211 protein-coding genes and 14 tRNA genes (2 of these 225 only partly in view) are annotated in these 230,686 nt (G+C 47.2%); 145 read left to right on the top strand and 80 right to left on the bottom strand.

Annotation, left to right across the window (positions count from 1 at the left end; genetic code table 11):
* The 4 genes in view from ileS to ispH are tightly spaced (at most 31 nt apart) and all read left to right on the top strand, a layout consistent with a single transcriptional unit that may run on beyond the window.
* Nucleotides 1–56 carry the 3' portion of an isoleucine--tRNA ligase gene (gene ileS / locus BLT32_RS03795; protein ID WP_053952956.1) on the top strand. Its footprint begins 2,779 nt before the window's first position, so only the last 56 of its 2,835 coding nucleotides appear in the window; its start codon lies beyond the left edge, outside the window; the stop codon is at nt 54–56.
* Nucleotides 49–573, top strand: a complete 525-nt coding sequence (gene lspA, locus BLT32_RS03790; RefSeq protein ID WP_053952955.1) for a signal peptidase II — start codon at nt 49–51, stop codon at nt 571–573. The genes ileS and lspA overlap by 8 nt, the downstream gene beginning before the upstream one ends.
* 9 nt (nt 574–582) lie before the next feature.
* Nucleotides 583–1,023 (top strand): FKBP-type peptidyl-prolyl cis-trans isomerase, encoded by a 441-nt coding sequence (gene fkpB, locus BLT32_RS03785; RefSeq protein ID WP_053952954.1) that lies wholly within the window; start codon nt 583–585, stop codon nt 1,021–1,023.
* A gap of 31 nt (nt 1,024–1,054) precedes the next feature.
* Nucleotides 1,055–1,999 carry a 4-hydroxy-3-methylbut-2-enyl diphosphate reductase gene (gene ispH / locus BLT32_RS03780; RefSeq protein ID WP_053952953.1) on the top strand — a complete coding sequence of 315 codons (945 nt, stop codon included), beginning with the start codon at nt 1,055–1,057 and terminating at the stop codon, nt 1,997–1,999.
* 12 nt (nt 2,000–2,011) lie between these two features.
* Here the strand turns inward: ispH and BLT32_RS03775 are convergent, their stop codons facing one another.
* From BLT32_RS03775 to BLT32_RS03750, 6 genes are read right to left on the bottom strand one after another with little or no spacing between them, the layout of a single operon-like run.
* On the bottom strand, nt 2,012–2,344 hold the full coding sequence (locus BLT32_RS03775; RefSeq protein ID WP_053952952.1) for a helix-turn-helix domain-containing protein: 333 nt from the start codon (nt 2,342–2,344) through the stop codon (nt 2,012–2,014).
* Nucleotides 2,328–2,582, bottom strand: coding sequence for a type II toxin-antitoxin system RelE family toxin (locus BLT32_RS13150; RefSeq protein WP_053952951.1), 255 nt, complete (start codon nt 2,580–2,582; stop codon nt 2,328–2,330). Before BLT32_RS13150 ends, BLT32_RS03775 begins: the two co-directional genes overlap by 17 nt.
* Nucleotides 2,583–2,610: 28 nt before the next feature.
* Nucleotides 2,611–2,955 carry a PulJ/GspJ family protein gene (locus tag BLT32_RS03765; protein WP_053952950.1) on the bottom strand — a complete coding sequence of 115 codons (345 nt, stop codon included), beginning with the start codon at nt 2,953–2,955 and terminating at the stop codon, nt 2,611–2,613.
* Nucleotides 2,936–3,130: a hypothetical protein gene (locus tag BLT32_RS12905; protein WP_053953015.1), complete on the bottom strand. Its 195-nt coding sequence runs from the start codon at nt 3,128–3,130 to the stop codon at nt 2,936–2,938. Before BLT32_RS12905 ends, BLT32_RS03765 begins: the two co-directional genes overlap by 20 nt.
* Before the next feature lie 18 nt (nt 3,131–3,148).
* Nucleotides 3,149–3,673, bottom strand: coding sequence for a prepilin-type N-terminal cleavage/methylation domain-containing protein (locus BLT32_RS03755; RefSeq protein WP_053952949.1), 525 nt, complete (start codon nt 3,671–3,673; stop codon nt 3,149–3,151).
* Nucleotides 3,667–4,083, bottom strand: coding sequence for a prepilin-type N-terminal cleavage/methylation domain-containing protein (locus BLT32_RS03750; RefSeq protein ID WP_235443949.1), 417 nt, complete (start codon nt 4,081–4,083; stop codon nt 3,667–3,669). The genes BLT32_RS03755 and BLT32_RS03750 overlap by 7 nt, the downstream gene beginning before the upstream one ends.
* 157 nt (nt 4,084–4,240) lie before the next feature.
* Here BLT32_RS03750 and flhA point away from each other — a divergent pair, with 157 nt between their 5' ends.
* Genes flhA through BLT32_RS03690 form a run of 12 tightly spaced genes read left to right on the top strand, consistent with a single transcriptional unit; the run spans nt 4,241 to nt 16,503 of the window.
* Nucleotides 4,241–6,388, top strand: coding sequence for a flagellar biosynthesis protein FlhA (flhA, locus tag BLT32_RS03745; RefSeq protein WP_053953013.1), 2,148 nt, complete (start codon nt 4,241–4,243; stop codon nt 6,386–6,388).
* 17 nt (nt 6,389–6,405) lie between these two features.
* Nucleotides 6,406–7,761 carry a flagellar biosynthesis GTPase FlhF gene (gene flhF / locus BLT32_RS03740; RefSeq protein ID WP_053952948.1) on the top strand — a complete coding sequence of 452 codons (1,356 nt, stop codon included), beginning with the start codon at nt 6,406–6,408 and terminating at the stop codon, nt 7,759–7,761.
* A 56-nt stretch (nt 7,762–7,817) separates the two neighbouring features.
* Entirely contained in the window at nt 7,818–8,690 is an 873-nt protein-coding gene (locus BLT32_RS03735; protein ID WP_053952947.1) for a MinD/ParA family protein, read from the top strand.
* Nucleotides 8,683–9,408, top strand: coding sequence for an RNA polymerase sigma factor FliA (locus tag BLT32_RS03730; protein WP_053952946.1), 726 nt, complete (start codon nt 8,683–8,685; stop codon nt 9,406–9,408). The genes BLT32_RS03735 and BLT32_RS03730 overlap by 8 nt, the downstream gene beginning before the upstream one ends.
* Before the next feature lie 36 nt (nt 9,409–9,444).
* Nucleotides 9,445–9,828 (top strand): chemotaxis response regulator CheY, encoded by a 384-nt coding sequence (gene cheY / locus BLT32_RS03725; RefSeq protein ID WP_053953012.1) that lies wholly within the window; start codon nt 9,445–9,447, stop codon nt 9,826–9,828.
* A 14-nt stretch (nt 9,829–9,842) separates the two neighbouring features.
* A complete protein-coding gene (locus BLT32_RS03720; RefSeq protein WP_053952945.1) occupies nt 9,843–10,592 on the top strand; it encodes a protein phosphatase CheZ in 750 nt (249 codons plus the stop codon).
* A 13-nt stretch (nt 10,593–10,605) separates the two neighbouring features.
* Entirely contained in the window at nt 10,606–12,774 is a 2,169-nt protein-coding gene (locus tag BLT32_RS03715; RefSeq protein ID WP_053952944.1) for a chemotaxis protein CheA, read from the top strand.
* Nucleotides 12,775–12,789: 15 nt separating this feature from the next.
* A complete protein-coding gene (locus BLT32_RS03710) occupies nt 12,790–13,956 on the top strand; it encodes a protein-glutamate methylesterase/protein-glutamine glutaminase (protein ID WP_053952943.1) in 1,167 nt (388 codons plus the stop codon).
* Between the two features lie 12 nt (nt 13,957–13,968).
* Nucleotides 13,969–14,745, top strand: a complete 777-nt coding sequence (locus BLT32_RS03705) for a ParA family protein (protein WP_053952942.1) — start codon at nt 13,969–13,971, stop codon at nt 14,743–14,745.
* 3 nt (nt 14,746–14,748) lie between these two features.
* Complete coding sequence (locus tag BLT32_RS03700; RefSeq protein ID WP_053952941.1) at nt 14,749–15,519, top strand: chemotaxis protein CheW; 771 nt, start codon at nt 14,749–14,751, stop codon at nt 15,517–15,519.
* 21 nt (nt 15,520–15,540) lie between these two features.
* Nucleotides 15,541–16,044 (top strand): chemotaxis protein CheW, encoded by a 504-nt coding sequence (locus BLT32_RS03695; protein WP_053952940.1) that lies wholly within the window; start codon nt 15,541–15,543, stop codon nt 16,042–16,044.
* 21 nt (nt 16,045–16,065) lie between these two features.
* Nucleotides 16,066–16,503, top strand: a complete 438-nt coding sequence (locus BLT32_RS03690; protein WP_053952939.1) for a DUF2802 domain-containing protein — start codon at nt 16,066–16,068, stop codon at nt 16,501–16,503.
* Here the strand turns inward: BLT32_RS03690 and BLT32_RS03685 are convergent.
* Nucleotides 16,500–16,781: an EscU/YscU/HrcU family type III secretion system export apparatus switch protein gene (locus BLT32_RS03685; RefSeq protein ID WP_053952938.1), complete on the bottom strand. Its 282-nt coding sequence runs from the start codon at nt 16,779–16,781 to the stop codon at nt 16,500–16,502. The two genes, BLT32_RS03690 and BLT32_RS03685, sit on opposite strands and share 4 nt — an antisense overlap.
* Nucleotides 16,778–18,538 carry a flagellar hook-length control protein FliK gene (gene fliK, locus BLT32_RS03680; RefSeq protein ID WP_053952937.1) on the bottom strand — a complete coding sequence of 587 codons (1,761 nt, stop codon included), beginning with the start codon at nt 18,536–18,538 and terminating at the stop codon, nt 16,778–16,780. Before fliK ends, BLT32_RS03685 begins: the two co-directional genes overlap by 4 nt.
* 78 nt (nt 18,539–18,616) lie before the next feature.
* Here fliK and ccmA point away from each other — a divergent pair, with 78 nt between their 5' ends.
* Genes ccmA through BLT32_RS03625 form a run of 11 tightly spaced genes read left to right on the top strand, consistent with a single transcriptional unit; the run spans nt 18,617 to nt 27,341 of the window.
* Nucleotides 18,617–19,291, top strand: coding sequence for a cytochrome c biogenesis heme-transporting ATPase CcmA (gene ccmA / locus BLT32_RS03675; RefSeq protein ID WP_053952936.1), 675 nt, complete (start codon nt 18,617–18,619; stop codon nt 19,289–19,291).
* Complete coding sequence (gene ccmB, locus BLT32_RS03670) at nt 19,284–19,967, top strand: heme exporter protein CcmB (RefSeq protein ID WP_053952935.1); 684 nt, start codon at nt 19,284–19,286, stop codon at nt 19,965–19,967. Before ccmA ends, ccmB begins: the two co-directional genes overlap by 8 nt.
* Before the next feature lies 1 nt (nt 19,968).
* Nucleotides 19,969–20,706, top strand: coding sequence for a heme ABC transporter permease (locus BLT32_RS03665; protein ID WP_053952934.1), 738 nt, complete (start codon nt 19,969–19,971; stop codon nt 20,704–20,706).
* Nucleotides 20,706–20,909 (top strand): heme exporter protein CcmD, encoded by a 204-nt coding sequence (gene ccmD, locus BLT32_RS03660; RefSeq protein ID WP_053952933.1) that lies wholly within the window; start codon nt 20,706–20,708, stop codon nt 20,907–20,909. Before BLT32_RS03665 ends, ccmD begins: the two co-directional genes overlap by 1 nt.
* A gap of 9 nt (nt 20,910–20,918) precedes the next feature.
* On the top strand, nt 20,919–21,401 hold the full coding sequence (gene ccmE / locus BLT32_RS03655; protein ID WP_053952932.1) for a cytochrome c maturation protein CcmE: 483 nt from the start codon (nt 20,919–20,921) through the stop codon (nt 21,399–21,401).
* Nucleotides 21,398–23,350, top strand: coding sequence for a heme lyase CcmF/NrfE family subunit (locus BLT32_RS03650; protein ID WP_053952931.1), 1,953 nt, complete (start codon nt 21,398–21,400; stop codon nt 23,348–23,350). Before ccmE ends, BLT32_RS03650 begins: the two co-directional genes overlap by 4 nt.
* Nucleotides 23,343–23,894 carry a DsbE family thiol:disulfide interchange protein gene (locus BLT32_RS03645; RefSeq protein ID WP_053952930.1) on the top strand — a complete coding sequence of 184 codons (552 nt, stop codon included), beginning with the start codon at nt 23,343–23,345 and terminating at the stop codon, nt 23,892–23,894. Before BLT32_RS03650 ends, BLT32_RS03645 begins: the two co-directional genes overlap by 8 nt.
* Complete coding sequence (locus tag BLT32_RS03640; protein ID WP_053952929.1) at nt 23,891–24,349, top strand: cytochrome c-type biogenesis protein; 459 nt, start codon at nt 23,891–23,893, stop codon at nt 24,347–24,349. The genes BLT32_RS03645 and BLT32_RS03640 overlap by 4 nt, the downstream gene beginning before the upstream one ends.
* Nucleotides 24,342–25,550, top strand: a complete 1,209-nt coding sequence (gene ccmI / locus BLT32_RS03635; RefSeq protein ID WP_053952928.1) for a c-type cytochrome biogenesis protein CcmI — start codon at nt 24,342–24,344, stop codon at nt 25,548–25,550. The genes BLT32_RS03640 and ccmI overlap by 8 nt, the downstream gene beginning before the upstream one ends.
* Nucleotides 25,547–26,296: an MlaA family lipoprotein gene (locus tag BLT32_RS03630; protein WP_053952927.1), complete on the top strand. Its 750-nt coding sequence runs from the start codon at nt 25,547–25,549 to the stop codon at nt 26,294–26,296. The genes ccmI and BLT32_RS03630 overlap by 4 nt, the downstream gene beginning before the upstream one ends.
* A 55-nt stretch (nt 26,297–26,351) precedes the next feature.
* Nucleotides 26,352–27,341: a response regulator gene (locus BLT32_RS03625; RefSeq protein ID WP_053953011.1), complete on the top strand. Its 990-nt coding sequence runs from the start codon at nt 26,352–26,354 to the stop codon at nt 27,339–27,341.
* On the opposite strand, the gene BLT32_RS03620 is transcribed toward BLT32_RS03625, so the two are convergent.
* Nucleotides 27,310–27,657: a DUF6170 family protein gene (locus tag BLT32_RS03620; RefSeq protein WP_235443948.1), complete on the bottom strand. Its 348-nt coding sequence runs from the start codon at nt 27,655–27,657 to the stop codon at nt 27,310–27,312. The two genes, BLT32_RS03625 and BLT32_RS03620, sit on opposite strands and share 32 nt — an antisense overlap.
* A gap of 68 nt (nt 27,658–27,725) precedes the next feature.
* On the opposite strand from BLT32_RS03620, the gene galU reads away from it, so the two are divergent.
* Nucleotides 27,726–28,616 (top strand): UTP--glucose-1-phosphate uridylyltransferase GalU, encoded by an 891-nt coding sequence (gene galU / locus BLT32_RS03615; RefSeq protein ID WP_053952926.1) that lies wholly within the window; start codon nt 27,726–27,728, stop codon nt 28,614–28,616.
* 13 nt (nt 28,617–28,629) lie between these two features.
* On the opposite strand, the gene cmoB is transcribed toward galU, so the two are convergent.
* Entirely contained in the window at nt 28,630–29,601 is a 972-nt protein-coding gene (gene cmoB, locus BLT32_RS03610; protein ID WP_053952925.1) for a tRNA 5-methoxyuridine(34)/uridine 5-oxyacetic acid(34) synthase CmoB, read from the bottom strand.
* A 17-nt stretch (nt 29,602–29,618) separates the two neighbouring features.
* On the bottom strand, nt 29,619–30,350 hold the full coding sequence (gene cmoA / locus BLT32_RS03605) for a carboxy-S-adenosyl-L-methionine synthase CmoA (protein ID WP_053952924.1): 732 nt from the start codon (nt 30,348–30,350) through the stop codon (nt 29,619–29,621).
* Between the two features lie 165 nt (nt 30,351–30,515).
* On the opposite strand from cmoA, the gene BLT32_RS03600 reads away from it, so the two are divergent.
* The 18 genes from BLT32_RS03600 (at nt 30,516) to BLT32_RS03515 (ending at nt 49,811) form a co-directional block, all read left to right on the top strand.
* Complete coding sequence (locus BLT32_RS03600) at nt 30,516–31,913, top strand: diguanylate cyclase domain-containing protein (protein ID WP_235443947.1); 1,398 nt, start codon at nt 30,516–30,518, stop codon at nt 31,911–31,913.
* 69 nt (nt 31,914–31,982) lie between these two features.
* On the top strand, nt 31,983–33,752 hold the full coding sequence (gene aspS / locus BLT32_RS03595; RefSeq protein ID WP_053952923.1) for an aspartate--tRNA ligase: 1,770 nt from the start codon (nt 31,983–31,985) through the stop codon (nt 33,750–33,752).
* Between the two features lie 34 nt (nt 33,753–33,786).
* The gene (locus BLT32_RS03590) at nt 33,787–34,536 is read left to right on the top strand and encodes a YebC/PmpR family DNA-binding transcriptional regulator (RefSeq protein ID WP_053952922.1); all 750 of its coding nucleotides are present in this window, start codon (nt 33,787–33,789) and stop codon (nt 34,534–34,536) included.
* Nucleotides 34,537–34,542: 6 nt separating this feature from the next.
* A complete protein-coding gene (gene ruvC, locus BLT32_RS03585; RefSeq protein WP_053952921.1) occupies nt 34,543–35,079 on the top strand; it encodes a crossover junction endodeoxyribonuclease RuvC in 537 nt (178 codons plus the stop codon).
* Between the two features lie 21 nt (nt 35,080–35,100).
* Nucleotides 35,101–35,718, top strand: a complete 618-nt coding sequence (ruvA, locus tag BLT32_RS03580) for a Holliday junction branch migration protein RuvA (RefSeq protein WP_053952920.1) — start codon at nt 35,101–35,103, stop codon at nt 35,716–35,718.
* A gap of 9 nt (nt 35,719–35,727) precedes the next feature.
* A complete protein-coding gene (gene ruvB / locus BLT32_RS03575; protein ID WP_053952919.1) occupies nt 35,728–36,747 on the top strand; it encodes a Holliday junction branch migration DNA helicase RuvB in 1,020 nt (339 codons plus the stop codon).
* Between the two features lie 398 nt (nt 36,748–37,145).
* Nucleotides 37,146–37,556 carry a tol-pal system-associated acyl-CoA thioesterase gene (gene ybgC / locus BLT32_RS03570; protein ID WP_053952918.1) on the top strand — a complete coding sequence of 137 codons (411 nt, stop codon included), beginning with the start codon at nt 37,146–37,148 and terminating at the stop codon, nt 37,554–37,556.
* A gap of 3 nt (nt 37,557–37,559) precedes the next feature.
* Nucleotides 37,560–38,270 carry a protein TolQ gene (gene tolQ / locus BLT32_RS03565; RefSeq protein ID WP_053952917.1) on the top strand — a complete coding sequence of 237 codons (711 nt, stop codon included), beginning with the start codon at nt 37,560–37,562 and terminating at the stop codon, nt 38,268–38,270.
* Nucleotides 38,267–38,695 (top strand): protein TolR, encoded by a 429-nt coding sequence (gene tolR, locus BLT32_RS03560; RefSeq protein WP_053952916.1) that lies wholly within the window; start codon nt 38,267–38,269, stop codon nt 38,693–38,695. The genes tolQ and tolR overlap by 4 nt, the downstream gene beginning before the upstream one ends.
* 2 nt (nt 38,696–38,697) lie before the next feature.
* Nucleotides 38,698–39,594, top strand: coding sequence for a cell envelope integrity protein TolA (gene tolA / locus BLT32_RS13095; protein ID WP_074668875.1), 897 nt, complete (start codon nt 38,698–38,700; stop codon nt 39,592–39,594).
* Nucleotides 39,595–39,606: 12 nt separating this feature from the next.
* A complete protein-coding gene (gene tolB / locus BLT32_RS03550; protein ID WP_053952915.1) occupies nt 39,607–40,956 on the top strand; it encodes a Tol-Pal system beta propeller repeat protein TolB in 1,350 nt (449 codons plus the stop codon).
* A gap of 47 nt (nt 40,957–41,003) precedes the next feature.
* Nucleotides 41,004–41,540, top strand: coding sequence for a peptidoglycan-associated lipoprotein Pal (gene pal, locus BLT32_RS03545; protein ID WP_053952914.1), 537 nt, complete (start codon nt 41,004–41,006; stop codon nt 41,538–41,540).
* 23 nt (nt 41,541–41,563) lie between these two features.
* Nucleotides 41,564–42,322, top strand: coding sequence for a tol-pal system protein YbgF (gene ybgF, locus BLT32_RS03540; protein ID WP_053952913.1), 759 nt, complete (start codon nt 41,564–41,566; stop codon nt 42,320–42,322).
* Between the two features lie 134 nt (nt 42,323–42,456).
* Nucleotides 42,457–42,532, top strand: a tRNA-Lys gene (locus tag BLT32_RS03535).
* A 29-nt stretch (nt 42,533–42,561) separates the two neighbouring features.
* Nucleotides 42,562–42,637, top strand: a tRNA-Lys gene (locus BLT32_RS03530).
* A gap of 96 nt (nt 42,638–42,733) precedes the next feature.
* Nucleotides 42,734–43,774: a quinolinate synthase NadA gene (gene nadA / locus BLT32_RS03525; RefSeq protein ID WP_053952912.1), complete on the top strand. Its 1,041-nt coding sequence runs from the start codon at nt 42,734–42,736 to the stop codon at nt 43,772–43,774.
* Nucleotides 43,775–43,908: 134 nt separating this feature from the next.
* A complete protein-coding gene (gltB, locus tag BLT32_RS03520; RefSeq protein WP_053952911.1) occupies nt 43,909–48,375 on the top strand; it encodes a glutamate synthase large subunit in 4,467 nt (1,488 codons plus the stop codon).
* Nucleotides 48,375–49,811, top strand: a complete 1,437-nt coding sequence (locus tag BLT32_RS03515) for an FAD-dependent oxidoreductase (protein WP_053952910.1) — start codon at nt 48,375–48,377, stop codon at nt 49,809–49,811. The genes gltB and BLT32_RS03515 overlap by 1 nt, the downstream gene beginning before the upstream one ends.
* Here BLT32_RS03515 and BLT32_RS03510 read toward each other — a convergent pair.
* Nucleotides 49,778–50,620 (bottom strand): SDR family oxidoreductase, encoded by an 843-nt coding sequence (locus BLT32_RS03510; protein WP_053952909.1) that lies wholly within the window; start codon nt 50,618–50,620, stop codon nt 49,778–49,780. The genes BLT32_RS03515 and BLT32_RS03510 overlap by 34 nt on opposite strands.
* 71 nt (nt 50,621–50,691) lie before the next feature.
* Between BLT32_RS03510 and BLT32_RS03505 the strand changes: the two genes are divergently transcribed.
* The 8 genes from BLT32_RS03505 (at nt 50,692) to BLT32_RS03475 (ending at nt 57,807) form a co-directional block, all read left to right on the top strand.
* Nucleotides 50,692–52,614 (top strand): PilZ domain-containing protein, encoded by a 1,923-nt coding sequence (locus BLT32_RS03505; protein WP_053952908.1) that lies wholly within the window; start codon nt 50,692–50,694, stop codon nt 52,612–52,614.
* Nucleotides 52,615–52,686: 72 nt separating this feature from the next.
* Nucleotides 52,687–54,072, top strand: a complete 1,386-nt coding sequence (locus BLT32_RS03500) for a M28 family metallopeptidase (RefSeq protein ID WP_053952907.1) — start codon at nt 52,687–52,689, stop codon at nt 54,070–54,072.
* Nucleotides 54,065–55,042 (top strand): amidoligase family protein, encoded by a 978-nt coding sequence (locus BLT32_RS03495; RefSeq protein ID WP_053952906.1) that lies wholly within the window; start codon nt 54,065–54,067, stop codon nt 55,040–55,042. Before BLT32_RS03500 ends, BLT32_RS03495 begins: the two co-directional genes overlap by 8 nt.
* Entirely contained in the window at nt 55,015–55,677 is a 663-nt protein-coding gene (locus tag BLT32_RS03490) for a gamma-glutamyl-gamma-aminobutyrate hydrolase family protein (protein WP_053952905.1), read from the top strand. Before BLT32_RS03495 ends, BLT32_RS03490 begins: the two co-directional genes overlap by 28 nt.
* A gap of 126 nt (nt 55,678–55,803) precedes the next feature.
* A complete protein-coding gene (locus BLT32_RS13025; RefSeq protein WP_053952904.1) occupies nt 55,804–56,097 on the top strand; it encodes a hypothetical protein in 294 nt (97 codons plus the stop codon).
* Nucleotides 56,048–56,983: a methyl-accepting chemotaxis protein gene (locus BLT32_RS03485; protein WP_235443946.1), complete on the top strand. Its 936-nt coding sequence runs from the start codon at nt 56,048–56,050 to the stop codon at nt 56,981–56,983. The genes BLT32_RS13025 and BLT32_RS03485 overlap by 50 nt, the downstream gene beginning before the upstream one ends.
* Nucleotides 56,984–57,029: 46 nt before the next feature.
* Nucleotides 57,030–57,117: transfer RNA gene (locus BLT32_RS03480), tRNA-Ser, on the top strand.
* Between the two features lie 351 nt (nt 57,118–57,468).
* Nucleotides 57,469–57,807 (top strand): hypothetical protein, encoded by a 339-nt coding sequence (locus BLT32_RS03475; RefSeq protein WP_053952902.1) that lies wholly within the window; start codon nt 57,469–57,471, stop codon nt 57,805–57,807.
* Nucleotides 57,808–57,860: 53 nt separating this feature from the next.
* Here the strand turns inward: BLT32_RS03475 and bfr (BLT32_RS03470) are convergent, their stop codons facing one another.
* The 9 genes from bfr (BLT32_RS03470) to BLT32_RS03430 form a co-directional block, all read right to left on the bottom strand.
* Nucleotides 57,861–58,328, bottom strand: a complete 468-nt coding sequence (gene bfr, locus BLT32_RS03470; protein ID WP_053952901.1) for a bacterioferritin — start codon at nt 58,326–58,328, stop codon at nt 57,861–57,863.
* Nucleotides 58,328–58,804, bottom strand: a complete 477-nt coding sequence (gene bfr / locus BLT32_RS03465) for a bacterioferritin (RefSeq protein ID WP_053952900.1) — start codon at nt 58,802–58,804, stop codon at nt 58,328–58,330. The genes bfr (BLT32_RS03470) and bfr (BLT32_RS03465) overlap by 1 nt, the downstream gene beginning before the upstream one ends.
* A gap of 34 nt (nt 58,805–58,838) precedes the next feature.
* A complete protein-coding gene (locus BLT32_RS03460; protein WP_074668873.1) occupies nt 58,839–59,063 on the bottom strand; it encodes a bacterioferritin-associated ferredoxin in 225 nt (74 codons plus the stop codon).
* A gap of 85 nt (nt 59,064–59,148) precedes the next feature.
* On the bottom strand, nt 59,149–60,123 hold the full coding sequence (locus tag BLT32_RS03455) for a calcium/sodium antiporter (RefSeq protein ID WP_053952899.1): 975 nt from the start codon (nt 60,121–60,123) through the stop codon (nt 59,149–59,151).
* Nucleotides 60,124–60,166: 43 nt separating this feature from the next.
* The gene (locus tag BLT32_RS03450) at nt 60,167–62,041 is read right to left on the bottom strand and encodes an acetate--CoA ligase (RefSeq protein ID WP_053952898.1); all 1,875 of its coding nucleotides are present in this window, start codon (nt 62,039–62,041) and stop codon (nt 60,167–60,169) included.
* A 102-nt stretch (nt 62,042–62,143) separates the two neighbouring features.
* Nucleotides 62,144–63,085, bottom strand: a complete 942-nt coding sequence (locus BLT32_RS03445) for a CorA family divalent cation transporter (RefSeq protein ID WP_053952897.1) — start codon at nt 63,083–63,085, stop codon at nt 62,144–62,146.
* Nucleotides 63,086–63,097: 12 nt separating this feature from the next.
* The gene (locus tag BLT32_RS03440) at nt 63,098–64,156 is read right to left on the bottom strand and encodes an ABC transporter ATP-binding protein (protein WP_053952896.1); all 1,059 of its coding nucleotides are present in this window, start codon (nt 64,154–64,156) and stop codon (nt 63,098–63,100) included.
* Nucleotides 64,157–65,785: an ABC transporter permease gene (locus BLT32_RS03435; RefSeq protein ID WP_053952895.1), complete on the bottom strand. Its 1,629-nt coding sequence runs from the start codon at nt 65,783–65,785 to the stop codon at nt 64,157–64,159. It abuts the gene before it with no gap.
* 21 nt (nt 65,786–65,806) lie between these two features.
* Entirely contained in the window at nt 65,807–66,832 is a 1,026-nt protein-coding gene (locus BLT32_RS03430; protein ID WP_053952894.1) for a Fe(3+) ABC transporter substrate-binding protein, read from the bottom strand.
* A 171-nt stretch (nt 66,833–67,003) separates the two neighbouring features.
* Here BLT32_RS03430 and BLT32_RS03425 point away from each other — a divergent pair, with 171 nt between their 5' ends.
* Genes BLT32_RS03425 through BLT32_RS03410 form a run of 4 tightly spaced genes read left to right on the top strand, consistent with a single transcriptional unit; the run spans nt 67,004 to nt 72,212 of the window.
* Nucleotides 67,004–68,824 (top strand): cation:proton antiporter, encoded by a 1,821-nt coding sequence (locus BLT32_RS03425; protein ID WP_053952893.1) that lies wholly within the window; start codon nt 67,004–67,006, stop codon nt 68,822–68,824.
* Nucleotides 68,790–70,043 (top strand): paraquat-inducible protein A, encoded by a 1,254-nt coding sequence (locus tag BLT32_RS03420; protein ID WP_074668871.1) that lies wholly within the window; start codon nt 68,790–68,792, stop codon nt 70,041–70,043. The genes BLT32_RS03425 and BLT32_RS03420 overlap by 35 nt, the downstream gene beginning before the upstream one ends.
* Nucleotides 70,040–71,683, top strand: coding sequence for an intermembrane transport protein PqiB (gene pqiB, locus BLT32_RS03415; RefSeq protein WP_053952892.1), 1,644 nt, complete (start codon nt 70,040–70,042; stop codon nt 71,681–71,683). The genes BLT32_RS03420 and pqiB overlap by 4 nt, the downstream gene beginning before the upstream one ends.
* Nucleotides 71,673–72,212, top strand: coding sequence for a PqiC family protein (locus tag BLT32_RS03410; RefSeq protein ID WP_053952891.1), 540 nt, complete (start codon nt 71,673–71,675; stop codon nt 72,210–72,212). Before pqiB ends, BLT32_RS03410 begins: the two co-directional genes overlap by 11 nt.
* On the opposite strand, the gene BLT32_RS03405 is transcribed toward BLT32_RS03410, so the two are convergent.
* Nucleotides 72,209–73,507 carry a capsule assembly Wzi family protein gene (locus tag BLT32_RS03405; RefSeq protein ID WP_053952890.1) on the bottom strand — a complete coding sequence of 433 codons (1,299 nt, stop codon included), beginning with the start codon at nt 73,505–73,507 and terminating at the stop codon, nt 72,209–72,211. The two genes, BLT32_RS03410 and BLT32_RS03405, sit on opposite strands and share 4 nt — an antisense overlap.
* Before the next feature lie 119 nt (nt 73,508–73,626).
* Here BLT32_RS03405 and BLT32_RS03400 point away from each other — a divergent pair, with 119 nt between their 5' ends.
* The 12 genes from BLT32_RS03400 (at nt 73,627) to BLT32_RS03345 (ending at nt 85,238) form a co-directional block, all read left to right on the top strand.
* Nucleotides 73,627–74,094 (top strand): putative periplasmic lipoprotein, encoded by a 468-nt coding sequence (locus BLT32_RS03400; RefSeq protein WP_053952889.1) that lies wholly within the window; start codon nt 73,627–73,629, stop codon nt 74,092–74,094.
* 125 nt (nt 74,095–74,219) lie between these two features.
* A complete protein-coding gene (locus BLT32_RS03395; protein WP_053952888.1) occupies nt 74,220–74,543 on the top strand; it encodes a BolA family protein in 324 nt (107 codons plus the stop codon).
* Nucleotides 74,544–74,628: 85 nt separating this feature from the next.
* The gene (fabV, locus tag BLT32_RS03390; RefSeq protein ID WP_053952887.1) at nt 74,629–75,807 is read left to right on the top strand and encodes an enoyl-ACP reductase FabV; all 1,179 of its coding nucleotides are present in this window, start codon (nt 74,629–74,631) and stop codon (nt 75,805–75,807) included.
* Between the two features lie 174 nt (nt 75,808–75,981).
* On the top strand, nt 75,982–77,322 hold the full coding sequence (locus BLT32_RS03385; RefSeq protein WP_053952886.1) for a Na(+)-translocating NADH-quinone reductase subunit A: 1,341 nt from the start codon (nt 75,982–75,984) through the stop codon (nt 77,320–77,322).
* Nucleotides 77,323–77,324: 2 nt separating this feature from the next.
* Nucleotides 77,325–78,527: an NADH:ubiquinone reductase (Na(+)-transporting) subunit B gene (locus BLT32_RS03380; RefSeq protein ID WP_053952885.1), complete on the top strand. Its 1,203-nt coding sequence runs from the start codon at nt 77,325–77,327 to the stop codon at nt 78,525–78,527.
* Nucleotides 78,520–79,296 carry a Na(+)-translocating NADH-quinone reductase subunit C gene (locus BLT32_RS03375; RefSeq protein ID WP_053952884.1) on the top strand — a complete coding sequence of 259 codons (777 nt, stop codon included), beginning with the start codon at nt 78,520–78,522 and terminating at the stop codon, nt 79,294–79,296. Before BLT32_RS03380 ends, BLT32_RS03375 begins: the two co-directional genes overlap by 8 nt.
* Nucleotides 79,289–79,921: an NADH:ubiquinone reductase (Na(+)-transporting) subunit D gene (locus BLT32_RS03370; RefSeq protein ID WP_053952883.1), complete on the top strand. Its 633-nt coding sequence runs from the start codon at nt 79,289–79,291 to the stop codon at nt 79,919–79,921. The genes BLT32_RS03375 and BLT32_RS03370 overlap by 8 nt, the downstream gene beginning before the upstream one ends.
* A gap of 5 nt (nt 79,922–79,926) precedes the next feature.
* On the top strand, nt 79,927–80,535 hold the full coding sequence (nqrE, locus tag BLT32_RS03365) for an NADH:ubiquinone reductase (Na(+)-transporting) subunit E (RefSeq protein WP_053952882.1): 609 nt from the start codon (nt 79,927–79,929) through the stop codon (nt 80,533–80,535).
* Nucleotides 80,536–80,575: 40 nt separating this feature from the next.
* A complete protein-coding gene (gene nqrF / locus BLT32_RS03360; RefSeq protein ID WP_053952881.1) occupies nt 80,576–81,808 on the top strand; it encodes an NADH:ubiquinone reductase (Na(+)-transporting) subunit F in 1,233 nt (410 codons plus the stop codon).
* Between the two features lie 114 nt (nt 81,809–81,922).
* Nucleotides 81,923–82,843: an FAD:protein FMN transferase gene (locus tag BLT32_RS03355; RefSeq protein ID WP_235443945.1), complete on the top strand. Its 921-nt coding sequence runs from the start codon at nt 81,923–81,925 to the stop codon at nt 82,841–82,843.
* An 8-nt stretch (nt 82,844–82,851) separates the two neighbouring features.
* Nucleotides 82,852–83,064 carry a (Na+)-NQR maturation NqrM gene (gene nqrM / locus BLT32_RS03350; RefSeq protein ID WP_053952880.1) on the top strand — a complete coding sequence of 71 codons (213 nt, stop codon included), beginning with the start codon at nt 82,852–82,854 and terminating at the stop codon, nt 83,062–83,064.
* A 62-nt stretch (nt 83,065–83,126) separates the two neighbouring features.
* Nucleotides 83,127–85,238, top strand: coding sequence for an aminotransferase class V-fold PLP-dependent enzyme (locus tag BLT32_RS03345; RefSeq protein WP_053952879.1), 2,112 nt, complete (start codon nt 83,127–83,129; stop codon nt 85,236–85,238).
* On the opposite strand, the gene BLT32_RS03340 is transcribed toward BLT32_RS03345, so the two are convergent.
* Both BLT32_RS03340 and BLT32_RS03335 read right to left on the bottom strand, forming a co-directional pair.
* Nucleotides 85,189–86,259, bottom strand: coding sequence for a WD40/YVTN/BNR-like repeat-containing protein (locus BLT32_RS03340; RefSeq protein WP_235443944.1), 1,071 nt, complete (start codon nt 86,257–86,259; stop codon nt 85,189–85,191). The genes BLT32_RS03345 and BLT32_RS03340 overlap by 50 nt on opposite strands.
* A 79-nt stretch (nt 86,260–86,338) precedes the next feature.
* Nucleotides 86,339–87,091 carry a YciK family oxidoreductase gene (locus BLT32_RS03335; RefSeq protein ID WP_053952878.1) on the bottom strand — a complete coding sequence of 251 codons (753 nt, stop codon included), beginning with the start codon at nt 87,089–87,091 and terminating at the stop codon, nt 86,339–86,341.
* Between the two features lie 186 nt (nt 87,092–87,277).
* Between BLT32_RS03335 and BLT32_RS03330 the strand changes: the two genes are divergently transcribed.
* The 3 genes from BLT32_RS03330 to BLT32_RS03320 all read left to right on the top strand — a co-directional run bounded on the left by BLT32_RS03330 (nt 87,278) and on the right by BLT32_RS03320 (nt 92,070).
* Nucleotides 87,278–89,677, top strand: a complete 2,400-nt coding sequence (locus BLT32_RS03330) for a VolA/Pla-1 family phospholipase (RefSeq protein ID WP_053952877.1) — start codon at nt 87,278–87,280, stop codon at nt 89,675–89,677.
* A gap of 71 nt (nt 89,678–89,748) precedes the next feature.
* Nucleotides 89,749–90,747 (top strand): protease SohB, encoded by a 999-nt coding sequence (sohB, locus tag BLT32_RS03325; protein ID WP_053952876.1) that lies wholly within the window; start codon nt 89,749–89,751, stop codon nt 90,745–90,747.
* Between the two features lie 96 nt (nt 90,748–90,843).
* Nucleotides 90,844–92,070, top strand: coding sequence for a dicarboxylate/amino acid:cation symporter (locus BLT32_RS03320; RefSeq protein WP_053952875.1), 1,227 nt, complete (start codon nt 90,844–90,846; stop codon nt 92,068–92,070).
* 18 nt (nt 92,071–92,088) lie between these two features.
* On the opposite strand, the gene miaE is transcribed toward BLT32_RS03320, so the two are convergent.
* Nucleotides 92,089–92,871 (bottom strand): tRNA isopentenyl-2-thiomethyl-A-37 hydroxylase MiaE, encoded by a 783-nt coding sequence (miaE, locus tag BLT32_RS03315; protein ID WP_053953004.1) that lies wholly within the window; start codon nt 92,869–92,871, stop codon nt 92,089–92,091.
* Nucleotides 92,872–93,068: 197 nt separating this feature from the next.
* Here miaE and BLT32_RS03310 point away from each other — a divergent pair, with 197 nt between their 5' ends.
* Complete coding sequence (locus BLT32_RS03310) at nt 93,069–93,671, top strand: Yip1 family protein (protein WP_053952874.1); 603 nt, start codon at nt 93,069–93,071, stop codon at nt 93,669–93,671.
* 79 nt (nt 93,672–93,750) lie between these two features.
* Here the strand turns inward: BLT32_RS03310 and BLT32_RS03305 are convergent, their stop codons facing one another.
* Nucleotides 93,751–95,295: a M17 family metallopeptidase gene (locus BLT32_RS03305; RefSeq protein ID WP_053952873.1), complete on the bottom strand. Its 1,545-nt coding sequence runs from the start codon at nt 95,293–95,295 to the stop codon at nt 93,751–93,753.
* Between the two features lie 21 nt (nt 95,296–95,316).
* Nucleotides 95,317–96,696: a cysteine--tRNA ligase gene (gene cysS, locus BLT32_RS03300; RefSeq protein WP_053952872.1), complete on the bottom strand. Its 1,380-nt coding sequence runs from the start codon at nt 96,694–96,696 to the stop codon at nt 95,317–95,319.
* A gap of 116 nt (nt 96,697–96,812) precedes the next feature.
* Between cysS and BLT32_RS03295 the strand changes: the two genes are divergently transcribed.
* Both BLT32_RS03295 and BLT32_RS03290 read left to right on the top strand, forming a co-directional pair.
* Entirely contained in the window at nt 96,813–97,310 is a 498-nt protein-coding gene (locus tag BLT32_RS03295) for a peptidylprolyl isomerase (protein ID WP_053952871.1), read from the top strand.
* Nucleotides 97,311–97,312: 2 nt separating this feature from the next.
* The gene (locus BLT32_RS03290) at nt 97,313–98,014 is read left to right on the top strand and encodes a UDP-2,3-diacylglucosamine diphosphatase (protein WP_053952870.1); all 702 of its coding nucleotides are present in this window, start codon (nt 97,313–97,315) and stop codon (nt 98,012–98,014) included.
* Between the two features lie 59 nt (nt 98,015–98,073).
* On the opposite strand, the gene BLT32_RS03285 is transcribed toward BLT32_RS03290, so the two are convergent.
* On the bottom strand, nt 98,074–99,720 hold the full coding sequence (locus tag BLT32_RS03285; protein ID WP_053952869.1) for a M28 family metallopeptidase: 1,647 nt from the start codon (nt 99,718–99,720) through the stop codon (nt 98,074–98,076).
* A 154-nt stretch (nt 99,721–99,874) separates the two neighbouring features.
* Here BLT32_RS03285 and BLT32_RS03280 point away from each other — a divergent pair, with 154 nt between their 5' ends.
* From BLT32_RS03280 to BLT32_RS03270, 3 genes are all read left to right on the top strand, one after another.
* On the top strand, nt 99,875–102,016 hold the full coding sequence (locus BLT32_RS03280; RefSeq protein WP_053952868.1) for a TonB-dependent receptor: 2,142 nt from the start codon (nt 99,875–99,877) through the stop codon (nt 102,014–102,016).
* 134 nt (nt 102,017–102,150) lie between these two features.
* Nucleotides 102,151–104,379 (top strand): S9 family peptidase, encoded by a 2,229-nt coding sequence (locus BLT32_RS03275; RefSeq protein ID WP_176764940.1) that lies wholly within the window; start codon nt 102,151–102,153, stop codon nt 104,377–104,379.
* Nucleotides 104,380–104,431: 52 nt separating this feature from the next.
* Nucleotides 104,432–104,824 (top strand): acyl-CoA thioesterase, encoded by a 393-nt coding sequence (locus BLT32_RS03270; RefSeq protein WP_053952867.1) that lies wholly within the window; start codon nt 104,432–104,434, stop codon nt 104,822–104,824.
* Nucleotides 104,825–104,844: 20 nt separating this feature from the next.
* Here BLT32_RS03270 and BLT32_RS03265 read toward each other — a convergent pair whose 3' ends face one another.
* Both BLT32_RS03265 and fldB read right to left on the bottom strand, forming a co-directional pair.
* Nucleotides 104,845–107,250 carry a zinc-dependent metalloprotease gene (locus tag BLT32_RS03265; protein ID WP_053952866.1) on the bottom strand — a complete coding sequence of 802 codons (2,406 nt, stop codon included), beginning with the start codon at nt 107,248–107,250 and terminating at the stop codon, nt 104,845–104,847.
* 3 nt (nt 107,251–107,253) lie between these two features.
* Complete coding sequence (gene fldB / locus BLT32_RS03260; protein ID WP_053953002.1) at nt 107,254–107,775, bottom strand: flavodoxin FldB; 522 nt, start codon at nt 107,773–107,775, stop codon at nt 107,254–107,256.
* Between the two features lie 94 nt (nt 107,776–107,869).
* Here fldB and BLT32_RS03255 point away from each other — a divergent pair, with 94 nt between their 5' ends.
* A complete protein-coding gene (locus BLT32_RS03255; RefSeq protein ID WP_053952865.1) occupies nt 107,870–108,166 on the top strand; it encodes a YfcL family protein in 297 nt (98 codons plus the stop codon).
* Here BLT32_RS03255 and mnmC read toward each other — a convergent pair.
* A complete protein-coding gene (mnmC, locus tag BLT32_RS03250) occupies nt 108,140–109,972 on the bottom strand; it encodes a bifunctional tRNA (5-methylaminomethyl-2-thiouridine)(34)-methyltransferase MnmC2/FAD-dependent 5-carboxymethylaminomethyl-2-thiouridine(34) oxidoreductase MnmC1 (RefSeq protein ID WP_053952864.1) in 1,833 nt (610 codons plus the stop codon). The genes BLT32_RS03255 and mnmC overlap by 27 nt on opposite strands.
* Before the next feature lie 134 nt (nt 109,973–110,106).
* On the opposite strand from mnmC, the gene fabB reads away from it, so the two are divergent.
* The 10 genes from fabB (at nt 110,107) to purF (ending at nt 121,700) form a co-directional block, all read left to right on the top strand.
* Nucleotides 110,107–111,321 (top strand): beta-ketoacyl-ACP synthase I, encoded by a 1,215-nt coding sequence (gene fabB, locus BLT32_RS03245; RefSeq protein ID WP_053952863.1) that lies wholly within the window; start codon nt 110,107–110,109, stop codon nt 111,319–111,321.
* Nucleotides 111,322–111,342: 21 nt separating this feature from the next.
* On the top strand, nt 111,343–112,488 hold the full coding sequence (locus BLT32_RS03240) for a 4-phosphoerythronate dehydrogenase (protein ID WP_053952862.1): 1,146 nt from the start codon (nt 111,343–111,345) through the stop codon (nt 112,486–112,488).
* Nucleotides 112,489–112,497: 9 nt separating this feature from the next.
* On the top strand, nt 112,498–113,514 hold the full coding sequence (locus tag BLT32_RS03235) for an aspartate-semialdehyde dehydrogenase (RefSeq protein WP_053952861.1): 1,017 nt from the start codon (nt 112,498–112,500) through the stop codon (nt 113,512–113,514).
* A 79-nt stretch (nt 113,515–113,593) separates the two neighbouring features.
* Nucleotides 113,594–115,996 (top strand): FimV/HubP family polar landmark protein, encoded by a 2,403-nt coding sequence (locus BLT32_RS03230; RefSeq protein WP_053952860.1) that lies wholly within the window; start codon nt 113,594–113,596, stop codon nt 115,994–115,996.
* Nucleotides 115,997–116,007: 11 nt separating this feature from the next.
* Nucleotides 116,008–116,790, top strand: a complete 783-nt coding sequence (truA, locus tag BLT32_RS03225; RefSeq protein ID WP_053952859.1) for a tRNA pseudouridine(38-40) synthase TruA — start codon at nt 116,008–116,010, stop codon at nt 116,788–116,790.
* A gap of 83 nt (nt 116,791–116,873) precedes the next feature.
* The gene (gene accD / locus BLT32_RS03220; RefSeq protein ID WP_053952858.1) at nt 116,874–117,758 is read left to right on the top strand and encodes an acetyl-CoA carboxylase, carboxyltransferase subunit beta; all 885 of its coding nucleotides are present in this window, start codon (nt 116,874–116,876) and stop codon (nt 117,756–117,758) included.
* Nucleotides 117,755–119,035, top strand: a complete 1,281-nt coding sequence (folC, locus tag BLT32_RS03215) for a bifunctional tetrahydrofolate synthase/dihydrofolate synthase (RefSeq protein WP_053952857.1) — start codon at nt 117,755–117,757, stop codon at nt 119,033–119,035. The genes accD and folC overlap by 4 nt, the downstream gene beginning before the upstream one ends.
* Before the next feature lie 2 nt (nt 119,036–119,037).
* Nucleotides 119,038–119,583, top strand: a complete 546-nt coding sequence (locus tag BLT32_RS03210) for an SPOR domain-containing protein (RefSeq protein WP_053953001.1) — start codon at nt 119,038–119,040, stop codon at nt 119,581–119,583.
* A gap of 90 nt (nt 119,584–119,673) precedes the next feature.
* Nucleotides 119,674–120,168 carry a CvpA family protein gene (locus BLT32_RS03205; protein WP_053952856.1) on the top strand — a complete coding sequence of 165 codons (495 nt, stop codon included), beginning with the start codon at nt 119,674–119,676 and terminating at the stop codon, nt 120,166–120,168.
* 14 nt (nt 120,169–120,182) lie between these two features.
* Nucleotides 120,183–121,700 (top strand): amidophosphoribosyltransferase, encoded by a 1,518-nt coding sequence (purF, locus tag BLT32_RS03200; RefSeq protein ID WP_053952855.1) that lies wholly within the window; start codon nt 120,183–120,185, stop codon nt 121,698–121,700.
* An 85-nt stretch (nt 121,701–121,785) separates the two neighbouring features.
* Here the strand turns inward: purF and astB are convergent, their stop codons facing one another.
* A complete protein-coding gene (gene astB, locus BLT32_RS03195) occupies nt 121,786–123,129 on the bottom strand; it encodes an N-succinylarginine dihydrolase (protein WP_053952854.1) in 1,344 nt (447 codons plus the stop codon).
* 295 nt (nt 123,130–123,424) lie between these two features.
* On the opposite strand from astB, the gene topA reads away from it, so the two are divergent.
* The gene (gene topA / locus BLT32_RS03190) at nt 123,425–126,040 is read left to right on the top strand and encodes a type I DNA topoisomerase (RefSeq protein ID WP_053952853.1); all 2,616 of its coding nucleotides are present in this window, start codon (nt 123,425–123,427) and stop codon (nt 126,038–126,040) included.
* A gap of 111 nt (nt 126,041–126,151) precedes the next feature.
* Entirely contained in the window at nt 126,152–126,880 is a 729-nt protein-coding gene (locus tag BLT32_RS03185; RefSeq protein WP_053952852.1) for a TadE family protein, read from the top strand.
* Nucleotides 126,881–126,888: 8 nt separating this feature from the next.
* On the opposite strand, the gene folD is transcribed toward BLT32_RS03185, so the two are convergent.
* The gene (gene folD, locus BLT32_RS03180) at nt 126,889–127,752 is read right to left on the bottom strand and encodes a bifunctional methylenetetrahydrofolate dehydrogenase/methenyltetrahydrofolate cyclohydrolase FolD (protein ID WP_053952851.1); all 864 of its coding nucleotides are present in this window, start codon (nt 127,750–127,752) and stop codon (nt 126,889–126,891) included.
* A gap of 237 nt (nt 127,753–127,989) precedes the next feature.
* On the opposite strand from folD, the gene BLT32_RS03175 reads away from it, so the two are divergent.
* The 11 genes from BLT32_RS03175 to BLT32_RS03125 all read left to right on the top strand — a co-directional run bounded on the left by BLT32_RS03175 (nt 127,990) and on the right by BLT32_RS03125 (nt 137,239).
* Nucleotides 127,990–128,066: transfer RNA gene (locus BLT32_RS03175), tRNA-Pro, on the top strand.
* Between the two features lie 30 nt (nt 128,067–128,096).
* Nucleotides 128,097–128,173, top strand: a tRNA-Arg gene (locus BLT32_RS03170).
* A 27-nt stretch (nt 128,174–128,200) separates the two neighbouring features.
* Nucleotides 128,201–128,276, top strand: a tRNA-His gene (locus BLT32_RS03165).
* Nucleotides 128,277–128,299: 23 nt separating this feature from the next.
* Nucleotides 128,300–128,376: transfer RNA gene (locus BLT32_RS03160), tRNA-Pro, on the top strand.
* A 92-nt stretch (nt 128,377–128,468) separates the two neighbouring features.
* On the top strand, nt 128,469–128,693 hold the full coding sequence (locus tag BLT32_RS03155) for a hypothetical protein (RefSeq protein WP_053952850.1): 225 nt from the start codon (nt 128,469–128,471) through the stop codon (nt 128,691–128,693).
* A gap of 187 nt (nt 128,694–128,880) precedes the next feature.
* A complete protein-coding gene (gene tig, locus BLT32_RS03150; protein ID WP_053952849.1) occupies nt 128,881–130,182 on the top strand; it encodes a trigger factor in 1,302 nt (433 codons plus the stop codon).
* A 96-nt stretch (nt 130,183–130,278) separates the two neighbouring features.
* Nucleotides 130,279–130,899 carry an ATP-dependent Clp endopeptidase proteolytic subunit ClpP gene (gene clpP, locus BLT32_RS03145; protein WP_053952848.1) on the top strand — a complete coding sequence of 207 codons (621 nt, stop codon included), beginning with the start codon at nt 130,279–130,281 and terminating at the stop codon, nt 130,897–130,899.
* 25 nt (nt 130,900–130,924) lie between these two features.
* Nucleotides 130,925–132,202, top strand: coding sequence for an ATP-dependent protease ATP-binding subunit ClpX (clpX, locus tag BLT32_RS03140; RefSeq protein ID WP_053952847.1), 1,278 nt, complete (start codon nt 130,925–130,927; stop codon nt 132,200–132,202).
* Nucleotides 132,203–132,323: 121 nt separating this feature from the next.
* Nucleotides 132,324–134,648, top strand: a complete 2,325-nt coding sequence (lon, locus tag BLT32_RS03135) for an endopeptidase La (RefSeq protein ID WP_053952846.1) — start codon at nt 132,324–132,326, stop codon at nt 134,646–134,648.
* Nucleotides 134,649–134,951: 303 nt separating this feature from the next.
* Nucleotides 134,952–135,224 (top strand): nucleoid-associated protein HU-beta, encoded by a 273-nt coding sequence (gene hupB, locus BLT32_RS03130; protein WP_011234253.1) that lies wholly within the window; start codon nt 134,952–134,954, stop codon nt 135,222–135,224.
* Between the two features lie 146 nt (nt 135,225–135,370).
* Nucleotides 135,371–137,239, top strand: a complete 1,869-nt coding sequence (locus BLT32_RS03125) for a SurA N-terminal domain-containing protein (RefSeq protein WP_053952845.1) — start codon at nt 135,371–135,373, stop codon at nt 137,237–137,239.
* 58 nt (nt 137,240–137,297) lie between these two features.
* Here BLT32_RS03125 and BLT32_RS03120 read toward each other — a convergent pair whose 3' ends face one another.
* From BLT32_RS03120 to BLT32_RS03095, 6 genes are read right to left on the bottom strand one after another with little or no spacing between them, the layout of a single operon-like run.
* Nucleotides 137,298–139,013, bottom strand: a complete 1,716-nt coding sequence (locus tag BLT32_RS03120; RefSeq protein WP_053952844.1) for a BatD family protein — start codon at nt 139,011–139,013, stop codon at nt 137,298–137,300.
* The gene (locus tag BLT32_RS03115; RefSeq protein ID WP_053952843.1) at nt 139,007–140,851 is read right to left on the bottom strand and encodes a vWA domain-containing protein; all 1,845 of its coding nucleotides are present in this window, start codon (nt 140,849–140,851) and stop codon (nt 139,007–139,009) included. Before BLT32_RS03115 ends, BLT32_RS03120 begins: the two co-directional genes overlap by 7 nt.
* The gene (locus BLT32_RS03110) at nt 140,848–141,831 is read right to left on the bottom strand and encodes a vWA domain-containing protein (RefSeq protein ID WP_053952842.1); all 984 of its coding nucleotides are present in this window, start codon (nt 141,829–141,831) and stop codon (nt 140,848–140,850) included. The genes BLT32_RS03115 and BLT32_RS03110 overlap by 4 nt, the downstream gene beginning before the upstream one ends.
* On the bottom strand, nt 141,824–142,309 hold the full coding sequence (locus BLT32_RS03105) for a DUF4381 domain-containing protein (protein ID WP_053952841.1): 486 nt from the start codon (nt 142,307–142,309) through the stop codon (nt 141,824–141,826). Before BLT32_RS03105 ends, BLT32_RS03110 begins: the two co-directional genes overlap by 8 nt.
* Nucleotides 142,306–143,265, bottom strand: a complete 960-nt coding sequence (locus BLT32_RS03100; RefSeq protein WP_053952840.1) for a DUF58 domain-containing protein — start codon at nt 143,263–143,265, stop codon at nt 142,306–142,308. The genes BLT32_RS03105 and BLT32_RS03100 overlap by 4 nt, the downstream gene beginning before the upstream one ends.
* Complete coding sequence (locus BLT32_RS03095) at nt 143,265–144,221, bottom strand: AAA family ATPase (protein ID WP_053952839.1); 957 nt, start codon at nt 144,219–144,221, stop codon at nt 143,265–143,267. The genes BLT32_RS03100 and BLT32_RS03095 overlap by 1 nt, the downstream gene beginning before the upstream one ends.
* Nucleotides 144,222–144,432: 211 nt before the next feature.
* Here BLT32_RS03095 and fadI point away from each other — a divergent pair, with 211 nt between their 5' ends.
* Together fadI and fadJ are read left to right on the top strand one after the other, a co-directional pair.
* Nucleotides 144,433–145,743, top strand: a complete 1,311-nt coding sequence (gene fadI / locus BLT32_RS03090) for an acetyl-CoA C-acyltransferase FadI (protein ID WP_053952838.1) — start codon at nt 144,433–144,435, stop codon at nt 145,741–145,743.
* A complete protein-coding gene (fadJ, locus tag BLT32_RS03085; protein ID WP_053952837.1) occupies nt 145,743–147,869 on the top strand; it encodes a fatty acid oxidation complex subunit alpha FadJ in 2,127 nt (708 codons plus the stop codon). The genes fadI and fadJ overlap by 1 nt, the downstream gene beginning before the upstream one ends.
* Nucleotides 147,870–147,877: 8 nt before the next feature.
* Here fadJ and BLT32_RS03080 read toward each other — a convergent pair whose 3' ends face one another.
* From BLT32_RS03080 to nadK, 5 genes are all read right to left on the bottom strand, one after another.
* Entirely contained in the window at nt 147,878–151,669 is a 3,792-nt protein-coding gene (locus BLT32_RS03080) for an EAL domain-containing protein (protein WP_082343119.1), read from the bottom strand.
* 173 nt (nt 151,670–151,842) lie between these two features.
* The gene (locus tag BLT32_RS03075) at nt 151,843–154,554 is read right to left on the bottom strand and encodes an insulinase family protein (protein ID WP_053952836.1); all 2,712 of its coding nucleotides are present in this window, start codon (nt 154,552–154,554) and stop codon (nt 151,843–151,845) included.
* Nucleotides 154,555–154,580: 26 nt separating this feature from the next.
* Entirely contained in the window at nt 154,581–154,931 is a 351-nt protein-coding gene (locus tag BLT32_RS03070; protein WP_053952835.1) for an outer membrane protein assembly factor BamE, read from the bottom strand.
* 86 nt (nt 154,932–155,017) lie between these two features.
* On the bottom strand, nt 155,018–156,682 hold the full coding sequence (recN, locus tag BLT32_RS03065) for a DNA repair protein RecN (protein ID WP_053952834.1): 1,665 nt from the start codon (nt 156,680–156,682) through the stop codon (nt 155,018–155,020).
* A gap of 108 nt (nt 156,683–156,790) precedes the next feature.
* A complete protein-coding gene (gene nadK, locus BLT32_RS03060; RefSeq protein WP_082343116.1) occupies nt 156,791–157,681 on the bottom strand; it encodes an NAD(+) kinase in 891 nt (296 codons plus the stop codon).
* A gap of 142 nt (nt 157,682–157,823) precedes the next feature.
* On the opposite strand from nadK, the gene grpE reads away from it, so the two are divergent.
* From grpE to BLT32_RS03010, 10 genes are all read left to right on the top strand, one after another.
* A complete protein-coding gene (grpE, locus tag BLT32_RS03055) occupies nt 157,824–158,483 on the top strand; it encodes a nucleotide exchange factor GrpE (protein WP_053952832.1) in 660 nt (219 codons plus the stop codon).
* Nucleotides 158,484–158,587: 104 nt separating this feature from the next.
* Complete coding sequence (dnaK, locus tag BLT32_RS03050; RefSeq protein ID WP_053952831.1) at nt 158,588–160,516, top strand: molecular chaperone DnaK; 1,929 nt, start codon at nt 158,588–158,590, stop codon at nt 160,514–160,516.
* Nucleotides 160,517–160,606: 90 nt separating this feature from the next.
* Nucleotides 160,607–161,761 (top strand): molecular chaperone DnaJ, encoded by a 1,155-nt coding sequence (dnaJ, locus tag BLT32_RS03045; RefSeq protein WP_053952830.1) that lies wholly within the window; start codon nt 160,607–160,609, stop codon nt 161,759–161,761.
* A 45-nt stretch (nt 161,762–161,806) separates the two neighbouring features.
* Nucleotides 161,807–162,643, top strand: a complete 837-nt coding sequence (locus tag BLT32_RS03040) for a M48 family metallopeptidase (protein ID WP_053952829.1) — start codon at nt 161,807–161,809, stop codon at nt 162,641–162,643.
* A 147-nt stretch (nt 162,644–162,790) separates the two neighbouring features.
* Nucleotides 162,791–164,020 (top strand): dicarboxylate/amino acid:cation symporter, encoded by a 1,230-nt coding sequence (locus tag BLT32_RS03035; protein ID WP_053952828.1) that lies wholly within the window; start codon nt 162,791–162,793, stop codon nt 164,018–164,020.
* 2 nt (nt 164,021–164,022) lie between these two features.
* On the top strand, nt 164,023–164,823 hold the full coding sequence (gene dapB / locus BLT32_RS03030; RefSeq protein WP_053952827.1) for a 4-hydroxy-tetrahydrodipicolinate reductase: 801 nt from the start codon (nt 164,023–164,025) through the stop codon (nt 164,821–164,823).
* A gap of 185 nt (nt 164,824–165,008) precedes the next feature.
* Complete coding sequence (carA, locus tag BLT32_RS03025; RefSeq protein ID WP_053952826.1) at nt 165,009–166,154, top strand: glutamine-hydrolyzing carbamoyl-phosphate synthase small subunit; 1,146 nt, start codon at nt 165,009–165,011, stop codon at nt 166,152–166,154.
* Nucleotides 166,155–166,206: 52 nt separating this feature from the next.
* Nucleotides 166,207–169,431, top strand: a complete 3,225-nt coding sequence (carB, locus tag BLT32_RS03020) for a carbamoyl-phosphate synthase large subunit (protein ID WP_053952825.1) — start codon at nt 166,207–166,209, stop codon at nt 169,429–169,431.
* Nucleotides 169,428–169,904 (top strand): transcription elongation factor GreA, encoded by a 477-nt coding sequence (gene greA, locus BLT32_RS03015; protein ID WP_053952824.1) that lies wholly within the window; start codon nt 169,428–169,430, stop codon nt 169,902–169,904. The genes carB and greA overlap by 4 nt, the downstream gene beginning before the upstream one ends.
* Before the next feature lie 158 nt (nt 169,905–170,062).
* Nucleotides 170,063–170,593, top strand: coding sequence for a hypothetical protein (locus BLT32_RS03010; protein ID WP_053952823.1), 531 nt, complete (start codon nt 170,063–170,065; stop codon nt 170,591–170,593).
* Nucleotide 170,594: 1 nt separating this feature from the next.
* Here the strand turns inward: BLT32_RS03010 and yhbY are convergent, their stop codons facing one another.
* On the bottom strand, nt 170,595–170,891 hold the full coding sequence (gene yhbY / locus BLT32_RS03005) for a ribosome assembly RNA-binding protein YhbY (protein WP_053952822.1): 297 nt from the start codon (nt 170,889–170,891) through the stop codon (nt 170,595–170,597).
* Between the two features lie 92 nt (nt 170,892–170,983).
* On the opposite strand from yhbY, the gene rlmE reads away from it, so the two are divergent.
* The 17 genes from rlmE to BLT32_RS02920 all read left to right on the top strand — a co-directional run bounded on the left by rlmE (nt 170,984) and on the right by BLT32_RS02920 (nt 188,313).
* Nucleotides 170,984–171,610: a 23S rRNA (uridine(2552)-2'-O)-methyltransferase RlmE gene (gene rlmE / locus BLT32_RS03000; protein ID WP_053952821.1), complete on the top strand. Its 627-nt coding sequence runs from the start codon at nt 170,984–170,986 to the stop codon at nt 171,608–171,610.
* Nucleotides 171,611–171,649: 39 nt separating this feature from the next.
* On the top strand, nt 171,650–173,596 hold the full coding sequence (gene ftsH, locus BLT32_RS02995) for an ATP-dependent zinc metalloprotease FtsH (RefSeq protein ID WP_053952820.1): 1,947 nt from the start codon (nt 171,650–171,652) through the stop codon (nt 173,594–173,596).
* 70 nt (nt 173,597–173,666) lie between these two features.
* Nucleotides 173,667–174,482, top strand: coding sequence for a dihydropteroate synthase (gene folP / locus BLT32_RS02990; RefSeq protein ID WP_053952819.1), 816 nt, complete (start codon nt 173,667–173,669; stop codon nt 174,480–174,482).
* On the top strand, nt 174,479–175,819 hold the full coding sequence (gene glmM / locus BLT32_RS02985; RefSeq protein WP_053952818.1) for a phosphoglucosamine mutase: 1,341 nt from the start codon (nt 174,479–174,481) through the stop codon (nt 175,817–175,819). Before folP ends, glmM begins: the two co-directional genes overlap by 4 nt.
* Nucleotides 175,820–175,905: 86 nt before the next feature.
* A complete protein-coding gene (tpiA, locus tag BLT32_RS02980; RefSeq protein ID WP_053952817.1) occupies nt 175,906–176,664 on the top strand; it encodes a triose-phosphate isomerase in 759 nt (252 codons plus the stop codon).
* 7 nt (nt 176,665–176,671) lie between these two features.
* The gene (secG, locus tag BLT32_RS02975; protein WP_053952816.1) at nt 176,672–177,013 is read left to right on the top strand and encodes a preprotein translocase subunit SecG; all 342 of its coding nucleotides are present in this window, start codon (nt 176,672–176,674) and stop codon (nt 177,011–177,013) included.
* Between the two features lie 7 nt (nt 177,014–177,020).
* Nucleotides 177,021–177,107 (top strand) — tRNA-Leu (locus BLT32_RS02970).
* 76 nt (nt 177,108–177,183) lie between these two features.
* Nucleotides 177,184–177,260, top strand: a tRNA-Met gene (locus BLT32_RS02965).
* Between the two features lie 171 nt (nt 177,261–177,431).
* Entirely contained in the window at nt 177,432–177,890 is a 459-nt protein-coding gene (gene rimP / locus BLT32_RS02960) for a ribosome maturation factor RimP (protein ID WP_053952815.1), read from the top strand.
* 23 nt (nt 177,891–177,913) lie between these two features.
* Nucleotides 177,914–179,413, top strand: coding sequence for a transcription termination factor NusA (gene nusA / locus BLT32_RS02955; RefSeq protein ID WP_053952814.1), 1,500 nt, complete (start codon nt 177,914–177,916; stop codon nt 179,411–179,413).
* 26 nt (nt 179,414–179,439) lie between these two features.
* Nucleotides 179,440–182,127 carry a translation initiation factor IF-2 gene (infB, locus tag BLT32_RS02950; RefSeq protein ID WP_053952813.1) on the top strand — a complete coding sequence of 896 codons (2,688 nt, stop codon included), beginning with the start codon at nt 179,440–179,442 and terminating at the stop codon, nt 182,125–182,127.
* Nucleotides 182,128–182,135: 8 nt separating this feature from the next.
* Nucleotides 182,136–182,519, top strand: coding sequence for a 30S ribosome-binding factor RbfA (rbfA, locus tag BLT32_RS02945; protein ID WP_053952812.1), 384 nt, complete (start codon nt 182,136–182,138; stop codon nt 182,517–182,519).
* 3 nt (nt 182,520–182,522) lie between these two features.
* The gene (truB, locus tag BLT32_RS02940) at nt 182,523–183,485 is read left to right on the top strand and encodes a tRNA pseudouridine(55) synthase TruB (protein WP_053952811.1); all 963 of its coding nucleotides are present in this window, start codon (nt 182,523–182,525) and stop codon (nt 183,483–183,485) included.
* A 95-nt stretch (nt 183,486–183,580) separates the two neighbouring features.
* Entirely contained in the window at nt 183,581–183,850 is a 270-nt protein-coding gene (rpsO, locus tag BLT32_RS02935; RefSeq protein WP_053952810.1) for a 30S ribosomal protein S15, read from the top strand.
* 192 nt (nt 183,851–184,042) lie between these two features.
* Nucleotides 184,043–186,193: a polyribonucleotide nucleotidyltransferase gene (gene pnp, locus BLT32_RS02930; protein WP_053952809.1), complete on the top strand. Its 2,151-nt coding sequence runs from the start codon at nt 184,043–184,045 to the stop codon at nt 186,191–186,193.
* A 105-nt stretch (nt 186,194–186,298) separates the two neighbouring features.
* The gene (gene nlpI, locus BLT32_RS02925; protein WP_053952808.1) at nt 186,299–187,186 is read left to right on the top strand and encodes a lipoprotein NlpI; all 888 of its coding nucleotides are present in this window, start codon (nt 186,299–186,301) and stop codon (nt 187,184–187,186) included.
* Complete coding sequence (locus BLT32_RS02920; protein WP_053952807.1) at nt 187,183–188,313, top strand: SEL1-like repeat protein; 1,131 nt, start codon at nt 187,183–187,185, stop codon at nt 188,311–188,313. The genes nlpI and BLT32_RS02920 overlap by 4 nt, the downstream gene beginning before the upstream one ends.
* Here BLT32_RS02920 and BLT32_RS02915 read toward each other — a convergent pair.
* The 22 genes from BLT32_RS02915 to BLT32_RS02810 all read right to left on the bottom strand — a co-directional run bounded on the left by BLT32_RS02915 (nt 188,292) and on the right by BLT32_RS02810 (nt 208,934).
* Nucleotides 188,292–188,684: an MAPEG family protein gene (locus tag BLT32_RS02915; protein ID WP_053952806.1), complete on the bottom strand. Its 393-nt coding sequence runs from the start codon at nt 188,682–188,684 to the stop codon at nt 188,292–188,294. The genes BLT32_RS02920 and BLT32_RS02915 overlap by 22 nt on opposite strands.
* A gap of 26 nt (nt 188,685–188,710) precedes the next feature.
* On the bottom strand, nt 188,711–189,679 hold the full coding sequence (gene lipA, locus BLT32_RS02910; protein WP_053952805.1) for a lipoyl synthase: 969 nt from the start codon (nt 189,677–189,679) through the stop codon (nt 188,711–188,713).
* Nucleotides 189,663–190,328 carry a lipoyl(octanoyl) transferase LipB gene (gene lipB, locus BLT32_RS02905; protein ID WP_053952804.1) on the bottom strand — a complete coding sequence of 222 codons (666 nt, stop codon included), beginning with the start codon at nt 190,326–190,328 and terminating at the stop codon, nt 189,663–189,665. Before lipB ends, lipA begins: the two co-directional genes overlap by 17 nt.
* Nucleotides 190,329–190,372: 44 nt before the next feature.
* Nucleotides 190,373–190,639 carry a DUF493 family protein YbeD gene (ybeD, locus tag BLT32_RS02900; RefSeq protein ID WP_053952803.1) on the bottom strand — a complete coding sequence of 89 codons (267 nt, stop codon included), beginning with the start codon at nt 190,637–190,639 and terminating at the stop codon, nt 190,373–190,375.
* An 11-nt stretch (nt 190,640–190,650) separates the two neighbouring features.
* Complete coding sequence (locus tag BLT32_RS02895; protein ID WP_053952802.1) at nt 190,651–191,811, bottom strand: D-alanyl-D-alanine carboxypeptidase family protein; 1,161 nt, start codon at nt 191,809–191,811, stop codon at nt 190,651–190,653.
* Nucleotides 191,812–191,879: 68 nt separating this feature from the next.
* A complete protein-coding gene (locus BLT32_RS02890; protein ID WP_053952801.1) occupies nt 191,880–192,701 on the bottom strand; it encodes a septal ring lytic transglycosylase RlpA family protein in 822 nt (273 codons plus the stop codon).
* On the bottom strand, nt 192,688–193,653 hold the full coding sequence (gene mltB, locus BLT32_RS02885) for a lytic murein transglycosylase B (RefSeq protein WP_053952800.1): 966 nt from the start codon (nt 193,651–193,653) through the stop codon (nt 192,688–192,690). Before mltB ends, BLT32_RS02890 begins: the two co-directional genes overlap by 14 nt.
* 15 nt (nt 193,654–193,668) lie before the next feature.
* Nucleotides 193,669–194,784 (bottom strand): rod shape-determining protein RodA, encoded by a 1,116-nt coding sequence (rodA, locus tag BLT32_RS02880; protein ID WP_053952799.1) that lies wholly within the window; start codon nt 194,782–194,784, stop codon nt 193,669–193,671.
* Nucleotides 194,771–196,666, bottom strand: a complete 1,896-nt coding sequence (mrdA, locus tag BLT32_RS02875) for a penicillin-binding protein 2 (protein ID WP_053952798.1) — start codon at nt 196,664–196,666, stop codon at nt 194,771–194,773. The genes rodA and mrdA overlap by 14 nt, the downstream gene beginning before the upstream one ends.
* Nucleotides 196,667–196,677: 11 nt before the next feature.
* A complete protein-coding gene (rlmH, locus tag BLT32_RS02870; RefSeq protein ID WP_053952797.1) occupies nt 196,678–197,148 on the bottom strand; it encodes a 23S rRNA (pseudouridine(1915)-N(3))-methyltransferase RlmH in 471 nt (156 codons plus the stop codon).
* Complete coding sequence (rsfS, locus tag BLT32_RS02865) at nt 197,149–197,469, bottom strand: ribosome silencing factor (protein WP_053952796.1); 321 nt, start codon at nt 197,467–197,469, stop codon at nt 197,149–197,151.
* Between the two features lie 72 nt (nt 197,470–197,541).
* Nucleotides 197,542–198,171 carry a nicotinate-nucleotide adenylyltransferase gene (gene nadD, locus BLT32_RS02860; RefSeq protein WP_053952795.1) on the bottom strand — a complete coding sequence of 210 codons (630 nt, stop codon included), beginning with the start codon at nt 198,169–198,171 and terminating at the stop codon, nt 197,542–197,544.
* Nucleotides 198,168–199,250 (bottom strand): DNA polymerase III subunit delta, encoded by a 1,083-nt coding sequence (gene holA, locus BLT32_RS02855; protein ID WP_053952794.1) that lies wholly within the window; start codon nt 199,248–199,250, stop codon nt 198,168–198,170. The genes nadD and holA overlap by 4 nt, the downstream gene beginning before the upstream one ends.
* Before the next feature lie 11 nt (nt 199,251–199,261).
* The gene (locus BLT32_RS02850; RefSeq protein ID WP_235443943.1) at nt 199,262–199,711 is read right to left on the bottom strand and encodes an LPS-assembly lipoprotein LptE; all 450 of its coding nucleotides are present in this window, start codon (nt 199,709–199,711) and stop codon (nt 199,262–199,264) included.
* 41 nt (nt 199,712–199,752) lie between these two features.
* A complete protein-coding gene (gene leuS, locus BLT32_RS02845) occupies nt 199,753–202,329 on the bottom strand; it encodes a leucine--tRNA ligase (RefSeq protein WP_053952793.1) in 2,577 nt (858 codons plus the stop codon).
* 35 nt (nt 202,330–202,364) lie between these two features.
* Nucleotides 202,365–202,562, bottom strand: a complete 198-nt coding sequence (locus BLT32_RS02840; RefSeq protein ID WP_053952792.1) for a hypothetical protein — start codon at nt 202,560–202,562, stop codon at nt 202,365–202,367.
* Nucleotides 202,563–202,664: 102 nt separating this feature from the next.
* Entirely contained in the window at nt 202,665–204,176 is a 1,512-nt protein-coding gene (gene lnt, locus BLT32_RS02835; protein ID WP_053952791.1) for an apolipoprotein N-acyltransferase, read from the bottom strand.
* Entirely contained in the window at nt 204,176–205,057 is an 882-nt protein-coding gene (gene corC / locus BLT32_RS02830) for a CNNM family magnesium/cobalt transport protein CorC (protein WP_053952790.1), read from the bottom strand. Before corC ends, lnt begins: the two co-directional genes overlap by 1 nt.
* A complete protein-coding gene (gene ybeY / locus BLT32_RS02825; RefSeq protein ID WP_053952789.1) occupies nt 205,057–205,542 on the bottom strand; it encodes an rRNA maturation RNase YbeY in 486 nt (161 codons plus the stop codon). Before ybeY ends, corC begins: the two co-directional genes overlap by 1 nt.
* Nucleotides 205,539–206,531, bottom strand: a complete 993-nt coding sequence (locus BLT32_RS02820; protein ID WP_053952788.1) for a PhoH family protein — start codon at nt 206,529–206,531, stop codon at nt 205,539–205,541. Before BLT32_RS02820 ends, ybeY begins: the two co-directional genes overlap by 4 nt.
* A gap of 11 nt (nt 206,532–206,542) precedes the next feature.
* Complete coding sequence (gene miaB / locus BLT32_RS02815; RefSeq protein ID WP_074668869.1) at nt 206,543–207,982, bottom strand: tRNA (N6-isopentenyl adenosine(37)-C2)-methylthiotransferase MiaB; 1,440 nt, start codon at nt 207,980–207,982, stop codon at nt 206,543–206,545.
* Nucleotides 207,983–208,064: 82 nt separating this feature from the next.
* Nucleotides 208,065–208,934: a DMT family transporter gene (locus BLT32_RS02810; RefSeq protein ID WP_053952786.1), complete on the bottom strand. Its 870-nt coding sequence runs from the start codon at nt 208,932–208,934 to the stop codon at nt 208,065–208,067.
* Between the two features lie 116 nt (nt 208,935–209,050).
* Here BLT32_RS02810 and BLT32_RS02805 point away from each other — a divergent pair, with 116 nt between their 5' ends.
* Nucleotides 209,051–210,190: an FAD-dependent monooxygenase gene (locus tag BLT32_RS02805; RefSeq protein WP_053952785.1), complete on the top strand. Its 1,140-nt coding sequence runs from the start codon at nt 209,051–209,053 to the stop codon at nt 210,188–210,190.
* 68 nt (nt 210,191–210,258) lie between these two features.
* Here the strand turns inward: BLT32_RS02805 and BLT32_RS02800 are convergent.
* The 7 genes from BLT32_RS02800 to BLT32_RS02770 form a co-directional block, all read right to left on the bottom strand.
* A tRNA-Leu gene (locus BLT32_RS02800) sits at nt 210,259–210,345 on the bottom strand.
* A gap of 14 nt (nt 210,346–210,359) precedes the next feature.
* Nucleotides 210,360–210,434: transfer RNA gene (locus BLT32_RS02795), tRNA-Gln, on the bottom strand.
* Nucleotides 210,435–210,477: 43 nt separating this feature from the next.
* Nucleotides 210,478–210,552: transfer RNA gene (locus BLT32_RS02790), tRNA-Gln, on the bottom strand.
* 24 nt (nt 210,553–210,576) lie between these two features.
* Nucleotides 210,577–210,661 (bottom strand) — tRNA-Leu (locus tag BLT32_RS02785).
* A 17-nt stretch (nt 210,662–210,678) separates the two neighbouring features.
* Nucleotides 210,679–210,755 (bottom strand) — tRNA-Met (locus tag BLT32_RS02780).
* A 144-nt stretch (nt 210,756–210,899) separates the two neighbouring features.
* On the bottom strand, nt 210,900–211,568 hold the full coding sequence (locus tag BLT32_RS02775) for an SDR family oxidoreductase (protein WP_053952784.1): 669 nt from the start codon (nt 211,566–211,568) through the stop codon (nt 210,900–210,902).
* Between the two features lie 20 nt (nt 211,569–211,588).
* Nucleotides 211,589–212,971, bottom strand: a complete 1,383-nt coding sequence (locus BLT32_RS02770; protein ID WP_053952783.1) for a class II fumarate hydratase — start codon at nt 212,969–212,971, stop codon at nt 211,589–211,591.
* Between the two features lie 162 nt (nt 212,972–213,133).
* On the opposite strand from BLT32_RS02770, the gene BLT32_RS02765 reads away from it, so the two are divergent.
* From BLT32_RS02765 to BLT32_RS02750, 4 genes are read left to right on the top strand one after another with little or no spacing between them, the layout of a single operon-like run.
* Complete coding sequence (locus BLT32_RS02765; RefSeq protein ID WP_053952782.1) at nt 213,134–213,805, top strand: cupredoxin domain-containing protein; 672 nt, start codon at nt 213,134–213,136, stop codon at nt 213,803–213,805.
* Nucleotides 213,802–216,063 (top strand): putative bifunctional diguanylate cyclase/phosphodiesterase, encoded by a 2,262-nt coding sequence (locus BLT32_RS02760; protein WP_053952781.1) that lies wholly within the window; start codon nt 213,802–213,804, stop codon nt 216,061–216,063. The genes BLT32_RS02765 and BLT32_RS02760 overlap by 4 nt, the downstream gene beginning before the upstream one ends.
* Entirely contained in the window at nt 216,059–216,904 is an 846-nt protein-coding gene (locus BLT32_RS02755) for a DUF3034 family protein (RefSeq protein WP_407716537.1), read from the top strand. Before BLT32_RS02760 ends, BLT32_RS02755 begins: the two co-directional genes overlap by 5 nt.
* A gap of 11 nt (nt 216,905–216,915) precedes the next feature.
* Nucleotides 216,916–217,323 (top strand): group I truncated hemoglobin, encoded by a 408-nt coding sequence (locus BLT32_RS02750; RefSeq protein WP_053952780.1) that lies wholly within the window; start codon nt 216,916–216,918, stop codon nt 217,321–217,323.
* Nucleotides 217,324–217,367: 44 nt separating this feature from the next.
* Here the strand turns inward: BLT32_RS02750 and ychF are convergent, their stop codons facing one another.
* The 6 genes from ychF to lolB form a co-directional block, all read right to left on the bottom strand.
* Complete coding sequence (gene ychF, locus BLT32_RS02745) at nt 217,368–218,459, bottom strand: redox-regulated ATPase YchF (protein WP_053952779.1); 1,092 nt, start codon at nt 218,457–218,459, stop codon at nt 217,368–217,370.
* A gap of 6 nt (nt 218,460–218,465) precedes the next feature.
* Complete coding sequence (gene pth, locus BLT32_RS02740; protein WP_053952778.1) at nt 218,466–219,062, bottom strand: aminoacyl-tRNA hydrolase; 597 nt, start codon at nt 219,060–219,062, stop codon at nt 218,466–218,468.
* 15 nt (nt 219,063–219,077) lie between these two features.
* The gene (locus BLT32_RS02735) at nt 219,078–219,749 is read right to left on the bottom strand and encodes a 50S ribosomal protein L25/general stress protein Ctc (protein WP_053952777.1); all 672 of its coding nucleotides are present in this window, start codon (nt 219,747–219,749) and stop codon (nt 219,078–219,080) included.
* Nucleotides 219,750–219,891: 142 nt separating this feature from the next.
* Nucleotides 219,892–220,839 carry a ribose-phosphate pyrophosphokinase gene (locus tag BLT32_RS02730; RefSeq protein WP_053952776.1) on the bottom strand — a complete coding sequence of 316 codons (948 nt, stop codon included), beginning with the start codon at nt 220,837–220,839 and terminating at the stop codon, nt 219,892–219,894.
* Nucleotides 220,840–220,854: 15 nt separating this feature from the next.
* Nucleotides 220,855–221,715, bottom strand: a complete 861-nt coding sequence (gene ispE / locus BLT32_RS02725) for a 4-(cytidine 5'-diphospho)-2-C-methyl-D-erythritol kinase (protein WP_053952775.1) — start codon at nt 221,713–221,715, stop codon at nt 220,855–220,857.
* Nucleotides 221,697–222,332 (bottom strand): lipoprotein insertase outer membrane protein LolB, encoded by a 636-nt coding sequence (lolB, locus tag BLT32_RS02720; protein ID WP_053952774.1) that lies wholly within the window; start codon nt 222,330–222,332, stop codon nt 221,697–221,699. Before lolB ends, ispE begins: the two co-directional genes overlap by 19 nt.
* Nucleotides 222,333–222,466: 134 nt before the next feature.
* Between lolB and hemA the strand changes: the two genes are divergently transcribed.
* The 8 genes in view from hemA to BLT32_RS02680 are tightly spaced (at most 22 nt apart) and all read left to right on the top strand, a layout consistent with a single transcriptional unit that may run on beyond the window.
* The gene (gene hemA / locus BLT32_RS02715) at nt 222,467–223,738 is read left to right on the top strand and encodes a glutamyl-tRNA reductase (protein ID WP_053952773.1); all 1,272 of its coding nucleotides are present in this window, start codon (nt 222,467–222,469) and stop codon (nt 223,736–223,738) included.
* A gap of 6 nt (nt 223,739–223,744) precedes the next feature.
* Nucleotides 223,745–224,839: a peptide chain release factor 1 gene (gene prfA / locus BLT32_RS02710; protein WP_053952772.1), complete on the top strand. Its 1,095-nt coding sequence runs from the start codon at nt 223,745–223,747 to the stop codon at nt 224,837–224,839.
* Nucleotides 224,836–225,684, top strand: a complete 849-nt coding sequence (gene prmC / locus BLT32_RS02705; RefSeq protein WP_053952771.1) for a peptide chain release factor N(5)-glutamine methyltransferase — start codon at nt 224,836–224,838, stop codon at nt 225,682–225,684. Before prfA ends, prmC begins: the two co-directional genes overlap by 4 nt.
* Nucleotides 225,684–227,156: a DUF3369 domain-containing protein gene (locus BLT32_RS02700; RefSeq protein ID WP_053952770.1), complete on the top strand. Its 1,473-nt coding sequence runs from the start codon at nt 225,684–225,686 to the stop codon at nt 227,154–227,156. Before prmC ends, BLT32_RS02700 begins: the two co-directional genes overlap by 1 nt.
* Nucleotides 227,157–227,178: 22 nt before the next feature.
* The gene (locus BLT32_RS02695) at nt 227,179–227,553 is read left to right on the top strand and encodes a SirB2 family protein (RefSeq protein WP_053952769.1); all 375 of its coding nucleotides are present in this window, start codon (nt 227,179–227,181) and stop codon (nt 227,551–227,553) included.
* Between the two features lie 16 nt (nt 227,554–227,569).
* Nucleotides 227,570–228,841: a DUF819 family protein gene (locus BLT32_RS02690; protein ID WP_053952768.1), complete on the top strand. Its 1,272-nt coding sequence runs from the start codon at nt 227,570–227,572 to the stop codon at nt 228,839–228,841.
* Nucleotides 228,842–228,856: 15 nt separating this feature from the next.
* Complete coding sequence (kdsA, locus tag BLT32_RS02685) at nt 228,857–229,699, top strand: 3-deoxy-8-phosphooctulonate synthase (RefSeq protein WP_053952767.1); 843 nt, start codon at nt 228,857–228,859, stop codon at nt 229,697–229,699.
* A gap of 2 nt (nt 229,700–229,701) precedes the next feature.
* Nucleotides 229,702–230,686, top strand: the 5' portion of a protein-coding gene (locus BLT32_RS02680; RefSeq protein ID WP_053952766.1) for a TrkH family potassium uptake protein. It continues 509 nt past the right edge of the window; 985 of the gene's 1,494 nt are visible here — the first part of the coding sequence; it begins with the start codon at nt 229,702–229,704; its stop codon lies off the right edge, out of view.

Raw genomic sequence — 230,686 nt, 5'->3', positions numbered from 1 at the left:
GTCAGCGCTGTGTAACTAATATTGATGGTGAAGGTGAGGAGCGTCGTTTTGCCTGATTTTGCACACTCAAAAAGAGCCACTGGCTTACGCTTTTTGTGGCTGACGCTGTTGCTGTTCGTGATCGACCAAGTCACCAAAATTTGGGTGGCTGGTGAGTTCGAGCTGTATGAAAGTCGCGTGGTCATAGAGGGCTTGTTCAACTTCACCTATGTCCATAACTACGGTGCCGCATTTAGCTTTTTAAGTGACAGTGGCGGCTGGCAGCGTTGGCTGTTTACGGCTATCGCGATTGCCATTAGTGTGGTGCTGCTTATTTGGATGCGCCGTAATCCAGTGGGTTTATGGCGTCAGAACCTGGCTTTTGCACTGATTTTAGCCGGCGCGATAGGCAATGTTGCCGATCGCTTGATGTACGGTTATGTCATCGACTTTTTCGATGTGCATTATCAAGGTTGGCATTGGCCAGCGTTTAACGTTGCTGATATGGCAATAACGATAGGCGCCGCTTTGATGTTGCTGGAAGCCTTTTTTGATAACCGTCGTGACAAACTGGACGAGGGTGACAAGTCGTAGGGGTACGTTTTGAGTCGTTTACCAATTGAGCATGGCCGCGAAGTGGTCATGCACTTTACCATTAAGCTGACCGATGGGTCGGTTGCAGACAGTACGAAAATGTCGGGTAAACCGGCCAAGTTCCGTATGGGCGACGGTAGCTTAACGGAAAATTTTGAAGCCTGTTTGGTTGGCTTGCGTGAAGGGGCAGAGCGTGAATTTACGCTGGAGCCTAAAGACGCGTTCGGAGAGCCAAACCCGGATAACTATTATTACGTTGATTCGGCGAAGTTTTCGGACGAGACTAGGCCGGAAGTGGGGGCAATTTTAGCCTTTACTCAACCGGATGGAACGGACTTACCGGGAATTGTTCGAAAAATTGAAGGTCCAACAGTGACTATCGATTTTAATCACCCACTGGCAGGACAGACGGTGATTTTTGAAGTAGAAATTATCAGCGTTGAGCCGTAACTGACTGAGTCGGTTGAACGCAGGAGGAACTATGCAGATTTTGTTGGCGAACCCACGTGGCTTTTGTGCAGGTGTTGATAGAGCCATAACCATTGTTGAGCGTGCTTTAGAGATTTTTGAGCCGCCAATTTATGTGCGTCATGAAGTGGTTCACAACAAATACGTCGTCAATAAATTGCGTGATGCAGGCGCTATTTTTGTTGAAGAGCTGCATGAAGTGCCAGACGATCATATCGTGATTTTCAGTGCTCACGGCGTATCTCAGGCGGTACGTCAGGAAGCAAAAGATCGCGGCTTGAAAGTGTTTGATGCCACTTGTCCGTTAGTGACTAAAGTACATATGGAAGTCACCCGTGCCAGCCGCAAAGGCCACGAGTGTGTGCTCATTGGTCATGCCGGCCATCCGGAAGTTGAAGGCACAATGGGCCAGTATAAAAACGAAGAAGGCGGCATTTATCTGGTTGAGTCGCCAGAAGACGTTGACAAGCTGGAAGTTAAAGACCCGAAAAACCTTCATTATATGAGCCAAACAACGTTGTCGGTTGATGACACTGCCGACGTTATTGAAGCCCTGCGTCAGAAATTCCCAGATATTAACGGCCCACGAAAAGACGATATTTGCTATGCCACCCAAAACCGACAGGACGCAGTGCGTGAATTGGCCAGTGACGCGGATATAATGTTGGTTGTAGGAGCGCGCAATAGCTCGAACTCAAACCGTTTGCGTGAGCTCTCAGAAAAGATAGGCACACCGGCTTATTTAATTGATGATGCCAGCTGTATTGATAAGTCATGGCTTGAAGGCAAAGAAAAAGTCGCTGTCACAGCCGGCGCATCAGCACCTGAAGTATTGGTGCAGGAAGTCATTGCCAAGTTGCAGTCCTGGGGTGGAAAAACGGCTGTAGAACTCAGTGGCCGCGAAGAAAACATCACTTTCTCTATTCCGCCAGAGTTAAGACCTCACCCAGCAGCTTAGTTTGAATGGCCGTTAAAATAACTGTTCAGGACTAATATCCAATGCAATAGCGATGCGTTTTAACGTATCGCTTCTTGGGTTATACCCAGGGCGTTCCATCTGTGCGACGGCTGACTGTGAAATACCAAGCTTATCTGCTAACTCTGTCTGACTGATTGTCTTAAACTTTCTCCAGGCTGCGATCATATTGCCCCCTGTTGATAGGCTGAGCTCTACTACCTCGTGAGGAATAAATTCATTGCTGTTCTGAGAGTGGAGCAGGGCGATATAATCTTCGTAGGGAATAACGGCATACTCGGGTTGCCCATTTTTCTCAATAATTTGTACGTCAGTAGGTGCGTTCATCTCTCTTTTTCACCTCGTTTATGCGAACAATTCTGACTGTGTCGAGATGGGTGAACAGAACTCTGTAACGTCCAACTCTCAGCCGATATAAATGGGTTGCTCCCTTTAGCTTTTTTACATGTAAGCAATTAGGAAACCTCTTCAATGTTGAGACTTTCTCAACGACGGGCTCCTTAGCAACTTCAGATATTTTATGAAGTTGCTTAATGGCTTTCCTTGTCCATTCTATTTTATTCATTATATATTATAAATAAGTTATTGCTAATTTATCGAGATAACCAGATTTGTAACGAGTAAGAGTTGTCTTCGCCCCAGATTACTTTGGTATTAACTGAAACATTGTTCTCGTTTACTGGGTTAATAATGGAGCTGATAAGAAATCCGTTAATCTCGGCTTCAGGTCGAGGGGGAGAGCCGTTCCTCCAAGCAATATGAGCATCTTGTATATAGCTATTTAAAGCTTCCACAGCCTGTGCTTTGCGCTCAGCTCTCTCAATAGCAGTTAATCCTATCTGAAGCAGTTGTTGGCTGCTTACAGCCCACATCGCCACAAGTGCGGAAGCGACTAATGTCTCAACCAGCGAAAAGCCTTTACTGCTGTGATGACTCATAAAGCACTTTTTGTTGGTTAAAGTCAGCCGCAAGTTGTTCAGAAAGCACTTGCCACTGATGCGCTTGTTGAGCCTCCAGCATTTGCGCATAAAACAACAGAGCAGCCAAGCTCGCGGAGCTAAGGCTTATGAGTGTGACTAACGTCAGTATCAACGCGAATCCTTTCGCTTTCATAATGAACATCCATTTCTGTTACTGAGGGAAAACGGTAATTGTCCGATTAAATTGTTGTTCCTGAACGCCTTGGGTTGTCTCTCGCGAAATCAACAATGTAATAAACAGCTTTGAGCTGTTTCCTGAATTTAAGGAGGCGTCAGCTTCAACCCGTAATTCCTGAACGTAAAATTGCGCACTATCGGTTAACGACTGCCAACCATAACCCGCGCAGTCCAGCGTCATAGGGTTATGTTGTAATTGATAACGTCTAACCCGAAAACCGACAGAGCCTCCGTTTTGTGTCGGAAAGACATAGCAACCACGCTCCGGGTTTTGGACGTCTGCAACCACCGAATTGCTTAAACTGCTTAAAAACGTCTCTGCGACCGCTTGCCCGCTCAACATAAACCGTGCCTTTGATACCGAGCTATGTTGAGCGCCTTTCTGCCATTGCAATAACTGTTGTGCGGTCATGACAATAATGGCTCCCAGCGACGCAGCAATAAGTACTTCAACCAGGCTGTACCCATCGCTTTTTTGAGCGATATTTCTTTCTAGCATAAGGGCAAACCGGGCAAAGCTGGCCCATGACTGACACAGGAGCGAACACGTCCTTTGCTACTAATAATGACTTTAACGGTATTATTTTCGTTCATGATTCGAATATGCCCGGGCACAGCCCCGCCAGAAGCACCGTAGAATATTAACGGGCTTGTTGAGCTATAAGTCGACTCCGTTGCCAGCTCAAACACATTTGAACGACCTTCGAGAGGCACAAGCTCTGCAATTATACTGTCCTCTGCTCGTTGTGCTTTTGCTTTGACTTGGTGTAAATACGACAGCCACCGAGAACTTGCCTGCTGCAGCAATAAACTCTCAGTCTGCTGTTTGAACAAAGGCATCGACAAGGCACCTAACCCAGCCGTTATAGCCAATGCAATCAGCAATTCAATTAAGGAGTAACCGCGCACAGAGCCCCCTGTTATTCGAAGTGCAGATAGTTTAGCCGTAAGCAGAAAAATGTCTGTAAGCTAGTTCGCAATGTATTGTCAGCAAGTATTTAAAAAGCTGGCTCGATTCTTGAATAAAACACCGCAGGTTCAACTTTTTGACGCAACAGGAAGACGTATGGCGAGCGGTGCCGAAAAGTTAGTAAGTTTAAGACATTTCACGCAAAACAATGCCCATTTAATTAAGGGCTTTGGTACGCCTTTAGCCATTATGGCCATTTTGGCGATGGTGGTGCTGCCTATTCCGGCAATGGTGCTGGATATTCTGTTTTCGTTCTCTATTACATTGTCGCTGGTGGTTATGCTGGTTGCGGTTTATACCCAACGACCACTGGATTTCGCTGCCTTTCCGACAGTTCTGCTTATCGCCACAGTACTGCGGCTTAGCTTAAACGTGGCATCGACACGTATCGTTTTACTCGAGGGCCACAATGGGCCGGGCGCAGCCGGTAGCGTCATTGAAGCTTTTGGTAGTGTTGTCATCGGCGGTAACTACACCGTTGGTTTAGTGGTCTTCGCTATTCTCGTTATTATTAACTTCGTAGTTATTACCAAGGGTGCGGGGCGTATCTCCGAAGTAACCGCTCGCTTTACGTTAGACGCCATGCCGGGTAAGCAAATGGCCATTGATGCGGACTTGAACGCTGGCCTTATTAACCAGGAAGAAGCCAAACAGCGCCGCAGTGACGTCACCCGGGAAGCTGACTTCTACGGCTCAATGGATGGTGCCAGTAAGTTCGTTAAAGGCGACGCCATCGCCGGTATTCTTATTCTTCTTATCAACATTGTTGGTGGCTTGCTCATTGGTATGATCCAGTACGGCTTGACCTTCGGTGAAGCGGTAGAAGTGTACACGCTTCTGACCATTGGTGACGGCTTGGTCGCCCAAATTCCAGCACTGTTACTGTCTGTTGCAACCGCAATTATTATTACCCGCGAGAATGACAGTAAAGACATGGGTGACGCGGTTGTTCTGCAGTTGCTCGACAACCCGAAAGTATTGGTTATTTCCAGCTCGGTATTGTTCGCTATGGGTGTGATTCCGGGTATGCCTCATTTAGCGTTCCTCAGCATGTCGGCAATTCTTGCGGGCGCTGCGTATTTCAAACTTAAAAAGAACAAAACCGAGCAGGGCGAGCTGGTGGAAAAAGAACAAGAGCAGCAAGTTCAGCAGGCACAGCAAAAAGAGTTGTCCTGGGACGACGTTCGCCATGTCGACACCATTGGTCTGGAAGTGGGGTATCGTCTTATTCCGCTGGTGGACAAGCAACAAGGCGGCGAGCTCCTTTCCCGTATTAAAGGGGTGCGTAAGAAGCAGTCGCAGGAGTTCGGCTTTCTGGTGCCCGCGGTGCATATTCGGGACAACCTCGACTTAGGGCCTAACAGCTACCGTATTACGTTAATGGGTGTGACCATGGGGGAAGCGGAAATTCGCCATGATTGGGAGCTTGCTATTAACCCAGGTCAGGTCTTCGGGGAACTTGAAGGTGAAAAAACCACGGATCCGGCGTTCGGTCTGGACGCAGTATGGATACGCCCGGAGCAAAAAGAGCACGCGCAAACCTTAGGCTATACCGTGGTGGATGCTGCAACGGTAGTGGCCACTCACTTAAGTCAAATTGTCACGAATCACGCATCGCAGTTACTTGGTCATGAAGAAGCACAGGAGCTGTTGGATCGCCTGGGTCGCACGCATCCGAAATTGGTGGAAGGACTTATTCCTGACTTATTGTCACTGGGTAACTTTGTCAAAGTGCTGCAGAACTTGCTGGATGAAGGCATTGCTATACGCGATATGCGCACCATTGTACAAACCTTGGTTGAGTACGCCGGACGCAGTCAGGATCCGGATGTACTAACGGCCGCCGTTCGAATTTCTCTGCGCCGTTTGATTGTTCAGGATATCTCAGAAGGCGAAACCGAACTGCCTGTCATAACTTTGGCGCCAGAGTTGGAACAGATGTTGCATCAGTCACTACAGATGGCTGGTAACGACGGAAATCAGCAAGGTGCAGGCATTGAACCAGGTTTAGCCGAACGCTTGCAACAGTCGTTACGCGAAACGCATCAGCAGCAGGAAATGAACGGAGAACCGTCTGTGTTGCTGACATCCGGGCTACTACGCTCAACCATGGCGCGATTTGCGCGCCACGCTACCGATGGTATGCGAGTGTTGTCGTATCAGGAAATTCCGGATGACAAACAAATTCGCATTGTCAGCTCAATTGGTGGACAACAAAACAGTGGTGAACAAACCGCTACCTAAGACAACGGGAGTCGCTTGTGAAAATTAAACGCTTTTTTGCAGAGGATATGCGTCGAGGCTTACAGCAGGTTAAAGAAACCTTAGGCGCTGATGCGATTATTCTATCCAATAAAAAGGTGAACGGTGGTATTGAATTAGTGGCGGCTGTTGACCCGGACGCACGAGCACCAGAAGCGGCTCCAGAGACCTCCGCAAATACTCAGGCACCAAAGCAAGAGTCGGAAGCACCGGCTCAGTCGTTGGCTGAATTGTTGCAGCGTCAAAATGCCGCGCCTTCGCAAACGTCTTCGCAAGCGGCAGAACAGATGACCGGTCAACCTGAAACGGCAGCAAAGCATGACGCTTATCACCAAATGGCGCATCAGGCAGCATCGGCTCAACAAGAGCCTTCACAAGCGGATGTCTTTCCTGAGCAAGTGAATACGCCGGACAGCAACGACTCGGAAGCAATCGCAGAGCTGCGCTCACAAGTGAACGGTATTCGCCAGTTGTTAGAGCACCAGTTAAGCGGTCTCATGAAGCAAGAGATGGATCGCGAAGAGCCAGTGCGCGCCATGTTGATGCAACGACTTATGACGATGGGGTTGAGTGAACGCATCGCGGATCAGATTGCTTGTTTTATTCCTGAAAGCAGCTCAGACGAGGATGCCTGGGAGCAAACCATGCATCTGTTGGAAGGTCAGTTGAATACCACCAATGACGATATTTTGACACGCGGCGGTGCAGTGGCACTAGTTGGTCCTACCGGCGTTGGTAAAACCACCACTATTGCTAAGCTGGCGGCCCGTTACGCTCAGCGTCATGGCTCTGACAAAGTTGCTTTAATTACCACTGACACCTTCCGAATTGGTGCCAGTGAACAATTACAGACTTACGGACGTATTATTGGCTGTCCGGTAAAAGTGGCAAAAGATGCAAAAGAGCTAGCGGATTCATTACTGTCGCTACGTGATAAGAGCCTGATTTTAATTGATACGGCAGGTATGGGTCAGCGCGACAAGCGCTTAAGCGAGCAATTGGGTCAGCTTATCCAGAATACCCGCCTGAGAATTCGACCTTATCTGGTATTGTCGGCAACCTCACAAAGCCAAGTGTTAAATGACGCCGTTAAACAATTCAAAACACTACCTTTGTCGGGTTGCATTTTTACCAAACTGGACGAATGCTTAAGTTTAGGAGAAAGTATCAGTGTGGCAATTGAGTACGGCCTGCCGGTTGGATATGTCACCAACGGTCAGCAAGTACCTGAAGACATTAAAGTTGCCGATGCAAATTACCTGGTATCTGAAGCCGAGCGGTTAATGGACAAAAGCATTTGTTCCTCGGTATCAGACGTGCCAAAATCGTACTGGAATGCGGCGTTTTCTCGCTGAGTGAGCCGTTATACAATGACGCTGTTGTCGAAGATGTAAAATAAGAGATACGCCCGATGGATCAAGCAAGCGGTCTGCGAAGAATGAAACAGTCAAAAGTAAAAGTCATAGCAGTCACAGGTGGTAAAGGTGGCGTGGGTAAAACCAACGTCTCACTGAATATGGCCATTGCTATGGCGAAGCAGGGAAAACGAGTACTGGTACTTGATGCCGACCTTGGCTTGGCTAATGTCGACGTCATGCTGGGCTTGCGTGTTGAGCGCAACCTGTCTCATGTACTGAGCGGCCAATGCGAACTGGAAGATATTTTAATTGAAGGGCCAGGTGGCATAAAAATTGTCCCAGCGACCTCAGGAACCCGCTCTATGGTTGACTTGAGCGAGTCAGAGCACGCCGGTCTTATTCGGGCGTTTAGCCAACTGCAGGGAAACTACGACGTTCTTATTGTCGATACGGCGGCGGGTATTGGAAACACCGTGGTCAGCTTTGCCCGCGCTTCGCAGGATGTCCTTGTGGTTGTCTGCGATGAACCTACTTCAATCACCGATGCTTACGCACTTATTAAAGTGTTAAGTCGTGAACAAGGACTGTTTAAATTCAAAGTGGTTGCCAATATGGTTCGCAATATGCGCGAAGGGCAAGTACTGTTCAATAAGTTGACTAAGGTCACGGATCGTTTCCTCGATGTGGCATTAGAGTTAGCAGCGATAGTTCCTCACGACGAAAATTTGCGGTTGGCCGTTAGAAAACAACAACCAATGGTGTTGGCGTATCCCAAATCGCCGGCGTCACTGGCGTTTAAAGCATTAGCGAAGAAAGCTCTGGATTGGCCAATTCCTGCTCAGGCAGGAGGGCATTTAGAATTTTTCCTTGAGCAATTGATAACTTCTGCCGATAACGGGAGTAAGCGGGATGTTGCCAATGAATAAAGCCGCCGCTTATGCCGCAACAGCCGACAACCGTAACGCCATTATTGAGCAGCATACGGGGCTGGTTAAGCGAATTGCACACCACATGATGGCGAGGTTGCCAGCGAGTGTGCAAGTCGATGACTTAATTCAAGCGGGCATGATAGGCTTATTAGAAGCGGCGCGGAATTTTGATAACAGCAAAGGGGCCAGTTTTGAAACCTTTGCCGGAATACGTATTCGTGGTGCCATGTTGGATGAAATTCGACGTGGTGACTGGGCTCCGCGCTCAGTTCACAGAAATCATCGCCGCGTACTAGAGGCCATACGGCAGGTAGAGAATGACACCGGTCGTGACGCAAAAGATACAGAAGTTGCCAGTAAGCTGGGCATGAGTCTGGATGAATATCACGCCATTTTAAGAGATGTGAGTTCGGGACGCATTATAGGTATTGAAGATTTAGGTGTTTCAGAAGACGCTCTAATGCCCGAGCAAGTGACAGGCTCAGCGTACGAACCGCAGCGCGATGTCGAAAACGCAGCGTTTCATAAAGCCCTGGTATCGACAATTTCTTCGTTACCAGAGCGTGAAGCTTTAGTGCTTTCATTGTATTATGATGAAGAATTGAATTTGAAAGAGATAGGTGAAGTGCTGAGTGTGAGTGAATCTCGCGTCAGCCAAATTCACAGTCAGGCAATGGTGCGGCTCAAGTCGCGAATGCAGAATTGGGTTGAATAATTTTGGTGGTAATCGAGAGCCTCAGTGGAGGGTGCTTTGGATAAAAATATGAAAATTCTCGTTGTAGATGACTTTTCTACAATGAGACGAATCATTAAGAACTTACTTCGTGATCTTGGTTTTACGAATATTCAGGAAGCCGATGACGGCAACACGGCTTTGCCAATGTTGCAGAACGGCGATTTCGACTTTGTCGTGACCGACTGGAACATGCCGGGCATGCAGGGTATCGACCTGCTTAAAGAAATTCGTAAAGACGATAACTTGTCGCACTTGCCGGTACTGATGGTAACGGCGGAAGCCAAACGCGAACAAATCATCGCTGCTGCTCAAGCAGGGGTTAACGGCTATATCGTTAAACCGTTTACAGCTGTGACGTTAAAAGAAAAGCTCGACAAGATTTTCGAACGCATTAGCTAAAAAGGGCTATTACCATGTCTGATAAAGCCCACGATATTTCCCTCGAGCAGGCTAAAGAGCTCGTGTCTTTGCTGGAAGAGGGGAAGCAGCAACAAGCCAATCAACTTCTGGAAGACGTTTATAACCGCCGCAACGACAAACTGTTTACTTCAGTGGGTCAGTTGACGCGTGACCTCCACGAAGCTCTGCAGGATTTCCAGCTGGATCCTCGCATTGTGCAAATGACAGAAGATGATCTTCCTGACGCGCAAAACCGTTTACAGTACGTCATTCAAAAAACAGAAGACGCCGCTAATAGGACAATGGACGCGGTAGAGGCTTGTTTGCCGATGGCTGACGACATGCATCAGCGCGTTGAGAGCGTAATGCCGGTCTGGAATCGACTGATGAGCAACGATATTCAGTTAAATGAATTCAAGTCTTTGTGCCATGAGGTCGATGATGTACTTAAGCGCTGTGGTGAAAATATGCCACAAGTGCATGGGCTTATGACCGAAGTACTTATGGCTCAGGATTATCAAGACATTACCGGGCAGGTCATTCGACGGGTTATTCAACTGGTTGAAGACGTCGAAAAAAACCTCATTGAACTGTTAAAAATATTTGGCAAAGAAGAAGCGCGCAGAGAAGCGGAAAAGGCCGAATCTTCAAAGCAGAAAAGTGCCAGTGAGGCAGAAGGCCCAATTATTGATGCCGATAAACGTGATGACGTTGTTGGTGGGCAAGACGAAGTGGACGATTTATTGTCCAGTTTAGGTTTCTAGGAGCATCAGTCGCATGAGCTTTGATATGGATGAAGACATACTGCAGGACTTTTTGATCGAGGCGGGAGAAATCCTCGAGCAGTTGTCTGAGCAGTTAGTTGAGCTAGAAAACGACCCAGAAAACAAAGATTTATTAAACGCGATTTTCCGTGGTTTCCATACCGTGAAAGGTGGCGCAGGCTTCCTGTCGCTAACCGCCTTAGTGGATACCTGTCACGGTGCTGAAAACGTGTTTGATACTTTGCGTAATGGTCAACGCACGGTTACGTCAGACTTAATGGACGTGATTCTGCAAGCGTTAGACACTATCAATGCTCAGTTTGCCCAGGTTCAGGCACGTGAAGAGCCTGTACCGGCAGATAAAGACTTGCTCGAACTACTGCATAAACTCAGTCAGCCAGAGTCTGAAGACGAGGCGCCTATTGAAGCGCCGGCTAAAGAAGCTGAGCCGGAGCCGGAAGAAGCACCCAAAGAGGAAGCGATTGAAAGCTCAGGCGGCGACGGTATTGACGAGATTCAGGACGATGAATTTGAAGCGTTGTTGGACGAGTTACACGGCGAGGGGAAAGGCCCTGGCGCCGGTAAATCGGAACAGGCGTCAGAAAAGCCAAAAGCGTCTGCTGATTCCACCCAGAGTGACAGCGATGAAATTACCGACGACGAGTTTGAATCTCTGTTAGATGAGCTGCATGGCTCGGGTAAAGCACCGCAAAGTGCCGAGAAGAAACAAGAGAAGCCCGCTGATAGTGACGAAATAACCGATGATGAGTTTGAGTCGTTGCTCGATGAGCTGCACGGTTCCGGTAAGGCACCGACAAAGAGTGTAGATAACGGCAAAGAAGACAAGTCGAAAGATAAACCTAAGTCAGAGAAAAAAGCTGAAGCTAAGCCAGAGCCTAAACCTGAGCCAAAAGCCAAGCCTGCAGCTAAACCAGCCGCTAAAGACGATAAACCGAAAGCGGCGGATAAGCCGGCTGACAAGAAACCTGCAGCACCGCAGCAACCAGCCGCAGAAACCACTGTTCGGGTCGATACCAAGCGTCTCGATGACATAATGAACATGGTTGGTGAGCTAGTCTTGGTGCGTAACCGCTTGCTGAGCCTGAGCAATTCAGATGACTCTGACAGCGACGAAATGGGTAAAGCCATTTCTAACCTGGATGTGGTGACAGGTGACTTACAAGGCGCGGTCATGAAAACCCGTATGCAGCCAATTAAGAAAGTCTTTGGTCGCTTCCCCAGGGTAGTTCGTGACTTAGCACGCAGCCTGAAAAAAGAAATTAATTTAGAAATGTTCGGTGAAGATACCGATTTGGATAAAAACCTCGTCGAAGCGTTGGCCGATCCACTGGTTCACTTAGTGCGCAACTCGGTTGACCATGGTATTGAAATGCCGGACGTTCGTGAAACCAACGGTAAGCCAAGGGCGGGTACGGTGACGCTGTCAGCCTCTCAGGAGGGCGACCATATCATGTTGTCGATCAAAGACGATGGCGCCGGTATGGACGCTGAAAAGCTTAAAGGCATTGCCATTAATAAAGGTATTTTAGATGCCGACGCAGCCGCACGCTTAAGCGACGAAGACGCTTACAACCTGATTTTTGCCGCCGGCTTTTCGACCAAAGAGCAAGTGTCTGATATTTCCGGCCGTGGTGTCGGCATGGATGTCGTAAAAACTAAAATCAGCCAATTAAACGGTAGTGTCAAAATTCAGTCAGAGCTGGGTAAAGGTACTGAGTTACTGATAAAAGTGCCGTTAACCTTAGCTATTTTGCCGACCCTGATGGTGGCAGTAAAAGAGCAGACGTTTGCGTTGCCACTGGCGGTTGTCAGCGAAATTATCGATTTGGATATGAAGCGCACCAATACAGTCGATGGTCAGTTAACACTGATTGTACGTGACCGAGCGATACCGTTGTTCTTCCTCGAGCATTGGCTGGTAAGAAACCCAGATCGCTCAAGCCGAAATGTGAATGGTCACGTTGTGGTTGTTCAAATAGGCAACCAGCAAGTTGGCTTTGTAGTTGATGCCCTTATTGGTCAGGAAGAAGTGGTCATTAAGCCATTGGATAAACTGTTACAGGGCACGCCGGGTATGGCGGGTGCAACTATTACCAGTGATGGTGGTATCGCGCTAATCATCGACGTACCAAGCATGCTGAAGTATTACGCTAAACGATAACGGGACACGCCGTTCATGACAGTTAAAGTTCTCGTAGTGGACGACTCGGCGTTTTTTAGACGCCGAGTTACCGAGATTCTGGAAGCACACTCAAATATACAAGTTATTGGCTCCGCTAATAACGGCGAAGAAGCTGTGGCGCAAGCAAAAGCCTTAAGGCCTGACGTTATAACCATGGACATTGAAATGCCAGTGATGAACGGCATTGATGCGGTGAAAACCATTATGGGCAGCAACCCTTGCCCCATTTTAATGTTCTCGTCACTGACTCACGAAGGCGCGACCGCAACGTTAAATGCGTTAGAGGCAGGTGCGGCAGATTTCTTACCTAAGAAATTTGAAGATATTGCCCGTAACCGCGACGAAGCCGTCAAAACGCTGCAAGATCGAGTTCTGGCTATTGCTAATCAGCCTGCAGCGCGAACGCCAACAATTACCCGCACTCCACCGCCTTCAAGCAGAACCACAGAGCCAGCGAAGCCGAAAGAGCCAACATCGGCACTCGAGCGTATTCGTCAACGCAACGAAGAGCGCCAGAGCCAGCGTGAAGCCGCATCACGGTTAGCTGACACTGCCGGTTCTCTGAGTATTAATCGGGCGTATCAAATTTTGGCGATTGGCACTTCAACCGGTGGTCCCGTTGCCTTGCAGAAAATACTGACGCAATTACCGGGCAATTTCCCGTACCCTATTGTTATGGTGCAGCACATGCCTGCGGCTTTCACTAAGGCCTTTTCACAACGTTTAGATGGCTTGTGTAAAGTGCGAGTGAAAGAAGCCGAAGACGGTGATGTGTTAACGCCTGGTACAGCTTATTTAGCGCCGGGCGGTAAGCAATTATTAGTAGAAGGACGTTCAGGTAGTGCCCGTTTACGAGTCAAAGAGGACACCAGTGGGCGAGTCACATACAAGCCGAGTGTCGATTTAACCTTTGCCAGCTTGTCGAAAGTCTATATGGGCAAAGTTCTGGGCGTTATTTTAACCGGCATGGGCGCTGACGGCCGCGAAGGCTCCCGCATGTTAAAGCAACAGGGCGCCACAATTTGGGCTCAGGATCAGGCCAGCTGTGTTGTTTATGGAATGCCTCAGGCGGTTGCTTCAGCGGGTATTTCAACGAAAAGTATTAGTTTGGATAATATGGCGCGCTCAATCATGAAAGAAGTCGGTTACAGCGGCGTTTAATAAGGTGCTTATATGATTGTTTGGACGGTAGCTAACCAGAAAGGCGGCGTGGGAAAGACCACCACAACAGTCGCTCTGGCAGGGCTATTGGCCGAGCAGGGTAAGCGGGTTTTGTGTATTGACACCGACCCTCATGCCTCACTGACGTATTACTTTGGCTTCGACTCTGAAGAGCTGACTCACAGCGTTTTTGATGTCTTCAGTGCGGGTAAAAGTGTTAATCGCGAACTCATGCGTGAGTGCATACTGCCCACCGAATTTGAGAACTTGAGTGTTATGCCGGCAACCATGGCTTTAGCCACGCTTGACCGGAAGCTGGGCACACAGGGTGGTATGGGATTGGTATTAAAAAGAGGGTTAGCATCGGTTAAAGATGACTACGACTACGTGCTTATCGATGTGCCGCCGGTACTTGGCGTACTAATGGTTAACGCATTAGCCTGTTGCAACCGTGTGCTCATACCCGTTCAAACTGAATTTTTGGCGTTGAAAGGCCTCGACAGAATGATGCGTACGCTTATGCTCATTCAAAAGTCTCGTGGCGAAGAGCGGCCATATACTATTATTCCAACCTTGTACGATAAACGAACCAATGCATCGTTGCAGACGTATAAGAAGCTCGTTGGTCGTTATGGTAAGTCGGTGTGGAACGGCATGATACCTATCGACACCAAATTCCGGGATGCGTCGAACGAGCAAACCCCGCCATCTCTCTATGCGCCTAAATCACGTGGTGTGCTGGCGTATCAGTCGTTATTGATTCACCTGCAACAATTGGAGTTAGGCTAAGTTATGAATAGCAAACATTCCAATAGTGAACAGGCAATGACGGAGTACCTCGATGCATTATTACTCGAGGATGAAGTGGTTGAGTTCGACAATGAGCCGGTTAAGAAATTGCTGGAGCAGGCGGCCCCAAAAATACAGCAAGTGACTCAGCAAGAGTCGGTGGCACTGAACAGAGATGAAGATTTATTACCTTTAGTTTCTGTAAAAGCGGACGATACTGATACTAGAGAAGCGCTTGCTGAGACTGAGGCCGTAGTGGAAACGGATACTCAGGTTGAGCCGGAAGAAGAGCCTCAGCCAGACGCTATGTCTGAGTATATGGAGGACGACTTTCAGGCGCTGTTCTTTAAGGTGGCGGGGTTAACATTGGCTGTGCCGCTGAAAAGTTTAGGTGGTATTCATCAGGTAGGGAAAATAAGCCCGCTGATGGGTAAACCAAAATGGTTTAAAGGCATAATGACAGAGCGGGAAGACAAGCTACAGGTGGTTGATACTGCCCGCTGGGTTATGCCGGAGAAATACACGGAAGAGCTGGAAGAATCATTAGACTACCAGTATCTTATAACGTTAAATGACAGCCCATGGGGACTGTTGTGTGAAGAATTGGTAACCAGCGAACCATTGCAACCCGAAGCCATTCAATGGCGTAAAGAAGGCAGTAATAAGCGGCCGTGGCTGGCCGGAGTGGTTCGTGACAGAATGTGTGCATTGCTCGATGTAAACGCATTGATTACACTTCTGGATAACGGTCTGGGACATATCCAGCAAGACTAATAACGCATGGCGGAGTGAAACATGAGTAAAGATAATCGCGCTCTAAAGAATGAGACGGACGCTGACAGTAACGACGAAGTGCTACAGTGGGTGACGTTTCAGCTTGACGATGAAACCTATGGCATTAATGTCATGCAGGTTCAGGAAGTGCTTCGCTACAGCGAAATAGCACCCGTACCCGGAGCTCCGAACTATGTGTTGGGTATTATTAATTTGCGTGGCAACGTTGTCACCGTTATTGATACTCGTCTGCGCTTTGGTTTGCAAACGACCGAAGTAACCGACAATACACGTATTGTTATCATTGAATCAGAAAAACAAGTTATTGGCATTTTGGTCGACAGCGTCGCCGAAGTGGTTTACCTGAAAACTTCTGAAATTGACAGCGCGCCAAATGTGGGTACAGACGAGAGTGCTCGTTTCATTCAGGGCGTGAGCAACCGAGATGACGAACTGCTGATTTTGGTTGATCTGGATAAAATGCTAACCGATGACGAGTGGGATGAAATTTCTCGTCTGGGTTAATTGCGGGCAGGTGGTTTAACCATGACGCTTTGGCTTATTGCTTTATCAGCGCTGGCTCTTGGGCTGGCGCTGATTGCGTTGGTTGCGGTTATTATGACATCGCGACGTCAGGCCGAGCTTATTGAGCGCCAACAGCAGCGACTATTAATGCTCACAGAAACGGCGACCGAAGTGCTTTCTTTAAAAGAACAATTGAATGAGCCTAAGCCTGATTCTAACTTCGCGGAAAAGCAGCTGTTGGCGCAGTTAGAACAGCAAGTCTCAACACTTAATGACGAGCAGCGTCGACTTCAGGAAAAACTGCAGGAATTAGCTGAGCAGGATCCTGGCTCGAAGCTGTACCACCGGGCGAGTAAATTGGTAGCAAGTGGAGCAACCGTTGAAGAGCTTATGCATGAATGCGAATTACCGCAGGCGGAAGCAGAGCTGTTAGTCTCGCTGCACCAGCGTAAAGGTTAGCCTTCCTCCCATTGTCGCGGAAACTTGCCATCCAGTAGATAAGCAAAAGCAATAATTTCAGCAATAATGATATAAAGTTCGCGCGGAATCTCGTCACCCACGTTGAGTTTCGCCAGTGAGTCCGACAGCAGCGGGTCTTCATGAACTAACACGCCATGCTCTTTGGCGACGGCAATAATTTCTTCTGCTAATTCGTCAAACCCGCGAGCGATAACTTTGGGCGCGTTAAAGCCGTCGTACGACAGCCCAATGGCTTGCTTCTCTTTTTTGTCCGTCATACTTTCACCCGAATAATGCCGCTTTGTTGTGTCGCCAAGGTTTCCGGAATTCGCCCTTGCTGAACGCGAAACTTCACACTGTTAACCGCTAAATCGGACAACCGCTTCTCCAGTTGCTCCAGGTGTTTCTCGATAATGCTTTGCGCTGAAGGTGACTCGGCATAAAAGTCGACTGACGAGCCCTGCGGATGATACCGGCCTTTAACCAGTAAAGCGCCTGTTGCTTCTAACTCAAAGCGTAAGGTGAAAAGCCATAACGTGCGACCCTCCTGCTCCGGCGTATCGGGCTCTCGCTCCGGGCGAATAAGCAACTCGTTTTGTCCGGCCTTTTGTGGGTCAGTCGGCAGCAAAATGAAATATTCAGGTTGCTGCATTGGCGATTCCTGAAGCCTGGCCTGTGCGCTTTGTGCTGAATTTAATACGCCAGTGAATAACTGCAATAATCGTTGCAATTGTTGCTGCGGAAGCTGAAGCAGCAGTTGATTAATGCGTTCGCGCACATCGCCGGCAACGTCAGGGGACGGGTTTAACACCTGCTGTATCAATGCTTGAGTGAATTGCTTTGGCAAAGATTGCAAACTTGCTTGTGCGGTGCTTTGTTGTTGACTGTTCTGTTGTAAGCTCAGCCCCAGCAGCGTCATTAGCATTTGACCAAGTGACCCCATTTGCTGGCTTGACTGCACACTGACCGGACGCGCCGCAAACCAGTCGCTCACCCAACGCTGTAACGCTTTCGGACGTTGCATGGATTCGCCCGAGGGTTGTTGTTGCAGTACGACTTTAACTAACTGTTCAATGGCATTAGAGGGGGAACGTAACGCCGCTGTTAAGGTTGCGGCTGTCTGTGCCGCTTGTGCACTCTGAGTTGCAGACGTCGTGTTGACAGTGTTTATTTTAGCGATAAGCGCAGACAGCTCGGGGATTTTTAATGAAGTATTTGCCGCATTATTGGGTGGCACTGCCGTTTGTGCCGAAAGTTGTGTTTTTATTTGTGCGACCAGTGTTTGCAAGGCTTGCTGAAATTGCTGCGGACTTAACTGGTGCGCTTGTTTAATAGCAATACCCCGCGATAACTGAACAGGGCTACCTGTGTCGACCGGAACTTTGTCGGTCGGTGGCGTCAAGCTGTTGACTGCAGGTGTCTGTATGGAGGCCGCTTTATTTGCACTAGTGGCCTTTAAAAATTGTGTCGCCTGAGAACTTTCAACCAACGCTTTAACAAGCTTGGGTGGCAACTGAGTTATTGGTATATCGATCTTTGCAAGCTGTGTCTTTGGCGTCCCAGCCTGCTGTGAGGTCGACTGAAGTTGCCCCGTCTGAGTTTGAGGTATTGGCTGACCTTGATGAGTATTGCCACCGGGCGGCAGTTTGCCTGGCGCTTGCGTAACAACTAGCTGCACCATAGGCTTGTTTCCCGGTGCTATCGATATTTGTAGCTGTAATTGCGTCCCCGGTGAAAGCTTTGGAGGCAACTGTGCCATAAGGGCTTTCGGTGGGTTTGGCCATTGCCACCCGGCCCCTTGTATTTGGGGGGATTGTTGCGTATTACCGCCAGAGCTCCCACTGGCTTGCGGCAAAAGCACCGAGGCCGGTATTTGCAAGGTTGGCTTGCTGGCGGTTGAAGCTGAATTGCTACCTGCAGTATTCGCGCCTGTTAAAATGCGCGCAAGGGTTGTTACGTTTTGCTTATCAATACGAGCCATAGAGCGCTCTGGAGCGTTCAGCATTTGTTGTAACAGTTGCGTGATATCAGCCATGCGCTTTACTCAAATTTTATGGTAGACTCGGTGGCATTTGCGTCAGCTTACCAGTAAGGGCTCAGTAGTAAAATCCTCATGACACAAGAAACTACCGCTAAAGTGCCACTGTTGCATGCCGAGCAGCTTAGCTCAACGCGTGGTGGTCGAGTACTGTTTGATGAGCTGAGCTTCCAGTTACATCCTGGTGAGTTATGGCAGGTGACCGGCCCTAATGGGGCGGGCAAGTCGACGTTGCTGAGAATACTGGCCGGGCTGTTAGAGCCTACTGAAGGGCGTATTCGGTTTAACGGCGCAAGCGTACACGACAACTGGCAAAGCTACTGTCAGCAACTGCTGTTTATTGGTCATAAAGCCGCTGTAAAAGGCGAACTTACCGCATTAGAAAACTTCTATTGGCAACAGCAGCTTACTGCAAGCCCTAATACCGATGGCTGGGATTTATTGGAAAAACTCGGTTTGCTGGGGTTAGAAGATGAGCTCACAGGTCGCCTATCAGCTGGCCAACAGCGACGTGTCGCTTTAACCCGGTTGTGGGCGAATAAGGCAAAGCTGTGGATTCTGGATGAACCCTTTACTTCCTTAGATGTACAAGGGGTTGCTCTGCTGCAAAAGCGCTTTGCTGAACACTTAGCGGACGGTGGCTGTATTATTTTTACTTCGCATCAGTCGCTGACCTTGTCCGAGTTATCGCCCAAGCTTATCGATTTAAGTCAAGCTGCCCAGGTGCATAGTGAGGCGGCTTATGATTAACGCTTCCATGCGACAGGTTTGGCTGGCCGTACTCAAGCGTGACTTACGCATTGCGGCGCGTCGACGCAGTGACGCCTTAAACCCACTATTGTTTTTACTGATGGTCGTCACTCTGTTTCCGTTGGGCGTCGGTCCGGGGCCTGATATTCTGGCGCGTATAGCACCCGGCATTATTTGGGTGGCTGCTCTTTTAGCCAGCCTGCTAGGGCTCGAGCGTTTATTTAAAGACGATTTCCAGGACGGCACGCTGGAGCAGTTGTGCTTGCTGCCACAGCCGCTGGCGTTCACTACAACCGCCAAAGTGATGGCTCACTGGCTGTTAACGGGACTACCTTTAGTCATATTGTCGCCGTTGCTGGCGCTACTGCTAAGCTTGCCGATGCAAGGCTGGTGGGCGTTAGCGCTCAGCTTGCTGCTTGGCACACCAGCTTTGAGTGCACTCGGTGCTATTGGCGCGGCGCTAACCCTTCAGGTTCAGCGCGGCAGTTCGCTAATTAGCCTTATCCTTATTCCTTTGTTTATTCCGCTGCTGATTTTTGCCACTGCCGCTGTCGAAAATGCCTCTATGGGGCTTGCAGTGCACGGACAATTGGCTATTCTTGCGGCTATTTCTGTTTTGACCATAACATTGTCCCCGCTGGCGATAGCTGCGGGCATAAAAATGAGTGTGAATTAATATGTGGCGATGGTTACACCCTTACGCAAAGCCTGAAGCAACCTATCGACTTGTCGAAAAGTTACTGCCGTGGTTTGCGGCATTAACCTTTATTTCGTTGGTCGTCGGCGTGGTTTGGGGCCTGGCATTCGCGCCGGCAGACTACCAGCAGGGCGACAGTTACCGAATTATATTCCTGCATGTACCGGCGGCTATTTTTTCAATGGGCGCGTATGCCGGTATGGCAATAATGGGTGGCATAGCACTTATTTGGCAAATTAAAACAGCGGAGTGGTCGATACCGGCCATAGCCCCTGTCGGAGCTGCGTTGACGGTTGTCGCCTTGTTGACCGGAGCCATTTGGGGTAAGCCCATGTGGGGCACTTGGTGGATTTGGGACGCACGCCTTACTTCCGAGCTGATTCTTTTATTCTTATACATTGGTGTTATGGCGCTTTATTTTGCTTTCGATGACGCTAGAACAGGCGCTAAAGCCGCTGCCATACTCTCGCTTGTGGGGGTTATTAACCTGCCTATTATTCATTACTCCGTTGAGTGGTGGAACACCCTGCATCAGGGGGCGACTATTACCAAATTTGAGAGACCGTCGATAGCAACCAGTATGCTTATTCCATTATTAATATGCCTGGCAGGCTTCTTATTTTTAACCATTTCACTGGTGATGATGCGGTTAAAAAATGAGATACTACGACATGAATTAGGTCGCCCGTGGGCGCAGCAGGAACTGGAGAAAAACTGATGCCATTCGACAGTTTTCAGGACTTTATCATTATGGGCGGCTATGGCTTATATGTTTGGTTGTCTTTTTTCTTGAGCTTTGTCGTTATTGCGTTAGTTGCGCTGGAAACGGCTATCGCTCGTAAGTCCTTGCAGAAAAAAAGCCAGCAGTTGCAGAATCGTCAGCAGCGCTTAGCCAAGCGACAACGGTCAGTGTCGCAGTAGGAGAGAAGTATGAATCCGAGACGTAAACAAAGACTTACCTGGGTGCTTATTTTAGTGTTCGGGGTGTCTGTAGCGACAGGACTAATGTTGTACGCATTGAGTCAAAGTATCGACTTGTTTTATACACCTAGCGAGTTGGTAGAAGGCAAAGGTGAAGACAAGCAAAAGCCACAGGTTGGTCAGCGTATGCGCGTTGGCGGCATGGTGGTTGAAGGCTCGGTTAAACGCGACCCGAAAACCCTGGAAGTGTCTTTTAATATTACCGACACAGGCCCTGAAATCACGGTGCTTTATCAAGGTATTTTGCCGGACTTATTCCGCGAAGGTCAGGGCATTGTTGCTCAGGGTGAATTGGTAGAGCCTACCGTTTTGAAAGCAACGGAAGTACTGGCTAAACACGACGAAGAATATATGCCGCCGGAGTTAGCTGAGAAAATGAAAGGTATTAAACACGTTAACCCGAACAAACCGTACGAGGGTAGTGAACAATGATAGCGGAAGCAGGGCATCTCTCTATAGCCATAGCGCTTGCATTTTCTTGCTTGCTAGCGTTTTACCCATTGTGGGGGGCGATAAAAGGCCATGGTGGCTTGATGTCACTGGCAAGGCCTTTTGCCCTAGGCCAGTTTTTCTTCACCGCTGTGGCTTTTGGGTTATTAGTTTGGGGATTCGTCAGTAATGACTTTAGCATTGCCTATGTCGCTGCAAATTCTAACTCAGACTTACCGGTTGCCTATCGGGTAACAGCGGTATGGGGCTCCCATGAAGGTTCTTTTCTTTTATGGATGTTGATGCAGGCAGGCTGGATAGCCGCGGTTGCGCTGTTTTCACGTTCTATGCCTTTGCCCATGGTGGCGCGGGTTTTAGCCATTCTTGGTTTAATCAGTATTGGCTTCTACTTATTTATGTTAACGGTGTCCAACCCGTTCGACCGCGCGTTACCGTTAATTCCTGTCGACGGGCGTGACTTAAATCCACTGTTACAAGACCCGGGCATGATCATCCATCCACCGTTATTGTATATGGGGTATGTCGGGTTCTCGGTAGCCTTTGCGTTTGCCATTGCTGCGCTTATGTCGGGTAAGCTAGATGCGGCCTGGGCACGGTGGTCACGACCGTGGACATTAGCGGCCTGGATCTTCCTGACTCTGGGTATCGCAATCGGCAGTTGGTGGGCCTATTACGAACTTGGCTGGGGTGGCTGGTGGTTCTGGGATCCGGTCGAAAATGCTAGCTTTATGCCATGGCTGGTTGGAACGGCTTTGCTGCACTCGTTAGCGGTTACTGAAAAGCGGGGCAGTTTCAAATCCTGGACAGTATTACTGGCAATAGCAGCCTTTAGTTTGAGCCTATTGGGGACTTTCCTGGTTCGGTCGGGGGTTTTGGTGTCGGTGCATGCCTTTGCGTCAGACCCAACCCGTGGTTTATTTATTTTGGTCTTACTCGCATTGGTTATTGGTGGGTCTTTAATACTGTACGGCATGCGTGCCGGACAAATGCAGAGCTACAGCCGGTACGAGCTATTTTCCCGCGAAGTCATGCTGCTGGGTAACAACGTCTTGCTGATGGCTGCGATGGTTGTGGTCTTCCTTGGTACTATGCTGCCATTAGTGCATAAAGAAATTGGCTTGGGCAGCATTTCAGTCGGAGAGCCCTTCTTCAACAGCGTCTACAGTTGGTTGGTCATTCCATTCGCACTGATGGTTGGTCTGGGGCCTTTATTGCGCTGGCGTCGACAGGCAATTAAGCCTCTACTGAAGCCTATTGCATTGGCCCTTAGCCTTGCTGTGGTACTGGCTTATACGCTACCAAAAATTTGGGCCGACGAATTGCCTGCAATGGTGGTTATAGGCTTGTTCTTAGCGTTTTGGGTTGGTCTGGCAACATTGACCGAAGTGCAGCAGACGGTGAAACAGCGTAAACAAGGCTGGCAGGGTATTACCCGGCTGTCGGGAAGCCACTGGGGCATGGTGCTGGGTCATATCGGCTTTGCGGTAACCTTAATTGGCATCACTCTGGTGTCGCATTATGAGCAGGAAAGAGACATTGCCTTGGCGCCGGGGCAATCGGTCAACGTTATTGGTTATAACGTCAGTTTTGACTCTTTAGAGCATAGGGAAGGACCGAATTATGATGCCGACTCTGGCGACTTTACAGTGACTAAAGGTGGCGATGTTGTTACCCAAGTCACTAGTGAAAAACGCTTTTACCGAGTGCAACGAACCAGCATGACAGAAGTAGGCCTCGACGCGAGCTTATTAAGAGATATTTATATTGCTATGGGTGAACCATTGGATGATGGTGCATGGGCAATCCGTTTCTATGTTAAACCATTTGTTCGCTGGATATGGCTTGGTGCGATTATTATGGCAATAGGCGGTGTCTTTGCTATGGCCGATAAACGCTATCGTAAGCGCAAAAACGGAGGGGAAAATGAATAAGAACCTTCGCTGGATAGTTTTATTTGCGCCGCTCGTTTTATTTATCGCATTAGCGGCCTTTTTACTAAAAGGGCTGGGCAGTGACCCGACTAAGCTCGATTCGGCTTTAATTAATGAACCTGTGCCGGCGTTTAAAACTGTTGATCTTTATGACACCAGTATCGTTTATGACGAATCGGTGTTAAAAGGCAAACCTATACTGCTAAATGTTTGGGCAACTTGGTGCCCGACGTGCCGTGCGGAACATGAGTTTCTGAACCAGTTAGCGTCAGAGGGTATCCCTATTGTTGGCTTAAATTATAAAGATGACTCGCGTGGGAAAGCGGTTAACTGGCTAAATACGCTAGGTGATCCATACACGATTAACTTGTTTGATCCAGAAGGCGAAGTTGCCTTTGAGTTTGGTGTTTACGGAGCCCCGGAAACTTACTTTATTGATGAACAGGGTGTTATACGTTATCGCCATGTTGGTGACGTGAACGCACGTAATTGGCAGAGCACATTAAAACCCATTTATGAGCAGCTCAAGCAGGAGGCGCAATGAGCCGGTTCATTTCCCTACTTTTTTTGCTGAGTACTTTTGTATTTTGTGCCGCAGCGGAAGACGCGGTGTCGCGTTCGTTTGAAAATGAGCAACAGCGCGAAACGTATCAACAGTTGATTAAAGAATTGCGCTGCCCCAAGTGCCAAAATCAAAATATAGCCGACTCTAATGCTCCGCTTGCTGAAGACATGCGAGACAAAAGCTACGAGATGCTGAAAGCGGGTAAGTCCAAGCAGGAAATCATCGAATTTATGGTCGATCGATATGGTAACTTTGTGCATTACAAACCGCCGTTTACGGCCGCGACAGCAGTACTTTGGTTCGGCCCTGTGGTTATTTTGATTATCGGTATTGGTGTTGCTGTTTTGCTGACACGCAAGAAAAAAGAGCAAACAGCTTTGACCCCTGAAGAGCGCGCTCAGTTAGAGCAGCTAAGGAAAAACGACAATGACTAGTTTAATCATCGTAATGTTGTTGATGCTGTTAGTTGCTGTCGTTTTTATTCTGTTAGCGACAGGAAAACAGCGACGCATTCTAAAAAGACAGGATGAAAATAAGCGCTGGTACGAGCAACGTTTAACGGAGCTAGAAGAAGAGCGCTCTTTGCACGGGTTATCTGATGAAGAATACGAGTATTCAAAGCAGGAGCTCGATAAAACCTTTGTTAATGACAGTAAGGACATTGAAGAAACTATAGAATGGCGCCCGGCGCCCGTCGTATTCCCGGCTGTCATTGTTGTGATTATATCGGTTGCTTTGTACTGGAGCTTTGGTAGCTGGCAATTGCAGGAGCAAGCGGCAGATGCTCGTGAACGTTTACCAGAACTTGGCAAAAAGTTACTGAGCGAACAGACTCAGGCGGCCGATCCGGAAGAGCTTAACCTGTTCGCTTTGGGGCTTCGCCAGAAGCTTATGAGCGACCCTAATGATGCCATTGCATGGTGGGTATATGCGGGGCTAATGGTGGATATTGGCGCACCGGAAGAAGCGGACGAGGCTTTCCAGAAGTTACTGGATTTAGAGCCTGAGCGGCTTAATACCCTGGTCAGCTACAGTCGTTTCTTATTAATGTCAGGCTCAGCTCAAAATAAAGCGAAAGCTGCGAATTTGTTAGCCCGGGCATTGAAGCTAAACCCAGCCAATATAGAGGCACTTTCGCTACTGGGCTTTGTGGCTTATGAACAACAGGACTGGGAGCAGGCAATTCAGGCTTGGACGCTGCTACAGCAGCAGTTATCGCCAGGCTCGGAGCGCTACGTGGCTGTTCAGAATGCGTTAGCAGACGCGAAGCAGCAACAGACTAACGCTGGTATGACATTAACCGTTACGGTGAACATCGATAACGCGGTTCAGGAATTTTTGCCCGAAGGTGCAACGTTATTTGTTTATGTCACCGGAAATGAGGCGCCTATGCCAGCAGCGGTGATCCGTGAGCCGGTCGAAGGCTTTCCTGTGACTTATACCTTATCTAATGCTAACGCCATGTTACCGGACCACAAACTGTCTGACTTAGATGAGTGGACAGTTCACGCTCGCATTTCTCAGGATGAAAACATTGAAGCAGAAGCGGGTGATCTGGAAGCGCCAACAGTGACTATTAAAGCTAAAGCGAATCAAACAGCGACAGTGACTTTATCAACACGGATTCAAGAATGAAAAAATACGGATTGTTACTTTTCTCAGTATTGTTAGTAGGATGCTCATCGACTCCGGAAGACCCTTATGCCGACCCCCGCGACCCGTTTGAGGATTTTAACCGCGGCATGTGGGAGTTTAATCGCGATGTGGATGAAGTCGTTATTCAACCCGCAGCGAATGTTTATGATGACGTACCAAAGCCAATTCGTACGTCACTGTATAATGCTGTTGAGAACTTAGAAGAGCCGTCGTCTTTTGTGAACAACATCCTGCAGTGGAAGTTAGGAGATGCCGGTATATCGTTAGGACGCTTTTTAATTAACTCGACAGTTGGGCTTGTTGGTCTTTTTGATGTGGCCACGCCAATAGGTCTGGAGAAAAAAGAAGAAAGCTTTGGACAGACACTAGCGGTCTGGGGTGTGCCTGAAGGACCTTATGTGATGCTACCGTTAATGGGTCCAACGGTGATTGTTGATCGCGGTGGCGACTACGCTGACAGACAATATTTTCCGTATCCGTCATTGACCTGGCCAGTCGATATACTTCGTTATACCGTTAAAGGTTTGGAGATGCGCATACGTTTGCGCGACCAGGAACAGGTTCTGGAAAACTCACTTGACCCTTACTCTTTCGTCAAAGATGTTTATTATCAGCGCTGGCAAGATCAAGTCTATGATGGCAACCCACCATTACCAGAAGACGATTTTGAAGACTTTGATGACTTCGACGATGATTTTGAGGATTTTGACGACGAGTCACGTTGACGGATCTCTATTCCTGAACAATGCTTAAAACATGGTGAGCGAAGAGAATGAAACCATGTCGAAAGCGCACGTTGCGGTTATTGAAGATGACTTAGTATTCCAGTCCATGCTGAATGAGTATCTCAGTCAGCATGGCTATGATGTGCGCTGTGCCGGCGCTGGGAAGCAAGGCCTGGAACTGTGCGAGCAACAGTGCCCCGATGTGGTTCTTTGTGACTTAAACCTACCTGATATTAATGGTTTGGAAGTCATTGAAAAGCTATTAAAAGTCTGTGCTCACCTGCCTATCATTGTGATTTCAGCATCTGAAAAAATGTCAGATATCCGGGAAGCGGTGCGCCTCGGTGCCTGGGATTACCTCGTTAAACCACTACAAAGCCTCGATGTATTAGACAGTGCCATAGGTCATTGTCTGGAACGTCATGAGCTCGAAACCTCTTATTTACACGATATTTGGGAGCTAGATGCTCATATTGATGTCATTTATCAGGACGATATGATAGCCGGTAAGCTGACAGAGGAGCTTTTGCCCAGAAGCCCTCTCAGGGTTGGTACGTATAGCTTTTCCTGCGTTACAGACTCTGCTGATATAACTCCAGCCTGGGTTGACTATCGCTCTTTAGGAAACGGCAAAGTGCTGGTGGTTATGGCGGCGGCGCAAAACGCAACGGAGCAAAGCCTGGTGCCATTATTAGTGCTTAAAACCTTGGTTGACCCCGTGATACGACAGTATTTATCCGGTATGGATAACACGCTGGTGCTGCCGGGGTCGTTATTAGAGCATTTGAATATTGAGCTGTGCCACTCTCAGGTCAGAACTGCCTTCGATATTCTGGCGGGTGTGCTGGATACAGAAACTGGACAGTGGCAATGGGCGCAGGCGGGCGATAAATTAGAGCCGTCACCCAGTGCGAAACCGGATTTAGCGCTGGGCATTTGGAAGCATGCGAATTATCGTACGCACCAATTAGCGTCCTTGCACCGCCTGCATTGTCGCAGTTATGGCAAAGAGCTTATTGTGAGCGCTGAGCCTCAAATTGCTTAATGGCTTTGTCGATATAGGGCATCGACATATTGATATTAATGGGCTGAGTGAATAACGGATAGCCAATACCTGCCGCCAGTAGCGCGAGTAATTTCCACCAACCTTCAGCTTCCACCACCAAAAAAAAGATAACGCAGATAGGAACCAGCTTCGCTAAGTTACAAATAAGTCGGCGGGGGACTGGCATTTTCTCCTGGGCGATTGATAGAATCATCGCACGCTCAGTAAAACTGTATGAGTCAAGCTGTGGAATTTTGCGCGAAGAAAAATATAACGCCATAATTTGTTTTATTGAATTTTGCACAATGACTTGCATTGTAACACGCTTAGCGGGTATAAACTTGCCCTCTTTATTAGAATGAATTTATTGTAAGGACAGCTGCTATGGTCAAAAAAGTTGTAATACCGGTCGCAGGACTCGGCACCCGGATGCTACCGGCAACCAAAGCCATTCCAAAGGAAATGTTACCACTGGTCGACAGACCGCTTATTCAATACATTGTCGAAGAGTGCGCGGCAGCAGGCCTTACCGATGTTATTTTGGTAACGCATTCGAGTAAGAACTCAATTGAAAACCATTTTGATACCAGCTTCGAACTCGAAACCACGCTTGAGCAGCGTGTTAAGCGACAATTGCTAGCGGAAGTTCAGGCTATTTGTCCGGAAAATACCACTATTATGCATGTGCGTCAGGGTCAGGCTAAAGGCTTAGGTCACGCGGTACTCTGTGCAAAACCGCTTGTCGGTAATGAGCCATTCGCTGTTGTGTTACCGGACGTGTTAGTGGATGAAGCAAGCTGCAATTTAAACCGTGACAACTTAGCGGAAATGGTTAGAAACTTTGATGAAACGGGTCACTCTCAGGTAATGGTTGAGAAAGTGCCTCAGGAAGATGTTAGCAAATACGGTATTGCGGATATTGGTGGCGAAGAGTTGAAGCCGGGCGAGCAATCTCCAATTACCCAGTTGGTTGAGAAACCGTCCAAAGAAGAAGCGCCATCTGACTTGGCTGTAGTGGGTCGTTATGTATTCTCGGCTGACCTATGGCCATTGCTGGAAAAAACACCGGTTGGTGCGGGTAATGAAATACAATTAACTGATGCAATGGCCATGTTGCTTGAAAAGCAGTCGGTAAATGCTTACTACATGAAAGGCAAAAGCCATGACTGTGGTAATAAGCTTGGCTATGCACAAGCCTTTATCGAACACGCAATGCGCCACCCGGAGCTGGGCAGCGACATGAAGCAGTATATTAAGTCGTTAAAAAGCGCTTAAATTGCAAAAAGCGCTAAACTCGGGCTGTTAATACGGCCCGAATTGGCGCTTTATAACCTTCCACGGTTAAATCCGGATTCTTAGCATCCAAAAAGTCGGCTAAAGACTCACCCGTCATCCAGTCTGTGCGCCTTTGTTCTTCAAGCGAAGTCGTGTTGTGATCAACAATTGCAATGTCTTTAAAGCCTAACCGCTCCAGCCATACCGACAAGGCCTTTGCACTGGGTAAAAACCAAACATTTCGCATTTGAGCATAACGCTCGCCGGGCAGCATAACCGTTGTTTCGTCGCCTTCAACGACAATGGTTTCTAATACGAGCTGGCCCCCCGGCTTTATGAGCGATTTAAGCTCCTGCAAAAACGCCAGAGGCGAGCGACGATGATACAAAACGCCCATGCTGAATACGGTATCAAAGCTCTTTAACTCCGGCATGTGCTCAATGCCGACTGGGAAAAAGTGTGCTTTGCTCTGGTATCTTGCCGGCATCATGTTTCGAATAGCCTGGAACTGCATTAAAAACAGTTCGCCCGGGTCTATGCCCCAAACTCTTTTGGCACCCGCTTCCAGCATGCGCCATAAATGATACCCACTACCGCAGCCGACATCTAACACCTGCTTACCTGTTAAATCATCGATATGAGGTTTTACACGTTGCCATTTCCAGTCTGAGCGCCATTCGGTATCAATGAACACTCCAAATAGGTCAAACGGCCCTTTACGCCAGGGCTGTAACTGCTGAAGCAAGCCAGTAATGCGCGCGCGGTCAGAATCGGATGCTTCTTCCGGAGAACCTACGGTAACGGTGTCACCTAACTGGTAGTTTTCGGTCTGAATGTTGGGTAACTGCTCAATTACGCGTTGCCAGCGTTTTAAATTGCCGTGAGGGTTGTTGTTAAAGGTCGTCAGCTGTGGCGCTAACGTATCCAGCCATTGTTTATGCGGACTGTCGATTAGCGCTTTCAGGTCGTTGCTAAAATCAATCATTGTTGAGTTATAATCCTTTATTTAACCGCTAGCATGGCTGCGAAATTAAAACACTGGAACCATACAGTCTGATGCTTAAAACCGACTTTTTGAAAACGCTGCTCATGTGCCTCTAAGGTATCAATTTTCATGACGTTTTCTATAGCTGCCCGCTTTTGGCTAATTTCCAGTTCGCTGTAACCGTTAGCGCGTTTGAAATCGTGATGTAAGTCGACCAATACGTCGTTCATAGTTTCATCGACATGGCGAAACTTCTCAGCAATGAGTAAAACGCCGCCGTCGGCTAAGCCGTCATAAATACGTTGAATCATAGCTTCGCGTTTTTCTGGAGGTACAAATTGTAAAGTAAAGTTCAAAACCACCACCGATGCGTTTTCAATGACAGTGTCGGTAATGTCCTCACAACGCAGCTCCACGGGAACCTGACTTTTAAAGCCGCCTAAATGTAACTCCGCACGCTCAACCATAGGCTCTGAGTTATCAACCGCGACAATTTTACAACCGTCAAAGTTTTCGCAGCCCTTGCGCATAGCCAGTGTCGCAGCACCTAACGAACAGCCTAAGTCGAACAACTGGGTATTCTTCTGCGCATAACGACTTACCAATTGGGGCAAGGTTTGCAGAATACTCGAGTAGCCGGGCACCGAGCGATTGATCATATCGGGAAATACTTCAACAACTTGCTGGTCAAAGCAGAAGTCAGACACACTCGGCAGAGGTTTAGAAAAAATAGTGTCGTGTTGGCTCATGGGTCAACTTACAAAATAAATAAACATATTGTGTATTTTACCGATAATTAGTGCTGACGGACAGCCGCGTTTTGATTAATATATCGCCGTCTTATTCGGAGGAGCCTGTTGTTGGTAAGTATTTGGCCTAAAACATTGTATTTTTGTTCGGTAATGAGTCTGGCTATGTCGCTTTTGACATTATTGCCGGCGCCGACGTATGCCTATGCTCCAGATGAATGGTTAGAGCAACATTCAACCATTCGCGTGGGTGTGCCGAACCAATTACAACCACTGATTTACGAGACAGAAAACGGTGTCGCTGGGCTCGATGTCGACTTACTTAAGCAATTTACCGCGACGATGGACGTCGAGTTAGTCTGGACGCCGTGCGGTCAGTGGCGAGACTGTTTAGACGCTATCTCCAATAAAGATATTGATATTTTAACCAGCGTGTCTTATTCCGTTGAGCGTAACCAGAGCATGGATTTTACTCAAAGTTACTGGTCGATGCCCTGGGCTGTGTTGACCCTGGACTCAACCATGCGTGCTGGTAGTAGTTTGAGAATGAGCGAGTTACATGGTCAGCGTGTTGGCGTTGTTGAAGGCTACAGCATCGAATCTCAACTTATTAATACGGGCCGCATTGAAGTTGTTGGTGTTTCTACTATCGACGAAGGTATTGAGCTATTACGTAATCGAATGGTTGATTCTTATGTCGATAGTTTGCCAATTTCGGTGCACGAACTTCAGGAATATCCGTTACCGGGTTCAAAGTTGTCAGTACTTGACGCAACTCAGGGGCAAACTTTGTACATTGCCGTACGTGATGACTGGCAGCCTCTGGTCACCCTGCTTAATCGTGGTATCGATTCGCTGACGCAGGAGCACTCAGAGGATTTAAAGCGCAAATGGTACGGTTACCAATTAGAGCAGGGCTGGACCGACGAAGAACTGTTCGAATTAGTCATGAAAGTGGGCTCGGTTGTGCTGTTGATTATTGTCGGTTTCGGCATTTGGAACAGCCGACTTCGTAAAGAGATAAAAGCGCGTAAAGCCGCTGAGCGCCGTATTCGTCACATTGCCACTCATGACGAATTAACAGGATTGCCGAACCGAAACTTAATGCAAGACCGTCTCGAGCAGTCGTTACATCAGAGCGAAAGAACGCAAAAGCCGTTCGCAGTGTTATTTTTAGATCTCGACGGTTTTAAGCAGATAAATGACGATTTCGGTCACAATTATGGTGACGAGTTACTTATCCAGGCTGCGCAGCGCATGAAGAATTTATTGCGTCGTTCCGATACCGTCTGCCGCCACGGTGGTGACGAGTTTGTGGTGATACTACCAACCGCTGTGGCTGTGGGTTCAGCACTTGCAGTAGCCCGTAAGTTGGTCGTGCAGCTAGCCAAGCCCTACAAAGTCAAAAAACAGCAACTGGAAGTGAGCGTATCTATTGGTGTCGCTATGTCCCCTGCTCATGGCACCGATGTAGAAAAGTTATTGCGTTCCGCCGATAAAGCCATGTATGCCGCCAAAGCCGCTGGCAAAAATGATGTGCGCTTAGCCAGTACCGACGGATGACATTCAGCCCTAGTTAGCTATAATGTAGCGCTTCACTTTTAACGAATTCGTCGGTAGTAGGAAAAGTACATGCGCACGCATTATTGTGGACAAGTAAACGCAGAACTCGCAGAGCAACAAGTTACTTTATGTGGCTGGGTTAATAAACGTCGTGACTTAGGCGGCCTGATTTTCATCGATTTACGCGACAGAGAAGGTCTTATTCAGGTTGTTTTTGACCCAGACCAAAAAGCGTTGTTCGAGCAGGCTGAGAAGTTACGTCAGGAATTCTGTGTACAAATTACCGGCACAGTAAACCGTCGCCCTGACAGCCAGGTAAATGCCAACATGAAAACCGGTGAGGTTGAGTTGTTGGCATCAGAGCTTAATATTTTGAGCCGATCTGAACCGCTGCCTATCGACTTTAACAGCCAGGTCAGTGAAGAAGCGCGTTTGCGTTATCGCTATCTGGACCTGCGCCGTCCGCAAATGAACGAAAAGCTTCAATTCCGCGCTAAAGTTACTAGTGCAGTAAGACGCTTTCTGGACGACAACGGTTTCCTGGATATAGAAACTCCAATGTTAACGCGTGCCACTCCGGAAGGAGCGCGTGATTATTTAGTGCCAAGCCGTACACATAAAGGTCGCTTCTTCGCGTTACCACAAAGCCCGCAATTGTTTAAGCAACTGCTGATGATGTCGGGTTTTGACCGTTACTACCAAATTGTAAAATGCTTCCGCGACGAAGACTTACGTGCTGACCGCCAGCCTGAATTTACTCAAATCGATATCGAAACCTCTTTCATGACCGCTGAACAAGTGATGGAAGTGACTGAAAATATGACTCGTGAGTTGTTCGACAAGTTACTGGGAATTGAGCTGGGCGAGTTCCCGAGTATGACCTGGCATGAAGCCATGAAGCGTTATGGTTCAGACAAGCCAGATTTACGTAACCCATTAGAGTTAGTAGACGTCGCGGACTTATTAAAAGACGTTGAGTTCAAAGTGTTCTCAGGTCCCGCGAACGATGAAAAAGGGCGTGTAGCTGTGATTCGTCTGCCAGGCCAGGCGGAAAATGTGTCGCGTAAAATGATTGATGAATACACCAATTTTGTGGGTATTTACGGCGCGAAAGGCCTTGCCTGGATAAAAGTGAACGATTTGGCTCTGGGCCGCGATGGCTTACAGTCGCCAATTTTGAAATTCTTACCAGACGACGCACTGAACGCAATTCTTGAGCGTACAGAGGCTGCTACCGGTGACATCTTGTTCTTTGGCTCAGACAAAGCCAACACCGTTGCTGAAGCAATGGGGGCGCTGCGCCTTAAGTTGGGTGAGGAGTTTGACCTTGTCAGTGACGAGTGGAAACCATTGTGGGTTGTTGACTTCCCAATGTTCGAAGAAGACGATGACGGCTCGCTAGCTGCCTTGCACCACCCGTTTACAGCACCAGTTAATGTAACACCGGATGAGTTACGTGCTAATCCGGCTCAGGCGCTGTCTAATGCTTACGATATGGTTTTAAACGGTGTTGAAGTCGGCGGTGGTTCAACACGTATTTTCGAAAACGAAATGCAACAAGCCGTATTTGAAGTTCTGGGCATTGGCAAAGAAGAAGCACAAGAGAAGTTTGGCTTCTTACTTGAGGCACTTAAATACGGTACGCCACCGCACGCTGGCTTAGCTTTCGGCTTAGACAGGCTGGTTATGTTGATGGTTGGAGCAAGCTCAATTCGTGACGTTATCGCTTTTCCGAAAACAACTACTGCAGCTTGCGTGCTAACGGACGCTCCAGGGTTAGCCAACCCGGACGCGCTGAATGAACTTGGCGTGAAGAGCACCGTCGAAGACAAAGAGTAAACACATTCAACGATTAAACTTTGTGGGGTGAAACATGGCAGGTCACTCGAAGTGGTCGAACATAAAGCACCGAAAAGCCGCGCAGGATGCTAAGCGCGGCAAAATTTTCACAAAATTGATTCGCGAAATTAACGTCGCCGCCCGTGAAGGCGGTGGCGATCCTGAAACGAATCCACGTCTGCGCGCAGCAATCGACAAAGCGCTGTCCAATAACATGAAGCGAGACACCATCGATACCGCAATAAAACGCGGCACCGGTGAGATGGAAGGGGACAACGTCGAAGAGCTGACCTACGAGGGTTATGGTCCTAATGGCGTGGCCATTCTTCTGGAGTGCATGACGGACAACAAAAACCGGACGGTGTCTGAAGTGCGTTATGCCTTCAGTAAGCACGGCGGGAACTTAGGTACAGACGGCTCGGTGGCTTACTTATTCAATAAAATGGGTGTCATTAGCTACGGAACGGACGTTACCGAAGAGGATGTGATGGAGCCAGCACTGGAAGCGGGTGCTGAGGATATCGTGAAGTATCCGGGAAGCGGTCTGGATGTTATGACGTCACCGGAAAACTTTGGTCCTGTTAAAGATGCCCTAGACGCCAAAGGGCTGGAATCGTCCAATGCGGAAGTGACTCAGGTGCCAGACACCAAAGTTGACTTGGACGAAGACAGTGCCCGTTCATTTTTGAAATTGTTGGACGCACTGGAAGACTTAGACGACGTTCAGAACGCGTACCATAATGCTGATATCTCTGATGACGTATTGGCGAAGCTGGACGATTAAGGAATTATGAGCGTCATATTAGGTATTGACCCAGGCTCACGGTTAACCGGATATGGCGTTATTCAAAAACATGGCCGTAAATTTCACTATTTAGGCAGTGGTTGCATTCGCGCGACAGGAACGTCGGCAAAACCACTGTCGCTCGCCGAAAAACTACGGCTGATTCATGACAGTGTCAGCGAGTTAATCACTCAGTTTAGCCCTACAGAGTTTGCTATTGAACAAGTGTTTATGGCGAAAAACCCTGACTCAGCCTTGAAGCTGGGACAAGCGCGGGGAGCGGCCATAGTAGCTGCGGCAAGAGCCGGGTTGCCAGTGGCTGAGTATTCGGCGCGCCAGATAAAGCAAGCCGTTGTCGGTAACGGCGGCGCAGAAAAAGAACAGGTACAACATATGGTCGTCGCGCTGCTTAATTTACAAAAGACACCGCAAGCCGATGCAGCTGATGCGTTGGCGGTAGCGCTATGCCACGCGCAAAGCGCAGAAAGCCTGCTAAAAATGTCAGGGGCAGCGAGGAAAACCGTTCGCGGTAGGCTACGTTAATTTAATAGGGAGAAAGCCGTTGTGATAGGACAAATTCAAGGCACATTATTAGCCAAACAGCCACCGGAAGTATTGGTCGATGTGAATGGCGTCGGGTATGAGGTGCAATTACCCATGACTTGCTTTTACGACTTACCTGCGACAGGACAGCCTGTAACGCTGGTAACGCACTTTGTTGTCCGTGAAGATGCACAACTCTTGTATGGCTTTAACTCATTGTCGGAGCGCTCACTGTTCCGGTTATTAATAAAAACCCAAGGTGTAGGACCAAAGCTAGCACTAGGTATTTTGTCAGGCATGTCTGCGGACGAATTCGTGTTTGCTGTGAATCAGAATGACGTGAGCCGCTTAGTAAAATTACCAGGCGTTGGTAAGAAAACCGCAGAGCGTTTAGTCATTGAAATGCGCGACAGACTGAAAGACTGGAACTCAGCAACGCCGTTTACCGATGCTATGCCCGTGGATAATAAAGGCGGTGATGCTCGTGTCCACCCAGCTGATACTCGCTCTGATGCTGTTAGTGCTCTGGTTGCACTTGGGTACAAAGAAAATCAGGCTGAAAAAGCCATTCAGAAAGTGTACTCTGCTGAACATACTAGTGAAGTTCTGATACGACTAGCGCTAAAAGAGCTGTCTTAAGGTAAAACAATGATAGAAGCCGACCACATTCCAACTGACCGAATTGTTGAAGCCGATGTGCAGGGCGACGATGAAGCCATAGATCGTGCTATTCGCCCGAAAAAGCTCGATGAGTATACCGGGCAGAAGCACGTTGTTGAGCAAATGGCGATTTTCATTGAGGCGGCACGAAAAAGACAGGAAGCGCTCGATCATCTGCTGATTTTTGGTCCTCCGGGTCTTGGTAAAACCACCCTGGCAAATATTGTAGCTAATGAGCTGGACGTCAATATTAAAACCACTTCAGGGCCGGTTCTGGAAAAAGCGGGCGACTTAGCCGCACTATTAACGAACTTAGATGAGCACGATGTTTTGTTTATTGACGAAATTCATCGTTTGAGCCCAGTTGTTGAAGAAATTTTGTACCCGGCAATGGAAGATTACCAGCTGGATATTATGATAGGAGAAGGGCCGGCCGCGCGCTCGATAAAGCTCGACTTACCGCCTTTCACTTTAGTTGGGGCAACCACCCGCGCCGGAGCCTTAACCTCTCCATTGCGTGACCGTTTCGGCATTGTGCAACGACTAGAATTTTATGACGTAGAAGAATTAACCGATATTGTGTCTCGTTCCGCTCATTTTATGAACGTGACAATGAAAGAGGGCGGCGCCAAAGAAATTGCACGACGCTCGCGAGGAACGCCACGCATTGCCAACCGCTTGTTACGTCGGGTCAGAGACTATGCAGAGGTTAAAGGTAACGGCGAAATCGATCAGGAAATCGCAAATGCAGCATTAACTATGGTCGATGTTGATCATGCTGGCTTTGATTACATGGACCGTAAGCTTTTATTAGCCATTATGGAAAAGTTTATGGGCGGTCCTGTGGGGCTTGATAACCTTGCAGCGGCTATTGGCGAAGAAAAAGACACCATTGAAGATGTGCTTGAGCCTTACCTTATTCAGCAGGGCTTTTTGCAAAGAACACCGAGAGGCCGTTTAGCCACTCCAAGAGCGTATCAGCACTTTGGATTAAAACCTGAGAAATAGGCAAAAAAAAGCCCGCACAAAAGTACGGGCAAATAGAACAACAAGAAGGAAGTTAAATCCAGGGAACAATCTTCAAACAATCTAAGAAGAAGTGACAACCAATCTCTTCGTCTCTGATATGTGGGGTATTATAAGTATAATATGCGCTTGATCAAACAAGAAAAATTACTTTCTCGCATTAGAAAAACTAATTCGTAGTAAGGTGAAGCTGCTCAAAAAAAGCGCAACATAATTATAACAAAAACAAAAAGAGCAATTAAAACAAAGAGTTTTTGTTTTTATGTTTCAGTTCTGTCATAAAAAAAACTCTGCTGATAATTTAACCAGCGATACTTTTGGCGGTCTCTTTACAAATTATTACATTACGGTAACTTTTCAGAACTTTACCCGAGGTGCTAATGTCTCACTATCAGTTTGAATGGCCTATCCGCGTGTACTACGAGGATACAGATGCAGGTGGTATTGTTTATTACGCCAATTATCTCAAATTCCTTGAGCGGGCCAGGACGGAGTGGTTACGCTCATTAGGGATTGAACAGGACACTTGGTTGGCTCACAATATAGCCTTTGTTGTACGTAAGGTTGAGCTTGATTTAAAAAAGGCAGCCCGATTCAACGAAGAGCTAACAGTAACTGTCGACGTTATAAAAAAGAAAAAGGCGTCGTTAATGTTTGAACAGAATGTTTTGGGAAAAGATGGCAGTGTTCATTGCTCGGCAGTTGTTACTGCTGCATGTGTTGATAACTCAGTAATGAAACCTGTTGCTATTCCGGCATCTATTTTATCGCGTATTGAGACAGAGGTTTAGAGCGTGCAAGCAGAGCTATCGTTTATTGATTTATTTTTGCAGGCCAGCTTATTGGTAAAGCTGGTTATGATCATCCTTCTCGCTATGTCTGTTTGGGGCTGGGTACTGATATTCCAACGTCGGAAAGTACTTAACCAAGCGCAAAAAGACGCGTTAAAGTTTGAAGATCGCTTTTGGTCGGGTGTGGATTTAGCCCGTCTTTATCAGGAGATATCTGCGCGTGCAAAAAATGCTCGTGGCATGGAGTTAATGTTTCATGCTGGATTTAAAGAGTTTGCAAGGCTTCGTAACCAGTCCGCCGGGAGCAACCAATCAATGCTTGAAGGGGCGTTCCGTGCGATGCGTGTTGCTCACGCCCGTGAAATGGAGAAGCTAGATAGCCATTTGGGTACGCTGGCAACCATTGGTTCTATTAGCCCTTATATCGGCCTTTTCGGTACCGTATGGGGTATTATGAATGCGTTTATCGCGTTAGGGGCCGTGCAGCAGGCGACACTGGCGATGGTCGCTCCGGGTATCGCCGAAGCACTTATCGCAACCGCGCTGGGCTTATTTGCTGCGATACCGGCGGTTATTGCGTTTAACCGTTTTACGACCCGCGCGGAGAAAATTGATGGTCAATACATGAACTTTATTGACGAATTTACTTCTATCTTACAGCGTCAGGCACTGGCGAAGTCATCTAAAGAAAAAGTGGAAGGTGAGTCACTATGATGGTCATGCCGCGCAAACGGCGTAAGCCGGTTGCTGAGATAAACGTGGTGCCATACATCGATGTGATGCTCGTTCTTCTTATTATTTTTATGGTAACGGCGCCATTAATTACTCAAGGGGTAAAGGTAGACTTACCAAAAGCAACGGCAGAGCCATTGTCTGAAGACAGTAAGCCCCCGCTGGTTGCCTCTGTTGATGCCGAAGGCCGCTATTACCTGAACCAGGGTGATAGCCAAGACACGCCAATGCAGGCGGATGAGCTTGCGACTTTAGTGGCGGCGCATTTGCAAGTCGAGCCTGATACGCCGGTTATGGTGAACGGTGATGGTGCGGTATCTTATAACCAAATTGTTCAATTGATGGTGCTATTGCAAAGAGCTGGTGTACCATCGGTTGGGTTAATGACAGATTCGTCGGAAGAGTAGTTGTGGATAAATCGGAGAGCTTAACGTTACCGCTCATATATTCTATAGCAATACACGCTGTGATAGCGGGTGTATTGCTCATTAGCTTTGAGTTTACGCCATCGACACCAGAAGCGATGGAAGTTAACTTGAACCAAAGCGACATTGAACCTGCGGAAGAAATTGTCAGCGCAGTTTCCGTTGATAAAGCTAAGGTGCAGGAACAAGTCGATAGAATGACGCGACAAAAAGCCGAAGCAGAGGCTGCTGAGCAGCGACGAATTGAGCGTTTAGAGCGCCGAGCTGAGGAAGCACGTAAAGCTCGAGAGCGCGAAGAGCAACGTCAAAAAGAGATTGAACGTCAGCAAGAAATTGAACGCCAGGAAGCGGCTCAAGCGCGTAAAGAAGCTGAGCAGGCAAAGAAAGAAGCGCAGCGTTTAGCCGAAGAGAGAGCTAAGGCTGAAGCGGCGGCTAAAGAGGCTGAGCGCCGCAAAAAAGAAGCGGAAGAAGCTGAACGCAGAGCCGCAGAAGAGAGACGTAAACGCGAAGAAGCTGAGCGCCGGGCCGCTGAGCGAGAAGCACAATTGAAAAAAGAAATGGAAGAAGAGCGAGCTCGCCGTCAGGCAGCAAGACGTCAACAAGTGTTGAGTGAAGTTGAAAAGTATCAGGCATTAATACGGCAGACCATTCAACGTAACTGGACAGTTGACGACTCCATGCAAGGAAAGTCATGTGAGTTAACCATTAGCGTTGCGCCAAGTGGATTTGTTAAATCGGTAGATACCGGTAACGGTGATGCCAGTGTGTGTCGCTCAGCGCGTAATGCTGTTTTAAAAGCAAATACGCTACCGGTGTCGGAAGACCCGGAAATTTACCAGCAGATGAGTACAATCAAATTGACTGTTAAGCCACAGTTGTAATTAAGGTGACCAATGAGAAAAATCGTATTTCAAGCCCTGGCTCTGCTATTTGTTGTGATGAGCTCTGCCCGTGCAGGTGTGTTAGAAATTGTCATTACCGAAGGTATCGATACGGCACGACCTATTGCTGTGGTTCCTTTTGAGTGGAAAGGCGAAGGGCAGCCACCAGGAAATTTAACTGAGGTTATCGCTGCCGACTTAAGACGAAGCGGCCGATTTAACCCGATTCCTACAACAGCAATGCCCCAACGTCCGACCAAAGACGGGGATATTGACTACTCTGCCTGGGCGAAGATGGGCGTTGAAGCGGTGTTGGTCGGGTCCGTAGAACCGTACTCTGTTGACCGTTATATGGTTAAGTTTGAGTTGGTTGATGTATTGCGCGGGCAAATTACCGGTGGTAACGCTCAAATGTTGCGCGATGGTGAATTAGTGCAGAGTAATGACCACGTACTGGATTCACGTTCAAGTGTCATAGATGGGGATCAGTTCCGTAGCTACTCTCACCGTATCTCCGATGTTGTTTATGAAGCACTGACCGGTGAAAAAGGCGCGTTCATGACCAAGATTGCTTATGTGACGGTGAACCATGACGACCGTTACCCCTATAAACTTGCCGTAGCTGATTACGACGGCGCTAATGAAAAGATCTTGCTGCGCAGTCCTGAGCCGCTGATGTCTCCGTCTTGGTCACCAGACGGTAACAAGTTGGCTTACGTGAGTTTTGAAAATAAAACTGCAGAGATCTTCATGCAGGATATTTATACCACGCGCCGTGAAAAGCTAACGTCATTCCCGGGTATCAATGGTAACCCGGCGTTTTCACCGGATGGTTCAAAATTAGCGATGGTGCTCTCAAAAGATGGCAACCCGGAACTCTATGTTTTCGATATAAAAACGAAAAACTTGCAACGCGTTACGCGGAATCGTACGATTGATACAGAACCGAGTTGGACACCAGACGGAAAGTCGCTAGTATTTACGTCTGAACGTGGTGGCAGACCTCAGCTTTACAGTGTAGAGCTGTCTTCTGGTCAGGTTCGGCGTTTGACGTTCGAAGGTGAACAGAACTTAGGTGGTACGGTAGCGCCGTCTGGTGAAAACATGATTCTGGTAAACCGTACCAGAGGGAACTATCATATAGCTAAGCAGGAGTTCCCACGAGGAACAATGCAGGTTTTAACAAAAACGTCTTTGGATGAGTCACCAAGTATCGCGCCGAATGGCAGTATGGTGATATACAGTACAACGCATAATAACAAGCAAGTACTGGCATTGGTCTCTACCGATGGACGTTTTAAAGCAAGGTTACCGGCTTCTGATGGGGAAGTGAAATCTCCCTCTTGGTCGCCATTTATGTAAATAGCCTGAATGGTTGAATGTTCGATTAAACGATAAGGACGAAAAGGATGCAGCTTAATAAACTTTTTAAAGCTCTGGCAATCGTTGTACCAATGGCAACTCTGGCCGCTTGTAGCTCAAACCAGGAAACCGATTCAGGTGCGGGCGCAGGTCAGGAAACGAATCAACAAGCAGAGCAAGACTCTGGTGTTGAGGTTGGTGCAGCAGAGCGTCAACAAACTCTTGAAGAACAGCGTCAAGAAAAAATGGAAGCATTGCGCAAAGAACAGATTGTTTACTTTGCTTTCGATAAATCAAACGTACAATCTGAGTATGCTGAGCTATTAGCAGCACATGCTGATTACTTAGTTAAAAACCCGTCAGTGAAGGTTGTTATCGAAGGCCATGCTGATGAGCGCGGTACACCTGAATACAACATTGCACTTGGCGAGCGCCGTGCACAAGCGGTTGAAGACTACCTGCACAACTTAGGTGTTCAGGACTCTCAGACTTCTACCGTATCTTACGGTGAAGAGAAGCCTTTAGTTGATGCGTCAACTGAAAGTGCATACGCGAAGAACCGTCGTGCGGTTTTAGTGTACTAATCCCAGACTTAAACGGGTAGTTCATGAAAAAAACGCTGTTAGCTGTCAGTTTGTTAGTGCCTGGGCTTGCATTAGCCCAGGCGCCTGTTTCAGGTTTGTCTTCTTCAGGTGATGTTGAGAAACGCCTAGAACAAATTGAGCGTATGCTCGAAGCTCGTTCTAGTGCGCAACTTAACATGATGGATCAACTTAGTTCTGTGCAACAAGACGTTGCAGAATTAAGAGGTATAACTGAAGAGCACGCCTACCAATTGGAACAACTTTTACAACGCCAGCGCGAGCTGTATCAGGAAATTGATCGTCGCTTTAGCCAGCTAAAGGACAACAATAGCCAGAGTAATAGTGCTGGCTCGGGTTATTCCGATATGCAGCAGGTACCAACGCAAACTGATAGCAGCAGTTATTCAGCGAGCTTGAGCGAAAATGACGCCTATGACAAAGCCATTGCTTTGGTTTTGGAAGACAAGCGTTATGACGCTGCCATTCCGGCTTTCCAGTCCTTCCTGGAGAGCTTTCCTAACTCTACTTACGTGCCAAACGCCCATTACTGGCTGGGACAGCTTTATTTTGCTCAGCAAGAGTATGATAAGGCCGAACAGCAGTTCATGACGGTAGTTGAAGACTATCCGGATAGTAATAAGCGTGGCGACTGTTTATTGAAGCTTGGCGCTATCGCAAATGACCAGGGTAATACCGCTGATGCTAAGCGCTATTACGAAAAAGTTATTAGCGAATACCCAGACAGTACTGAAGCAAATTTAGCCAAGCAAAGACTGAATTAACTAACACGAGCGCAACATGTGTTCGTGAATTAATCAGTCAGACAGTTTTTTTCAATTTTAAGTTGCATAAGCGCGTTATTTCAGTAAACTATGCCGCCGTTGCCAAGCAGAACTGGTAACGAATAGTTAGCGTTGGGTTGTTAGCTCAGTTGGTAGAGCAGTTGACTTTTAATCAATTGGTCGCAGGTTCGAATCCTGCACAACCCACCATTCGCTAACGCTAAGAAAATCAGAAATATGGGTTGTTAGCTCAGTTGGTAGAGCAGTTGACTTTTAATCAATTGGTCGCAGGTTCGAATCCTGCACAACCCACCATTTCCTCTTTCTGATAACTTAACTACAACCCCCTCTTGAATTCGATTATACTAGCCGCCACGTTATACAGAACACTTGGACATAAGCTGTAATACCATGACTGAGATTCAAACGCTGGATACCCTTGATTACCGGTTTCCGCCAAAACCTAAGCCTTTGACGCCTGAAGAAAAGCAGGAAACTGTCGCGCGTATAAAAGAGCTCTTAAAAGAGAAAGACGCAGTGTTAGTGGCTCACTACTATACTGACCCTGACATTCAGGCTCTGGCTGAAGAAACAGGCGGCTGTGTTGCTGACTCTTTGGAAATGGCGCGCTTTGGTCGTGACCATCCGGCGAAGAAGCTAATTGTTGCCGGTGTTCGCTTCATGGGAGAGACAGCAAAAATACTCACGCCTAATAAACAGGTGTTAATGCCGACCCTCGATGCCGAATGCTCTTTGGATTTAGGTTGCCCACCAGATAAGTTTGCGGAGTTTTGTGACCAACACCCTGACCGTACCGTTGTGGTTTATGCAAATACGTCAGCTGCAGTTAAAGCCCGCGCTGACTGGGTAGTGACATCCAGTATGGCATTAGAGCTGGTTGATCATCTCGATGCAAAAGGCGAAAAAATACTATGGGCACCCGATAAACATTTAGGCGGTTATATTGCCCGTGAAACAGGTGCAGACATGCTGTTATGGCAGGGTGCTTGTGTTGTACACGACGAGTTTAAAGCGAAAGCTCTAAACGACATGAAAGCGTTACATCCTGACGCAGCCATTCTGGTTCACCCAGAGTCGCCTGAAAATATCGTAGCAATGGCCGATGCTGTCGGTTCAACTTCGCAGCTCATAAAAGCCAGCCAAGAGCTTCCGAATGACACCTTTATTGTGGCTACCGACAAAGGCATTTTTTATAAAATGCAGCAGTTGCAGCCGAATAAGACGTTTATTGAAGCACCTACGGCGGGTAATGGTGCAACCTGTCGAAGCTGCGCGCATTGTCCGTGGATGGCAATGAACGGCCTTAAAGCCATAGAGCAAGCGCTAGAAACCGGTGGCAAAGAGCATGAAATTCATGTTGACCCGGAACTGGGCAAGAAGGCTATGGTGCCGCTTGATAGAATGCTGGCCTTTGCCGCCACGCTGAAATAACCCCAAAGGCCTCAATCCGAGGCCTTTTTTTATATCTATACAACCTATTTATAACGATAATAAGTAAGCTTCCTACCGAACTCCATAACTGCATGCTAATCTAAAATAATTGACTATTTATTCAGGGGCGTTGCATGGGGTTGTATCAAAATGCAGATGTAAGAGACAACTGTGGCTTTGGCTTAATTGCTAATATCAATGGTGAGGCCAGGCATGAGTTAATAGCCACTGCATTGCATGGCCTGGACAGAATGCAGCACCGTGGCGGTATTGGTTCGGATGGTAAAACAGGCGACGGCTGTGGTCTTTTATTGCAGTTACCCGAACAATTTTTTAAGGACTACGCGAAGTCTCAGAATTGGTCGCTCAGTAAGAAGTTTGCTGTTGGTATGGTGTTTTTTAGTAAAGACCATGACAAAAAGGAAGCCGCTCGCCAGCTTATAGAGCAAGAGTTACAAAAAGAAACTTTAACCGTAAACGGGTGGCGTAAGGTTCCGACAGAGCCTTCTATTTTAGGTGAGCAAGCCGCACTGTCTGAGCCTGATATCGAGCAAGTCATTGTGTCAGCACCTCCCGGCTGGCGAAAAAAAGACCTGGAACGTCGGCTATATATGGCGCGCCGCCGCATAGAGCAGCATTATGCCGACAATAGTGAACTGTATATCGCTTCTTTATCAAGTTTAGTCATTGTTTATAAAGGTCTGGTGTTAGCAAAAGATCTGGCTAGTTATTATCACGATCTCGCTAACGACAAACTGACGACGACTATTTGTGTGTTTCACCAACGCTTTTCAACGAATACTCAACCCCGTTGGCCATTAGCACAGCCATTTCGCTTTCTCGCCCATAATGGTGAAATTAATACCATACGGGGAAACCGACAGTGGGCAAGAGCCCGAGCCTATAAGTTCCACACGCCGTTACTGCCAGACTTACAAAACGCAACGCCGTTAGTTGGCATGAGCGGCTCAGATTCTGCTTCTCTCGACAATATGCTGGAGTTACTGTTAGCCGGTGGTATGGACTTATTCCGCGCAATGCGCTTGTTAATTCCACCTGCCTGGCAGGGTGATGCAACCATGTCGGAAGATATGCGTGCATTCTACGAGTTTAACGCGCTTCATATGGAGCCCTGGGACGGTCCTGCCGGTGTTGTCTTAAGTAATGGTCGCCATGTGGCCTGCAGTCTGGATAGAAACGGCTTACGTCCTGCACGTTACGTGTTGACCGAATCTGGCACTCTCACTATTGCGTCAGAGGTGGGGATTTGGGACTACGACGAAGCTGAAGTCAAAGAAAAAGGTCGACTGGGACCGGGGCAGATGATGGCCGTCGACACCTATACCGGAAAAATTTGGTATAACGATGACATAGAAACCGAGCTTAAAGATCGTCACCCCTACAAGCAATGGTTGTCACAAAACCGTCGCCATTTAGTGCCGTTTGAGCGCAGTCACGCCGACAAAATAGGCCAGCGGCTGTATGACGACGAGACAATGGCGGTATTTCATAAAGCGTTTCTCTACTCCGAAGAAGAACTGCAGCAGGTGATGAGTGTTCTTGCTAAAGACGGTCAGGAAGCGGTTGGCTCCATGGGCGACGATACCCCGCAAGCCTTTTTGTCAAAGCAACCGCGACTGCTTTATGACTATTTCCGGCAGCAGTTTGCGCAGGTCACTAACCCCGCCATCGACCCTATTCGGGAACGTCACGTTATGTCGTTAAGCACCATCATTGGTCGCGAGCATAACGTATTTAATGAAGCGTCTGGCGATGCCGACCGAGTGGTCTTTGAGTCGCCTATTTTAATGTATACCGACATTAAGCAACTGCGGGAGTTAGATGAAAAGCACTATCGTAGTATGAATTTTTCACTGGCCTTTAACCCGGCAGATAAGCCGTTACAACAGGCGCTCACTGAAGTTGTTGAGAACGTGGTTGAGGCGGTAAGGCAGCAAAGCGTGGTCATTGCCATTCTTAGCGACCGCCACTTTGAAAAAGGTGATGTTACTATTCCGGCACCAATGGCAGTTGGCGCGGTTCAACAGGCGTTGGTGCATGAAAACCTGCGCTGCGACTCCAATATTATTATTGAAACTGCGTCAGCGCGTGACTCGCATCACATGGCGGTTCTTCTGGGGCTGGGTGCCACGGCTATATACCCATTTTTGGCGTACGAAACGGTTGAACAGCTCGTTGAAAAGCAAAAAGTCGACTTATCCGTCCGAGAAGCACTACTGAATTACCGTAAAGGGCTGAATAAAGGGCTGTTGAAAATACTCTCGAAAATGGGCATTTCGACAATCTCCGGCTACCGTGGTGCATCGCTGTTTGAAGCCATTGGGCTTAATGAGGATGTCAGAGAGCTGTCCTTTTGCAATATGCCTGCGCGCATTAACGGAACAGGTTTTGACGACATACAGCAGGATTTACTGCAGCGTTTCCAGAAAGCCTGGTTGAAGCGCAAACCCTTAGCGCAGGGTGGTTTATTAAAGTACGTTCATGGCAGTGAGTATCATGCTTATAACCCCGATGTTGTAGTGGCCTTACAGGAAGCGGCTAATACCGGAGACGAAGGCGCTTACAAGGTTTACGCCAAGCATGTGAATGAACGACCAGTGACTCATATTCGTGACTTGCTGGACTTGAAGCTGCCGGAAACCCCCGCTATCGACATTAAACAGGTTGAACCCAAAGAGCGTTTGTACCAACGCTTTGACACCGCCGCTATGTCCATTGGTGCGCTCAGTTCAGAAGCCCATGAAGCACTAGCGATAGCAATGAACCGAATTGGCGGACACTCCAACTCTGGAGAAGGGGGCGAAGACCCTAAACGGTTCAATACTGAAAAGAACTCACGTATTAAACAAGTCGCGTCAGGGCGTTTCGGTGTGACACCGCATTACCTGGTGAATGCTGACGTTATTCAAATTAAAGTGGCTCAAGGCGCGAAACCCGGAGAGGGTGGACAACTTCCCGGTGAGAAGGTGACTGCGGAAATTGCCCAGCTGCGCTACGCAGTGCCGGGTACGACATTAATATCACCGCCGCCGCATCATGATATTTATTCGATTGAAGATCTCGCCCAGCTTATTTTTGATCTTAAGCAGGTAAATCCAACGGCGCTGGTATCAGTGAAGTTGGTTTCTACGCCGGGTATTGGAACCATCGCTACGGGGGTGGCAAAAGCCTATGCTGACCTTATTACGGTCTCGGGCTACGACGGTGGCACCGGTGCCAGTCCGTTAACCTCAGTGAAGTATGCCGGCTCACCCTGGGAGCTGGGGCTAGCTGAGGTGCATGAGGCCTTGGTTACGAACAAACTAAGACACAAAATACGGCTGCAGGTAGATGGTGGTCTGAAAACCGGCAAAGATATTGTCAAAGCCGCTATTTTAGGTGCGGAAAGCTTTGGTTTCGGTACTGCGCCGATGGTCGCTCTGGGCTGTAAATACTTAAGAATTTGCCACTTAAATAATTGCGCGACCGGTATTGCAACGCAAGACGAATTACTCAGGAAGAAGCATTTCTCCGGCTTGCCGGGAAAAGTCATTCGATTGTTTGAGTTTATGGCGGAAGAAGTGCGCGACATTCTGTCTTACTTGGGTGTAACAGAGCTTACGGACGTGATTGGGCGCACAGAGTTGCTAGAACGCTTAGCGGGTGAAACGAAACGTCAGCAAGCGGTAGACTTAACCGAGTTACTCGCGTCGTCGGGCATTCAGTCTGAACACCCATTGCATTGCACAGAAAAGAACGAGCCTTTCGATAAAGGCGACTTGAATCAGCAAATATTGTCAGCGGCTCAGCCTGCCGTGGAAAGTAAGTCAGGCGGCAAATGGTCGTACTCCATTCAAAATAACGACCGCTCTGTTGCAGCTAGTTTATCGGGCCATATTGCTAAATGGCATGGTAATCAGGGTATGGCGACAGCGCCTATCACTTTGAACTTTAACGGTACGGCAGGCCAAAGCTTCGGTGCCTGGAACGCCGGTGGCTTAAAACTAAGGCTGACCGGAGATGCCAATGACTACGTCGGTAAAGGCATGGCTGGCGGCGAAATTGTCTTAAAGCAGCCTATAAATGCAAACTACCTAAGTGATAAAGCAGCCATTATGGGGAATACCTGTTTGTACGGTGCCACCGGAGGCAAGCTTTATGCGGCGGGCGGTGCCGGCGAACGTTTTGCCGTACGTAATTCAGGGGCCACCGCTGTGGTTGAGTCTATTGGTGATCACGGCTGTGAGTACATGACAGGTGGTATTGTCGCAGTATTAGGCGATTGCGGCATCAACTTTGGTGCCGGTATGACAGGCGGTTTTGCGTACTTGCGTGATTTAGACGGGGACTTACACCGCCGTTTAAACCATGAGCTGGTTGAAGCGTTAGAAATAGAAACCTCCATTATTAAAGAGCATTTGCGTGGGCTTATTCATGAACACCATGAGGCCACTGGCAGTGCATACTCCAGAAAGCTACTAGCGTCCTTTGACGAGACGGTAAAAAGCTTCCGTATTGTGAAGCCAAAATCTCAGGACGTGTCCGACTTACTGGGACACCGCGCACGCTCTACTGCTGAACTTCGGGTACAGGTGATGTAATGAATAAAAATGTGTATCAATTTCTAGACGTTCAGCGAATCGATCCGCCGAAAAAGGCTGCCGATGAGCGTCGCATTGAATTTACCGAAATTTATGAGCCTATGTCGGGTTTACAGCTGCAAGGGCAGGCTGATCGTTGCCTGGACTGTGGTAATCCGTATTGCGAGTGGAAGTGTCCGGTTCACAACTATATTCCCCAATGGTTGGAATTAGCGAATCAGGGGCGGGTGACGGAAGCCGCAGAGCTTATGCATAAAACCAATAGTCTGCCAGAGGTCTGTGGTCGTGTGTGTCCGCAAGATCGTCTCTGCGAGGGGGCTTGCACGCTTAACGATGGCTTCGGTGCTGTCACTATTGGCAGTATTGAAAAGCAAATTGTCGATGAAGCCTTTGCCAATGGCTGGCGACCCGACTTAAGCGGGGTCGCACAGCGAGTGGAGCGAGTCGCTGTTATTGGCGCAGGACCGGCCGGTTTAGCCTGTGCCGATGTACTGGCGCGTAATGGTGTTACCGCAACGGTGTATGACCGTTACCCTGAAATTGGTGGGTTGCTGACTTACGGTATTCCACCATTCAAACTCGACAAGGCAGTCATGAAGTTACGCCGCGAGATATTCATTGAAATGGGAATCGAGTTTAAGTTGGGCGTAACGGTTGGCGAAGACATTGAGTTTTCTGAGCTACTGGATCAATACGATGCGGTGTTTTTGGCGTTAGGTACTTATAAAGCACTGGATGGCGGCTTAAAAGGGCTAGAGTATAACGGCGTGTATCCGGCATTGCCGTTTCTTATTGGCAATACGCAAACCCTCATGCCTCATCAACCCATGCCGCAATACCCACATATTGACCTTAACGGGAAACAAGTGGTGGTGCTGGGTGGAGGTGATACCGCTATGGATTGTGTACGCACTTCAATTCGGCAAGGTGCGACGTCGGTGACTTGCGCTTACCGACGCGACGAAAGCAATATGCCGGGCTCGCACCGCGAGGTGGAAAATGCCAAAGAAGAAGGTGGTGAGTTCTTATTTAACGTTCAGCCGGTGGAAATAGAAGCAAACGAGTCTGGACAGGTGACTGGTGTCAAAATGGTGAAAACGGCATTAGGACAGCCCGACAGTGATGGCCGACGCCGGCCTGAGCCCGTTGAGGGCTCAGAATTCACTTTGCCTGCAACGGCGGTAATTATCGCTTTTGGTTACCAGGCGAACCCACCTGAGTGGCTGAAGAAGCATAATGTTGAACTGAGCGACTGGGGCACGGTGTTAACCGACTCGAATCAAGAGTTCGCTATGCAAACCAGTCACCCGAAGATCTTCGCCGGCGGTGACATGGTTCGCGGCGCAGACTTGGTTGTTACTGCTATAGCCGAAGGTCGCTCCGCCGCTGAAGGAATGCTCGATTATTTTGACCAGCTATTAATAAAAGCCTCATAGCCTTCGACAAAGGTGGGGTATTTAAGCTTATAGCCGCTGTTTTTCAGGCGGCTATTGTCACATCGCTTTGAACCTCTGGGACCCGGACCAGGCTCAACGTCAGAGGTAATACTGGCTCCGAGTTGCTCCGCTAACCATTGATACATGTCGTATTGTTTAACGGGTTCATCGTCACTGACAAGATAAAGCGGCTGCGGGCTTTTAATCGATGTTAATAACGCATGAATAAAACCGGCGACATCATCTTGATGAATTCGGTTCGTCCAACTGTCACGTAAACTCATATTCCCGGCAACCAGCTGCTTGAATAGATAGTCTCTGCCTTCACCGTAAATACCGCTACAACGTAAAATCGTGGTTTGTGTTGGCAGCGAGTCAATTAGCGACTCGGCCTGTAACAACGCCTGACCAGATTCAGACGTAGGAGCCGTTTCACTGGTTTCATCTATCCATTCGCCATCTTGCTGAGCATAAACGCCGGTACTGGACACATAAATAATGTAAGGCTGTTGCCCACTTTGTGCTAATACCTGCTGCAAGTGCCGACAGGACACAACATAACCATCGTGGTAGCGTTGCGAGCCTGAACGCGACGGAGTCAGAGTAACGACAATAGCGTCCCATTGAGTGTTGAATAACCGCATTAGATCCTGTTCGTTATTAAAGTCGCCAGCGACAAGTTGAACACCATCAATAGTGGGTTTGCTGTCGGGGTGTCGGCAAAGGCCGGTGACACTATGTCCACCTTTAACCAACAAGCGCGCAGTGCGTTGAGCGATGTCTCCGTAGCCGAGTAAAAGCGTTTGCATGATCAACCCCTTAGCGTTAATGTAAATAAAATGTATCAGCGACTTAAATAACGATAAAAAACAGTGCCACAATGACCCTCAATGCCGCCTTGCAGACACTCGTTGACGAGTTAAAGACAGAGTATCATCGCTCGCAGTTTGAGTCTGTATTTAAGCGCAGAACCAAACACCTCAGCGGCCCCGATAAGCTGAAAGTTAAAATGGCCATTACCGAATTGGCAAAACCAGCGTTAGGCGTTGTCGATTTGCGAAAGAAAGTCCCCTATGAGGTCTTTCCTTACTCCTTTCAGGGGCGCACCCATTATTTTGACAGCCGAGCACAACAACTGTTTGAAAAAGGTCTGAAAGCGTACAAAGGCGTTTTTACCGAAGACACTAAACAGCAAATTCTGGCGTTGAGAAATCAATACACTCATGAATTAACGGCAAGTAATACACAAGCGACTTCCTTAGACAGCTTTATAGCCGGGCATCCTTATTCTCGTCGGGAAGAGCGTATGAACTTTGTCTCGCCGATTTCTTTTACGTTAGCGGATGGACAGTCGTTCACTGCAACGTCGGTGGATATATCGACAAACGGTCTACAAATAAAAGTGGAATCTTCCGAACAAATAAAGTCGTTACTTTTTGCTCAGCTGGAAGTGTGCTTTTCTGGCATAGCAGAGAATTTTGTGGTTAGCAGTAAGCCGTGCGTGCAATACCGCGTGGTTGCTGTGCAGAGCAGTGAACCATACGTTTACTTGCGGCTGAAGCGATTAGAAACCGATGACAACAACGCCTTTCGCACGTTTATTGATGAGCTTATCAACCAGTATAAGCACCGTTATAAAGTCAATATTGATCATAGCTTGCAAAGGGTAAAAGCCCGTGGTTATGAAGCACTGTGGGCGAGCGCCTACGGTGGATTAAAAATAGTCTTGCCAGACGATAAGCCAACTTGTTGTGTGCTGGCTACTGAAACTAACCGGACTTTATTAAACAGTTGGCAAAAGCATGCCACCGATACGCTCGCGCAACTCATGGAAATGGCGTGGGTGAAGCAATCGGTTGATGAGCTGAAAGCGGAACGTAAGCAAAGTCGACGTCAGCTTTGTTTTTTCAGATTGAGTCTGCCGCTAAATAAGCGTTGGCACGAGTACATTGTTCCTGTCGCCGAATTGAGCAAAGAAGCAGGCTGGCTAGGGTCGTTATTTGCTTTAAAACAGGCTGGGTACCCTGTACAGATTTATGAAATCACCCTAACGCACGATGCCAAGCGACAGGCAGTATTTGCTGAACTTCAAAAGTTGCCGCTGCCGTTTGTGAATGACACAAATGTTGAGAAGCTAGCGCTGTCAAAGTTGAAACCTTACCAGTTAGAAGACCCTTCGTTACGGAAAGTCTCAGTTATTGAAAGCGATGAGAGCACTCTGTCAGTGCAATTTAGCAATGCTTTATCGAACGCCTTATTTGTTCATAAAGACGGCGGTAAGTGGCAGCCTAAAGTAGCGGGTCTTATGCCCTTTAGCGAGGGCTTGCCGGCTCCCTTTAAAGACGCCGGCTTTTGGCTCAGTGACAGTGATAAAGTATTGGGGGGGCGACAGTTACAGCGGCAAATTATTGATGCGTTAAAGCGAACAAAAGATCCCAGCGATTTGCCAACGATTGTTGTATTACGAGTGTCGCACTTTCCAGGCAAAGAAACGGTAATAGGGCGGTCATTAAAGACCTACAAGACCTTTAATGAGGCGGCTGAATATGTGAATTTTCTAAAAGATGACGGTCAAATTTTAGCCTTACACATCCACGGCAGCTGCTGTGAAGCCAACTTGAGCGATGCGGTGCGTAACGAATTGTCCTATATAAGCCGCTATCTACCGCACCGGGCGAAAGAGTTTGAAGCGGAGTTTCTTCAGTGTAAGGCTGTTATTACCGTGTCAGACGTGACTCAAAGCCTGATTCATTTATCTTCACTTGTACAACAGCCAAAGAGCGTTCTAAAGCAAGCCAATTAAGCGCCTTTTCATCACGGTTGTCATACCGCATAATCGAATGACATTACTTCAATAGTTAAGAAGGGTTGTTTTATGACTAAACAATGGTTAGCGCCTGCGCTGTTACTGGGGCTGGGTACGACGTTTTCATTCGGAGTCCATGCTCAGGACGCAGTGAGTTATGAAGACAAAGAAGAGCTGCACGACATTGTGAAAGCCGTAGAAGCCGACAATATAGAAAAAGACATTCGTAAGTTAGTCAGCTTTGGTACCCGTCATACTCTGTCGGAAACTGAATCCGATACCCGTGGTATTGGTGCTGCGCGCCGCTGGATTTATTCGGAGTTTGAGAAAATATCGCAAGCCTGCGGTGGTTGTCTGGAAGTTATGTATGTCAGTGACGTTGTGTCTGGCGAAGACCGCGTTCCAGACCCGGTAGAAGTAAAAAGCGTTATTGCTATTCAAAAAGGAACAACCGATCCGAATCGCTACGTCATGATGTCTGGCGATATCGATTCTCGCGTTAGTGACGTTATGGACTACACATCAGACGCTCCCGGCGCGAATGACAATGCCTCAGGTGTTGCAGGCACCTTGGAAGCGGCACGCGTGCTGAGTCAATATGAGTTTGATGGCTCTATCGTTTACGCCGCTTTGGCGGGCGAGGAACAAGGCTTGTTTGGCGGTAAAATTTTAGCGAAGAAAGCGAAAGACGAAAATTGGCATCTAACCGCTGTGTTGAATAACGACATGATTGGCAACATTGAAGGCATTAACGGTGTTATCAACAATTCAACAGCGCGCATTTTTGCTGAAGGCACCCGTATGAACGAGTCTGACCGCGAAGCCACTATGCGTCGTTACTATGGTGGGGAGGTTGACTCTCCGTCTCGCAATTTAGCGCGTTACATAGACTGGGTGGCAGACCGATATGTGCCGAACTTAGATACCATGGTTATTTATCGTTTGGACCGCTTTGGCCGGGGCGGTCATCACAGACCCTTTAACGACCTCGGCTATCCGGGCATTCGTATTATGGAAACGAATGAAAACTACAACCGTCAGCATCAGGATTTGCGTACCGAAAATGGCATCAAATACGGTGACACTATTGATGGTGTGAACTTTGAATACGCCGCTAAACTAACCGCATTGAACGCCGCATCACTGGCTAGCATGGCGTGGGCGCCACGACCTCCGGCAAACGTTGAAATTGAAGGGGCGGTTAAACCGGACACAACGTTAAGCTGGAGTGCGCAAAGCGAAGACGAAGAGAACATTGCTGGTTATAAAGTGTATTGGCGTTTAACTGACGCACCACAGTGGCAGTTTAGCCGCTATGTTGGCAACGTGAATGAATACACGCTGGAAAACATTGTGATCGATAACTACATTTTTGGTGTAGCTAGTGTAAGCAAAGACGGCTTTGAAAGCCCGGTTGTTTTCCCAGGACCAGCAGGACAGTTTTCGATTGAGTGAGACGTACTTTAAAGAACTACCTGTGCCACTGAATGACAGCGACGAACCAAGAACTGTTGGTTTTGAGCTGGAGTTCAGTGGCTTAACATTAGAACAGACATCGACAATTTTGTGCTCAGTCGTCGATGGTGAATGTGTTCGTGAATCAAAAGCAGAGCACAAAGTTAAAACCTCAGACCTGGGCACTTTCAATGTCGAAATTGACTGGGCGTACCTTAAGAAAAAAGCGAAAGCAGAGGGCGCCGACGAGTCCAGCCTGTTAAAAGAGCTGGGCAATTTAGCGGAGCGTTGGGTGCCGATTGAAATTGTCTGCCCACCGTTAACGCTAGCGCAGTGCAAGGTACTGACAACGCTCGTTGATAAGCTTCGTAACGCAGGCGCAAAAGGTACCGATGAGTCCTGGATAGCCGCCTATGGGGTTCATATCAATGCTGAAATCCCTAAACTCGATGCGCCAACCGTACTGCGATATTTGCAGGCATATGGTCTGCTGCAATGGTGGCTAATCGAGAAGCATCAGGTTGATACCACACGCAAAATCAGCCCGTATATTGATAAATACCCTGAAGACTATCTGCACCGCCTGATGACTCAGGACGAGGCTGATATGTCGACACTCATTGATGATTATTTGTCGTTTAACGCAACTCGAAACCGAGCGTTAGATATGCTTCCGCTGTTTAGCATGGTTGACGAAGATAAGGTCATGAATGTTGTTAATGACGGAAAAATAAAAGCACGTCCAACGTTTCATTACCGTCTTCCTAATTGCCAAATTGAGCATCCCGGCTGGCAGCTTAGTGAAGAATGGAACTTATGGTGGGTGATAGAAGCTTTGGCAAGTGACCAAAACGCTTTGGCGTATTGGCGCAATGCATTTCTCGAGGCGGAGAGACCGATAATGGGCGTCGCCGAAACGGACTGGAAAGAAAGGCTAACGCAATGGCTCAGCGACCGCGAGTGGTGGTAACAGGGGCCGCACGCAAATGGTCTCCCTCGTGGTGGTGCACCTGGCTGGCGCTCAGGCTACTTGGTGCTCACCCCATAAGAGTGAGTGTCAGGCACCGCTGTGAAAGCCCCAACGTGGATGCCGTAATTATTGGTGGTGGCGATGACATCAGTCCGTCTCACTACAACCAGCCTCCCGAGCCCGATGGCGAATATGACCCCGATCGCGATGACATTGAAATTCGCTGGATACAGTGGGCGCTTGAGAATAGAAAGCCGCTTTTGGGCATTTGTCGCGGCTCTCAACTTATTAATGTCGTGCTTGGTGGTGAACTGAACCAGAACATAAAAGAGCTGAGAAAGCTAACCTATAACCGTCCGGGCTTGTTGCCGACTAAACAAGTGTTTTTAGAAAAGGGCAGTTTGCTGTCAGAAATATGCAAGAAGAATAAGCTCCGCGTGAACAGTCTGCACTCTCAAATTGTAAAACGGGTGGGTGTAGGCATACGAGCTACCGGCTGGGACTTAGACGGCTTTATTCAGGCGTCTGAGAGTGATGGTCGAGAACGAGCCGTTATTGGCGTTCAGTGGCATCCGGAATATATGTTTTACGTACCCAGCCAACTCAGAATTTTTCGTTGGTTATTAAGCCGTTAAATAATTAAACGCAAAAACCGATTAATTTCATCTTATTTTATCCGTTCTTTCTGATCCTTCCTTTCAGTTATTCTGTATAAACATTCAACTAAATATAAATCCCGGCAGTTTTGAGGTAAGAGAAAGATGACGATAGCAAATAGGTTATACGCAGGCTTTGCGTTCATTCTGTTATTGCTTGCAATAACCACCATTATAGGCACCTACCAAGTAGGCGAAATTGATAAAACCCTGGTGCGTGTCAACGAAGTCGGTAGCGAAAAACAACGATTTGCTATCAATTACCGTGGCAGTGTGCACGACAGAGCCATTGCGTTACGCGACTTAGTATTAGTCGAGCGCGCAAGTGAACGGCCGCCGTTGAGAGAGCTTGCTTCAGTCGGACCAACGTCAGCAAGCGCAGGACTATGTTATTCGTGAGTTGGGGTCTATTTATGCTGAGTGGCTTAACCGTATTAACGACTTTATCGACTATCAGGAAGCGAGCATCTCTAAGGGCACCCAGGGTGTTATGGAGCGAAGCGAAAACTTTGCCACGTTAATGTGGTGGATAACGGCGTTCGCGATTATTGCCGGTGGTTTGGTTGCCTGGAGAATTGTGGTTCGACTAACGCACAGAATTGGTGGTGAGCCAGAAGAAGCGGCGCAGCTAGCCGATGATACCGACAAGGAAACCGTCAACGGCAGCCGTGAAGTAGAAGCAACGGTGCGCTCTATTGAAGAGCTGGCTAAACAGGTTGAAAGTGCTTCAGCGGTTATTGGTGAACTGTCTGACAATACTGCTGAAATTAATAAAGTTCTAGAGGTTATTGAAGGCATTGCTGACCAGACCAACTTGCTGGCGCTGAACGCAGCGATAGAGGCAGCTCGCGCAGGTGAACATGGGCGAGGTTTCTCAGTAGTCGCCGACGAAGTTCGGGCACTGGCAAACAGAACTCAGGACTCAACACGCAGCATTCAAAGCCTTATTGAAACCATGCGTGGCAGCGCCACCAACGCGGTTGACGTGATGGAGCAAGGCCGCCAGAAAGCCACCGAGAGTGTTGAGCAAGCGCGCAGAGCAGGGGAGTCATTGCAGTCTGTAAACACCTCGGTTGCGAAAATGAGCGACATGAACGCACAAATAGCAACAGCTGCTGAAGAGCAAACCGCTGTTGCAGAAGAAATTAACCAGAACTTCACCTCTATCACCGAAGCTGCTGAGCAAGCCGCTGCGGGCTCAGAGCAAATTAGTGAAGCCAGCCGCGAGCTGCAAGAGCTGGCAAAACGGTTAAATAATGGCATGAAGCGCTTTAAAATTGCTTAAAGCCCTTGATTAGAACGGCTAAAACCCCTACCATAGCGGCCGTTCTGGAGAGGTGTCCGAGTGGCTGAAGGAGCACGCCTGGAAAGTGTGTATACGGCAACGTATCGAGGGTTCGAATCCCTCTCTCTCCGCCAGATACAAAGAAACCGCCCTTGTGGCGGTTTTTTTGTGTCTGCAGAAAGAGGACTTGATGAGAACCCTAAGGTTCGACAAAACGGCAGGAAAGCCGTTTTGAACAGCGCTTTAGCGCTGCCCGAAGGGCGAGGGCCATGGAGGGCCCGAGTTAATCCCTCTCTCTCCGCCAGATACAAAAGGAACCGCCCTTGTGGCGGTTTTTTTGTGTCTGCAAGACTCGTTTCTATTGCAATAATCCCCCCGGGTGGTAGTTTAAAAATTCGTTTAATAGGTAAGTACCAGGGAAGGTGTGACATTGCATTTTGTTCTGGCGCTTTCCTGCCAAGTAATAAAACCAATAAGGACAGGTTATGTTTAAGCGAGTTTTACCGGTAGTGGCAGGCGCAATTATGTTATCGGCGTGCAGCGGCGGAACGCCGGCGTGCAGTGACTCTGAAACGGTCGATTTAGTGTTAGAAATTAGTAACGAAGAACTGGTTGCGCAACTGGGGACTGAATTCTCAAGTCTCATTGATATGTCGCTTGATGCGATTCGCACGCAAGGACACGATGAAAAGCTCGATACTTACCAGTGTGCGGCAGACTTACTTATGTCCGGGCCCGGCGGTGAGAGTAGTATACCGGTTGAGTATACGGTTGAGTCAACGGACGATACCGACGAGTTTTACGTAACCGTTTACGGGCTATAAGCCAGATACTAAAAAGGCGCCGTCTGGCGCCTTTTTGCTTTCATAAACAAAACTTACATCATTTTTTGTAAGTAAAGCTGTTCACCCAGCTTGTCCATTAAGCCCAACTGAATTTTCAGCCAGTAGGCGTGGTCTTCTTCGGTGTCTTTTAAAATGCCTACCAACATATCGCGTGTTACGTAATCGTCGACTTCTTCACAGTACTCGATAACTTCACGCAATGTTTTCGCATTGTTGTACTCAAGCTGTAAGTCGTTTTCCAGCATTTCACGAACGTCAGAGCCAATATTGTGCGGCTCACGGCTTTTCATGTCCGGCTCGCCTTCTAAAAACAGAATACGACGAATCAGTAAATCAGCATGACCACGTTCGTCATCAATTTCATGGTTAATGCGCTCATAAAGCTTCATTAAGCCAAAATCTTCGTATTGACGTGAGTGGGAGGTGTATTGGTCAATTGATGTCAGTTCAAACGCGAGCAAACGGTTTAATTGCTCAACAACATTGTTATCTCTGCGCATTACTCAGCCTCATCCATTTTTGTTTGTAAGTACACCTCATTACCAAGGCGGGAGATAAGATCAATTTGAGTTTCCAGCCAGTCCAGGTGCTCTTCCTGAGCGTCCAGAATATCCCGTAACGCTTTACGACTGACATAGTCTTTGTGCTCTTCGCAGACTTTTATGGCGTCGCGTATGGCGCTGACGTCACCAAACTGCACCTTGTGGTCAAGCTCTAACATTTCGCGAGGCTCTTCTCCAACATACAGCTTTCCTAACTCTTGTAAATTGGGAATACCTTCAAGAAATAAAATGCGTTCGATAATAACGTCGGCATGTTTCATTTCTTCGATAGATGCTTTGTAGACAGCTTTGTTAAGGCTGTTGAAGCCCCAGTTTTGGTACATGCGGGCGTGTAGAAAATACTGGTTGATAGCGGTCAGCTTTAAGGTCAGCACCTTATTAAGCTGCTGAATAACTTTTGCATCACCTTTCATAGTTCGAGCTACCTCTTAATTCACAACGTATGAATTAAGTGTAGCACACTGATACTGGCAGCGAAGTCTCTTGAGATTTTTTCGGGGAGTTTTCCTGAAGCGCCTCGTTAAGAACGGTTTTTGCACAGTCTTTACAGCAGCCACATTGCGACGCTACGCCATATTGCTGGCGGAGATCACGCATTGACGAAACCTCTCCACGGCTTACGGCCTGGTGGATGGTTTTATCATTGACTCCTTTACAAAGACATACATACATAGACTATCACCTCAACGAGTTAGTGATAGTCTATTTTAAATGCGAACTATTTGCAATAGCTTTTGAGTGGTACTTACCGTACTTACTAAGGGTTAATAAAACCAGTTTTAAGCAGGTACAGTGTATAAGCAATGTATAAAGCGATAAAAATAGCGCCGTGGACACGGTTAATGCGGCCCTGACGAGCTTTACGTATGCTAAAGGCCATTAATAGCAATGTCAGAACGGCCATGGCAATCCAGTCACGGCTGAGTACCAGAGGCTCTAGTGTAATAGGCTTAATAGCACCGGCAATACCCACGACAGCCAAGGTATTAAACATATTTGAGCCAATTACATTACCCAATGCCAGGTCATGTTCATTTTTGCGCGTTGCGGCAATAGCAGAAGCCAGCTCCGGCAATGAGGTGCCAATGGCAACGACGGTCAGGCCAATAACAAGGTCACTGACACCTAATGCTGTTGCAATATTCACTGCGCCCCAAACCAATGCTCTTGAGCTTACAATAAGCAGTAATAAGCCAACAATTAACCAAATAATAGCGGGTTTCATCGGCAGAGGATGCTCGTCGAGCTCTTGAGTGTATTCAGCAGCGAGCGCGTCGTCACCGCTTTTCGAACCAACCCAAACGGACCAGCCCATATAAGCAAAGAAAACCAATAGAAGAATAGCCGCTTCCAGATGGGTAATTTCATAATCCAGTAAAAAAATAGCGCTGAGGAGCGTAATACCAATAAGTACCGGCATTTCGCGGCGAATAACCACTAACTTCACGGCAATAGGGGCTAATACAGCGGTTATACCGAGCACTAAAGCGATATTGGTGATGTTAGAGCCATAGGCGTTACCCAATGCTAGAGCAGGGTTGCCATCAATAGAGGCAATGGCCGAGACAACCATTTCCGGGGCCGAAGTGCCAAATCCAATGATCACCATGCCGATAACCAATGGCGCCATGCCTAAATGACGAGCAACGGCGGCGGCTCCTTCAACGAACTTGTCAGCACTCCAAACCAGAACCGCCAGGCCAATAATAACTGCAACTATTGATAACACCATAAAAACTCACGCTTTACCCACTGAATAAACAATGGGCGCTAGTTTAACTCAGTGTTTGTTTTAAAGCATCAATACTTGTTGGGTCATCAATGGTTGATGGTACAGACACCTCGTTGCCTTGTACTAACTGTCGAATAATCCGGCGCAGAATTTTTCCCGAGCGTGTTTTGGGTAAACGCGGAACAATGTGTAAGGTTTTCAGACAGGCAATGGCGCCAATTTTGCTGCGAACGAGCTGTATGAGCTCGTCCTGTAATTGCTCTTGAGTAATATCGACAGCGTTTTTCAATATAACAAAACCGATGGGTAACTCACCTTTAAGATCGTCCGGCTGTCCAACAACAGCACATTCGGCCACTGCGGGATGACTGGCCAGTATTTCTTCCATTTCGCCTGTTGAAAGTCGGTGACCGGCGACATTAATAACATCATCCGTACGTCCCATAATGAAGACATAGCCGTCTTTGTCGATGTAGCCACCGTCGCCGCTGCAATAGTACCCCGGGAAGGCTTTCAGGTAACTGTTGTGCAAACGCTCCTCGTCTTCCCAGACGGTTGTCAGGCAACCAGGGGGCAGGGGTAACCTGACACAAATGGCACCTTCCTCGCCGTTGTCGACCGACTTGCCCAGAGGGTCGAGCACCGATATTTCATAACCGGGTACCGGAAATGTTGATGAACCGGGTTTAACTTTAGCCGCCTCAATGCCGACCGGGTTGGCACACATTGGCCAGCCGCTTTCGGTTTGCCACCAGTGATCGTAAACCGGTTTGTCGGTCAACTCAGTGGTCCACTCATAGGTGGCCGGGTCAAGACGCTCGCCTGCCATATAAATTCGCTCTAATGAGCTAATATCGTACTTTTCCAAAAACTTGCCGTCGGGGTCTTCTTTTTTAATAGCCCGGAACGCGGTTGGTGCTGAGAATACCGCTTTAGCTTTATACTGCTCGATAATACGCCAAAACGCCCCCGCGTCTGGCGTGTTAACGGGCTTGCCTTCATACAGAACGGTGCTGCACCCAAAAATTAATGGACCGTAGACAATGTACGAGTGCCCGACAACCCAGCCGACATCTGAGGCGGTAAAAAAGGTGTCCCCGGGTTTTAAGCCATACACATAGCTCATTGAGAAATTTAAAGCGGTTGCGTAACCGCCGTGGTCGCGCACCACCCCTTTCGGTTTACCGGTGGTTCCTGAGGTGTAGAGAATGTACAGCGGGTGTGTTGAAGGTACGGCAACGGGCTCTGCGGGTGTCGCTTTTTCGACGGCATCTTTCCAGTCGATATCACCGTCATTGTTCAGCTCGGCTGTGCATTCCGGTCTTTGGTGAACAATGACTGAGCTGGGCTTGTGTGTTGCTTCCTCTATGGCTTTATCGACAATGGGCTTGTACTCAAGAACTTTGTTAACCTCGACACCGCAAGAAGCGGTGACAATGGCCTTGGGTTTAGCATCGTCGATTCGAACCGCCAACTCATGCGCAGCAAAGCCGCCAAACACAACAGAGTGAATAGCACCAATGCGGGCACAGGCCAGCATGGCAATGGCAGCTTGTGGAATCATTGGTAAATAAATAACCACCCGGTCACCAACGTTAACCCCCTGAGCCTTTAAGGCGCCGGCAAAAGCCGCCACTTCTTCCCTAAGCTGGCTATAGGTGTAATGGTTTTGTGTATTGGTAACGGGAGAGTCGTAATACAGTGCTACCTGGTCACCACGACCTGCATTAATTTGTGCGTCTAACGCTAAATGACTGACATTTACTTTGCCGTCCGGAAACCAGTCAGCCATGCCGTTTTTTCGAACATTGGCTGCGGTTTTGGGTGGGGTAAACCAGTCTAGGCGACTGGCCTGCTCAAGCCAGAATCCTTCCGGGTCTTGCTGGGCTTCAGAATAAAGCTTCTTATAAGCTTGCATAGCACTGTCCTTACTTCTTAAATACTGATGCTTTCAAGCTTATTCTGTTACCCGCAATTTCCCATTCGACTTAGGTCTAACTAAGGTGACTTTTACAGATTTTTACCAAAATCGGAGACGCCGTAGTAGTAAGAACTCGACAACGGCAATAACAACTAGGGCAACACAGAAAATGAGGAAAGCATCCTCACTTTCTACCCCTGGCATACCGCCAATATTAATGCCGAAAACGCCCGTCAGAAAGCTTAATGGCAGGAAAACACCGGCAATAACCGACAGCCAGTAAGTGTTTCGATTCATTTTTTCGGCGATGGCTTGCTGTATTTGTTCGCGCTGCATCCAAATCTGCTCAAGCATCAAGTCTATTTGCTCGAACAGTCGTTGGGTGGTGTCGCGCTCGTTAATGAGCCATTGATGCAACTCACCTGGCATAATGCGCTCGGCTTCTGTGGTGAGCTTTTCTAACGCCGCTAATTGCGGGCGTATGAAACGGTTTAAACGCAATAATCGGCGGTGCAGTGATGTCAGCTGAACCTGCAAAGATGCAGTGTCGTCGAAGCCTTGCCCTTCAATTTTCTCAATAGCGTCTTCAGCGTCTGACACCACGTCTTCGACTTTTAGATTAATTTGCTCAATAAGGCTGACAATAAAGTCGTGCAAAGAGTCCGGGCCGGATTGATGTTTAAGCTGATCGCGCAAATGCGCAATGGCATTGAACGGACGTTTTCTAAAGGTATAGAGCGCGCCTTTGTAATAGAGCAGGCGTAGGCTCAACATATCTTCCGGTTGTTCACCGCTGGCTAGGTTAACGCCACGTAACAGCAAAATAAAGCCGTCGGGTAAGCGTTGAAAACGAGGGCGGGTGTCTTCTTCCAGTACGGCGTCAATGAGAGGCTCCGGAATACCGGCCTGAGTTAGCCAACCGCTAAGCCCCTCAGCGTCCCGTTGGAAGTGAAACCAGCAATTCGGCTGATGAGTCGTTGGCGACGCGCAGGCGGTGGCGGGACTTGTTGAAAAGTCCCAGCTATCAATCAGAAAGTCCATTTGAGCCTCGTTTTAGTCGGGTAACTCACACAATGATGCGTCAAAAACCACTAAATGGTCAAAGTCTACGTCTATTCCTACGGTTGCGCCATCGTTGAGAGGCTGGTGTGAAGGACCTACGGCAAGCACACGGCTGGTATCGGATAACTCGAGTGTGTAGAGATAGTGGGAACCGCGAAAGCCTTTACCAACGACAATAGCTTTCATAGCACTGTTTTTATTCAGGACAATGTCGTCCGGGCGAACCAGGAAGTTCACTTGCATATTCGGGTGGTTTTTAATGTCGTCGTGCTCGATAACACCAAAGGCGCTGTGCAGTTTGTGCTCTTTCACTTCGCCTTGCAGCAAAACACCGCGGCCAATAAAGTCAGCAACCAGCTCGTGTGTGGGCTCGTGATATAACTCGTACGGGGTTTCCCACTGCAAGAGTTGACCTGAGTACATAACGCCGGCTTTGTCAGCCATAGCAAAGGCTTCCTGTTGGTCGTGTGTGACCAGCAGCGCCGTTATATTCTCTTCTTTTAATAAGTGACGAACGTCGTGCGCCAGAATTTCACGCAACTCGGCGTCCAGGCTGGAAAATGGTTCGTCCAGAAGCATTAATTGAGGCCGTGGTGCTAATGCTCTGGCCAGAGCGATACGTTGTTGCTGTCCACCTGAAAGTTCATGAGGGTACCGCTTCTGATAACCGTTAAGATCAATACGCAGGAGCAGCTCTTTAACGCGTTGCTCTTGCTCTGACTGACTCCAGTCTTCAATACCAAAGCGAATGTTTTGCTCAACAGTTAAGTGGGGAAACAGTGAAAAGTCCTGAAACATCATGCCGATATTCCGCTTTTCTGTCGCTAACTGCATTGAATTGCTCGAAACAACCTTATTGTGTAATGAGATTTTACCAGACGATACTGGATTAAAACCGGCAATGGCGCGCAGCAACGTGGTTTTCCCACAACCACTAGGACCTAGTAGGCAACCAATGTCGCCGGGCGCAAGAGATAAACTGAGCTGATCAACAATACGGTTGCCAGAAAGCTCGATACTGACCGATTCGAGATTCAGTAAAGTACTCATTTAATCTCCTGTTTTAATGGATTTATTACGCAGCGCCCGGGACAGCATCATAACCGGAATAAGCCCAACCGCAACTATCATCAGTGCCGGTGGACCAGCATCGGCTAAGCGCTCGTCAGAAGCCATTTCAAATGCGCGAACGGCCAGTGTATTGAAATCAAAAGGTCGTAGCACTAACGTTGCCGGCAGCTCTTTCATAACATCGACCAGGACTAAGATTAACGCAGCCAGTAGCGGGCTTTTTAACAGCGGTAAATGAACCTTCCATAAAATACGGCGGCCGCTGGCCCCCAAAGTTCTGGCACTGTCATCCATTTGCGGGGTAATCTGCTCAAGCCCTGAGCTTACCGTTTGTAGCGATACCGACAGAAAACGAACGCTATAGGCAAAGAGCAAGGCGATAACGGTACCCGAGAATATCAGCCCTGGGTTCATACCAAAAAGCCACTTACTGGCTGCGATAAGCTGGTGATCTAACCAGGCCAGCGGCGACAGTAGCCCAACTGCAATAACAATTCCCGGAATAGCGTATCCCATGCCTGCCAGCGTAATTGCAGCGCGTAAGGGGCGAGTCGGGTGGCGACGGCGACCATAGGCCAACCACAAGGCCAGTAATACGGTAATACAGGCGGCCAGGAGGCCTAACCAAAGCGTATTGCCCGTTAGTACCCAGAAAGACGCCTCAAGCCAAATATCCGACTTTTCAACAGACCACCACAGTAATTGCGAGGCAGGAATAAGGAAACCTAAAACGACCGGTAGCCAGCAGATGAACGATGCGAGGCCGGCACGCCAGCCTTTGAGTGGACGTCGTTGTGGTGTGCGGTTTGACGAGCGCTGTTGGTAAAAGCGGGCCCTGCGGCGCGAATAGCGCTCAACCATGATTAATACAATGACGAATATCAGTAGCAGGGCCGATAACTGTAATGCACCCTGGGCGTCGCCAATGCCATACCAGGTTCTGAAAATACCGGTGGTAAAAACCGTAACACCAAAGTATTCCATGGTGCCGTAGTCAGCCAGTGTTTCCATTAATGCTAATGTGACGCCGGTGGCAATGGCAGGGCGGGCTAATGGCATGGCAACTCGCCAGAAGCTTTTTAGTGAACCCGCTCCCAGCGTTCGTGCACTTTCAAAAGCCGCCGTCGACTGCTGCATAAAGGCGGCACGGGTAATTAAATAAACATAGGGGTATAAAACAACGCAAAGAACAAATACGGCGCCGGCCAAACTGCGAATATTCGGGAACCAGTAATCGCCAATGGATACGTTGAACAGATCGCGAATGAGTTGCTGCACAGGTCCAGCGTAGTCAAGCAAGCCGGTGTAGGTGTAAGCGGTTATGTACGCGGGCATGGCCAGCGGCAACAGCAAGCCCCAGCTTAAATATCGCCAACCGGGAAAGTCGTACTGACTGATGCACCAAGCGGTACTCACTCCCAGCACGGTTACGCCCAGACCAACGCAAACCAATAAAATAAGAGAGTGGCTAATGTACTCAGGAATAACCGTTTGCCAAAGGTGGGCAAGGATATCCCATTGCGGGTTTAATAAGGATAGGGCCACCACAATAAGTGGCAGCCCTATTAATACCGCCACGGCAAAAAGTAACAGCGTGCCACGGCTCATGCAGTACACTCCATGTTTAAATTAACGCCAGCCGGCACGGTTCATTAAACGTACGGCTTCACCGTTGTTTTCACCCAGAACGTCCATTGAAATGTCGTCCTGTTTGAACTCACCCCACTGTTGAAGTGTTTCACTCCACTCAACACCGTCTCGTACGGGGTATTCGTAATTGGCTTGAGCATACCACTTTTGAGATTCCTCAGAGACTAAAAACTCGATAAGTTTTTGAGCTTCGTCAATATTTTTGGCGTGCTTGGTAATACCGATACCAGACACATTAACGTGAGTGCCCTGAGCATCTTGAGCCGGCCAGAAAATTTTCACTTTCTGGGCAGCTTCGCGCTCGTCCGCGTCGTCTGAGTTCAGCATGTGGCCAAAGTAGTAAGTGTTTGCAATAGCGACGTCACAAACGCCGTAAGCCACACCTTTAATTTGGTCTCTGTCGCCGCCTACCGGTTTACGAGCAAAGTTTGAAACAAAGTCCTCAGCCCAGGCTTCGGTTTTTTCTGCGCCATGGTGGTCAAGCAGTGCGGCAACAAGCGACTGGTTATACAGGTTATTTGATGAACGAATACAGATACGTTCGTTCCACTGCTCGTCGGCCAGACTCAGATAAGACTCAAGTTGTTCTGGGTCAACTCGATCTGGTGAGTAAAAAATAGGGCGAGCGCGTAAGCTTAGACCAAACCAAAGGTTGTCTTTTGAGCGGAAGTGTTCGGGCACCGCAGATTTGACAACGTCTGAGTTAAGCGGCTGAAATGCATCGGCTTCAACCGCACGATACAACGCACCAGCATCAACGGTTAAGAATAAGTCAGCGGGGGTGTTTTCGCCTTCTGAGCCTAAACGAGCCAATAACGCATCGGCTTTACCTGTTAAAAGGTTGACTTCAATACCGGTTTTTTCCGTGAACTGCTCTAAAACAGGTTTGATTAGGGCTTCTTTACGTGCTGAGTAAATATTGACTTCAGCAGCGGCGCTAGTGAATGACACCAGTGTCGCAGAAGTCGCAGCAATAACCGTTAATAAGCGATTTAACTTGCGCATATCTTTTTGACCTCTATACGAACGTTCGATGAATTTCGCTCGATTATATCAGAGTAAATGAATAATGATAGCCATTCTCATTTGAAAATGTCATCCAAATTTTCAATTTGTGGGTAGTCAATAACTTAGCTTCTGCTATTCTACAAACGACTGCCTACATGCGGAGAATTTATGTCGGAATTATCATTGCTAGCGTTAATTGGTGTGCTGTCCATTAGCTGCCAGTGGTTAGCGTGGCGTATTAAGCTACCAGCCATACTGCCGCTGCTTATCTGCGGCTTGGTACTTGGGCCAACATTAGGGTTGCTAGACCCTGATGCGTTATTCGATGATTTGTTGTTTCCTTTTGTGTCCTTAGCCGTTGCTGTCATTCTGTTTGAAGGCAGTCTAACGCTAAAGTTTGAGGAAATAAGAGGGCACGGCCGAATGGTGACCAACCTGGTTAGCGTTGGCATGTTAGTGACCTTTTTGGTTATTGCCGTTCTTACCCACTTTATAATGGGGTACGGCTGGGAAATATCCGCGTTGTTTGGGGCGTTGGTTGTTGTGACAGGGCCTACCGTTATTCAACCAATGATACGTTCCATTCGCCCTATAAATAAGCTTGCGAACATTCTCCGCTGGGAAGGCATTATTATTGACCCGTTGGGCGCATTGCTCGCAGTTCTGGTTTATGAATTCATTATTGCCAGTCAGGACGTTGCGTTTTTACATGCGCTGCAAGCGTTCGCCACAACGGTAGCTATTGGCTTTGCTTTAGGTTGGGGCGCCGCGCGTTTGTTGGGACTGGCGCTTGGACGCGGGTGGTTCCCTCATTACCTGCAAAACGTTGCGACATTAACCATAGTGCTGGGTGTATTTGCGTTGTCGAACGCTATTCAGCATGAATCAGGTCTGTTAACGGTGACTGTCATGGGTATGGTTATGGCAAATACCCGAAACCTGAACATGGAAGAAATACTGGAGTTCAAAGAAACACTGAGTGTACTCCTTATTTCTGCGCTCTTTATTATTCTGGCTGCTCGTCTCGACTTTGCTGAATTCGATGCTCTGGGTATGCCTGCGGTCATTCTTATCGCAATTATCTTGTTCGCCGTGCGTCCGTTAGCGGTTTGGCTGTCTGCTATAGGCACAGAGCTGAGGTTTAAAGATAAGGTGCTACTGTCCTGGATTGCCCCTCGGGGTATTGTAGCAGCAGCTGTTTCAGCGTTATTCGCATTAAAAATGGAAGAGTCCGGTTGGGAAGAGGCTGCAGCGGTAGTGCCGTTGGTGTTTCTTGTAATTATGACTACGGTGGTTCTGCAGAGCTTAACGGCTAAACCGCTGGCGAGAATGTTAGGGCTGCTGGAGCCAGCAGCGAAAGGCTTCTTGATATTCGGAGCTAACCAAATGGCGCGGGCCGTGGGTAAAGCCTTGCAGGAAAGTGGCGTGAATGTACGCCTTGCTGATACCAACTGGGAAAATATTAAGCTGGCGCGTATGGATAACCTGCCAGTGTACTTCGGTAATCCAGCTTCTGAGCATGCGTCCAATAATATCGACTTAACAGGCCTGGGCCGCTTGTTGGTGATGTCGCCTTATAAACAGTTAAACCCGCTAGTTTCGATGTATTATCAAGACTGGTTTGGTTCCAGAAAAGTGCATGGTCTAAATGGCGGTGAGCAGGACTATCGGGCAAGTCACCAGCTGACGGAAAGCTACCGTAAGACCCTGAACTTATTCGGTGAAAGTGTGACTTACTCGAAGTTAGCGAGCCTTCACTTTCAGGGGGCTAAAATTAAGTCGACACCTATTACTGACAGCTTCAGCTTTGCGGATTACCAGCAAAAATACGGCACACGAGCGCTACCAATGTTTGCAATTGATGAAGCAGAGAAGTTGCATATATTCACGACTGAGCGTGAGTTAATACCGCAACCAGGCTGGACGGTTATAGCGATGATTTCGACGGAAAGCGATGAGTCAGAAAGTGAGAAACCTAACGCCAACTGAGCCTGATATTTTAGGCTGCCCCCGATGCGACTTAATTAGCCGCATCGGGGCTGTTGAAATAGGTCAGAAAGCTGAGTGCCCAAGGTGTGGCTACAGGCTGCTTGGCAAATCAGAGTACCGGGCAGACAAGTTACTGGCTTATTCTGTTACCGCTGTTGTCTTACTTATTTTTGCGTTAACTCTAGACTTTATTCAATACGATAGCTCTGGACTGACTCAGTCAATGACGCTTCTGGATGCCGCCTGGCAACTATCGTACTTTCATGAAAAGTTATTGGCTGTCATTGTTTTGCTTACCGTTATTTTGTATCCCTTACTGTATTTGTTCAGTCTTATCGCTGTGTTTGTCGCCATAAAAGCAAGAGCGTCAGCCTTGGCGCGTTATTTCTTGCGATTAAGTTCGCACGTTAAACCCTGGCTTATGGTCGATGTGTTTTTGTTGGGGACGCTAATTTCGCTGATAAAAATTTCTGGGCTTGCTAATGTTCAATTAAAGTTGGGCTTTTGGCTGTTTTGCGGGTTTGTTGCGTTTTTATTGGTGACCTATTACTTAGTGAATACGATGAACTTATGGTCGGTCGTTGGGAAGCAAACAAAAACGCTCAACAATGCAAAAGCTGGAATCACCGCACACGAACAAGGTTATAAGGTGTGTGAAGTGTGTCACCGATTAGTGTCTTTTGGCGTGTCAGATTGTCCGTGTTGCGGGGACGATATTGACCGACACTGGTGGCGCTCTCCACAGGCAACGTTGGCATTAATTGTCGCAGCTACGCTTTTACTGATTCCTGCTCATTGGTTACCGATAATGGAAACAGTACGTTTTGGTGCCGCCCAGCCATCGACCATTATTGGGGGCGTTATCGAGCTATGGCAGTCCGGCGATGCACCTATTGCTGCTATTGTATTTATTGCCAGTTTAGTTATTCCTGTTGCTAAGATACTCGCTTTGGTGGGATTAATGGCGTTGGCACGTTGGCAAACGCCACAGGCTGTGAATCATAGGTTAGTTTTGTATAAAGTAACTGACTGGATTGGCCGTTGGTCAATGATAGATATTTTTGTTGTGGCTATTTTGGTTGCGTTAGTAAGAAGCGGTACCGTAATGTCGGTTTACCCAGGCGCTGCGGCTATCGCCTTTGGTGCTGCTGTGGTATTGACCATGTTAGCGGCAATGAGCTTTGATACTCGTTTATTTTGGCGTGAGGCAGAGAAATGACAGAACCCGATGTCGCGAAAGTCAGCCGTTTAAAAGTACTGTCGCCGGTATGGATAGTGCCTATCGTCGCATTTCTTGTTGCGGGCTGGATGGTTTGGCAGGACACAAGTGGTGCTGGTCCGACAATTACCATATCGGTGTCAGATGCAGAGGGTATAGAGCCGGGAAAAACACGGATAAAAGTACGTAATGTCGATGTTGGACAAGTCACCGAAGTACGCTTGTCTGACGACTTTAAAGAAGCGGTTATTGAAGTGTCAATGAATGAGGACACCGATCGTATGCTGAATAGCGGTACTGAAGTATGGGTTGTGAAACCCAGAATTGGGCGTCGTGGCGTGAGCGGCCTGGGTACCTTGCTGTCAGGTGCTTATATTCAATTACAGCCAGGTGATGGTGGCGATTTTCAATCACATTTCACGGCGCTCGAAAATCCGCCGGTGACACCTCAGGAAACGCCCGGCAAGCGACTCACGCTAGTAAGTGACGGTCAAAGTCAGGTGTCTGTCGGAGACTCCGTTCAGTATCAGGGCTTCACTGTTGGCCAAGTTGAGCAAACAGAATTTTTGGTGGATAAGCGTGAGAGCCGCTACCAAGTTTTTGTGAAAGCCCCTTATGATGAATTACTGACAGAAAATACGCGTTTCTGGTTACAACGTGGCGTATCGGTTCAGTGGAACTCTCAGGGCATTGATCTTGCCCTTGGCTCAATAGACTCTTTGCTCGGTGCTGCTATTACTTTTGGAGTGCCGGAAGGCCAGCCGCGGGGCGATACGCTGCAACAGTCAACAAGCTTTGAGCTATTTAATAGTTTAGAAGAAGCTAAGCAACAAGGCTTTATTCATGGCATTGACTATGTGGTGTTGCTTGACGAGTCCATAGCAGGACTTGAGAAAGGAGCTCCTGTGCAGTTTAAAGGTGTGCGTGTCGGCACGGTTAGAGAGGTTCCGTTGCGCTGGTTCCCGGATGAGGACGACGAGGCACCTCTAAAACGCATTCCTATTCTAATTCGTTTTGAACCCGAGCGATTACGGGGGTTAGTGGCTGACACCAATATTAATAGTTGGGGAAAACGTTTACCGGAGCTTTTTGAGCAGGGGCTGCGAGCTAATATACGGGCGTCAAACTTGCTGACAAATACACTGTTTGTCGATGTCAGTTTCTACTCTGATGCAGAGCCGGTTGAGGGTGACCAGAAGTTCGCCGGCTACCCGGTTATGCCGGCGATGGCTAGTGATTTCACACGCCTGGAGGAAAAGCTAACGCAGCTGATGGATAAGTTTAATAAACTGCCGCTAGAGAATAGTTTGTCGGACTTCTCTCAAGCGATGCAGTCGGTTGATGTTACGGCTAACACGTTAAATGATATTTCAAAATCGCTGGCGCAAGTGCTTGAGCAACCAGAGATAAACCAGCTTCCAAAATTACTGAAGCAAAACTTACAACAGCTGCAAGAATTAACCGGTAGCTTAAGTGATGATTCGCCGACGCGCCGGCAGTTAAACCAGACCTTAAATGAAGTTGAAAAGCTCTCAAGAGATTTACAGCCAGTTATTGAGCAGCTTCAGCAGCAACCTAACTCACTGATTTTTAGCCCATCAGTGACACCAGATCCGGAGCCAAAAGCCTATGAAAATTAAAAACGTATTAGCCGGCTCGGTAAGCTTAGCGGCATTGTTTTTAGCGGGCTGTTCTAGCCAAAGTTATAATATTACGCAGTATCGTTTACCGCATTTAAGCCAGTCGGTTGACGCCATTTGTCCCGCATCGCAGCGAAGCATTGTCGTAGGTGAAGCGGCGTCTAAAATGGGAATACAAATTCAGCAGGATGAAACGCGTTGGCATACGGCAAAACAGCACCGCTGGAGCACGCCTTTGTCGAACCAGTTACAACGCAGCATTCAGCGGCTAATGCTGAACGATGACTGCACTGGACTCTTAACTGTCACCATTGAAGATTTTTATGGGAGTTATAATTCGCATGCGGTCATTGCTGGACATTGGCAATACGAGATGGAAAACAGCGCTAATACAGTCAGTGGTGCATTTACCGAAAAAGTGCCATTAAAAGCCGACGGTTACGCTGCTTTAGTCAATGCGTTAGATGAAGCCTGGTTGCACAGTATGGACACTATTAGCTTGTCTGTTAACTCGATGAGTGGCGATTAAAACCGCCACTCCCAGCTGAATTGAACGCCAACGTCTTGATCAATCATAGGTGAGTCAAGGTATTGAACCGATAACCTGACTAAACTGTCCCAAACTGGCTGTGTACGACGAATTAAAGCGCGCGATGTGCTGTCGGATCCGTCGTTATTGCTGCGACTGACTAACACGGTCCAGGCGGAGCCATCATTTGAAAACTGACGGTAACTAAAGGACGCAGTTTGACTCCCTTTGGGAAAAGGTGAGCCCGGGTTCCGCTGGTGACTTAAAAAGTACTGCCTTCCTGCGTTGTTCGTCGAATAAAAGTCATGCTCATTGCCGCCGTCTAACTGACTGTATTCGACCGTAACGCTATGACGAACGCTGTCAGAGCCCATCATCCACTGGCCACCAAGGGTGTAAGCCGGTTTATCATCACTTTCTAATTGCTTATCGATGCCAATTTCAGCATAAGCGGAAAATTGGTGTTTGCCCCAGTTAAAGCCGGTTCTGGCGTCGGCGGTCAGCATTCGGTTACTGATAGTATCTTCTCGCTGTTCTATGGCGCTAATGCCGAACCAAAGCTTACTTAGAAACTGGCTGGAAAAGCGAATGCCGTGAACTTGATAATGTTGGCTGTAGCCGTCGTCCTGGTAACCGCTAAATAAACTGATTTTGAACGGAGCCATGCCTGCTGGAGGATAGTCAGGCGCATAGTCAACGCGAACTTTTGGAATAGGTCGTGCATTATTAGAAAAGAGCAGGCTACTGTGCTCGGCCGGCCCCCAACGTAGTGGTAATGTATCGACACTAAAACTCCAGTCATTCAGGTTGTAGGCAAGATAGCTACCGTCTAATGTCTTTTTATGGTCACCTTCGAAAGGATCCTGTCGATAATTTACTTGTACACGCGCTGCCCAGCGCTCACCATGCATGGTTCGGCTTAGGCTTATTTTGCCTTCTTCGTAGATGTCGTCGCCGTAGTCTAAAACCGCATTTTCAGAGTCGGTCGCCGCGATATACCAACGTGTTTTTGGTCCACTTTGTGCCTGTGACAAACTGTGTCGAACGTGTTGAAGTGCCAACTTTTGAGTATTTGAAAGTTCGCTTGGGTCTAGCGCGTCCAATTGCGGTAATATGCTTTTCCAGGCTACCGGGTACTGCTGAATAGGTGTTTCTATTAAACCTGACTCTGCAAGAACAATAAGGCTATTACGTAACTCGACATCGCTCGCTTCAATCCAGACAGAAGCGTATGAGGGTGACGCAGCGGCGACGCACAAGGCTGCCGCTAAATATGTGTGTTTAATGAAGCGCATTCACAGATAATTTCGTTATTAGAATTGCATTATATAGTGCCAGACTTTTTAACACGAAGACAACGGTTTGTTGGTGTGAATACGTTATAATACGCTCGCAAATAAGAGAGGGCTGAAGAATGAAAAACTGGGTATTCGCATTAGTTGCCTTGTTAGCGCTAGTTGGTTGTGAGCAGCAAACAACAAACACCTTAAAAGAGAGTGAAATTATGTCGCTGGACCAGCAGTTGCTGCCAAACAGCGAGTGGCAACTAAGCCGTTCTGTTATTGAATTGAGTTTCTGTCGTGACAGGGTCAACGAGGACCTTCTCGCGTCTGAGAGTGAGTTAAGAGGTTGGCGTGGTTCCGGTGAACCTACTGCGTTTCCGCCTTATCGTGATGAGGGGCTTGAGAAGCTTGCAGAACTGCTTTCTGACCAACAAAGGTTGCTGTGGCAAAAAGAAGGGAATATCAGCGCTCAGCGTTACCATGTGGCTATGCCTGCAAACGTATCAAAAGGCGAACTGGAAGACGCTGTGTTTCCCCTAGTGGCGTTTCTGTCGTCATCGGAACAAGTGTGTCACGTTGCGGTGGATGATTCGTACTGAACAAAGCAGCAAACTTTATTTGCCGATTTTTCGTAGAGTTAGGGTAATGAATAGAAAAAACTCCTGCGAATGAACAGGAGTCTACTAGACTAAATACTATGGCATTGAGTGCAGGAGATAACGTCATGTCAGTAAGCTTAAAAATTGAAAATAAACTTCGCGACGCATTCGCGCCGGTGCACCTTGAAGTGCAGGATGAGAGCCATATGCACTCAGGCGGACCTAATGCCGAGTCGCACTTTAAAGTTGTTTTGGTAACGCCTAAATTTAGTGGTGAGAGACTGATTAACCGGCATCGAGCAGTCAATAAAATTTTAGCCGATGAGCTAATGAATGATATTCATGCGCTGGCGCTACATACCTACACTGAAGGCGAGTGGGAACAGGTTTCCGGAACAGCACCACGTTCACCGAATTGTATGGGCGGCTCGAAAGTCGCGGCGCATTAAAGAAAAATTAAGCATGTCTGATGTGTTCCTGCGCTTTCATTGGTTACAATGGGGGAAATAATCCGGAAAAAGGGAACATATCGACATGGTTATTAAGCCTAAAATCAGAGGGTTTATTTGTACAAACGCACATCCGGTCGGTTGCGCCGAAAACGTTAAACGTCAAATAAGTTACGTCAAGCAGCAACCTCCTATCGAAAATGCACCGAAAAACGTTCTTGTTATTGGATGCTCTACCGGTTACGGCTTAGCTTCACGTATTACCGCCGCCTTTGGTGGACAAGCGCATACACTGGGCGTTTGCTTTGAGAAAGAGCCAACAGAAAAGAAAACAGCCACTGCAGGCTGGTACAATACCGCTGCGTTTCACCAGGAAGCGGAAAGCGAAGGTCTTAAATTCCACTCAATAAATGGCGATGCATTTTCTGATGAAATAAAACAGGAAAGTATCGACTACATCAAAAATAACATGGGCAAAATTGACCTTGTTGTTTATAGCTTAGCGTCACCTAAGCGCAAAGACCCTGAAAGCGGCGAGCTTTATAGCTCTGTGCTTAAGCCAATTGGTAAGCAATACACGACGAAGACCTATAATACCGATAAAGATCAGGTGCACGAAGTGACACTTGACCCTGCGACTGATGACGACATTGCAAACACGGTTAAAGTCATGGGCGGTGAAGACTGGGAGCGTTGGATTAAAGCTCTGCACGATGCCGACCTTCTGGCGAATGACTGTCAGACAACGGCTTATACGTATATCGGTAAGAAACTGACCTGGCCTATTTATGGTCATGCAACCATTGGTCGGGCAAAAGAAGATCTCGACAGAGCCTCATCTGCGCTAGATGACACTTATAAAGATGTTAATCTGAAAGCTTATGTGTCTTCACTAAAAGCCTTGGTAACACAAGCCAGCTCCGCTATTCCTGTGATGCCGCTTTATATTTCGCTGATTTACGGCGTAATGAAAGAGGAAGGAACGCACGAAGGTTGTATTGAGCAAATTTATCGCCTGTTTACTGAAGGGCTTTATGCTGAAACCCCAGAGCTTGACGATGCAGGGCGCCTGCACATGGATGGCTATGAAACCAATGATAAAACACAAGCTAAAGTTGAAGCGCTTTGGGATAAAGTCACCCAAGAGAATTTCCACGATTTAGCGGACTATGAAGGTTACCACAACGACTTTTTGAAACTGTTTGGCTTTGGTTTTGACAACGTCGACTACGATGCTGATGTAAATCCAAAAGTAAACTGGTAAGCGTTGTAGGAAAAATGCTAAAATTCCGACGATAAGTGTGGAAAACGTTTCGAGTTACCGGCAAAAATACCCCTGGCCGGGGAAAGTTATGCCGGTAACTTTTTGATTTTTCAGGTTTCAGTCTTTTATGACTGGTTGTGATGAATCTTCCCTTAACGAGTAGTGCAAACGCATATGATTACGATCAAAAAAGGGCTGGACATCCCTATTAAAGGGGCGCCCCAGCAAAAGTTATCCGACGGTAAGGCCGTAACAACGGTTGCTACCTTAGGTGAAGAATACGTGGGTATGCGCCCAACCATGCACGTGAAAGTCGATGACCGCGTTAAAAAAGGTCAATTGATTTTCGAGGATAAGAAAAACCCTGGTGTCAAATACACAGCTCCCGGAGCTGGTGTTGTTAAAGACATTCTGCGTGGTGAGCGTCGTGTTTTACAAGCGGTAGTTATTGAGCTGGATGGTGAAGAGCAAGTCACCTTCGATAAGTTCGATAGCGATAAACTGACCTCGCTAGGTCGTGAAAAAGTGCAGGAAATATTGGTTGAGTCAGGCCAATGGCCGGCACTTCGCACTCGTCCTTACAGTAAAGCTCCTGCTCTGGATGCAGAAGCAACCGCTATTTTCGTTAATGCTATGGATACGAATCCATTAGCTGGCGACCCAACGGCTTTCATTAGTGAAAACAAGCAAGCCTTTATCGATGGTTTGAAAGTATTATCGAACCTGACTGAAGGTAAACTGTTTGTCGCTAAAGCGGGCGACGCTGAAGTTGATACTGGTGATGCAGAGGTCACTTTGGAGTCTTTCCAGGGGCCGCACCCGGCAGGGTTAGTCGGTACTCACATTCACTTCCTGCAGCCTGCTAGCTTGCAGCGTCCGGTTTGGCACATTGGCTATCAGGACGTTATTGCTTACGGCAAGTTGTTCACGACCGGTGAAATCTTTACTGACCGCATGGTGGCTTTAGGCGGCGAAGGCGTTAAAGAGCCTCGCTTATTGCGTACTCGCATGGGGGCTAACTTGCACCAGTTGACAGACGGCGAGTTAGCGGGTGACAACCAGCGTATTATTTCTGGTTCTGTCTTACACGGACACACAGCCGATGATGCTCATGCGTGGTTAGGTCGTTTCCATAACCAAGTAAGCGTGATTCCAGAAGGCGATCACAAAGAGTTTCTTGGTTGGCTGCGCCCGGGTTCAGACTTGCACTCAGTTACCCGAGCTTATGCGGGGCATTTTAATCCGAAGAAATTATTCAGCATGACAACCTCGACAAATGGTTCGTCACGTTCAATGGTGCCTATTGGTAACTATGAACGCGTCATGCCTTTGGATATTTTGCCAACCTTATTACTGCGCGACTTACTGTCTGGCGATACAGACGAAGGTCAACAACTGGGCTGCTTAGAGTTAGATGAAGAAGATCTGGCACTGTGCACCTATGTTTGCCCCGGTAAATACGAGTATGGACCGGTGTTGCGTGATTGTCTCACTAAGATTGAGAAAGAAGGCTAACCATGAGCTTGAAAGATACTCTTGAACGTATTGAGCCGCAGTTTGAGAAAGGCGGTAAATACGAGAAGTGGTATGCGCTTTACGAAGCGGTAGCCACAGTTTTATACACACCGGGTACTGTGACTAAGTCGAGTACGCACGTGCGTGATCGCATCGACCTGAAGCGCATCATGATTTTGGTGTGGATGATGACATTCCCGGCAATGTTTTGGGGAATGTATAACGTCGGTAACCAGGCAGCTATAGCATTAGCTGACGGTTATGCGTTATCAGACGCATGGCAAGTGGGCTTATTCCAGTTACTCGGTGGTGATCTTGGAGCCGACGCTGGCTGGCTTACTAAAATGTGGTATGGCGCCTGCTGGTATCTACCCATTTATGCGGTAACCTTTATTGTCGGCGGTTTCTGGGAAGTTCTGTTTGCGACCGTTCGCAAGCACGAAGTTAATGAAGGCTTCTTCGTTACTTCGGTTCTGTTCTCGCTGATTTTGCCAGCAACAACACCGCTTTGGCAGGTTGCTCTGGGTATCACCTTTGGTGTCGTTATTGGTAAGGAAATCTTTGGTGGTACAGGCCGTAACTTCCTGAACCCAGCATTAACCGGTCGCGCATTCTTATACTTTGCGTATCCAGCAAGTATGTCAGGTGACTCTATCTGGACAGCGGTAGACGGTTTCTCAGGTGCAACCAACTTAGGTGCGGCTGCGCTTGGCAACCTGAACTACGCTGATACTGAACTCTGGTGGAATGCCTTCTTAGGTAACATTCAGGGCTCAGTCGGTGAAGTCTCAACACTGATGATTCTTATCGGTGGTCTGGCATTAATTTACTTCCGCATTGCATCATGGCGTATTGTTTCCGGTGTTTTTGTGGGAATGGTACTGTTCTCAGGCTTGCTTAACCTTATTGGTAGCGACTCAAACCCAATGTTCGCAATGCCTTGGTACTGGCACTTAGTATTAGGTGGCTTTGCCTTTGCAATGATGTTTATGGCAACTGACCCGGTGTCAGCGTCATTTACGAACAAAGGTAAGTTCGCATACGGTCTGTTAATTGGCTTCATGACGGTGATGATTCGTGTCATTAACCCGGCATTCCCGGAAGGTATTATGCTGGCTATCTTGTTCGCGAACGTTTTTGCACCGCTGTTTGACTACTTTGTAGCACAGGCAAACATTAAACGGAGGTTAGCACGCAATGTCTAATAAGAACGAAAGCTTAGGCAAAACGATAGGTGTTGTGCTGGCGCTTTGTTTGGTGTGTTCAATTCTGGTTGCGGGTTCAGCGGTAGCGCTTAAACCAATGCAGGAAAAGAACGCGGCGCTGGCGATGCAGCGTCACATCCTGAACGCGGCAGGCATCTTAGAAGCCGGTATGGATATTCCCTCTGTCTACGACGAGCGTATTAAAGCGCACGTTGTTAGCTTGGAAGATTATCAAGTGGTGCAGGACAAAGATCCGAAGGACTTTGATAACCGCAAAGCCGCCGGCGACCCCGAAACCAGTACCAAACTTGACAAAAGTGAGGACATTGCTGGTTTAGGTACCATGGAAACCATGACCGAAGTTTATTTGGTCATGGACGAAAGTGGCAACCGTAACGGTGCGGTGCTGCACATCCGCGGGCAAGGCCTGTGGGGCACAATGTACGGTCTTATCTCGTTAGAAGACGACATGAGCACCGTACGTGGCGTTCACTTCTATGAACACTCAGAGACACCGGGCTTAGGTGGCGAAATCACTAATCCTAGCTGGGTTAAAACCTGGGAAGGCAAAGAGCTTTACGGTGACGATGGAAAAGTGAAGTTTGATTTGGTTAAAGGTGGTGCTTCAGGTGAGCACGAAGTTGATGCGCTTTCTGGCGCTACTTTAACCAGCAATGGCGTAGATGCACTTATCGATTTTTGGATGAGCGACAAAGCTTACGGCCCATTGCTTGATAAACTTCGCAAAGGGGAGCTGACAAATGGCTAGTGCAAAAGAAATGAAGTCCGTATTGTTCGGGCCAATCTTCGCGAATAACCCCATTGCGTTGCAAATACTGGGTATTTGCTCTGCATTGGCGGTGACGTCAAAAATGAGCAACACCTTGGTTATGTGTATCGCACTAACTGCGGTTGTTGCTGCATCTAACTTCTTTATCTCGATTATCCGTAATCACATTCCTTCGAGTGTGCGGATTATCGTACAAATGACCATCATTGCGAGCTTGGTTATTGTGGTTGACCAAGTGTTGAGAGCTTATGCTTATGAAATTTCTCGTGAGCTGTCGGTATTCGTGGGTCTTATTATCACCAACTGTATCGTCATGGGGCGTGCTGAAGCGTATGCGATGAAGAGCACTCCATTCATGTCGTTACTGGATGGTATCGGTAATGGTCTAGGTTACTCGGTTGTGCTGTTGGTGGTTGGTTTCATACGAGAGCTGTTCGGCTCAGGTAGCTTGTTCGATGTACAAATTCTGCCACTAGCATCAGAAGGCGGTTGGTACGAACCAGTCGGTTTGTTGCTAATGCCACCAAGTGCGTTCTTCATTATTGGCGGATTCATTTGGGTACTTCGTACTTTCCGTACAGAACAAGTCGAACCTAAGGAGTAAGGGCCATGGAACAGTATATTAACTTGTTTATTCGAGCGATTTTTATCGAAAACCTGGCACTGTCTTTCTTCTTAGGAATGTGTACGTTTCTTGCGGTTTCTAAGAAAGTTAAAACGGCCTTTGGTCTGGGTGTTGCGGTTATCGTCGTACTGGGTATTTCGGTGCCGGTTAATAACTTGGTTTATCACAACATACTGGCGCCAGGCGCATTAGAATGGGCTGGCTTTCCAGACGCGGATCTAAGTTTCCTGCGTTTCTTAACCTTTATCGGTGTGATAGCGGCACTGGTTCAAATTCTGGAAATGACTTTGGACAAATACGTGCCTGCACTTTATAACGCGTTGGGTATTTTCCTACCGCTAATTACCGTTAACTGTGCCATTTTCGGTGGTGTTTCGTTCATGGTTGAACGTGACTACAACTTTGGTGAGTCAGTGGTTTACGGTATTGGTAGTGGCGTTGGCTGGTGTTTAGCTATCGTAGCGCTTGCAGCTGTGCGTGAAAAACTCAAATATGCCGATGTACCTGATGGTTTGCGTGGATTAGGCGCAACTTTCATGTCAGTAGGTTTGATTGGTTTAGGCTTTATGTCGTTCTCCGGCGTATCTCTTTAATCCAGTGTGTTGAATCAGTAAACGTTAAAGGTACGAATCGATGGATATTACTCTGATAGCGCTCGGTGTAGGGATGTTTACCATCATCGTACTGATTTTGGTGGCGATAATTATGTTCGCTAAATCAAAGTTAGTACCGCAGGGCGATGTAGAAATCCTGATTAACGAAGACGAAGACAAGAAGATTGTGACCCAGCCGGGCACCAAGCTATTGGGCGCATTGGCGAACGCGGGCATCTTCGTATCGTCTGCTTGTGGTGGCGGTGGTTCATGTGGACAGTGTCGTGTCACCATTAAAGAAGGTGGCGGGGATATTCTGCCAACCGAGCTTGATCACATTACTAAACGTGAAGCACGCGAAGGTGTTCGCTTGTCATGTCAGGTTAACGTAAAGCAGGACATGAAAATTGAACTGCCTGAAGAAATCTTTGGTATCAAAAAGTGGGATTGTACTGTTAAGTCTAACGACAACGTAGCAACCTTCATCAAAGAGTTCGTTGTACAGTTGCCGGAAGGTGAAGAAGTACCATTCCGGGCCGGTGGTTACATTCAGATTGAAGCTCCACCGCACCACGTTAAGTACAAAGACTTTGATATTGCCCCGGAGTATCGTGGTGACTGGGAACGCTTCGGATTCTTAGATGTTGAATCTAAAGTTGATGAAGAAGTTGTTCGCGCATACTCAATGGCAAACTATCCTGAAGAAAAAGGCATCATTATGCTGAACGTTCGTTGTGCGACACCGCCACCGAACGACTTGAGCTTGCCAGCAGGTAAAATGTCTTCGTATATCTTCAGCCTTAAGCCAGGTGATGAAGTTACTATTTCTGGTCCATTTGGTGAGTTCTTCGCTAAAGAGACAGATGCAGAAATGGTCTTCATTGGTGGTGGTGCAGGTATGGCGCCAATGCGCTCGCACATTTTTGACCAGTTACGTCGCTTAAATACAGATCGTAAAATTACGTTCTGGTATGGCGCTCGTTCACTGCGTGAAATGTTCTATGTTGAAGACTTCGACATGCTGCAAGAAGAGAATGACAACTTCGAATGGCATGTTGCCTTGTCAGACCCGCAACCAGAAGATAACTGGGACGGCGACACAGGATTCATTCATAACGTGTTATTTGAACGTTACCTGAAGGACCATGAAGCGCCTGAAGATTGTGAGTTCTATATGTGTGGACCACCGGTTATGAACGCAGCAGTAATCAATATGTTGAAAGACCTAGGGGTCGAAGACGAAAACATCATGTTAGATGACTTTGGTGGTTAATTGGTGATGCTGTCGAAATTATCGATTGTAAAACTATGGCTAGCTCTTTTAGGGCTAGCCTTTTTAGTCTCTTGCTCCGATGCGCCTGAGCGTATCGAGTTTAGCGGAGGGACTATGGGAACAACCTACAGTGTTGTTCTATTTAGTAAAGATCCGCGCCATTCGGCGGACAAAATTCAAACGAAAGTCGATACCGTGTTAGAGCGCGTAAACGCGCAAATGTCGACTTACGATCCGAACTCTGAACTGTCGCAGTTTAACCAGCTTGAAAGTACCGAACCAGTGGTGATTAGTCGTGATCTGGAAAGAGTGGTAAGTCGAGCTTTAGATATTGCTCGTGAAACCGATGGTGCTTTAGATATAACCGTTGGTCCTCTGGTGAACCTATGGGGTTTTGGACCAAACGGCAAGCCTGAACAGCAGCCAACAGCAGAAGAGCTGTCAGCGATTTCTAAACGAGTTGGATATGAAAAGCTGAGTGTTAGTAACCATCAGCTGATAAAAGCGCACCCTGAAATGTATGTGGACTTATCGACTATTGCCAAAGGCTATGGTGTAGATAAAGTTGGAAACTTAATGGACCAGCTGGGTATTAAACAATACCTTATTGAAATCGGCGGTGAAATTTTGGCCAAAGGTGGGAAGCCAGCCGATGAAAAGTGGAAATTAGCTGTTGAAAAACCGGTTTCTACGGAACGAGCTGTTCAGGAAATTGTCGAATTTAAAGAAGGCGCCTTAGCGACTTCAGGTGACTATCGAAACTATTTTGAAGAGAATGGTCGTCGATATTCACATATTATTGATCCCGCAACGGCAGAACCAATACAGCACAACTTGGTATCTGTGTCAGTCTTTGCGGATGATGCAATGTCAGTAGACGCTTATGCAACGGCTTTATTGGTGATGGGCACCGAGAAAGCAAAGGCGTTTGCAGATGCAAATCAGCTTGCTGTTATGCTGATTTATAAAACTGATGAAGGTTTTGAAGAGTATACCAGTCAGTGGTTTAAACCTTTATTAGTGAGCAATAAATAGGAGTAGTCATGCAAACCTTTTTAATGGTATTTGCCTTATTTATCTTAGTCGTTTTGGCAATGGCCATTGGTTATATGGTACAGAGAAAGTCAATTTCAGGTAGCTGTGGTGGTATTAGCTCACTGGGCATGGACAAAGCTTGCGATTGCGATGATCCTTGCGATAAGCGCAAAGCACGTATGAAAAAAGAACAGCAGTGGAAAGAAAACCAGATTAATTGATCAAAAACCCCATACAGGTTATAACGATATAACTTTTAATTTTACAAGCGAATGGGGGAGAAATGAAGCCGATAGACATTCAGACTAACGGTAATGAGTTGTATCTCGATTGTAACGCAACAACGCCGGTTCTCCCTCAAATCGCCAAAGCAGTTTCTCACACTATGGAAACTGTATTTGGAAACCCATCCAGTAGCCATATCACTGGCCTTAAAGCTCGTTATATTTTGGATACTACCAGGCAACTTGCCCGTAAAATAGTTGGCTTAGAACGTGGGCGACTTATATTTACCAGCGGCGCTACCGAAGGCATTCAAACCGCAGTTGTTTCCGCCATCTCTCATGCAATGAAAACTCGGCCCAGCTCTAAGTACCTTTTATATGGGGCGACAGAGCATAAAGCTGTTCCGCAAGCGTTAGAGCACTGGAATGAACTGCTTGGTCTCCACGCTGAATTGAAAGCGATTCCGGTCGACCGTGAGGGGCGTTTAGATCTTGATTTTATAGAGCGACATGTCAGTGATGCCGCAATGATATGCACAATGGCGGTAAATAATGAAACGGGCGTTAAACAGGATATTAAAGCCCTGGAAGAGGCAATAAGAGCCAATAATGCGTCTATCCCCTGGATGGTGGATTGCGTTCAGGCGCTCGGTAAATTGCCTCTGACGCTTGATGAAACAACTATAGATTACGCGCCTTTTAGTGGACATAAACTATATGGTCCCAAAGGGATAGGCTTTATGGCGGTTCGTGAGCAGGCGCCATTCACGCCGTTACTTATTGGCGGTGGGCAAGAGTCTGGCCAACGTTCTGGTACGGAAAATTTACCTGGAATTGCGGCGTTGAATGCGTTGTTTGAGTTACTAATTACTGAAAATGAAGTACTGCAGTCTGATAAGAGGTTGCGAGAGTATCGTCGACAGTTGGCTGAAAGCTTACAAATGGCATTTCCAACACTTGTGTTTAACCACAATTTTGAACTGAGTGTACCGACAACACTGAACTTTTCTGTTCGAGGCGTCGCTTCAAGAGACATTATGGATGTTTTTGACGCGTGCGGAATTCGTGTCAGCGGCGGTTCAGCCTGCAGCTCTAAAGTGGTAGGTAGTTTTGTGCTAAGAGCAATGGGACTCGACGACTGGCAAAGCCAAGCCGCCATTCGCATGTCATTTGGTCCGGCGACCACGCAGCAGGACATTGATGAGGCGTGTTATCGAATACGACAGGCCGGTGATGCACTTAAACATTCATGTCTACTCATTGCGGATACAAATAATGATAACGATGCTGCGTTAGATGGCGTCGTCCAATTAAAATATGATGCGCACTGCTGTTATTTAATTATTGATAAGGCCGCAAAGGAACTAGTTGTTATAGACCCTCACCCGGCTTTGTCAGCTCGTATTGAGAACATCGTTACTTGCCGAGACTATAAAGTAAAGGCGGTTTTAAGTACAGGCTCAGATACAGATATTACAGAAGCTGCAGAGTTGCTAAGAGGTATTTTACTAAGAGAGTCCAGCAATCATGATGCCATTGGATGGCCTCAGAGCAATAACCGTAGCTGTGACGCTGTTCCTGCTGACTCTGAAGTTGATGTAGAAGGCTGTGTTGCGATTGGTGAAAGACGACTCTTTCGTGTCAATAGTGAGCACCCGGTGTTTGCGTTGAGTGAGCCGGCCGGTTTAAAAAGCCAGGTTAAGACCGACGTCGTATTCCCGGGGGATGCACCGCTTCACAATTATGAAAAAGCGGTGTCTGGTGATGCACTGGTTTGCCCGAAAGATGATCCCGAGCATCGTATTGTCTATTCGTTATGTGAGACTTTTGGTCAATGCGACCCGTCCGAGGATGTGAATATTCCAATTGGTGAGACTGACGAATTTTGGTATCGGGATGATCTTGTCGTGATTGACGTACGAGAGCGTCAAGAGCATGTTGTGTCTGACATTCCATGCACAGCTGACGTTATTAATGTGCCGGTCACTGAAGTCATACAATTTATTCATGACCACCAGACACTCAAAGAACGCGATATTATCTGTGTCTGCCGTTCGGGAAACCGCAGCGCTGTGGTTGCTAATGTTTTACAGCGCCATGGATTCAAACGAACGCGTCACCTTATGGGAGGGCTTGCTCTTTTGAGCTCGCCGGCTGCCAAAGCAGTCTAGCGATAAAACCGTCTTTGCCGACGAACCAACAACTAATATCGCCGTGGCACTGCACATTCCAAATGTTTTTATCAGATAATGGATACCACTGGCCGGAACCAACGTTTAATGCTGTGGCGCCTTGCGGGTTAGAGGTTAGCAGCCAGTCTCCTTCGTGTGAGACTTTACTGAGGCTGTATAGCGCACCGCTAAGAGGAGGCTCGGGTAACGCCTTGAACTCTTCGTTGGAATAGTGCCACAAGCGTGGAGCCTCTTGTTCGTCGCTTTCTTCACTCAATGAGCCGCCTGCAATATAAAAGTTGTCTTCATTGTCAGGCCAAACGCTGGTGATACCTGCCATAGGACCTGCCTGCATAGGTGCATCGATAACCTTAAAGCGAATACCGAAAGAGCCTTTAACTAATACCCGCGCTTTGTCGGCATTACCGGTTGCTATCATCCAGGTATCATTGTTAAAACGTGCGCAGCTACCACTAGAAGCAAAGCCACCTTCGTTCGATTGCGGCGGCTCAGCAACAGCGGAACGAACCTGCATCCAATTGCGACCGTCAGCGCTTCTGACCATGCGCCACTCGTCACCAACACTGTCACCATACACCCAAGCTTCGCCGCTAGGTGCTAATGCCATGCAATTGAAAAATGAGTCACCTTCACCACGATAGCGTAAACGCCAGCTATTGCCGCCATTTTCGGTGTAGTAGATTCTTGACTGACCGCCGTCACCGACACTCATTGCATAAGCCCGGCGGTCATCAATAGCCTCAATGTCCCGAAATTGAAGATAGTCCGGGCCGGGCTGGAAGTACTGCCAGCTTTTTCCGGCGTCGGTTGAGCGAGCAACGGTTCCGTTTTCACCGGCGACCCAAATGGTGTTGCGGCTGACCGGGCTTATGCCAATCCAGTGTTGCTCTTTAATTGTATCGAGTATTTCCAGCTCTGGCGGTGCGGCTGCGGAGCCAAAAGTTGAAGCTCCGCTCAATAATGCCGCGGCGCAGCATGCGTTTCGTACTAGCTTCGTCATCGCCATTGTTATAACCCGTTATTAACAGTTGCTAGCGAGTGTAGCACGCACGATGAACCCAGAGCTACAGCAAAGCGACTTACTGTGCGTCAAAGCAAATGCCATTGTCGTGTTTGCTGTCATCACCCATTAAATAAAGGTACGTTGGCATAATTTCGGTGGGTGTTTTCAGGCTCTTAGGGTCCTCAGCAGGGTAAGCTTTTGACCGCATGCTGGTTCGTGTTGCACCTGGATTAATGACATTCGTGCGTAGCTTTGTACCCTCGTATTCGTCGGCGATAACCTCAGCCATGCCCTCAGTCGCAAACTTGCTGATAGAGTATGCGCCCCAATAAGCTCTACCTTTGCGTCCAACACCTGAAGACGTAAACACCAGAGATGCATTCGGTGCTTTCTCCATAACCGGTATCAGCGCCTGAGTCATTGCAAACTGACCCGTCACATTGACCTGCATAATGTCATCCCAGCTGTCTTTTTCAATGTGAGTAAACGGCGATAAAATGCCAAGCAAGCCTGCGTTATGCAGTACACCGTCGAGCTGACCAAACTGTTCTTGAATAGTAGCAGCCATGTCTCGGTAATGAGACGGTGTGGCGCCTTTTAAGTCTAATGGGATAATAGCCGGCTGAGGGTATCCTGCTTCGACAATCGAGTCATAAACAGCCTCCAGTTTTTCAACAGTGCGACCGAGCAATATGACAGTAGCGCCGTGTTTCGCGAAGGTTATTGACGCCTCTTTACCAATGCCGTCGCCTGCGCCTGTGACTAAAATAACTTTGTCTTTTAGAAGGTCCGGGGCGGCTTTGTATTCGTGTACGGTTTTAATTTTCATAACTGTTTTTTAATACCATTGGACTGTGGTCGGGTGAGTAGGCTATTGTAACGATATTCGAATAACTTCTCAGCAAACGAACGAAAAATCGTTAAAAAGCCTTTAATCTTATTTAATACAGGTGTATAAATTTCGTTAAGAGAAGGTACAGAATAACAAAACATAAAAAAGGATTGGGGATACCTCATGAAGAAATTACTACTCCCATTGGCAATCGGTTCGGCTCTGAGCCTTGTAGGTTGCGGAAGCGGTGACGAAGCACCTATTACGGAAAACGAAGTGAATGTCGCTGCAACACGTGTTGTGTTCGACCCGTCGAACGGTGAAATACCAGCGCCGACGAATATTTTATTGAGCGGTAGTGTTGATGGCACGTTAAATATTCCGGTCGCTGACCCAAGTGATACAGCTAACCCGCAGGTTGCTATTAACGGTTTAGACGGTTGGGGAACGCACTCAACTCTGGCGTTTAATTTTTCTTTACCTGTTGATCAAAACGGCGAGCAGGTATCTGTTGATCCAGCCAGTGTGGAAGCCCAGGGAGCTGTTCGGGTATTCAAAACGGTTCAAGGTGGAACGCCCGTCTCTGAAGGTTGCGCTGCAGCTAATCCAGCCGCTGTTTGTGCGGTAACTGAAGAGTTACAGCACGGTACTGACTTCACGGTTAAAGCGACCGGTGCAGGCAGCCTAGCGGTATTGCCTCTTCGTCCTTTGGAGTCGGCGACCGGTTATTTAGTTGTTTTAACGGATAACATTCAAGATTCTTTGGGTCGTCGTGTCAAAGCGTCACAAACCTACACGCTGATGAAAGAGCCTGTTGATGAAGCTCCAGCTTCTGATACGGAGTCGGGCAGAAGCTTGCAAGCGCTGGTTAATAGTTATGAAGGCGCGTTGGCACAGTTCGGTGTAGACCCTGAAGACGTCATTTACAGCTCAAACTTTACGACTCAGTCTGTCGGTGATGTTTTGGGAATGACTAAAACCTTGTTAGGTCAACAAATTGCTGCCGGTGCGCCGCCAGTAATGCAAGCTGCGCCGCAGGGAGTTACTTTAGATGTAGTTCTTTCTGGTGCGGGTATTACTGACCCAACAACGTTAGCCGTTGCATCGGCTGCAAAAGTATATGGGGGCCAGGTTGATCTTCCTTACTATTTGCCTGTTCCAAGTGCAGAAAACCCTACTGCACCAGTTACTGGTCGTTGGACGGCGAAGTGTGACAGCCCTGTTACCATTGTTGGCGGCATTGAGAGTGGTCAAATTCCTGAAGGGGCTTTAGGTTTGGGTATCACTCAAGATGCTATTGCTGCTGACAAAGCTGGTGTTATTCGTTCAATTGTAGAGGCATGTGTTGCCTCAGAGAACGGTATTGATTTACCGGGGGTTGATGAAGAGCGTCACTTAACAAAATACAATCCAGTGCCAGAAGTTCAGGACACTGAAACAGTTAATGCGTTCGTGACTATCCCTGACCTGGCAACAGCAAATGCGGTACGAGGACAGCAAGGTCTTCCAGCACTTGAAGAACCGGCTAATGGCTGGCCTGTTGTTATTTTCCAGCACGGTATTACAGGCTCGAAAGATAATGCGGCTGCAATTGCTGGTACGTTGGCGGTAGCGGGTTATGCAACAGTGGCAATTGACCACCCATTACACGGTGAACGTGGTTTTGACGTGAATGGCGACGGTGAACTTGATATCACAGCGACAGGCCCAGCAAACGCAACCACGTATATGAACCTAAGCAGTTTGCTTACTACTCGCGATAACCTGCGTCAGTCAATTACTGACTTAGTCTCGCTACGTGTAAGCCTAAATAACTTTATGGCAGCAGACGGCGAGCAGATTGATGGCACAGATGTCCACTTTATTGGTCACTCTCTAGGTGCAATTGCCGGAACTGGTTTTACAGCTTTAGCTAACACCTCATTTGGCGAAGGGCATCCACTGTCAGCGATTGACGGTATGTTTAGCGTTCAGGCCTCTAGCTTAGGCATGCCAGGCGGTAGCTTAGCAAACTTCCTGCTAGCCTCTGAGAGCTTCGGTCCAACAATTAAAGCAAGCCTGCTTTACTCATCGAATGCGGAGTTTAAAGCTGCCGCTGATCAAGCTATTGCCGGCGGCGCAACGCTCGAGGAGTTCTATGCTGGCTTCATGGAGCAAGCTCCAGCTGAGCAGGTGGCTCAAATTAACGCGACTTTCGAACAGTTTGCTTTCGCGGCACAAACCGTCGTTGACTCGGGCGACCCTGTTAACTACGCAAGTGATGTCGTCGCTTCAGAGACGCCTGTATTTATGATTGAAGCAATTGGTGATTCGGTTATTCCTAATGCAGTGGAGAACAAGCCACTTGCGGGTACAGAGCCTCTGGCTGCGTTGCTCGGTTTAGAGGGGATCTCCGAAACCACCGATCCTGATGGTAATGCGGTATCTGGCATTGTCCGCTTTGGTGGTGACGCAGAGCACGGTTCACTGGTTGACGCAGGTCCTTCTGCGGCAGTTACTGCTGAGATGCAACAACAAATTGCCTTCTGGTTTGCTTCAGACATGAAGCAGTTACCAATCAGAAACGAAGAAGTGGTAGAATAACCTCAGGTTATTGAAAACTTGTTATTCAAAGGCCGGCAGTTATGCTGGCCTTTTTCGTATTGGAGAGGTGTATGGAGTTTCTGATAGATATTGGTGCGTTTTTATTAAAGGCGGCCATTATTGTTATTGCTGTAGGCTTTATTATTGGTTTGCTGGCACAAGCGGCTCAAAAGCAGAAGAAAAGTAAAGGTGACTTACAGGTAACAGACCTGTCGAAAGAGCTAAAGGACCTTAGCGAGCATCTCAAGTTAGAGTTAATGGACAAAAAAGCTCGCAAGAAAGCGATGAAGGCGTTGAAAAAGAAAAAGCCAGCAGAGGACAAAAAGCGGCGCCTTTTTGTGCTGGACTTTAAAGGCAGCATGGACGCTAAAGAAGTCGATAACTTGCGTCAGGAAGTGAATGCCATTTTGCAGTTAGCAACCGAGAAAGATGAAGTTCTCGTCCGTTTAGAAAGCGGAGGTGGGGTTGTTAATGGTTACGGGTTGGCTGCTGCGCAGTTGCAACGCATTAAGTCTAATGGGCTTACGCTTAACGTTGCCATTGATAATGTGGCCGCCAGTGGTGGTTACATGATGGCTTGTGTCGGTCACAAGCTTTTAGCCGCGCCGTTTTCCTTTATTGGCTCTATTGGTGTGGTGGCACAAATACCGAACTTCCACCGTTTCCTGAAAAAGCATGATGTCGATTTTGAGCAATTAACAGCCGGTGAGTATAAGCGCACCTTGACGTTATTTGGTGAGAACACCGACGAAGGCCGCCGTAAATTTAAGCAAGACTTAGAGGCAATTCACCGCCAGTTTAAGGCATTCGTTCAAGAGAACCGTCCTGAGCTCGATATTGATAAGGTTGCCACGGGCGAAGTTTGGTCAGGTCAGGAAGCAAAAGAACTTGGTCTGGTAGACGAGGTGACAACGAGCGACTCCTGGTTACTTGAGCAACATAAAGCGTTCAATGTATTGCAACTTAATTATGTGGTGCGTAAACCCATGAGTGAACGTTTCGCAAAAGGCCTTTCAATGGTCATTCAGACGTTAAAGTCGTCGTTGACGCGTTCAGATATCGCACAATAAGAGCTGTTAAACGCCGCTTACAATAACAAAGCTGCGCAGCTAACAACTTTTTGGTAGTCTAACGCAGTTTTTAAGAATGAATAATAAAGGACGCTTATGAGCGAAAAGAAAAAACTCAGCCTGACAAGCCGCATTGTTATCGGCATGGTCGCTGGGATCATTCTCGGTACAATCATTCGTTACGTGGCCGGCGACAATGCGTGGGTGTCATTGTATTTAACCAATGGCTTATTCGATGTTGTCGGCCAAATATTTATCACGTCACTGAAAATGTTGGTCGTGCCATTAGTGTTTGTCTCACTTGTGGTGGGAACTTGCTCGTTGAGCGACCCGAGTAAACTTGGGCGCTTAGGCGGTAAAGCCGTGGGCATGTACATGATAACGACCGCTATCGCCATAAGCTTTGCCATATTCTCGGCAGTGTTAGTGCAGCCGGGCTCTGGTATTGAGCGTTCTTCAGAGGCGTCTTTTGAAGCCAATGAAGCGCCATCTATTAGTGAAGTGATTATTAATCTATTCCCGGATAACCCAATTAATGCCATGGCAGAAGGTAACATGCTGCAAATTATTGTATTTGCGCTGTTATTCGGTATTTCGATGGCATTAGTCGGTAAGCCTGGTGAGCGTCTGAAAGGCTTCTTTGACGACTTAAACGCCGTGATCATGAAGTTGGTTGTCATACTTATGGCGGTTGCGCCTTATGGTGTGTTTGCGCTAATGGCGAAGCTATTCACTGAAATTGGCGTAGAAATGATAGGCAGTCTGGCCAAATACTTCCTGTTAGTACTCTTTGTGCTGATTGCTCATGGCCTTATTGTATACCCACTGTTTATGCGTGTACTGGCTCGTGTCAAACCGGGTATATTCCTTAAGAAAATGCGCGATGCACAACTGTTTGGTTTTAGTACAGCTAGCAGTAATGCGACTATGCCGATTACGCTGGAAACAGTGACCCGCCGTTTAGGTGTCAGCAATAGCGTTGGGTCGTTTACTGTGCCATTAGGTGCCACCATTAACATGGATGGTACTGCGATAATGCAAGGCGTGGCGACAGTATTCATTGCTCAGGTCTACGGTTTAGACTTAGGTATTGCAGAGTACTTAATGGTTATTATGACGGCGACTCTGGCGTCTGTTGGTACCGCTGGTGTACCGGGTGTTGGCTTAATTATCGGTGTTGATCGCCTACTTGATATGACCCGAACTGCGGTTAACGTCACTGGTGACGCAATGGTCAGTACCGTTGTTGCTCGCTCAGAAGGGGACTTTGATGAAGAAGTCTACTATGACGAGAATGCCGGTAAGAAATTAGAAGAGCTTTAAGTAAAGCCGGCGTGCGCATTAGGCGTACGCCGGAACTCCTGAATGGAAGCGTAACTCAGCGTCTTTCGAACGAATCAACTCAGCCTCCCACTCTCTGAACTGGTTAACTCTGTCACTAATATCGGTTTCACTGAGCTTTTGTGCAAGCTCCAGGTAGTCTTGATAGTGGCGAGCTTCTGAACGCAGTAATGACACGTAAAAACGGGCTATGTCTTCGTCCAGGTAAGGTGCCAAGGCCGCAAAGCGCTCACAAGAGCGAGCCTCAATGAGTGCCCCAATAATCAGCTTATCAATAAGTGCTTCAGGCTCGTAAGTTCTGACCTTTTGCAGCAACTGTTTTGCATAGCGTGATGCCGTGAGCTTCTTCAATGGAATGTTCCGCGCTTCCATAATTTCATAAACTAGCAGAAAGTGATGAAGCTCCTCACGTATTAAACGCGACATGCGATCAATAATGTCGTCAGCAAAAGGTTGTGACTCTGCCGCTTTTAACGCATGAGATAACTGCTTGCTTTTCTGCACATCGTTTAAGTTACCAATACCTCTGTAGACGAGATCTTCATATGGCTGTAGTGCATCCAGAATCAACTGTCCATGACTGTCTGACACCGCATAGCGTCGCAATAACAAAGCGGCGCTCTGAGCTGCTTTTAGCTCACAATGGAGGTGATCGAGCAAAATGATGGGCAAGTTTTCTGCTTTCGCAGCTTCTTGTATCCACTCATCGGGAGTTGTGCATAGTAAAAACTCATTAATGGGTTCAAGAAGCGGTAAATAGGGCGAAACAACAGCGGTATTCAAAACGGACATTCCCCAATTAAATTGATTAAAAATGTTAACAAAAGTGAACTAAACTTATATCAAAAGTACTTGACAGTGTTAGTTTAGTGCTGAATATTAGTCGTATGGGTGAATTTTTCAGCGGTACCTGAATCTAATAATTATAACGTATTTACGAATTGGGCGGTATGACCGCGTGTTACGGGGAAGGTGAAGTTATGATACTGAATCATATTTGGGGTTTGTACGCACACCCGGTTCAAGAGTGGAAGACAATAGACAGTAAACGCGAAAGCTTTATGTATTCGTGTTCACATACTCTGTTAGTGGCTATATTGCCATGCCTGGCTGCGTTTTATGCCTCGGCAAAAATTGGTTGGAGCGTGGGAGCTCGAGAGTCTATTTACCTTGCCGAAAACAGTGCGGTAATGCTCGCTGTCGCAATGTATGTAGGCATTATTGCTGCAACTTTTGCTTTAGCCTATTTAATTTACTGGATGGCAAAAACCTTTGGAGCGGATCCTAGCTATACCAAGTCGCTGGAGCTTGCCGCTTATGCAGCAACACCGGTTATTATGTCGGGGGTTGCAGCACTGTACCCTGAACTTTGGTTTGTGGCCTTGGTGTTCCTGGGTGGTGTCGCGTATTCAGTTTATCTACTTTATTCAGGTTTGCCGGTTATTATGCATATTCCTGAAGAGCGCGGCTTTATATACGCGAGTTCAGTCGTTACTGCCGGCTTAATTGCCATGGTGGTACTGATGGTAACAACCGCTATTCTCTGGACAAATGGCTTCGGGCCGGAGTTTGTGTCAGGTTAATAGAAGCATTTAAGTTCAATAAAAAAGCTCGGATACCATGAAGCATGGCCCGAGCTTTTTTGTATTTAAGGACAGACTTTTACTTCTTAAGGTAATGGCCTGCCAGACAAGTTACCGGCGCAGCAGTTGGCTTACCGTGTTGCCAGTCACCACCTTCAACACCGCTGCCAGCAATGTCGATATGGATATAACTAAGTGGGCGTGAGCTATCAATGCCGTGGTTATCCAGGCCGGAAACACCAACCAGAAATGCCATTGGGAACTGGTGGCCTCGTGGCGTTGTTGCTGACGGACCATTATTGGATGACAACAAGTCATCACATAAGGTACGGCCCTTCACAAAGTCAAAATCTTCACGACGCGACCAGGAAATTTCAGTTGGATCGCCATAGGTTTCACCGGCGTCAAATAACGCGTCCGGTAATTTTTGACGACGAGCGTGACCATTAGGAACCAGTGCGCTGTATGGGCCTTTCGCTAATGCCGCATGTCCGGTCAATGTCGCGACGGTATAGAGTTCGTGCTCACCGTCAGCCTGTGCAGCCTCTTCACGTAGATGAGACAGCAGGTCAGCCATTATTAAGCGACCTTCAGCGTCAGTATTACCGATACGAACACGTTTGCCGCTGTGGCCGGTAATAATTTCGTCGGCGACAAAAGCGTCAGAGCCAATGCTATTGCGAACAGCACCAATCTCGGCGACGACATTCAAATGCTCAGGCTGCAACTCGGCAACGGTTTTCATAAAACCGGCAACACCCGCAGCACCGCCTTTGTCACGACTCATACCTGCCATGTGACCACCGGTTTTTAAATCTGCACCACCGGTGTCATAGACAATGCCTTTACCGGCAAACATAACGGTGCGTTCAGGCTGACTGCCATGATATTCCAAACGAATGACGCAAGGGCGATGGCGCTCAACAGCCATCGATGAACGGCCAACAGCTGCCAGTAACGGGTACTCATGTTGTAACTGCTGAGAGTCGTCGATAACGCTGACTTTCACCGGTGTATGCGCGAAAGCCTGACGGCAGTATTCTGCAAAGCGGGGTGGCGCCATGCGCTCAGGCTCCGTACCTGCTAAGTCGCGGGCAACACGCTTGCCTGCTTCAACAGCCATGGCCCAGTCAGCATCGAGTTCACCAACCAAAGTCACGTTTTCTGTTGGCTCAATCGCTTCTTCGCCATGCGCTTCACGCGCTTCTAACGGTTGATACAGTGACTGACAGACACCTAAGTAGGCGGCTAAGAAAGCCTGCTGGTAGCGGGTATCATTGATATCAACATTATTTAAGGCAATAACCGGATGGCGAGCACCGGCGTCTTGGGCAATTTTTGCCGCTTTATGTGCCGCATCGAAGACTTGGCGAACGTCGTCGAAGTCTCGGTTAAGTGGTCCTGTTGGTGCCGTTACTAAGCGCTGACCAGGAACACCTTCAGCCTGGAGCAGTAATACATCGCTACCAACGCGCTGATCGGTTGTTTTCGCTTGTTGAATTTTTTCAGCTAATGCTGAGTCATCAATAGTGTCAAAGTGACCGATGACAATCAGTGCGTCAGTGCCGTCTTTTGAATAAGCGTCAGCAAGTGAGCTGACTACGTCTAATTTTGGAAATGCCATAAATACCTCACTTCTAAATGGTTAAGCGCGACGCCAGCGAGTGCCTTCAGGACCGTCTTCTAATTCAATACCCATGGCAGTTAGCTCGTCACGAGCTTCGTCTGCTACGGCCCAGTTTTTTTCTGCACGCGCATTGTTTCGCTTGGCGATAAGCGCTTCAATTTTGGCAACGTCGTCATCGTCGCCTTGAAGAAACTGGTTTGGATCACGTTGCAGTAATCCCATAACCTCTGCAAATTCTTTTAAAATGTACGCAAGCTGTGCTGTTTTTTCTGAGTCACTGTCGCGGTGACGGTTAATGTCACGAGCAATGTCAAATAGCACACTCATGGCTTCCGGTGCGTTAAAGTCGTCATCCATGGCGCTCTGGAAGTTCTGCCAGTAGTCACGTCTTAACGCTTCAGAAGCCTCTTTCGGCTCAATATCCCGCAATGCGGTATACAAACGCTCAAGCGCTGAGTGGGCCTGGTTCAAATTCTCTTCGGTATAATTCAATTGTGAACGGTAGTGGCTCGACAGTAAGAAATAGCGAACAGTTTCCGCATCATAGGCTTTTAATACTTCGCGGATAGTGAAGAAATTGCCTAAAGATTTCGACATTTTTTCGTCGTCCACCTGCACCATGCCACTATGCATCCAGTACTTCACATAGTCTGAATGGTTGGCGCAGCAGCTTTGCGCAATTTCATTTTCGTGGTGAGGAAAGGCCAAGTCTGACCCGCCACCGTGAATATCGAAGGTGGTGCCTAGGTGCTTTTTGTTCATGGCCGAGCACTCAATATGCCAGCCAGGGCGGCCCTCACCCCAGGGCGATGACCAAGCAGGTTCGCCGGCTTTCGCTGCTTTCCACAAGACAAAGTCAAGCGGGTCGTCTTTTTCTTCATCGACATCGACTCGAGCACCAGACTGCAGTTGTTCTAAGTCCTGACGACTGAGCTTGCCGTACTCTTTGAACGTCGACACATCAAACAAAACGTCGCCACTGTCGGTTTTATAGGCATTACCACTGTCGATAAGATCCTGGATCATTTTCAGAATCTCATCCATGTGTTCAGTAACTTTGGGTTCAATGTCCGGACGCAGCAGATTTAACGCATCGAAGTCTTCATGCATCGCATCGATAAAGCGTGATGTTAATGCGTGAAAGTCTTCGCCGTTCTCCGCTGCCCGTTTGATGATTTTGTCGTCGAGATCAGTAATGTTACGGACATAGCTGACGTTATAACCCAGCTTGCGCAAATAGCGCACGACAATATCAAAAGCAACGTAAGTGCGGGCGTGACCAATATGGCAATAATCGTATGTTGTGACCCCGCAAACATACATGCCAACGTGCCCCGGCTGAATAGGCTCGAATGACTCTTTCTTGCGTGTCAGGGTATTAAAAAGGGTGATTGCCATAATGAAATCTCTTAATTCTCTGCCGATACGAATGAAAATAAAGCGCCTATGATACCACCGATGCCTTGGCTCTGGTACACTATCGGCTGGTTTGTTACAGGAAACAGGTAGAAAAAATGCAGGTCATTTTACACACAAATTTTGGCGATATTACCTTAGCAATGCATGAAGATACGGCTCCAAAAACAGTCGATAACTTTTTGCAATACGCGCGTGACGGTTTTTACGACGGCACCATTTTCCATCGAGTGATTAATAACTTCATGGTTCAGGGCGGTGGTTTTGAACCGGGTATGAAACAAAAAGAAACGCGCGACAATATTGAAAACGAAGCACCAACCGCGAAACCTAACGTTGTTGGCTCGGTGGCAATGGCCCGCACGCCGGATCCGCACTCTGCGTCTTCGCAATTCTTCATTAACGTGAATAACAACGACTTTTTAAACTTCCAGAATGAAACACCAAACGGTTATGGCTATTGCGTGTTTGCAGAAGTCACGGACGGTATGGATGTTGTAAATACCATCAAAGAGGTGAAAACCGGTTCAGCAGGTTTCCATCAGGACGTGCCTGTTGAAGATGTTGTTATCGAAAAAGTCTCTGTTAACGACTAATAATGACGACTGCGTTCATCGCTGACTTACATTTAAGCCCTGGGCGTCCGGACATTCTGGACGCCTTCGCGAACTTTTGTGAACAAAGCACTGGTTTAGAGGCTCTCTATATTCTGGGGGACTTGTTTGATGCCTGGCTTGGCGATGACGACAGCAGTGAATTTGCCTTTCAAATAAAGTCTCAGATTAAGCGTCTCAGTGACTCGGGTGTAAAAATCTATTTCATGGCAGGCAATAGAGACTTTATGGTTGGCGAGCGATTTGCCACTGAAACCGGTATAACCTTACTGCCAGACGAAACCGTTATTAACCTTTATGGTGAACGGGTTTTACTGATGCACGGTGATACTCTGTGTACTTTAGATAAAGGCTATTTGCGTTACCGGCGAGTCATTCAAAACCCGGTAGTTACCGGAGTTTTACGAAACTTACCACTGTCCTGGCGTATGCGTATTGCCAATAAACTAAGGCAAAGCTCAAACAGCCAGCGGCCTCAATTAACTGCTGAGCAGTTGTATCAAATGGATGCTCAGCACCCTGCGGTGTTGCAGGTAATGGAAAAGCACCAGGTGAATCAACTTATTCACGGGCACACTCATCGACCCGCCATCCACTGTTTTAAGTTGAGCGATGGCACGCCGGCAAAACGTGTTGTTCTGGGCGACTGGTATACTCAGGCCAGTGTTTATCGAGCTTCTAAATAGCGTTAAGCAATAAAAAAGGGAGCTAAATAGCTCCCTTATTACTTAATGATCGAAAAGCCTTAGTCGTTAAACTGCTTTCCAAAGAAAGAATCTTCCAACCACTGTGGGCGTTGCGCTGCGTTCGCAATTTCTTCGCCAATAGCAAAGTTGATATTAGTAAAGCGCGCGCCTGCTTCATAGTTAATATCGAGGTTAAGTCCGTCACTCGGCTTATGGTAATGTTCAGCGAAGAACGTACCCCAAACTTCGCCGCCGTCTTCACCCTCGGTACGAGAGTTAAAGCCAGTCATTAAGAATACGGCAGGTATGCCTTTCTTAACCAATGTGTAGTGATCTGACCGGGTAAAAATAGCTTGCTCTGGCATAGGATCCGGGCTTTGCGCAGTATCGTATTTTTTAGCCGCTTTGCTAACTGTTTCTCCAAGCGTTGAATGCGATGCACCAAAGGCAACAACGTCAGCAAAGTCATAAAGCAATACCGGCATATCCAGGTTCACGTTAGCGACGATGCTGTTTAACGGAACGGTTGGATTATTGGCAAAGTAATCAGCGCCTAATAAGCCTTTCTCTTCAGCAGTTACTGACAAGAACATAATAGAACGTTTGAACTCTTTGTCTGACTCGACGAATAAACGGGCTGTTTCGAGCATGACAGACACGCCACTGGCGTTATCCATAGCACCGTTATTAATGTTGTCTTCGCGGCTCATGTCTTTAATGACACCAATATGATCGGAGTGGGCAGTGTAAACAACATACTCGTCTTTAAGCTTTTCATCAGAGCCTGGTAAAACAGCGGCAACGTTCGGGCTGCTAATTTCTTCATGGCGAGATTCACGTTTTAGAGTCACTTTCCCGTCTAATTCAAAACCTTTTGGTGAAAAGTCCGGGTCTTCCTGAATCTTTGTGAAAATTGCTTCTAATTCCGTTGGTGCGTTCGCAAACAAACGTTTGGCTGGCTCGTCATCTAAATAAGCAGACCCACTAATTTGCTGCTCCTGACCTTTAGGAAGTCCGTTTGGTCCTAGCCAGGTCATACGAGGTGTTTTCGTATAATAAACACTGGTTTCGTATTTGCGGACTTCTTCGCGCATCGGCGTATGCAAGGTAATAATACCGATAGCGCCTTTTTCGCGAGCGATGTCAGACTTAATGTTAGACAGGTGAGCGCCTTCTTCACTGGGTAAAAACTCAGGGCGCCCTGTTAACATGACGACAATTTTGCCTTCAACGTTTAAGCCTTCGTAATCGTTAAGACCAAACTCTGGCGCTTCCATACCATAACCAACGAATACCAAAGGTGCAGATACCTGGTCTTGCTCGCTGTAATGGCTTGGCCCGGTAATAAACTCTTTCGGGAATTCGAATTCGACGGCTTCACCATTTACTTCGTAAGTCATTGACGCACTATTTTCTTTTAAGGTGCTTTTACGAAAGGGAATACGCTGATAGTAGGTGCCATCATCGCCGGCAGGCTCTAAACCCAGGCGTTTAAATTCAGAAACTATATAGTTCGATGCAATTTCATGGCCTTCGCTGCCGGTTTGGCGGCCTTTAAGATCGTCGTCAGCTAAAAACTCAAGGTGTGAGCGAATGTTGGCTTCTTTTGCGCTGACATCAACGGTTTGCGACTGAGTTTCCGGTGCTCCGCAAGCGGCAACAAATAGACTAAGCGCCGCGGGTGCAAGGATACGAGAAAGTTTCATGAGCTGTCCTCTGATTGTAGTTGTTCTCGAGAATCGAATTGATTGTACCTGAGCGAGCACTATTCAACCATAGATTCTCAGCAAAAGAGTGTTGCAAAATGTTCCTGATTTACGTAATGTTATAATATAACATAATCAAGAAGGGCGATTTGTCATGAAGCTGAATACATTAACTTTAGCTATTCTCGCTGTTTCATCGACGGCATTAGCGCAAGACCAGGAGCATGAGCACCCGGATCCCACCGAGGTTATCACCATAACAGCTAACCCGTTGGGAAAAACGGCATTAGAGTCGACTCAGCCGGTCAGTATTATTTCTGGTGATGAGCTCAAGCAAAAACATTCGCACAGCTTAGGGGAGACCTTATCTTCTGAGCCAGGAATTAATAACACGCACTTTGCTAATGTGGCGGGTAGCCCTATCGTGCGTGGGCTTGGTGGTCCACGCGTCAAAATAACGCAAAACGGTTTAGATACCGGTGATGTCTCGCGCGGAAGCCCCGACCACGCAGTGACAACCGAAACCAGTACTGCGGAGCAAATAGAGGTTCTGCGTGGCCCGGCAACACTTCTATACGGCAGTGGTGCTATTGGCGGGGTTATCAACGTTGTCGATAATCGTATTCCGAGCGAACCGGTTTATGGGCTGCAAGGTAATGTGAATGGCTCACTGTCGTCAAATAACGACAACAAAGAAGCATCGTACGACCTACAAGTAGGTAATGGCACCTGGGCATTATATACCGATGCATTTATTAGAGACGCCGAAGACTATGAAACGGCCTCGTTTATTAATGATGAAGGCGAACGTGTTGACTCCATTGAAAACAGTTTCGTTGAGGCACAGGGCGGCACCTTGGGTGTGAGCTATCAGTTTGATAATGGCTTTGTTGGACTGTCTTATCAAGGACTGTCGCAGGACTATGGTATTCCGGGACATGGTCATCATGAGGAAGGGGACGAAGAAGAGCACTCTGATGAAGTTCATGAAGAAGAGTCTCACGAAGCTCATGGTCCTTATGCAAATTTAGAGCAGGATCGCATTCAGCTTGCGGGTCAATGGAGAAGTCCTTTCAGCGGTATTGAGCAAGTGGATTTCCGAGGCGCTATTACCGACTATCAACACCAGGAAATCGAAGAAAATTTCGTCGCAACCCAGTTTGAAAATCAGCAAAAAGAAGTTCGCTTAACGGCACGTCACCAAGAATTAGCGGGCTGGTCTGGTGCTATTGGTTGGCAGTGGGACATTAATGACAAGTCAGCGATTGGTGAAGAAGCCTTCACACCGGATACTTCCCGCAGAACGCAAGGGCTTTTCTGGGTGGTTGAGCAGGAATTTGGTGATCATCATGTTGACTTAGGTGCACGTTATGAACGTACGTCGTTAGCCAGTGACGACTGGAAGCTCAATACCTTCAGCGCGGTTTCGGCATCGGCGGGCTACTTGTACCACTTTGATAAGCATACGTCCGTATCCGTTAATTTAAGTCACGCTGAACGGGCACCCAGTGGCACTGAAGTGTTTTCCAATGGTAACCACTTTGCGACTCGAACCTATGAGTTAGGACTTGGCTATGAACTGCATAAAGAAGAGTCGGGTGAGTATCATATAGAAGCCGCTGAACATCGTATCGAAACCGAGCGTTCAAACAACCTGGACCTTGGTGTGCATTATGAAACAGATACATTCCATGCGAATTTTAATGTGTTCTATAACCGTGTTGATGACTTTATTTATGATGACTTTGTTGGCATAACTAGTGAGCAGATTCATGGCGATGACGATCACGATGAACATCAGGGAGAAGAACACTCTGAAGAAGATCACGCTCATGCCGAAGCCTTACAGGTAGTTCAGTTTAATCAGTTAGATGCGGAGCTTTACGGTTATGAGCTTGAGCTAGATTGGCAATTAAGTGACGCTTGGTCAGTCCATAGTTTCAGTGACTACACACGTGCGAAACAGCGTGACGGTGGTAATTTAGCTCGAATTCCGGCTCAACGTCTGGGAGCTGAAGTGCGGTATCAGGCACAAAGTTGGGATGGCTCTTTAGGTTATACCCGCTACTTTTCTCAGGACAATGTGGCTATAAATGAATCAGAAACGGATGCTTACGGGCTGTTAAATGCACGCGTAAATATGTATCCAAACTGGTTAGCGAATTACGGTGCAACCCTTTACTTGAAAGGTGAAAATTTAACGAATCAGCTTGGTTTAGTGCACAGCTCATACTTGAAAGAAGACGCACCGGTAATGGGACGTCGGTTCCAAGCTGGCGTATCTATTACATTTTAATGAAAGCAATAGACCGTCACTGATATTCAGTGGCGGTGTTTTCCCGTCAATTCATCGCACAGTCACCGACATTTTATAGTGAGTTTGCTATCATTGTTAACAGTTGTTTAACAAACCACTTTAAGGTAGCTGTTTTGTCTCTCGCATCTCGTTTTCTCACCACTTTTGTTGGTGCCTGTATTGTTGTCTTTAGTTCGTCTGTGTACGCAGAAAAGTTAACCATAGAGCGCTTGTTTAGCGCGCCGTCGTTGGTTGGTGAAAAGCCGCGGTCATTGCGTTTTGCGCCTGGCGACAATTACTTGTCGTACTTAAAGGGCAGTGAAGCGAACCCGGACCGTTATGACTTGTGGCTATACGACATTAAAAAAGCAGAGCACACACGACTGGTTGCGGCGGACGATCTCAATTCCAGCTCACAGGAGTTATCGGAAGAAGAGAAAGCACGTAGAGAGCGTCAGCGTATTAGCGGATCCGGTATTATTGAGTACAGTTGGTCAAAAAGTGGTGATGCCATATTGTTTCCTTACAACGGCGATATTTTCTATTATTCAGTAAAAAATACTGAAGTGACTCAGTTGACTGAAACGGAAGCTTTTGAAACCGATGCCCGTTTGTCCCCAAAAGGGAACTTTGTTTCTTTTATTAGAAATCAAAATCTTTTCTATATCGACTTAGCTACTGGAGAAGAGACGGCAGTAACTACTGCTGGTGGTGGGTTAGTTAAATACGGCATGGCGGAGTTTGTTGCGCAGGAAGAGATGAAGCGCATGACCGGTTACTGGTGGGCGCCCGACGAGTCAGCGATTGCTTTAACGCGTGTTGACGAAAGCCCTGTGCCAGTAGCGACCCGAACTGAAATATACGCTGATACCGTTAAGGTGATTAAACAGCGTTATCCGTTTGCCGGTGCAGAGAACGTCAATATTGATTTGGGAGTGTACCAACTTGCCGATGCTTCCACGCAATGGCTTGGTTTAGATGAATTGGGTGACGGGTATTTAACCCGGGTCAATTGGCTGAATGACAGCGAGAGATTGAGTTACCAGTGGCAAAGTCGAGATCAGCAACGTCTGGACTTACGTCTTTTTAATGTGGATACCGAACAGCAACAGATCTTGGTTGAAGAAACCTCGGATACCTGGATAAACCTTCATAATGACCTCTACTTCCTGGAAGACAATAACCATTTTATTTGGGCGTCAGAGCGCAGTGGATACAAGCATTTGTACCTTTATAGACTCGATGGCTCATTAATTCGCCAACTAACATCAGGTGACTGGATGGTCGACGAGCTGGAAGCCGTTGACGAGAGTACCGGTATTTTGTATTTCACTGCTCGTCGCAAAAGTCCGCTTGAACGTCATTTATATCGTGCTCAGTTAAATAGTGGCTCAAGTAACAACCCAACGCAGATCACGCAACGTGAGGGTATGCACGATGTTGAGTTCTCCTCGACGTTCCACCGCTATATCGACACATTTTCATCGCCAGAGCAGCCCGTACAAGTCAGTCTGCATGGGCCTACGGGCGAACGACAGGCTTGGCTACTGGAAAATAAAATTGATAAAGGCCATCCGCTTGCTAACTACCTGCGCGACTGGAATTATCCAGAATTTGGTCAGTTAACCGCTGAAGATGGACAGACGTTATATTACAAAATGACCAAGCCGTCGGACTTTGATAAAGCCAAGAAATACCCCGTTATGGTGTACGTTTATGGTGGTCCCGGGGCGCAGCGTGTAACCAAAAGTTGGGGAAACCATTTTGTTCAATACATGACACAACAGGGCTTTATTGTTTTTACGTTAGACAATAGAGGGTCTGATAACCGTGGAAAAGCGTTTGAAGCGCCTATTTATAAAAACATGGGCTCGCCGGAAGTAACAGATCAGGTAACGGGAGCGACGTTCCTTAAGTCTCTGCCTTACGTTGATGAGGATCGCATTGGCATTTATGGTCACAGCTATGGCGGCTACATGACGTTGATGGCGATGTTTAAAGCACCGGAGCACTTTAAAGCGGGCGTTTCAGGAGCGCCGGTAACAGACTGGCGCTTGTACGATACCCATTACACTGAGCGTTTTATGGGCATGCCTGATGAAGGTGAAAACTATGAGGCTGCGTCGGTGTTTCCATACGCAGATGGTCTTAAAGGTGACTTGTTGATGTACCACGGAATGGCCGATGACAATGTATTATTCACGCACAGCACCAAACTCTATAAGCAATTGCAGGACAATGAGCAGCCATTTGAAATGATGAACTACCCGGGCAAAAAGCACTCCATTAACGGACGTCATACAAAAATTCATCTCTACTCGATGATCGCCCAATTTTTTCAACAAACCATTGGCGAACAATAGGTTATAATATGCGCATATCCTTCTCGAAAGAGTTCTCAACAAAGGAGTGGTTATGCGCTTTTTATCTCGCCGTTTAGTAATGCCTAATGATCTTAACTTCGCAGGTTCGCTGTTTGGTGGCCGTATTCTGGAGTGGATTGACGAAGAGGCTTACATTTTTGCCAGCTGCCAGTTAGGCGCTAAAAGCCTGGTAACGAAACACATTGGTGCTATTACTTTCGAAACTTCAGCATTTCAGGGCGACGTCGTTGAGTTTGGTCTGGAGGTAAAAACAGTAGGGCGGACTTCGTTAGCCATTACTTGCTTAGTGCGTAACAAGCATACCAAGCAAAATATCTGTACAGCTGACGATATTGTCTTTGTTCATATTGACCCTGAGACTCGTAAACCAACGGCTCACGGTAAAACGAAGGACGAACTGGACGATTTTGCAGGGTCGCTATAAGCAACCCTGCAAGTTATTAATTAGATAGGTGAGCCTGGAGGAAGTGCTTCAGGCTCATAGTTTTTCGGCCATTCACCATCTTCTATAAAACCGTCAATATCGGCCGCAAGTTGCTTCGCAAAGTTGTTATTGCTCGCAGCTAGCGTGTCTTTCATACGCTGTATTTCTGACATCATCGGTAAACGGCTTTCGGGCGCTAATTCTGCGCGCTGAACTGTCTTGATAAGTGCATTCACCGCTGTTGCAAGCAGTCGCTGGTGCAATGGATTGGCATTGTTTTCATTCCAGTCGTTAAAGACCCGCTTAAAAATTTGTGAGCTCAACTGCGCTGGTGAAGGCACATTAGCATCAGCGTTATGTTGCTGCGCTAAACGGTTTAAACGCTGAGGGTTTAGCATTAATTGCAGTGAGTGGTTCGCGACACTGGAGGCCATGCTGACAGGGTCAGGAATTAACTCTGTGTTGCCGTTAAAACGTTCGCGTGAGTCGCTTTCACCATAGGCCAGAGGTACTAACCATTGTTGTACCTGCGTCGGTACTTCCAACGTTTCTGCACTGATGGTTCTGAGTAACTGAGATAAAGCAGATTGCTGGCGCGAGCCGCCAATTGCTTTGTACCCGTCCGTATTATCACTGGCCAGGTAATACTCATAATTGACACCGCCAAGCCATTTGACCGCCGCTTCTGCCTGATAACGATGCAGCAGATAAACCGGAACGAAATACTCCTGTAGTCGACTCAGCGGTTCATTGTCATTTAAAAAGGCTTTGCTGAAGTTATTCAGAACTTGTTCTCTAACAGTCAGCAAACGCTCCAGCTCGGTAACAGGGTTACTGCCGTTATCCCATAAATGTGCTGTTGGGTGTGCACCGCCGACGGGTCGCGCATCTCTGTCTGAAATAAAGCTCAAGCCTAAGGACTCATTTTTATCCAAAATACGGGCTAACTGGTCAGTCGCTGATGGCATACCGCCAAAGTCACTGTAACCATAAGCAATGACTTGTTTGTCCCATACCCCTAAGCCGACATCGTAGGCGTCGTTGAGTGTCAGCGTGCCGTCGGTGGTTAAGTTGACCAAGGGGTGAGGGTAGTCCATAACCGACGCACGGTCAGAAGGGCTTGCTGCAAAGTTATGGGCAATACCCAGTGTATGACCAATTTCATGAGCGCTTAACTGGCGAATACGAGCTAAAGCCATTTTCTGAACAGCAGTTTTTAACTCTTGTTTGTTGTCAACGAAAGGCGTTAATAAGGCCGTCGCAATTTTCATATCCTGACGCACACGCAGTGAGCCTAAGGTGACGTGACCTTTAATAATTTCACCGGTGCGTGGGTCAATAACAGAAGAGCCATAAGACCAACCGCGGGTAGCACGGTGAACCCATTGAATGACGTTGTAGCGAACATCCATAGGGTCTGCGTCCGCTGGCAACATTTTCACTTGAAACGCATTGTCATAACCAATGGCTTCAAAACCGTCCTGCCACCACTTTGCGCCTTCTAATAAAGCAGAGCGAACTGGCTCGGGCGCACCCGGGTCCAGATAGTAAATAATTGGCTGGCGCGCCTCACTCTCAGAAGCTATCGGGTCTTTCTTCTGTAAGCGGTGACGCGGTATGTATTGCACCGTCATAGGCTCGCCAAGCGGGGCCGCATAGTCTTTAAAACTGTGTGACCAGAAGCCACTGTTGGTATGAAACTCTCTTGGTAAGTAGCCGGCATCCGGAAGTTGAATAAAAGAGTGGTGCAAGTGCAAGGTTAAAGCGTCTGCATTTGCAGCGGTTTCGCGTACCCAGCGACCTTTACCTTCACCAACAAAGGTTACTTTTGCTTCCAGTTCGGTGTTTTCAGGAAAGGCTTTGCTGCGCTCTGGGTAAACGACAGAGCGTTGAGTATCGACTTTAAACTGCCCTTGTTCGGTGCCCGCCAAGCGTTGGGTTACGCCGTGTACGTCGCTGAATAAGTAGGGTGTGTAGTCGATGAGCACATGCGAGTCACTGCTGGCAACAATGTTAAAACCGTAAAGTACCGCGTCTGCGAAAGCTTCATTCACACTTTGACGTTCCGCGATGTTCTCGGTTTGCGCACGATAATTGGTGTTGTGCTGCATCAGTAACGCTTTGTCGCCTTCAATATGAAAAGACGATAAGCGGGTTTCGCCTAACTGACCTCTGTCCAAACCGATGTCGTTGGAGCCCAACCCCCAGGGAAGACTGGTTTGGAATATAAACTGCTGGCCATTCTTAGGCACTTGCAGGTAGTAACTGCCGTTTTCCTGATCATGATAAAACGTAAAAAAACCGTCCTGTTTCGAAAAGGACTCGGTAAAAGCTTCAATGGTTGCCGGAGGCTTTTGCTCAGCCGCATGGCTGAACGAGGTAAAGCTGCTTAATACAAGCAGGCAAATTAAGAGTATATGTCGCATGGTTTATCCCAGTTGTTCTGCTATTTCTTCTAATATTTGTGTTGTCCACTGTTCAATACGTTCATCAGATAACTCATATTGTGAGTCTTCATCTAGTGATAAGCCGACGAACTGCGAGTTATCTGCGGTTAATGCTTTAGAAGCGGCAAAGTCGTAACCTTGGTTGGGCCAAAAGCCAATGCGTTTACAACCATGATCAGCAATAGCGTCATGCAGCATTCCGAGTGCGTCCTGAAACCAGTCAGTATAGCCTTCCTGGTCGCCCATACCATAAAGCGCAACAACTTTTCCGCGGAGGTCAACGTCGTTAATATCGTCCCAATGACTCTCCCAGTCCTCCTGCAATTCACCGAAATCCCAGGTAGAAATGCCAAAAATGAGAATGTCGAATTGCTCGGCGTCTTTAAGCGGGGTGTCTTTGATATTAAACAAGGTCACAATATCTTCACCAATGGCTTGCTGTATTTTTTCGGCAGCTATTTCCGTGTAGCAGGTGGTAGAACCGTAAAACAAACCAATTTGCAGTGACATAGATTACACCTTGACCTTCAGTTAACGATTGGATGTGGATGCATTGTACCAAAAAGACCGATAGAATGACCCACCTTTGTGACGCAGTATGAATCAAGAAGAGGGCAGTATGGACTTTGATCAACAGGTCGAGCAACTTGAAACGGTGTTCGATGAGGCCGTGGTTTCAGGTAATGACGATGAGTTATTTGCCAGCGGTTATTTGCGTGGCCACTTCGACTTGGTGGTAGCACAGTTGGAAATGTCCGGAAATGCTGATACCGACAAGCTAATGCCGTCGCTCGAGCAGGCGGTTCATGACACACGCCATGAACTTGCACCTGCTGATCAAGCGCATATTAAAAACTTAATGGATAAGTTAGCGGCGAAAGCGGGCGGGAGATAATCTCGCCAGAGCATCGTCGGTCAGCGGTAGGGTATCGTTGCTTATTAGTCCCGCCAGAATTTCGCCTAGCAAAGGCGCCGACGTGAAGCCTCTCGAGCCTAAGCCTGTAAGTCCATAGAGTCCTCGGTCCAGCATTCCTGCAATAGGTTGGTGGTCCGGGGTAGTTGCCCTTACCGAAGCCCGCTGTCCAACAACGGACAATTCTTCAGTCCAAGACTGCTTTGCGTTGTCGCAGAGTTTCTTAAGGTTGTCTTCGTTATCTTCCAAGCGTGTCGCTAAATCTTTTTCACCACGATTAAACGTAGCCCCCAGACAATGTATGCCTTCAGATTCAGGCACTAAATAGCCTTTATAGCAGAGCACCGTTTTTAAATGGGCGAGGCTTGTGGTCGTTTTAACCTGAGTGATTTGCCCGCGCACCGGCTTTATCGGCAAAGGTTCAACGTCTGCTGGTAGCAGCTCATTAAAGTTATGCCCCGTGGCGAGCACCACACGCTTAGCCTGAATACTTTCTCCGTTGCTCAGTGAAACTCGCCAACCACCCTCGGTCGTTTGGCTAATGCTCTGTACATTATGGTTGACGATATCGCTACCGGCTTGCCGGAATAACGACTTAACGACTGGCTCAGGTTTTAACCAGCCCGCTTGAGGATAAAACAGAGCAGGGGTATCGATAGCAATTCCAGCGGCTTTGTTCGTCTCTTCCGCGTTTAAATAACGAACCGTTGTTTCGTTATATAAGTCACTAGCTACTTTTTGAAAGCGCTGCTCTCGTTGTTCATTGAATGCGGGTTGCAAAACGCCGCTGGCTTGCCAGTGCTCGGGCACGTATTGACGGTAAGTATTCAGCGCAGTGCTAAACGCTTGCCAGTAAAAGCGACTAAGGGGAGTATGCTCAGCGTGCAGTAAAGGGTAAACGGCCCCTTGCGGGTTGCCTGATGCGCCGTCGGCTAAATTTGGCGTAATAACCTTAGTGGTAACGCCGCGTTTATGTAACGAAAAGGCACAGCAAGCTGCGCTTATTCCGCCGCCAATAATAACGACGCTATCGGTCTGTGGGTCGACGCTCTGTGTTTCGGGCTTAACGACTTGCCCTTGATACTGACCACACACCATTTCCCGTTTGCGGCCGTAGCCGGGAACTTTGTGAACCGCAAACCCTGCGTCGTTAAGTCCGCGACGAACCACTCCGGCGGCCGTAAACGTGGCATAAGTCGTTCCTTCATGAGCTGTCATCGCCATGGTTTCGAATAGCTGATTTTGCCACATATCCGGATTTTTGGATGGGGCAAAGCCATCTAAAAACCATGCGTCTACTTTATGTTCGGCCTGCGTCTGCCATTGAGGAAAAAGTTCGTTAACGTCGCCTATCCACAAATCTAGTGTAACTCTTCCCTCTGCAAAGGTAAGGCGGTGGCACCCGGGCTCGGGTGACGGGTAATGAGACAGAAACTGCGAGCTGATACTCTCCACCTCTGGTAGTAAGGCGTAAGCTTGTTGCAGTTGCTGAACAGTTAAGGGAAACTTTTCAAAGCTGATAAAGTGCAGGCGAGCGTTAGCTGGCGCATGCTCAAGAAACTGTTGCCAGGCCAGTAAAAAGTTAAGGCCGGTACCAAAACCTGTTTCTGCAATGGTAAAGCATTCTTGTTTTTTAAGGTTCTGCCAACGCTCAGGTAATCCGTTGTGCTTAAGAAATACGTATTGGCTTTCGTCAATGCCACTTTCTATTGAAAAATAAATATCATCGAAAGTGGTGGAAACAGGTACGCCATACTCGTTAAACTTGACCGACGCTTTAGAATTCAAGTGTTTGCCCCATGATTTATTGGCAGATGCTCGCTATAATAACAAGATTACTAAAAACAGTGCACAAAGCAGACCACATTCTTAGAGCACGTTAGTTACTATACCGACGTATAAATGTCAGACAGGATTTTAGAATGAGAAGAGCAGTGATAACCGGCCTTGGTATCGTATCAAGTATCGGTAACAATCAAGAAGAAGTACTGGACAGCTTGCGTGAAGGCAAGTCAGGCATTAGCCGCTCTGAATCTTTTGCGGAGATGGGACTTCGCTGTCAGGTTTGGGGACCGGTAAAGCTTGACCCTAAAGACCATATCGATCGTAAAGCAATGCGCTTTATGGGTGACTCAGCGGCTTATGCTTATATTGCTATGTCTCAGGCAATTGAAGACGCAGGCTTAAGCGAAGATGAAATTTCTAACCCGCGTACAGGCTTGGTTGTTGGCTCTGGTGGCGCTTCTGGTGAGCATCAAGTTGCTGCGGCAGATATTCTGCGTGAGCGCGGTGTGAAGCGCGTAGGGCCTTATATGGTACCTCGTTGCATGGCATCCACGACATCAGCGTGTCTTGCGACGCCTTTCAAAATAAAAGGCGTGAACTATTCAATTAGTTCAGCGTGTGCGACGTCAGCGCACTGTATTGGTCACGCTCTAGAGCTTATTCAATTTGGTAAGCAAGACCGTGTCTTTGCCGGTGGTGGTGAAGAGCTTCACTGGACTTTGGGCATGGAGTTCGACGCCATGGGCGCGTTAAGTACCAAATACAATGATACGCCTGAGAAAGCATCGCGGACCTATGACCAGGATCGCGATGGCTTTGTCCCAGCCGGCGGTGGCGGTATTTTAGTCATTGAAGAACTAGAAGCGGCTAAAGCACGTGGCGCGAAAATTTACGGCGAAATTGTTGGCTACGGCGCTACTTCTGACGGCTATGACATGGTTGCACCGTCAGGTGAAGGTGCGGTTCGTTGCATGAAAATGGCAATGGAAACCGTCGACAGCCCAATCGACTATCTGAATACTCACGGAACCAGCACGCCAGTGGGCGATGTGAAAGAACTAGAAGCCATTCGTGAGGTGTTCCCTGAAAAGACACCAATGATTAGCGCAACTAAAGCTATGACCGGTCACGCGCTAGGCGCCGCTGGTGTGCATGAAGCGATTTATTCACTGCTTATGTTGAAGCACGGTTTTGTCACACCGTCTATCAACATTGAAAAGCTGGATGAACAAGCTGATGGTATGAATATCATCCGTCAAACAACCGATGCACCATTACGTACGGTTATGTCTAATAGCTTTGGTTTTGGTGGCACAAACGCGTCATTGGTTATGCGCCAATACGCAGAGTAAGCTGTGTCATCGGTTGGTACGATGAATATCGTCGCCGATAGAAACATTCCTGCGCTGTCGACATTGTTGTCAGGCGCAGGAAACCTTCATTTTTTCTCAGAAAGAGAACCTCCCTCCGAGTTACTGGCAAATGCGGATGCATTGCTGGTTCGCTCTATTACTCAAGTCAATAAAGAACTACTGAAAAAAGTCCCCAAGTTAACCTTTGTGGCCTCTGCGACTATTGGTACCGAGCACATCGATTTAGAAGCCCTGGCTGAAAAAGGTATTGCCTTTGCACATGCTCCGGGGGCTAACGCTGCCTCTGTCGGTGAGTATGTACTATGTGCTGTTTTGCAGTGGTTAAACGGACAAAACATTGATTCGCTAGCTGACTTAGACGTTGCTATTGTTGGTGCTGGCCATACTGGACAAGCTGCGGGCCAACGCTTACAAGCGCTTGGCATGAACGTGCATTATTACGATCCGCCATTGAGTAAAAAAGGCGAAAAGGCAGTTCACGACCACTGGCAACGTGTTATCACAGCCGATATTATTTCCTGCCATGTCCCGTTGACGCGGGGCGGCGAGTACCCGACTCACCATTTGTTTGAGCATACGGCGCTACAGTCGCTACATGAAAACCAGTTGCTGATTAATGCCAGCCGTGGTTCGGTGATAGATAACGTCGCATTGCTGGAAAGAGCTCAGCAGGGTGAAAGACCTTTTATTGTGCTCGATGTGTGGGAAGGAGAGCCTGAGGTTTTAAAGCCTTTGGTTGACTACGTTGACATTGCCACTCCGCATATCGCCGGTCATAGCCTGGAAGGTAAAGTGGGTGGTGCCATAATGGTTGCTAATGCTCTGTTGCAGCACTTTCAGCTTGAAACTAATTATGACAAAAGCGCGGTGTTGCCGAACCCTACATGGCCTGCGCTGAACGCAAAACAACTATGGCCATTAAGTTCGCTGTCACATTGGGTCAAGCAGCACTACGACATTATGGAAGACGATGCGCTTTTCCGCCGTGATGCACAGACACAGGAAGGCTTTGATACTTTACGAAAAAAATATCGCAAAGAAAGCCCTCGCAGAGAGTTCATAAATCAGGGCGTTACATGCCATAATAGCGAGCAATATATCCAATTTTTACAGTTGGGCTTTAGTGCCCGACAAGTCAACCGTTAAGGAGTACTTATGGCAGACGGGTTTCGCATAGCAGTTCTTGGTGCAACAGGCTTAGTGGGTCAACAAATGATTGATATTCTAGCTGAGCGAAAATTTCCGGTTGCCGAACTATACCCGTTAGCAAGCGCCCGTTCAGCAGGGGCGACAGTCAACTTTAACGGTGAAGAAACAGAAGTCTTAGTGGCCGATGACTTTGACTGGTCAAATGCCGATATTGCGTTCTTTTCTGCCGGCGGCTCTATTTCACGGGAGTTTGCACCTAAAGCTGCGGAAGCGGGGTGTGTGGTTATTGATAACACGTCGGAGTTTCGTTACGAGCCTGACATTCCTTTGGTTGTGCCAGAGGTCAATGCCTGGGCTCTGGCTGATTTTCGTAACCGAAATATTATAGCGAACCCGAACTGCTCAACTATTCAAATGCTGGTTGCGCTAAAGCCGATACATGATGCTGTGGGTATTGAGCGCATTAACGTTGCCACTTATCAGTCGGTGTCTGGTGCGGGCAAAGAAGCAATGGAAGAATTGGCAAAGCAGACAGCCGAACTGTTGAATGCAAAGCAGCCAACGGTTGAAAACTTCAGTCGTCAAATTGCGTTTAACTGCATTCCGCAAATCGATGTGTTCCAGGATAACGACTACACCAAAGAAGAAATGAAAATGGTGTGGGAAACGCAAAAAATATTTAATGATCCGAGCGTGCGCGTTAATGCGACAGCGGTGCGTGTGCCGGTTTTTTATGGTCACGCTGAAGCCATACATATTGAAACTCGTCAGCCAATAACAGCAGAGCATGCCAAGCAGTTATTAAGCGAAGCACCTGGCGTAACGCTTATGGAACAACGTGAAGAGTTCCCTACGCAAGTAAGCGATGCTGCCGGTAAAGACGACGTGTTCGTCGGGCGTGTACGTGAAGATATTAGTCACCCTCAAGGTTTAAATTTATGGGTGGTGTCTGACAACATTCGCAAAGGTGCCGCAACCAACAGTATTCAAATTGCAGAAACTTTAATTCGCGAATACTGGTAATTTAAGCGGCTGTATGTCATAAAGTTTTTATTACTGACGCCGTTAAAGATAAGAGCAAAGCGCGGGCAGAGAACAAGGGATGAAAAAAACGATTACAGGGCAAGTGTATAAACATCTTTCATTGGCAGCACTGTTACTGGTGAGCATCAGTAGTAGTGCTTTGCCGTGGCAGGATGGCACGGTTATTAAAGGCCCTAAAGGTTCTGAAGCTGAAGACGTTCGTATTGGTCAGGAGCGTTATGGACCCATCACCTCTAACGACACCCTGTGGGACATTGCTCGTCGCTACAAACCGCATTCCAGCGTTACTCAGTATCAAACGATGGTTGCCATTGTTCAGGCAAATGATGACGCCTTTGTCGATGGCAATATGAACCGTATGCTTGACGGTTTTTACCTGCGCATACCGTCATTGCAGGAAATTCAAATGGTTAACCCTGAGGCTGCACGTCGACAGGTAGTGGTTGACGGTCAGTTAAAGGAAAAATCACAACAGCTCTCTGAAGTAGAACAAAGCACTCAACGAACACGAGAAGAGCAAACGCAGCTGCTTGAAGAAGCGAAAACGCGTGCAGAACAGGCTGTGCAAGAGGTTGAACAACGTCAGGAACAGAACTTTGAAGACCTGCGCAATGAAGTTCGCAATTCCATGCAAACGGTTCAGCAAATGTATGACGAGAATCAGTCGTTACAGCAACGTATTGATTCTTTAGCCGAGCGATTGGATGAGCTGGCACAAAGTGCGACCAAAACGGATGAATTAGAAACCCAATTTCAACAAGTTCTTGCTCAGCAGCAGGAGCTGATAGAGCAGCAGGCGGCCATGCGTCAGGCAGAAGAAGAGTCTGGCTTTATTAATTGGCTGCAAAACCCCATCAATATGCTCTTAGTTTCGATATTACCTGCGTTACTGATTATTGGCGGTATTGTTTTATTCTTAATGAAGCGCTCTTCGAAGAATAAAGATGAAGAGCCAGAAGTCGCTAGTAAAAAAGAGTTAAGTGAGGAAGAAGCCGCTGCAGAACTCGACAAAGAGTTAATGGGGGGCGCTCCGCAAAATGATACCGGTGACGGTATTTTTGATATCGATGACAGCCAGCAAGCCGAAGACGACGAAGAAGATGAGGGTGACGATTTAAGTGCTCTCGAGGCTGAGCTTAGTGGCTCAAGCAAAGCCGAACCGGAAGAAGACTTCAGTATACAGCTGGACGATGATGAAGATGACAAGTCAAGTCAGCAAGACGCGCCAGAAGCGACTGACGATGTTGGTGATGATATCGATGAAGACGACAAAGCCGTGTTACCTGACGACGATGACGATGCAGGGGAGTTGTCTCAGGAAGAGCTGGATAGACTATTTGGCGAGTCGGACGATGATGAAGAAGCCATAGACTTGTCTGTTGGTGACGATGAAGTCACTGATGACGAGCCAGCTGCAGATAGCTCAGATACAGAGAGCTCAGACGAAGAGTTAGACTCTGAGGCGCAGCCACAAAATGATGAAGACAATGAAGTGCCTGAGGAAGCCGAATCTGAGTCTTCAGAGAGTGAAGGCGAAACTTCTGAAGATGATCAAGTAGAGGAGCCTCAGGAGGAGAATGCCGAGGAAAGTACCGAGGAGAGTGCCGAGGCGTCTGATGAAGAAGCACCTGAAAATGACCAGGACGAGTCGGATGACTTACTCCCGGATGACTTTGACGACAGTGAAGTCGATGATGTGCTGGCAGATTTAGGGCTAGGTGACGAATTAGAAGCTGATGAAAGCACCGAAGAAGCATCGAGCGAGACAGAAGAAGCGGTAGATCCGGATGACATTCTTGCCCAGTTCGAAGAAAGTACCACTGATGACACTGAGAACGTTGCTGAGACTGAAGTTGAGAGCGGTGATGACTCCGAACATGATGAAACTCTTGAAGGCGAAGAGGAGAGTGATGATCTTGAGCAACTTCTGAAAGAATCGGATGAAGTTACTCAGGCGCTTGATGACTTTGATGATATTGAAGAAGAAGTTCCGGAAGACGATGAAGCGTTAGATGAAGCAGAAAGTCAGGCCGATGAAGATTTAGAATCACTGTTTGGCGGTGCGCCGGAGACGGACGAAGAATCGCCCGAAACGGAAGAAACGTCTACTGAGGCTGAAACTGAAGCAGAAAGCCAAGATGATGAAGATTCATTTACGGCAAACGATGACGAAGATTACGTCGATATCGATTCGCTGATGGCGGAAGCTGACGAAGAAGACGAAGATGATGACCGCTACGAGTCGTCAGCAGTCAAAGACGTATTGCCGGACGAAGATGCGGGCCAGGAAGGCGATGCGCCGGCGGATGATGATCCAGCCGGGCAGCTCGATTTAGCTCGCGCTTATATTGAGATGGACGAGAAAGATGAAGCGCGGGAAATTCTTCAACAGCTGATTGATGGCGACGACGAAGCGCTTGCTGAAGAAGCAAAAACTCTTAAAAACCGTTTAGATTCGTAAGGTTAAGTAGTATGCGAATAGCTCTGGGGCTAGAGTATGACGGCAGTCAGTACTATGGCTGGCAGCGACAACGTGAAGTCATTAGTGTCCAGCAACACCTGGAAGAGGCATTAAGTAAAGTCGCCAATGAAACCGTTGAAGTCACCTGTGCTGGCCGAACCGATGCGGGTGTTCATGCGACAGCACAAGTTGTGCATTTTGATGTAGAAAGCGAACGAAAAAGTGCAGCCTGGACGCTCGGTGTTAATAGTAACCTGCCCGATGGAATAGCAGTACGCTGGGCAAAGCCTGTAGCAAATGACTTCAGCGCGCGGTTCAGCGCAACAGCCAGACGTTATCGCTATATTATTGCCAATACGCGCTTAAGGCCTGGTATACATTCATCTGGCGTCAGTCATTACCACCAACCACTGAATGAGCACCTGATGCATGAAGCCGCTCAGGCGTTAATTGGAGAGCATGATTTTACCTCCTTTCGGGCGGCTCAGTGCCAGTCACATTCGGCTAACCGTAATGTCACTCGATTAGAGGTAACGCGGAAAGGTGACTTCGTCATTGTCGATATTAGCGCCAACGCGTTTCTTCACCACATGGTGCGTAATATTGTCGGTAGTCTTATTGTTATAGGGCAGCAGCAACAACCCACATCCTGGCTAAAAGAAGTACTTGAAATGAAAGATCGCACGCAGGCTGCCGCAACAGCCAAGCCGGGCGGTTTATACTTGGTTGCAGTGACTTATCCCGATGCGTATCAGATTCCAACAGTAACACCCGGGCCGCTCTGGTTAGAGTGACTGTTATGACCTCTTTTCTTGATTGAATTGTGCTACCATGTAAGCTATTCCAATAAACTTATTAGAGCTGTAAGCCGAATATTATGAGCTGGATTGAAAGAATTCTCGCAAAGCCAAAAATAAACAAAAGACGCGGTGTTCCTGAAGGGGTTTGGAGCAAATGTACCTCTTGTGACAACATTATTTATCGTGCTGACTTAGAGCGCAGTCTGGATGTTTGTCCTAAATGCGATCATCACATGCGTGTGACCGGTCGACGCAGGCTGGATATCTTTTTAGATGAAGGTAACCGAGAGGAAATAGGTACCGACCTTGAGCCGAAAGATGTCCTAAAGTTTAAAGACTCTAAAAAGTATAAAGACCGTATTGCTGCGGCGCAGAAAAGTACCGGCGAAAACGACGCGCTTATTGCGCAAAAAGGTATGGTAAAAGGTGTTCCTCTGGTCGCCGTTGCTTTTGATTTTAATTTTATGGGCGGGTCAATGGCCTCAGTGGTTGGCGCTAAGTTTGTAAAAGCCGCTGAAGTTTGCCTGGAAAAACGCATACCTTTGGTTTGCTTCTCAGCATCGGGCGGCGCTCGTATGCAGGAAGCCTTAATGTCATTGATGCAAATGGCTAAAACGTCTGCGGCGCTGGCTCGTATGAGTGAAGAAGGTATTCCGTTTATTTCTGTATTGACTGACCCGACCATGGGTGGGGTATCGGCCAGTTTAGCAATGCTCGGTGATATCCATATTGCTGAACCTAAAGCGCTTATTGGCTTTGCCGGTCCTCGAGTTATTGAGCAAACTGTGCGTCAGACTCTTCCGGAAGGCTTCCAACGTGCTGAGTTTTTGCTTGAGCACGGTGCTATCGACATGATCGTGGACAGACGCGACATGCGTGACACAGTGGCGCGCTTGCTGGCAAAAATGCAACACCTGCCTTCCCCCGAAACGGCTGTTGATACCCAACCTGAAACAGAATGAGTGACACTCCTTCATACATACCTGTCGCTTCTGACAAGCTGCAGGTATGGCTCGACTATCTGGAAAAGCTTCACCCTACCGAGATTGATATGGGGTTGGAGCGTGTGTCTCAGGTAGCTGCAAATGCAGGTGTATTGACACCTGCACCATACGTCATCACGGTTGGCGGAACTAATGGAAAAGGCTCGACAGTTTGTTACTTAGAAGAAATGTTGTCGGCCGCTGGCTATAAAACCGCAGTGTATACTTCTCCGCATATCGTCAAATATGAAGAGAGGGTACGTATTAACCGAAAAATGCTGCCTGAACAAAGTCATGCGAAAGCGTTTTCGGTTATCAATGAGGCGCGGCAGCAAACTTCCCTTACCTATTTTGAATTTGGTACTTTGGCTGCTTTACATCTTATTAAGCAGGCGGACGTTGACGTAGCCATACTTGAAGTAGGCTTAGGAGGGCGGCTCGATGCAGTTAACTGTGTTGAACCTGATGTGTCAGTCATTACCAGCGTCGGTATTGACCATATTGCTTTCCTTGGTGATAACCGCGAACAAATAGGTCGCGAAAAAGCGGGCATAGCGCGTAATAACAAACCGCTGATTTGTGGTGATGAAAATGCGCCTGAGTCAATAAAGGAGTCGGCTGATACTATTGGCGCCAAACTTATCCAAGTAGGGAAAGACTTTTTCAGAAAAGAGCTTGAAAAGGACTGGGAATATCGCAGCCATAGGGTCTATGCTCGCCACCTCCCCAAACCTAAGTTGCCGCTCATTAACGCATCAACAGCTATTGCGGCTATTGAGCATCTGCCACTTCCTGTTAGCCTCGACGCGATTAAAATGGGCTTAATTTCCGCTGCTTTGCCAGGTCGAATGCAGGTCGCGCAGTATAATAATGTCGACGTGCTCTTAGATGTTGCTCATAATCCTCAGGCCGCTGCTTATGCTTCAAGGTACATTGCATCGAGCTACAAGAATAGGCCGATTTATGCTGTTATTGGCATGCTGTCGGATAAAGATCATGTCGGGGTCAAAGCTGCGTTACAGCAAATCATTACACAGTGGTTTGTCGGTACGTTAAAAGAGCCTCGCGGTGAGCAAGCCGACAAATTAGCGGAAGTTATGGCACTGACAGATAACTATCGAACCTTTGACAGTGTGAACGCGGCTTTTGAGAGTGCAATAGAAAAAGCCAGTCAATGTGACGAGAAGCCACTGGTTTTCGTGTTCGGCTCGTTTTACACTGTGTCCAGCGTTAATCAATTAATAGTGGGAGCGTGACCTTGGCCAGTCCTTTGCAAAACCGTCTTGTCGGTACCTTAATACTTGTCGCTTTAGCGGTAATTATTATTCCTGAAGTACTGGATGGTAAAAAAGAGCAGCCGGTCGACCCCATCGAAACCATACCTTTGAAGCCTGAGTCTGAAGAGGCTTTGCAGCAGCCTAACGCAATGTCTGACGACTTGATTGCGGAACCTGTAGAAGAAGTGTCACAGCAAGAAGACACTGAGGTGACAGCAGAGTCCGCCGAGCCTATCGCCGAAGATAAAGGACTTAAAGCGCCTCCCAGAGAGCCGGTCGAAGCAGAAATTGACGGTAAAGCCTGGGTTATTCAACTCGGTGCTTTTAGTAAAGAAGACAGCGTCAGAAAGCTTGTTGAACAGCTTAGAGATAGAGGTTACGCGGCTTACTCAGAAAAGTCAGCCAGTGGGAAAATAACTCGGCTGCTTGTGGGACCTGATACCTCTGAAGCGGAGCTTCAAAAACAACTGGCTCCACTGAAAGAATTGACGGGACTGGACGGCAAAATAATGACGTACAAGCCGTAAAAAAGTGCAATATGTGTGTAAAAGACTCACAATTATGCACCTGTTCTGTTAAAATCCACGCCGTCTTTTGCGCAGCAAATGTGAGTGCTTATGGTCTGGATTGACTATGCCATTATCATCGTTATTGGCCTGTCCTCAGTAATTAGCTTGGTTAGGGGCTTTGTCAAAGAAGCAGTGTCCCTGGCAATTTGGATATCTGCATTTTTCATCGCCAGTTATTTTTACCAAGACTTAGCTGTTTACTTCACTGGCATTGAGCAGCCTATGCTCAGAAACGCCGCCGCCATAGCCGCTTTGTTTGTTGCGACGCTGATTATTGGCGCAATTCTTAACTACATTATTTCAAAACTGGTTCAACACACTGGGTTATCTGGAACAGACAGGGTGCTGGGGCTGGTTTTTGGTGCGCTCAGAGGTTTGCTCATTGTTAGCGCATTATTGTTTTTTATCGACTCATTTACGCCGCTATCGTCCAGCGAGTGGTGGCAAAATTCGTTACTCATTCCTCATTTTGGACTCTTTATTCAATGGTTCTTCAGTTACCTGGAGAACAGCTCGAGTTTTTTAGTCCCTCAACCTGTATAGAATGGTGAAAAGACATGTGTGGTATTGTTGGTATTGTTGGTAAGCAACCGGTTAACCAAGCACTTTATGATGGTTTAACCATGCTTCAGCATCGGGGGCAGGATGCCGCAGGCATAATGACCGTTGATGAGCACAATACATTACGTTTGCGCAAGGCAAACGGCTTGGTCCGGGATGTTTTCCATACCCGTCATATGCACCGTTTATCCGGTACTGTAGGTATCGGTCATGTTCGCTACCCAACGGCAGGAAGTTCAAGCTCTGCAGAGGCTCAACCGTTTTATGTGAACTCACCGTTTGGTATTGCTATGGCACATAATGGCAACCTAACAAACGCAACCGATGTCCACGAGCACTTGTTTAAAACAGCCCGTCGCCACATTAATACCACGTCAGATTCAGAGATTTTACTGAACGTCTTTGCTAATGAACTGGATAAAAACGATAGCTTAACGCTGAATGACGACGATATTTTCAGAACGGTTACTGCTGTTCATCGAAAAGTTCGTGGCGCGTATGCGGTCGTTGCAATGATCATTGGACATGGTTTGGTTGCCTTCCGTGACCCATGGGGCATTCGACCTCTGGCGCTGGGTAAGCGCGATACAGATGAGGGAGAAGAGTACATTGTAGCCTCTGAAAGTGTCGCTATTGACGGTACAGGGTTTAAATACGTGCGCGATGTTGAGCCAGGCGAAGCGATTTTTATAACTAACGACGGTAAGCTTTATTCGCGTCAATGTGCGGACAAGCCAATGCATTGTCCATGTATTTTCGAATACGTCTACTTTGCCCGCCCTGACTCGTTCATCGACGGTATTTCGGTTTATGCCAGTCGTGTCAATATGGGCCGTAAACTGGGTGAAAAACTGAAACGCGATTATGCCGACTTAGATATCGATGTCGTTATTCCTATCCCGGAAACAAGCTGTGATATTGCTCTGGAAATTGCCAGTGTGCTTGATTTGCCGTATCGCCAGGGTTTTGTGAAAAACCGCTACATTGGCCGCACGTTCATTATGCCGGGACAAACGCAGCGTCGTAAGTCGGTTCGTCGTAAACTCAACGCAATTAGTGCTGAGTTTAAAGGCAAGAACGTCTTGTTAGTAGATGACTCTATCGTGCGTGGCACAACCTCTGAGCAGATTATTGAAATGGCTCGTGAGGCGGGCGCTAAAAAGGTGTATTTTGCATCAGCAGCGCCTGAAATTCGTTTCCCGAATGTTTATGGTATTGATATGCCGAGCGCAAACGAGCTAATTGGGCATGGTCGTGAAGCTATCGAAATTCGCGACATGATTAAGGCTGACGGTTTAATTTATCAAGACCTTGATGACTTAGTCGCCGCAGTAGGTGAAGAAAATACGTCAATTAAACGTTTTGAAACCTCGGTATTTAGTGGTGAGTATGTCACGGGTGATGTAAACCAAGAGTACCTGGACAAGTTACATGCTGCTCGCAATGATACGGCAAGAGCGGAGCGAGAAGGCTCTGAAGACGCGAACTTAGAGTTGCATAACGATAACGACTAATTTGGCTGCTTAGAGCATTTAACGCAATTAAAAAGGGCGCTGAGGAATACTCCCAGCGCCCTTTTGTATGGAAGTTCAATGTGAACTAGTCACGTTGGAACGCGTAGACTGAACCTAACTTCATAATTTGAGTTAACTCATCCAAAGCGGCGCGAGATTCTTCTAATAAGGCTGGATCTTTTAAGTCATCGACCGCTAATTCATCGCGATAGTGTTTATTAACCCATTGGTTCAAACGGTCAAACAGCGCGTCCGACATTAAGCAATTCTGATTTGCTGCCGCAATTTCTTCGTCGTTCATGGCTACACGTAGGCGCAGACATGCTGGGCCACCACCGTTGCGCATACTCTGCTTTACGTCAAAGAACCTCACGTGCTTAATAGGACCGCCTTGGCTGACAAGACCTTCCAGGTAACTTTTTACACGTGGGTTCTCTTCACATTCTGTTGGCGCAATAATTGTCATTTCGCCGTTAGGCGGCGTGATGAGCTGAGTGTTAAACAGGTAAGTGCTTACGGCATCCTCTACGCTTACATCGTCAGTTGCTACTTTAATAAAGTGTAGCTCGCCTTCGTTGCCGAATTTTTTCTGAATTTCAGCCAGTTTAGTGTCGGTATCTGCGAAAGCTTGTTCGTGGTAGAAAAGGACATTCTGGTTACCGACAGCAATGACGTCATTATGGAAAACCCCTTGGTCAATAACATCGGGGTTTTGCTGTATAAATACGGTGTTATCTTCGCTCAGGCCGTGCAAGCGAGCAATAGCCTGTGATGCTTCCAGAGTTTGACGTGCCGGATAGCGTTTAGGCGCAGGCTTCGAGCTGTCAAATGCATGGCGACCATAAACAAATACCTCGACGCCGGCATGGCCGTACTCATTACATAAACGAGTGTGGTTTGCTGCACCTTCATCACCAAAATGTTCGTTATCAGGCAAGTGTTTATGGTGTTCGAAGTAGCGAGAATTTTCGAACATGGCTTGTAGTATGCGGCCGCTGGTTTCAGGCTCTAATGAACGGTGATATTTGTTGGTCAAATTAGCCGGTGTAAAGTGAACTTTGCCGTTAGCAGTATCAGCGCTTGGCGATACTGTTGCTGCGTTGGCGGTCCACATACTGGATGCCGAGCACACCGCCTGAAAAATAGCGGGAGCTTCAGAGGCGGCTTTATAAAGCACTTCAGCGTCAGTTCCAGTAAACCCTAAGCGACGCAATGCGTGCGTGTCAGGACGCTCTTGTGGCGCAAGAACACCTTGTTTCATCCCCATATCGTGCAACGCCTTCATTTTTTGCAAGCCTTGCAATGCCGCATCTTTTGGACTGGATGACGCTTTAGCATTTGCTAAAGACGCGACATTACCAAAAGACAGTCCGGCGTAATTATGGGTTGGGCCGACTAAGCCGTCGTAGTTGACTTCAAAGTGTTCCATGCTCACTAGGGATTACTCCTGCACGTTGTGTGCACCTGCTCATTGAATTTGTGACACATTATACTGTTTTAAAATGCCCTTGAAAGCCTTTATTTTAAAGCCTTTGCTAAGGCCCCGCTTGTTTTGACTGAATATTTAATTTGTGCGAATTTTTATCAAAAAGCACCAATCATGGTTGTTTCTCGTAACGATAACCGATATACCTAAAAAAGGCCGCTGAAGAACAATTGCCCTTGTAATTTATATCTTTAGCACGTATATACACGGTCATCTATAACAAGAGAACGATTATTCTATGGCTAAATCGCTCGTCATTGTCGAGTCTCCGGCAAAAGCCAAAACCATTAATAAGTATCTGGGTAAGGACTTTGTGGTTAAGTCCAGCGTTGGTCACGTACGTGATCTGCCAACGCGTGCGACTGAAACGGTTAAAAGCAAGCCGGCAGCAGAAGTTCGCAAAATGTCGCCTGAAGCAAAAGCGAAGTATCAGAAAGAGCGTGACTATAAACGCTTGATAGCTCGCATGGGTATCGACCCGGAAAATGACTGGGAAGCCCATTACGAAGTACTTCAGGGAAAAGAGAAAGTCGTTAAAGAGCTCAAGCAACTGGCGAAAAAGTCAGACGAAATTATTCTCGCAACGGATTTGGACCGCGAGGGGGAGGCAATTGCCTGGCACTTGCGGGAATTAATTGGTGGCGAGGACGACCGCTTTAAGCGTGTGGTATTTAACGAAATTACCAAAAACGCCATTCAGGAAGCGTTTAAACACCCGGCACAATTAAATACTGATCGTGTGAATGCTCAACAGACACGGCGCTTCCTCGACCGTGTCGTTGGTTTTATGGTGTCGCCGCTATTGTGGAAAAAGGTTGCAAGAGGTTTGTCCGCCGGGCGCGTACAGTCAGTCGCTGTGCGTTTAGTGGTTGAGCGCGAGCGCGAAATTAAAGCCTTTGTACCGGAAGAATATTGGGACGTTTATGCTGATTTAGCCAGCACTGCAAGCGATAAGCTACGTATGCAGGTTATTAAAGAAGCCGGCAAAAACTTCCGCCCGGTTAATGAAGAAGAAACCAATAAAGCATTAAACTTACTAAAAGGTGCGGATTACGAGATAACTTCTCGTGAAGATAAGCCGACTTCCAGCAAGCCTGGTGCGCCTTTTATTACGTCGACCTTGCAACAGGCGGCTAGTACGCGGCTAGGGTTTGGCGTTAAAAAGACAATGATGATGGCTCAGCGGTTGTATGAAGCGGGGCATATCACCTATATGCGTACCGACTCGACGAACCTAAGCTCAGAAGCAGTTAATGCATGTCGGGGGCTTATTGAAAGTGAGTTCGGCAAAAAGTATTTGCCGGAGTCGCCTAATCGTTATGGTGCAAAAAGTAACGCACAGGAAGCCCACGAAGCGATACGCCCATCAGATGTTGCTATTAAAGCGTCGTCTTTGTCGTCAATGGAACGAGATGCTCAGCGCCTTTACGAGTTGATTTGGCGCCAATTTGTCGCTTGTCAGATGACGCCAGCTAAGTACGACAGCACGACATTAATCGCTACGGCCGGGGATTTTGAATTGAAAGCTCGCGGTCGGGTTATGCGCTTCCCGGGCTGGACAAAAGTGATGCCACCTTCATCGAAAAAGGACGGTGATACGAACTTACCGGACTTGAAAAAAGGTGATTCACTGACACTTGAGCACTTAGAGCCAGAGCAACACTTCACGAAGCCTCCGGCACGGTACAGTGAAGCATCCTTGGTTAAAGAGTTAGAAAAGCGCGGCATTGGCCGACCTTCAACCTACGCGTCTATTATTTCGACCATTCAGGACCGCGGTTACGTGCGTGTAGAAAACCGTCGTTTCTTTGCTGAGAAGATGGGCGAAATTGTCAATGACCGCTTGATAGAAAACTTCACTGAGCTGATGAATTACAATTTTACTGCCGAAATGGAACAGGCGCTTGATGACATTGCGGCCGGTAAGCGTAATTGGAAAGAAACGCTGGACAGCTTTTATGAAGACTTCAAGCAGCGGCTGGAAAAGGCGGAGCTTGACCCCGAAGAAGGAGGCATGCGCGCAAACAGTGTGGTGCTGACCGATATTGATTGCCCGGAATGTGGGCGCAAAATGGGCATTCGTACCGCATCAACGGGTGTGTTTCTTGGTTGCTCTGGTTATAACCTGCCACCGAAAGAACGCTGCACTAAGACAATTAACCTGACACCTGGTGAAGAAGCCATAGAAGTCAGTGACGAAGAAGAGCGGGAAACAGAAGCTCTGCGTGCTAAGAAGCGCTGCCCGAAATGCGGTACCGCTATGGACAGCTATTTAATTGATGAACAACGCAAGTTGCACGTGTGTGGTAACAACCCAACCTGCGACGGGCAGTTACTCGAACGCGGAAAATTCCGCATTAAAGGGTATGACGGTCCGACTATTGAATGCGATAAGTGCGGCTCTGAAATGCAGCTTAAAAATGGGCGTTTCGGTAAGTACTTCGGTTGTACCAATAGTGAGTGCAAGAACACACGTAAGTTACTTAGAAATGGCGAGCCTGCACCACCAAAAGAAGACCCGGTACCGTTACCCGAATTACCTTGCGAAGACTCCGACGCATATTTTGTTTTGCGAGACGGAGCCTCGGGTATTTTCTTATCGGCAAATACCTTTCCGAAGTCGCGCGAAACTCGTGCGGTAACGGTAAAAGAGTTAGCTCGCTTCAAAGAGCGCTTGCCTAAGAAGTTTCTGTATCTTGCTGAGGCACCGCAAGAGGATGACGACGGTAATGATGCCATTGTTCGCTTCTCACGTAAGAATAAAGAGCAATACGTAGTCACTGAGGTGAACAAGAAGCAAACGGGCTGGAAAGCCTTTTATCGCGACGGTAAGTGGGTCGTTGACGCTAAGTAGTTAAACACTGACAAGCGGATACTCAGTTGGCTAATAGCCTTACTGAGTTAACCTCTCGTATAATGCGCGGGTGTCAAAGGTAAGACACCGCACGTTGGACACGGAGGTCCCATGTTATCGTCTAAGTCAGACATAGCACTTCCCGCTGCTTCCTCAGCAGCGGGTTTTTCTTTTCCAGAACACACAGAGCAAAAGCGCAGCTTGGGGCAGGCGAGTATCGAACTCATTGTTGTTTGGCCGATACTTGTTACCTTTGTCTTTTTGGTTGTTCAGGCGCTTATTATTTGGTGGTCTCAGCAGACCTTAACCGTTGCTAATCAATATACGGTTCGAGCGGGAGCGATTAACCATGGAGACTATCAAACCATGGTGACGACATTAGTGTCAGGAATGGCAGGTTTAGAGCCTCAGCTCGACCAAGACAACCTTGCATACGCAACAACTCTGGCTATTGCTAAGCAGCGTTTCCACTTCACACGCTTTGCTCAGCTAGACATTTTATCTCCGACACCACAGGATTTTCGCGAGTATTCGGAAGAGCGCTGGGACTACGATTTAGAGCGGGATGTTACGGAAATAGCGGTGGATCATTATCATGCTCGGTACGACGAAAACACACCGGCTGAATGGCACGAGGCGAGGGTGTTAAAAATACGGACAGACTGGTGCCTGCCATTAAAAATTCCTTTTGTCGCTGAAATGCTGAGCTCTGCACAAGGTTTCTTAGATAATTCAACGGCCGTTCGTTACTGCAAGCTGAGGGAAGGTATGAGTGACTACCCTTTATGGGCGTTAACGGATACCGCCCAGCACTCTTTGCAGAGCGGCTTCCGTCGTTAGTGGTTGAACTAATCTCGTTTGTCGTGATAGTCGACACAGGCCTGGAGTGTATTCTCGATGAGCGAAGCCACCGTCATTGGTCCGACGCCACCAGGCACAGGGGTGATCCAACCGGCGCGCTCTGCCGCCGGTTCAAATTCGATATCGCCAGTTAAACGTCCGTCGGGTAAGCGGTTCATACCCACATCAATAACTATAGCGCCCGGTTTCACCCACTCTCCCGGAATGAAGTCGGGCTTACCAACGGCAACAACCAGAATGTCCGCACGCTTAACATGTTCCGATAAATCATTGGTGAAGCGGTGACAAACAGTGGTTGTTGCACCCGCTAATAATAACTCCAGGCTCATTGGACGGCCGACAATGTTAGAGGCACCGACAACAACCGCATTGAGCCCATGTAAGTCAACTTGCGTATGCTCTAGCAAAGTTATAATGCCTTTGGGTGTGCACGGACGTAATGCGGGAATGCGTTGTGACAGACGACCTACATTGAAAGGGTGAAAACCATCGACGTCTTTATCGGGGCGAATTCTCTCTAAAATAGGTGTTGCATCAAGGCCCGCAGGTAACGGTAATTGAACCAGAATACCGTCGATGTCGTTGTCGTCGTTCAGTTGGTCTATTAAAGCCTCAAGCTTTTCCTGAGTGGTTGTCGCTGGTAAGTCATAAGCAAATGAACGGAAACCAACCTCTTCGCAAGCACGCCGCTTATTGCCAACGTAAACTTCCGAAGCTGGGTCAGCGCCGACCAATACAACGGCTAAACCTGGTGCTCTTAGACCGGACTGAAGTCTTTCCTGAACTTGCTGTTTGACCGACTGGCGCACGGCACTGGCGATTGCTTTTCCATCAATAATTTGAGCTGACATAACGAGATTCCAAACCTGAGAGAATTCAAGACGATATAGGCTGTTTATTGTAACGTTATTTCATCGTTAATGTCACCGATTGTTGGATAACTCAACAGGTTGTTTTAAAAGTAGCCAGTCGAGCGCTATTCCGGAAAAAAAGTTTGACGCTGGCATAATCAGCAGGTAATATTCGCCCCCGTTGTCAGCTAGCAATAACTATTTACACGCTGGTTGTGACAGGGCTTTCAGAGAGTTCGGCGAGTAGCGCAGTTTGGTAGCGCACTTGGTTTGGGTCCAAGGGGTCGCTGGTTCGAATCCAGTCTCGCCGACCATTCTCTTGACGGCAGCGTAAGGTTCGAAGTGCGCCCGTAGCTCAGCTGGATAGAGCAACGGCCTTCTAAGCCGTCGGTCGCAGGTTCGAATCCTGCCGGGTGCGCCAGAACGCGCCAAAGAAAATCACTCAGTGGTGGGTGTAGCTCAGTTGGTAGAGCCCCGGATTGTGATTCCGGTTGTCGTGGGTTCAAGTCCCATCATCCACCCCATTTCTTATTTTCCCTTATTAGTTCGGCGAGTAGCGCAGTTTGGTAGCGCACTTGGTTTGGGTCCAAGGGGTCGCTGGTTCGAATCCAGTCTCGCCGACCATCATTTCCCTTGATCATATCTCCAGATAGTTGCGTAATGCGTCAATAAGACTAAGCTTATTAGTATCGTTGCTATAAATGGAGGGCATTACCATGGCAGACTTTGAAACCTGTATGCGCAATCCAGCAGGCACTTTCGGCCAACCAGAAGATGTGATCAACCGCACTGACTTTAGCAAACAGCAGAAATTAAAAATTTTGAAGCAGTGGCGTTACGATGAATACGAAACCGAAGTGGCTGACCAGGAAAACATGGGTGGTGACAAACCAGACAAACTGGGCGAAATTAATAACTTAATTCTACAATTAGAAGAGTAATTTATTAAGAACGCGCGCAGTTGCGTGCGTTCTCCTCGTTTTTTAACAATACCCTCTCGACTCTTAGCTGCCACCTCGCTATAATGCTGCGTCATTTTTAAAGGTCAACGCCGTTGCCGTATCTCATTTTTATAATGATAAACAGATGCGAGTGACATTCATTGATTGAAACCGAGGTAATGAAGCAATGCAGGTTTCTGTAGAGACAACTCAAGGTTTAGAACGCCGCGTGACAATCACTGTCCCGGCAGATGCAATTGATAGCGAAGTAAAACGCTTATTAAAAGAAGAATACCGTCACCGCCGTGTGAACGGTTTCCGTAAGGGCAAAATTCCACCAAATGTTTTACAAAAAATGTTTGGTCGTGAAGCGCGTTCACGCGCAGCTTCAAGCGTCATGCAGAGCAAATATTTTGAAGCGGTAATGCAGGAAAAGTTAAACCCTGCCGGCGCGCCTGCAATTGAACCTAAAGTCAATGAGCCAGGTAAAGATCTTGAATTTACCGCAACTTTTGAAGTCTACCCAGAAGTTGAAGTGAAAGACTTAGACAAAGTTAAAGTCGAAAAGCCTGCGGTTGAAGTAACTGACAAAGACGTTGATAACATGCTTGAAACGTTGCAAAAGCAACACGCAAGCTGGAAAGAAGTTAAGCGTAAGTCTAAGAAGGGTGACCAAGTCACTATGGACTTCGTTGGCTCAATCGACGGTGAAGAATTCGAAGGCGGTAAAGCTGACGACTTCGCTTTGGAATTAGGCGAAGGCCGTATGATTCCAGGCTTTGAAGACCAAATTAAAGGTATTAAAGCTGGCGAAGAAAAGACCATTGAAGTCACTTTCCCGGAAGACTACCACGCAGAAAACTTAAAAGGTAAAGACGCTCAGTTCGTGGTTACTGCTAAGAAAGTTGAAGAGCGTGAACTGCCTGAACTGAACGACGAATTCGTCGCTATGTTCGGTGTGAAAGAAGGTGGCGTAGAAGCATTGAAAGAAGAAGTTCGTAAAAACATGGAACGCGAACTGAAAAATGCAGTTAAGTCTAAGGTCAAAGAGCAAGTGCTGAAAGGCCTTGTTGAAACCAACGACGTTGACATGCCAAAAGCAATGATTGATCAGGAAATTGATCAACTGCGTAAGCAGGCTGCACAGCGCTTTGGCGGTAATGCAGACCAAATGCCTGAACTTCCGGCAGAGCTGTTCGAAGAGCAGGCGAAAGAGCGTGTTAAAGTTGGCTTGTTGTTAGGCGAAGTTATTCGTTCAAACGAACTTAAAGCTGACGATGAGAAAGTGGACGAAATTATTGCTACTGCAGCATCAGCGTATGAAGATCCGCAGGAAGTTATTGAGTACTACAAGTCTAATAACGATATGATGCAGCAAGTTCGTAACTTAGCGTTAGAAGAGCAAGCAATCGATTTAGTTTTGGAAAAAGCGTCGGTCAAAGAGAAAAAAGCAAGCTTTGACGACATTATGAATCCAAAACAACAATAATGTCAGCGTGAGTCCTTGACGGGGCACGCTACAGCTTGGTTTAATGGCTCGTATGACCTCATACGAGCCATTTTTATTTCAGGAGCTTTATAAAACATGTCGAGCGATATTCAGGATCCTATGGCACAGCTAGTCCCTATGGTTGTCGAGCAGACATCAAAAGGGGAGCGCTCTTATGATATTTATTCGCGCTTACTAAAAGAGCGCGTTATTTTTTGTTGTGGTCAGGTAGAAGACCACATGGCTAATCTTATTGTGGCTCAGCTTTTATTCTTAGAATCTGACAACCCGGATAAAGATATTTACCTTTATATCAACTCACCCGGTGGTGTTGTAACGGCGGGTATGGCGATTTACGACACAATGCGTTTTATCAAGCCTGACGTGAGCACAGTTTGCATGGGACAAGCGGCCAGTATGGGCGCATTTTTGCTTGCTGGCGGGGCGAAAGGTAAGCGTTACTGCCTACCTAACTCTCGCGTTATGATTCACCAACCTCTTGGTGGTTTCCAGGGGCAGGCATCAGACTTCGAAATTCATGCGAAGCAAATTTTGGATCTGAAAGAGCGCTTGAACCGTATGTTAGCTGAGAACACCGGGCAAGATTACGAAAAAGTGGCAAGAGACACTGATCGTGACCACTTCTTAGCAGCTGAAGAAGCTGTTGATTATGGCCTGGTTGATGGCATTTTAAGTCAACGCGGCGAAGAAGCCTAAGTTGTATTTGTGGTAGGAGAGTAGAATGACGGATAAGTCCAAAGGTGACGAAGATAAGCCGCTATATTGCACATTCTGCGGTAAAAGCCAGCATGAAGTGAAAAAGCTGATTGCCGGACCGTCTGTGTTTATTTGTGATGAATGCGTAGAGCTTTGTAACGATATTCTCAAAGAAGAAATTCATCAGCTTGCTCCGGTACCCGATCAGGAAGAGCTACCGGTACCGAAAGCGATAAGAAAGCATTTGGACGACTACGTTATTGGTCAGGACCGCGCCAAGAAAGTGTTATCGGTTGCCGTTTATAACCATTACAAACGCTTGCGCAACTCGGGCAAAGGGAAAGACCAGGTTGAACTAGGCAAGAGTAATATTTTGCTGATAGGTCCGACGGGGTCGGGTAAAACTTTCCTCGCGGAGACGTTAGCTCGTTATTTGGATGTGCCATTTACCATGGCGGATGCAACCACGCTGACAGAAGCCGGTTATGTGGGTGAAGATGTTGAAAACATCATCCAGAAGCTGCTGCAAAAATGCGACTATGACGTCGAGAAAGCTGAGCGCGGTATTGTTTACATTGACGAAATTGACAAAATTTCGCGTAAGTCTGAGAACCCGTCTATTACTCGTGATGTCAGTGGTGAAGGCGTGCAACAGGCATTGCTTAAGCTAATTGAGGGCACCGTGGCGTCGGTACCACCACAAGGCGGACGTAAGCATCCACAACAGGAGTTTTTGCAGGTCGACACCTCAAAAATCTTGTTTATTTGTGGTGGCGCATTTGCAGGCCTAAACAAAGTTATCGAACAACGCTTGTCGACCGGGACAGGTATTGGCTTTGGTGCGGAAGTTAAAAGCAAAGAGCAGAGTAAAGAAGGTGAAATTATTGCTCAGGTAGAGCCGGAAGATCTGGTTCGTTATGGCTTGATTCCTGAGTTTATTGGTCGCCTGCCAGTCGTTGCTACGCTTGATGAGCTGGACGAAGCTGCGTTGGTTGAAATACTTAAAGAGCCTAAAAACGCACTAACGAAGCAATACGCGGCGTTGTTCGACATGGAAGACGTTGAGCTAGAATTCCGTGACGACGCACTAAGAGCGATTGCTAAGAAAGCAATGGCCCGTAAAACAGGTGCTCGCGGCTTGCGTTCAATTGTTGAAAGCGTACTGCTAAGTACAATGTACGATTTGCCGTCAATTGAGGGTGTTGTCAAAGTGGTCGTCGATGAGTCGGTTATTGCCGGTGAGTCTGACCCTATTCTGATTTACGCGAATCAGAAGAAGGACAAGCAAGCATCGGGCGAATAGCTTAAATTGCGTTAAAAGTAATCAAAAAAAGGGCCGTTTGGCCCTTTTTTTCTGTTAAGGATTGAACTTTAGCCGAAAGACCGCATATAACAGAGTAAACCAAGGTCGGGAGAAAAGATTAATGAGCGAAGAACGCACCGAACAATTAACGATGCCAGTTCTGCCGTTGCGAGATGTAGTGGTTTACCCGCATATGGTAATTCCACTTTTTGTGGGCAGGGAAAAATCAATCCGCTGCCTGCAAGCTGCCATGGACGCAGATAAGCAGGTCTTTTTGGCCGCACAAAAAGACGCCTCAATAGACGAGCCGGAAAAAGACGACATATATCAGGTTGGCACCGTTGCAACCATTTTGCAGCTGCTGAAGCTGCCTGACGGTACCGTGAAGGTGCTGGTAGAAGGTAAACAGCGCGCTCAGTTAGATGAATTGAAAGACAGTGAAGAATACTTTGAAGCGAATATTCATTATCTGGCCGCTGAAGCTTTGTCTGAGAAAGAAGAAGAGGTGCTGATTCGTTCAGCATTGAATCAGTTTGAAGGCTACGTCAAACTTAACAAGAAAATTCCGCCGGAAGTGCTGACATCGCTGTCCGGTATTGAAGATTTAGATCGCCTGGCTGATACCATGGCTGCGCATATGCCGCTGAAGCTAGCAGAAAAGCAAGCGGTGCTGGAAATTACCGACGTGCGTGAACGTATCGAGCACCTAATGGCTCTGATGGAAGGCGAAATTGATATTCTCCAGGTTGAAAAGCGCATTCGCAGTCGCGTGAAAAAACAAATGGAGAAGAGCCAGCGTGAGTATTATTTGAATGAGCAAATGAAAGCCATTCAGAAAGAGCTGGGTGAAAGCGAAGACGGCGTTGATGAATTTGAGCAGCTGCAACAGAAAATAGACGATGCTCAGATGCCGGCGGAGGCGAAGAAGAAGACCGAAGCCGAGTTGCAAAAGCTTAAAATGATGTCACCAATGTCTGCCGAAGCGACAGTAGTGCGTGGCTATATTGACTGGATGGTGTCAGTACCCTGGAAAAAACGCTCGCGTATTAAGAAAGATTTGGCGAATGCTGAGAAAATTCTCGATGCCGATCATTATGGTCTGGAAAAGGTTAAAGAGCGCATCATTGAATACCTGGCGGTTCAGCAGCGCACGACTAAAGTGAAAGGCGCAATATTGTGCTTAGTCGGTCCTCCGGGGGTTGGCAAGACGTCTTTAGGGCAGTCGATAGCGAAAGCAACAGGTCGTCAGTATGTTCGTATGGCTTTAGGTGGCGTCCGTGACGAAGCCGAAATTCGTGGCCACCGCCGTACGTATATTGGTTCGATGCCAGGCAAACTCATTCAGAAAATGTCGAAAGTAGGGGTTCGCAACCCGTTATTCCTGCTGGACGAAATTGATAAAATGTCTGCGGATATGCGTGGCGACCCAGCTTCAGCCTTGTTGGAAGTGCTGGATCCAGAGCAAAACGTGAACTTTAACGACCATTATCTGGAAGTTGATTACGATCTTTCAGACGTTATGTTTGTGGCCACGTCAAACAGTATGAACATTCCTGCGCCGTTACTGGATCGCATGGAAGTTATTCGCTTATCGGGCTATACCGAAGACGAAAAGCTGAATATCGCAAAACGTCATTTACTGCCGAAACAAATTGAGCGTAACGGACTTAAGAAAAAAGAAATTACCGTTGAGGATAGTGCGATTATTGGCATTATTCGTTATTACACACGCGAAGCGGGTGTTCGTAACCTTGAGCGAGAACTGTCGCGTCTGTGCCGCAAAGCGGTCAAAACGATTCTGCTCGACAAGTCGATAACCCATGTTGAAATTAACGGCGATAACCTAAGTGACTACTTAGGTGTGCAGCGCTTCGACTACGGAAAAGCAGAAGAGGCTAATCAAGTGGGTCAAGTTACAGGTCTCGCGTGGACAGAAGTCGGTGGTGACTTGCTTACCATTGAGGCTACTAACGTAGCGGGTAAAGGCAAAACCACCAGTACCGGTTCATTGGGTGATGTTATGCAGGAGTCCATACAAACAGCATTGACCGTTGTGCGGAGTCGTGCAGACAAGCTGGGTATTGCCGAGGATTTCCATGAAAAACGCGATATTCACGTTCACGTGCCTGAAGGAGCAACACCTAAAGATGGACCAAGCGCTGGTATTGCCATGGTAACGGCTATGGTGTCATCGCTAACGGGTAAACCTGTACGCTCTGATGTGGCTATGACCGGTGAAATTACACTACGTGGCGAAGTATTGGCTATCGGTGGTTTAAAAGAAAAGCTGTTAGCAGCGCATCGGGGTGGTATTAAACACGTTTTGATTCCAAAAGATAATGAGCGTGATTTAAAAGAAATAGCTGACAACGTCAAAGAGGACTTGGTTATCCAGCCGGTCAAGTGGATAGACGAAGTACTTGATGTGGCTTTGGTGAAGGACTAATTTAAGCCTTAATACTAAAGTCATATTCGAACGGTAGAATGCGGCCTGCAGGTGCGAATTTAGCCCTCAGACCGCATTTTTTCGTTAAAAAGTGCGTAAAAAGGGTTTTCAATCTGTAAGACTGTGGTAGCCTAAGGTTCATAGCTACTTCTGAGGGGACTCTCAGAGGAGCTGGGAAAGAAAGACGTTCGGTAATAAACGTGCTTGAACAATAATATCAACCTTGATATAAACGTTGTCGGCCCATTTAAAACCGAATGGAACCACGGAAACTTGATAATAACAATCTAAGGGGATGATACTGTGAACAAGTCTCAGCTTATTGACAAAATCGCGGCGGGTGCAGATATTTCTAAGGCTGCTGCTGGTCGTGCTCTGGACTCAATGATCGATGCAGTAACTGATGCTCTGAAAAAAGATGACCAAGTCGCATTAGTTGGCTTCGGTACATTTAGTGTACGTGAGCGCTCTGCTCGCACTGGTCGTAACCCACAAACTGGTGAGACCATTCAGATCGCTGCAGCTAAAGTACCTTCTTTCAAAGCAGGTAAAGCACTGAAAGACGCAGTAAACTAAGAAAGGCGCGTTAGCGCTTTTTTATTGAATTAAATAGTAACCCGGGGTTAAAAACCTCGGGTTATTTTTTATCTGAAGGGTGAGTTTTGCGACGAATCTACTTATAATGTCTCGTCGTTTTACCGGTAAATTAGGAAAGCCTTATTATGTTAGAGAGGATTCGGGAAGGTTCGCAGAGCTTTACTGCCAAAGCCATTCTGGTATTAATCATTCTAACTTTTGCTCTGGCAGGCGTTGGTGGCTATATTACCAGCGGCACAGAAGACGCTGTAGCAGAAGTTAACGGGGAAGAAATTCCTCAAAGTGCTTATGACAGAGCCTATGAAAATGAGCGGAGCCGCTTACAAGAGCAGTTCGGCGATATGTTTTCCGCTATCACTTCAGACCCCAACTACATGAACAACGTACGAAGTGGTGTGCTGGAGCAGCTTATCGACCAGGAGTTAATGAGACAGTACGCAGAGTCTCAGGGAATGCGCGTTGGTGCAGACCAGGTAAAAGCTGCTATTCGAGATATTCCCCAGTTCCGTACAGCCGGGCAGTTCGATAATGACATTTACTTAATGTCACTACGAAATGCGGGGTATACGCCGGAGTCTTTTGCCAACCTAATGCAACAGGACATGACACGTAACCAATTGTTGCGTGGGCTTGCCGGCAGTGAGTTCGTGCTTACGCCTGAAGCTTTAGCCTTTATGCGCTTACAAAGCCAAACGCGCTCAGGTGGTTTCCTGGTACTTAACAACGAAGACTTTGCTGACTCAGTTGAAGTGACTGACGCTGACGTGGAAAGCTTTTATCAACAAAATCAGGATATGTTCCGTACAGAGGAACAGCTGAGTGTTGCTTATGTTGAATTGTCGCTGGCCGACATTGAGCAGTCAGTCGACATTGCTGAAGAAGAAGTGCGCGAATATTATGAACAGCGCCAACAACAGTATACGACTGAAGAAGAGCGTCGTGTTTCTCATATTTTAGTTGAGCATGATACTGAAAATGCGCAACAAAAAGCTGAAGACGCACTTCAGGAACTGGAAAATGGAGCGGACTTTGCTGAAGTTGCTGAGTCCTATTCAGACGATACTTTCTCTGCTGAACAAGGTGGTGACCTTGACTGGATAGAGAGAGGCGTAATGGATGAAGATTTTGACAACGCTGCATTTGCGCTTGAGAACGTTGGTGATACTTCAGGTGTTGTTGAGACCAGCTTCGGCTACCACATTATTAAGCTGACCGACTTACGCGCAGGCTCTGTGACACCTTTTGAAGACGTCAAAGACGAAGTAGAGCAGCGGCTATTGGCTCAACAAGCGGAAGATCGTTATTTCGAGTTACAGCAACAGCTAGCGGAAATTTCGTTTGAGCAGCCTGACACGCTAGAGCCAGCAGCTGATGAGTTGGGTGTTGAGGTGAAGCGTACCGACTTATTTACTCGTGATCGCGCGCCGACACCGCTGAGTGACGATGTTGTGCTAAACAATATTTTCTCTGAACAGCTGATTGAAGAGAAGTTGAACAGTGAGATTATAGAAACCAGCGACGATCGCTCACTTGTCGTCCGCGTTACTGAGCATCAGCCAGAGCGTGTGAAAGATATGGCTGAGGTTCGTGATCAAATTGTCGAGCAATTGCGCGTAGAAAAGGCTCAGCAGTTAGCGTTACAGCAGGCTCAGGAGCAAGCAGAGGAGTGGCGCGCAGGGGCAGAGCCGGGTGAACAAGTAACTCTTGTTGATAGTATTCAGCGTAATAATCGCGACTACTCAAGTACATTAGTTCAGGAGTTATTCAAACTTACCCCTAATGACGATGGTAAACCGGTTTATGAGGCTGTCACATTGCCCAATGGGGATGCAGCTATCGTTGCGTTAACGTCGGTAACGGCGGGTAACCCAGACGAAGCTCAAATGGACGGTTTAAAAGAGCAGTTACAAAACCGCAAGGCTCAGGTAATGCTGCAGTCATTTATTGATACGTTAAAAGCGGATGCAGAAATTCGCAGAATGCGTCTTCAGTAAATTACGAATGTATCGAGAAATAAAGGCCCGGCGTAATAGCGCCGGGCTTTTTTATTGCTTAAGATGGGTATAGTTGCGGTAAAGTCGAGCTTTGTTGTTTTATGTTCATGCGACCTATTTGCTTTCTGACTTTCTGATAAAGCGTTTTACCTTCAGTCCATTTAGAGCTACTAGCGTTATAAAGAGAAGCCTGTAGCGGCTTTATTTCTTCCTCAATATTTAAACGCTTAGCAACCTCAGCAAGACTATTAAAAGAACCATCCAAATGCGTTTTAGCCCAGTTGATAAGGCTCTCTTGTGCTGCTTTCGCATCGTTGTTTTTGCAGGCTTTCTGGAAGTCCTGCCATGACCTACTGCGGTTCAAATTATCTGCGCTTTCAGGCTTAACGGTTTTCTCCTGGCTTTTAACGCTTTTGCGTTTAATTAGCAGGTACAGGTTAAGCAGCAACGAAATAACTAAGCCGGCAGTTAAGGCAATAATGACCCAAACGGGTACTAATGGTTTAGAGGCAACAGTATTGATGTCCTGCTTCGCGGAGGTGTTTGCAGCTTTCTCGTTTGCAGTGTCTGGCCTGCTGTCAGTCGGCGCAGCCTCAGCGATATCGCTTTGCGTCATACCGGCAGGCATGATCACAGGCAGTGTCATATTATCCGTTTTAGCGATTGTCCGTTGCTGAGTCTTGGTGTTAAACCAGGGCAGTGTAAACTCAGGAATGACTAAATCCCCGGCTTGTTCCGGTACGAGCGCAAAACTGACGGTTTTTTGAGAAATAACCACACCATTTCGAGTGAAACTGTCGGTTTCATCGTTGTCTGGATATACCCTGAAACTGCTCGGAAAGTCCGGAGCTATTTCTGGCAATTGCTCAGGTTTAACCCCTACAGCCGTCAGCATATAAGACAATGTAATAGGCTCTCCTGCTTTATACTCGTCTTGCTCCGGACTTATTGACGCCGATAAGCTGACCAACTCGCTGGGTAACCAGTGTCCGGTCCATGAGTCCGGTACGGGTAGCACATTAACGTCAATGCCTTCGGCTATTGCACTAACCGGCTGGGTGTTTGAAAAAGAGGAAAAGATTGAGCGCTGTCCCTGAGTAAAGACTTCACCGTCAAAACGAGCGCCGGGTATGGTTATAGAGCCTGACTTGTTAGGCGTTATTTGATAAACGCGCTGGTAAACTTTATAACGGCGACCGTTGACCATTTGTGTGCTTTCTTCGTCGCGGCCTATCTGTTGCACATCGGCATTGTCGACCTGAGGCGGCACCAGGTTACCTTTATTTAAGTCGGCAGCCAGAAACAGTCGGGCAATATAGGTAATTGGCTGCTGGAAATAGACATTGGTTGAATCTACCTGGGCTTCGATAAAGGCAATTCTCTGTTCGGTGTCACTGTCTGTGCCTTGTTTAAGTACCTGCAAATTAATTGGTTTAGACGACACTCCCTTAATAGTAATTTCCGGAATGGTGTACTCGCCGGGAGACTGTGGAATAAGCACCGTGGTAAAGCGTGTTTGTTTACTTAAGCTACCGTTTATCATTGAGGTTTGACGGCTGACAGAAGTGCGACCGACGACAAAGTCCTGCAGCAGCTTAGACGCCTCAAATGCATTATTTGATACGTCATCGTTAACCGTGACAGTCAGCACAAAAGACTCGTTTGCGGTCACCGGGTTTCTGTCGACCGTTGCTGTTACCTCAGTTACATCAGCGCTTGCGACTCCACTGAATAGTATGAGTAAAACAACGAGCAAGTTTACGGCTTTTACCATTTTTTCTTCTCTCCTTGTGGCTGAGAAGCTCTACGCTGGTTGCGGCGCTGGCTTTCCAATAACATCTTATTTCTTAGCAGTATGCTTGGATCATCCGGTACACGGTTCATCCATTGCTCTAATTGACGCGCTTTTTCAGGATCAATCTCGCCTTCTTTAAACTGAGCATTTTGTTGCTCTGCTTGAGCTTCAGCGTTGTCTTCTTGTTGCTTTCTTGCCTGCTCTTTCTCAGCTTTCTCTTGCTGACCCGGCTCTTGTTTATCTTGCTTCTGCTGTTGTTGAGAGTCTCTATTCTGGGGCTGTGACTGAGAATCTGAGTTGTCGCCTTGTTGGTTTTGTCCTTGGTTGTTGTTTTGGTTATTCCCCTGCTTATCATTCGATTGCTCAGAGTCTTTATCTGACTCTGAGTTTTCATCGCCTGATTCACCAGACTGCTCTTGTTGCTGCTTTTCTTGTAGCTTTTTCACAACGTCCAAATTCTCTTTGGCTTGTGGCCAGTCCGGTCGTTGCTCTAACGCTTGCTGGTAAGCTTCTGACGCTTGCTCAAATTGTTGTTCCTGAGCAAGTGCATTACCCCGGTTGAAGTGGGCTTCGGCCGAGTTATCTTTGGCAAAAGAATCTGCTGCTTCAGCATACTGGCCTTGTTTGTAAAGTGCAGCGCCTTTTCGAAGCGGGTCAGAACTTAGCTCGGATGCTCGCTCAAACTGCTTGTTCTGGTAAAGCTGTTGGGCACGCTGCTCGTTGTTTAAAAATAGCGAACTCAGTACGCCTTCAGAGTTATTCGGTTCAGCCTCCTGAGCATAGGCCTTGGGGCTGGATAACGACATTGGGATAGTTAATGCCAGTACAAGTGGTGTCAAAAGGGCGCCTTTACGCCAGCTTGCCAGTAATAAAGGCAAAATGAACAGTGCTACATAAGGACCCATATCTTTCCAGGCATCTCCCCGCTGTTGTTGCTGGTTGTCTTTACCTTCACGGCTAAGTGGCGGCAGAGCAGTGAGTGTATCAATGTCATCGTTAGTTGATGTCGCCTGCACAAAAACACCGTTAGTTATTTGTGCTAAGTCACTTAATCGGTCGGGAAATAATTTCGCTATGACGACCCGTCCGTTTTCTTTTACCAAGCTGCCATTAGTGTTTCGCACCGGGGCACCGTCTTCTGTGCCGACCCCTAAAATTGATACTCTGTGTTCAATATCGCGCAAGTAGTCTGTTAAAGGTTGCAAGTCGCGGCTGCTGATACCATCTGTTAACCAGTAAATATCGCCCTGAGGGTATCCGGCGTTTGCCAGAAGTTCGTTAGCAAGCTTCAGAGCGCGCAAGGGCTCACTCCCTTCCAATGGCATTATTGCCGGCGACAATGAGGGTATTAAGTTAATTAAGTTTCGGTTGTCCGCGGTTAACGGGCTAATGGTAAACGCGTCGTCGGCATAGGCAATTAAGCCCGTATCTCCGTCAAGACCGGAGCGCACTAGATCAATGGCTTTAAAACGCAACTGGGTCAGCCGGTTAGGCGTAACGTCTTCGGCTAACAGTGAAGGTGACATGTCCATAATAACCACCTGACCGGACTCTAACTGATAAACCGGTTGCGGCAGCTTTTCCCAAGTGGGTCCGGCAAGAGCCGCACTGGCAATAATTAGCATTAATGCGAGTCGGTGAATCGGCCAGCTGGATGCTTTGCCTCCTGAATTGACCAGCACCTTTGCTAAATGACCAGGAAGAAACTGATTCCATCCGGCTTCATGTTTATTTTGTCTAAGCAGTCGCCAGTACATAAGGGCAACAGGGAGCAAGGCAATAAGCCACCAGGGGCGAATAAAATGAAAGTCGCTCATTGTGACAACCTCCATGGCTTGTACCGACTTAGGGCAAGTGCAATTAAGGCAATAAAGCACAATGAAAGCGGCCAGTGGAATAAACTGACTCTGGGGCGAAGCTTCTGAGGGTCATCGTCCACAGGCTCCAGTTCATCCAGCAATGTATAAATATTTTCGAGCTCTTCGGTACTTCTGGCGCGGAAATATTCGCCGCCGGTTTCACGCGCTAACTTCTGCATTAAAGGTATGTCTAAATCACGGCTTGGGTTAACCCGGCGCTGCCCGAAAAAGCTATCAACGACCACTTCTTCCGCGCCAACGGCAATTGGGTAAATAGTGACGTCATAGCTTTTGGCCAGCTCTAGCGCTTGCTCTGGCGTCAGGTTGCCCGCTGTACTTTGACCATCGGTTAATAAAATGAGTACGCGGTTGGTTTCTTCGTCTTGCTGAAAGCGCTTAACTGCTAGGGCTATCGCATCACCAATGGCTGTTCTTTCACCAACCAGCCCAAGTACCGACTCATTCAACATTTGTGCAATAGTCTGTCGGTCATACGTCATTGGCGCCTGTAAATAAGCAGTGTCGCCAAATAAGATAAGCCCCAGGCGATCGCCTTCGCGACGTGTAATAAAGTCGCTAAGCACATGTTTGACCATCGACAGCCGGTCGACCGACTGGCCGTTAATTTCCATATCGGCAATTTCCATACTGCCCGACAAGTCCACTGCCAGCATCATTTCCCGACCTTCAGAGCGGGTGGCAACCGGCTCACCTAACCATTGTGGGCGAGCTGTCGCTGAAACGAGCGACACCCATGCAATGGCTAGCACCGTTAAGAAAAACCAGTGATTCTTTATGGTCTGTTGTTCACTGGACAGTCCATATAAATTGGGCAGCCGAATAGCCGAGCGGGTGTTTTTGCGAGCGGGTATTAACCACCAGACCAACGCCGGCAGTGGTAATAAAAGAAACATCCAGGGCCAGGCAAACTCAAACATTGTGCTCTCCCGGCATTTTACTCAGGTCTAACTGCAACCATTGGCAGCCAACTGCTTTGTATAGCTCACAAAATGCATTACTTGCTTGTCCGTATAGCTCACTATTAATGTCGTATTGCTGTAATTCTGCATTAAAGTGTTGCTGCGACTTTTCGCTCATACCTGAAAGTAAAAACGTGAGCCATTGTTGGCCGTGTAAGTTAGAAACCCTCTGCTGTGGGTAATACGCGAGCGCCACTTGTTTAAGCAGTAGGGTGACTTGCTCTGTGGTGGCTGGCGCTAATACCTTTAATTGCTTGTAGGCCTCCCGACGAGCCCGCGCCTTTAAGCGCCGTTGAATCAGCCAATAACTAATGAACGCTATAATTGCGATGAATAATAAGACGCTACCAAGGCTCCACCAGGTCGGTGGCCACCAACTGGCATCAGCCGGCGGAACAATGTCATTGAGCTGACTGAGCGATGCCTGCTGTATCATGAAATATCGCTCCACTGTACTTCAATAGGTTGTGCGCTGCTAACTGGTGTAAACAGCAACTGCCGGTTTGCAAAACTTTTTTCAAGCGCTTGCCAGTGGCTCTGGGCCGCGTTTGCGTACGTGTCTGTCTGACGTTTATTGGTTAAGTCGATATCCACTTGTTGCTTGCCATTAGACACCGCTAAAGGCTGGATGGAATGCCCCCGAGGAAGCGCTTTTTCCATTGGATCATAAACACCATAACAACGCACCAGATTATGTTTCGATAACACTTGTAGCCCATCAATAATGCTTTTGTCGACGTTATGAAAGTCACTGATAACATGAATAATACTGCCGGGCTTGACCAGTTGGCGTAATCGCTTCAGCGATTCAGACATGGGCTCTGCGGGTGTCGAGGCCTGTTTCTGCCAGCGTGTTAAACTGTCTTTACTCACGTCAACAAGACCGTGCAATAGCCGTAATACGCCTTGTTGGCGCGCCGCAGGTTTAAATTCGTTATGAAGCCAGCCGTTGCTAATGAGTCCGCCGACACGGTCACCTTTGTGCTGCGCTTGCCAGGCAATAGCTGCGGCAAGGTGCGCAGCCTGGACCGACTTAAATACAAACTCACTGCCAAATAGCTGAGATAATGACAAATCGACCCAAATGAACACGGGCTTCTCTTTTTCTTCCCGGTACAGCTTGGTATGAGCTTTACCGGTTCTGGCTGTCACGCGCCAGTCAATGGCACGAATATCGTCGCCGGCTTGATAATGCCTTACTTCATCAAACTCCATACCACGTCCCCGGACTTTACTGAGTAAAGGTCCGGACACCGTTGTTCGCGGCAGCGTTTTTTTATGTTTAGCAAAAGCGGCAATTTTACTGCGATAATACATTAGCTCCTGCATACCCAGCGAAATGCCGTCGGTATGCAGTTGTTTTAGCCATTGTGAAACGTCCAGTTGAGACATTATGGCGTTGGCACCAGTTTCAGTATTGTATCGATAACTTGATCGTGCGTGACGCCGTCAGCTTCAGCCTGATAACTCAGTATAATTCGATGGCGCAATACGTTATGGCAAATGGACATAATGTCGTCCGGAGTGACAAAGTCACGACCGGCCAACCAAGCTTGAGCTCGTGCGCAGCGCTCTAATGAAATAGTGGCACGCGGACTGGCGCCATAGCCAATCCATGAAGCCAGGGCGGCGTCATAATGCTGAGGTTGGCGAGTGGCGATAATTAACTGAACTAAATAATTCTCTACGGCGTCGTCCAGGTAAGCTTCCAGAACTTCTTTACGAGCATTGAATAAGTCTGCCTGTGTCAGCGGTTTGGGCGCCGGCATTTGCTCGTTGAGCGCTTCCCCGCGGGTCAGTCTTAGAATTTTTTGTTCGGTTTCTGCGTCAGGGTAGTCCAGCTTTAAATGCATTAAGAAGCGGTCTAATTGTGCCTCAGGAAGCGGATAGGTGCCTTCCTGCTCTAACGGGTTTTGTGTTGCCAGCACCATAAATAAGTCAGACAGCGGATAACTGCGTTGCCCCACGGTAATTTGGCGTTCAGCCATAGCCTCCAGTAGTGCAGACTGAACCTTGGCCGGAGCCCGGTTTATCTCATCCGCTAAAATCAAGTTATGGAACAAAGGACCTTGTTGGAACTCAAAAGTCCCGGTCTCGGGACGGTAAATATCCGTACCGGTCAAGTCAGCGGGTAGTAAGTCGGGAGTAAACTGAATACGGTGAAAATCGCCCTCAATGCCATTCGCTAAGCTCTGCACTGCGCGAGTTTTGGCAAGGCCTGGCGGTCCTTCCACCAATAAGTGTCCATCGGCTAATACCGCGATTAATAAATTACGGGTAAAGTCGGGTTGTCCCAGAACCTGCTGATTCAGGTAGTCTTGTAATTGTTGAAATGCTGTCGATGACATCTTGACTCCAGGCTGTCGAATCCGGTGAAAAGTGACTATGCTGTCAGTACCGTTATGCAATGACAGTAACAATGCTGTCTTTGTTCCGAATTTTCAATTGTATTGCCATACTGTACCGAAAACGAAGGTTTTAATCTGCTCTATTAAGCGCTAGAATTTGTAACATATTTTGTGGTCAGACCAGTAATGGTTGATGAAGCGAGGAAAAGTTATGTCAGAAGCACATCAAGTGCGCACAGTTAACGGCGAGCGTATCGCCTTTGTTGCGGGCTTACGAACGCCGTTTGCTAAGCAGGCAACAGAGTTTCACGGCGTGCCCGCCGTTGATCTTGGCAAAATGGTCGTTCAGGAGCTGGTGAATAAAACCGGCATTGAAGGCGAATGGGTTGAGCAGCTGGTATTCGGGCAAGTGGTTCAAATGCCGGAGGCGCCAAATATTGCTCGCGAAATAGTGTTAGGAACCAGTTTACCGGTGAACACCGACGCCTACAGTGTGTCACGTGCGTGTGCAACGAGCTTTCAGTCTGCGGTTAATATTGCAGAAGCAATGGTTGCCGGACATATTCGCGGTGGTATTGCCGGCGGTGCAGATTCTTCGTCGGTATTGCCTATCGGTGTGAGTAAACGCTTAGCTCGCGCGTTGGTTGATCTGAATAAAGCCAAGACACTGGGTCAGCGCTTATCGATTTTAAAACGTCTTAAGTTTAAAGATTTACTGCCAGTGCCGCCAGCTGTGGCTGAGTACTCAACCGGTTTGAGCATGGGGCAGACTGCAGAGCAAATGGCTAAAACCCACAGTATTAGTCGTGCTGACCAGGACGAGCTGACCGTACGCTCGCATCAAAAAGCACACGCAGCGTGGGAAGCAGGATGGCTGGACAGCGAAGTTATGACAGCCTATCCGGAGCCTTATAACAAACACTTAAGCCGCGACAACAATATTCGAGGTGACAGCCAGGTCGACAAACTCTCTAAGTTGAAACCGGTGTTTGACCGCAAACACGGTTCGGTTACAGCGGCCAATAGTACGCCGTTAACCGATGGTGCTTCAGCGGTATTGATGATGACAGAAAGCCGGGCAAAAGAATTAGGTCTACCTGTGTTGGGCTATTTACGCAGCTACGCATTTGCGGCATTGCAGGTCGAAGAAGATATGCTGATGGGACCGTCTTACTCTACGCCGGTTGCTCTGGACAGAGCAGGCATGACGTTAAATGATCTCGATTTAATTGACATGCACGAAGCTTTTGCGGCGCAAACGCTAGCCAATATGAAAATGTTCGCCAGCGACAAATTTGCGAAAGACAAGCTGGGGCGCAATAAAGCCATTGGCGATATTGATATGGACAAGTTTAACGTACTGGGCGGCTCAATTGCCTACGGACATCCGTTTGCAGCGACAGGAACGCGTATGATCACGCAAACGCTGAACGAATTGCATCGTCGCGGTGGTGGTGTCGGTCTGACAACAGCCTGTGCCGCTGGTGGTTTAGGTGCTGCAATGATTGTGGAGACAGAATAATGAGTCAGGATAAAGCATTCACGATGGATATACGCGACGACGGTGTAGCTGTTGTCACAATTGATGTTCCGGGTGAGTCGATGAACACCTTAAAAGACTCATTTGCAGACGAGGTTGGCTCGTTGCTGAACAAGTTGGAAAGCGACAACTCAATTAAGGGCGTTGTTTTCATCAGTGGTAAACCCGGCTCGTTCATCGCCGGTGCCGATATTAATATGATTAACGACTGCGAAACCGCTGCAGATACAGAAAGCCTGGCTCGTAAAGGACAAGCCATGTTTGACCGTATTGAGCAGTTGGATGTACCGGTTGTAGCCGCCATTAATGGCGCCTGCCTTGGTGGTGGACTTGAGCTGGCTATGGCGTGTCATGTACGTGTCTGTACTGACAATTCGAAAACGGTACTTGGTCTGCCGGAAGTGCAATTAGGCCTTCTTCCGGGCAGTGGCGGCACACAGCGTTTGCCACGTTTGGTGGGTATTCAGCAGGGCTTAACCATGATGCTAACCGGCAAGCAACTGCGCGCGAAGCAAGCGAAGAAAGCGGGCTTAGTGACAGAAGTTGTGCCGCAAAGTATTTTACTGGATGTAGCAGTTGAACACGCACTGAAACGTAAGCCGAAAGCCAGTAAAGCGCCTCTAAAAGGTTTTAGTAAGGTTCTGGAAGGCACGAAGTTTGGCCGCGATATTATCTTCAAAAAAGCGGGTGAACAGGCGCAGAAAAAAGCGCATGGAAATTATCCGGCTATTGATAAAATTATTCAGACGGTGCGCGAAGGTGTTGAACGAGGGCACGAAGCCGGGTTAGATAAAGAAGCGCGCAGTTTTGGCGAGTTAGCCATGACACCTGAGTCGTATCAGCTTCGCCAGATTTTCTTTGCAACCACTGAAATGAAGAAAGAGACCGGTGCTGATGGCGTTGAACCAGACCCAATAAAGCGCGTTGGCGTTCTTGGTGGTGGATTGATGGGCGGCGGTATTGCTTATGTTACGGCAGCAAAGGCGAATATACCTGCGCGTATTAAAGATATTGCTGAAGATGGTGTACGCCATGCACTGCATTACAGCTATGAGCGCTTAATTAAGAAAGTGAAGCGTAAACATATGCGCCGTGCTGAGTATGAGAAAACCATGCTGATGCTAAGCGGTACGCTGGACTATAGCGGTTTTGAGCGCACCGATGTCGTTATAGAAGCGGTCTTTGAAGACTTGGATCTTAAGCAAAAAATGGTGGCTGACATTGAAGAGCACGCAAGTGAGTCGACTATTTTTGCTACCAACACTAGTTCATTGCCTATCACGCAAATTGCGGCTAAGGCAAAGCGACCGGAACAGGTTATTGGTCTGCATTACTTCTCTCCGGTCGACAAAATGCCGCTGGCAGAAATCATTACCCACGAGGGGACCTCTGATAAAACCATTGCGACCACGGTGGCATTGGCGAAAAAACAAGGTAAGACACCTATTGTGGTAAAAGACGGCGCTGGTTTTTACGTAAACCGTATTTTGGCGCCTTATATGAATGAGGCGGCGCGCCTGATGCTTGCTGGTGAGCCTATTGAAAAACTGGATAAAACCTTAGTTAAGTTCGGCTTCCCAGTCGGGCCCATGACTCTTTTAGATGAAGTGGGTATTGATGTCGCGGCAAAAGTTGCACCAATTTTGGTTAACGAATTGGGCGACAGATTCGAAGCGCCGCAAGCCTTCGAAAAGCTGATTGATGACGACCGTAAAGGTAAGAAGAACCAGAAGGGTTTCTACAAGTACGGTAAAGGCGTTAAAGGTAAGCCGGTTGATACATCCGTTTATTCGCTATTGGGTGTTGATCCTAACGAGAGTAAATCAGCAGAAGATATCGTCGATATTTGCTTGTTACCGATGTTGAATGAAGCTGTTTACTGCTTGCAGGAAGGCATTATTCGTAGCCCGCGTGACGGTGACATAGGTGCTATTTTCGGTATTGGTTTTCCGCCATTCTTAGGTGGACCGTTCCGCTATATGGACAGCCAGGGTATCGGCAGCATTGTCGCTAAACTGGAAGCTTTAGCGTCAGAAAGAGGCGAGCGCTACACACCAGCACCATTGCTAAAAGAAATGGCAAAAAACGGCGAGCGTTTCTACTCTTAAGTGAACGTTTAAACGTCAACCACGTCTGCTGTATGTTGCTTGATAAATTCAATAAAACTATCAGCAGGCATTGGTTTCGCATAATAAAAGCCTTGGATGTATTCGCATTCAAGGCTTTTTAATTGCTCAAGCTGAGCTTCAGATTCAACCCCCTCTGCAATGACTTTCAAGCCCAGGTTATGAGCCATACCAATAATCGACGCAACCATACTGCGGTCTTTTGAGCTTGTCGTGATGTCATCGATAAAGGCTTTGTCTATTTTTAAACTGTCCATAGGGAAGCGCTTAAGGTAAGCCAGTGACGAATAACCCGTTCCGAAGTCATCAAGAGCCAGTTTAACGCCCATATCGGATAGGTTCTCCATCATAATAATGGCTCTCTCGGGGTCACTCATGACCATGCCTTCGGTTATTTCAAACTCAACGTGGCGTGGGGGCAATGACTCCTGGCGCAATATACATTCTATCTGCAAAGCCAGTCCAGACTGCATAAATTGGCGAGCTGACAGGTTAATAGCAATGGTTTTGGGCGCGCCCGGGTACTGCATAAAGACCTTCATATCTTGACATGACTGGCGCAGTACTTGTTCGCCAAGCTCAATAATCAGGCCTGTTTCTTCAGCCAGAGGAATAAAGTCAGCTGGACTTATCTGAGAGCCATCATCACTTTTTATTCTTGCCAGCGACTCTATACCGGCAATGTGCCCCGTATGAACCTCAATCTTTGGTTGATAGTAAACTTCAACGCCATTATTTTTCAAAGCTGCACGCAGTTGGTTTTCCAGTTTCAGCCGTTGCACGGCATTTTCGTTCATCGACTGACTGAAAAATTGATAGCAGTTTCCACCGCGCTGTTTGGCGTGGTACATGGCCATATCGGCCTTTTGTAGGAGCTCTTGCGAGGTAATGCCGTCGTGTGGAAATAGAACAATACCAATAGAGCTACCAATAACAATATCTTGATTATTAACGGAATAGGGTTCAGCGATGGTTCTGTTTATCTTGTGCGCTAAGTCACCGATAAGGTGCAAGTCGGTGCTGTCTTCAATCAGCAAGCCGAACTCATCACCACCCAGTCGGTACAGTGTGTCCTGCCGCCGACTAATATCCATAAGCCGCTCAGCAACCAGGCAGAGCAAGTCATCACCAACTTCATGTCCCAGCGAGTCGTTGACCTTTTTAAAGTCGTCTAAGTCAAATAGTAACAGGGTGTGAGAGACTTTCTTACGCACTAAGTTTGAGTGACTCACCTGAAAGTAAGAGCGGTTTGGCAGACCGGTTAAGGTATCCGTATTGGAAAGGCGTCTTAGCTCGCTCTCGGTGCGCTGGCGCTCCGTAATATCAGAAAAGCTGGCGACGATGAAAGACAAAGCGCCTTCGTCATCATGAACGGCATCCAGGGTAAGCTCTATTAAGAACTCACTACCGTCAGCTTTAATGTCGGTTAACTCTCCACGCCAGGTACCTTCTTTTATGACCGTGCGTTTAATTTGGTTAGTAAACTCTTCAGAATAAAGATCAAGGTGGAAGCTTTTTCCCAAAGCTTGCTCACGGGGGTAGCCTAAAATGCGCTCAAAAGCCTTGTTTACTTCTACCTTCTTGAAAAAGCGGTCGAAAATACAAATGCCATCGGAAATGTTGGTAATAGAAGCTGCCAACATATCAATTCGGTCTTGCGAGCTAACTAAGCTGCTAACGTCGCTGAGCGTGCCATGCATGACATCGACGCCGTTTTGCTTCTCGATCCTGCCTTGATCCAATACCCAAAGCCAGGCGCCGTTATTGTTTATTCGATAGGAACACTCGTAATATTCCGTTTGCCCATTTACATGGTTATCTATTGCCTCTTGTAAGCGGTTAACGTCACCTGGGTGAATATTTGATGAAGTGTTTTCCGGTGACTTAAGGCGACGACCATCGACCGGAAACGCAGGGCAGTCTGGCCAAATATACTGCCTCAATAGTTCACCTGTAGAGAGGTTCCACTGCCAATACTGGCTGCGACTGAACTGAAGCGCTTTTGCCTGACCATTCAGTGACGTAGTGAGGTTCGTTAGTTGCTTGAGCTTAAAACGATAGAGGACAATGGTAATACCAAGAGCGAGTAAAGCGACAATGCTATACCCCAAAATTGCGTAGGGAGTTGTCCAAAAAGAATGAGTGATGCTATAGCTTGTTTCATTCTGTGCGTACCAGTTCTCCCCGTTTAAAGAGGCCTGAGCAGTAAGCTGATAGGTGCCTGGAAATGGCTGGTTCAGTTGTAATGGCAGTTCGCTATGTTGAATGTAAGACCATGTGGTTTGATTTTTATCGAGCTTGTAGCGATAGGTGAGTGTGTTACCGACTCTGGAAAATGGTAACGAAAACCAAGCTTCTGCCGCGCTGCCCGAAGGTTTAATATCTATGGCAAGGGAGGCGTTTTTTAGCGGCAGCGCCGGGTTTATTTTTTTTCTTTCAGATATTTCAGAAAACGGATTAATGGCATAAGCATTGTTTTCTGAATGTAGCCACAATGTCTCGCCTAAACGAGTGAGCCAAAATGAATCATTTAAGTTTAGGCCGTAGTCAAGGCGTTGCCATTCGCTTTCCACCGTATTGTATTTATACAGCTGGTGTGTTTTCGTCAACAAGAAGATATCGTCAGAGTAGGCTTCGATATCAGCAACGTTTTCAATGCTTACCGGCGACTCTGCGATAGTTATAATTTCTTTTTTTATAAAGTCGTAATTAACCATTCCCAAGTCAGACTGTATCCAGTACTGATGTTCGCTTGTCTGAGTATAGCTACCCGTTCTCTTTAACGATTCTGGTAAATGAGATTTGATACTATCAGGCAAATGGTTAGGGACAGTGTAGTGTTTTAATATCGCTGGCGCATAAGAATTTGGTATTTCGACTAGCCCATTCGACGAGGTTGCCAGAAACAGGTCACCGTTATTAGAAAACTCAATTTTCCCCGTGGCTGGGCTTTGCGTTAATTGCGCTAACTGTTTGTTACTGTAACTGTAGAGCCCTTGTTCGGTGGCTATGAATAATTGGTTGTCGTGCCTTTCAATATCGGTAACGACCGCTTTTAGCTCATTAATTGGTTGTGGGGTTTGAACGCTGCGAAGCTCATTATTAAGTAACCTCAACCCGCTATTGGTCGCTAGCCAAAATGCGCTTTCAAACCATGTTATTGCTTTAACTTCAGAGGCATTTACAGTGTCCGATATGGGGTTGCGCTTTGTTACTGAGAAAACGTTATCGGAGTAACCATCCCATACATAGATACCTCCGGAGCCGCTGCTCAACCAAAACCAGCCACCGTGAAACTCAATAAAGTGAATATTCGTTACTGGTTGCCCGTTATAGTTAAGCGCTTTTTCTTTAAAGTGCTGAGTTTGCGGATTGAATGTGAGCAGGCTCTCAGAGGTTCCGATAAATAACAGGCCATCCTGCCCTTCAGTGAAGGTGTTCACTTTGAAAGCGGTTGTGTCATGCTTTGGAAAAAGGGTTGAAGTCCATTCAGCGTTTTTTTGAAGACGCCATAAACGATGATCTGTAGTCGTCCATAAAGAATTGCCAATAGTTAATAGGGTGCCTGAACCGGCATGGTTAACTGCATCGATGTTCAGGCTATTGATATTGTTTAGGTCAACACCGTCATACCGGGCTAAACCCTTAGCGGTTGAGAGCCATAGAAAGCCTTGAGGACCTATTTCGATGTCGCGAATATAATTGCTGGGTAGACCATTGGCAGATGACAGGAACTTAACGTCCTCTGGTTGAAAGTCCAGCGTAGACGTAGGTTGAGCCATTAGCTGACTCGTGAATGAAAGCAAAAAGAATACTGCGGCGCTGGCGCACGCCCTCGTATACAAAGAAAATGTCACAGAGTACCCAGTAGGCCGCTAAAACGGCTCTTTTTGTTAATATATTGTTAAGTTATCGGTTTGATAACCCGCTGTCAAAGCCTATTTTACTTGGCTTGCTAGCTTGTTTGAAGCCTCAACCAACCTGAATTTTGTGACAATTTTTGTCGTATGTCAGTCAGCCAGTCGGTTAATTGATAATTATCAAGTGCGTCCAGTAATCTGAGCTGGCGGTTAAATGATGTGTCGCCCAATTGAATAGCACCCCATAAGCGTTGACTCTTAACCCGAAGGCTTCTGTCGCGTGTGCGTATTTGTTGTTGAAGAACCGCTTTGGTGTGGTGCCAAACTTTCAGCGTGGTTGTATCTAGTCGACTGAACAGCTTTTCAAGGCTATCTGAAACTTCGTCAAATAAGGTGTCGGTTGGTGCACTATTGGATTGAACAAAAAATAAAATGCCGGGTAGACGCTGAACAGGAAAGTATTGACTACCCGCCGCATAACCTAACTGTTTCTCGGTGCGGATATCATGAAAGAACGCTTGATGTACTAACTGCTGAAGTAACATATAGCAAATTTGCTCTCGCTCACTGTCATTGTTGCCTTGCTGATAAAGTAAAATAGCGTTATCAGGATGAGAGCAGGGAACCTCAAGTTCTTGGTTAGAAAATTCGCTGACTTTTTTAACCGAATCTCTGTCTTTTTGTGCCGGGCGCTCAGTGGGCAAGTTTGCCTGAATAAGTTCAGCAAGTTCGTGCGCTTGACGCGTTTGCCAGTCTCCGTGCATAAAGGCTTTTATATACACTGGCTCGAACATTCTCTCTAATGCTTGAGTAAACTCACGAAAAGATAAAGCAGAGAGCTGGTTGGCAAGCTCGGGCAGCCTAAAAAGTCCAGGTTGTAATTGCTGATTGAGCTCTGCGAAAAGCTTGTTTAATGGTTGATTTTGATGCGCAGATTGCCAGTTGGCAACTAGGGTTTGCTTTATATCTCGGAAACGACGGTGCGCAAATTTAAGTACTAAGGCGCGTTTCATTAAATGTGACATTAACGGAAGTTGCCCCTCTGACAATCCCGTTGTGTGAATAACAATACCTTGCTGAGTGGGGTAAATATTAAAATGCAGCCCGGCAACTTCAGCGTCATAAAGATCATCATTTAAGGCGTCTATAATGAGTTCAGACCAAAGTCGGGCAATTGCGAAGTAATAAGCTGAACTGGTTACTGCAGGTAATTTCAATGCTAAATAAATATGCCCCTTAGGTACGCGGAACTCGGTATCTTGCAAGTGCCACAGCTCCATCAAATCGGAACTTGAAATGCATTCCGGCAGTAACGTCTCGTTTTCTAGTGGTTGCGGGTGTAACCGGTCATTTATAAAACGGTTGCGCTCGGGCAGTTTGGCGATGAACTCTGCGGGTGTTTGACTAAGCTTCGTTAATTGCGACTCAGTGAGTTTTTCTACGCTGTATTGAGTATTGTAAATAGGCGCTTCCCGATCGGTTTTGACATCAGGAGCGATTAACGTAATACGACTGTGTTTTGGCGTCATTAGCGTCAGTAATTTTTCAGCGTAAGCATTATTAAGCTCATCCATTCGGTAGTCACCGTAAATGGTGTCTTCCAAACTATAATGAAAAGCGTTGATGCTTAATTGGCTGGCTAATTCACCGACGGGCGTTGGCTCCTGATAAAGAAAGCTTAACTCAGACGTAATTTTTCTTTCTTGATAACGCCAGTCTTCTATTCCCTCGGTTTTCACCTTTCGCAAGTAAGCAAAAACCCATTGCAGTATGGTGTCGATATTTTTTCGACCCGATAGGGTTAGCTGAATGTTGACATTAAAGTCTTTAAAGTTGCTACCGCTAATCCCTCCGCCAGCAGATAAAGAGTTTATCCAGCCTTTGTCGCGTAAGCAGTTAAATAAACTGCCGGGACCTTCGTACCCGACAATATGCGCAATAAAACTGGTGGTTTTGTTTCGGTAATCCTGGTCAATGCCTGGTAACGGAAAGGTGAGAATAAGGCGGTAGGCATCTTTTAATGGTTTTACCTGAATGAAAAGGCCTTTTTGTTCCTCAGTATACAGAGGTTCAGTTATGGCCGTTTTTGGTTGTGCATGATTTTGAAAGTCAGAAAAATGACGAGTCGCGATAGCCTCTAGTTCTGTCAACGATTGTGGACCGGCAAGTACCAGCTGCATTCGATTTGCGCTGAAATGAGACTCATAAAAGCGCTTAAGCTTCTGTTGTAAAGTACCGTGCTCATCATCTTTTAAGGTATTTAAGTTTCCAACAGAAAACAGAGAAAAGGGATGATCCTGATTAGCCGTCACTTTATGAACCTGATACAGGCGACGTAACTCATCTTTTTGTTTTAAACGAAACTCAGACTCAATGGACTGTTTTTCTTTTTGAATCCACTTATCGGAAAAAAGAGGCTCTTTTAAAATTGAGGCAAAACGCTCAAATGCGGCTTCAAGTGCGTTTGCATTACAGTCAAAGTGGAAATTAGTAAATTCAGTGCCTGTCCAGGCGTTGTGCTGACCGCCATGAGCGCTAAGAAAATCATTGAAGGCGCTGGGCTCAGGGTAAGACTGGCTGCCCATGAAAAACATGTGCTCTAGAAAGTGAGCGAGACCTTGGGTATGCGGCGGATCGTCAAAGTGACCTGCACTGATGGCTATGGAGCCTGCCGCTTTCACGCTATCAGGACAATGGACTAACAGCACTTTAAGTTGGTTATCTAAAACCAAGTGCTGATAGTCACGCTTGTCACTGGGACTTCGGACAACACGGACGAGCTCATCAGTCTTTGAGGAGTTCGCCATAATGCTCCTTAGTTCATATTAGGTTTTTATTGATCGAGAGGCTGATCAAACTGATCTGACTTAGCAAAGTCGCCGCTTAAATCACTTAAACGTTCGTTATTGAAAGTTAAGATCAGTTCTTTACGGTAAACTTTACCTTCGTTCGGGTTCATATTGTACAAGTACACCCAGCGATCTGAGTCGAAGCTGTTTTCAGCGACAGGCTTGCCTAATACGTAAATAACCTGCTCTTCAGTCATTCCGATACGAAGCTTATCAACATCGTCTTGCTCAAGGTAATTGCCTTGAGGAATATCTATTCTGTAAACCATGCTATCGAGCACAGAGCAACCACCTAAGCTCAGCAATGCGGCGATACAAACTGCAAATTTGGTCATGAAATACCTATTTCTCTTTTTATAACTGTATTTAACTTTTGACGATGATAAACAAAGCAGCCGCTGAACACCAGCATAGTCAGCGACTAACTCGCTAAAAGCTCTTTCGCGTTAGCTTTAGCCATGTCCGTTACACTATCCCCACCCAGTAAGCGAGCAAGCTCTGTGACACGTTCATTGTGACTTAGCGCTTTCACCATAGTTTCTGTTTCGTCATTGTCACTATATTTACTGACCTGGAACTGGTTATCAGCTTTTGCAGCAACCTGTGGCAAATGCGTAACGCAAATAACTTGAGCTGTTTGCCCAAGTTCGCGCAGCATTTTTCCAACAATAGCGGCAGTTGGGCCACTCACACCAACATCCACTTCGTCGAACATCATTGTTGGCACTGACTTTTGGGTTGCTGTCATGACCTGTATGGCAAGGCTAATACGTGAAAGTTCACCGCCCGATGCTACTTTACTGAGAGACTGCAGTGGCTGGCCTGGGTTAGTTGTTACTTCGAACTGAATATCATCGGTACCCAGACGAGACGCTTTTTTATCCGTGTCATGCTCGACATTAATAATAAATCGGCCATGAGGCATATTGAGTTCATGCATTGATTGAGTGATTTTCTTACTGAGTTCATCTGCTGCCTTTTCACGGCTGCTAGAGAGTTTCTGTGCTAACTCCCGGTAATCGGCTTCCGCCTGTTGGCGATCAGAATCTAGCTGCTCAAGGTTTTTATCAGCATTCACAATATTATCGAGTTCGGCGTTCAGCTTTTGATGATGTTGCCATAAGTCGGCAGCCGCCACCTGATGCTTTTTCGCTAAGCTAATAGCTTTGCTTAACCGCTCTTCAACAATGTCGAGCTCAGCGGGGTCAAGCTCGAGTTCATCCTGATAATGCCTCAGTTCGAGCGCGGCTTCCTCAATATGGACTTTGGCTTGCTCTAAGAGTTGGCAAACAGGCTTTAACTGCTCATCGATATCCGCAGCTTCCTCTAGTCGCTGATTCGCCGAAGAAACCAGCCCTGTTGCATTGTTATGCTCACCCTCATAAAGCGCACTGAGTGAAAAAGCACTGGCTTCCATGAGGTATTTACTGTGACTTAACTTTTTATGACGTTGTTCGAGTTCTTCAAATTCACCTTCGGCAATAGCAAAGTCATTCAATTCTTCGACTTGGTATTCGAGCAATTGTCGCTGAGCTTCGAGTTCGTCTTGTTGCTGCACATAGTGTTTATATTCTTTTTCAAGCTCGAACCACTGGCGGTATTGCGTTGCAACCTCTGACAGTAACGCTGTATGCCTTGCGTAGTTGTCTAGCAGTTCTAACTGGTGTTCTTCTTTTAGTAATAACTGGTGTTCATGCTGGCCGTGGATATTAACTAATAGTGGTGCCAGTAACTTTTGTTGGGTGAGCGCAACTGGGGTGCCGTTTATCCAGGCTTTTGAACGGCCATCACGTTGAATGACACGTCGTAGAATACAGTCTTCTTCTGAATCAAAGTCATTGTGGTTAAGCCATTGAGCGGCGGGGCTGTTTGGCTCTACCGTAAAAACAGCGCTTATTTCCGCTTTGTCCTCGCCTGGTCGGACCCAGTTAGCATCAGCCCTGGCACCTAAACACAAGCTTAAAGCATCTAAAGCAATAGACTTACCAGCACCGGTCTCACCAGTGATAGCGGTCATGCCTTTTGCGAAGTCGATATCCAGAGACTTAACGACAGCAAAATTGCGGATGTGTAACTGAGCTAACATAAATGCACCTTATTGACATGTACGTATAAAAGCACTGTTGTTTTGTACAGTTTATACAGTATTTATACAGTACTATTTTGTTATTGCAAGCTCAGTATGAAATTTCTTCTAAAAAAGTCGGCTGCCCCAGCCAAGTTTGTTACGCAATACGTGGTAATAATTGTGATCAACCGGGTGAATCATTTTAAGCGTATGGTCATGCTTTTTAAGCACAATGTCGTCTCCCGGGTGCACAGCCATACGCACGTGACCGTCACAACTAATTTGTAATAGGTCGTTGTCGTAAGCTGCGCGTAGTCGAATATGGCTTTCGCCATCAACAACAATAGGGCGGCTACTTAATGTGTGAGGAAACATAGGAACCAGAGTCATCGCATTGAGGTTAGGGTGTAATATGGGGCCGCCTCCAGACAGAGAATAGGCGGTGGAGCCCGTAGGCGTAGCGCAAATTAACCCGTCAGAGCGCTGACTAAAAACAAAGTGATCATCAATGTAGAGCTCGAACTCTATCATGTGAGCGACTTTGTCAGAATGCAGAACAATTTCGTTAATGGCGCGTCCTGCACCTGCTGGAGATCCGTTGCTAATCACTTCAGCAGAAAGTAGAAAACGCTTTTCAACGTGGTATTCGCCTTCTAAAACGTTAAGCAAGTGAGTCATTACTTCGTCAGGGTCCAGGTCAGTCAAAAAGCCTAAATTACCCCGGTTCACACCAATGACCCCAATGTCATGTTCGCAGAGCGCCCTTGCCGCACCTAACATATTGCCATCACCACCAACAACAACGGCAATGTCAGCCCACTCTCCAAGCTCTGCTAAGTTTATGGTTTTGATTTTACCGGACTCAAGCAGTTTTTGAGGTAACTGTTCAGCAGTGCGGGACTCAAGTGCTATGTCATAGCCACGTTCGTTTAGTGTCGTCGTTACCGTTTCTAAAGTGAGTTGTGTGCCGCGGTCATTGACCTTGCCGAGTAAGCCAATTCTCTGAAATGCGCTCATAATGACAGTTCCTGTGGTTTAGGCTGTTTACGCTACGATCAGGTGGAAAATTTATCAAGTCATAGAAAGCCCCTTGAAAGTAAAAAACTTGCCCCCATTAACTTGGCAACCTCAATTTAAACCGGACTGAAGAGAGTCAAATATGGCGAATAAAAAAGACCAACAGACTGAACAGAATGTTGACCAGACGGTCGAGCAACAGCAAGCAGAGCAGCAGGCTGCGCAAGCGGCAGAAGAAGCAATGCAACAGGACACAACAGCTGCTGAAGCAGAAACGGCAGGAACGTCGGCTGACCAAACTGACAAAATTGCCGAGCTTGAGCTGGCACTGAGTAAAGCTGAAGCACAGGTGAAAGACCAGCGCGAGTCGGTGTTGCGTACGCAGGCTGAAATGGAAAACGTACGACGTCGTGCAAGTCAGGACGTGGAAAAAGCGCATAAGTTCGCGCTAGAGAAGTTCGCCAATGAATTGCTAACGTCCGTGGATAACCTGGAAAGAGCACTACAGCTAGCCGACCAGCAAGACGAGTCGAGCCGCAATTTTATTGAAGGTATTGAGCTGACTTACAAGAGTCTGACCTCAACCCTGGAAAAGTTTGGTGTGAAAGCGGTAGGAGAAGAAGGCGAAGCCTTTAACCCTGATTTGCACCAGGCCATGTCGATGCAAGAGTCTAGCGAGCACTCAAATAACACTATTATGGCTGTCATGCAGAAAGGCTACGAACTAAATGGCCGCTTGCTGCGTCCCGCTATGGTTATGGTTGCGCGTAATTCAGACTCGGGCGTCGATACGAAAGCATAAAGATTAATCAAATATCCTTACATAGGGTGTTGAAATCAAAATAAACAGACCCCAAATAAGGGGTAACGAAACAAATTTCATGAATCTGGAGTTGGAGACGAATCATGGGCAAAACAATTGGTATTGACTTAGGTACAACAAACTCTTGTGTTGCTGTACTAGACGGTGGCAAAGCACGCGTTATCGAAAACGGTGAAGGTGACCGCACAACCCCTTCAGTGGTTGCATTTACTGACGACGGCGAGATTTTGGTGGGTTCACCAGCAAAACGCCAAGCAGTAACTAACCCGAACAAAACTTTATTCGCAATTAAGCGTTTAATTGGCCGTCGTTTTCAGGACGACGAAGTCCAGCGCGATATTGGCATTATGCCTTATAAAATCGTTAAAGCGGACAATGGCGACGCTTGGGTAGAAGTGGATGGCGATAAAAAGGCACCACCACAAATTTCTGCAGAAGTTCTGAAGAAAATGAAGAAAACCGCAGAAGAGTTCCTGGGCGAGAAAGTAACAGACGCAGTTATTACTGTACCTGCATACTTTAATGACGCTCAGCGTCAGGCAACGAAAGACGCAGGTAAAATCGCAGGCTTAGAAGTTAAACGTATCATCAACGAGCCGACCGCTGCTGCATTAGCCTACGGTATGGACAAGAAGTCAGGCGACAATGTCATTGCGGTCTATGACTTAGGTGGTGGTACCTTCGATATCTCCATCATCGAAATTGATGAAGTTGAAGGTGAGCACACGTTTGAAGTATTAGCGACTAACGGTGACACCCACTTAGGTGGTGAGGACTTTGATAACCGCTTAATTAACTACTTAGTTGAGCAGTTTGAGAAAGACCAAGGCATTGACCTGCGTAAAGATCCATTAGCCATGCAGCGCTTAAAAGAAGCGGCAGAGAAAGCCAAAATTGAACTGTCATCGGCTCAGCAGACCGAAGTGAACCTGCCTTACATTACGGCAGACAACACCGGTCCTAAGCACATGGCAATTAAAGTAACTCGCGCGAAGCTTGAGTCATTGGTTGAAGACTTAATTACTAAGTCACTAGAGCCGGTTAAGCAGGCATTGGCAGATGCAGACCTGTCAGTAAGCGACATTAACGACATTATCATGGTCGGTGGTCAGACTCGTATGCCGAAAGTGAGCGCTGCGGTTACTGACTTCTTTGGCAAAGAGCCACGTCGTGACGTGAACCCGGATGAAGCGGTAGCAATGGGTGCTGCGGTTCAAGGTGGTGTCTTGTCAGGTGATGTAAAAGACGTACTGTTATTGGACGTATGTCCGCTGTCACTGGGTATCGAAACCATGGGCGGCGTGATGACCAAGCTGATTGAGAAGAACACCACGATTCCGACTAAAGAATCGCAAACGTTCTCAACAGCGGAAGACAACCAATCTGCAGTAACTATCCATGTATTGCAGGGTGAGCGTAAGCGTTCAGCGGATAACAAGTCGCTGGGTCAGTTTAACTTAGAAGGTATCCGCCCGGCAGCGCGTGGTGTACCGCAAATCGAAGTGACGTTCGATATTGATGCAGACGGTATCCTGCACGTATCGGCGAAAGACAAAGACACGGGTAAAGAGCAGAAGATTACCATTAAAGCATCTTCTGGTCTGGACGAGTCTGAAGTCGAAAAAATGGTGAAAGACGCAGAAGCGCACGCTGAAGAAGATAAGAAGTTTGAAGAGATGGTACAGGCGCGTAACCAAGCTGACGGCTTAGTGCACGCTACTCGTAACCAGCTGAAAGAAGTTGGTGACGCTCTGTCTCAAGAAGACAAAGACGCCATCGAGAAAGCGTGTGAAGAACTTGAGCAAGCAGCCAAAGAAGGCGACAAAGAAGCCATCGATGCGAAGTCTCAAGCTCTGATGGAAGCGTCTCAAAAATTGATGGAAGCCGCTCAACAGCAGCAAGCTCAGCAAGGTGCTGAAGGCGCAGCCGGTGGTGAGCAGTCTTCGTCAAAAGCGGATGACGACGTTGTCGATGCTGAATTTGAAGAAGTCAAAGACGACGACAAGAAGTAAGCACTAAGGCAACTTCGCTAATCAACACGGGTGTTGCCGCAAGGTAATGCCCGTGTATTCGTATCAGAGTAGGACAGAAGACGTAACATTATGGCGACACAAGATTTCTATCAAATTCTTGGGGTCTCAAAAGACGCCAGCGATCGTGATATTAAAAAAGCATACAAACGTATGGCTATGAAATATCACCCGGATCGCACCAAAGGCGATAAAGACCTCGAGTTAAAGTTTAAAGAGATAAAGCAAGCCTACGAGGTCTTATCTGACCCGCAGAAGCGCCAGATGTATGACCAATATGGGCACGAAGCCTTCGAACAGGCACGTCAGGGCGGTGGTGGCCCAGGCGCCGGTGGATTCGGCGGTGGTGCCGATTTTGCTGATATTTTTGGTGATGTATTCGGTGATATTTTCGGTGGCGGTGGCCGTCGTCAGCAGGCACGTGCGCAGCGTGGCGCGGATTTACGCTACAACCTGGATATGTCATTGGAAGAAGCTGTACGGGGTAAAACTGTTGAGTTAAAAATTCCAACCTTAGTTGAATGTGAAGACTGTGATGGCAGTGGTGCCAAGAAAGGCAGCAAACCGCAAACCTGTGGTCACTGTCACGGAGCGGGCCAAATTCAAATGCGCCAAGGCTTTTTTGCTGTTCAGCAAACCTGCCCACAATGTCGTGGTAAAGGTACTATTATCAGCGATCCATGCCGCACTTGTCATGGACAGGGTCGCAAAGAAGAAACTAAGACCTTGTCGGTTAAAATTCCGGCCGGCGTGGATACCGGTGATCGCATTCGCTTAGCTAATGAAGGTGAAGCGGGTGAGAACGGCGCTCCGGCGGGGGACTTATATGTTCAGGTGCATGTCCGTGAACACCCAATTTTTTCTCGCGACGGTAATAACCTGTACTGCGAAGTGCCGGTAAGCTTTACAAAAGCCGCGTTAGGTGGAGACATTGAAGTGCCAACGCTGGATGGCAAAGTGAAGCTAAAAGTTCCAAAAGAAACGCAGACCGGAAAACATTTCCGCATGCGTGGCAAAGGCGTGAAATCGGTAAGAACTGGTGCCGTTGGTGATCTTATTTGTAAGGTGGTTATAGAGACACCTGTGAACCTTTCGGCAAAGCAGCGTGAAATGCTTGAAGAGCTGGAAGAGTCTATGGGAACTGGGGACGAAGCTGGCAAGTTTAGACCCAAAGAAAAAGGGTTTTTCGACGGCGTAAAACAGTTTTTTGATGACTTACGCGGATAAATTGGCTATCACTATAGTGTATTAGCTAATGATTGGAGGCAGCGGATGCAGCTTAAAACAGTTTTGTTAGGTATAACAGCAGCGGTGACTCTGGCCAGTTGTGCACAGTCACCAACCGGACGTTCACAGTTGCAGCTCTATCCGAGCAGTGAGTTGAACAAAATGGGGGCTGCCTCCTACGAGGAAATGCGTAAAGAAGGTAAAATCAACCAAGATGAACAGGTTAACGCATACGTGCGTTGTGTTACCGATGCTTTGGTTGAGACTTTGCCGGGTGACTATGCGCAGATGGACTGGGAAGTCACTGTGTTTGATGAACCAACGGTCAATGCTTTTGCACTACCTGGTGGTTATATAGGTGTTTATAACGGCTTGCTGGAAACTGCGGAAAATCAGCACCAGTTAGCGGCGGTTATTGGACACGAAATTGGTCATGTCATAGCTGAGCATAGCAATGAACGCATTTCCAGCAATATGCTAGTCGGCCTTGGTCTACAGATTGGCGGCGTTATCGCAAATAGCCAGCTTGATAGCAAAGAAGCGGGCTTGCTCATGGCGGCATTGGGTATTGGCGCGCAAGTGGGTGTCCTTTTACCGTATTCGAGAACGCATGAATCTGAGTCTGACGAGCTGGGTCTTGAATATATGGCTGATGCGGGTTTTCGACTCGACCAGGCACCAGAATTATGGCGCAATATGAAAGCCGCGTCTGGCGGAGCCGCTCCACCGGAGTTATTATCAACTCACCCGAATCCGGACACTCGTATTCAGGACTTAGAAGCACAAATACCCTCACTTCAAAGTCGGTACCAGCAAGCAGTTGCTGCAGGTAACACGCCTAACTGTCAACGACCTGCATCGCTCGATAAACCTGCTGAGTAATGACCAGATCCTAACGTCACCAAACAAGCGCGGTCTATTAAGCCGCGCTTTTTGTTTAAACGGTTATAAGGTATATCAACCGGTTCTTTCCCTTTGTAAAGTGACACACTAATCTAGCGCCCATTTATTTGACCGACGGGCAGTAGTATGTTGAAAGTGTGGTTCGCAATTCCGTTTTGGCAGCGCGTGTTAGGGGCATTTGCTGCGGGTATGCTGATTGGTGGCTTAGCACCGGAAGTAGGTGTTGCCTTAAAGCCATTGGGTGACCTTTTTATTAAAGCCATAAAAATGCTCGTGGCTCCATTAATATTCTGCGCCATTGTCAGCGCCATTACTGATCTAAACGATGGCAAAAAATTAGGGCGACTGGGTGTAAAAACCATTGGTTTATTCATGTTCACAGCGGTTATTGCCAGTGCAATAGGTTTGACACTGGCGACCGTTATCGACATTAGCCCGGAAACCGTTTTGACCCCAACTGAACAAAATGAAAAAACCATTCCGAGTGTGTCAGAAGTTTTTCTCAACTTTGTTCCTGATAACCCATTTGCGGCACTGACAGAAGGTAACGTTCTGCAAATCGTGGTTTTTGCGGCGCTGGTCGGCATTGCTATTCAGCGACTGAGTCAGAAGGCCGAGCCGTTACGTAAAACGATAAAGTCCGGCGCTGAGGTTATGTATGAAATCACTCGCATGGTTTTACAACTGACGCCTGTTGGTGTATTTGGCCTTATGTCCTGGGTTATTGGTGAATATGGCTTTTCAACATTGCTGCCACTGGCTAAGTTTGTTGGGGTTATTTATCTTGCGTGCCTTATTCATATCGTTGTTGTTTATGGGGGCTTAGTGAGAACGGCCGGCGGTATGAGTGTCCGGGAGTTTTTTAAAGCCGTATTTGATGCTCAGATAGTTGCATTTACGACCTGCAGCTCGTTCGGTTCTTTACCGGCAGCTCACAGAGCGGTAACAGAACGCCTTAAAGTCTCAAAAGACTACGCAAGCTTTGTGTTGCCTCTGGGGGCTACTATAAATATGGACGGTTGCGGTGGTATTTATCCCGCTGTGGCATCCATTTTTATCGCTCAGCTTTATGGTATTCCGTTAGAATGGATGGATTACGGACTTATCATGCTTACCGCAACACTGGCGTCAGTGGGGACAGCTGGTGTTCCAGGTACCGCATTGGTTATGTTGACGGTCACCTTGAACGTTATTGGCTTGCCGCTGGAAGGCATCGCCTTTATTGCAGCCATTGACCGTATTATCGATATGGCGCGCACGCTCACAAATGTCACTGGTGATATGATGGTGTCACGAGTGGTTGCACGTAGTGAAAACCTGTTGCAGGATGACAGCACAGTTAAAACGGAGTCATAATAATGTTGAAAGTGGGTGTTTTGGGTGCGTCCGGGCGCATGGGGCAAGCGGTTGTTACTGCGCTTGGGCAAAGCGAAAAAGCAGAATTGACGGCTGCAATTGTCCGCTCAACCAGTAGTGTTTTTGGAAAAGAGCTGGATAATGGTCTCAAGTACACGTCATTGAAAAACATCAATGCACAGAACATTGATGTGCTTATTGACTTCTCGCTGCCCGAAGCACTGGAAGAGAATTTAACCTATGCCTTGCAGAGCAAACTTCCTGTTGTGGTGTGTACGACAGGACTTACGGATAAGCAACAACAAATGCTGGCAACCGCCTCAGAACAAATCCCTGTTCTCTACGCACGCAATACCAGTGTTGGAGTGGCTTTGTTAGAGCAGTTAGTTGCTTTGGCGAGTGCCGCTTTATCAACGGCTGATATTGAGATATTTGAAGCTCACCACAAGCATAAGAAAGACGCACCATCCGGCACGGCTATTGCACTTGGAGAGGCCGCGGCAAAAGGACGCCATCAAGATTGGAGTACAGTAAATACTGGTGTGCGTGGTGATGGTGTCAGACAAGACGAGAGTATCGGCTTTTCGGTGATGCGCGCGGGCGATATTATTGGTGAACATCAGGTTACCCTTGCCACAGAAGGTGAGCGTATAGAATTAGGTCATAAAGTCAGCAATAGAAATACCTTTGCGCAAGGCGCTATCAATGCGGGCTTATGGTTATACCGGCAAAAGCCTGGTAACTATGGTATGCAGGACATACTCGAGCTTAACAAGGTGTTCAGTCAGCTGCTCAAGCAATAAATATAACTGGACGATTTCCGTAAAATTTCGTAAAATAAGTGCAATTTGCCTAAGTCAATTCGGGCAGTTAATTCAGTCAGTTAACGTGCTTTTGGATGTAACAGGCAAAATGCGCGGTTCAGGACGCAAGGCGGGCGAAGTCAAATTATTTGATTCACCCGTTTTTTTATGTACGGAGGTTGCCCTTGAGTATTCTAGCGAGTCAATCCGCTAAACGAGCGATTCTGGTGCTTGCCGACGGGTCCGTTTTTCGCGGAACCGCAATAGGAGCGGAAGGCTCCGCCGTCGGTGAAGTTGTCTTTAATACGGCAATGACAGGCTATCAGGAAATTCTTACCGACCCATCTTATACCGAACAAATTGTTACCCTCACCTATCCCCACATTGGCAATACAGGCACTAACTCAGAAGATCAAGAATCTGATAACGTGTGGGCGAAAGGATTAATCATTCGTGACCTGGCTATGAAAGCCAGTAACTTTCGAAAAGAAGAAACGCTAAGCGCGTACTTGCAGCGTCACAATGTTGTGGGTATTGCCGATATCGACACCCGTCGTTTGACTCGCATTTTACGAGAAAAAGGCGCTCAGAATGGCTGTATTATCGTTGGTGAGCTTGACGAGCAGAAAGCGCTGAAGTTAGCGCAGGAGTTCCCCGGGCTTAAGGGTATGGACCTTGCGAAAGAAGTTTGCTGTGACAAACCGTATGAGTGGAAAGGCGGAAGCTGGCAACTTGGCGAAGGTTTCACTCAACCTGAACAGTCAAAGTACCATGTTGTCGCATACGATTATGGCTGCAAACAAAATATTTTAAGGCTGTTGGCTGACCGTAATTGTAAAATAACCGTCGTACCGGCACAGACACCGGCGGAAGATGTTCTGGCAATGAACCCTGATGGCATCTTTTTATCCAATGGCCCAGGCGACCCAGAGCCATGTGACTACGCAATTGAAGCCATAAAAACCTTCCTGGACAAAGATGTTCCTATTTTCGGTATTTGTTTGGGTCACCAACTGCTGTCAATTGCCAGCGGAGCGCAGTCCGTAAAAATGAAATTTGGTCACCACGGCGCAAACCATCCAGTTCAAGACCTTAAAACTAAGCAGGTAATGATAACCAGTCAGAACCACGGCTTTGCGGTTGACGAAGAAAACCTGCCGGCGTGTCTTGATGTCACGCATCGCTCATTGTTCGATGGCACTTTGCAGGGCGTTCACCGTAACGATAAACCCGCGTTTAGTTTCCAGGGGCACCCTGAAGCGAGTCCGGGTCCACACGACGCCAGTGAGCTTTTCGACCATTTTATTGAATTAATGCAGGCTAATGCGTAATTCGTTGTTCAATAAGCAATTACGTATAGCGAGAGGATAGACAGAGCGACTTATGCCAAAACGTACCGACATTAAAAGCATTTTGATTTTAGGCGCAGGTCCGATTGTTATCGGTCAGGCGTGTGAGTTTGATTACTCTGGAGCCCAAGCTTGCAAAGCCCTGCGTGAGGAAGGTTACCGAGTTATATTGGTAAACTCGAACCCGGCAACCATCATGACTGACCCGGAAATGGCCGACGCAACCTATATTGAGCCAATTCACTGGGAAGTTTTAGAAAAAATTATTGAGCGCGAGCGTCCTGATGCCATTTTGCCAACAATGGGTGGCCAAACGGCACTGAACTGTGCGTTAGATCTTGATCGTCATGGTGTACTCGAACGCTATAAAGTCGAAATGATCGGTGCTAATGCCGATGCTATTGATAAAGCAGAAAACCGTGACCGTTTCGACAAGGCCATGAAAGCTATTGGTCTGGAGACACCGAATGCGGAAATGGCGCACAGTATGGAAGAAGCGTTCGATGTGCTGGACCGTTTAGGCTTTCCATGCATTATTCGTCCGTCTTTCACTATGGGCGGAAGCGGCGGTGGTATCGCGTACAACCGAGAAGAATTTGAAGAGATTTGTCGCCGCGGCTTAGATCTATCACCGACGAACGAACTCCTTATTGATGAGTCACTACTTGGCTGGAAAGAGTACGAAATGGAAGTGGTGCGCGATAAGAGCGACAACTGCATTATCGTGTGTACCATCGAAAACTTCGATGCTATGGGTATTCATACCGGTGACTCCATTACGGTTGCTCCGGCACAAACACTGACCGACAAAGAGTTTCAGATAATGCGTGATGCGGCGATGGCCGTATTGCGTGAAATTGGTGTTGAAACGGGCGGTTCAAACGTGCAGTTCGGGGTTAACCCAGACACTGGGCGTATGGTTATCATTGAAATGAACCCTCGAGTTTCTCGCTCCTCGGCTCTGGCGTCGAAAGCAACCGGCTTCCCAATTGCGAAGGTAGCAGCGAAGCTGGCAGTTGGTTATACGCTAGACGAGCTTGAGAACGAAATTACCGGCGGTGTCACACCAGCCTCGTTTGAGCCTGCGTTAGACTACGTGGTCACTAAGATTCCTCGCTTTAACTTCGAGAAGTTTGCAAACTGTAATGACCGTTTAACCACACAAATGAAGTCGGTGGGAGAGGTTATGGCTATTGGCCGTAACTTCCAGGAATCGATGCAAAAAGCGTTGCGTGGCTTGGAACTTGGGGCTGCTGGATTTGACCCCGTGGTTGACCTGCAGGCAGAAGATGCGCGCTCGAAGGTCATTCGTGAATTGAAGGAACCGGGCGCTGAACGTATTTGGTACATTGCGGATGCGTTCCGTTTGGGTATGACTGTTCGTGAAGTGTTTGAGCTAACACGCATAGACGAGTGGTACCTGATTCAAATTGAAGAGCTTATCAACCTAGAAAAAGAAGTCGATGAACTTGGCCTGGCCGGGTTGACCGAAGACGTTATGTCTGTGCTTAAGCGTCGTGGCTTTGCCGATGCCCGTATCGCAGATGTTCTGCATGTAAGTGAGGCTGAGGTTCGGAAAAAGCGTCAGCAATTCAATATTCACCCTGTTTACAAGCGCGTCGATACGTGTGCAGCGGAGTTTGCTTCAAGCACTGCGTACATGTACTCGAGTTACGATGAAGAGTGTGAAGCAGAGCCGTCTGATAAAGAGAAAATCATGGTTATCGGCGGCGGTCCTAACCGCATCGGACAAGGTATTGAGTTCGACTATTGCTGTGTTCACGCAGCGCTGGCGCTTCGCGATGATGGCTATGAAACCATTATGGTGAACTGTAACCCAGAAACTGTGTCAACCGACTACGATACGTCTGACCGCTTGTACTTCGAACCTATTACTCTGGAAGATGTGCTGGAAATTGTGCGTATTGAGAAGCCAAAAGGCGTTATTGTTCAGTACGGTGGCCAGACTCCTCTGAAGCTGGCGCGTGAGTTAGAAGCGAATGGTGTACCTATTATTGGTACGTCGCCAGATGCTATTGACCGGGCGGAAGATCGTGAGCGCTTCCAAACAGCGGTTCGTCGTTTAGGCCTTAAGCAGCCGGAAAACGCCACAGTCACAGGCTTTAACGAAGCTTTGACTGAAGCGAAACGTATTGGCTATCCGTTGGTCGTTCGTCCGTCATACGTTCTGGGTGGCCGTGCTATGGAAATTGTCTACGACGAGACAGATTTGCAGCGTTATCTGACTGATGCCGTAAAAGTGTCAAACGATGCCCCTGTATTGTTGGACAAGTTCCTTGATAATGCGATTGAGGTCGATGTCGATGCTATTTGTGACGGCAAGGACGTCCTTATTGGCGGCATTATGCAGCACATTGAAGAAGCTGGCGTTCACTCAGGTGACTCGGCGTGTTCATTACCCCCTTATTCTTTAAGCGATATCATTCAGGCGCAGCTACGTGAACAAATGCGTAAATTGGCGTTTGAGCTCAATGTAAACGGCTTAATGAATGCACAGTTTGCCGTAAAAGACGACGAGATTTACTTAATAGAAGTAAACCCTCGTGCGGCTCGTACCGTACCTTTTGTATCTAAAGCAACCGGTGTACCACTGGCGAAAGTCGCAGCACGAGTTATGGTCGGGCGCAGCCTTGAAGAGCAGGGCTATGTGAAAGAGATTATTCCACCGTATTACTCGGTTAAAGAAGTGGTTATTCCTTTTGCTAAGTTCCAGGGCGTGGACCCTATTCGTGGTCCGGAAATGCGCTCAACGGGTGAGGTTATGGGCGTTGGTGAAAGCTTTGAAGAAGCCTACGCCAAAGCTAATTTAGGGGCTGGTGAAGCGCTGGCGAAAAAAGGTAAAGCGCTTATTTCAGTGAAAGACAGCGATAAACAGCGTCTTATGGATCTTGCTCGTGGCTTGCTGGCACTAGGGTTTAGTCTTGAAGCAACACGCGGTACGGCGAAGATGCTCGCAGAAGAAGGTATTGACTGCTCTATCGTCAATAAGCTTCAGGAAGGTCGACCAAATATTGTTGATGCTATAAAGAATGGCGAGTACAGTTATATTATCAACACGGTAGAAGGTCGTCAGGCGATTGAAGACTCTGTTTACATTCGTCGAGAAGCGCTGTTGAATAAAGTGATTTACACCACCACATTAAATGCAGCGTTCGCAACCGTTAAAGCAAACACCGCGGACGACAGAGCTCGGGTTAGCTCAGTACAAGAATTACATAAAAGGGTATCGTTAGTATGAACCAGATTCCAATGACGGAACGGGGCGCTCAGTTGTTAAGAGATGAGCTGAAGCGTTTAAAAACGGTAGAGCGACCTCGCATTGTCGAGGCGATTGCCGATGCACGTGAGCACGGTGACTTAAAAGAGAACGCTGAGTACCACGCTGCGCGTGAGCAACAAGGTTTTTGTGAAGGTCGAATTCAAGAAATTGAATCGAAGCTTTCTAACGCTCAAATCATTGATGTCACTAAAGTACCTAATAACGGTAAAGTGATTTTTGGTGCAACAGTTACAGTGTATAACACCAAGACTGATGAAGAGGTTACTTATAAAATTGTTGGTGATGATGAAGCGGATATTAAGTCGAACCTTATTTCCGTTAACTCTCCAATTTCTCGTGCCTTAATTGGTAAGGAAATCGATGATGTTGCAACAGTAACGACACCTAATGGTGAAGTTGAGTACGAGGTTGTTGCAGTAGAGTACAAGTAACTCTTTAAATTTACTAAGCTTTTTAAAAGGCTGGAAACTTAGGTTTACCAGTCTTTTTTATTTTTCAGCCTTGCTTTTGGTTGTTTTTCCACCGTCTTGCTGTATATTTCCGCACCTATCACTAATTGTTAACATAAATAAAACAAAGAAACTAAACGATGGACACGGAAGCCTTGGGGTTTGACCCTCTCTCCTATACTCAAGTTGACGACTTATCTGTTACAGAATGTTTTGAAAAGCTGAAGCTGGTTTCAAATAAGTCTACTTATAAAGATGTGGCTATTTGGCTCGGCAAAACACAGATGGACTACAATAATTGGCGTCGCAGTGGCAAGCTGCCTTGGTTTGAGATTATTCGGGCGTTACTCAGAGAAGGTATATCGCTGGATTGGTTCTTCGCGCCTGGGCAAGACTTAAGTAAACCACAGTATGTCTATAGTGCTGCCGACTACACCAAAGCAAGTGTCCGAGAGCACGAGCAATGGCAAAGGTTTAACTTTCTGAATGCTCACCGAAGAGTCAGGCCTCTACTGGAAAAATACCAACTAGAGAGCAGCAGAAAAGCCGAAGCCTTTCTGCTGGAGTGCTACTTATTGTCTAAAGACAATTTTCTGAATAAAGAACAGGCGGTCGAGCTTATTGCTCGCGCAATGGCTATGGATCCACCCAAGACGGAGGAGCTGCGTTAACTTAACGGCGAGGTAGTTTTATCTGAGGTTCTTCGGCCTGCTTATACAGAATTTGAGTTTTACCAATAATTTGCACTTGCTCAGCGTCGGTATGCTGAACAATAGTTGCCATAATCTGCTGGCGTAATTCTTTGTCTTCCTCTGGCACCTTTATCTTAATGAGCTCATGGTGTTCAAGTGCTTGCTCTATTTCGGCAATAACACCTTCGGTTAATCCGTTTGCGCCTAATAACACCACAGGCTTTAACGGGTGAGCCAGTCCTTTCAAAAACTGCTTTTGTTTATTTGTTAATGACATTTGCTAATATTCCGGTTTACGACTTGAATTTTTGGTATTGTAACGCCAGATAAGGTGTTCTAGCCAGTTAATTGAGGAAACTTCGGTAAATCATGGGAAAAAAGCGCAGTGTCAGTAGTCAGCGTTGGCTGAAAGAGCATTTTGATGACCATTTTGTGCAAAAAGCGCAAAAAAAAGGCCTGCGTTCTCGGGCGGTTTTCAAACTGGAAGAAATTCAGCAGAAAGATAAGTTGATCAAAAAAGGCCAGACTGTCGTTGATCTAGGGGCTGCTCCCGGCGGTTGGTCACAATACGTTGCTGACTATTTCAATGGCGACGGGCAAATTATCGCCTGCGATATTTTACCGATGGACCCAATCGCTGGTGTCGATTTCCTTCAGGGCGATTTTCGTGAAGAATCTGTACTGGAGGCGTTAACCGAAAGAATTGGTGGCAAGAACGTCGATGTTATATTGTCGGATATGGCGCCAAATATGAGTGGTAATGGCACGGTTGATCAAGCACGCTCTATGTACTTAGTAGAGCTAGCTTTGGATATGTGTCACCAAGTATTGAAACCTGGCGGCCATTTTGTCGTCAAAGTATTTCAGGGGCAAGGGTTCGAAGAGTTCCTGAAAGATGCAAGAGCCGCTTTCAAAACGGTCAAAACACGTAAACCAGATTCTTCTCGGGCTCGTTCCAGAGAAGTCTACTTGGTAGCGACACATTATAAAGTATAGTACCCTGTTGGGTAGTGATTTTAATAGAGGTAATAGGCTTTGAGCGATATGGCAAAGAATCTCATCTTGTGGCTGGTAATAGCCGTTGTGCTGATGAGCGTTTTTCAGAGCTTCAGTCCAAGCGAATCGTCGTCTTCAACCATGGCGTACAACGAGTTTGTAAGTCAGGTTAACAATGGCAACATTCGCAAGGCTGAATTTGGTGATGACGGACGCACGATTTCAGGGGTAACTCGAAACGGACAATCTTATAAAACGGTTGTTCCAACCCAGTACGATCCAAAAATCCTGGACGATTTATTGGCGAACGACGTTCAAACACAAGGTACTCCTCCTGAGGAGCAAAGTATTCTTGCGTCAATTTTCATCTCATGGTTCCCAATGTTACTGCTTATTGGTGTGTGGATATTCTTCATGCGTCAAATGCAAGGCGGCGGTGGTAAAGGCGCCATGTCGTTCGGTAAGAGCAAGGCCCGTTTAATGAGCGACGAGCAAATAAAAACGACGTTCAAAGACGTAGCTGGTTGCGACGAAGCCAAAGAAGAAGTAACCGAGTTGGTTGACTACTTAAAAGATCCATCGAAGTTTCAACGATTGGGCGGCAAAATCCCGAAAGGCGTGTTAATGGTTGGCCCTCCTGGTACCGGTAAAACCTTGCTGGCGAAGGCGATTTCAGGTGAAGCCAAAGTACCCTTCTTTAGTATTTCGGGTTCTGACTTTGTTGAAATGTTTGTCGGTGTTGGTGCCTCGCGTGTTCGCGATATGTTCGAACAGGCGAAAAAGTCAGCCCCATGTATCATCTTTATTGATGAGATAGATGCAGTAGGCCGTCAACGTGGCGCAGGCCTCGGCGGTGGTCATGACGAGCGTGAGCAAACCCTGAACCAAATGTTGGTTGAAATGGATGGTTTCGAAGGCAACGAGGGTATTATCGTTATTGCCGCTACTAACCGTCCAGACGTACTCGACCCTGCATTACTCCGACCTGGACGTTTTGACCGTCAGGTTGTGGTGGGGCTACCAGACGTTCGCGGCCGTGAACAAATTCTGAAAGTACATATGCGCAAAGTACCTTTAGGTGATGATGTTAAACCAGAGCTAATCGCTCGCGGTACACCAGGCTTCTCAGGCGCAGATTTAGCGAACTTAGTGAACGAAGCTGCCTTGTTTGCTGCACGTGGTAATAAGCGTGTCGTTGCAATGGAAGAGTTCGATAAAGCAAAAGACAAAATCATGATGGGCGCGGAACGTCGCTCAATGGTCATGACCGATGATGAAAAAGCGATGACTGCATATCACGAAGCAGGTCATGCGATTGTCGGTCGGTTAGTACCAGAGCACGATCCTGTCTATAAAGTCTCTATCATTCCTCGCGGCCGTGCGTTGGGTGTGACCATGTACTTGCCGGAACAAGACCGTGTCAGTCACAGCAAGCAACACTTGGAAAGCATGATTTCAAGCTTGTTTGGTGGGCGTTTGGCTGAAGCCATTATTTATGGCGATGACAAAGTGACAACCGGTGCGTCAAATGACATTGAGAGGGCAACCGAAATTGCTCGTAAAATGGTGACTCAATGGGGCTTATCGGAAAAAATGGGGCCACTGCTTTATGCTGAAGACGAAAACGAGGTGTTCCTTGGTCGTCAGGTGACACAGCATAAGAATATGTCTGATGACACAGCTCGAGCTATCGATGAAGAAGTGAAGTCTGTTATCGATAAGAACTATCAGCGTGCTAAGCAGATTCTAGAGGAAAATGTCGACATTCTTCATGCAATGAAAGACGCGTTGGTAAAGTATGAAACTATCGATGCAGACCAAATCGATGACTTAATGAATCGTCGTGAAGTTCGCCAACCTAAAGGCTGGACGGATAACAATAACGACGGTGACGGTACTAACGGTGGCGCTGCTAAGGCAGACGACACTGAAGAGCGCCCACAGAGACCTATCAATGTTGATAAGCCTGGTGACGCGACGTCGTAACAACAGCTAAGCTTTAAAAAGCCACCGCAAGGTGGCTTTTTAGTAATGGGGAAGCAAATTGGGAGCTGCTATGCCTAAGAATCCGAAACCTCTGCAAGTGATGGGTATTCTTAATGTAACACCTGATTCATTTTCTGATGGTGGTCGTTATAACCAGCTAGACGAAGCGATAATTAGAGCCAGTCAGTTAATAGAGCATGGTGCTGATATTTTGGATATTGGCGGAGAGTCGACCCGGCCGGGTTCGGACGCAGTCAGTGAAGCTGAGGAGCTCGATCGAGTTATCCCCGTTATAGAAGCAATAAAGCAACGTTTTGACATACCGGTTTCCATTGACACGACGAAAGCGAAAGTCATGACTGAAAGTGTCAATGCCGGCGCTAGTTTAATTAACGATGTGAATGCACTGAGAGAGGAGGGCGCTGTTGAGGCCGCTGCTAAGGCTGGCGTTGAAGTTTGCCTTATGCATATGCAGGGACAGCCTCGTACTATGCAAGAGCATCCACACTATGACGATATTGTCTGCGACGTTAAACGCTTTTTTCAAGAGAGAATCGATGTTTGTACGGATGCAGGCATAGCGCGTGATAAGATTTGGCTCGACCCTGGCTTTGGTTTTGGCAAAACACCTCGGCACAATTATCAACTATTACAACGACTGCAGGCATTTCATGAGTTGCAGCTGCCATTGCTCATCGGTTTGTCACGGAAAAGTATGATTGGTCATGTGACTGGACGAGACGTAAGTGAACGATTAGCCGGAAGTTTAGCCGGTGCAACCATTGCAGCAATGAAAGGAGCACGTATAATTCGCGTTCACGATGTAAAGGAAACGGTTGATGCGATGAAAGTCGTCGCGGCAACATTAGAAGGAGAGCACATTTGAGCGAGCGTAAGTATTTCGGCACTGACGGTGTCCGTGGCAGAGTTGGAGACTACCCCATAACCCCTGATTTTGCCGTGAAGCTGGGCTGGGCCGCTGGTCGAGCCTTAGCCGCGAAAGGCGCAAGTCGGGTATTGGTAGGTAAAGATACTCGCGTGTCAGGCTATATGCTGGAATCAGCGCTTGAAGCGGGCTTGGCTGCTGCAGGTGTTGGCGTTGATTTTTTAGGGCCTATGCCAACCCCCGGAATTGCTTATTTAACAAGAACGTTCCGAGCTGCTGCAGGTATTGTGATTAGTGCTTCACATAACCCTTATTATGACAACGGTATCAAGTTCTTTGCCGACAATGGTCACAAACTGCCTGATGCTACTGAGCTTGAAATAGAACGTCTTATTGATGAGCCGATGGACTGTGTTATTTCGGAAGAGCTTGGTCGTGCTCGTAGAATTAATGATGCAGCAGGTCGTTACATTGAGTTTTGTAAAAGCGTGTTCCCTAATGAGATGACCCTCGAAGGTCTGCATATTGTTGTTGACTGTGCCAACGGCGCAACCTATCACATTGCCCCTAATGTATTTCGGGAGTTAGGCGCAAAAGTGACTGAAATTGGTACAGACCCGAACGGTTTAAATATTAATCATGAGTGTGGTGCGACACACCTCGATTCGCTGCAAAAAGCGGTGATTAAAGAGAAAGCCGACTTAGGCATTGCTTTAGACGGTGATGGCGATCGCATTATGATGGTCACCGAAAATGGCCGTGCGATTGACGGTGATGAAATTCTTTACATGTTAGCAGTGACAGCGCAGCAGCAAGGGCAACTGCAAGGTGGTATTGTCGGCACCTTAATGACTAATTTCGCTCTTGAACGCGAACTGAACAAGCGCAATATACCTTTTGTGAGAGCAAAAGTGGGCGACCGTTACGTTATTGAAGAACTCGTTAAGCGTGACTGGTATTTAGGCGGTGAGAACTCTGGGCATTTGATCAACCGTCAACACCACACAACAGGCGACGGTATTATCGCTGGTCTGCAAGTGTTAGCGGCTATGTATCAGGAAGGAAAGTCATTAGAGCAGCTTAGTTGCGACTTTAAGAAAATGCCTCAGGTACTGGTCAATGTTCGTTTTGAGAAGGGTCAACAGCCACTTGAGTCGTCGGCAGTGAAAAGTGTCGTTAAAGAAGTTGAGTCGGCTCTCGGTGATAAAGGCCGAGTGCTGTTGCGTAAGTCAGGTACTGAACCGCTTATCCGAGTCATGGTAGAAGGTGAGGATGAGGGGAATGTGCGGGCTTATGCTCAACAAATCGCCAACGAAGTTGAAGCGGCTACAAATTAAACACTTAGCGGCTTTGCTGAAAATGTTGCTTGTATCTTTGAGCGGGTTTCGCTACTATTCCCGCGCTCTGAAGTAGAGGACAAATTATGCCAAATGCATCATTAGTGATTGCAAACTGGAAAATGAACGGAAATAAAGCGTTAGCCAAAGAAATGGTAACGTCTTTAAGAGATAACCATGAGCAGTTTCAGGCTGTTAATGTTGTCGTTTGTCCTCCTTTTACTCTCATCTCTGACTTAACGCGTGAATGTTATTACGACGATATTGCTGTCGGTGCGCAAACTGTATCAGAGCATGAAAGCGGCGCTTACACTGGAGAAGTATCAACGTCTCAGTTGAAAGAAGCAGGCGTTAGCTATGTGTTAGTTGGTCACTCAGAACGACGTCAGTTGTTTGCTGAGAGCGATGAGCAAATTAACCAGAAAGTAAAAGCGACATTGAGCGCAAATTTAAAAGCGGTTCTTTGTGTTGGTGAAAACAAATCACAAAGAGACGCTGGCGAAACCTGGGATGTGGTATCGCAGCAAGTGAAAAACGCATTGCAGGGTATCGCACCTGAAAGTACAGGAAAGATTATCGTTGCTTATGAACCTGTTTGGGCAATAGGAACAGGTGAAACAGCAACACCGGAACAGGCTCAGGAAGTGCATGAAAAATTAAGGGCACTGGTTGTCGAGCTGTTCGGTGAAATTGGCAATAAATTGCCATTGTTATATGGCGGTTCAGTTAAGCCAGGTAACGCAAAAGAACTGTTTTCACAAAAAGACATTGATGGTGGCCTGATAGGTGGTGCAAGTTTAAAAACTGACGACTTCCTAAGCATCTGCCAGGCAGCACAAGGGTAATTTAATTATGTATGAATTTTTAATGATCGCATTTTTGGTCGTCGCCATTATCCTGGTTGGATCTATCATGATTCAACAAGGTAAAGGCGCAGACATGGGCGCATCGTTTGGTGCGGGTGCATCAAACACGGTATTTGGTTCGTCAGGCTCAGGTAACTTTTTGAGCAGAACCACTGCTGTTTTGGCAGTTGTGTTCTTTGTTTTGAGCTTGGCTTTAGGTAACTTGTCGACTTCAACGGGTGAAGCAACGGATGATTTTTCTGACTTAGCCGTTCCAGAACAAGAAGAACAGTTACCGCCAGCGGAAAGTAAAGAAGACGAATCTTCAGACGTACCGCCTGTTAACTAAAGAATTTGCAGAAGTGGTGGAATTGGTAGACACGCTACCTTGAGGGGGTAGTGCTCTTACGGGCGTGCGGGTTCAAGTCCCGCCTTCTGCACCAATTAATTTCTCTCTGATTGTTGCTTCAGAGCTTGAAAATAAAAGAAAAAAACGTATAATGTGCAACAAGTTTCGGACGCGGGGTGGAGCAGTCTGGTAGCTCGTCGGGCTCATAACCCGAAGGTCGTAGGTTCAAATCCTGCCCCCGCAACCAAATTCAATGAAGCAGGACATAGTAATAGGCTTCGTTGAATAACTGACAAAGGGTCCAGTGTTTAAAAAGCCCCGCAGCAGCTCGGGGCTTTTTGCTATGTGACCTTAGCTATCTTAAGATAGCCAGAACACTGGGCGCTTGCGCCCTTTTTTTGTTTTTAGGAGGCAGTAATTGGCAAATTTGCAAGAACGGTTGACGGACATTATTCGACCCGCAGTAGAGGCTCTGGAGTATGAGCTATGGGGTGTTGAGTTTGTTCGAGCGGGTAAATTTTCAACGTTGCGCGTCTACATTGATCACCCTGAAGGTATCAGTGTGGATGACTGTGCAGATGTGAGCTATCAGGTCAGTTCGTTATTAGATGTCGAAGACCCGATAAACGCTGAATATAACCTGGAAGTTTCTTCCCCGGGCATGGAAAGACCGTTTTTTAATACCGAGCAAATGGTGCCTTATATCAATGAAACTGTCGCTGTGAACCTAGTTGCAGCCCAGAAAAACAAAAGAAAATTTCAGGCATTATTGGAAGCAGTTGAAGACGACACACTGACTTTAACTGTCGATGACGATACGCTTCAGGTGAAAATGCGCGATATTAAAAGCATTCATCTGGTTCCAAGATTTGATTAGATTGCGTTGGCGAGGCAGCACTCATGAGTAAAGAAATACTGTTAGTCGCAGAAGCGGTTTCAAATGAAAAAGCCGTACCAAGAGAAAAGATTTTTGAAGCGTTAGAGTCAGCTCTGGCGCATGCGACTAAAAAGAAGTACGAAGGTGATATTGACGTTCGCATCGATATCGATCGTCAGACAGGCGAATTTGATACTTACCGTCGCTGGTTAGTGGTTGACGATACCGACGAAGGTTTGGAGCATCCGTACCGTGAAATTAGCTTGTCAGCAGCGCAATATGAAGACCCGTCGTTGCAATTAGGCGATTACGTTGAAGAGCAAATTGATTCAATTCAGTTTGACCGTATAACGACGCAAACGGCGAAACAAGTTATTGTACAAAAGGTTCGTGAAGCAGAACGAGCTCAAGTTGTTGACGAATACCGTGACCAGGTGGGTGAAATGGTGAGCGGTATCGTAAAGCGTGCTAACCGTGAGCATGTCATTCTGGATTTGGGTAACAACGCAGAAGCAATTATTTATCGTGATGAAATGCTGCCACGCGAGTCAGTTCGTCCTGGCGACCGTATTCGTGGTTTGCTTTATGACGTGAAGCCTGAAGCTCGTGGCGCTCAACTCTTTGTTAGCAGAACACACCCTGAGTTCTTGCTTGAGTTGTTCCGTATTGAAGTGCCTGAAATTGGCGAAGAAATGATAGAGCTTCGTGGCGCTGCACGCGACCCGGGTTCACGTGCTAAAATAGCTGTTAAAAGTAATGATAAGCGTATAGACCCTGTCGGGGCTTGTGTCGGCATGCGAGGAGCGCGCGTTCAAGCCGTATCAGGTGAGCTTGGTGGCGAACGAGTTGATATCGTTCTTTGGGACGACAACCCTGCACAGTTTGTTATCAACGCAATGGCGCCGGCAGAAGTTGCCTCTATTGTTGTTGATGAAGATGCTCACACTATGGATATCGCTGTGGCAGATGACAATCTGGCACAAGCTATCGGTAAAGGCGGTCAAAACGTTCGTTTGGCGAGTCAACTTACTGGCTGGACACTGAACGTAATGACAGAAGAAGAGTTTACTGAGAAAAACGAAGCGGAAACACAACGCTTGTTAAACTTGTTTATCTCAAGCCTTGATATCGATGAAGATTTCGCAACAGTACTGGTTGAAGAAGGCTTTTCATCATTAGAAGAAGTTGCTTACGTGCCGGTTGCAGAATTCCTTGAAATAGAAGGCATGGATGAAGATATTGTTGAAGAGCTTCGCGGCCGTGCTCGCGCATACTTAACAACGAAAGCATTGGCTAATGAAGAGTCTTTAGAGTCGGCGGAGCCTGATGAAACCTTGTTAAACTTAGAAGGAATGGATCGTCACCTTGCCTATGTATTGGCGAGCAAAGGCGTAACCACTCTGGAAGAGTTAGCAGAGCAGGGTATTGATGACTTAGCCGATATTGAAGAACTTGATGAACAGCAGGCTGGCGATTTAATTATGAAAGCCCGCAATATTTGCTGGTTCAGCGAAGAACAGTAAAACGATCAGCGGAGGTACAACAGACTATGGAAGAAGTAACGCTCGAAAAGCTGGCCAAAGATGTCGGTACAACAGTTGATCGTCTGGTTCAGCAGTTCGCTGAAGCGGGCATGAACAAGAAAGCTGGCGACTCAGTTAATGAAGAAGAAAAGCAGAAGTTGCTGGCTCACCTAAACCGTCAACATGGCGGTGGCGGCAGCTCTGAACCCAGCAAAATGACATTAAAACGTAAAACGAAAAGCACATTGAGTGTGGGTGGCGGACGAGACTCGAAATCCGTTCAAGTTGAAGTTCGTAAAAAACGCACTTACGTTAAACGCTCAGCAGCAGACGAAGCCGAGCGTGAAGAACAAGAGCGCTTAGCAAAAGAGAAAGAAGCTGAAGAAGCGAAGCGTCGCGAAGAAGAGCAGAAGCGCGAAGAAGAGCAGCGTAAGGAAGCGGAAGCGAAGGCGAAAGCTGAACGCGAGAAAGCTGAAAAAGAAAAGGCTGAAAAGGAAAAAGCTCGTAAAGAGAAAGAAAAAGCACGCCAGAAGGCAGAAGCTGAAAAACGTGCAGCAATGACCCCTGAAGAGCGTGAAGCTGCTGACAAAGCGAAAGAAGAAGCTGAAAAGCTAAGACGTCAGCAGGAAGAAGAAGCCCGTAAAAAAGCGGAAAAAGAAGCAGAAGCGCAAGCGGAAGAAGCTCGTAAACTAGCAGAAGAAAACGCAAAACGCTGGGAAGAAGAAGAGCAGAAACGTAAGCAGCAAGAGCAGGAAGATGTGCACTTTACTACGTCTTCTACAGCTCAGGAAGCTGAAGACGCTCAGGACTTCGACGAAGAACGCAAAAGTCGCCGTCGTAATAAAAAACGTCGTCGTAAAGATGAAGAAAATGAAGATGCACCGCGCCGCGAGAAGCGTCGTAAAGGTGCTCGTAGAGGAGCTTCTTTGCAACAAGGCTTTAATAAACCCGCTCAACCTGTTGAGCGTGAAGTAAAAATTGGTGAGACCATTACAGTAGGTGAGCTTGCAAACCGTATGGCGGTAAAAGCAGGTGACCTCATTAAGACCATGATGAAAATGGGCGAAATGGTCACTATTAACCAGATTCTGGACCAGGATACAGCCGCTCTGGTTGTTGAAGAGCTTGGTCATAAACCAGCGTTGGTTAAAGACAATGCGCTCGAAGAAGAAGTACTGTCTGATCGCCACGAAGGTGGTGAAGAAGCACCGCGCGCACCGGTTGTTACGGTGATGGGTCACGTTGACCACGGTAAAACCTCTTTACTTGACCATATTCGTAAAGCGAAAGTGGCGTCTGGTGAGGCTGGTGGTATTACGCAGCATATTGGTGCTTACCATGTAGAGACTGATCAAGGCATGGTGACTTTCCTGGATACACCGGGGCACGCAGCCTTTACATCGATGCGTGCACGTGGTGCCGGCGCAACTGACGTGGTTATTCTCGTTGTCGCAGCCGATGATGGTGTCATGCCGCAAACGAAAGAAGCTGTACAGCACGCGAAAGCAGCGGGTGTACCACTTATCGTTGCTATCAACAAAATGGATAAAGAAGAAGCTGATCCAGACCGTGTTAAGAACGAGTTGTCACAGTTGGACGTTATCCCTGAAGATTGGGGTGGCGATACTATGTTTATCCCTGTATCTGCTCACAGCGGCTTGGGTATTGATGAGCTTCTGGAGGGTATCTTACTTCAGTCTGAAGTACTTGACCTTAAAGCGGAAAAAACAGGCATGGCGTCAGGTATCGTGGTTGAATCGCGTCTTGATCGAGGTCGTGGTCCTGTAGCGACAATTCTTGTACAGCGTGGTTTGCTGAAGCAAGGTGACGTTGTTCTTTGTGGCTTGGAATACGGCAAAATTCGCGCGATGCGTGACGAAAATGGCCAGGAAATTAAAGAAGCAGGCCCGTCAATTCCAGTGGAAATACTGGGGCTGTCTGGTGTGCCTCAAGCCGGTGATGAAGCAACCGTTGTAAAAGACGAACGCAAAGCGCGCGAAGTAGCGAATTACCGCCAAGGCAAATACCGTGAAGTGAAGCTGGCTAAGCAGCAAAAAGCTAAGCTGGAAAACATGTTTGCGAACATGGAAGAAGGCGATGTTTCAGAGCTGAATATTGTTCTCAAGTCAGACGTTCAAGGTTCACTGGAGGCAATTTCTGATGCATTGACCAAACTGTCTACCGATGAAGTGAAAGTGAATATTATCGGCAGCGGTGTTGGTGGTATCACCGAAACAGATATTTCTCTGGCGAGTGCCTCAAACGCTATCGTTGTTGGCTTTAACGTCCGTGCGGAAGCCGCGGCTAGAAAACTGGTAGAGCAGGAAAATGTTGACCTTCGTTATTACAGCGTCATTTATGACCTTATCGACGAAGTTAGAGCCGCCATGAGCGGTATGCTGCAACCAGAGTTCAAACAAGAGATTATTGGTCTTGCAGAAGTTCGTGATGTCTTTAAGTCGCCGAAGCTTGGTGCTATCGCCGGCTGTATGGTTACCGAAGGTATCGTGAAGCGCTCCGCACCAATTCGTGTCTTGCGTGACAACGTCGTTATTTACGAAGGTGAGCTTGAATCGTTGCGTCGCTTCAAAGACGACGTTCAGGAAGTTCGTAACGGTATGGAATGTGGTATCGGTGTTAAGAACTACAATGACGTTAAAGAAGGCGACCAAATCGAAGTCTTCGAGACGGTTCAAATTGAACGTAAGTTGTAAGGAAAGGTATGCCACAAGACTTTAGCCGCACCGAAAGAGTGCGGCATCAGTTACAACGTGAAATTGCACTTATCATACAGCGTGAGGTGAAAGATCCTCGCGTTAGTATGGTGACGGTTTCCGATGTAGAAGTATCAAGAGATTTAGCGTACGCCAAAGTATTCGTTACCTTTTTTAATGATGACGAAGCAGAAACCAAAACAGCGCTTAAAATTTTAAACCAGGCTGCTGGTTTTATTCGCTCGCTTTTGGGTAAGCGCATTAAAGCTCGTATTGTGCCGGAATTGAAGTTCCATCACGACACCTCATTAAACGAAGGCATTCGAATGAGTAAGTTAGTGGCGGAAGCTCGCGCACGCGACAATAAAAATCAGAACGATTCAGAGGACTAAGCAATGGGCAAAGCTCGTCCCCGCAAAGGGCGTCCTGTCTGTGGCGTAGTGTTTCTGGATAAACCGAAGGGCATGAGTTCAAACCATGCCCTTCAACGTGTTAAACGCCTCTACAATGCTCAAAAAGCGGGTCATACCGGCGCTCTTGACCCTTTAGCAACAGGCCTTTTGCCTGTCTGCTTAGGGGAAGCCACTAAATTTTCTCAATACCTTCTGGATGCGGATAAAAGCTACAGGGTTGAAGCGACACTTGGTGTGCGTACAACAACGAGTGACGCTGAAGGTGAGGAAGTCGAACGAAAAGCGGTGAACATCACTGAAGATGACATTCGTGAAAAGCTTCCTGAGTTTACCGGGAAACAGCAACAAACTCCGTCAATATACTCAGCCCTGAAGCATGAAGGTCGCCCCCTTTATTACTACGCACGTCGCGGTATTGAAGTGCCACAGAAGATACGTGAGATAAACATTCACTCTATAGAGTTTATCCAATTCAACGGAAATGTACTGGAGTTACAGGTCAGCTGCAGTAAAGGCACTTATATACGCACATTAATCGATGACTTGGGTCAGGCATTAGGATGCGGAGCACATGTTTCATTACTTCATAGAAATGGTGTGGCGGACTTAAACGCGGACAATATGTTGACTATAGAACAGCTGGAGCAATTAGCTGAAGCCGGAGAGCTGGACGCGCAGCTTCATTCTGTTGATTGTCTGCTACATGCGTTACCAGAGCAGAAAATAAGTCGCGCTGAAGCACGAGACTTACTTCATGGGCAGCCGGTAAATAATTGCTTAGACCGAGAGGTTGCTGTTGGCGATCAATGCCGTATGTGGAGTGAACGTATTGACGGCGGAAAAGAATTTATTGGTGTCGGTGCTTTAAGAGATGATAACCGCTTTTGGCCAAAGCGCGTGTTAGCGCTTGAGTTCTGCGAGTTCTCGCTTGATGATCTGAAATAATCATTGATTTTGGGCGCTGTCTCTATATAATACGCGCTTCTCCCGCCCCTGAATTAGTGATCGGGGGCGGATATTTCACATAATTAGGAGTTATTATGTCACTAACTGTTGAACAGAAAGCTGAAATTGTAAAAGAGTTTGGTCAAGGCGAGAACGACACAGGTTCTCCAGAAGTACAAATCGCATTGTTGACAAAAAACCTGGCAGAGCTTCAAGACCACTTTAAATCGCACAAAAAAGACCACCACTCACGTCGTGGCTTGTTACGCATGGTTAGCCGTCGCCGTAAATTGCTTGACTACCTTAAGCGTAAAGACGAAAAGCGTTATTTATCAGTTGTTGAGCGTTTAGGAATCCGTCGCTAAGACGCTGAGCAAAGCAAAAATTTCTGTAAGAAAGGGCTGAATTGAAAAATTCAGCCCTTTTTTTGTGTTCTTTTTAGTCTTATGGGTCTTAATTTTGTCACAATTCCCTTATACTATGCGGCGAGACAAATAAAGAGAGAAGACGAACATCAATCCGGATGTTCTATATTTATTAGGTAAAGGAAAGACAACGTGAATCCAATTACGAAACAATTTCAGTACGGTCAGCATACAGTCACTTTAGAAACTGGCGTTATTGCACGTCAGGCCACTGGCTCCGTATTGGTCAGTATGGATGACACAACAGTTCTGGTAACTGTTGTTGCAAAAAAAGACGTCCGTGAAGGACAAAGCTTTTTCCCGCTGACAGTTAACTATCAAGAAAAAACTTACGCAGCAGGTAAAATTCCGGGTGGCTTCTTCAAACGCGAAGGTCGTCCAAGTGAAAACGAGACGCTGACATCGCGTCTTATCGACCGTCCAATCCGTCCTTTATTCCCTGAAGGCTTCATGAACGAAGTTCAGGTGGTTGCTACGGTTGTTTCAGTTAACCCACAAATTAACCCTGATATTGTTGCACTAATAGGCGCATCAGCTGCGCTGTCAATTTCAGGTGTACCATTCGCAGGCCCAATCGGCGCTGCGCGTGTTGGTGTGGTAAACGACGAATATGTATTGAACCCAACCATGGATGAGCTAGAGCAGTCTAAGCTGGATCTTGTGGTTGCAGGTACAGAAAACGCAGTATTAATGGTTGAGTCTGAAGCCGAGCTGCTTTCAGAAGACCAAATGCTGGGCGCTGTCATGTACGGCCATGAAGCCATGCAGGACGTTATCAAAGCCATTGAAGAATTTACTGCAGAAGCGGGTAAAGAAAAGTGGGACTGGAAAGCGCCTGAGAAAAACGAAACCTTACAGCAGAAAGTTCGTGAATTGGCTGAACAAGGTATTGGTGAAGCTTACCGCATTACTGACAAAGCCGAACGTAAAGGCAAGCTTGACGAAGTTAAACAGCAGATGGCTGAAAAGCTAACTGCAGAAGATGAAAATGCTGACTTAGAAGAAGCCGGCGACATCTTCCATGACCTTGAAAGTGACATTGTTCGTAGCCGTATCATTGCGGGCGAAAAACGTATCGATGGTCGTGACCCAGACATGGTTCGTGCTATTAGCGCAGCGACAGGCGTGTTACCGCGCACTCACGGCTCTTCATTGTTTACTCGTGGTGAGACTCAGGCCCTGGTTACTGCAACTTTAGGTACAGACCGCGACGCTCAGATGATCGACGAGCTTACCGGTACAAATACCAGCCGCTTCATGCTGCATTACAACTTCCCTCCATACTGTGTTGGCGAAACTGGCATGATGGGCTCACCTAAGCGTCGTGAGATTGGTCATGGCCGCCTAGCTAAACGTGGTATTCAGGCTGTTATGCCAAGCCACGATGAATTCCCTTACACCATTCGTGTGGTGTCAGAAATTACTGAATCTAATGGTTCAAGTTCAATGGCGTCAGTTTGTGGTTCGTCATTGGCACTTATGGATGCGGGTGTTCCTATTAAATCGTCTGTAGCGGGTATCGCTATGGGTCTGGTAAAAGAAGGCGACAAGCATGTCGTTCTTTCAGATATCCTGGGCGACGAAGATCACTTAGGCGATATGGACTTTAAAGTAGCGGGTAACAACGACGGCATTACTGCGCTGCAAATGGACATCAAAATCGACGGTATCACTCGCGATATCATGGAAAGTGCACTGGCACAGGCTAAGTCAGCTCGTTTACACATCCTGAAAGTGATGGATGAGGCTATTGGTGGTCACCGCCAAGAGCTATCTGCTTATGCACCACGCTTTACCACCATCAAAATTGATCAGGACAAGATCAAAGATGTCATCGGTAAAGGCGGTGCGGTTATCCGTGAACTCACTGAGTCGACTAATACCAACATCGAAATTGGTGACGACGGCACTATTAAAGTAGCTGCTAGTGACCAGGCTGATGCCGACGCCGCTATTGAGAAAATCAAGCAGCTGACGGCTAATGTTGAAGTTGGCAAGATTTACCAAGGTAAAGTAGCACGCATCGTAGACTTCGGTGCCTTTGTTACTGTGCTGCCGGGTAAAGATGGTCTTGTTCATATTTCTCAAATCGCTGAAGAGCGTGTAAATGACGTTAACGAATACTTGAAAGTCGGCGACGTAGTGCCGGTTAAAGTATTGGAAATTGACCGTCAGGGCCGTGTTCGTCTAAGCATGAAAGAAGCGGTTGAGAAAAAAGAAGAGGCTAACGACACAGCAAGTGACGAAAGCAAAGCTTCTGAAGAGAACTCAACAGAAGAATAATCTTCGATATACGAGAAAGCCCCGCAGTTTTAGCGGGGCTTTTTTTTGCCTGAAAGGCGCTGAATGTGCTGTAATGTAGGTTATCGTTAAATTAAAGGTACTATTATGCAGTTGGTTCGTTCCCATGCCATTCTTGGTTTTGCTATTGCTTCGATGTTTTTGTCTGGCTGTGCCTCGTTAACGGGACAACAACCTTCGGCAATAAGCCAAATAGTGCTTGCTGAGCCTGAGCGTGCAGAGTTCCGTTATGAAATTGAACTTGCACGGCTTGACCAAATTCTCACGGAAGACTTAAGCACTGAACAACGCGCTGAGCTTTATTACCGCCGAGGAGCGTTATATGACGCTGTAGGCCTTAGCACATTAGCGAGAATGGATTTCACTCGAGCCCTTGAATACAACCCACGGCTTGCTGACGCATACAATTTTCTTGGTATCCAATATACTCAATTGCAAGAGTTTGATTACGCTTATGAAGCTTTTGACTCAGCGATAGAGCTTGAGCCTAAGCACAACTACGCGTATTTGAATCGAGGTATCGCGGAATATTATGACTCGCGCTTTGAGCTTTCTAAAGAAGACCTGGAATATCACTTAGAGCGTGAGCCGTCTGATCCCTATCGAGTTATTTGGTTATATCTCACCAGTGTTGATATCAACAATGAACAAGCGAAAAAAGCACTCAGTGAAAACGTTCGTGAGCTGGACAAGTCGGAGTGGGGGTATCAGATAGTACAGCTGTTTCTTGGCAATCTGGACGTGGATGAGTTTAGAAAACGCATGACTCAGCAATTGGGTGAAGACGAACAGTTAACGGAACGGCTATGTGAAGCTTATTTCTACTTGGGTAAGTATATGCAGCTGAACAATAAGCCGCTGGATGCCATGAACTACTTTAAGCTGGCTCTTTCAACAAACGTATATGAATTTGTTGAGCACCGCTATGCGTCAGTAGAGCTAGACAGAGTTCGGCAGTCGCTTATTAATCGATGATAAACAAGTCGCTTATTGCTTTCATTGCTCTGTTATTTGGAAGCATTGGTCATCAGCACCTGACAAGCATTCAAGAGCGTTTTCTTCATGCTGAAAGTGGCGATATTCATGCTCAATTTGAGCTTGCTCATTCATACTGGCAGCAAGGTCAGAAAACGTCAGCCTATTATTGGTGGGAGAGAGCAGCTAATAGCGGCAGCGTTAAATCAATTAACCGCTTAATGACGCATTTCCCAAAGAATTCCGATAAATGGCTGACGCTGGCCGCAAATGCCGGAATCTCCTCAGCAATAGATGCAGTTGCCAAAAGGCAGCTTGTCAGTTCAAGCTTTTCTTTAGAGCGCTGGGTGGCACGTTGGCAACACGAGCAGACGGCTTGGCTTGAGAAACAATTCGACTCATTGAACTCCTTTGAAAATAACCCTCAGTGCAAAACGGCTCTGGCTGTTATTGGTCATAATCATTCGCAAAAGTCTGGCTATCTCAAAGTGTTGAGCGCATTGGAGGAGAGTGCTTTTGATGTGAATTGGTGTTCTCAATGGGTTGTCGACTCAGAGCTCGAGTGCACTTTACAAGGGGAAAGGGAACGCGCGAGTTGTAGCGCAACCGAATCGGCTGACTATGAAATTATTTTCGCTGAATCGGGTATTGCCAGTGCTTCTGACCGACAAATTGTTTTAACCGAACATAGCTCCAGAGCCGTTATTCTTCATGAAGTTGCTCACTGGTTAGGGTTGGCAGACGAGTATCCTATGTCGGAAGTTTTGGCGCAGAGCTTCTGTCAGGGGCTGTACCTGCATAAAAGCTTAAATATTGTTGTTACCGACGCCAGTAATAATAAGCTCTATGAAAGTGATATAAAGGCTCTTTACGAGCGTCTTCCATGGAAGAGTAGTTTGGATTCATGGCGAGATATAGCGCAGCATAATGGTCACTACTGGGTGCTAGGCTCAGACAAAAAACAACATGACATTGGGTTGTTTAAAGCAGATACCTGTAATGCAGAAAGGCAGTTTCAGGCGTGGAAGCCTGTGAAGGAAACTACAGCTATGGAGCAGCATGCAACCGAATACTGGCCTGAAATTTACCTGCAGCTAATAGAGTCTCAAAGCGAAACGGCTAATTGAGCCAAGATAATAACTGGACAAAATGTTGCCATAAACCACAGCAAAGAGCGCAGTTTGTCATAGTTCGCCAAGTAAGTAATGTGGTAGAGCACTCGTAACACGATAAACGCAATGGCAAGGAACTCAATGCGCTCAGTGACAGTGTTTGTTGCTATTGCTGCGAGCAACGCTACTGCGTATAAAGGGAATGCTTCATAAGCGTTATAGTGTCCTGCAACGGCGCGTGCTCCGCGACCAATGAGACGCTGCTGCTGGGCTCTTGGGTGTTTATTATCGTAACCGTTATCGCGGTTTTGGAAATAAACAACAGGGGCTTTGGCTAGAATTGGTAGCAGCCCGGCAATGAGTAAACACCATAAAAGTAAGCTCACAAAGCACTCCTGTTGTTTTTAGTCGATTAACGTACTGTTTCACCTGCAGCTTGCAAGTCTGCATGATAAGAAGAACGTACTAATGGGCCACTTGCAATGTGTGAAAAGCCCATTTCTACACCGGCTACTCGTAGCTCTTCAAATTCATCCGGGTGGACGTAGCGAGCGACTGGCAAGTGATGACGACTTGGCTGAAGGTACTGACCAATAGTCAGCATATCAACATCATGCGCTCTCAAGTCGCGCATAACCTCAAGTATTTCTTCTTTGGTTTCACCCAAACCAACCATCAAGCCAGACTTGGTTCGAATATCAGGGCGTGCTTCTTTGTATTTCTTCAACAAGTCCAACGACCACTGATAGTTGGCACCAGGGCGTGCTGCTTTGTATAGGCGTGGCACGGTTTCCAGGTTATGGTTGAAAACATCGGGCGCTTCTTCTTTAAGAATATCCAAAGCCACCTGCATACGGCCACGGAAGTCAGGCACTAACACTTCAACCTGAATATCACCATTACAATGGTGGCGAATTTCACGAATACAGTCAGCAAAGTGCTGAGCACCGCCATCGCGTAAGTCATCACGGTCGACTGAGGTAATGACTACGTATTTCACTTTCATGTCGCGAATGGTTTTGCCTAGCTTCTCTGGCTCTTCCGCGTCAGGAGGTAAAGGACGACCATGAGCAACGTCACAGAAAGGGCAGCGGCGAGTACATATATCACCGAGAATCATGAAACTTGCAGTCCCATGATTAAAGCATTCTGGTAAGTTTGGACATGACGCTTCCTCACAAACAGAATGCAGTCCATGGCTACGCATGGCTTGCTTTATCTCATCAATTCGCTCGGTTGAAGAGGGAAGCTTCACTTTCAACCATGAGGGCTTACGCAACATTTCATCGCGCTCGGTTGGAATAACCTGCACGGGAATAAGTGCCATTTTGTCGGCGTCGCGCATTTTGACGCCAGGTTCAACTCTAACTGGCTTTGACATAATCTTGAGCGAGTCCTGTTTGTTGAAGAATGTTGCTGTACGACAGCGCATCAGTAAAGTGATTGATGATAGCATTGGCTGCTTCATCAAAGGTTTGCGGGCCATTCATGTCTTTTGTTTGGACCATTTTAATGCCGGTTAAACCACAAGGGTTAATTCGCGCAAACGGCTCCATATCCATATTAACATTCAGTGCAAGACCGTGAAACGAGCAGCCCTTGCGAATACGTAAACCTAAAGAGCACACCTTGTCTCCGCTAACATAGACTCCAGGTGCATCGCGCCTTGCGGCTGCTTCTACCTGGTAGTCGGCGAGCATATCAACAACGGTTTGTTCTATGCGGTTGACTAACTGTCTAACACCGTATTTTAAACGGCGAATGTCTAACAGGAAGTAGATAACGACTTGACCCGGGCCGTGGTAGGTCACCTGACCACCACGATCGACTTGTATAACGGGAATATTGCCGGGGGCGAGAAGGTGTTCTTCCTTACCTGCTTGCCCCTGGGTAAAGACAGGATCGTGCTCAACCACCCAGAGTTCATCGGCAGTGGTTTCATCACGTTTGTCTGTAAACGCTTGCATAGCATGCCATACAGGTTCGTATGGTTGCCTGCCAAGGTTACGTATAATAAGAGTATCGTTCATGCCGCAATTATAACGTTTGTAAAGCTTAACGGCTAGTCGTTACATCAAAGTACGTAGCGAACGTCATCAATATCGGACAGTGAGCGGTACAGTACTTCAATGTGTTCCTGACTTTCCACACGGACGGAAACAGAAACTGAGTGATAATTCCCCTTGCTGCTCGGTTTAACAGATGGGGTGTAATCTCCTGGGGCATGCTCCTGGAGTACGGCTACTACTTGATCTGGCAAGCTCTCAGTAGCGACGCCCATCACTTTAAACGTGAAGCGCGTCGGAAAGTCTACCAGTTTATCAAAGCGCGTTTTTTGCATGACGTAAACCTTTATTCTTCACTAAACTGTTGCTTAATATAGTCCATGATTTTTTTGAAAAAGCCGCCTTCCTCAACAGCTTGTAAGGTAACTAACGGGAATGATGCAACATCTTCGCCATTAAGCTGTAAATATACAGTGCCGACTTTCTGACCTTTGCTTAGTGGTGCTTGTAGCTTTTGGTCCAATTCGAAGTTAGCTTTTAACTCGTCTTTTTGACCACGCGGTAAAGTAACAACCACATCTTCGCTAATACCAAGCGGTACTTCATCAATGTCGCCGCCCCAAATTCGATGCGCGACAAAGCTCTCACCGGCCTCATACGCTTTTACGGTTTCGTAGTAACGGAAGCCGTAGTTCAGAAGCTTTTTGCTTTCTACTTTGCGTGCTTGTTCGCTATTGGTTCCCATTACAACTGCGATAAGACGGGTTCCGTCTTCGACAGCAGAAGAGACCAGGCTGTAACCTGCTTCATTTGTATGACCGGTCTTAATGCCGTCTACGTTTAAGCTTCTGTCCCAAAGTAAAGAGTTGCGGTTATATTGCTTAATATTGTTAAACGTAAATGATTTCTGTGCGTATAACTCGTATTCTTCTGGCGTTTCTTCAATTAACGCACTCGCCAGGGTTGCCATGTCTCTTGCTGACACATACTGGTCCGGGTCTGGTAACCCATGACTGTTTGCAAAATGACTGTTCGACATACCAAGCTGCTGAGCGTAGTTATTCATAAGGTCAGCAAATGCGTCTTCACTACCTGCAATGTGTTCCGCCATTGCTACACAGGCGTCGTTTCCTGAGGAAATGATAATACCTTTGTTTAACTGCTCTACAGAAATTTGCTTACCGACTTCTATAAACATTTTGGACGACTCTGGGAAGTTCTTCGCCCAGGCATTTTCACTAATTGTGACCTGATCATTCGGGGAAATACGACCCGAAAGAATTTCTTTACCAATGATGTAGCTTGTCATCATTTTTGTCAGGCTGGCTGGCGGCAAACTTTCGTCCGCATTGCCTTGAGCCAATACTTTGCCCGTTGTGTGGTCAATTAAAATATAAGCTTTTGCATTAACAGACGGTGCATTTGGCACTAGCGACTGGGCAGCTGCAAAGCTAGCTGTACTAAAGGTAATGGCAACGATAGCAAAAAAACGACAAATCTTTTTCATTGGAATTATCTTATTAGTCAGTGTGAAACAAAATGTGAAACACGAGTTTTAAATAGCGCTGGATTATATCAGTTCTGAGCTGTTCCGTCAGGCGCAGCAGCACTGTTTTGCAGTGCTTTTACACGAAACGCCTTTGGGTAGCCATTGGCTCGGACTCGCTCGAGCAAATCATGGCTTTCATGCTCAGGCACTGGCCCTAATACTAATTTGTATAGACCATTATTTTGTTCAGTAGTTGCAATTTCTTTAAACTGTGTCGGTAAATGGTCTTTTATCTGCGACAGGCGTTGTTTATCCGAGGAAGCCACGAGTTGAATGTGATAGGACGATGCTTTAGCTTGCTCACCGGCACTAGCGAGCGGTGTTTCCAGGTTGATGGCTTCGACTCGCACAGGGGCGGTGCCGGAATCCAGCATGTCGAGTTTATAAGCCGCCGCAAACGATAAATCAATAACACGTTCGGGATGGAAAGGACCGCGGTCATTGACTCTGACAATGACACTGCGGTTGTTGGTTAAGTTGGTCACTTTGACATAAGTGGGCAAAGGCAACCGAGTATGAGCAGCTGTCATACTGTACATATCGTAATATTCACCGTTCGATGTCAGGTGACCATGAAACTTGTTGCCATACCAAGAGGCATAGCCTTCTTCAGCAAACCCCTGAGCGCTATCCATAACCTGATATTGCCTACCAAAAACCTCATAGTCCCGATTACCTTGAGGACTGTGCGGCTCCGGTACAGGCACCGCATTTCGAAGCTCGGCTTGTGTTGGAAGCCGGGTTGGGGCGCTGTCGTGATGCTGACTGTATCGCCCTGAAGGCGAAGAGCTACACCCGGCAACCAGAATTACTATTAACGAGCTGAAGAGTAACTTATTGGCGCGCATTGCGAAGCTGTTCACTAAATTGGTAAACCGCCATAGCGTAAAGAGGGCTATGGTTATAGCGAGTAATGACATAAAAGTTATCGTACCCTAGCCAATACTCTGCAGACTCTTCCGTTTCAAACTCAAAGACACGGACGTTTGTTTCCGGGCTTACTGCTTCATGATTTGGTAAATCAAACCCCTTATCAACCAGCTCCTTGCGAGACGTGTTTGGCTTCATACCTTCACTGGCTACTGTTGACCAGTTGCCATCATCACTAAGCGGTTGAGCAACGGGTTGTCCGGCTTGCCATTTATGCTTGGCAAAGTAATTTGCAACACTGCCTATTGCATCGACTGGGTTGGTTAATAAGTTGCGTTCACCGTCGCCGTCAAAGTCAACTGCGTAATAACGGTAACTGGACGAAATAAACTGACCATAACCCATTGCGCCGGCATAAGAACCTTTGGCTGAGTTAATGTCCCAGCCTTCTTCAGAAGCCAGTTGGAAAAACTCACCAAGCTCCGAACGAAAGAATTTGGCCCGAGGCGGATAATGAAAACCCAGAGTATATAAAGAGTCCAGTACGGAGTATTTCCCCATGTAGTTACCGTAAAAGGTTTCTACGCCAATAATAGCGACAATAATTTGCGCCGGAACGCCATACTTTTGCTCTGCTTTTTGCAGGGTAGCTTCGTGTTTTTTCCAAAACTTCAAACCGGCTTTGAGTCGCTTTTCGGTTAAAAATATCGGGTAATACTGATACCAGGGTTTTGCTTCCCAGGGACGCTGAATGGCTTCAAGAACATCATCGTTTACTTTGGCGCTTGTTAGCCATTGCTTTAGTTGGGCTTTATCTAAATTGTGTTGCTGAGCCTGCTCTTCAATAAACTCATCGACACTTGGAATGTTGTCTTGTGCTGCCAGACTCATGCTGAAAATAGATAACGCAATACCTGCTAATAAACGCATAACCTGCCTCTTGTTTTAATTATTAATGATGAGCCTATGGTGAGTGGCTATCGACATTAATATGCCAAAGCCGGCCATGAGCGTCACCATTGAGGTGCCACCGTAACTAATTAAGGGTAATGGTACCCCAACAACGGGTAAGAGTCCTGAAACCATACCAATATTTACAAAAACATACACAAAGAAGGTAAGCGTTATAGAGCCTGCTAATAACTTGCTGAATATATCCTGAGCACGCATAGCGAGGATAAGCCCGCGCAAAATAACAAAGCCGTAGAGAGCTAAGAGTAAAACGACACCTGTCAGACCAAATTCCTCACTGAATACTGAAAAGATAAAGTCGGTGTGTCGCTCGGGAAGAAACTCGAGCTGCGACTGCGTGCCCTGCAGCCATCCTTTACCGTCAATTCCGCCAGAGCCTATTGCTATCTGTGACTGAATAATATGATAACCGCTCCCCAGAGGATCACGCTCCGGATTTAAAAAGGTCAGGACACGTTCACGCTGGTAGTCATGCATGAGATAAAACCAGAGTACCGGAGCAAAAGCCGCAGCGGCAATGCCGGCCGTCATCACCAATCGCCAACTGAGACCGGCCAGGAAAATGGCAAAAACCCCTGCACTGGCAACAATTAAAGAGGTCCCCAAATCGGGTTGTTTAGCTATTAGTAGGGTGGGAACCAATACCAGAATGAGACCACCAAACAAGTGTGTCAGAGTGGGGGGGATTTGCCGCCTATCCATATACCAGGCGAGCATTAACGGCATTGCCAGCTTCATAATTTCTGAAGGTTGTATCGTTACCGGGCCAACATCGAGCCAGCGCTGTGCACCTTTGCCCATTTCTCCAAAAGCAAGAACGGCAACGAGTAGAAGCACAGCAGCAATAAATAATGGAACCGCCAGGCGGCTTAATGCCCGGGGCGGAATTTGCGCCAGAACGAATAGGACAACAAAAGACGCCAGAATTCGAACAGATTGGCGTTGCATCATGGCCATGTCCTGGCCTGACGCACTAAAAATTACGAACAAACTGACAACAGAAAGGGCAACAAGAGCCAGAAACAATGGTCCGTCAATGTGAATTTTTTTCAGCAGCGGGTTCCGCTGCCTCTCTTCAGTTGTCAGCATTATGATTTGCCTGATCGTTGTCGTTTATCATGTAACGTGAATGCCATTCATCGAGCATTCTCCGCGCAACGGGAGCTGCAACACTACCGCCACCGCCGAGTGAGTTTTCAATAGCAACAACAATAGTCACTTTAGGGTCAGTTGCGGGGGCGTAGCCGACATACATGGCGTTATCGCGATAGCGCTCTGCAATGTCTTCTGCGTTATATTCTTCGTCTTCTCCGAGGCTTCGAACCTGCGCCGTACCTGTTTTCCCGGCTGAGCTGTATTCAGCGTCTTTAAAGGCTGAACGGGCGGTACCGGTGTCATCCATGTTGACCATTTTCATGGCGTTTTTAATGACTGTCCAGTTCGACGCATTATTAAGCTCTATCGGTTTATTATGAGTAATCAATGCTTCAGACACTTGCCCTTCGTCTATGGTGCCGCGCAGCAAGCGGGGAATGACGTACTCACCTTCATTGGCGACAATAGCTGTAGCAACCGCTAGCTGCATGGGCGTTGCGGTCCAGTAACTTTGGCCAATTCCGACAGATAATGTTTCACCGGCATACCATGGCTGGCCAAAACGGGCTCTTTTCCAACCGCGAGACGGCATGAGGGCAGGCACTTCTTCGTGAATATCGAGCCCGGTAATCTCTCCAAAGCCAAATTTAGTCATAAAATCTGACATTTTATCGATGCCTAACTTCAGTGACATATCATAGTAGAAGGTATCGCAGCTTTCGGTTATGGCCGTGGTAACATCAACCCAGCCGTGACCCCAGGCCAGCCAATCTCGATAGCGTCTATCCACACCTTTAATTTCAAACCAGCCCGGATCCCAAATTCGGGTATCTTTGGTAATAGTACCGTCCTCAAGACCTAATAATGCAATTTGTGGCTTTACCGTGGAGGCAGGAGGGTAAGCTCCTTGAGTCGCACGGTTTAATAAAGGGCTGTTTTTTGAGGTTAATAAAGAGCGATACTGTTTAACAGAAATACCATTGACGAACCAGTTAGGGTTGTAACTTGGAGTGCTTGCCATAGCTAGTATTCCACCAGTTTCATTGTCCATGAGAACAATAGAGCCTCGATTTTCTCCCAGTAGTTCAACCGCTTTTTTCTGTAGTTCAATATCGAGTTCAAGAATAACATCAATACCAGGCTCGGGCGCCTCTGTACTTAACGTGCGAACAGCTCGTCCGCGGTTATTGACTTCAACACTCTGGAAACCGACCGTGCCGTGTAATTGTTTTTCATAATATTTCTCAATGCCCAGTTTGCCGATGGTTCGGCTGGCAGCATAATTTGCAAGCTCCCCTTGCTCTTTAAGGCGGTTAACGTCTTGCTGATTAATTTTTGCGACGTAACCAACGGCATGAGTCAACAAGTCTGCATACGGGTAACTTCGAATAAGTCGGGCTTCCAGGCTGACCCCGGGGAATTTATGTTGGTGTGCGGCGAAAATTGCCAGGTCTGTTTCACTGACGTTATCCAGAAGCGGGACATTATTAAAGCGACGTTGACTCTTTAGGTTTTGTTCGAACTGTTGGAGCACATCATCTGAAAAGCCCAGCAAACTTTGTAATTGCGAAAGTGTTGCATTGAGATCATTGACTTCTTCCGGGGTCACATCAATGCTGTATATGGGTTTGTTCTCAGCCAGAAGAACGCCATTTCTGTCGTAAATAAGCCCTCGATTAGGGGCTAAAGGCACAAGCTTTATGCGATTGTCGTTAGACCGGGTTTGCAGTTCGTTGTGCTCACTGACTTGCAAGTGGAACATATTGGAGGCCAACAGTACAAAGACGGCCACAACAATAACGATGGCGACCATCGCACGGCGGGCAAAAATAGCAGATTCGGCTTCGTGATCACGTATGGTTGTGCGCTGGCGCATTATTATCGTTATTATTCTCTGTGATAAGGGTGATTATTATTCAAACTCCATGCCCGGTAAAGGCTTTCCGCAACAATTAATCGAACCATTGGGTGCGGCAAAGTTAAATTCGATAACGACCAACGCTGCTCTGCCAATGACAGACATTCATCTGATAAACCTTCAGGACCACCAACCAGCAACGTAACATCGCGACCATCCATTTGCCAGGCCGAGAGTTGCTTTGCCAGCTTAGGTGTGTCCCAGGCTTTGCCGTTAACTTCTAGTGTAATGACTTTATTGCCTTTAGGGATAGCCTGAATAAGCGCCTTGCCTTCTTCTTGCATTATTCGGTTCACATCGGCCTTTTTGGTGCGTTTGTGAGCCGCAATTTCGGTCAAAACAAGCTTACAGTCATTTGGGAAACGCTTCTGGTATTGGTCAAAACCTTCTTTTACCCAGGTTGGCATTTTGGTGCCAACCGCAAGTAATTGAATGTGCACTTACTGACCCCAAAGTTTTTCTAATTGGTAAAAGTCGCGGATGGTTTCCTGCATAACATGTAAAACCACATCACCCAGGTCAACTAAGACCCATTCCGACTGCTCACCACCTTCAATTCCAATAGGTGGGAAGCCTGCATGCTTGGCTTCCGTTGCCAGGTACTCGGCAATGCTCTTAACGTGTGTTTTAGAGCTACCCGAGCAAATGACCATAAAGTCAGCAACGTCGGTTTTATCGTGCACATCAAGAACTTGTATGTCACGAGCTTTTATATCTTCAATTTTATCAATGACAAAATCGCGTAATTCTTCTGCCTGCAAAGGAGGGTCTCCATTCGATTTTAAGTTTTGTTTCAACCGCTAAGTTTAACAGATTATCGCGGCTCTGTTCAGCTACAAATACAGTTTGTTTTCTTTAATGTACTTGTAAACAGATTCAGGAATTGGCGGCGACGCAGGGCGTTTGTGTAACTGTTCGCGAAGTTCGGTTGCGGAAATGTCGATAAGAGGAGTTTGGGCAATATAAAGCTTGCCGTTTTTGGCACTTTCTAAGTCGCTCGGTTGGTTAACTCTGTGTTGAGCTATAAAAGTTTCAAGCTCGCCACCTTGCGGCGCAAAAGGCACACCACTGCGAGGCATCACTACGATATGCGCATATTGAACGATTTCCCGCCATTTGTGCCAACGATTCAGGCTCATCAGCGAGTCCATTCCCATAACAAAAACAAGTGTATCGTTAGGAAAGCGTTCAGAAAGCTCAGCGAGTGTGGCTGCAGTATAGGAAGGGCGTGATTGTTGTAACTCCCAGTCTTCAGCCTCAAAACCGGGATAGTCTTTGCAAGCAAGCTTAACCATGTCGAGTCTCTGTTCAGCTGAAGCTTCTGGCTGCGTACGATGTGGGGGAATAGCACTAGGCATAAACGCAAGCCGGTCTATTCCGAGTTCTTTCATCAGTGCGCTGGATGTTTTTAAATGACCGTTATGGATAGGGTCAAAAGTGCCACCGAAGAATGCCCGAATCATAGTGAAATAAAAGAATGTTCAGTCTGAAATGGTTGAGAGAAAGTGTTTAAATACTCGGTGGTGTTTAAGTGGTTCGTGCCTTGCTGGCAAAGCAGCCCGAGCAAATGAACAGTTAATATTAGCGGAGATTCGCCGCTGTCCTGTTTTAATGCCATTTCTAAGCGTTCGATTAGGTAGTGTAACTGATGCAAAGCGTCTATAGACAAAGACTCTGCGCGCTTCATATAGCCAGGTTGTTGGTTGGACCAAATCATATTACGGCGAAAAACAGCAGAGACATCAAGGTTGTTACCACTGTTTTTAAGGGTGGTCAGCAGTTGCACTTCTCTTTGCAAAATCCAGGCAAAACGGTGAAAGTCGTTTTCTTCATCAAGTAAACGCGTAAGTCTGTGCAGAGCTTCTTTATAATTACCGGCCTGAATACTTTCTTGTAAGGCGAATACATTAAAGCGGCTGGAATCACTGCTGGCATCGGTCAGAAAATCTTGAGTGATAATGCCCGAGTCACTGAGCAGTTGCCATTTACGAAGTTCCTGATCGAGTGCTAGTAGATTCCCCTCGAACCAATCAGACAATAACTCAGGAACACCGTTTGCTAGCTGTAACTGGTATTTTTGAGCTCGCTTATGAATAAAGGCGGGGAGTCGGCCTTTATCGGGGCTTTGCGTTCTTATTAAAGGCCCATGCTGAGATAACGACTTAAACCAACGACTGTTTTGATGTTCTTTTTTTAAATAACTGCCAATGACCACAAGAGTATGGTTTTCCGGAAGCTGGCTTGCATAGCTGTGCAAAGCGTTTGAGCCCTCTTTACCGGGTTTGTTTTCAGGGAGTTCGAGTTCGATGAGTGTGTTGCTACCGAACAAACTCATTGACTGTTCAAGCTCACTGAGTTGCTTCCAGTCAAAGTCTTTTGATTGTATCCAATGGTACTTTTCAGCATCCTGACCAAAGTGCTGGCGGATAGAATCTATAGCATCCATGCGCAGCAGTAAGTCATCGCCGAACAGCAGCAGTACGGGAGGAACGCCCGAGCGTTCAAGGTACTGGTTGAGTTGTTCGGGATACAAGGTCTGCACTTAACGCTCCGTTATTGCGACAGTTCAGAGACAATTTGCTGAAGGATAATTCGCGATGCTTCAGCCCGCATTTCGTTAACCAACATTTCACGCTCCCGAGTTTTTGCCAGGGCAAAGTTTGGGTCGTCCTGGTAATCGCGGGCAACTTCAGCAGTTCTTTCGACTAATACCTGGTCGTCTTTTAAGAGCTGATAGTTCACTTGGTAAAGTAACTCGTATTCTGCCACCTGTCCGCTTTCGAATAATGACAGGGTGCGGCGTTCGAGCTTGTCAGAAAGTAGAGCTAACTGATAACTATTGCCGCTTTCTACGACGTTAATACCCGAGTGTACTAATCGCTGTTCCATTTGCGAGGCTAGCTCTTTTGACACCTTAGAGTGTAATGCCATTGAGTCCAGGTTGGGAGGCAACTGGTAGTCACCACGCAACTGAAAGCCACACCCTGAGAGTGTGGCTAACATTGTTAGACTCAGTAGTAGCCGGCTCATTATTCTCATCGTCATTAACCAACAACAATATTGAGAATTTTGCCGGGAACGTAGATTTTCTTACGTATGTCTTTCCCTTCAATGTGCTTTTGCACTGACTCATCGTCGAATGCTTGTTGTTCGACTTGCTCGGCAGAAGCGTCAGCAGGAACGGTCAGCTTGGCGCGAACCTTCCCATTTATTTGAACCACGATAAGCTTTTCATCTTCAACCAAAGCGCTTTCGTCGACATCTGGCCATGCAGTAAACGACAATGGTTCTTCATGACCGAGCTCAATCCAAAGCTGTTCACAAATGTGTGGTGTAATAGGGGCTAGCATACGAACGACAGCATCAATGGCTTCACCTAGCACCTGACGGTCGGCAGATGTTTCCATGGGGGCTTTCTGAAGGTGATTCAGTAACTCCATAATAGCCGCAATAGCCGTATTAAAATGCTGGCGGCGGCCCATATCATCACTGACTTTGGCTATAGCTTTGTGCAGCTCACGGCGTAAGTTCTTTTGCTGAGAATTCAACGTTTCACCAGAGACATAGCCACCGGCGTTAATAAAATCGAAAGTGAGTTTCCACAAACGACGTAGGAAACGCTGAGCGCCTTCAACACCAGAATCAGACCATTCCAATGTCATTTCTGGTGGTGCCGCAAACATCATAAACAAGCGCACGGTGTCAGCACCGTATCGCTCTACCATGGTTTGCGGGTCAATACCGTTATTCTTAGACTTCGACATTTTACTCATGCCGGCGACTTCAACGGGTTTACCGTCCGCTTTTAATGTAGCCCCTGAAATAGCGCCTTTTTCGTCGCGTTGAACATCAACATCCAGCGGCGAGAACCATTCTTTACCACCTTTTTCGGTATCACGGTAATAGCTGTCTGCTAACACCATACCCTGACACAGCAAGCGCTTAAACGGCTCGTCAGACTCGACTAAGCCGGTATCACGAAGCAGTTTGTGGAAAAAGCGAGCGTACAGTAAATGCAGTATCGCATGCTCAATACCGCCAATATATTGATCCACCGGCAGCCAGTAGTTTGCTTTCTCAGGATCTAACATCGCGTCATGAGTTTGCGCACTGCAATAGCGAGCGTAATACCAGGATGACTCCATAAAGGTATCAAAGGTATCGGTTTCGTGCTCAGCCGGCATACCGTTATATTCAGTTTTACGCCATTGGGGATCAGACTTGATTGGTGAGTTAACACCATCCATAACGACATCTTCTGGTAATTTCACCGGCAGTTGTTCTTCAGGAACAGGTACAGACTCACCATTTTCCAGGTTCAGCATAGGAATGGGTGTGCCCCAGTAACGCTGGCGCGAAACTCCCCAGTCTCTCAGGCGATAATTCACTTTTTTCTCGCCGATTCCTTTCTCATTGAGTTCTTTCGCTATGGCGTCAAAAGCATCTGCTGAGCTTAACCCGTTGAAACGATCAGAATTGATGACTGTGCCTTTTTCCGTAATAGCCGCTTTAGCAATGTCATTATCGCCGGATAAAGGCTCAATAACTGGTTTTATCGGCAAGTCATATTTGGTTGCGAATTCCCAGTCGCGTTGGTCGTGGGCTGGTACTGCCATTACAGCGCCTGAGCCATAATCCATCAGCACGAAGTTAGCGACCCATACTGGAATTTCCTCGCCTGTCATAGGGTGCACTGCTTTAAAGCCAGTATCCATGCCCAGCTTGTCCATGGTAGCGATATCAGCTTCAGCGACCTTATTGTTCTTGCAGTCTTCTATGAAGGCAGCCAGCTCGCTATTGTTTTTGGCGGCTTCTTTTGCCAGCGGGTGACCAGCGGCAACGCCCATATAAGTGACGCCATAAATAGTGTCAGGACGGGTGGTATAGACTTTGAGAGGTTGCTCATAACCATTGACAGAAAAGTCGACTTCGACACCTTCTGAGCGTCCAATCCAGTTACGTTGCATTGCTTTAACTTGCTCTGGCCAACCGTCGAGTTGGTCAAGATCGTCTAGCAACTCTTCTGCGTAGTCAGTGATTTTTATAAACCACTGTGGAATTTCCTTTTGCTCTACGGTCGCACCGGAGCGCCAGCCTTTTCCGTCAATAACTTGCTCATTTGCTAAAACCGTTTGATCGACAGGGTCCCAGTTCACAGTGGCGTTCTTTTTATAAACCAAACCTTTTTCATAAAGCTTGGTAAAGAACCATTGCTCCCAACGGTAGTAGTCGGGCGAGCAGGTTGCTACTTCGCGGTTCCAGTCATAGCCAAAGCCTAAGCTTTTCAGCTGGTCGCGCATGTAGTCGATGTTCTGATAGGTCCATTTAGCGGGAGCCGTTTTGTTTTGGATAGCGGCATTTTCAGCAGGCAGGCCGAACGCATCCCAACCCATTGGCTGTAGCACATTTTTACCTAACATACGCTGGTGACGGCTAATGACGTCGCCGAGCGTGTAATTACGGACGTGTCCCATGTGTAACTTACCGCTGGGGTAAGGAAACATTGATAAACAGTAGAACTTGTCTTTGCCCGGTTCTTCTTTTGCGGTAAAAACGTCTTGCTCCTGCCAGCGTTTTTGCATAGCAGTTTCAATTTTGTTGGGGTTATATTGTTCTTGCATAGTCCTGCTTACTTCCGTTGGTGCAATAAAGTGAATTAACTGATGGCGTACCACATGACAAGCATGACAACGATGCCTGCTAAACCAAAAAAGCCATACTCAAATACAGAACGTTGTTTCACTTCTGCAGGGGCAGACTTATCGATACCAAATAGCATCAACCAGCTGCTTAGGCCTAAACCACCAGCGGCAACCAGAACGGCAAACAAAATAGCATCGAAAATATTTTCCATAATGATATTCCTGTAGAAAGTACAAATAATAATTGCAGATATAGGCTCTGCTGACACACTGAACACACAGCCTAATAGTGTACTGATTTTAGGGCGTTATGACTACGCTTGAGATCGCTTATTACGGGCTTTTGTCAATCCCGCGGGAAGCAGTCCTAAAAGCGCAAGTATAAAAGCGCCCCATAAACCAAACCGCTTGTACCAGGTATCGCCATTAACTGGGTAAAGCTCGGCTGAAACGGTTGCAGCCTTAAATTGCGGAGCTTTTTCGATAAACTGACCAAACTCATCGACAATAGCAGTGACACCGTTATTCGTTGCCCGTAAAAGAGGGCGCTGCAATTCAAGCGCTCGCATTCGGGATATTTGCATGTGTTGCCAAGGCCCGTGAGAGTCGCCAAACCAAGTGTCATTACTTATAGTGACCAAAAAGTCAGTGTCTTCAAAGGTATTGTCCCGAACCTGCTGAGGAAAAGCTATTTCGTAGCAAATGGCCATAGACAGCTTTCTGTTATTTGCTTCCAGGTTAGGCTGCTGATAACCGCCCCGGCTAAAAGAGGACATGGGTAAATTAAACAGCGGAGCTATTGGACGCAAAATGTCTTCAAAAGGCACGAATTCACCAATTGGGAGCAAGTGGTGTTTTTGATAACGGTTTTCGCCACCATATTGGTAGGTGTCATCATCAAGCACAATAACACTGTTATAAAAGGCGTCATTGAGTCTGTCGTAATCGATAATGCCAGTAATTAACGCTGAGTCGTTAACCGACGCAGATTGCTCCATCGTGTTCAGAACGTCCTGCGCATAAGGCTCTAAAGCGGTTACCGCAGACTCAGGCCAAATCACAATATCATGATTGAATTTAGGTCGCGTTAAGTCGAGATAACGCAGAATATTTGGCCACTGCTGTTCGGCTTGCCACTTCAGTGACTGCTGAATGTTGCCTTGTACCAACAGTACACTGGTTAACTCGGTACTTCGCCAGGTAGGCTGCAATTTGTAACTTAAGTTTGAAACCGTGAGTAATACAAGTGGCACAATTAAGAGTAGTGGACGATGATATTTTACAGCCATTAAAATAGACAGTGCTGTTAGCCATAAGGCGACAGTAATGCCAGATTCGCCAACCAGAGGCGCTAAATTGGCAAATACACCGTCGGTTTGCGTGTAGCCAAGACTAAGCCATGGAAAGCCTGTGAACAGCCAGCCCCGAAGTAACTCAAAGCCCAGCCAAATAAGAGGAAGTGAGAAACGCCACTGTATGCTTCGGTGTGACAATTTTTGCCAAAGCCCGAATGCAAGTGCAGGGAATAACGACAAGTAAAGAAACAGCAGTAGTAGAATAAGAAGGGTGGCGTAAATTGGTAAACCACCATACTGGTCAATGCTAACGTAAATCCAACTCAACCCTGCGCTAAACCAGCCAAAGCCAAAGGTTAACCCCGCATAAAAAGCTCGCTTCGGAGCCATTGGCCAAATGACTTTCAGAACCAAAGGTAAAATAATAAAAGGCAACCAATGCCAGTTGAACGGGGAGTATGCCAGAGTTAAAGATGCTCCGGACAAAAGCAAGAACAGAGAGTTAAGCTTACTCCCCCAGCGTTTCTTCATTATTCGGCGTTCTCCGAAGACTCGACTTCTTGAATGCTTACTTGAAGTTGCTGAATCCGTCGTTTGTCGGCGTTAGTAATACGGAAAGTGAAATTGCCTAAGGTAATTTCTTCTCCAGCTTGTGGAAGATGCCCAAAGCCATGAGCGATTAAGCCGCCTACTGTGTCGTGCTCTTCGTCGCTGAATTCTGACTTAAAGTACTCGTTAAAGTCTTCAATAGTGGTTAATGCTTTAACTGAGTATCGAGTCGGGCTTAAACGACGAATGTTTTGTTTGTCGTCATTTTCATTGATATCGGTTTCATCTTCAATTTCGCCGACAATTTCTTCGAGAATATCTTCTATCGTAACAAGCCCTGAGACACCGCCGTACTCATCGACAACAATAGCCATATGGTAGCGGTTTGAGCGGAAGTCTTTCAGTAAAACGTCAACACGTTTGCTTTCTGGAACAATAACAGCAGGGCGCATCACTTTATCTAGCGAGAATCCTTCGTCAGTGGCGTTAAAGCCATAGCTGAGCAAGTCTTTTGCCAGAAGAATGCCCTCAACCTGGTCTTTGTTATCAGTGACGACAGGGTAGCGGCTGTGCTGTGATTCGATAACGATAGGCAGAAACTCTTCAACGCTTTGATGCACATCGATAGTGACCATTTGTGAGCGTGGAATCATAATGTCGCGAACTTTGAGTTCAGCAACGTCCAGGACACCTTCAATCATTTCCTTGGTATCGTTATCAATCAGGTCGCGTTCTTCGGCGTCCTGTATTAAATCGACGAGTTCTTCTCTGCTTTTCGGCTCACCGGTGAATATTTGTAATAACTTGGCTGCCCAAGATTTACCCGACGAGCCGTTGGCTGAGTGGGGGTTGTCGTCGCTCATTAAAGTGTTTGCTCCGTGTTGCTTGTAATTTCGTATGGGTCTGGATGGTCGAGAGAGGCCATAACTTTCCGCTCTAAAGCTTCCATTTCGACCGCATCTTCTTCTTGTATATGGTCGTAACCTAAGAGGTGCAGAGTACCGTGTATTACCATGTGCGTCCAGTGGGCGATGGATGACTTATGTTGCTCTTCTGCCTCGCGTTCAACCACGCTTTGACAGATGACCAAATCACCCAGTAATTGCACCGGTAGCTCCACAGGACTTTCAAACGGAAATGACAGCACATTCGTGGGGTAGTCTTTCTCTCGGAATTGATGATTGAGTTGTGCGGCCTCTTTATCGGCTACAACTCTAACCGTCATTTCTAAAGGCTTGTCGAGTGCAAGTATGTCAGCAACCGCATTAACTGCGGTTACTATAATAGACTCTTCCGGGGCAGACTCTATACCTTCTGCTATTTGGTAATCGACCGTGACTTTACTCATGAACGTTTATCGAACTCGTCGTAGGCCTGAACGATACGCTGAACAACCGGGTGTCTGACAACATCGCCGGCCTGGAAGAACGTAAAGCTCACATCGGACACTTTGTGTAGAACCTCAATGGCGTGTCTTAAACCAGAGCGTTGGCCACGTGGCAAGTCGACCTGTGTAATATCGCCGGTAATTACCGCTCGTGAATTAAAGCCAATACGTGTCAGGAACATTTTCATTTGTTCGCAGGTGGTGTTTTGACTTTCATCGAGAATGATAAAGGCATCGTTCAGAGTACGACCGCGCATATAAGCCAGTGGTGCCACTTCAATGACGTTTCTTTCAATAAGCTTTTCAACTTTTTCAAAGCCAAGCATTTCAAATAGAGCGTCATAAAGCGGTCTTAAATAGGGGTCTACCTTTTGCGCTAAGTCACCGGGTAAGAACCCGAGCTTTTCACCCGCTTCGACTGCAGGACGGGTGAGTAGAATACGGCGAACTTCCTGTCGCTCAAGCGCGTCAACGGCACAAGCCACGGCTAAGTAAGTTTTACCTGTTCCGGCAGGCCCAATACCAAAGTTCACATCGTGTGCCAAAATGGACCGGACGTACTCAGCCTGGTTATGGTTGCGTGGCTTAATAAGACCGCGTTTGGTCTTAATGTGTGTCATTTTTTCTGCGGCTGGGTTGCCTTTGTCGCCATCTTGTTCAAGTACCTTGGCTTGTTGAATGGCTAGGTGTACCTGCTCTGGTTCAATTTGGCCGTCACGACCTTTCATTGGCGCAGTATCGACATATAAATCCAGCAGCAGCTGATGTACCGAAGAAACGGTTTTGGCATTGCCAATTAGACGGAACTGGTGACCACGATGGGTAATTTCAACGCCCAGGCGGCGCTCTATATGCTGCAGGTTCTCATCTAAAGGCCCGCAGAGGTTAGAAAGCCGACGAGAATCCGTCGGCTCCAATTCAAAATCTAGCGTTTGCGTTTGTGGACTCAATCGATTCCTCTTTAACTCGCTTGGGGAGGCATTTTCACAACACCCAATTCATCGGGTTCGTTGAGTTTGCCTCTTTGTAAAATAGTTTCGGGCGCGGTGTCGACACGCAGCCCCATGTCGCCTTCTTCGCGAATAAGCTCACCACGTAAACTGTTCGGTAACACTTCAGTGATACGAACATCGACGAACTGGCCTATCATATGGGGCTGCCCAACAAAGTTTACAACCCGGTTGTTTTCCGTTCTGCCTGACAGTTCCATCGGGTTTTTCTTCGATGGTCCGGTGACCAGAATTCTCTGCTCGGTGTCCAGCATACGTCGCGCATGTGCCATAGACTGTTGGTTCAGCCGCTGCTGTAAAATTTGCAAGCGCTGCTTTTTCGTTTCTTCTGAAACATCGTCAGGTAAGTCTGCGGCCGGAGTGCCCGGACGTGCGCTATAAATAAAGCTGAAACTCATGTCAAAATCAACTGCCTGGATCAAATCCATCGTAGCCTGAAAATCGGCATCGGACTCGCCCGGAAAGCCAATAATAAAGTCAGATGATAGGGCAATATCTGGACGTGCTCTCTTTAATGCACGCATTTTAGATTTGTATTCAAGCGCAGTATGGCCGCGTTTCATCATTGTTAGTACGCGGTCTGAGCCACTTTGCACCGGCAAGTGCAGGTGACTGACCAACTCAGGGATGGTTGTATACGCTTCAATAATGTCGTCAGTAAACTCAACCGGATGCGACGTTGTGTAACGAATACGGTCAATACCATCAATGGCTGCAACCAGGTGAAGTAACTCAGCAAAGCGACATTGAGTGCCGTCAAAGTGCTCACCCAAGTAGGCATTTACGTTTTGACCCAAAAGGTTAACTTCGCGCACGCCTTGATCTGCCAGTTGTGCAATTTCATAAATGACATCGTCAACAGGGCGGCTGACTTCTTCACCACGAGTATAAGGAACTACACAGAACGAGCAGTATTTGCTGCAGCCTTCCATAATAGAAACGAACGCGCTAGCGCCGTCTGCTTTGGGCTCCGGTAAACGGTCGAATTTCTCAATTTCAGGGAAAGATACATCAACCATCGGCGCATGGGTTTCGCTGACTTGGTTAACCATTTCTGGTAAACGGTGCAATGTCTGCGGTCCAAATATAATGTCGACGAAAGGCGCGCGTGAACGTATTTCATCGCCTTCTTGCGAAGCCACGCAGCCACCCACGCCAATGAGTAAGTCTGGCTTTTTCTGCTTAAGGTTTTTCCAACGACCTAGCTGATGGAAAACCTTTTCCTGAGCTTTTTCGCGAATGGAGCAGGTATTCAGTAAGATCAGATCAGCGTCTTCTGCTTCTTCTGCAACATCGTACCCGTGCGTCGATTTGAGTAAGTCAGCCATTTTCGCTGAATCGTACTCGTTCATCTGACAACCCCATGTTTTGATATATAACTTCTTGCTCATGACTACTCGATGGTTGATAGGTTCTAGAATTAAGACCGCATATTTTATCGTTTATTGGGGCAAATTGCCAAACACGAATTTGCTAGCTTTTACGACGCGAACGTATTGCAAAATAACCCGCCACAAATATGATGAGAGCACCCCATAACATGTGCCAGGCAAGTGCTTCATTAAACAGCCAAAAACCCAGCAGTGCGGCGAAAATAACAGAGCTGTAAGTAAATACGCCGACTTTTGCCGGAGGAGCAATGGAAAAGGCTTTGGTCATAGCTAACTGACCGTATACGGCCAGTAAACCCATCGCTAAAACACCAAACCAATGATGGCTCGGAATAGGCTCCCATAACCAAAGTAAAGGAATGCCCGACGCAATTGTGGCTAATGCCGAAAAGTAAAACACGATTTTGCTGGCCGATTCTGTGCTGGACATACGACGTATTACGGTCTTAGTAAATGCGGCTAAAGCTGCTGCTAAAAATGCCACAGCAATGACCGGAGACAGTTCACTGTTCATTGGGTCGAGGAAAATAAACACACCAACAAAACCAAGGGCAATAGCCAGCCAGGTTTGGCGGGCGACATAATCCTTTAACCAAAGCCAGCCAATAACGGGAATTAGGAATGGGGATAACAGCAGTACCAATGTGGCTTGAGCAAGCGGTATGGTGGCAATGGCATAAAAGAAGAGATACATTGCAGTGATGCCGGCAGCCGCTCTGACTAAGTGCAAGCCGAGCCGTGTTGTTTTTAAAGAGCTGGTACCTTTTCGCCAAAGCCATGGCAGTAACACTAAAAATGCGGTTAAGTTGCGAAAAAAGACCAGTTGCTCGAAGGGTTGATCCTGGCTGATGAATTTTACCAGAGCACTCACACCAGCAAAGCTCGCTTCCGCGCTTAAAATTAAAAACGAGGCGAGAATAACGGCTTTTTGAGAGGTGTCTGTTGTTGGCATTCGTGTGCTCTTAAAAAATGTGATGTTTCTACCGCTGAATCTGCTCATGATAACGGAAAAGACACTAAAAATGTGTTATTTATAGAGAACTTAAAATCACAGGCTTTTGCGGTTCTATGCAAGATTTAACAGTTGTCATAAATGGTGGTGGTATGGTTGGTGCGGCTTCGGCGCTTGCGTTCGCGAAAGCTGGGGCCCACGTTAAATTATTTGAGAGCAACCCACCGTCACTCGACAACCAAGGCAATAATTGGGACCTCAGAATTTCATCTGTGAATGCCGCTAACTGGCAGTGGCTTTTATCACTTGGCATTCATGGTGTTATTGAGCCAGGCAAAGTAAAAGACTACCAACGGTTAACCGTGACTACTCAGTCAGGGCGGAGCTTAACCTTTGATGCCAGTGAAGTGGGTCTGACATCACTGGGAGTTATGGTAGAAAACAATGCGTTACAGTCTTCGCTTTGGCAGTGCTTACGCGACTATGACAATGTCGATTTCGTTACTGAGCAGCGTATTGACTCGTTAGACAGTCAGCAGAAAACGGTTAGGCTGACGAACAACGAACTCATACCTTTTGATTTACTGCTCGGGTGTGATGGCGCAAACTCCATTATTGCGAAACTCAGTAGTATTGGCTACCGCGGTTGGGACTACGATCAACGCTGTTTGCTGGCCAATGTCGAACTAGAGCAGCCTATAGAGCCGGAGACCTGGGAAGTATTCAGACCGCAGGGACCTTATGCGTTACTGCCATTGTCTGATACAAAAGCCTGCCTCATTGACTACGATGAAAGAGCCAGCATTAGGGCGCTTGAGCACGATGAGTCGGCGCTTCAGAAACATTTGTATTCTGTGTTCGAGCCTCGTGTCGGAAAATTTCGCGTCATAAAAGCGGCTAGCTTTCCTTTGCAGCGTAAGCACGCATTATATTATACCTCTAATGGTTGTATTGCGCTTTTAGGGGACTCGGCACACAGTATTCATCCTATGGCGGGGCAGGGGGTTAACCTGGGTTTCGCCGATATTCAGTGCTTGCTCAACGAATTATCTAACAAGCCAGTGGCTCAGGCGCTTAACGTATACGAAAAACAACGAAAATTTGAAAACGCTAAAATGATGCGTCTGATGGACGTGCTGCAAGTTAGCTGGCGCAGTACTCATCCACTAGCGCGGTTCATTGCTGATGTCTCGTTAACCGCGGCAAAAGCGCCGTTGCTGAAAAACTTCTTAATAAAGCAAGCTATTGGAGATTAGGTGAGTACAGGGAAGTGAGACTAAAAACAGGCACAAAAAAACCACCCTGAGGTGGCCATTGTCTGTTGTGGTGCGGAGGGAGGGACTTGAACCCTCACGTCCTTTCGGACACTAGCACCTGAAGCTAGCGCGTCTACCAATTCCGCCACCACCGCAACAGTAGTTAGTATGGCTGGGGCACCAGGGATCGAACCTGGGAATCGCGGGATCAAAACCCGCTGCCTTACCGCTTGGCTATGCCCCATCCAACTAAGGACAGCAATCACAAAATAAATTAAAGAAGCTAATGGCTGGGGCACCAGGGATCGAACCTGGGAATCGCGGGATCAAAACCCGCTGCCTTACCGCTTGGCTATGCCCCAATTTTAGCTACCCTGAGAGAGAGTTGGTGCGGACGGAGAGACTTGAACTCTCACGCCGTGAGGCACTGGAACCTAAATCCAGCGTGTCTACCAATTCCACCACGTCCGCACATTTCTCAGTTAAGTTGGTGGCTACGGCGAGATTCGAACTTGCGACCCCAGCATTATGAGTGCTGTGCTCTAACCAGCTGAGCTACGTAGCCAACTTTTTTAACTTTCCGCTCTCTGTGAGTGCGGCGCGTATTATGCAAATCGCTCCGCAACCCGTCAACCTATTTTTGAGAAAAAATACGATAAAGCAGCGCGTTTGTGCAAAAAAACAGTCATTTGATTAAAAAGGAGTCAAATCACCATGGAAGAGGATCACCATTACTGTGATAAAACTCGCCCGTCGACTCCATTGAAAGTTCGTCGATTCGTTGCATGAGTCGTTCGGCCGCCGTTTCTGCCGGAATATCCCCCGCATGATTGACCATGTCGGTCTGGACGAAGCCTGGATGCAGTATCGCGACAGCAATGCCTTTGTCTTTTAGATCAATAGAAAGAGACTTGCCCGCTGCATTTAACGCGGCTTTAGACATTCTGTAGCCATAGCGGCTGCCCGAGCCGTTGTCTGCAATTGAGCCCATCCGGCTCGTAATCAACGCAATTTTGCTGCCTTTTGATAAGTTATCCAGTAACGCCTCGGTTACCCGCAAGGGCGCTAATGCATTGACCTCAAATTGCGCCCGAATGGTACCAGCGTCCAGCTCACCTAAAACATCCTTGTGTAGTAGCCCTGCGTTATTGATCAAAATGTCCACTTTCTTGTCGGCCAATGTTTCTTTTAAGCGCAACAAGTCTGAAGCTTTGGTAACGTCAACACCTTCTATAATGTCGACATCCAATTCGGTTAACTGCTTAGAGTTATTACGGCAAACAGCCGTCACTTTGTAGCCTTTTTCGGCATATTGCTTTGCAAATTCAAAACCAATGCCCCGGTTTGCTCCTGTTATAACGACATGAGGTTGACTCATTGTACGACTCCTTTAATCCGTTATTGGCTAACGCCACCTTCTGTTAACTTTTTAGGGTTTAATAGTTGTTCCAGGCGCTCACGTCCTAAATCGGTCATTTCGTCCGCAACATCGATAATAGGGCGACCGTTTTGGTAAGCCCTTTTCGCTATCTCAGCGGCTTTACTGTAACCAATAACAGGATTAAGCGCGGTCACTAAAATAGGGTTTTTAGCCAAGGCTTCATTAAGGCGCTCTTCGTTGACTTCAAAATCTTTAATGGCTTTATCAGCTAAGGCATGACAGCCGTTTGTCAGAAGCTCTATCGACTGTAGTAAATTATAGGCCACAACGGGCAGCATAACGTTCAGCTGAAAGTTTCCTTGCTGAGCCGCAGTTGTAATAGTGGTGTGGTTGCCGTTAACTTGTGCAGCCACCATAGCCACGGCTTCCGGTATTACCGGGTTTACTTTACCGGGCATTATGCTGCTGCCGGGTTGAAGTGCCGTTAACTGAATTTCCCCCAGGCCAGCTAGTGGACCACTGTTCATCCAGCGTAAGTCATTGCTTATTTTTAACAGCGTCGTGGCCAGGGTATTCAATTGGCCGTGTAACTGCAGATTCAATTCTTGTCCCGCAATGCCTGTAAATGGATTTGGGGATGTCTTAAATTCAGTACCAGTGAAGTCGCTGAGTTCTTTTGAAAAAGCTTCTGCGAAGCCCTCTGGGGCATTAATTCCGGTACCTATCGCTGTGCCGCCCTGGGGCAGAATACGGCTGTGCTGAAGCAATTGTGGTAGCTGTTCTGCCGAATGACTAAGCTGCCCAGCCCATGCTTCCAGCTCTTGCGCCAATGTCATAGGCATTGCGTCCATTAAGTGGGTTCGTCCGGTTTTTACGACGTCCCGAAGCTCGACAGCTTTACTCCGAATAACCTCCATTAAATGTTTAATGGCTGGCTGTAATCGTTGCTCCACGGCCAACACGCTAGCAACTTGAATAGACGTAGGTATGACATCATTGCTCGATTGACTCTGGTTGACGTGGTCATTGGGGTGAACGTCAACGCCGTCCTGTTCGCACAAGTTAGCGATAACTTCATTGACGTTCATATTAGAGCTGGTGCCCGAGCCCGTTTGAAAAATGTCGATAGGGAAATGGGCGTGGTGCTCACCGTTTATAATTTGTTCGGCGGCTTTGACAATTGCGTCTCGCTGCTTTTCTTCTAAACTGCCCACTTTGGTATTGGCTTTAGCTGCTGCGGCTTTGACTCTGGCTATAGCCTGAATCATATCGGTTGGCATCGTTAACCCGCTTATTGCGAAGTTGTCGACCGCGCGTTGTGTCTGTGCCGCGTAGAGCGCGTCTTCAGGAACCTGAACTTCACCCATACTGTCGCTTTCAGTGCGATATCCTTGAGTCATAAAGTAAACCTCCTGCGGCAAAGTGTTTATTCAAAGTTAACTTTAGTAGGTATAACACATTACGAGCTGAGCGAGGTGAAGATCAGTTTATTAGGTAAGCTAAAGTTGCGAAATTTGTGATGTGGGGTAATCTAGAATTATTAATCTAAAATGGAGTTTCATTTGAGAGCGCTTAATTACCTTTTGGTCACTTTCGTGTGTTTTCTGTCGGTCATGACGGTTAATGCAGAAGAGCTGACGCTGACTATTGTTGACGCAAAGGACAAGCCATTGCCAAATGCAGTGGTCATTGTTGATAACGAATATGTGACTGACAATGCAGAGCTCAAAATCGAGAAAACGATCATTGATCAGGTTGATCGTCAGTTCACACCCTTTATGACGGCTATAAAAGCCGGAAGTGAAGTCACTTTCCCAAACAGCGACAATATTCGTCATCATGTCTATTCGTTCTCGAAGCCTAAGCCTTTTGAGCTTAAGTTATACGCCAATGAAGAAAAGCCGACATTAAGCTTTAATAAACCGGGTTTGGTGACATTAGGCTGCAATATTCATGACCAAATGATAGCCCATATCATTATTACTGACCGAGAAACCGCTTGGGTAACCGATGAAGAAGGCAAAGTGACTCTCGATATAAATATCCAGAGCGAGTCATCAGTAAAGGCTCGTCTATGGCATCCGCTGATAGGTTCGGATCTAACGTTGGCAAAAGAGGTGTCTTTGGTGAATGGAGAAAACAGAACGCTGTCGTTAAATGTGATAAACGAAGAGGAAGACAAGGAACCAAAGTCACGTCTAGAGCAACGATTCAACCGAACAGGTAATTTATGATTCGGCGCTTTCGCACCAGACTGGTTGTTATTCTATTGCTGCTTGTTTCAGGGGCTATTGCACTGTCTCTGACAGCAATGGGCTTTAGTGTAAAACAACAAGCTGAACGCTCCATCGCTCAAGAGCTGAATGTCAGTGAACGAGTTTTTCGCGAACTTCTGAATAGCCGCAGTGAGTTGTTGCTGCAAGCGGCACAAGTGTTGACCGATGACTTTGGCTTCAAACGAGCGGTAGCTAGCGGTGATAAAGACACTATCGTGTCCGTATTAGTGAATCACGGAGAGCGCATTAATACTGAGTTGATGGTGCTACGAACGCCGACAGGAGTAGAGATTGCCGCCACCCACCCAATTGGTGATGAAATTACTAATGACTCAAGTGGTCAGCAGTTAGCCATTGTTGATGGTGAGCTGTTTCAGTTGATAACGGTTCCGGTGAAGGCTCCGCAACTTATTGCCTGGGCTACTCTAGGTTTTCAGATAGATTCTCAGTTGGCGACAGAGCTACAAAATTTGGCGAATGCTGATATAACGCTTTGGAATGAGTCCTCAAAAAAGGTAATAGCATCCAGCCTTGAGCCGGGTGTCCAGGTTAACTTGCAGAGTGCGCTGAAACGTCAAAGCGATCTACCTAACTGGCTCGAGCAACAAGCGTTAGTTGGGAAAGAGGCATTGCTTGATGCTTCGCAGGGGGAACAGGTGCACGTACTGTTGTCGTCGTCACTTGAGGACGCTATGGCCGACTTTCACCGTGTTCAGTTGCAAATGTTGTTGATTGGCGGGCTTGCTGTGCTAATAGCTGGCGCTGTTGCTTTACTGATGGCACGGAGTGTCTCAAGACCGCTTTCAAGACTGACAGAAGCGGCTAAACAACTGCAAAAAGGTGACTATGGCGACTTGAATCTTGAGAAGCGAGCCGATGAATTTGGTGAATTAGCAATAACCTTTGAGTCAATGAAAGGGGCTGTGTCTGAGCGTGAACGGCGTATCTCTTTTCAAGCAACGCACGATCAACTGACTCGGCTGCCGAATAGAACCCAGTTTGCCGCCGATTTAGAAGGGTTGCTTAAGGTCGGCTCAGTAGGAACATTACTGTTGGTCAATATCCGTAAATTCCGAACATTGAACGATACCCTTGGCCAAGAGGTCGGGGACTTTGTGTTAAAACAAGTTGCTCAGCGGATTATAGATTTTGATGAACAGTGCCTATCAGCTCGTATCGGCGGTGATGAGTTCGCCTTAGTTTTTGAGCAGGAGTTATCAGAGAAACATAAGCTTATTCAGAAACTCTACTCATTTCTGGAAAAGCCCGTAAAAGTAGGTGAAAGTGATTATCCGGTGTCTTTTAATGTTGGTGCTGTCGAGTTTCCTCGACAAGGCAAAGCCTTCGATACGTTGTTACGCCGGGCGCAGGTGAGTGCGCAGGAAGCTAAACGACAACATGACTTTGTGTTCTTTTACAGTGAAGGGCTTGATGAGCAGCACTTGCGGAAGCTCGATATCCTGGAACACCTGGACTACGCGGCTGAAAATGATGAACTGACTTTGCTTCTTCAGCCAAAAATAGAAACACAAAGCGGAAAAACCATAGGCGCGGAAGCCCTATTAAGATGGAACAGTGAAAAGCTTGGTTTTGTCGGGCCTGATGAATTTATTCCACTGGCTGAACAGTCAGGGCTAATAAAAAAGCTGACGCAATGGGTATTCAGGCAGTCTGCGTCTTACCTACGGCATCTTAATGCGCCAGACAGCTTTAGTTTAAGTATTAACCTTTCTGCCATTGATTTGCTTAGTGACGAAATTCTTTCTGTTATCGCTGAGCTTGAAAAAGATATGCCTGCACTGAATAGACACTTGGTCCTTGAAGTGACCGAAAGTGCCATTGTGAGTGATCCGGATGCGGCGATTGAACGATTAACCTGGCTTAGGGAGAAAGGTTATCAGGTTTCTATTGATGACTACGGAACGGGTTATTCGTCACTGGAACAAATGCGACGTTTGCCGGTAACTGAATTAAAAATAGATAGGGCTTTTGTTCAATATCTAGTGAGCAGCCCGGTTGATCAGTCAATTGTTCGGTCAACAATTCAGCTTGCCCATGAACTTGGGTTAAGCGTCGTTGCGGAAGGAGTTGAAGACACTGAAAGCTGGGAATGGTTGAAAAAGCAGAAGTGTGATGTTCTTCAGGGTTTCTACTTTAGCAAGCCAATTTCTTTTAATGATTTTAATAACAGACTACAGGGAGAGTCTTGTGATTAAACGAGGATTATTGAGTGCAGCTGCTTTGGTGCTTGCAGTGTCTCCGTTAACAACTTTTGCCGATACTGGGTCAAAGTTACTAGCGACAGGCGGCGCGTCGACTATTGAGGGAGCCGGAGGTGGGGGAATTGTTCCCTGGGCGACGCTCAGCTCCTACGCAGATACTGGAGAGTGGGGAGCGACCGTTAATATCAGTGAAGTCGCTGTTGATGACTTTCGACTTAGCGTTCAGGGAGCCAGTCTTTCCTGGAACAATCGTGTCGAACTGTCTTATGCTCAGCAGACATTCGACCTATCGACGATAGGGGGAGAGCTCGAGCAGAAGGTAGTGGGTGCAAAAGTTCGTCTATTTGGAAATCTGGTTTACGGTGACTGGCCTCAATTAAGTGTCGGAGCACAATATAAGAAAAATCAGAAATTTTCTCTACCTAGCGCGGTTGGCGCATTAGATGACAGTGATACTGACTGGTATGTCAGTGCTGCTAAAGCTTGGTTGGATGGGCCATTTCATCGAACTTGGGTTGCTAACTTAACGGCACGTCGCACGCGCGCAAACCAGATTGGTTTATTGGGTTTTGGTGGTGATAATGAGCAGAATGCCAAGTGGGTGGCTGAAGCTTCTGTGGCCGCATTTTTAAACCGGTATTGGGCTGTCGGTGTTGAGTTCCGGGAAAAGCCCGATAACCTGAGTTTTGCTAAAGAGGACGCCTGGAAAGATGTTTTTGTGGCGTACTTTCCATCAAAGACGGTTTCTGTTGTAGGTGCATACACCGACTTAGGTTCTATTGCAGGTCTAGATGACCAAAGTGGCTGGTATCTGTCATTGCAAGCAGCGTTTTAAAGGAAATAGCTATGAGAGTATTAAGTATCGTGTTTCTCCTGCTGTTATCGCCAGTGGTGGTGGGGCAAAGTCTTTATCAGCAATTAGGAGAAAAAGAAGGGATTTCTTCAATAGTTGAGGAGATGTTATACCGGGTAGGTGGTGATGAGCGTATTGTGCATCACTACGATGGCGTTGATATTGTGCGCGTTCATAAACTTATTACTGAACAGGTTTGCGATGTGGTTGGTGGGCCATGCGACTACAGTGGGGACACCATGAAAGTATCCCATGAAGGCATGGGTGTAACTCATGCTGATTTTAACGCGTTAGTGGAGCATTTGATCATTGCAATGGAAAAGCACAATATTCCTGTTTCGGCTCAAAACCAGTTACTGGCAAAACTTGCTCCAATGTACGGAGATATAGCAGAAAAATAAAAAAAGCCGCTCAAAAGGAGCGGCTTTGAAGCAGTATTACATTCTTAGACGTTAAAACGGAAGTGTATGACGTCACCGTCTTTAACGATGTATTCCTTACCTTCCAGGCGCCATTTACCGGCGTCTTTTGCGCCTTGCTCGCCGTTGTTTTCGATGAAGTCGTCATAGCCGACAACTTCAGCACGAATAAAGCCTTTTTCAAAGTCCGTGTGAATACGACCCGCAGCTTGCGGTGCTGTAGAACCGACTTTAACCGTCCATGCCCGAACTTCTTTAGGGCCTGCCGTAAAATAAGTTTGCAGATTCAAAAGCTCGTAACCAGAACGAATCACACGGTTAAGACCCGGTTCGTCCTGACCAATTTCCGATAGAAACTCTTCTTTATCGGCATCATCCAGCTCAGCGATTTCTGACTCGATGGCGGCACAAACAGGAACCACTACCGCATTTTCAGCCGCAGCAATTTCGCGAACAGTATCTAAGTGCGGGTTATTTTCAAAGCCATCTTCATTGACGTTGGCAATGTACATAGTTGGCTTGAGAGTCAGCAAGTTGTATGAGCGAATAGTCGCCCGGTCCTCTTTCGTTAACTCTACTGAGCGAGCCATGTGCCCCTCATCAAGAGCTGGCTTTAGCTTTTCCAAAACGGCAATTTCAGCCTTGGCCTGCGCGTCGCCACCTTTGGCTTTCTTACCTAACCGGTGTAGCGCCTTTTCGACAGAGTCTAAATCGGCTAATGCCAATTCGGTATTAATTGTGTCAATGTCATCAGCAGGGTTAATGCCGCCACTGACGTGTACAATGTTATCGTCTTCGAAGCAGCGGACAACGTGCCCAATCGCGTCAGTTTCGCGAATATTAGCCAGGAACTGGTTACCTAAGCCTTCGCCTTTTGAAGCGCCTTTTACCAGACCCGCAATGTCAACGAACTCCATGGTCGTTGGCAGAACTTTCTCTGGCTTAACAATTGAGGCTAGTTTGTCCAGGCGTGTATCCGGAACCGGAACAACACCGGTGTTAGGCTCAATCGTACAAAAAGGAAAGTTTGCTGCTTCAATACCCGCTTTGGTCAAGGCATTGAATAACGTGGATTTACCGACGTTGGGTAAACCAACAATACCACACCGAAATCCCATGATGAGTTAACCTTTCTGTTGAGGACGGTAGCTGTGGAGGCGTTGAAGCGCATCCGTCCAGCCTTGTTCCATTAATGTGTCAATACTGCGACTGGCTTCATCGATACAGTCATCAATGAGTCGCTGTTCAGTTGCTGGCGCTTTACCCAGCACAAAACCTGTTACTTTCGATTTGTGCCCAGGATGCCCAATGCCAATTCGCAGTCGCAGGAAGTCCTGGCTGCCAATTTGCGCGATAATATCTTTAATGCCGTTATGGCCACCCGCGCCGCCGCCTTTTTTAAATTTCGCTATGCCAGGAGGTAGGTCGAGTTCATCGTATGCGACGAGTATCGACTCTGGCGGAATTTTATAGAAATTGGCGATATGTGCGACAGAAAAGCCGCTGCGGTTCATGTAATTCTGGGGTAGCACAATGCGCAGATCGTGAGCGCCTTGCTGATAACGGCCTATTAGTGCTTTTGATTTGGTATCGGCGGATAATGTAACGCCGTGTCGTCGACAAAAGTCTTCAACTAACCAAAAACCCGCGTTATGGCGGGTTTTTTCGTATTCGGGGCCTGGATTCCCCAGGCCCACTAACAGCTTAATGCTTGTTCCCATAGCTAGGACTAGTGCTTACTCTTCGTCAGCAGCGTCGTCTTTGCTCTTCTCTGCAGGAACTTCATCCGGTGCTACTGTTTCTTCTTCGTCTTCTTCTTTCTCTACGCGAGGAGCTGAGATAGAAACAACCGCCTGGTCGTGGTCTTCACCTTTAGTCAACTCTACCAGCTCAACACCTTTAGGAAGGTTCAAGTCAGTTAGGTGAATAGTGTCACCAACGCTCAGTTCTGCGATGTCAACTTCCAGGTACTCTGGTAAGTCTTTCGGAAGAACCAGGATTTCAACGTCATTGACGTGGTGAACAACAACGCCACCTTCTTCTTTAACGCCTTTCGCCGTTGTTTCATTCAAGAAGTGAAGAGGTACGTTAGTATGCAGCTTCTGGCCTTTCTCAACACGTTGGAAGTCCAAGTGAGTCAGCTTAGGCTTGTATGGGTGACGCTGCATATCTTTTAAGATGCATTGTTCTTTTTTGCCATCGATGTCTAACGTCAGAATGTGTGAATAGAAGGCTTCGTAGTCAGCCATGTTGTTCACTTTGTTGTGATCCATTTCTAACGCTACTGGCTCACCTTTACCACCATATAGGATGGCAGGTACTTTATCCGCATGACGCAGGCGGCGGCTCGCACCTTTCCCCTTGTCCCCACGGACACTTGCTTTAATTGTGAAATCTAATTCAGCCATGATATTGGGCTCTCATTGTTAAATGTTTTAATTTGTCAGCACTCGCGACCAAGCTGCTGACCCAGATACTCAGAAACCGACGACGAGGCCGGTTTCCAAGGGCGCGCAATACTAGCACTGAAGTCTCAAAAAAACAACTTTATCAGTACTCGAACATTGCAGAGATAGACTCTTCATTACTGACGCGACGAAGTGCTTCAGACAACATGCCGGAAAGTGTCAGTTGGCTCACTTTTCCTGTCGCCTTCATTTCTTCGCTAAGTGGAATACTGTCAGTAACTACCAGTTCGTCAATCGCCGACTCTTCTATATTCTTAACAGCGTTACCGGAAAATACCGGGTGTGTTGCATAAGCAAAAACGCGTTTAGCACCATGACTTTTAAGCGCTTCCGCTGCTTTACAAAGTGTGCCGCCAGTATCAATCATGTCATCGACAATAATGCAGTCGCGTCCTTTAACATCCCCAATAATGTGCATGACCTGAGAAACATTAGCAGAAGGGCGGCGCTTATCGATAATTGCTAAGTCGGTGTCGTCCATTAACTTGGCAAACGCGCGGGCACGAACAACGCCACCGATATCTGGAGAAACAACCACAGGGTTGTCGAATTGCTGTTGGCGCATGTGCTCAAGTAGTACAGGTGTGCCAAATACGTTATCAACCGGAACATCGAAGAACCCTTGAATTTGCTCAGCATGCAAGTCAACGGTCAGAACGCGGTCAACACCAACGCTTGATAAAAAGTCAGCAACGACTTTCGCAGTAATAGGAACACGAGCAGAACGAACGCGGCGATCCTGGCGAGCGTAGCCAAAATAAGGCATTACAGCGGTAATACGACCTGCAGATGCGCGACGCAGTGCATCAACCATGACGATAAGTTCCATGAGGTTATCGTTGGTAGGTGCGCAGGTGGATTGCAAAATAAAGACATCGGAACCGCGGACATTTTCATTAATAGCGACACTGATTTCGCCATCACTGAAACGTCCAACAGACGCTTCACCCAGTTTAATGTATAAACGATCGGCGATTTTCTGCGCTAGCTCGGGGGTAGCGTTGCCAGCGAAAAGTTTCATGTCAGGCACAACATACCTCGACTTTTATTGGGTTAATGTTTGGAATAGTGGTGAACGGTTCTGGCCTTGAGCAATAAATGAACACAGTTCCTGAGGAATGTGCTTTTGAGCTTCCTCTGCCGCTTGTCTGCTCTCGAACGTCGAAAATAGACATGCTCCACTGCCAGTAAGCCGAGTCGGAGCGTATTCTAGCAAGGCATCGCGTAATTTAGCAACTTCAGGATGCAGAGCACAGACCACTGGCTCGAACACATTTTCATGGTGGCTTTGTTCCCAGACAGCGACTTCAACCGATTTACAGTCTCGCCTTAGGTCCGGGTGATTAAAAAGTTCAGCGGTGGAAATATGGATATTGGGTTTAACAACCAAGTACCAGGGAGTAGGCGGCTCAACATCCGTGAACCGCTCACCCATGCCTTCTGCGAAACATGACTTTCCATGGATAAATACGGGAACGTCGGCGCCTAACTCGAGGCCTATTTTTTGAAGCTGCTTGTTCGACAAGCGTTCTCCCCATAGGTAATTAAGACCAACGAGCGTTGTGGCAGCATCCGATGAGCCGCCACCTAAGCCAGCACCTTGAGGTAAACGTTTCGTAACTTCAATGGTAACGCCAGGCAACTGAGTAATGCCTTTACTTGAATACTCCTGGCGCAGCCGCTCTAAAGCTTTCCAAATTAAATTGTCTTCTTTGGCAATTTGAGACTTGCTATCTATGAAATCGAACTGGTCGTCCGGCGCTGGTTGAAAACTTATGGTGTCGCCGTAGTCCAAAAATTGAAAAACAGTTTGTAGTTCGTGATAGCCGTCATTCCTGCGTCCGGTTATGTGCAAAAACAGGTTCAGTTTTGCCGGCGCTGGTAGCGTTAGTTGCTGGTCTGCCATTCGTTCATTTGTACCTTTATTTTTAATGTCGGGCTTTCAATGTGCACCTGCTCGGGGAGAGGGAGCTTTGTTTCTGCTTCTAACTTATAGAACCATCGAATACGCCACTGTTCATCATTTTGAATAACTGAAGCACTGGCTAGCGTACCGTCGTTGTAATACGTGAGTTTTTTCAGTTGTGACGTTTTTTGACCGACAACCCATTGATGCAGATGCTCAAAAGGAATATAAACTGGCAATACATCCGCCAGAAGAGCAGGGGCACTTAACGCCGAGCGCATGGCTCCGTTAGAGTCTACTAACGTTGCCTGTTGGTTGCTAACGGTCAGCCTTGCCAGTTGACCTTTTAACGGATGTGAAAAGCGAAGTTCCTGATAAGTCGGTTGATATTGCCAATTAACATAAAATGAGTCGCGCTTGTCGAGCTCTTTCTGAATAAGCGCCATGCGACCTGACATCGACCAGCTATTTAACGTGTTCAGCTTATTTTGGTGTGCTTTGACAAGCTCAACATTGACTTGTCGGCTACTGTCCTGGTGTGACGGTGTTGGTATTGAGCAGCCTGCGGAAAGCAACACAGCCAGCAAAACCGCAAATCGAGTTAGGTATTGAATCATATTTTTCTATTGGCGTAATCGATGGATCGTTAGTTGACCAGAAAGCGCTGTGACTTTCAATGATTAGGGCTTTCACGTACAATCACTGCCACTTAATATCATGACCGCGTTGAGATAACGAGTTACACAATCCGATGACCATTTCAGCTCTGGGAATAAACCACAAAACAGCCCCCGTTGATTTGCGTGAGCAAGTTGCTTTCAATGCCGAGCAGCTCGACGCCGCATTGCAGGCTGTGCGTGGTTTACAAGGCGTGCAGGAAGCGGTCATTGTCTCGACGTGTAACCGTACCGAACTTTATTGCCGTGGTGATGTATCAGACGATTTATTGCTCGGTTGGTTCACAGGCTTTCACAGCTTACCTCCCGACGCTCTGCAAAATCATCATTATCTGTTTAAAAATGATCAGGCTATCAGTCATTTAATGTCTGTTGCCAGTGGCTTAGACTCGCTTGTGCTTGGGGAGCCGCAAATACTCGGGCAAGTAAAACAGGCGTATCAAATAGCGAAACGGCAGGAGGCTGTCGGCGGTATTTTAGAGCGTTTGTTTCAGCAAACATTCCGTGTCGCAAAAACTGTCCGTAATGAAACCGCCGTTGGGCAAAATGCCGTGTCAGTGGCTTACGCCGCAGTGTCTATGGCGCGACATATCTTTTCGAACTTAGCCAAGTCTAAAGTGTTATTAATTGGGGCTGGAGATACTTCTGAACTTGTCGCCCAACACTTAAAGCAGCAAGGGGTGACGGAAATAACAGTCGCTAACAGAACCTTGCAACGCGCACGAGAGCTGGCTGAGAAAGTGGATGGTGCCGCGCACAGTTTGTCAGAACTGTCTGAACTTCTCCCTGACGCTGATATTGTGGTGAGCTCAACTGCCAGTACCTTACCAATAGTGGGTAAAGGCACGGTTGAAAAGGCATTGAAGAAACGTCGCCATAAGCCGATGCTACTGATTGATTTAGCCGTGCCCAGGGATATAGAAGAGCAAGTGAATGAGCTTGATGATGCCTATTTGTATACGGTTGACGACTTACAAAGCATTATTAGTGAAAACATAAGAAACCGCGAGCAGGCAGCGAAAGAAGCGCAGGTAATTATTCGCCAGCAGGCGCAGGAATTTACTGACTGGTTGCAGTCGCTCAACAGCGTGGAGTTGGTTAGGTCATACAGACAACACACGAAAGCTGTCGCCGATACTCATTTAGAACGAGCCTTGGCTCAACTGCAGCAAGGTAAAGCACCGGAAGAGGTGCTGAAGCAATTTAGCCATAAACTGGTGCAGCAGCTGACGCACCAACCTACCAATTTGTTAAAATCAGCAGGTGAGAACAACGATCAGTATACACTTGCGGTGTTACAGCAATTGTGGTCAGGCGACGATTCTGACCCTTTAGAAGGCAAATAAAAGAATATGTTGAATCCATCCATTGAACGAAAACTTGAAGGTTTGCTTGAGCGTTACCAGGAAGTTCAGGCGCTGCTGGGCGAACCGGACATTATTTCCGATCAGAACCGTTTTCGCGCGCTATCGAAAGAGTATTCACAGCTTGAGGAAGTCGTGGACTGCTTTGAGAAATATAAGCAAAACCAGGAAGACCAGGTCGCTGCTAAAGACATGGCCGAAGAAGACGACCCGGAAATGCGGGAAATGGCTCAGGAAGAGCTAAAGCAGGCGAAAGAAAACGAAACTGAGCTGGAGCAGCAACTGCAAATTTTGTTGCTGCCTAAAGATCCCAACGATGATCGCAATTGCTACCTGGAAATTCGAGCGGGTGCTGGTGGTGATGAAGCCTCAATTTTTGCGGGTGACCTGTTTCGTATGTACAGCCGCTACGCAGAAAAACATGGCTGGAATATCTCTGTAGTCAGTGCCAATGAAGGTGACCACGGCGGCTATAAAGAAGTGATTGCACAAATGAATGGCGATGGCGCTTATGGCCGTATGAAATTTGAGTCTGGTGGTCATCGTGTGCAGCGCGTACCTGAAACTGAGTCACAAGGTCGTATCCACACATCGGCCTGTACGGTGGCTATTCTGCCAGAAATTCCGGAAGCTGAAGCTATAGAGATTAATCCGGCGGACTTACGTGTCGATACTTTCCGCGCATCGGGCGCCGGTGGTCAGCACGTTAACCGAACGGACTCGGCCATTCGTATTACGCACTTGCCGTCAGGCGTTGTTGTTGAGTGTCAGGAAGAGCGTTCACAACATAAAAACCGCGCCAAAGCGATGTCAGTTCTGCAAGCTCGATTACAGAAAATCGAGGACGAAAAACGTCAGCAAGAAGAAGCAAGCACCCGTCGTAACTTAGTGGGCAGCGGGGATCGTTCAGAGCGTATTCGAACTTATAATTACCCGCAAAGTCGTGTCACTGACCACCGTATTAACTTAACCTTATATCGGCTGGATGAAGTGTTGCAGGGCGACTTGGATTTGATTATGGATCCGATTATTACTGAGCATCAGGCGGATCAGCTGGCGGCATTGTCTGAAGGACAAGAATGACCATAGAAGAAGCGCAACAGTGGGCGCGTCAGCAGCTAGCGCATAGTGATGACGTTAGGGCTGACGTTTTTGCGTTGTTGAGCTTTGTGCTGGACAAAAACAAAACTTACATAATGACATGGCCAGAGAAAGCCTTAACAGAAGTGCAATGGGAACGCTTTCAAGCCTTGGTTAGTGAGAGGGTTAAAGGTAAGCCGATAGCCTATATTACTGGGCGTAAAGAGTTTTGGTCGTTAGAACTTGAAACCAATGAAAGCACATTAATACCCAGGGGAGACACAGAAACTCTGGTAGAAGCAGCCTTGAGTTTAAACCTACCCGAGAACGCAAGAGTGCTGGATTTAGGCACCGGGACTGGTGCTATTGCTTTGGCGTTAAAGTCAGAAAAGCCGAATTGGCAGGTGCTTGGTTGCGATAAGAACGGAGACGCAGTGGCTTTGGCATCTCGCAATGCTAGACGTAACAGCCTCGATGTTGAGTTTTTTCAAAGCGATTGGTTCTCTAACGTGCCAACAGATAAGCCATTCGACTTAATTGTGTCTAACCCTCCTTATATTGAAGAAGCTGACCCGCACCTTAGCCAGGGCGATGTGCGGTTTGAGCCGTTAAGTGCTTTGGTAGCAAAAGGTGATGGTTTAGACGATATTAAGAACATTGTTGTTGGTGCATCATCATATCTTGTAAATGGCGGTTGGCTATTACTTGAGCAGGGATGGCAGCAGGCCGATAGTGTCATTGAGCTACTCACAAAAAATGGTTATAAAAAGGTTAACCGCTGGCAGGATTATGCTAGTGTAGAGCGAGTATCAGGTGGACAATACGTCACGGCGGAGAGAGACAAGTAATGAGCAACCAGTTCATGTTTGCTGATGAAGCCAGCCAGCAAAATACAAAATTACCGACAGAATACTGGAAAATTCTAATTGTCGATGACGAGCCAGAGGTGCATGCGGTCACTAAATTGGCGTTGAACGACTTTAATTTCCTGGGGCGAGGTCTGAAGTTTTATAGTGCTTTTTCCGGGGAGGAAGCGAAAAAACTTATCGACGAGCATCCAGATGCGGCAATTCTCTTGCTGGACGTTGTTATGGAAACCGATGACGCGGGGCTTCAGGTTGCTCGTTATATTCGTGAGAAAGCGGATAATCATTTTACTCGCATTATCTTGCGAACAGGCCAGCCCGGCCAGGCGCCTGAGCGCACCGTTATTGTTAATTACGATATCAACGACTACAAATCGAAGACTGAATTAACCGCGCAAAAACTCTTTACGGCAGTGATGTCCTCGTTGCGTTCCTACCGCGATATTATGTCTATAGATCAAAGCCGTCATGGCTTGGAAAAAATTATTTCAGCATCAACAAACTTATACGCACTGCAGCCTATGAATAGTTTTGTTGATGGCTTAGTTCAGCAGTTAAGCTGGGTTATTGGGGGGGCGAAGCAAACCCTTTATGCGACGGCCAATGAAGAAGGAACGTCTTATAAAGTGTTAGCCGCGCATGGTGAAGACTCTCAGGTTAGTGTCGGGCAAACTCTGCGGTCGGTTATTCCCTCAAAAGCCTTAGCCGAGCTAGAAAACGTGATTGCTAACCATGGCTCGTTTTACGGTGATGACTTTGTACTGCTGTATTGCCGCAGTCATTGCCGAGCACATGGTTCGGTTTTATTTATTGGTGGCCGTTCTCGTACGTTAACAGCCGATGACCATCACGTATTGCAATTGTTTGCGGAAAACGTGCAGCTGGCGCAGGACAATGTTGTTTGTTTAGAAGACTCTGATCATTTCTTGGCGCGCTTAGCCGACCAGTTGATGCTGCACAATGCGAATCATTTTAATAATGTGCTGGATGGAAGCAGAGAAGGGCGCATAGCTTACCGGTTGTCACAAGCGGTTAATGCTGACGAGGCGGAAGCAACAGCTTTAGCCTGGTCGTTATTTGCACAAGCTCGGCCGTTGTTAGATTGTGCTTCGACGGCTGTTGCTGCTAACGAAACGACTTGCCAGCAGCGTGTTGCTCGTTCATTAAAAGCACTGACTCATGGTCAACATGACGCTACCCAAAAAGCACATCGTGCGTTAATGGAACGGTTAGAGCGCTGGGACGGCTTAGGTCTTCCTGAAGGGAAGCAAGGTAGCGATATTGCATTAAGCACTCAGGTGTTGTTACTGACCGAGCAGCTTGTGGACTGGTTTAAAGAAGAAACCAGCGATGCGGATATCAAAACACGACTCGATGATGAAAAAGGCCGTTACTACTCACCGGAATTTCTGGAGCAGGCTCTGAAGCTACTACCCGAACTTAGAAATCTTTAATTTATTATAAAGGGGTTATACTGTGTACGTTGTTTTTAAACACCTGCATGTTTTATTTGTTTTCATTTCTATTATTTTATTTCTATTCCGCTTTGTCTTGCGGTTGTTAGATTCTCCTGCATTACAGAAAAAATGGCTAAAAATAGTTCCTCACGTTAACGACACACTTCTACTGGCGAGTGCTATTGGCATTATGGTGACTGTCGGTATGTATCCAATAGAAGTGCCTTGGTTAACCGATAAAGTCATTGGTGTTATTGGCTACATTATTTTTGGTATTTTCGCCATGAAAGGCCAGTCTGCTGTGACGCGCTGGGTTGGTTTTGTTGGTGCTTGCGGCTGGATAGCGTTTTTATTGCATGTGGCTATGTCTAAAACACCATTAATTGCCGGCTAATTGAAAGGGAGTTTGTATGTTAGCACCGGAAACTGCAGTAACAGAGACTAGCGCGCTTATTACCAACGACGGCGTTATCGTCGGTTTATTAATGGCTATTTTGGGGTTCGTTTTTTATACCAATAATAGCGACCACCCGGCGTTTAAAAAGTTTTATCGCTTTGTTCCTGCGCTGTTACTTTGTTACTTCCTGCCGTCGTTACTCAATACGTTTGGAATTGTTGACGGTAATGCGACAGCAGTAACTGATATAACAATGGACTACTTACTGCCGGCCTGTATGGTGCTGCTAACCTTAAGCCTGGATTTAAAAGCGATTCTGGGGCTGGGGTCGAAAGCGCTAATACTGTTTCTAACCGGTACGTTCGGTATCGTGATTGGCGGCCCGATTGCGCTGCTTTTGGTGTCGCTCATATTTCCTGAAATGTTGGGTGGTGCAGGGCCAGACGCTGTTTGGCGCGGCATGACAACCATTGCCGGCAGCTGGATAGGCGGCGGTGCAAACCAAGCCGCAATGAAAGAAGTGTATGAAGTCGGTGGTGATATTTTCTCTGCTATGGTGACGGTGGATATTATTGTCGCTAACTTGTGGATGGCGGTATTGCTATATATGGCGGCCAATTCCAAGAAAATTGACGAGCGTACAGGGGCGGATACCTCGGCAATTGATGCTATTCGCCATAAAGTTGAAAAGTACGAGGCTGAACACGTTCGAAATCCTAGTTTGAGAGACCTAATGCTTATCTTAGCTATTGGTTTTGGCGTGGCTGGCATAGCTCACTTGTTAGCTGACTGGATTGCCCCCGCTATTGGTGAACATTACCCCGCGCTGAGCAAGTTCAGTTTAGATAGCTTGTTCTTCTGGGTTATCGTGCTTGCAACCGCAGGTGGTATCGCGCTGTCTTTTACTCGGGCACGCTCGTTGGAAGCGGCAGGGGCCTCTAAAATTGGTTCTGTTTTCGTCTATGTACTAGTAGCCAGCATTGGGCTACACATGGATGTGACTAAAATTGTGGAAGCACCCAAATATTTCCTTATTGGCGCTATCTGGATGATTATTCATGCGTCATTAATGCTGTTTGTTGCTAAACTTTTACGCGCCCCTGTTTTTTATATGGCAGTTGGCAGCCAGGCTAACGTTGGCGGAGCCGCTTCGGCTCCGGTGGTTGCATCAGCCTTTCACCCATCGTTGGCTCCGGTTGGGGTCTTGCTGGCAGTCATGGGCTATGCCCTCGGTACCTATATGGCGTATTTCTCGGGTCAAGTACTGCGTGTTGTTGGCAGTTAATTAAAAGGAATGACCATGATTTCAAAGTTAGCGTTAAATGATATTGAAATAGCCAATGACAGTCCCTTTGTTCTGTTTGGTGGAATGAATGTGCTGGAGTCTAGAGACTTGGCACTGCGAATCGCAGAACATTATGTTGAAGTAACGGACAAGCTTGGTATTCCTTACGTTTTTAAAGCGTCTTTTGACAAAGCAAACCGTTCATCGGTGCATTCCTTTCGTGGCCCTGGACTGGAAGAAGGGCTGCGCATTTTTGAGGAAGTAAAGCAGCAATTCAATGTGCCGCTTATAACCGATGTGCACGAGCCTCATCAGGCTAAGCCAGTGTCTGAAGTTGTCGATATCCTTCAACTACCGGCGTTTTTAGCGCGTCAAACAGACCTGGTTGTTGCTATGGCTGAAACGGGCGCCATGATTAACGTGAAAAAGCCTCAATTTTTAGCGCCACATGAAATGAAGCATATTATTAGCAAGTTCGCAGAAGCCGGTAATCAAAATATCATGCTGTGCGAACGAGGCTCGTGTTTTGGTTATAACAACCTGGTGGTTGATATGCTGGGTATGGATGAAATGAAGACCATGGCCCCGGTCATTTTCGATGCGACTCACGCGTTACAGCGCCCGGGTGGCCGCAGCGACTCAGCTGACGGACGCCGTGCTCAAGCAGCACAACTAGCGCGCTCTGGCATGGCTTTGGGTATTGCGGGCTTGTTTATTGAAGCACACCCTAACCCCGATGAAGCCAAGTGTGACGGGCCATGCGCTTTGCCACTACGCGCATTAGAAGATTACTTAAAGCAAATGAAAGCCGTTGACGACTTGGTGAAGTCATTCAGCGAATTGGATACGTCTAATTAGTCATGTCGCTTCAGGCCAGCAGCTCGCTTAAGCAAACGCCGCTTGATAAACGTCAGGCGATAAAGCTTCTATTAAAAGCCGTAGGCGGATTGCTGGCGCTGCTGTCTTTGGCATTACTGGCGCCATTTGTTATGGCCGTTATTAATGCGGAAAAAGAGCAGTGGACGTATTTAACATTGGCTATCATTGGTTTTGTGATTGGCGTTGCACTTTTCCTGCAGCCGGTTGGCGACGCGAAGCTTCGGGCCCGGCAAGTCTTTCTATTAACCACCTTGTGTTGGGTGTCGGCGAGCCTTTTTGCCACGCTGCCTTTTATTTTTGCCCAACCTTATCTCGATTTTTCCAGCGCATGGTTTGAGGCCATGTCAGCAATTACCACAACGGGAGCTACCGTTATTTCGGGGCTTGATGACCTGCCATCCAGTGTACTGTTGTGGCGAGCCATGCTGCAGTGGTTAGGCGGTATTGGAATCATCGTTATGGCCATGGCCATACTACCGTTTTTGCAGGTTGGTGGTATGCGTCTGTTCCAGGCTGAATCTTCCGACATGTCGGGCAAGTTTATGCCTCGCTCAAGCCACATGGTTTTAGCCATAGGCCGTGTTTATTTAATACTGACTGTTGCTGTTATTGCCTTATATCTTTTAGGCGGTATGAAAAGCTTTGATGCCTTTGTTCATGGTATGACAACCATAGGCACAGCCGGTTTCTCTAATTATGACGCCTCTTTCGGTCACTTTTCTGACACGCCATTTTTGGTCATAACGGGCACACTATTTATGGTCGCGGGGGCATTGCCTTTTGTTCTCTACATTCGAGCGCTGAAGGGCGATTATGAACCACTTTGGAAAGATACGCAGGTACGTGCCTTCGTGACCTTTCTAATGATTGCTATTGCCCTTATCACTCTAGTGCAGGTGGTGAAAGGCCGAGAGTTTGGTGACGCCCTCATGCACACCGCATTTAATGTTGTATCTGTGGTTACCA

Origin of the sequence: Idiomarina zobellii, assembly GCF_900100855.1 — a bacterium.
Classification (GTDB): Bacteria; Pseudomonadota; Gammaproteobacteria; order Enterobacterales; family Alteromonadaceae; genus Idiomarina; species Idiomarina zobellii.
This window is presented reverse-complemented; position numbering and strand designations above follow the sequence as displayed.

What these genes read in the sequence shown, in the direction of transcription:
- ispH (WP_053952953.1), top strand. Translation starts at nt 1,055, where the DNA reads ATGCAGATTTTGTTGGCGAACCCACGTGGCTTTTGTGCAGGTGTTGAT.
- BLT32_RS03775 (WP_053952952.1), bottom strand. Translation starts at nt 2,344, where the DNA reads ATGAACGCACCTACTGACGTACAAATTATTGAGAAAAATGGGCAACCC.
- BLT32_RS13150 (WP_053952951.1), bottom strand. Translation starts at nt 2,582, where the DNA reads ATGAATAAAATAGAATGGACAAGGAAAGCCATTAAGCAACTTCATAAA.
- BLT32_RS03765 (WP_053952950.1), bottom strand. Translation starts at nt 2,955, where the DNA reads ATGAGTCATCACAGCAGTAAAGGCTTTTCGCTGGTTGAGACATTAGTC.
- BLT32_RS12905 (WP_053953015.1), bottom strand. Translation starts at nt 3,130, where the DNA reads ATGAAAGCGAAAGGATTCGCGTTGATACTGACGTTAGTCACACTCATA.
- BLT32_RS03755 (WP_053952949.1), bottom strand. Translation starts at nt 3,673, where the DNA reads ATGCTAGAAAGAAATATCGCTCAAAAAAGCGATGGGTACAGCCTGGTT.
- flhA (WP_053953013.1), top strand. Translation starts at nt 4,241, where the DNA reads ATGGCGAGCGGTGCCGAAAAGTTAGTAAGTTTAAGACATTTCACGCAA.
- BLT32_RS03735 (WP_053952947.1), top strand. Translation starts at nt 7,818, where the DNA reads ATGGATCAAGCAAGCGGTCTGCGAAGAATGAAACAGTCAAAAGTAAAA.
- BLT32_RS03730 (WP_053952946.1), top strand. Translation starts at nt 8,683, where the DNA reads ATGAATAAAGCCGCCGCTTATGCCGCAACAGCCGACAACCGTAACGCC.
- BLT32_RS03720 (WP_053952945.1), top strand. Translation starts at nt 9,843, where the DNA reads ATGTCTGATAAAGCCCACGATATTTCCCTCGAGCAGGCTAAAGAGCTC.
- BLT32_RS03715 (WP_053952944.1), top strand. Translation starts at nt 10,606, where the DNA reads ATGAGCTTTGATATGGATGAAGACATACTGCAGGACTTTTTGATCGAG.
- BLT32_RS03710 (WP_053952943.1), top strand. Translation starts at nt 12,790, where the DNA reads ATGACAGTTAAAGTTCTCGTAGTGGACGACTCGGCGTTTTTTAGACGC.
- BLT32_RS03705 (WP_053952942.1), top strand. Translation starts at nt 13,969, where the DNA reads ATGATTGTTTGGACGGTAGCTAACCAGAAAGGCGGCGTGGGAAAGACC.
- BLT32_RS03700 (WP_053952941.1), top strand. Translation starts at nt 14,749, where the DNA reads ATGAATAGCAAACATTCCAATAGTGAACAGGCAATGACGGAGTACCTC.
- BLT32_RS03695 (WP_053952940.1), top strand. Translation starts at nt 15,541, where the DNA reads ATGAGTAAAGATAATCGCGCTCTAAAGAATGAGACGGACGCTGACAGT.
- BLT32_RS03690 (WP_053952939.1), top strand. Translation starts at nt 16,066, where the DNA reads ATGACGCTTTGGCTTATTGCTTTATCAGCGCTGGCTCTTGGGCTGGCG.
- BLT32_RS03685 (WP_053952938.1), bottom strand. Translation starts at nt 16,781, where the DNA reads ATGACGGACAAAAAAGAGAAGCAAGCCATTGGGCTGTCGTACGACGGC.
- fliK (WP_053952937.1), bottom strand. Translation starts at nt 18,538, where the DNA reads ATGGCTGATATCACGCAACTGTTACAACAAATGCTGAACGCTCCAGAG.
- ccmA (WP_053952936.1), top strand. Translation starts at nt 18,617, where the DNA reads ATGACACAAGAAACTACCGCTAAAGTGCCACTGTTGCATGCCGAGCAG.
- ccmB (WP_053952935.1), top strand. Translation starts at nt 19,284, where the DNA reads ATGATTAACGCTTCCATGCGACAGGTTTGGCTGGCCGTACTCAAGCGT.
- BLT32_RS03665 (WP_053952934.1), top strand. Translation starts at nt 19,969, where the DNA reads ATGTGGCGATGGTTACACCCTTACGCAAAGCCTGAAGCAACCTATCGA.
- ccmD (WP_053952933.1), top strand. Translation starts at nt 20,706, where the DNA reads ATGCCATTCGACAGTTTTCAGGACTTTATCATTATGGGCGGCTATGGC.
- ccmE (WP_053952932.1), top strand. Translation starts at nt 20,919, where the DNA reads ATGAATCCGAGACGTAAACAAAGACTTACCTGGGTGCTTATTTTAGTG.
- BLT32_RS03650 (WP_053952931.1), top strand. Translation starts at nt 21,398, where the DNA reads ATGATAGCGGAAGCAGGGCATCTCTCTATAGCCATAGCGCTTGCATTT.
- BLT32_RS03645 (WP_053952930.1), top strand. Translation starts at nt 23,343, where the DNA reads ATGAATAAGAACCTTCGCTGGATAGTTTTATTTGCGCCGCTCGTTTTA.
- BLT32_RS03640 (WP_053952929.1), top strand. Translation starts at nt 23,891, where the DNA reads ATGAGCCGGTTCATTTCCCTACTTTTTTTGCTGAGTACTTTTGTATTT.
- ccmI (WP_053952928.1), top strand. Translation starts at nt 24,342, where the DNA reads ATGACTAGTTTAATCATCGTAATGTTGTTGATGCTGTTAGTTGCTGTC.
- BLT32_RS03630 (WP_053952927.1), top strand. Translation starts at nt 25,547, where the DNA reads ATGAAAAAATACGGATTGTTACTTTTCTCAGTATTGTTAGTAGGATGC.
- BLT32_RS03625 (WP_053953011.1), top strand. Translation starts at nt 26,352, where the DNA reads ATGTCGAAAGCGCACGTTGCGGTTATTGAAGATGACTTAGTATTCCAG.
- BLT32_RS03620 (WP_235443948.1), bottom strand. Translation starts at nt 27,657, where the DNA reads ATGCAAGTCATTGTGCAAAATTCAATAAAACAAATTATGGCGTTATAT.
- galU (WP_053952926.1), top strand. Translation starts at nt 27,726, where the DNA reads ATGGTCAAAAAAGTTGTAATACCGGTCGCAGGACTCGGCACCCGGATG.
- cmoB (WP_053952925.1), bottom strand. Translation starts at nt 29,601, where the DNA reads ATGATTGATTTTAGCAACGACCTGAAAGCGCTAATCGACAGTCCGCAT.
- cmoA (WP_053952924.1), bottom strand. Translation starts at nt 30,350, where the DNA reads ATGAGCCAACACGACACTATTTTTTCTAAACCTCTGCCGAGTGTGTCT.
- BLT32_RS03600 (WP_235443947.1), top strand. Translation starts at nt 30,516, where the DNA reads ATGTCGCTTTTGACATTATTGCCGGCGCCGACGTATGCCTATGCTCCA.
- aspS (WP_053952923.1), top strand. Translation starts at nt 31,983, where the DNA reads ATGCGCACGCATTATTGTGGACAAGTAAACGCAGAACTCGCAGAGCAA.
- BLT32_RS03590 (WP_053952922.1), top strand. Translation starts at nt 33,787, where the DNA reads ATGGCAGGTCACTCGAAGTGGTCGAACATAAAGCACCGAAAAGCCGCG.
- ruvC (WP_053952921.1), top strand. Translation starts at nt 34,543, where the DNA reads ATGAGCGTCATATTAGGTATTGACCCAGGCTCACGGTTAACCGGATAT.
- ruvB (WP_053952919.1), top strand. Translation starts at nt 35,728, where the DNA reads ATGATAGAAGCCGACCACATTCCAACTGACCGAATTGTTGAAGCCGAT.
- ybgC (WP_053952918.1), top strand. Translation starts at nt 37,146, where the DNA reads ATGTCTCACTATCAGTTTGAATGGCCTATCCGCGTGTACTACGAGGAT.
- tolR (WP_053952916.1), top strand. Translation starts at nt 38,267, where the DNA reads ATGATGGTCATGCCGCGCAAACGGCGTAAGCCGGTTGCTGAGATAAAC.
- tolB (WP_053952915.1), top strand. Translation starts at nt 39,607, where the DNA reads ATGAGAAAAATCGTATTTCAAGCCCTGGCTCTGCTATTTGTTGTGATG.
- pal (WP_053952914.1), top strand. Translation starts at nt 41,004, where the DNA reads ATGCAGCTTAATAAACTTTTTAAAGCTCTGGCAATCGTTGTACCAATG.
- ybgF (WP_053952913.1), top strand. Translation starts at nt 41,564, where the DNA reads ATGAAAAAAACGCTGTTAGCTGTCAGTTTGTTAGTGCCTGGGCTTGCA.
- nadA (WP_053952912.1), top strand. Translation starts at nt 42,734, where the DNA reads ATGACTGAGATTCAAACGCTGGATACCCTTGATTACCGGTTTCCGCCA.
- gltB (WP_053952911.1), top strand. Translation starts at nt 43,909, where the DNA reads ATGGGGTTGTATCAAAATGCAGATGTAAGAGACAACTGTGGCTTTGGC.
- BLT32_RS03515 (WP_053952910.1), top strand. Translation starts at nt 48,375, where the DNA reads ATGAATAAAAATGTGTATCAATTTCTAGACGTTCAGCGAATCGATCCG.
- BLT32_RS03510 (WP_053952909.1), bottom strand. Translation starts at nt 50,620, where the DNA reads ATGCAAACGCTTTTACTCGGCTACGGAGACATCGCTCAACGCACTGCG.
- BLT32_RS03505 (WP_053952908.1), top strand. Translation starts at nt 50,692, where the DNA reads ATGACCCTCAATGCCGCCTTGCAGACACTCGTTGACGAGTTAAAGACA.
- BLT32_RS03500 (WP_053952907.1), top strand. Translation starts at nt 52,687, where the DNA reads ATGACTAAACAATGGTTAGCGCCTGCGCTGTTACTGGGGCTGGGTACG.
- BLT32_RS03490 (WP_053952905.1), top strand. Translation starts at nt 55,015, where the DNA reads ATGGCTCAGCGACCGCGAGTGGTGGTAACAGGGGCCGCACGCAAATGG.
- BLT32_RS13025 (WP_053952904.1), top strand. Translation starts at nt 55,804, where the DNA reads ATGACGATAGCAAATAGGTTATACGCAGGCTTTGCGTTCATTCTGTTA.
- BLT32_RS03475 (WP_053952902.1), top strand. Translation starts at nt 57,469, where the DNA reads ATGTTTAAGCGAGTTTTACCGGTAGTGGCAGGCGCAATTATGTTATCG.
- bfr (WP_053952901.1), bottom strand. Translation starts at nt 58,328, where the DNA reads ATGCGCAGAGATAACAATGTTGTTGAGCAATTAAACCGTTTGCTCGCG.
- bfr (WP_053952900.1), bottom strand. Translation starts at nt 58,804, where the DNA reads ATGAAAGGTGATGCAAAAGTTATTCAGCAGCTTAATAAGGTGCTGACC.
- BLT32_RS03460 (WP_074668873.1), bottom strand. Translation starts at nt 59,063, where the DNA reads ATGTATGTATGTCTTTGTAAAGGAGTCAATGATAAAACCATCCACCAG.
- BLT32_RS03455 (WP_053952899.1), bottom strand. Translation starts at nt 60,123, where the DNA reads ATGGTGTTATCAATAGTTGCAGTTATTATTGGCCTGGCGGTTCTGGTT.
- BLT32_RS03450 (WP_053952898.1), bottom strand. Translation starts at nt 62,041, where the DNA reads ATGCAAGCTTATAAGAAGCTTTATTCTGAAGCCCAGCAAGACCCGGAA.
- BLT32_RS03445 (WP_053952897.1), bottom strand. Translation starts at nt 63,085, where the DNA reads ATGGACTTTCTGATTGATAGCTGGGACTTTTCAACAAGTCCCGCCACC.
- BLT32_RS03440 (WP_053952896.1), bottom strand. Translation starts at nt 64,156, where the DNA reads ATGAGTACTTTACTGAATCTCGAATCGGTCAGTATCGAGCTTTCTGGC.
- BLT32_RS03435 (WP_053952895.1), bottom strand. Translation starts at nt 65,785, where the DNA reads ATGAGCCGTGGCACGCTGTTACTTTTTGCCGTGGCGGTATTAATAGGG.
- BLT32_RS03430 (WP_053952894.1), bottom strand. Translation starts at nt 66,832, where the DNA reads ATGCGCAAGTTAAATCGCTTATTAACGGTTATTGCTGCGACTTCTGCG.
- BLT32_RS03425 (WP_053952893.1), top strand. Translation starts at nt 67,004, where the DNA reads ATGTCGGAATTATCATTGCTAGCGTTAATTGGTGTGCTGTCCATTAGC.
- BLT32_RS03420 (WP_074668871.1), top strand. Translation starts at nt 68,790, where the DNA reads ATGAGTCAGAAAGTGAGAAACCTAACGCCAACTGAGCCTGATATTTTA.
- pqiB (WP_053952892.1), top strand. Translation starts at nt 70,040, where the DNA reads ATGACAGAACCCGATGTCGCGAAAGTCAGCCGTTTAAAAGTACTGTCG.
- BLT32_RS03410 (WP_053952891.1), top strand. Translation starts at nt 71,673, where the DNA reads ATGAAAATTAAAAACGTATTAGCCGGCTCGGTAAGCTTAGCGGCATTG.
- BLT32_RS03405 (WP_053952890.1), bottom strand. Translation starts at nt 73,507, where the DNA reads ATGCGCTTCATTAAACACACATATTTAGCGGCAGCCTTGTGCGTCGCC.
- BLT32_RS03400 (WP_053952889.1), top strand. Translation starts at nt 73,627, where the DNA reads ATGAAAAACTGGGTATTCGCATTAGTTGCCTTGTTAGCGCTAGTTGGT.
- BLT32_RS03395 (WP_053952888.1), top strand. Translation starts at nt 74,220, where the DNA reads ATGTCAGTAAGCTTAAAAATTGAAAATAAACTTCGCGACGCATTCGCG.
- fabV (WP_053952887.1), top strand. Translation starts at nt 74,629, where the DNA reads ATGGTTATTAAGCCTAAAATCAGAGGGTTTATTTGTACAAACGCACAT.
- BLT32_RS03385 (WP_053952886.1), top strand. Translation starts at nt 75,982, where the DNA reads ATGATTACGATCAAAAAAGGGCTGGACATCCCTATTAAAGGGGCGCCC.
- BLT32_RS03380 (WP_053952885.1), top strand. Translation starts at nt 77,325, where the DNA reads ATGAGCTTGAAAGATACTCTTGAACGTATTGAGCCGCAGTTTGAGAAA.
- BLT32_RS03375 (WP_053952884.1), top strand. Translation starts at nt 78,520, where the DNA reads ATGTCTAATAAGAACGAAAGCTTAGGCAAAACGATAGGTGTTGTGCTG.
- BLT32_RS03370 (WP_053952883.1), top strand. Translation starts at nt 79,289, where the DNA reads ATGGCTAGTGCAAAAGAAATGAAGTCCGTATTGTTCGGGCCAATCTTC.
- nqrE (WP_053952882.1), top strand. Translation starts at nt 79,927, where the DNA reads ATGGAACAGTATATTAACTTGTTTATTCGAGCGATTTTTATCGAAAAC.
- nqrF (WP_053952881.1), top strand. Translation starts at nt 80,576, where the DNA reads ATGGATATTACTCTGATAGCGCTCGGTGTAGGGATGTTTACCATCATC.
- BLT32_RS03355 (WP_235443945.1), top strand. Translation starts at nt 81,923, where the DNA reads ATGGGAACAACCTACAGTGTTGTTCTATTTAGTAAAGATCCGCGCCAT.
- nqrM (WP_053952880.1), top strand. Translation starts at nt 82,852, where the DNA reads ATGCAAACCTTTTTAATGGTATTTGCCTTATTTATCTTAGTCGTTTTG.
- BLT32_RS03345 (WP_053952879.1), top strand. Translation starts at nt 83,127, where the DNA reads ATGAAGCCGATAGACATTCAGACTAACGGTAATGAGTTGTATCTCGAT.
- BLT32_RS03340 (WP_235443944.1), bottom strand. Translation starts at nt 86,259, where the DNA reads ATGACGAAGCTAGTACGAAACGCATGCTGCGCCGCGGCATTATTGAGC.
- BLT32_RS03335 (WP_053952878.1), bottom strand. Translation starts at nt 87,091, where the DNA reads ATGAAAATTAAAACCGTACACGAATACAAAGCCGCCCCGGACCTTCTA.
- BLT32_RS03330 (WP_053952877.1), top strand. Translation starts at nt 87,278, where the DNA reads ATGAAGAAATTACTACTCCCATTGGCAATCGGTTCGGCTCTGAGCCTT.
- sohB (WP_053952876.1), top strand. Translation starts at nt 89,749, where the DNA reads ATGGAGTTTCTGATAGATATTGGTGCGTTTTTATTAAAGGCGGCCATT.
- BLT32_RS03320 (WP_053952875.1), top strand. Translation starts at nt 90,844, where the DNA reads ATGAGCGAAAAGAAAAAACTCAGCCTGACAAGCCGCATTGTTATCGGC.
- BLT32_RS03310 (WP_053952874.1), top strand. Translation starts at nt 93,069, where the DNA reads ATGATACTGAATCATATTTGGGGTTTGTACGCACACCCGGTTCAAGAG.
- BLT32_RS03305 (WP_053952873.1), bottom strand. Translation starts at nt 95,295, where the DNA reads ATGGCATTTCCAAAATTAGACGTAGTCAGCTCACTTGCTGACGCTTAT.
- cysS (WP_053952872.1), bottom strand. Translation starts at nt 96,696, where the DNA reads ATGGCAATCACCCTTTTTAATACCCTGACACGCAAGAAAGAGTCATTC.
- BLT32_RS03295 (WP_053952871.1), top strand. Translation starts at nt 96,813, where the DNA reads ATGCAGGTCATTTTACACACAAATTTTGGCGATATTACCTTAGCAATG.
- BLT32_RS03290 (WP_053952870.1), top strand. Translation starts at nt 97,313, where the DNA reads ATGACGACTGCGTTCATCGCTGACTTACATTTAAGCCCTGGGCGTCCG.
- BLT32_RS03285 (WP_053952869.1), bottom strand. Translation starts at nt 99,720, where the DNA reads ATGAAACTTTCTCGTATCCTTGCACCCGCGGCGCTTAGTCTATTTGTT.
- BLT32_RS03280 (WP_053952868.1), top strand. Translation starts at nt 99,875, where the DNA reads ATGAAGCTGAATACATTAACTTTAGCTATTCTCGCTGTTTCATCGACG.
- BLT32_RS03270 (WP_053952867.1), top strand. Translation starts at nt 104,432, where the DNA reads ATGCGCTTTTTATCTCGCCGTTTAGTAATGCCTAATGATCTTAACTTC.
- BLT32_RS03265 (WP_053952866.1), bottom strand. Translation starts at nt 107,250, where the DNA reads ATGCGACATATACTCTTAATTTGCCTGCTTGTATTAAGCAGCTTTACC.
- BLT32_RS03255 (WP_053952865.1), top strand. Translation starts at nt 107,870, where the DNA reads ATGAATCAAGAAGAGGGCAGTATGGACTTTGATCAACAGGTCGAGCAA.
- fabB (WP_053952863.1), top strand. Translation starts at nt 110,107, where the DNA reads ATGAGAAGAGCAGTGATAACCGGCCTTGGTATCGTATCAAGTATCGGT.
- BLT32_RS03240 (WP_053952862.1), top strand. Translation starts at nt 111,343, where the DNA reads ATGAATATCGTCGCCGATAGAAACATTCCTGCGCTGTCGACATTGTTG.
- BLT32_RS03235 (WP_053952861.1), top strand. Translation starts at nt 112,498, where the DNA reads ATGGCAGACGGGTTTCGCATAGCAGTTCTTGGTGCAACAGGCTTAGTG.
- BLT32_RS03230 (WP_053952860.1), top strand. Translation starts at nt 113,594, where the DNA reads ATGAAAAAAACGATTACAGGGCAAGTGTATAAACATCTTTCATTGGCA.
- truA (WP_053952859.1), top strand. Translation starts at nt 116,008, where the DNA reads ATGCGAATAGCTCTGGGGCTAGAGTATGACGGCAGTCAGTACTATGGC.
- accD (WP_053952858.1), top strand. Translation starts at nt 116,874, where the DNA reads ATGAGCTGGATTGAAAGAATTCTCGCAAAGCCAAAAATAAACAAAAGA.
- folC (WP_053952857.1), top strand. Translation starts at nt 117,755, where the DNA reads ATGAGTGACACTCCTTCATACATACCTGTCGCTTCTGACAAGCTGCAG.
- BLT32_RS03205 (WP_053952856.1), top strand. Translation starts at nt 119,674, where the DNA reads ATGGTCTGGATTGACTATGCCATTATCATCGTTATTGGCCTGTCCTCA.
- purF (WP_053952855.1), top strand. Translation starts at nt 120,183, where the DNA reads ATGTGTGGTATTGTTGGTATTGTTGGTAAGCAACCGGTTAACCAAGCA.
- astB (WP_053952854.1), bottom strand. Translation starts at nt 123,129, where the DNA reads ATGGAACACTTTGAAGTCAACTACGACGGCTTAGTCGGCCCAACCCAT.
- topA (WP_053952853.1), top strand. Translation starts at nt 123,425, where the DNA reads ATGGCTAAATCGCTCGTCATTGTCGAGTCTCCGGCAAAAGCCAAAACC.
- BLT32_RS03185 (WP_053952852.1), top strand. Translation starts at nt 126,152, where the DNA reads ATGTTATCGTCTAAGTCAGACATAGCACTTCCCGCTGCTTCCTCAGCA.
- folD (WP_053952851.1), bottom strand. Translation starts at nt 127,752, where the DNA reads ATGTCAGCTCAAATTATTGATGGAAAAGCAATCGCCAGTGCCGTGCGC.
- BLT32_RS03155 (WP_053952850.1), top strand. Translation starts at nt 128,469, where the DNA reads ATGGCAGACTTTGAAACCTGTATGCGCAATCCAGCAGGCACTTTCGGC.
- tig (WP_053952849.1), top strand. Translation starts at nt 128,881, where the DNA reads ATGCAGGTTTCTGTAGAGACAACTCAAGGTTTAGAACGCCGCGTGACA.
- clpP (WP_053952848.1), top strand. Translation starts at nt 130,279, where the DNA reads ATGTCGAGCGATATTCAGGATCCTATGGCACAGCTAGTCCCTATGGTT.
- clpX (WP_053952847.1), top strand. Translation starts at nt 130,925, where the DNA reads ATGACGGATAAGTCCAAAGGTGACGAAGATAAGCCGCTATATTGCACA.
- lon (WP_053952846.1), top strand. Translation starts at nt 132,324, where the DNA reads ATGAGCGAAGAACGCACCGAACAATTAACGATGCCAGTTCTGCCGTTG.
- BLT32_RS03125 (WP_053952845.1), top strand. Translation starts at nt 135,371, where the DNA reads ATGTTAGAGAGGATTCGGGAAGGTTCGCAGAGCTTTACTGCCAAAGCC.
- BLT32_RS03120 (WP_053952844.1), bottom strand. Translation starts at nt 139,013, where the DNA reads ATGGTAAAAGCCGTAAACTTGCTCGTTGTTTTACTCATACTATTCAGT.
- BLT32_RS03115 (WP_053952843.1), bottom strand. Translation starts at nt 140,851, where the DNA reads ATGAGCGACTTTCATTTTATTCGCCCCTGGTGGCTTATTGCCTTGCTC.
- BLT32_RS03110 (WP_053952842.1), bottom strand. Translation starts at nt 141,831, where the DNA reads ATGTTTGAGTTTGCCTGGCCCTGGATGTTTCTTTTATTACCACTGCCG.
- BLT32_RS03105 (WP_053952841.1), bottom strand. Translation starts at nt 142,309, where the DNA reads ATGATACAGCAGGCATCGCTCAGTCAGCTCAATGACATTGTTCCGCCG.
- BLT32_RS03100 (WP_053952840.1), bottom strand. Translation starts at nt 143,265, where the DNA reads ATGTCTCAACTGGACGTTTCACAATGGCTAAAACAACTGCATACCGAC.
- BLT32_RS03095 (WP_053952839.1), bottom strand. Translation starts at nt 144,221, where the DNA reads ATGTCATCGACAGCATTTCAACAATTACAAGACTACCTGAATCAGCAG.
- fadI (WP_053952838.1), top strand. Translation starts at nt 144,433, where the DNA reads ATGTCAGAAGCACATCAAGTGCGCACAGTTAACGGCGAGCGTATCGCC.
- fadJ (WP_053952837.1), top strand. Translation starts at nt 145,743, where the DNA reads ATGAGTCAGGATAAAGCATTCACGATGGATATACGCGACGACGGTGTA.
- BLT32_RS03080 (WP_082343119.1), bottom strand. Translation starts at nt 151,669, where the DNA reads ATGGCTCAACCTACGTCTACGCTGGACTTTCAACCAGAGGACGTTAAG.
- BLT32_RS03075 (WP_053952836.1), bottom strand. Translation starts at nt 154,554, where the DNA reads ATGGCGAACTCCTCAAAGACTGATGAGCTCGTCCGTGTTGTCCGAAGT.
- BLT32_RS03070 (WP_053952835.1), bottom strand. Translation starts at nt 154,931, where the DNA reads ATGACCAAATTTGCAGTTTGTATCGCCGCATTGCTGAGCTTAGGTGGT.
- recN (WP_053952834.1), bottom strand. Translation starts at nt 156,682, where the DNA reads ATGTTAGCTCAGTTACACATCCGCAATTTTGCTGTCGTTAAGTCTCTG.
- nadK (WP_082343116.1), bottom strand. Translation starts at nt 157,681, where the DNA reads ATGAGCGCATTTCAGAGAATTGGCTTACTCGGCAAGGTCAATGACCGC.
- grpE (WP_053952832.1), top strand. Translation starts at nt 157,824, where the DNA reads ATGGCGAATAAAAAAGACCAACAGACTGAACAGAATGTTGACCAGACG.
- dnaK (WP_053952831.1), top strand. Translation starts at nt 158,588, where the DNA reads ATGGGCAAAACAATTGGTATTGACTTAGGTACAACAAACTCTTGTGTT.
- dnaJ (WP_053952830.1), top strand. Translation starts at nt 160,607, where the DNA reads ATGGCGACACAAGATTTCTATCAAATTCTTGGGGTCTCAAAAGACGCC.
- BLT32_RS03040 (WP_053952829.1), top strand. Translation starts at nt 161,807, where the DNA reads ATGCAGCTTAAAACAGTTTTGTTAGGTATAACAGCAGCGGTGACTCTG.
- BLT32_RS03035 (WP_053952828.1), top strand. Translation starts at nt 162,791, where the DNA reads ATGTTGAAAGTGTGGTTCGCAATTCCGTTTTGGCAGCGCGTGTTAGGG.
- dapB (WP_053952827.1), top strand. Translation starts at nt 164,023, where the DNA reads ATGTTGAAAGTGGGTGTTTTGGGTGCGTCCGGGCGCATGGGGCAAGCG.
- carB (WP_053952825.1), top strand. Translation starts at nt 166,207, where the DNA reads ATGCCAAAACGTACCGACATTAAAAGCATTTTGATTTTAGGCGCAGGT.
- greA (WP_053952824.1), top strand. Translation starts at nt 169,428, where the DNA reads ATGAACCAGATTCCAATGACGGAACGGGGCGCTCAGTTGTTAAGAGAT.
- BLT32_RS03010 (WP_053952823.1), top strand. Translation starts at nt 170,063, where the DNA reads ATGGACACGGAAGCCTTGGGGTTTGACCCTCTCTCCTATACTCAAGTT.
- yhbY (WP_053952822.1), bottom strand. Translation starts at nt 170,891, where the DNA reads ATGTCATTAACAAATAAACAAAAGCAGTTTTTGAAAGGACTGGCTCAC.
- rlmE (WP_053952821.1), top strand. Translation starts at nt 170,984, where the DNA reads ATGGGAAAAAAGCGCAGTGTCAGTAGTCAGCGTTGGCTGAAAGAGCAT.
- folP (WP_053952819.1), top strand. Translation starts at nt 173,667, where the DNA reads ATGCCTAAGAATCCGAAACCTCTGCAAGTGATGGGTATTCTTAATGTA.
- tpiA (WP_053952817.1), top strand. Translation starts at nt 175,906, where the DNA reads ATGCCAAATGCATCATTAGTGATTGCAAACTGGAAAATGAACGGAAAT.
- secG (WP_053952816.1), top strand. Translation starts at nt 176,672, where the DNA reads ATGTATGAATTTTTAATGATCGCATTTTTGGTCGTCGCCATTATCCTG.
- nusA (WP_053952814.1), top strand. Translation starts at nt 177,914, where the DNA reads ATGAGTAAAGAAATACTGTTAGTCGCAGAAGCGGTTTCAAATGAAAAA.
- infB (WP_053952813.1), top strand. Translation starts at nt 179,440, where the DNA reads ATGGAAGAAGTAACGCTCGAAAAGCTGGCCAAAGATGTCGGTACAACA.
- rbfA (WP_053952812.1), top strand. Translation starts at nt 182,136, where the DNA reads ATGCCACAAGACTTTAGCCGCACCGAAAGAGTGCGGCATCAGTTACAA.
- truB (WP_053952811.1), top strand. Translation starts at nt 182,523, where the DNA reads ATGGGCAAAGCTCGTCCCCGCAAAGGGCGTCCTGTCTGTGGCGTAGTG.
- rpsO (WP_053952810.1), top strand. Translation starts at nt 183,581, where the DNA reads ATGTCACTAACTGTTGAACAGAAAGCTGAAATTGTAAAAGAGTTTGGT.
- nlpI (WP_053952808.1), top strand. Translation starts at nt 186,299, where the DNA reads ATGCAGTTGGTTCGTTCCCATGCCATTCTTGGTTTTGCTATTGCTTCG.
- BLT32_RS02920 (WP_053952807.1), top strand. Translation starts at nt 187,183, where the DNA reads ATGATAAACAAGTCGCTTATTGCTTTCATTGCTCTGTTATTTGGAAGC.
- lipA (WP_053952805.1), bottom strand. Translation starts at nt 189,679, where the DNA reads ATGTCAAAGCCAGTTAGAGTTGAACCTGGCGTCAAAATGCGCGACGCC.
- lipB (WP_053952804.1), bottom strand. Translation starts at nt 190,328, where the DNA reads ATGAACGATACTCTTATTATACGTAACCTTGGCAGGCAACCATACGAA.
- ybeD (WP_053952803.1), bottom strand. Translation starts at nt 190,639, where the DNA reads ATGCAAAAAACGCGCTTTGATAAACTGGTAGACTTTCCGACGCGCTTC.
- BLT32_RS02895 (WP_053952802.1), bottom strand. Translation starts at nt 191,811, where the DNA reads ATGAAAAAGATTTGTCGTTTTTTTGCTATCGTTGCCATTACCTTTAGT.
- BLT32_RS02890 (WP_053952801.1), bottom strand. Translation starts at nt 192,701, where the DNA reads ATGCGCGCCAATAAGTTACTCTTCAGCTCGTTAATAGTAATTCTGGTT.
- mltB (WP_053952800.1), bottom strand. Translation starts at nt 193,653, where the DNA reads ATGCGTTTATTAGCAGGTATTGCGTTATCTATTTTCAGCATGAGTCTG.
- rodA (WP_053952799.1), bottom strand. Translation starts at nt 194,784, where the DNA reads ATGCTGACAACTGAAGAGAGGCAGCGGAACCCGCTGCTGAAAAAAATT.
- mrdA (WP_053952798.1), bottom strand. Translation starts at nt 196,666, where the DNA reads ATGCGCCAGCGCACAACCATACGTGATCACGAAGCCGAATCTGCTATT.
- nadD (WP_053952795.1), bottom strand. Translation starts at nt 198,171, where the DNA reads ATGATTCGGGCATTCTTCGGTGGCACTTTTGACCCTATCCATAACGGT.
- BLT32_RS02850 (WP_235443943.1), bottom strand. Translation starts at nt 199,711, where the DNA reads ATGTTAGCCACACTCTCAGGGTGTGGCTTTCAGTTGCGTGGTGACTAC.
- leuS (WP_053952793.1), bottom strand. Translation starts at nt 202,329, where the DNA reads ATGCAAGAACAATATAACCCCAACAAAATTGAAACTGCTATGCAAAAA.
- BLT32_RS02840 (WP_053952792.1), bottom strand. Translation starts at nt 202,562, where the DNA reads ATGGAAAATATTTTCGATGCTATTTTGTTTGCCGTTCTGGTTGCCGCT.
- lnt (WP_053952791.1), bottom strand. Translation starts at nt 204,176, where the DNA reads ATGAAGAAACGCTGGGGGAGTAAGCTTAACTCTCTGTTCTTGCTTTTG.
- corC (WP_053952790.1), bottom strand. Translation starts at nt 205,057, where the DNA reads ATGAGCGACGACAACCCCCACTCAGCCAACGGCTCGTCGGGTAAATCT.
- ybeY (WP_053952789.1), bottom strand. Translation starts at nt 205,542, where the DNA reads ATGAGTAAAGTCACGGTCGATTACCAAATAGCAGAAGGTATAGAGTCT.
- miaB (WP_074668869.1), bottom strand. Translation starts at nt 207,982, where the DNA reads ATGAGCAAGAAGTTATATATCAAAACATGGGGTTGTCAGATGAACGAG.
- BLT32_RS02810 (WP_053952786.1), bottom strand. Translation starts at nt 208,934, where the DNA reads ATGCCAACAACAGACACCTCTCAAAAAGCCGTTATTCTCGCCTCGTTT.
- BLT32_RS02805 (WP_053952785.1), top strand. Translation starts at nt 209,051, where the DNA reads ATGCAAGATTTAACAGTTGTCATAAATGGTGGTGGTATGGTTGGTGCG.
- BLT32_RS02775 (WP_053952784.1), bottom strand. Translation starts at nt 211,568, where the DNA reads ATGAGTCAACCTCATGTCGTTATAACAGGAGCAAACCGGGGCATTGGT.
- BLT32_RS02770 (WP_053952783.1), bottom strand. Translation starts at nt 212,971, where the DNA reads ATGACTCAAGGATATCGCACTGAAAGCGACAGTATGGGTGAAGTTCAG.
- BLT32_RS02760 (WP_053952781.1), top strand. Translation starts at nt 213,802, where the DNA reads ATGATTCGGCGCTTTCGCACCAGACTGGTTGTTATTCTATTGCTGCTT.
- BLT32_RS02750 (WP_053952780.1), top strand. Translation starts at nt 216,916, where the DNA reads ATGAGAGTATTAAGTATCGTGTTTCTCCTGCTGTTATCGCCAGTGGTG.
- ychF (WP_053952779.1), bottom strand. Translation starts at nt 218,459, where the DNA reads ATGGGATTTCGGTGTGGTATTGTTGGTTTACCCAACGTCGGTAAATCC.
- pth (WP_053952778.1), bottom strand. Translation starts at nt 219,062, where the DNA reads ATGGGAACAAGCATTAAGCTGTTAGTGGGCCTGGGGAATCCAGGCCCC.
- BLT32_RS02735 (WP_053952777.1), bottom strand. Translation starts at nt 219,749, where the DNA reads ATGGCTGAATTAGATTTCACAATTAAAGCAAGTGTCCGTGGGGACAAG.
- ispE (WP_053952775.1), bottom strand. Translation starts at nt 221,715, where the DNA reads ATGGCAGACCAGCAACTAACGCTACCAGCGCCGGCAAAACTGAACCTG.
- lolB (WP_053952774.1), bottom strand. Translation starts at nt 222,332, where the DNA reads ATGATTCAATACCTAACTCGATTTGCGGTTTTGCTGGCTGTGTTGCTT.
- hemA (WP_053952773.1), top strand. Translation starts at nt 222,467, where the DNA reads ATGACCATTTCAGCTCTGGGAATAAACCACAAAACAGCCCCCGTTGAT.
- prfA (WP_053952772.1), top strand. Translation starts at nt 223,745, where the DNA reads ATGTTGAATCCATCCATTGAACGAAAACTTGAAGGTTTGCTTGAGCGT.
- prmC (WP_053952771.1), top strand. Translation starts at nt 224,836, where the DNA reads ATGACCATAGAAGAAGCGCAACAGTGGGCGCGTCAGCAGCTAGCGCAT.
- BLT32_RS02700 (WP_053952770.1), top strand. Translation starts at nt 225,684, where the DNA reads ATGAGCAACCAGTTCATGTTTGCTGATGAAGCCAGCCAGCAAAATACA.
- BLT32_RS02690 (WP_053952768.1), top strand. Translation starts at nt 227,570, where the DNA reads ATGTTAGCACCGGAAACTGCAGTAACAGAGACTAGCGCGCTTATTACC.
- kdsA (WP_053952767.1), top strand. Translation starts at nt 228,857, where the DNA reads ATGATTTCAAAGTTAGCGTTAAATGATATTGAAATAGCCAATGACAGT.